This is a genomic window from Paenibacillus prosopidis (assembly GCF_003337375.1).
In the GTDB taxonomy this organism is placed as follows: Bacteria; Bacillota; Bacilli; order Paenibacillales; family Paenibacillaceae; genus Pristimantibacillus; species Pristimantibacillus prosopidis.
This window is the reverse complement of record NZ_QPJD01000013.1, coordinates 57,672-229,147: the sequence shown is the minus strand read 5'-3', so window position 1 is coordinate 229,147 and position 171,476 is coordinate 57,672. Positions and strand designations below refer to the sequence as shown.

The following is a 171,476-nucleotide window of genomic DNA, read 5'->3' as shown; positions in this document are numbered from 1 at the left end:
TTGTCTGTTCTCACTCATGTCGGACACCTCTTCTGTTCCTTATTGTTTATTATCTAGTGCTTCCAATGAGGTGTCCACTTTCCATGCTAGCATCAAAGCTGCCTTTCTTTTCAACTGCGGCAGCTACGTGATGTTGAATTATTGAATACTATATAGTTTGTTCTACGATTAAAGAGTGAAGCTTCGTTTCCGTTCGGCATAAGCCGATGCTAAACATCATATGAACTTCCCTTCTTCGATTCGTCTTCCACTTTGATGAGCGGAAGTGGCCGTTCCCCACAGGAATACGGCTGGGTACTGTCCTGCCATATGATGTTCCCCTAGTAAACAATACGATTAAGATCGTTCAACAACAATCGGACCCGCTCCGGTGTGATGTCGTCGCCGTTTCCTTCCTCTGCCAGCTACTTCAGGCTCAAGTTCTTCGCGAAGAATGTAAGCGGCGGACGTCCGATCACAGGGCTTTTTCAAGCAGCTCCTTGTCCTCCTTAAAGGCCAGGATTTCCCTCACAAGACTGTTGTCCGTATAGACCACCCTGAATAACTCTTCATTTCTATACTTCAACGTATACGAACCGGATCTAACCTTGAGCGTTATGCCTTCCTTCGCTTCCATGATGCTCTGAATACCCTCGCCTGCGACAAGCGCATTCCCGTTTACCGTCGCTTAGTCCACTCGAGCTCCCGGGAGCAGGATTTCCGCATTCGTGTTGGCAGGGATACGTGTCTCTATCTCGATCTCGCTGAATAGTCTAGGTATTTCCCAGCTACCTTTGACACATGCCATTTTAAACCAGCCATGTTTGATCATGGAGGCATTAGTGTATAGACCTACCCCAGTTACGGTAGCAAAACCAAAACATACGTTTCCACCGGGGATTGGCTCTATCGCCAGCTAGCGGGACTTGAGATGGATCCGTCGTCTCCTGCGTATCAACGGATTAGCATTCAAATGATTCATTCTTTTCTGTTCGTTAATTCTGAAATCAAATTAGACATCATTAAATATTCTAACGAGCTATAGAATTTATTTTTTCAATGCGTCATACGCATCGAGTCGCCTATGTAATTCCGCACGAACTGCCTTGTATTCGCAGAAGGTTTCCATCAGATTTCCTCTTAAATTTTTACCCTCGTACGGAACTAATCTCTCGAACTCCACAAGCAATTCTATGTTACTCCAGAACTGCATTTCCTCTTGAAGCTCAGCAACCCGTTTATTTAGCGCCTCCATTAGCCTGCCCCTCTCAATTGTTTCATAGCTGAAGCAAATCTCCCCCAACTACTACGCTCTTTCAATATTACCATATTTTGTTACAATATAGGTCATTTGACGTTTATATGATAATCGGGAGTAAGTCAAATTTAGTGACGGTAGAAAAATCAGCTCTAGAACCTATTTATGTTATCCTACTTTTCAAAAAGTATTCACTTGAGTAGATTTGGAAATACTTTTATATAAGTTAGCTTTCGCTTATAGGAGGAATAACATGGCTAGTATTAAAAAGAGGAGTAAAAACTCATACAGGTTAATCATAGAGGCAGGTTACGGCACTGATGGAAAACGAATCAAACGATCAAAGACGATAAAAGCTTCAGGTATTTGAGAAGCTGAAAAAGAATTAGCAAAGTTTCAAGTCGAAGTGGAAGCAGGAGAATATATAGCACCAGAAAAAATGACTTTCAATAAAGTTGTTGATGAGTGGAGGGCCAAATACGGCAACAAACCCTTAGAAGCAACGATCCTCGAGAACCTGGAGCCGTCACAGTGACCTCAGGCTTATCCTTTTGTGGTATTTATAGATCAGGATATTCTTCGAACTCAAACCCAAACCGAGCTTCAGAGAAATATAGCCTTTCTATTTCTTTGTCAGGAGTATAAAGACAGATCATTCTTTCTTTTGGAATAAAGGGTAATATGCGTGAGGGTAAATATTCACCGCAATCTCACCGCGGAGTAGATGAGCTGGGCCAAGGCAAGCAAAACCAAGCTCCACCCCTTTTGTTACGCTAACGGGCAACGATAGCGTCATCGAAAGGATGACTAACTGATTCCGGTTGGCGCGCATGTCCCTTCCCCTCTCAGGCCAGATTCGCACAGACAACGTCTTGTTCGCTCATGGCTTGTTTCAATGCTTCGAGATCCATGACGTATCATCAAATTTACCAGATACGCCATTCCAACCATTCAAAACAATTACTTATTATCTAAGACGAGACCATATAGGGTTTATTAAAGAGGCTTCTTAATGTCCATCGATTCGGGCAGTCTCAGAGGAGCAAAAAAAGCTACCTCGACAGTGGCTTACACTCAAAAAGAGTACAAAAGTATAGATAGGAGTAAAGAAGATAAAGTCCAATTGAACTATAGTGCACTTTGAATGAAAGTACATGTACGAAAGTACATTACCAAATTGAAGAATAATCTTTATAATGGTGGTTGAGGTGGTTTAGCCAAGTGAAGAATAAGAGAGAAGAACAGCATATCATCAACGAATTATTAGCATCCAGACTAGCGATAATAATTTGGGGATCACTTGTTTATGTATCCGTTATAGTTTTGCAATTTTACAGGGAACCTCTAATACTTTCGAGTTTAGGCTTTACTGGCCTTTTTGTGGTACATGGCTGGTTGCATTGGAACTCATACCGATTTACAAATAAATACTTTTGGTACTATTTTTCTGCACAAGGAGCATTAATATATTTGTGCTCAATTTTAATGCCAGACGGTTATCAAGCAGTTCTAATCGGACTCCTTCCGGTTCTGATTGCACAGAGTCTAGGTTTCTCATACAACATACTAAGAGTCAGCTTTGTCTTTCTTATCAGTATTATTTTGTTTTTCGACTCTGCTCTTACTTTAGGAACAATGGAAGATCTTATTCTCTTCCTACCTATATTTGTTCTCATGCTGATTATTGTTTTAGCATATGCAATTTTATTTTTTCAGCAAGTTCATGAACGTCTTAGAATCCAAAGTTTCTTGCGTGATCTTAAAGAAGCACATAACAAAGTCGAAGAATTAACACTTTCAAATGAACGTCAACGAATGGCTCGAGACCTTCACGATACTCTGGCACAAGGTGTAGCAGGATTAATCATGCGTTTAGAGGCCGCAGATGCTTACATGGTTCAGGGTCAAACAAGTCGTGTTCATGAAATTATCAAGCAGTCCATGGTTCAGGCTCGTATTACTTTGGCAGAAGCCCGATTCGCGATTGATAATCTACGAGCTAAATCGTCATCCGAGATTAATTTCAAGGAAGCCATTCAAAATGAAGTTCAACATTTCAAAGACGCTACGGGAATAATAGTATTCATTCATCTTACACTCAAAAAACGACTTTCCAGAACATTAATGGAGCACAGCCAACACATTGTTAAGGAATGCCTCACTAATATTGCCAAACACGCCAAAGCTGACAAGGTATGGGTAAGCCTATCGGACCAACACGGTAAGCTATTAATGGAAGTTAGAGACAATGGAATCGGATTCAACACTGATGCTCTTGGGACAAAAGTTGGACATTATGGCTTGCTAGGCATCCAGGAACGAATAAGGTTAATTGGGGGAGAAATGAAGATTCACAGCGATTCGGAAGGTACTAGCATTAAAGTTGAGACAGCTCTCATTGAAGGAGACTAGAGATGACCCCGTATAAAGTACTTATTGTTGATGATCATTTTGTTGTCCGGGAAGGCTTGAAGTTGATCCTGGAAACCAGTGAAAAATTTCAAATTGTGGGCGAAGCACAAAATGGACAAGAGGCCATAAACCTCATCGATGAAGTTCTTCCTGATGTTATTCTTATGGATTTGAACATGCCCGTCATGAGCGGTTTAGAGGCAATAAAAATTTTAAAAAGCAAGAACTGTCCTATTCCGGTTATCATTTTGACAACCTATAACGAAGACGAAATGATGATCACCGGCTTGGCTTCTGGAGCAAAAGGCTATTTATTAAAAGATACAAGTCGAGACAACTTGTTTCGACACATCGAATCAGCAGTAAGAGGAGAAACCCTACTATCAACCGATGTTATGGCAAGGGTACTCTCCGCTCGTGAGAGCCAGCCTGAGGAACCACTGCTGACCGAGAAGGAAGTTTATATTCTACAGTGTGTTGCCCGAGGATTCAAAAGTAAAGAGATCGCAATTGACGTTGGGATTTCCGAACGGACGGTAAAAGCTCACCTAACGAATATTTACAATAAATTGGGAGTTGATTCGAGATCACTGGCGGTCTTTACAGCCTTGGAACGGGGAATTTTGCATATTTAACTCTTGATACGTTTTAACAAACAGTGAACGGAACACAACCACAAGCCATATGTGCGTTGTTCCGTTTTTTCGTTCGATTACTGAGTGTCATCCGACACACCAAAATCAATGTGTAAGACTGGTATTGCGAGAACATCAACCAAGCATGACAACAAAAATTAGAACGATAGCCCATGGACGATCGGTTACAACTCTGCCTCAATAGCTAAACTGATTATCCTTGTTATTAGATTCTGATTTCCCTCTAAAAATCTTACACTAATGATTTTGTCATTTGGGACCAATCCATTATCCTAGCAGCCCAAGCATGGCCTGCAAGATCGACTGTCAGAAAAAACAACAAATGGACAAGATAATAAAAGCAATTAAAATGCCAATGCCCTCACATGAACTACCTTCTACCATCTGTTCTTAGCCTGATCCTGTTAGATCCACCTATCAGCTTGCATCCCCATCGATTCTGTAAGATAAATCATGTTATCCTTTTTATTCATGAGTTACATCCTTGCCTGAGGCTTTATAGACTACACTAACTAGTAAAACGAGCGAATGTCCGACCGTAACTTCAATCTGAAATCCGTGCAGTGCTCTATAACTGAAAAAAATATAAAGGATTTCATTATGATCAACAAAAAGCGTAAACCTACCTTATATTTAACATCACTTATAAAATAGATATTCCGCAAGTGAGCCTTGGCAGGCTGTAAGATGAATTAATATCAGCTTAGTAAGCCTCCTTAACCCACATGAACTGTGTGAATCAAACAAAGAAACCTCCGTTACGCAGCTATGCCGCTTAACGGAGGCTTCTTTTTGAAATGGTACTACGACAGCGATTCATTGAGCTTGCGCTAAGCACGGACATATGTCGCAAACTAACAAGCAAGTTACGCGTATAAGAAGAATACGATCTTTGTAACAATTTATAGATTAAAGTCCCGTCGTCCTTTCATCAGCTACTGCTCTGAGCATTGGACGAACCGCTTTTTTTTTGTTTTCCAATTCCTCCATTACGGACTCCCCTTCAATGTCCAGATTAGGGAGAATGCGATCAAGCCATTTAGGTAAATACCATGCGGATTTCCCCAAAATGGTCATGAATGCCGGCACAATCATCATCCGAACAACAAAGGTATCGAACAAAATTCCGAAGGCAAGCGCGAAGCCTATAGACTTCACTATGGCTTCCTCAGATAACATAAATCCCAAAAATACAGAAACCATAATCAAGCCTGCTGCGGTAACGACGCCACCACTGTGTTTAATCCCAGCTAGAACTGCACGACGGGCATTCCCAGTATGCTTGTACTCTTCACGCATTCGACTAAGAAGGAATACCTCATAGTCCATAGCTAGTCCGAACAAAATGCCTACTACAATAATAGGAAGGAAGTTTAGAATCGGACCAGGAGCATGGAATCCGAAAAGATTGCCCATATGTCCGTCTTGCACGACATATACAATAAAACCAAGTGTTGCAGCCAGAGAAAGGACAAAACCTAAAACCGCTTTGATCGGAACCAGCAGTGAACGGAATACCACCATGAGTAACAGAAGAGCCAGTCCGACAATAACAATGGCGAATTTCGGCAGTGCATCATTCAATTTTTGTGAAATATCAATGCCAACCGCTGTACTGCCTGTTACCAAAACTTCAACGTCATTCTGTTTCTGAATGTCAGGGGCCTGGTCACGAATCATTTGAACTAATTCTTTCGTCTTGATATCATGTGCCCCGGTAGATGGAACGACGCTAATCAAAGCTACTTTTCCTGACGGACCAGGTATGGCAGGAGCAACCGTACCTATGTTAGGTAATGTATTCAACCATTCATATACTTTTGCCAAATTTTCAGCAGATTCATTCCCACCATCCGTCGTCGCTAAAATAACAAGCGGACTATGGTACCCTTCGCCGTATCCTTCAGAAAGCAAGTCATAGGCACGGCGTTCCGTTTTTTCAGTCGATTTCTGAGCGTCATCCGGCATCCCAAGATTGATATGAAAGAACGGTATTGCAAGAACACTAAGCATGACAACTCCAACAATGACAATAGCCCATGGACGTCCGGTTACAAATCTTCCCCAAAGGCTATCGTTGCCTTCAGATTTGGATTTGCGGCTAAAAACCTTGAACAAGCGATTTTGTCTTTTGGGACCTACTCGTTCTCCTAATAGTCCAAGCAGTGCGGGCATGATCGTAATCGCAGTTAGTACAGCTGTGAGTACACATATGGCACCTGCAATGCCCATGCCAGTTAGGAATGGAAGCTGCGCTACTGCGAGTCCTGCAAGGCCGATAATTACGGTCACCCCAGCGAACACAACAGAGCTTCCAGCTGTTGCATTCGCGATGGCAGCAGCTTCGTTAACAGCGTATCCTCGAGCAAGTTCTTGGCGATATCTGGAGACAATAAAGAGAGCATAATCGATTCCTACTGCCAAACCGAGCATGGCTGCCATCGATAATGAACTTGAGCCCATATCCATCACATTGGACCCGAGTAAGACACTCATCAAACCTACAACCAAACCTATAATTGCGGTTACGATAGGCAAAATTCCAGTTAGAAAAGAAGCAAACGTAATAGACAAAATAATAAAGGCGATTATAATGCCAATACCCTCAGTTGAACCGCCGGTTACCTTCGGTACATAGCCTGACCCTGTTAACTCGGCCTTCCAGCCTGCATCACGCATCGATTCTACAACATGATTCACAATATCCTTTGACTCATCAGATACCTCATCAGCTGAGACGTTGTAGGTGATCGTAGCATACCCAATTTTCCCGTCGGGACTTAAAGAGTTATTTTCATACGGATTTGCAATCGATTTTACTTGTTTATCTTTAGCAACTTCTTTCAGATTATTACTTATGAACTGTTGTGCTAATTCTGAAGATAATTTCTCTTGATCAGGTGCTTTGAAGACCATTTGAATTTGGCCGCCGTATTCTTGCGGCGACGGAAACTCTTTTCCAAGAAGCTCCAACGCCTCTTGTGATTTGAGCCCAGGGATTGATGAAGCTTCATTAAATGCAGGACCAATCGATAATGCCATACCTGCTGCAATTAGTACAACGAGCAAACCTCCAAGCATAACTTTGATCCGGTTCTTAACCGACCATAAACCAAGTCGATATAAATATTTTGCCATATAAATATCCTCTCCTATCAGAACTTATTTGTTTGTGTGTCTATTGTATGATTAATGCAAAGATGCAACATCGTCCGAATGGGAAACAAGATCATGTACCTTCGGGCAATTTTAAAGTTTGCAATCTGCAGGCGATTTTAAACTTCTCCCAACATTAATAAGAAAAGATACATAAGATTAAGAACATCAGCAGGAATAGTTGATAAACGAGCGATCTGTCTTGTGGTTCAGGATTGCTAATAAGCCAATAAGTCATAAAGGAATCTTCTATAGCGTTAAGATTAGCGATTACAAAAAGACATGCGAAAGACTTCCTTCGCATGCCTAAAGTTACATTTGTAAATCACACATCAGCTGTAGCAAAGATTACTTATTCTTCGTAGTTCGGCAACTGAAGCAAATAGCTGTTGGACATATTTTTGACGATGCGGCAGGATTCACTTGATGTTACGGCCTGTTGTTTTGCTCGCTCCCCTCTCGGGGTTACTTTGTCACGGGGCTTCAACCTTAGGTTCTCTCCACCAGTTGCCCTTCAGCTACGAGGCGACTTGGCTCTTACCTCGACCGGACTCTCACCGGCTAGTTGTGCCCAGCTTGGCTAGGCGCGCAATGCCAAATAAGCTGAATCCATTTTCAGATTCAGCTTCAAGCGGCTGATATTTTTACGCATTATCTGTGTAGATGATTTGCTTAATGAGCTTTGCATGGATAACTGACCGGTATTCATCCCCAAATTCATTGTTACATGTAGAAAGTGTAATTAATTTATCATCTGAAGTTAACTCAACGTTATAGTTGTAAATGGACTTGTCACGTATTCTTTGAAGAAAATCTAAATACTCATCATCGCTTGAAAAATTCGTCTGTCTATAATTGTAATCTCGGTTTGCTGCATATGTGGAAAATACTTCATATTCAAATTGTGTATTCATAAGGTTCAAAAAAATCTTTGTGTGTTTGGTATATTTATCAGCACGCGCATAATAATTCATCAAGTTCCCAAACATAGAGTGATCGTTCATGGCATGCCCGTAAATAACAATATTCATATCCATTTGGGGATTGTTTATATAATCCATGAATATTGATCCTGCAAATGAAGATTTCTTTTTGAAATCCCTTTTTAGGTAATATTCATTATCATCTGCCTGCATTACCGGATAGTCTATTGGAACCTTAAAGCCCGGCATTTGGATCCATCCAACCAGATCGCTATTTTGTTTGTATAAATTCGAGTATTCTTTCAATACGTCTTTCTCGTCCAAATAATCAGGATTTACGTTAAGGATCGTATAAGGCATCTTACGAATAGGCTTTACTTCGACGACCGGAGCCTCGGAAGGAACCTGGGAAGGAACCTGGGAGGGGACCTTTGAAGGAACCTCAGAAGGAACCTCAGAAGCAACCTCAGAAGCAATTTCGGTAGAATAGGTTATTTCGACTTGTCCGCGTAACTGTTCATACTGTTTATTTTCCTTATAATACGAGTAGGCCTTTCCCACTATCGTAAAAAGCGAGTATGCAAACAAACAGGATGACAGGATGAACAATAAAATACGGATAGATTTCTTCAAATCCGAATAGCCCCCTCATGTAACTAGAGCCGCTCAGAATAGAGCAGCTCTTGCCGGAATAGTTCTTCAGAAATCTCTAAACAATATGTTTTTTTCTACCCAATGCAACCATACCCACTAGCGCAGCACCTGCTAGGACATAATACAATACCATGCTGCTGTCGCCTGTTTTCGGATTGTTGGAGCTGCTTGCTGTGCTGGAAGCAGAGTCAGCGTTGCTTGCTGTGCTGGAAGCAGAGTCAGCGTTGCTTGCTTTGGCTGGTGCATCTCCTTCTATAGTACCGCCTGCGTCTTTCGCAACGTCTTTCCATAATTGTTGGAGAGTTTCGTATATTCCTGCGCCTTTAGCCGATTTGGTAGACTTAACAACTTTCGCTCCATCGAGTTTGCTATTCAGTTGTTCCTGGTAATCGGCGATTTCAGCCATCATTGCCTTAAAGTTTTCCCGTTGGTCCTCAGGTACAAATTCCGCGATTGAAGCATTCAGTTTCGCTGGACCATTATACATTCCAAAATCAACGGTAGAAACCTTACCATCTGCAACAGCTACAATCAATTTAAATATGCTATTACTCGATTTAGTGGGTTGTGTCTCCGCACCATAAACGCCATCCTTCAATCCTGTTGTAGAAGCTGCACTTGCAAATGCCGCCATATACAACATCAAACTAAAAACCACCATTAACGATACTGCTACTTTAGATACGCCTTTCATATGAACCCTCCTTTTAATGTGTAAAGCTCTCGGCCTAAACCGTTTATTTCAAGGCTTTTACGCCCTAAAACCAGTTTCATTGCGATTTCATTGTATGCGCTTGCAAAACTTCTTAACGACTTAATCTTATTACAACGCTTATTAGGCAACTAACAGTTTGACGACTACTTGGCTAGCACTTTTACGACTTTTTCCAACACCGTGCATTCCTTTAAGCAAAAAAACTACGACGGCACAATCATCTATCAGGATTTTCCCATTAAATGTCGAATAAATAAGGGAGATGAATTTTGTAGGAGATAACCCTTATGCTATCGAAAAATCGCCTTGGTGCGGCTTCAAGGATTTACTTCAAACCAGAAATAAAAAACTGTCCACACTGTGAGTCCAAATCGCTGTATCGTACCTTGGTTGATAAAACTCCGGTTGACGTTGAGTTTCCTGCAAAAATGAACTGGACATCGGGAAATATCCGAAAGTGGATCAAGAACGAATTTCAAGTCGAATAAAACCGCGAGATTGATCGATTTTGTTTGAAGATGAGAGCATGATTCGGGATTATCAGGCGTTAATGAGCACCTGGTTTCCCAAAGGTAAGCAAACCTACCTACGGAAAGCACCGCGGTGCCAAGTTACTGGCTACACTTGATTATGAGACAGGTGATATTTATTGGGAAGAACATGAGCAATACGATGCGCAGGTGTTCCTATCGTTTTTACTGAATGTTATCAGTAAATATCCTGAGGGCAAGACCATCATGGTTTTGGATAATGCAAGAATCCATCACGCCAAATTACTCCAGTCCTTTATTGATCAAAACGCCGAGAAATTGGAATTGCTGTTCCTTCCCCATATAGCCCTGAACTCAACATTGTGGAAGGGCTATGGGGATGGCTAAAACAATCTGTCATTTGCAATGTTTTCTATTCGACCACGTATGAAATTAGGAATGCCGTAAAATCCTTCATTTTTCGCTCCGTCGCGGCCTCAACCGCCTGTGATCTTGCGGTACAGTATCTTTCACCTCGCTAAAAAGCGACGGGCAGGGAGGCTAACCCCTGCGAGGAAAGCGTGAAGTGCCAGGTGACATTCTCCCGAGGGACGCTGAGCCGCAGATTTGGCATACGTCTCAGCAGCGTGGTAAACGCAATATCAGCTTCCACACGGGCTAGCGGCGCTCCTAAACACATATGGATGCCATGTCCAAAGGCGAGATGACGGTTAATTTTGCGCGTAACATCCAGCTCCTCCGGCTGTGTAAACTGTGCCTCGTCCCGATTCGCCGATTTCAATAAGGGAAAGACCATGTCCCCTTTCTTGATCTGCTTTCCGGCGAGCTCGGTATCTTCAATCGCAAAGCGCGGTCCGGCGATTGTAGCGGGTCCATTGAAGCGCAGCAGTTCTTCGACCGCCGAAGGAACCAAATGGAGGTCCGCTTTGAGCTTGTCCAACTGCTCGGGATGATCCAGCAACATTAAGCTGCCTGTGGCGATCAAGTTTGAGGTTGTCTCATGGCCGGCAAAAATCAAAAGCGTGATCATGGAAATCAGTTCTGCTTCGTTCAGTCGATCCCCTTCCTCTTCGATGGCAATCAACTGGCTGATCAAGTCATCTCCAGGATATTTGCGTTTGTCGGCCACAAGCTGCGAGGTGTACTCGCCGAAGGCACGCAAGTGCTCTGCAACCCTCGGTTCTTGCCTTCCCAAGCCCAGACCATGTGCGATCGCACCAGACCAAACATGTATCTGTTCCTGGTCTGACTGTGGTACGCCGAGCATCTCAGAAATGACGTTGATTGGCAATGGATAGGCATAGTCCTTAACGATGTCCATCTCACCTTGAGCTTGCACCCGGTCGAGTAATTCGTCAGCGATCTTTTGCACCCGAGGACGTAAGCTTTCCATATATCTAGGTGTAAATGCTTTCGAAACCAACCCACGTAACCGTCGATGATCGGGTTCATCGACAAAGAGCATCGATTTTCCAGTAAAGAAGGTAGGTGGTCCGGATTCGGCATGATCGGCGAGAGATTCCCGACCGTTACTGTCGCCATTGATGGAACTAAGGTCTACAGTAAAGCGGTGATGATCTTTGAGCACCTGCATCGCCTCTTCCATGCGCGTGACGAGCCAAGCTTGACCACCTTCTCCCGCCATAGGGAATGGAATTTGAATAACAGACCCCATTGCACGCATCTGTGCGAATATCGGGAATGGATTTTCACCGCTGGCACCGCTAAATATGTTTAATGCTTTCTCCGGTAAGTTCTGATCCGAATTACTCATCATGATCATCCTTTCTCGCATTAACCGATGATTCTTCTCCCGACGCTAAAAAGATCTTCTGTACCCCCAGCAAGCTCTTGCAGTACGATCGCTTTCTTACGTGGTGCGAATTCATGTTTTGATTCTTTAAACATGCCAAAGTAGACTTCCGACAACCCGCCGATCTGATGATCGCCGCCCCGATCCAGCATAGCGGTATCTTCAAGTAACCGAAACACATGAACAGTGTGAATGTACGGCATTTTCTTGCAAAGCTCAAATACTTTCCGATAATATTCGGCTTGTCTGGCTTCGACCTCGGGTTTCCCGCAGTCCGTAAATCCAAATTCAGTCAGTAGCACTTTCTTATGCCCGTCACCATATTTTCTCATGACGCGATATGCGGCATCCGAATAATCTTTCCATAAGTCCCCCGGTTCATCGAACTTGTAGGAAACCTCGTCATAGCTCTGGATCTTATCGAGTTCCATGCAAAACATGTAAGGATGCCATGAGAGCATGTCAAAATAATCGTCCGTTTTCTCCGACCAAAACTTTCCAGAAACAATGCGGCTATAAACCCTGTCCAATGATTGTGCGATCGCATATTGCATAGGCATGTAGTATGGCAAATCGCCTCCCATTGTAGGAAAGAGAGGGCATGGCGAAAAAGAAACCACCTTTGCTTGAGGGTTGGCACGCCTTATGCCCTTTGCTGAGAAATACATCATATCCACTGCAATATCCATTTTTTCATCAATCGTAAATGGATCCTTCATATCACTTTGGAGGAATCCATCAGGATGCAGGAAGGTATGACTATTCCATTCATTCCCCACTTGCCACATGGTCACTTGCGGGAAACAGGTAACCAAAGTAAGCCATGATTCTTCCAGCATGTGAAGCATTTGCATATAAAGGCTGCCCGGTGTTAAATCCCGAGTTGGAACAGCGCAGCCCTGAGATTGCTTACAGCCTTCAGGCAGAAACCAATCATGGCTCATCCCCATCACCTCAATATCAAGCTGTGAGGCCTTCTCCAATAGCTTCGTGTATCGTTCGATTTGCGAATGCTTAGGTGTAGTAGGATTCTCTAGTAGATCCGGAATATGCATCCAAGCGCGCCATGCGCCAAACCCAACCGCATCCGCTAACTCCAGTAGTTTTTCTGCCGCAACCCCTTCCGCTGCTTCTCTGGCCGTAAGCGGTTCGCCAAACCCAAATAATCGATTCTTTGCCATATCATTTCCTCCTAAAGTCTCAGCTAATTAATCAATTTCACACTCTTATCGGTACAAGGTGTACTGGGTGTTACAAGTTTTGATCCGAATGACTCATCATGATCATCATTTCTCGCATTAACCGATGATTCTTCTCCCGACGCTATGAAGATCTTCTGTACCCCCCGCAAGCTCTTGCAGGACGATCGCTTTCTTACGTGGAGCGAATCCATGTTTTGCTTCTTTGAAAAAGCCATAGTGGTCTGCCGGCTCTTGATTCTCACCGCCCCGATTCAGGGTATCTTCAAGCAACCGAAACGCGTGAACAGTGTGAATGTACGGCATGCGCTTGCAAAGCTCAAACACATTTCGATAATATTCGGCTTGCTTGGCTTCGATCTCAGGTTTCCCGCAGTCCTGAAACCCGAATTCAGTCAGAAGCACTTTCTTATGCCCGTCGCCATATCTTCTCATGACGCGATAAGCCGCATCCGACCAATCTTTCCACAAGTCCCCCGGTTCATCGAACAGTGTGTTAACCTCGTCAACGCTCTTGATCTTATCGAGTTCAAGGCAAAACATGTAAGGATGCCACGAGAGCATATCAAAATAATCGTCCGTCTTGTCCGACCAAAACTTGCCGGAAACGATGCGGCTATAAACCCCCTCTAATGCTTGTGCGATCGCATATTGAATAGGCAAATAGTATGGCAAATCCCCTCCCAATGTACGAAATAGAGGGCAAGGTGAGAATGAAACCACCTTCGCTTGCGGGTTGGCGCTCCTTATGCCCTTTGCAGAGAAATACATCAGGTCGACTGCAATATCCATTTTTTCCTCGAGCGTAAGAGGATTCTTCCTATCACTTTGAAGGAATCCATCAGGATGTAGAAAGTCGTTACTATTCCATTCATTCCCTACTTGCCACATGGTCACTTGCGGGAAACAGGAAACCAAGGTATGCCATGACTCTTCCAGCATGTGAAGCATTTGCATATAAAGGCTGCCAGGTGTTAAATCCCGCGTAGGAACAGCCCATCCCTTCGTCTGTTTACAGCCTTCAGGCAGAAACCACTCATGGCTCATCCCTGTCACTTCAATATCAAGCTGTGCGGCCTTCTCCAATAGCTTCGTGTATCGTTCGATTTTCGACTGGTTGGGGGTAGAAGGGTTCTCCAGCAGATCCGGAATATGCATCCAGGCGCGCCAGGCGCCAAACCCGACCGCATCCACTAACTCCAGCATTTTTTCTGCCGAAACCCCTTCCGTTCCTTCTCTGGCCGTAAGCGGTTCGCCAATCCCAAATAATCGATTCTTTGCCATATCATTTCCTCCTAAAGTTCGTTTTTCTTGATCCTATTGCATTTCGCACAGAGCATCTATCGTTATAGCGACTATTTGACTAACGCTTTTACGATTTTTTTAAGCCAAACTCAAACGAAAGCCGGATCTTCAATGAGATCCGGCTTTCGAATAATCATTGTTTTGCAGCCGCCCAAGCGTCCAGCTGTTTTTGTTTCTCAACGATCACTTTATCAATTCCTGCAGCTTTCAGTTTGGCGATGAACTCCGGCAACCTCTTGGTTGGATCAATGGTTCCTGTCTCCAGTATCTTTCTATATTGTTGCACTACATTGTTGAGTGCCGTAATTTCGTTCTTGACCGGCTCCGCGTTGAAGGAGAACCCGAGGGCTTTCGATTTAACGGCTTCTTCATTAAATGCCTTCATTTTAGTCCACACATCCGGTTCCGTGTCTACGTGTGTGTAGGTTAGGAATGGATTGGCCATGAGCCAGCTTTGGGTTGCATAGTCGACAGTCGTCTCTGGAAGGTCGATGGAAGTTTCCGTTACTTTCATATAATGCTTCCCCTCGACTCCCCACAGCATCAGATTCGCGATATCTTTATCCGTATACATGAGATTGAGGAACATCATAGCGCGTTGCTGATTTTCAGAATTCTGGGATATTGTCCACATACCAACCATCACATCCGAAGTCGCCGAATAAGCTTCTGGCAGTAGATTCACAAATACCATTTCTTTACCGATACCACGCTCTTGTTCTGAGACATATCCCGGTTTATTTCTGGCGAAATAGGAAAATGCTTTATCTTCCTTCACCATGTCAATCTCAGGTATCTGGGTCGTTGCCGCATCCTTGTTAATGTAACCTGCCTTGAACCATTGGTGCATCCGATTTAACAGGTCGGCATATTCGGTTGATTCATAATAGTTCTCGATCTTCAACCCGTTGTCAAAGCCTGGTAAGACGCCAAATCGGTCACCGAGTCTATCATACGTTACATAAGAGTCTAATGGACCTCCAGTTCCGATCGCAAGCGGAGCCATGCCAGGTTCATTTTCCTTAATCGTCTTGAACACGCTATCCAAATCATCTAATGTCTTAATGGAATCAATATTGATCTTATACTTGTCGAGCAGATCTTTCCTCATAATAATTCCGCTTTGTCCTGCATAGTCATGAAGCGTAGGCACGCCATAGTGTTTGCCGCTAACCTCGGCGCTCTTCAGGTATTCGGTTCCAATGGCTTGCTTAATCCCTTCGCCGTATGCCGACAGAAGCTCATCAATCGGTTCAATTTGTCCCATCGCAACTTGACTTGGGTAACTTTGTCCGAATGTAAACGCTAAGTCCAACTTTTCGCCGCCGGACATCATCAGATTCATCTGTTGTTGCCAAGCGCCTATGCTAATCGGAAGAATTTTAACTGTCGCATTGATTTTGGCTTGCGAGATTTTGTTAATCTCGGCCTGAACGACTTCTATATCCTTCGGGATTGATCCGAAGACCGGCATGGCAAGCGTGATTTCGTATGGATCTTTGGTTGCTTCGTCCCCACTAGTGGTTGCTTGTCCCCCATTTTCCTCGTTGGTAGTTGGAGCGGTTGAATTATTGCCTTCATTATTGCCGGTATTTGACGAACAGGCGGCAAGCAAACTAATGAATACAGCAGCAGCAAGCAACAAACTAAAATATTTCGTTTTCCTTCTCATGGTACTCCCCCTGGTAAATGTGGTTTAAATACTTCTTCAGCATAACTCTATACGGGAATACCAACTAGCACTTTGACGACATAATCGGTAGCGTTTTCACGACATGATTTTCATGTTATTGTTCTAAACTGGGCTCTGTACTCCGTCGGACCCATTTCAGCATATTTCTTGAATATTTTAGTGAAATGGGAGAAATGCGTGTAGCCAACAGATGTTGCGATCAAACTGATAGGTATGTTCGTTTGGGTTAATAATTCCTTAGCTAGTTTGATTCGTTCCATAATGACATAATCAGATATGGAATAACCCGTTTCTTTTTTGAGCAGTCTTGTCAGATGATCTGGATTTAGAAACACTTGTTCAGCAATTAATTCCCGAGACAAATCTTGGTCGATATTCAAGGCAATATAGCGTTTAACAGTCTGGACGACTGTGATTGATTCTTTAATAGCTTCCGCATGATCCATTGCCTTATTCACGACATGACGCACCAATGTGAGCATATCGGTGACGGAACGATCTGCAGTCTGGAGGAGTTGCCTCGAATCCTCATCGCCAAACAATTTATCGGCTTGGATTTCTGTGCTGTACAGATAGGAATATACTACTTGCATAAAGACCTGGTTAAATTGATGAAGAATTTTGGCATCCAATCCTTGGTTCCTAGCGAGTTCGTCAAGATACGCTTCAATTTCTTTTATCACGTATTCTTTCGATCCCGTCTTCAACAAGGAGGACAATAAGCTAAAGTAAGGAAGCATAATCGGCTGATCGATCTGTTGGAGGTCTCGGTAAGGATGAACTTTGTTTACAAAAGCCACGTTATTACGATCACGCGCTTTCAAGTCCGCGACCATGCTTGCCATCTCATATGCTTCGACGGTTTGGCCGAGATAACAAGATAGATCGCTATAAAAATACCGATTGCAAGCATCAATGTACTGACGGCAAGCGTCTTGCACCTGATTATAGCCCCAATCTGCCCCGCTGTCGGCTGTTACGATCACGAGCAGTTTGCCCTGATCCAGGTGAAAGCATATGCCGTTCTCCTTGTTACCAATGATGACTTCTTCGGCGGTATTCTTAAGTGCGTACTCCAGAATCTTCTCATCCCTGTGCTTCAACGTTTTATTCCATCTTTGAACGCCTATTAAGATAGGAAGAAAAATCGAATCTTCCGTAATCGGGATATGATGACACTCGATCTGCTCGCGGATCGCAACCGGGTCGCTTGGCATCGAATGATTAATGAGGTCAAGCCAGAAACGTTCAATGATAAGAGAATGATGTTTTAACCATAATTGATGGGACTTGCTATTTCTGCTAATTTCCATATTTCGATCGATTACACTCTGCGCTTTGCGAATCGCTTTCTCTAAATCGATAGCGAGAACCGGCTTCAGTAAATAATCAAGACATCCAAGCTCCAACGCTTCCTTAGCATATTTAAAATCGGCATGACTTGTCAGAAATATCGTTGCCGTGTTTGGATGATGCTCCCGGACCCATGTTAACAGCTCCATTCCGCTGCCTTGCGGCATTTCGATATCGCAGAGCATAATGTCGATGACTTCATTCTCAAAGATGTCTTTCGCCTGCCTGATATTATAAGCCGTGAATAATCCAGTGATCCCAAGTTTGTTTAGATCAAGATCAGACTTGACGCCTTCCACGGCATGTATTTCGTCGTCGACAATGATCATTTGATAAGTCATAGCATTTCCTCCAATTCCGGTTCAGTTGAAAGCATAATTTCCACGACCGCACCCCCGGTTACCGTATCGTTAAAGTATCGAATCGTTACCGTATCGTTATACAACAGCCTTAACCGGCGCCCGATGTTCCAAATTCCTGTATGCTCGCCCCGATCGTTCTGGACGCTTCTTCCTGCTTGCAATTCTTTAAGCACGTCATCCGCAAATCCTCTACCAGTATCTTTAATGATTATTTTCATCCCCTTCTCTTCTTCCAAGAAGTCAATCTGTACCGCGATGTCGATGGGCTCGTCCAACGTAACGGCATGTTTGATCGAATTCTCGACGAATGATTGTACGATGAGAGGAGGTACCGGAGTTTCCGTTAAATAAACAGGGGCATCAATCGTCCAAGTGAGCTGTCCAGGGAATCGCAGGCTCTGGATATTCAGGTAATAACGGGTATGCTCGAGCTCATCCTCCAGCTTCACGAAAGAAGTATTGCTACGGAACAAATAACGAAAATATTGAATCAAGGACATCGTCATTTCTAGGATCAGTTCGAAGTTTTTGACCTTGGCCAGGTTATAAACGATGTTCAAAGCATTCAGGAAGAAATGGGGGTTAACCTGCAGTTGCAATCGCTGCAGCTCTTCTCTTTGCTTATTTAATTGTTCTTCGAAAACATTGACCCGAAGCATCTGGATCTCGGTCATCATGGAGTTGAAAGAATTGCCCAAGATCAAGAATTCCTCGGATGTCTTATGCATATTCACCTGAACGCCCCAGTCTCCGCCGCGTACTTTCTTCATAGCAAGCAGTACCCGGTTTAAAGGAATCAAGAAAGACCGTCTCATCAAATAAAGACCGACTGGAATGAATACCATAGCCCCAAATGTGATAATCCATATAACCCGTTGCAAGTAAGGAAGTTTGTCCAGTATGTTCTTATCCGGTATAAGGGCGAATAGGCTGAAATTCCCCCTGCTGGAATGCTCGCCAACTACCAGGTACTTACGATCCGAACCGGATAAGTAATAATTCGTCATGTCTTGACGGAGCTCGATCCCCTTGTCCAATATGAGGTTTGTAACCGTGATCGGTTTACCCTGATCGTTCGCGAATAGGATCTCGCCTTCCTTACCTAGTTTCAATGTTCGCAGAGGTGCGATTAATTGTTTCGTTCTAACCCAAGCGCCTAGATAAGCATCTCCCGCTTTGACGATATCGATGAGGTAATGTTCATCACCGATCTGATGATACTGCCATCTTTTCGTGATGTCTCCTTGCATCTCTTTCTTGCGATGTATCAAATCGATGACATAATTTTTAATGCTCTCCCTTTCAGTGTATCCACTGGAAATATCCATGTATTCTTGCCTTTTCTCTTCATACACAAAAAACGAACTCAATGAAGGATACCATGCCATCTCTTGAGAAAGTTTGTTGTACAAATAGAATTTCGCCGTATAATAGTCGTCATCCGTCACCGCTTGACCAATCGCTAACAAGTCATTACCGAAAGCTAAAGTATTCATGTATGCATCCACATCGTTCAAGCCTTCATCAATTTGATTCATATAGAGAGTAAAGGTATCTGTGTAAGAATCAGCGACTTGTCCGCGAACGACATGAATCGCATAGAAGTTGTTATAGAATAGCAAGCCTACAAGCGGCAGTGTCATGATCAATACGCTTAAGGCCAATTTGGTTTGCAACGAGGATGTTGACCAATGCCACTTACGGATATTCATATCATTCAGCTCCTTATTGCACGTTTCTATTTCCATCATACATGCAAAGAAAGCCCAAAAGCCACAACCGGATTTTTTCCAGTTATGGCCTCGGATGTATACGAGGTTATGAATCAGCCCTTCACGGCGCCAAGCATAATCCCTTTGATGAAATACTTTTGAAAGAATGGATAGGCTATCAGAATGGGAAGAACCCCAATTACCGCAATGGCCATTTTGATCGTGTCGGACGGCATATCCTTTAAGGCTTCACTTGAATTGCTGCCCATATTGTCTCTGATGTACTGAACGTCCTGCATAATGCGATTCAACAAATTTTGAATGCTGAAATACTCGGGTTGGGTGATATAAACCATACCGTTCTGCCAGTCATTCCAATACATTATAGTTGAGAATAAACCTATTGTAGCAAGGATAGGCGTGGATAGCGGAAGAACCACGGACCATAATGTACGGTACTCCCCGGCGCCATCCAACTGTGCAGATTCGATCAGAGCCGGCGGGACAGACGATTGAAAAAAACTTCGCATCAGCAAGATGTAAAACCCGTTCATAAGCAAGCCCGGAACGATCAGCGCCCAAATGGAGTTCTTCAGATCGAAAATCTGCGTATAAACAAGGTAAGAAGGAATAAGTCCACCATTAAACAACAAACTGAAGAAGATAATAAACATTATTGGATTTCGGTTAGGTGTTTCATTTCTGGAGAGCGGGTAGGCTAAGAGCGTCGTCATGGCCATTCCCATTATTGTACCTACAACCGTTACGAAGATCGTAACACCGTATGCTCGTGCAATGTCCGTTCCTCTTTCGTACAAATAGGAATATGAATCAAAACTGATTTCCTTGGGAAAGAAAGAGTAACCGTTCGCTATAATGGCACTCTGATCCGTAAGCGATGCCGAAATGAGCAGAATGAACGGGATAATACAAATTGCAGCGAATAGAAACATCACGATATGACTGAACCATGTTAAACCTATGCTTTCATTTTTCAAGTGGTACACCTCCTTAAAATAACGCGTTGTCTTTGCTGTAAAGCCGTACTGAGTAGTTCGCCAGCACAACGAGGATAAATCCGACGATGGACTGATATAAGCCTGCTGCGGCAGACATGCCTAGATCGCCCGATCCCATTAATCCATTGAATACATAGGTATCAATCGTGGCCGTCGTTTCGAATAGCGCTCCTGAATTTAATGGAACCTGATAGAACAAACCGAAGTCGGAATAGAAGATCCGTCCGACGCTGAGCAGGGTCATCAGAATAATGATTGGAGTGATGATCGGCAAGGTAATGTGACGAATCTGCTTCCAGCGACTTGCCCCATCGAGCCTTGCCGCCTCATAATATTCCTCGTCGATCCCAAGTAAAGCGGCGAAGAAGACGATGCTGGAGAAACCGATTCCCTTCCAGAAATGCACGAGCGTCAGAATCACCGGCCAATACTTCGATTCGAAATACCACAAAACCTCATCTTCGATGCCCAGCCATGGAAGAATCGTTTTATTCATGAATCCAACCTCCGGACTCAAAAAGGCGTACACCAGGTAACTGACGATTACCATCGAGATCAGATGGGGTAGCGTAATAAGGCTTTGGTAGGCCTTCAGCAGCAACTTGTTCTTGATTTCATTCAGCAAGATCGCGCAGGCCAGTGACAACACGGTTCCAAGAACAAGGAACACGACATTATACAGAATCGTATTTCGTGTAATGATATACGCGTCCGAGGTCTTGAAGAGGTACTCGAAATTGTCGAATCCGGTCCAGTCGCTTTGAAGAATGCCTTTGGCGAAATTCACATCCTTAAAGGCGATGACGATTCCCGCCATGGGGAGATAGTTATTGAATAGCAGGTAAAGCAGACCGGGAATCATCATGGTCATAAGCGGCCAATATTTTCGGTATTTGTTCTTCCTTTTCTTTCCTTTCAGTACGTCCAGCGGGACGGCTGCCGATGTGGCTTGTTCCATATTTCGATCCCTTCCTTGTCCTTATTATGTGTCTTAATCACATTATAGGAGATACAAGTGTGCCTAAATAGCAGTATGACGACTTCTTCAATAGCGGTTTGACGACATCAATCGACTGCTTACCAGTTCCATTACTTACCCTGATGACCCCAAGAATGAAAAAGTGGCTGTCCACTTATAACTGCAGTGACAGCCCCTCATTCTCTTCCGAAGTTAACGCTCGATTCCAGCTAGATCAGCTGCAATTTCCATAATCTTCTCATCGGTCAAATTGGCTTGCGGAATACGGACCAATTGCTTAAGCGTGAAGGCTTTTCCCATATTTGCCGTCGGATTCATCGAAATCCCGGGCAAATGTTTTTCCAGTACGGCGGCAGCCGCTTCGTTAGTCAATAAATCGCCAAGCCTGCTATTCTCGTCAAAGGTCATCGTAAGCTCTTCCGATTCGTCACGTTCATCATCTTGTCGAACGACAGCGCTAACTTGCTCAAGGGTTATGTTACCGTCCTCTTCAACCATGGGAATAATGATGGGACGTTCCTCTGGCGTAATATTTGGAGAATGTAACGTTAGCATTAGGTTTTCTTCAAATGTACGAAAAATCATCGCATGCCCGCCATCGTTATTATAGATGGGGGCAGCATCATGCACCCAAGGTCCTGTTATGACTCCACTCGTGGACCTTGAAATACCTTGTGCATATACATTATTAACAAAACTAGCCCAGAGCATTAATAATTCACCATTAGAAGCCTTATACATAAATGTTCCATCTGTAATAAAGTTTTCTCTTGACTTTAACTCAGGATTTGGAAAATTAGGCGGTAATTCGAGTGGAGTGGGCCAAGGAGCTTCTGAAGCTCGAAATAAAACGATGGGTTTGCCAACAGCTTCCTTCAAGTCTTCTGACAGTCTCATCGCACATATTTCCCCGTCTCCAACTTGCATCCACTCATGGCAGAATACCATCCAGGGTTGTCCATCTTCGTCCCTGTAGAAGGTTCCGTCCAAAGAGTGCCATTCTGCAGGTGTTACTGGGCCTTCGCTATGCGGTTCGAATGGTCCGAGTAAACGATCGGAGCGAAGTATGGCCGTTCCCCTATGGTTATTGTCTTTTCTAAAGAAGGTAGCAAACATATAATAATTTCCGTTATACTCATGGACCTCTGGAGCCCAAAATTGTTGTTCCGAATAAAAATCCTCATTCGGTTTAAAAACCGTATAAGGCCCTTCCCAATGATTCAGGTCTTCTCCAACATAAACATCAAACCCCGTACCTTCGCTCCATATATTTTTATCCGTACTGCCATACATGTAATATTTTCCATCCCTCTTATTCGTAAAGATAAATGGATCTCTGATTTGAATATCCTTGTTATTCTGCATTGAAATCACCCCCTTATTGATATTTAATGTTCTTTAACTTAAGGTCCAATGCATCCAATACTTCCGCTTGAATCTGAGATAGAACATGTTGGCTAAGATATCGTAAGGACTGACCTTTAGACAGCATACTTGTCGGGATAGCCCCGATCTGTGGAAACACCTCGCTCACAGCCTGTTTGGCCTCATCGTTTAACAGCAGCTGCTCTACTGGAAAATACGTGCTGTAGCGATAGATATAGTCAGCCTCCGGCATATAAGCGAATTCCCAGATTCCGCTGACTAGTTGGAGACGGACCCCATTCATGAATGGTTCCGACTCGATTCCTTGATCCTTCAGCGGCTTCCCATTCAAGAGAACGTTCTCCAGCTTCGCATCAGGCAATTCAATCGTAGCCGTTGCATGGAATGGAATGACGAACCGGAAATTCAACTCCCCGTCTTCATTCACAATCCATCCACTCTCATACAGACCGGCTGCCGACTCCAGGGATGCCTTAGCGTATCTCAATCGGGCATCCGGCTTCGGTGCCAACAACACATGCCTGAAACCAGGTTTGTCTTCAACCGGATTAATGCCTGCCATATATCTGTACATCCATTCCACAATGGAGCCATAGGCATAATGATTTAAGGAGTTCATGTCCGTACCGCTAATCTTGCCGTCAGGCAGCACCGAATTCCATCGCTCCCATATCGTCGTAGCCCCCATGGTGACCGCATACAACCAACTCGGATAATCCTTATTCAAGAGAAGCGTATACGCCGCTTCATTCAAGCCGGATTCCGATAGCGTCCTGCATAGATATGGGGTTCCTACGAACCCTGTTTTCAGGTGGTCATTATCTTTTTTGAGACGTTCCCTCAACTCGTCGATGACCCGAGCTTTGTCCTTCTCTGGCGCAAGATCCATAAAGAGTGTCAGAACCATAGAGGTTTGGGTATGCAAGGCAAAACGACCGGTAAGGGTGAAATATTCCTTCTGAATCGCAGCCTTTACTTCGTTTGAAAGCTCGTCATATTGCTGTGCCAATTCCATTTTACCCAGTACCTTGGCGGCTTTGGCGACCAAGATGGAAGAATAGCAATAATAGGCGGAAGCGATAAAGGCTGTCTCAGTCCCCCCTTCAGCCTGTGAAGGATCGTCGCCGTCCAAGGCAAGCCAGTCCCCGAAATGGAAGCCCGTCGTCCACAGTCTTTTGCCTCCGGAGGCGTCATCCTGTCGTTTGATATAATCCACCCATGCCTTCATACTGTCCAACTGCTGCTCCAGAATCGCTTTATCCCCTGTATGAAGATAGAGGGTCCAAGGGATGATTGTCGCGGCATCCCCCCATGCACTGGAACCGTTCCCCGTAGCGGAAGTCGTCTGTGGCACAAAATGGGGCACCGAACCGTCTTGTGCAGCTTGCTCCTGCCAGAGATCATAGTTGTACTTACTGAAGAAGGCATAGGTGTCCATATTAAACGTAGCTGTCCCTGCGAAAACCTGCGCGTCTCCGGTCCAGCCCATGCGCTCATCCCGTTGTGGACAATCCGTGGGAACGTCCAGAAAATTCCCCTTTTGCCCCCACAAGGCATTCAGGAACAACCGATTCACCAGGGGATTGCTCGTTTCGATGTTGCCGGTTATTTCCATTTCGGAATGGAGCACGCAGCCTGTAAAGTCTTCGATGTTCAGATTTCCTACCCAGCCCGTAACCTTCACATATCGGAATCCGAAGTACGTGAAATGCGGCCTAATCCAGCCGCTCTTACCATCCGAAATGTACCGGTGCTCCGCCTTGGCTGTCCGCAGATTTTCCTGATAGAAGTCGCCTTCCTGCAGCAGTTCGCCATATTGCAGGAGAATTTCCACTCCCTTGGGAGCGCGATTAGCAAACTGAATCCAGCCGACCATATTCTGACCCATGTCGAGCACGTTTTCACCAGCTGGAGTGGTAATCACTTCTACAGGCTTAATCGTTTCGTTGATGATAACCGGAAGACTCCTTCTGGCTTGAAGCTTGTCATATCCGATGTCCACTTTTTCCACACCATAACAGGTGTCGTCACACAATGTGGCATCGTAGAATTCCCCGTCATACAGGTCACTCTCCACGATCCGGCTTTTCTTTGCTTGCCAGCTTTCATTGGATTGAACAAAAGTCGTTGATCCGTCTTCATGAGTCACTTCAATTTCGCACAACAAGGAGAATCGGTCTCCATAAATCTCAGACTTATTATCGAACCCAAAACGTCCTTTATACATTCCATTGCCAAGGACAACCTCAACGGTGTTAATCCCCTGCTTAATCAAATCGCTAATATCATAGGTCTGGTATTGCAGCCATTTGTCATACGCATTGAAATTCGGAGTAAGCTACTCTTCCCCGGCTTTCCCCCCGTTGATCTCCATTTCGTACAAACCCAAACCGCATACATAAGCTCGAGCGCTCTTTACTGCTTTGGAAAGGGAAAATTCCGTGCTTATAGCAGGATGGATGGTCTTGTCCAAGTTTGGCGTGATCCAATCGGCGTTCCATGCTTCCTGAAGCTTCGCCGTTTCGAACCACGCTATATCACTAATCGCTTCATCTCCGTTATCTGCCCAAACCTTAACCCGCCAATAATAGCGGGTTTTCGGCGTAAGCGGGATGGGCAGCTCGTATGCCAAACTGTCGATCTGTTCACTCTTGCCGCTGTCGAATACAACCCTCGTAATGGTTTCATCAAGTGATACTTGAATTTGAGCTGCGATCTGTTTGATTGCCGTAGTATCGGTTGCTACATAAGACAGGCGTGGCGTGCCAAGTTCAAATCCAAGAGGATTGGATATTCGATTGGTCTTTAAACGTGTAATTTTCATTTTTATTACCCCTTTACAATTTGAAAGCGAGCCAACTGTCTCATTCAGTTGGCTCGGTGCTTCCTATTCGTAATCTTCAATTCGCCATTCCTCTTTCCAATCCAGATAAGCCATCTTCCCCTCAAAGCGGAATGGCAGCCAAACATAATCTGCCTTATTCGTATTCTCTTCCGCATTATAAGGCTGTCTTCTCTGCGTCGCAGTAGGGAAGGGTTCGTCCGTTCGATTCGGATTATACATGCGGTCGAAGCCATTCCGGATGTCTTCGTAAGGAATAAATCCCGCCTCATCGGTAATCCAGCGATCCGCCAGAGCGATATAGAGATCTTTTTTCTTCGGATGCTTAAATATACATGAAATCTGGGACCGGAAAGACGTATTCGTGCTATCGTTCACATGGGGGTTGCCCAGAATATCGAAAGGACCGTGATAGGTTCTCGCGCAAGAGACTTCGGATGGATTCGGGTAGTAGCCTGTCGACCCTGATGTCACCAAATATTGAAGACCATTACGTTCGAAATGGGCAGGCGCTTCGCGAACGTAAGGGGGATGAATATTAGGGAAATGAGTGGAGTAATATCCGGTTACATCCGTGTAATCGGAGGTAAGATCCGCACATATCAATTCGCTGTGAACCCTTTCGAAGTAATAATAGGCTTTTCCATCCTGAGCTATTACTAAGTCGAGATCTCCGGCGCTCATATTTAACGGACGGTATTTGGTTCTTACCATCGTATAAGGTCCCAATAATTGATCCGAGGTTAAGATGGTTAACGTCTGGGTATGATCCTTTTCCATGATTTTCAGCCAGCATACATATTTCCCGGTTTCCTTGTTGTAGATAATATGCGGACGGTCCATGTTGCTTGACGGATGAAGAGAAGAGGTGACATCGTCCTCCACAGGTGGAATAATCAGCCCCTCATCCTTCCAATTGTACAAATCCTTCGAGGAGTAACAACGTACTCCCCAATGCCAGATTCCGCTTCCTGGAGTCGTTTTCTCTTTGTTCTCTCCGTACCAGTAGAAGGTATCGTTCTGGTAGAAGATGGAGCCTCCATGGGCTTGGATTCGTTTGCCTTCCGTGTCCAGCCAAACTTGTCCCGGTCTAATCGATGATTGCATGATGGATTCCTTCCTTTGTTTGAAGATTACTTACTTCCGCTCCCTTAATGCCGATCAAATCAGTATCGAGTAACGAGTTACTTTCAGTTCTACAGCCGCCACCGTTTCCAATCTAAATTAAGTGACCTTACTCCAATAAAATACCGGAATAAGGTCGCTTAATGACAATTACGTATCTACTTGACGGGGAATAACTTCAAGTCATCTTCGATGACTATTGGACAGCTTGATTTACGGTTTATGAATCCCGCCTTCATTTTAACCGTTGTATCGGATGGCATCTTCAATGATCTGCTCTGTCCATTTCTTTATCTTGTGATCCTTATCGAACAGCAACGCCTGATGTTCACGTCCAGGACAGAATAAGTCATCCAGCCATGTCATATCATCCGCGACACCCCAGGTCAATACCGCGTCTACCGTATCAGAGTAACGACGGCAGATATCAAATATGCCGCGATATAATTCTGCCTGTTTATGATGCATTTCCTCGGTAATTGGAGAGGAAGGCGGGAATACACGGTCACGAAGTGAATAAGGATTTACATCCATCTCCGTTATATGGATTCGTAGTCCTAAAGAAGCAAATGCTTCTACGGTACGTTCATATTCATCCAGATTACATTCTACGATATTGACATGGGCCTGTAATCCCATACCATCAAGCGGTACTCCCCTGTCTAACATCCCTTTTACCAATCTCAGCATGCGTTCACGCTTAAAGGGAACAAATTCGTTATAATCATTGTAGAAAAGCTGTATATCCGGTGCGTACTTTCTTGCAATATGATAAGAAATATCCAGATAATCCGGGCCGATCAATTCCAACCACTTGGACTGTCTCAAGTCTTCCCCGGGAAAATCGTTGATTGCCTCGTTTACAACATCCCAACTGGAAATCTGTCCTTTAAAATGTTCGCAGAACGCCTTCATATGGCTGTCGATACGCTCAATCAGAATTTCCCTGGAAGCAGGCTTGTCTCCATCCACGAATAATTCATCCGGTACCGCCATGTGCCAAATTGGCGCATGTGCACGAAGAGTCATTTGATTATCCTTAGTAAATTTTACAATTTCATCGGCTTCTCCAAATGTAAAAATCCCTGTTTGCGGCTCAATCGGTTCCCATTTCATTGCGTTTTCTGCAACAGCACAGTTAAAGTGCTTTTTAATAATGGCACCATGTCTTTTTATGCTCTCGCTACTAAGACATGCCCCTACCTCAAAAAATTTTTTGTGTGCATCGCTAAGAGAAATCATTTCCACCTGTTCCAATAGATAACCTCCCACTATAAAATAATGTTTTCTTGCTGTTTTTGTTGATAGTAAAGTCAGTGCCTTCAGATAACTTGCTTGCTTTATTTCAAGACTTTTTATTGCATTTGGGATCCTACTTTTCACAATACAACTGAACAGGCCCCAGTAAACCGCTTGGCTCCAGCTGTCCCAGACGCGAGAAGAAATCCGGTGTCTCCAGCACCAGCGTATTCGTCACTTCAATCGCAAGCGAATTGCTGCCCTCCCGGATCAAATCGCTTAGATCAAACTGGTACGGAGCTGCAATACGAATTCCCGCAGATACGCCGTTAAGGAAGACCTCAGCAGTCTCGAAAGCTTCGCCAAGATCAATCATGGCGCGATTCCCGAATACCGGCGACCAATCCCATACCATCTCATAACGGTACGTCCCTGAGAAAGAAGGCAGCAGACCGGAGCGGCTTAAGTCGGTCAAGGTATCCAGCTCTCGCCAAGGGGTGAATGCCGGATATTGCTCGGATGTTGCCGTGGCGACCGACCAAGGGCCCGTGAGCGCCATGATCAGCTTCTCATCGGTTATCGGCTTAGCTGCTTCCCATTCGCCAAGCTCCTCGCCGGATACGATGATGACAATCGTCTCGGAAGCCGGCAGTTTGAGCTTGAGCCGCGATCCTTCACCCTCTTGCACGCTGTCCGATTCCAAGAGCTTATTGGTATAAGCATCGTACAATGTCACGCTTCCCGTTACCGGCAAATACACTTCCGTATCGATAGCTTGGGTCGGGTGTTCATTGAAGAACAGGAAGACGTCCATGTCCGAATGTCTCATGTGATAACTGCGCAAGAACGGTTCGCTGTCCCTAACTTGCACATCGTAATAGCCTGCTTCCCTCAGCTTGCCTGCAAGCTTGTCCAGCGTCACGACTTCTACCCGTTCGTTCGCGGCAAGTCGGTCAAGAGCTTGCGGATCAAGCTTACCCTCGCTCGATCTGCTCGGAAGGCCGTCAATGAAGAAGATGGAGAGCCCTTGTTCCGCCATAAGAGTTAATTTGGACAATACTTCGCCAGGGAGCGCTTCGCTGTACGGAACAATGAAACAATCATAGGTTTCATCCTGCATTGCGAGCTTCCCGTCCCGAACCGCGACATCGCTCAGAATCGTATCGCACGGCAGGACATCGCAATCGATCTGGTTCCGCATTAGTTCTTTCACCGGCTTGTGAAAGTACATATAGTCTCCGGACCATTCCGCTTCGGCATGGTAGAGGACGGCTGCCGTCGCGATATGGGTGCCGCCGGAAAGGAGATGACTCAGGCGATTCGTATAGTGATTCAAGTATTTGTAGTACCGGAATTGCGGGTTCTTACCTCTCGCATACAGATGCGGCGGGCAATCCCTGTCCGGGTATTCTTTGGGCGAGAAGGCGTGCGGAACAAAGTAATTCACGCCTCGGACAAGCATGTGATCGGTCAGCCATTTCATGAGCTTCAGGCCTTCCGCCCAGCCATATGCACCGAATACTTCGGCCATCGTGCGCCCCTTCTTCTTCGGATCCAGGTGCGCAAGCGATACAGCCATTTTGGCCATGCCGTAGTTGAAAAACTCCGAATCGCCTTCATTGAACATTCCTCGTGTCGGAACCTCGTCGAATCCAGGCCGGAGCTGCCAGAGCACGACATCGAGTCCGGACATATCCTGTCCGCCAAGCGCCCGATAGAAATGTCCTGCGCCGCTGCCGAGCCTTGCATGAACGTTGCTGTCTTCCAGCACATGGCCGATATACTCGACCCCTCGCTCCCGGCACCAATCTCCGATCTGTGCGGTGAAATTACGCGCATAGAGCTTGCTGACCAGATTCATGTAGCTGTAGCGCATGCGCGACATGCTTTCGCCGCCATCGTGCCATAGCAAGGGCAAATACCTTCTGTAGTCGGAGCCGAACTCCGCTTCCATCAGGCTGTACATCTCCTTGCTCCACGGAAGGGAGACTCCCTTCTTGCCCGGTTTGGAGTTGAAGTCCCATGTATCTTTATCGTTATAGAAGCCTGGTTCATCGGAGAAGAAACCGGCAAGCGTTCCTCCGAAATCCTCGCGGTAACGCGCATAAAAGGACTCATGTACGGTATCGATCAGGACGCGAACAGAATCGGCAACGAGCGGATTCATGTAGTCTTTCTTGTCCGGATCGCCGCCATGCTCGCTTTCATTCAGCATAAAGATCCGCCAATAGCCATCGGGCACGTCCCAATGCAGCTTTCCATTCTCAACTTGATCGGTCAAATTGAGTGTCTCTTCCGTCAATACACCCGTTACCGGATCGCGCTTTACAGCAATTACAGCAATCACCGTACCTCCGATGCTGTAACCCGGGTGATAAGGCAAAGGTGACACCAAGAATGCGGAGTGTGCGCTCGGTCCGAACGCATCGATATGACTCTCCGATAGATAGAGACGGCGAAGCTCTTGGGACGCTTCTTTATATCGACCTGCCGCATGACCTGTGGGGAAGTGGTCGTCATCCAGGATCCATACCCGCATGCCGCGCTCTCTCGCCTCTTCCATGATCACGTCGATATCCTTCCACCATTTAGGTCCAAGGAAATCCGGATGCGGTCTCGATTCAACGCAAACCGCCCGAATGCCCGATTCGTGGATTCGAGCCATTTCTTCCCGAAGTAACTCCTCGTCTTCCCCATGCTGCCAGAAGAAAGGCAGAATATAGTTATCTTCCTTGCCCGTTAGTACTTCATGCAGTTTCGTTGTCATGTATCATTCGCTCCTTATTGCAGGTTAATAACCGTTTAATATGCCGTCCAACCGCCGTCGGCAGCGATCACGGCCCCATTAATGAAACGTGAATCCTCTGACGCTAGGAAGAGGGCTATATTGGCGATCTCAATCGGATCCACCGCTTCCAGCCTTTGCGTTCCCTCGCCTTCCCTGAAGGTTTTCATGCCTGCCATATCGATATTGCCCAGCGTATGAACGATATTGGTCCGCACCCCTCCGGGTGCAATAGCATTGCAGCGGATACCGGACTTCGCATGCATATAGCCGACATTCTTGGTCAAGCCTACGAGGCCATGCTTGGATGCCGTATACGCTACACCACCCTTTCCGCCTGTAATACCCGCAGTCGAGGCGATATTGATGATGATGCCCTCACCTTTCGCGAGCATGATCGGAAGCGCCTTCCGAATGGCTCGCATAGGTCCGGTCAGATTGATGTCGATTACCCTATTCCATAGATCATCCTCAACGGTGTCGATCAAGCGGAAGCCGTCCATGATACCAGCATTGTTCACGAGGATGTCTACGCTTCCGAATTGCTCAACTGCCTTGTCTACCATTGCTTGAATCTCTTCTTCCTTCATCACGTTGGCTGTGATGCCGATCGCGGTTCCCCCAGCCTGATTGATTCCGTCGACAACGGCGAAGATCGCGACTTCGTTCAAATCTGCAACTACAACCTTGGCACCTTCCTTGGCATACAGCTCCGCAATCGCTTTGCCCATACCCGATGCAGCCCCGGTAACGACCGCGACTTTATGGTTTAATTTCAATTTGTTACGCCTCCTCATGTTCTATGGTGCGTGTCTTGCCTATGTTATTCATCTTATTGCAATGCATGAAGCTCGACTAACAGTATGACGACTATTCGACTAGTACTTTTACGACTTTTTGTTTAGGAATAACAAATAGAGGCTGTCCAAGGCCATATTGATGATCTTGGACAGCCTGCATTGCTGATGTCTGTTATTGGACCACGACCCGTACACGGCAAAGAGTCATTACTTGCGTATACGGATCACTGCTATTACCTTCCCTGTTGGACGCTGCGCGCAATACGGGGAAGTATGTGCCGGGTTGGGGGAACGAATAGGACGCTTCCACAACCGCTTGCGATCCCTCTTCATTGACGTAGCTGATAGTCGCCTCCATCGAAAAAGTTGCTTGCCCTTCAAAATCCCATTGTGCGGATACGATCTTCCCTGTATTCGGCGGAACCTCGATCTCTGCCTTGAAGAAGACGGTTTCGCCTACGGAAACCTCTGTACGCTCGCTACCGTTGGCATTCAGGGTAATAACGGGCTGAATGCCTTTGCGATCAGCGGCTTTGGACGGAACGATTACCTGACCGTCGACTACCTCATAGCTGGTACTAGCAGGAGGGTTAACCCCTCTTTCGACCCAAGCGCTCAAATCGCGAAGCGCCTGATGCAGGGCAGGAACGTAGTTTACAATATGGAGCCCGTCCAATACTTCGTTCGAACTCGTATCGGCGTGCAGCGAATGATCCACAAACCAAAGTCTAAACCGTTCATCCAGTTTCTCTCCTACGGCTTCTTTGACTTTGGTCCGATACCAATCCGCTTGCCATGGGAACGCGCTCTCGTCCATCAACGTCTGCAGGACAATCATCTTCCCTTCATAACGGCCGCTCTGAACCGAGCCTGCCCCTCCGTAGGCAACGGCAGGCCCCACTAGGAAGGAACGCTGCGGATATAGCGGCTCCCCGCTCTCGTCCCGATACTGATTCCACACGGAATAATCGGGGGTCGGAACCTGGTGCCGGTGATATGTCTGAAGGGCGATGTAGTCCGAATTGTCCAGCACGATCTCGTCGCCCGGCTTAATGATATCCAAGCTTTGAACGGACGTGAAAAATCCGAATGCCTCCCCGAAGGTGACAACGTTTCCGTTGATCCGCCCGAAAGGGATTTTCAGGCCTGCGGCCTCGCCGCTAGTGATTCGGATGAATGCGCCATCCAAATAGACATCCCCCGCAGGTACACTTTCCACTCTGAAGGAAGGTGCGGCCCCCTCACCCTCCGAAAGCATTTTCCACGCTTCGTCGACGCCCATGTTCATCGCTTTATCCGATTCTGTATCACTTTGCTCTTGGGGCTTAATGACCTCCGTGATGACGGTTTTGAATTGAAGACGCGCCCGAGAAGCCGAGCTTTCGGGGTCGGAGCCTAGGTATCCGGGGACGGTCCAGTAATCTTCGAAATAGGAGGGGTCCATCTGCATCACGGCCGGAGTAAGAACCGTCAGCGCACCGTCCCCGATTTCTCGATAAGCAAACCAGGCCTTAGGCGGGAACCCCATTCTGGTCACTTCTTCAAGCGCTTGTCTCTCTTCTTCGTTCAATCCGGCATACATATCCCCGCTGCCTCCAGGCTCCAGTGCGTCAATAATCGCAGGGAACTTATCCTTGAGGATTCGCATGGCGTGGACGCGTACCGTGAAGACATTCGGAATCGACATGGGCGTCCCGATGACGAAGGGCACTGCGCCGTCCCAAACGCCTGTTGTGTTTTCCATTAAGCTCATGGTCTTGAAACCGCCGCCGCTACCGCCGTAGATGTAACCGTATGGGCGGTGGGGGCCGAACAATTCCGCTGCTTTCACCCGAGAATACTGCGCTACGGCAGCGCTCGCGCGATATACAAGGGTAGGGTCAGGGGACATGCCGCCCATGTTGGATTCTACGAAATAGGCCCCGCTGGAAATGGCCATGCCAATCGCGTCATCGTTCTTTTGAGACGCGTTCTCGCTGCCTTGAACAGGCGCGACGAAATGAAAGAAGCGTCGCTCATAATCTGCTTCAGACGGGAAATAATACGAAAATCGAGTGTTAGAACCTTCGAATCCGCCGTGGATGTACCGATGGTGCACCGGCTGATCCCGCCATTCATCGATGTCTACAAAGGGCTGCACGAACTGTGGGTCTAACGCGTTATCTTCTTCGCGTATTATCATAATGTCCTCCTAGAAAACTGGAATATTTTATATAGTCGCCTTAGGTCACTTTTGCATTGGCGTAAAACCCTCTTTTTTTAGCATCGATATAAGCTGTATCCTTAATTTCGAACGTATCGCTAAGCCGAATGTCATTAGAAGAGGCACCGACACGTACGGTCATTTCTCCTGCCTCGACAATCCATTTCATATCCGCATCCAAAAATGCAAACTGATCCGCTTTAATCGCAAAATGCACGGTTTTCGTTTGCCCGGCCTTTACCGATAATCTCTTAAAGCCGGCTAATTCCATATTGGGACGCAGCATACTTGAGATTTCATCCGTTACATATAACTGTATGACTTCGTCACCATCCATCGTGCCCGTATTTGTAATCTTACAGGATAGATTCAGTGTACCATCCGATTGAACCGCTTTATCCATCTGTAAATCCGAATACTCGAAAGTGGTATAGCTCTTACCATCGCCAAAATAAAACAAGGGTTTTTTCGGGCCTTGAATGTATCTGCTCAGGACCATTCCTTTGATTGGTATATAGCTGTCGCCTTTTCGATGCATGGCATAAATCGGGATCTGGCCTGCATTTCTGGCTGCGGTAATCGGCAATCGTCCAGCCGGATTATAATCTCCGAACAATACATCCGCCAGAGCCGCTCCTCCGGTGTCTCCCGGGAACCAATTCTCGATAATAGCCGGGTAGCGCTCGGTGATAAATTCACTCGATAGCGGTTTCGCATCCATATGAACGACAACGGCAGGAGTATCCGTTTCAAAAATAACTTTTGCCAGCTCTTCCTGCACTCCGTTCAAACCGATATCCGTACTGTCGATGCCTTCGCCAGTCGTACAGCTTCGGCCCCATCCGTACTTGCCTCCCAGAGTAAGAATGACGACATCGGCATCCTTAGCCGCGTTCACAGCCGCCTCGAAGCCATCGCGGTTCGTCCCCGCGATGTCGCATCCTTGTACATATACAACATGAGCATGAGGACATTTTGCTTTGATCGAAGCTAGGATGGTAGGCGTTTTGTCTCCGTACAATTGATTGATCGTCTCGGTTACCAACGGCAGTTCCCGATAGATTCTGCTGCCTTCATAACATTTCTCCGCATCAAAACTCTCGCTGTTTGCTTCACCAGCAATTATGCCAGCCATTTGGTTTGATTCTCCATTTAGGCCCATTTCAAGCGTGGCGGGGTAGGTGTAGCAGCCGAACAACAATCGGAGCGAGTTCGCGTGCGGGCCTATTACCGCAATTTTCTTGATGTTTTTGTCTAACGGGAGGATCCCTTCATTTTTTAGAAGCACTATGGATTCGCGTGCAGCTTTGAGATTATGATCGATAGTACGTTCACTTCCATAAGCTTCTTCCAGCAATTCTTCTCTTGGATAGGGATTCTCGAATAAGCCTAGTTTGAATTTGGTTTGAAGCACCCTTCGGACGGCCCTATCTATGAAACTCTCATCCAACAACCCTTCCTTAACTGCCGCGAGGAGACCTCTTGAATAGCCATACGGATAAGGCAATTCGACATCCAACCCTGCCTTTATAGCTTCGATTCCTCCGACAGCCGGATCTGGGGCCAGCTTTAGGTCCACGATTCTGTTGATAGACATATAATCGCCGACGACAATACCCTCAAAACCCATTTCATCGCGCAAAAGGTCGTTTAAAATACGCTTAGACTTGATAATCAGTTCGCCGTCAATGGCTCCGTAGGAATTCATGACAGATTCTAACCCGGCTTCGGTTATCGCTGCCTGGAATGGTTTAGCATAGACCTCCCGAAGTTCGCGGGGAGGAATCGGATTGGAAGCCATATTCAGGCCTCCCTCTCCAAATCCATAACCCAAAAAATGTTTCGCGGTTGCAACGACGCCCTCTTGCAGCTCATCGCCCTGCAATCCTCTAGTAAAAGCTACGCTCATTGCAGCGGACAGCGTGGGATCTTCACCGTAGGTTTCGCCTACTCTCCCCCAGCGGGGATCGCGGGCAATGTCCATAACTGGCGATAAGGCCTGCCGCACGCCGATGGCCAGCATTTGATCACGAATAATCTCAGACATTTCTTCTACGGTTTCGGGATTCCAAGTTGCTCCAAGACCGATCGCGGACGGGAATGTCGTTGCTCCTGTGACGTTTACACCCGTTACCGCTTCGCAATGCAATAAGGCAGGGATTCCGAAGCTGTTCGACTTTGTAACGATATCCTGCGCTTCTTTTGCAAAAGCGACGTTGGCCTCCATACTTTTGCTGCCGCCCATTTGTGTGAGTTGACCTACCCCCTCGGGAAAATAAGCGAGCGATTCGTCGGGATTCCCCCTAACCATCATGCATTGCAATTGAGTCATTTTTTGTTCTAACGTCATTCGGCTAAGCAGATCTTCCACGCGAGCCTCAATAGAACTTTTATCATTTCTAGCAGTCTCCAAATGAACCACTCCTGTCATTATTATTTTACGCTGGACATTCTTACTCTAACTAACCTGAATCGTAATCCTTTTCGGTGCGCATCCTTCCGCTGATGCAGTCACCGTAATCGTTCCCGCTTCCGAATGGGAACGAACAACCGCGAGCACTTTGCCGTCAAACGTCGTTCTTTCGGTATCATAGAAATTCTCTTGGCTCTTAGGGTCTGCGCTGCCGAACCCTTGCAGCGTCCCCGCTCCTTCAACCGAAATCGATACTTTACGGTCTGCAGCAGTCTGCAGGATGCCATTCTCATCAGTAAGAGAAATCATGATGTAAGCTAAGTCCGCACCAGTGGCTTGCAGCTCTGCACGGTCATTTTCCAGCTTCAGCTCGAGTCCTTTACCTGCCGTCTGCAGCACCATGCGCCCGGTTTCTTCTCCGTTCGTATAAGAAACGGCTGCAAGTTCACCCGGTGTGTATACCGTTTCGAAAATCGCTTTAAACCGGTTCGATTCACCCGCGGCCGCTTTACCGATAGACTTGCCGTTCACCAGCAATTCCACCTCTTCGGCATCGGAATAGATTTCAACCTTAACGGGTTTGTCTTCCGAACCCGGCCATGTCCAACTGGCGATCGAATCGCTCCAAGACCAAGCGGAATTCATGAATTTATCATGGTAGCGTTCCGGCCTTTGAACGGCAATGTAAGGCTCTTGTCTCAATCCCCAGACGATTTCGCGATAGTAGGAAGCCGGTCTGCGATTGCCTGTAATGTCAATATCGCCGCAGTACGCGATATACCAGGGATACGCGCCGTAAATCCCTCTACTTTCATCTAGCGTATAATCAATCTTTCCGATACCTGCTTCACCAAGATAATCCCAGCCTGTCCATGTAAAATCCCCGATAATATGGCTGTTCGCCTTGGTCAATCTCCAGTTGACGTCGATATCTCTCGGCATCGTCTCCGTACCGCAGATGACCCGATTCGGGTACAAATCCTTATCCATCTCGTAACGGCCGTTCATATAGTTATATCCCGCGACATCGACTCCGGCAAAAGCTTCCTCCGTTACCTCGCCTACGCTAGGATGTCTCACGATTTGGTTCATGCGGCCGATCAGCGTCGACATGACCGTATTAATCTCATTCGTTTCCACCTGGTCTGTACCGGCCGCTGCTCCTTGATTGTCTCCTGCGAAGCTAGCCATGATTTCGCCCAAACGATCCATAATGCATAACCAGCCGTTAACGGAGCTAGTGATGAATCTGGTTCCGTCCAAGGAACGGACCATCTCGGCCATTTGCCGGTTCAAGCTTGCGCCGATCCCAGTTGCAGCCTCCGGAATCTCATTCCCGATGCAATACATGATGACACTCGGATGATTGTAGTCTTTCTCGACCATCGCCTGTACGTCTCGTTCCCACCATTCCTGGAAATAGAGGCCATAGTCGAAATCCGTCTTGCATGCGTTCCACGTATCGAAGGTTTCATCCATCACCAGCATACCGAGCCGGTCGCAAGCATCCAGCATAGCCTTGGACATCGGCTGATGCGCGCTTCGAATCGAGTTGAATCCTGACTCTTTCAAAATTTCTATGCGTCTCTCCTCTGCTCGTTCAAAGGTGCTTGCTCCGATCACGCCATTGTCATGGTGAACGCAGGCTCCTCTAAGCTTCACAACCTCGCCATTGATCCTTAGACCGTGCTTTGTATCCAGCTGCAGCTTCCGTATGCCGAAATGGTTCTTATCTTCGTCGATGACCTGATTATCGACAAGGATCTTGGAATAACAGAAATATAAGTTCGGATGCTCTCCTGACCATAGTTTCGGCTCCTGAACAAATAGCTTTTGTCGAACGGTTACCGATTCGCCGGAGAAAACCGTTACAGGCACCTTGTCAGATGCAACCACTCGGCCATCGGCATCCTGTATTTCTGTATGAACATGAGCCCGCCGCGACTGCAAGCCTTCATATTCCACAACGGTTCCGACCTCAACGATTGCCTGGTCTTCCGCTATGTCCGGCGTTGTAATCTTTACACCGTCTTCCTTGATGTAAAGCAGGTCGCCTACCATCATATGGACATTTCTATAGATTCCGCTTCCCGTATACCATCTGGAATTGGATTCTGCGCCATTCTTCACAAGCACCTTGATTTCATTATCCGCGCCCATTTTCAAGAAGCGGTTGGCCTTCACATAAAAGTTGCTGTACCCGTAAGGGCACTTCCCCGCAAAATCGCCATTGATATAGACCATCGCGTTCATATAGACGCCTTCGAATTCGAAGATCACGTTTTTTTCCGCATATTCATGCGGCACATAGAATTTTTTCTTATAGGTGTAGTTCCCGCCTGGGTAGAACCCAGTATTATTCTGGTTCTTACAGTCAGGATTTCTTTCTTCCAGGATCATGGCATCGTGAGGCAAATTGATCTCCACTTCTGGAACCGCTCTCGAAAGACTCAAACCTCCCGCACCTTTTGAGAACAACCATCCGTCATTAAAGGACTTCCTCAACATGTTGTTACCCCCTTCAATTAACTCGCATTTTTTTCGTGCAAAAAATATCCGAGTTTCTCTCCTCATCTTATTTCAATACATTCAGGATAACTAACAGTATGACGACTACTTGAATAGCGCTTTTACGACTTTTTGCATGCAACACTCATTTCTTATGGATACAAAAATAGGGGCTGACTCAAAAGCCGTTTTTGGAATTTCAGTTCCCGCTTATTAAGTCATAAATGGTAAAAAAAGAACCTTCAGTTCCACTTTATAGTGGTGCTGAAGGTTTTTTGCGCATGTTATGGGATTGGCCGGGATGACGCTCAGAAAGGTTAGCTCCGCTTTTCCTTTTTTCTTTGTTATACTGATCCGAGAGCATTCAAAATGGCCTCTCCATGCTCAATAATGCCTCTATCTTGCTCAGCGCTGCAATAAATGAGCGAAGCTATGCCCTGCCATCCTGCAAAATACACCGTCGATTATTTGCTTGCTTGCCTTTCCTCCAGCCAAAGAATCGATGTAACGCCGCGCGGATAATATTTGCTTCCTGTGATGCGTCCCGAAATGATTTGGTCGCTCCAGCTCCAGATAGACAGTTCAGGATGCGTCAGCCATGCCACATGGGCTGCGTCCGCAGCTCTGCCCACTTCCTCCCACGTTTTGCCCATAAGCTCGCGTGCAACGAATTGGCACAAATATATTTTGCTCAGCCAGCTGTTGTTGCTCGTCGAGGACAATTTCCAACCGCCATCCTCAAACAAGCAGATACCCGGCTGGAGCACATAGTTTAGATGCTTATCGAGCGCCGCAAGGTAAGCACCAAAACGACCATTAGGATCAAGCGCAGCATGGTTTCCTGTTACATATGGGAAAATCAACCCTTCAATGGCAGGTATGATTTTAGAATCGTTGTTTTCACCAATGACTGCAGGAATATATCCCTCGCTCGTCACATGGTCAACAATGGTTGCCCCGCATCGGTCCGCTTGCAAGCCTGCAATTTCTGCCAGCATATCCCGTTCGTTCTCGCTGAAAATCCGCTCCATTGCCACGTAAGCCGCCCAGCTTTTACCCGCCAAATAAATGTTGTTGCGCGACTGGCCAAGCGATACATCAAGGCTGTCGTAGGTTGTGATCTCAGCACCGCCCATCGTTCGCGAGCTATCGAGACCCATGATGCCGTTCCGGCCTCCCGGATTTGAATCGTCTCGATTCAGCATGCTGTTTAAACATTTCTCGAATACGTCCAGATTCGCATCAAGCCACGCTCGATCCGCTGTCTTCTCGTAATAGGCAGAACCGCACAACACCCAATTAACCAGCTGTTCATGCGTCATATGGGAAAAGCAGCCGTCGAGACCGTAAAGTTCGTACGCCGAGAAGCCAGGGCGGGATATTGCATTCGCGACGCCCATGTCATGAGTAAAGCTGATGCCACCCGGATACTCTGTCGCATCCCCCGGCCTGCGTATCGTATCCTCATAGCTGTATCTTTGCACGAACATATCCAGCTCATTTTTGACCGTCCATGGATTCATCTTCAATTCGAAGAAAAGCTGGTCCACTGTCAAGTCGAACGTATTCATCATCCGGTACTCGCCTTCGTTGACGATCCAGAACGGCTGCCCTTCAAAATCAAGTAGCTGCGTGGAGCCATAGTAGCTGCGGATGGAATGATTGAGCATAAAGGTCTGATCGTCCGATAGCTGTTCCCGCTCCGTCAGCGCGCTCGCTTGAACGGCTTCAGCCGCCAGTCTGTCAAAGTGAGTCAGCGCATACGCCGAAACGGCCTCAACATTCGCAAAGTAGCGCGTGTAGTAGTAAGAAGCATCGATTCCTGTCGTTACGTATCCTCCGCGATAAAAACAAACCGCGAAACGGTACGTTTTAATTTCCCCCGGCTCTGTATCCATAATAAGCGCGCCCACTGGCCCGAGACCAAAGGTCCAATTCTCCTTCAGCGACGCATTCAATATATCCTCCATGCTGAAATGCTGCGCAGAAGAAACCGACTTTTCATCCGTTACAATCGCAAGATGCCTTCCTTGTCCAATGCCTGCGCTGCCGCAAGTGGCATCCACGCGCCGCATAGCGCTGTAAGGGTCATTGCCTTGAAAACCAAAGAAAGCTCGGCGTTTCTTATCTGAGCGCGAATTATCGACAGTCAGTTCCGCAAAGACAGCCGGAAGAAGCGTATCCATAAGCTCTTCCTCTAGGGCAACAGTTGGATCGGGCACGGAACGCACTTGCGTTATGATTCGGAAAGAGAGGTCGCCTGCCTGCCATGTATCCGTCGTCAAGCCAAACTCGCGCCGAATATCCTGCTGCGGCAGCGGATGAAGCAGCCTCGGCTTGTCCGGATTCGGATCCGGATTCTCGATATCGTAGCGCTTGCTCTCCTCCTCATCTTGAACGTCATGGAACGGCAACGTATCATAACCGGTTCCATCCAAACGTTCAAGCCCGATAAATATGTTTTCCTTAGGCGGTTTAGCAAGCTCGATATCAAAGCCCCCTGATGCGCCGGGGAAGCCAAGCGTAAAGCTTGCGAAAGCGCCGATAGGCGAGTGATGGGCATTAAAGAATAGATTATTGGCCAACGTACTTCATCTCCTTTTTGCATTACGTCTCCTTTCATCTTACGATCGATCCTACCGCCCCAACAGGGTCATAACAGACCTATATTTGTACAAATCGGCACCAACTCGCACAATCGCTGTATGCTATACTGGAACCAACCTATCTAGCGAGGAATATGCAATGAGAAACCAACTTCCCTTCGGCGACGAAAACAGCATCCAAGAGCTGGTGACGCCTGATCTGCAGTTTTCCTTTCAAATCGTAGCGGCGCATAAGCGAACCGTTAACGGGCAGTGGAGCTATCCCGAGCATCATCATCCCATGTTCGAGCTCAACATGGTGCTTGAGGGAGAGCAGACGCTCATTGCCGAGAACTCGTCCTTCGTGCAGCAAGCAGGGGATATTTTATTTATCCCGCCCAGCGTTACACATCGCAGCGAGGGCTCTGCCGGCAAAGAAACAATGACTTACTTTTGCCTTCATTTCGACATTGATGATCTGACATTGCGCAGAAGTCTCATGGGGATGCAGACGACTCTGCTTTCAGCAGGCGACCCTTCTTCTGCCGCGATCCATGATGCTTTGCGACGATTGATTATGACGCTCCCTTACGCCGAAACCAGCTTGCAAAGAGACAAGCTGGCATTTCTCAGCGACACCTTCCTGATGCTTTCCGCCCTTTCCCGCTGGACAATAGAAGAAGGATCGGGCGAGCTGACAGGAAAAGATGCAACCGAGAATGAAGTTTCGCTTGCTTCAACGATCGAGCGCGAGCTGCGCGGCTCCTCCGCTGCTGAACGGATGTCTGAAGAACGGATCGGCGTCGAGAAGCTGGCTGCCCGGCTCGGTTACAGCTCCACTTACTGCAAGCGTGTATTCCAGCGTGTCTACGGCATGTCGCCGCGGCAATATTTGACGGGACTCATCGTCAGGCAAGCAAAGCTGCTGCTAATCGATTCCGAGCTGACAGTAGAAGCCATCGCCTATCAGCTCGGCTACCAAGACGTTTCACAGTTCAGCAAGCAGTTCAAGCGCTGGATGAATATGTCGCCGACTGCCTTCCGCAGATTGACCAAATAGAAGCAAATTCTCCTTAATATTTAATGGCATGTGTACTTCTAAAACCATAGGCTTTGATAATCTAATCTCGTTGAAATCAGCGCACCTGTATAGCCTTGAGGTCGGGTGACTTTCGCTCGCCCACAATTTGCTCAAGAAGGAACCAATAGACCAAAAAGCAGAAATGGCGGTGCAGGGATAACCTCCCAAGCATCGCCATTTCTTTATTTTCGTTGTATTTCCATCAGGCGAGCTGTCTCGTCAAGTGCAGAGCTATTTTTGGGACAGCCCTCTTACAATTTATCTATATTACGACCGTCTATCCAAGATCGGTTATATGACTCCCAAGCAAGATACGGGGATCCGCCACACCTGCCGTTTAAAGTCTCATTTATGAAGAGCCTCTACTTGTTGTGCATGCTTCCGCGATTTCCACAAGCAGACCGCGCAGCGCTTCCAAACGGCCGACCGCCGTCTCGGCTGCAAAGCGGAGCGCCTTTTTGTCCTTTTTGACTCCCGCTTTGAAAATGGTGGCGCCCGTTCTCTTCCAATCGAGCTGGATCTGCAACAAAGGCTGTTCGTAGCGCGTAAGTTTCCGGGGACCCAAAGATGATTTCGTGTATTGAAGCAAATGATATATACTTCCAATTCGAAGTCGGTAATGAGCTTGTTGGCACAGTACAGGAAGATCCGAATCATTTGCGCACGAGTCTGCCCGCAAGGCAAGCGACTCCAACCATTGACGATAAGCACTCAAGCCGGTTCCGGGAGTGGACTCGCTCTCGAAAAATCGCCTCAGTCCGCCGGTCATGTCCTCTTCCGCCCTTATATCCTTCTCTCCAAGTATGACGTTCGTCTCCGTATCCCCGAACCATAGTGCGTGGCGTACTCCTTCCGACAGAGGACCCCAATCGGTCTCTCCCTCATAACCGCATACCGCACCGGTCGGCTCCAACAGGAATAAATCCGCGACCCGGGCAACGCCGCGGCTGCGATCCAAACCGAGCAGAACGACAGTATGGTCGCGGCTTTCACCAGCTATGTAGAAGGGCTTGTAAGAGAGCGATCGGCTGTCGACGATCAGTAGCGTATGCGCCCCCGATTCGGCGCGCGCGACGACTGTCTTGAGAATCTCCCCGGTTAACGGCTGCAGGTGCACCGAGACCGGAAGCCTGCTTCGCCAACTTGCAGCCATCCGATCCAACGCTGGAGGGTAAAGCACACCCGAGTCTGACGCGTATTCGACGAGCGGACCGTCAGCGCGGAAATATATCTGCGCCTCGCTTAGACAGCAGCCATTCGCATGCAAGGAATAAGCTGCGCAAGCGTACAGACAGTGTTCGGCTTGCTTAAGCATCAGCCGGCTCCACTCCCCTCAGGTGTACCTAGGTATTTGAACACGAGCTGCTCGAGCTTGGCGATTGATGCGAGACGGTCGATCAGTAGGTCTTCGTCATCGACCTCTATGCCGAAATGCTGCTCCAGCCGTACGATCAATTCGACAGCTGAGAGTGAGTTCAGATCGTAGGATATGAGGTCCGTATCCTTATGAAGGTCTTGCGCCTGCCCGCTATCGAGCTTCAATACTTCCGCCACCATCGTTACGATTTGAGTTTGCAGGTTCAATTTGAGTCCCCCTTTTTCATCATTAACATTCGGGATCATAGGACGATGTGCAGCTGATTGCTTCGTTACGAAAGCATGCGAGAACGGCTTCAAGCCGGTTCTCTAGCCCAAGTGCCCTCTCCCTTGTTGAGGCGACGGAGATCGTGAATAGACGGCCGGGCGCTCTGGTGGTCGCGGCCGGCGGTAACGTTCCCGACACATAGACAATGATGCCTTCCCCCGTTTCCCTCTCATAGAGAAGATGTTCCCGTCGTAGAAGGTCTAGTAGTTCGTCGAACCCCGGTGTTCCGTCTGCCGGAAGGCGCCGGTAACGAGTACGCAAGAATCGGTTAGGAAAGCGGTATGACAAGAATGAGATATACGTCGACAACGTGAAGCGTCCGTTGATTTCCACGACAGGAATCCAACCACCGAATTCAGTCCGGATTGAGTCGATCCCCGCTACGCCGACATATCCCAAGCGGGCCAGTTCTTGGCCTACACGAAGGATCGACGAGTGATATCCGACCAACTCCGCCTCGTCGGCTGCTGTTGCGAACTCCGAGCCGTTATACACGGTACCGTTAACAAGTTGACGCGTAACGGAGAATAATTCGGTCTCGCCAGACGGGCCGATCCACAATTGGGCATTCCAATCCTCCCGCGGTTCCAACCATCCTTCCACGAGCCAGCGAGTCTCTCCGGACCGCTTCGCCATTCTCTCCATCCTTCGTACCCATGCCGAGAAGCGGTCTTCGCTGTCCGCTACGAACATCCCTTTGCCGGAGGCATTGTACGGCTGCTTGAGTACGACTTTGCGGTACCCTTCAAACCGTAACGCGTAATATGCTTCCATCATTTCGTCCGCGCTGCTGCATATCCGGCCGCTCGTTACCCGTAAGCCTAGCCGAGCCGCCAATTCTCGGCTATGGACTTTGTCGTTGATCACGGCGCTTGCCTCGGCGGGGCCGCCGATAAGTCGTAAACCGCTGGCGGCGGCGATCATCTGTTCCCGATTGGTCACCGCGTAAGGAACGAAGACCGTGTCATTGGCGGCCGTGCCGATTCGTGACAACCGTTCGAGCAGTGCTGCGTCCCGTAGCACGAGCTCCGAAATCGGCGTGTCCTCGTCCTCTGCGGCGCCGGATGGAAAGAGAACCCGCGGGCCAGGAAATCCCAAGCTTCGCATGTAGTCTTGCCACAGCCTCGAGGGTTCGGCCCTCATAATCAGGACGTCTTGCTCCCGGGACAGCAGCCAAACCATATCCTCCATCCTGTTTACGATCCGGTTTTCAGCCGGATCCGCAACGCCGGTCGGTTGCGCGTGCCAAACTTCCTCAGCCCCGATATTAAACAGCCAGATGATCGTACCCTCATGTCGATGGGTCGTCATCCATTCAGTGAAGGAAAAAGATGATCCAACTTCTTCAGCCAGGTTATTAGCTGTTTTGGTCATGCAGTCCCTCCTTTACAGCCTCAATTTGTTTTGGCCGCGCATCGCGTCGGAAGGCCTGCCGGCTTCTCGAAGCGGCCATAGTTTGCCTTGCCAATAGAGCCATTCCGCAGGCATCGGGTGGCTTAGAAAACCGATTGGGCTGTTGGTCAGCCCGTAGGCGCCTGACTTCTCCACAACGACCAAATCGCCAGGCTCCGCCCGAGGAAGAAAGATCCCTTGTCCGAGACAGTCGGTTGGCGTGCAGAGCCTGCCACTTACCGTGACTTCCTCAACCTGGGCCTCGTCGGCTGTCTTTCCAGCGATCCGTAGCGGAAAATTGCCTCGAACGGCACGACCGAGGAACGCGGAATTGGCATGGTGATGCGATCCTCCGTCGCAAACGAGAAATACGTTCCCTTTACTCGTTTTCCGATAGAGCACTTTCGTCACGTATACGCCGGATTCCGCTAGCAGGAACCGGCCACTCTCGACAAGTACACGAGTAACGTTCAGCCTCGGTGTAAACTCCGCCCAAATGTCAGCCAGCAGCGAACGCAGCAGCTCCAGATTGAGCTCTGACTCCTGAGGAAAATAAGGAACGCCGAAACCTCCGCCTAGATCCAAGTGAAGTAATGGGAAGTTGTGCTTTTCCGCCGTATCGCAGGCCAGCCTGATCGAATGGCGAAAAGTGCCGGCAATGTCCTCTGCATTCAGAAACTGCGAACCGACATAAACGTGAAACCCTACCAATTCCACAGATCGTAAATCAAGTACTGTGCGAATCGCCTCATCCAACATCGTACCGTCGATTCCGAAAGGAGAGGCGACACCCGACATTCTTAAGCCGGCTCGACCGGCGGATAAATCCGGATTGACGCGGAGAGCGACGCGAGGAACGCAGCCTAACTTCGCCGCGAGACGATCGATCAGAATCGCTTCATCCACACTTTCTACGTGAATGCAACCAATCTTGCGGCCAATCGCTGCTCGAAGCTCCGCATCCGTTTTACCTGGACCGGCAAACGCGATCGAATCCGGCTGGAATCCCGTTTCCAGCGCGATCAGCAGTTCTCCTTCCGAAGCTACTTCGCAGCCAGCTCCCCAACTTCTAAGCAGTTGGCAAATGCCCATCAGCGGATTCGCCTTGACTGAATAGAGGATGCCGACTTGATTCGGCAGCACCGCGCGCAACAGGTCATACTGACGCTGAATAACATCGGCGTCGTAAACGTAAAATGGAGTCCCATAAAGCTGAGCCGAGGAGATTAACCGGTCGTCAAGCATGCCGCTACCCATCCCTCTTCCGCTCTCGTTCCAGCCCAATTTCGGAAAGGACCAAGCCATTTCTTGTTCGATTATAATCAGCCCCTTTGCATCCTGGTCTGTACATGGCTGAAAAACTCCGAATAATAAGCGGTTTCCGCTTCCTGCATCAACGCAATTTTACCAACCACTGTCTCGATCGACTCGGCATTGTATACGCCGGTAGTCTTGTATTTGAGCAAGATTGCCTGAATAAGCTTCCAATCCTCGATTACTTGCCCCAGCCGTGAATTAAGTGTTTCCGGAAATTCCAGTATTTGCAGTCGCTGCTTTTCCAGCATCTTATTTAGGATTACGGAGGTCAGTCGGAAAGGCCACTGTCCGAATTGTCTTTCCACCCATGCCCTCAGCAGGCTTTCTGAAGCGCAAATGTGACTGAACGCTCGGTGAAACTTTTGCATTTCGGGCAAGCATCCGAGCACCCTCTCCCGCTCGTTCCAAGCATGACGATAATAATCCATCGAGGCGTTACGCAAGGGATCCGGTTCGCTCTGCGGCTCGCCTGTGCGCAAGGAAAAACTTAAGAAATTAGGGAGATGACGTAAATGTCCGAATTTCTCCTTCACTCCCTCACAGCATAACGCAACGTCCTCGAACGGCAATTCCCGCTTGATGTAAAGCATGCTTTCCTGGTAACGGTGCTCGATAATATGGAATACTTGACGATCCATGTCGTACCCGTGTACGAGAATATAATGGGGGAGATGATACTTCTGATACGTATCAGGCCGAATCGATTCAAAAAAGCTATCGATTAACAGGATGACCGGCTGCCTGTGGTTGATTGCGCGAATGACGCTGTGAATGGGATCGTCCATATTGTCTTCCCGCTTAAATGCCAAGCCGAGCAACCGATAAAGCTCCTCTTCAGGGTAAAGGCCTATCGCCGCCTGAGAGATCTGGCCGTGCTCCTCATCGAATTCGTAGACAAACATCTCGTTCATGAGGAACCGGCATTCGCTTCTTCCCAAGTATGCCAATGCCGGAAACAGCGCATTATAGAAACAGGTCTTGAAGTAAAGGCCGTTATAGGGCTCTATTGGCTCAAGAACATGGACCGCCATGGAATCCTCCTAACTTAGACAAGTTCAACAATCATTTCTCCATCGTGTCATATTAAGCGTACATCAGGTGTGCTCTTGTTCGTCAGGATCGGTTGTGCGTTGCAATTATCCCCTCTATCTTCCAGCAGATATCGTGCATCAATAACACAGTTCAAGTCGAACACATGCTGCTTGGTTCGAAACTCTTCCCAGGCCGTTGCAATCACCACGACATCGCTTGAACGTTCTAGCTCTTCAACCGATGCCATCATTGTCACGGGAAACGTATAATGCTTGCTGAAGGCAGACATTGCCATAGGATCGTAAGCCGCAATTTTGCGGCATCCGCGTTCAAGCAATAATTCAATCATTCGCGCAGAAGGCGTGCCTCTGACATCATCGCTTCCGGGCTTGAAGGAAAGCCCGAGGATGCCGACTTGTTGATCAAGATTTCCCAATTTGGCAACGATCCGTTCAATGCATGACTCCATGACGTCCCTATTGATGTCCAATACCGCGTTCAGGAGCTTTGGACGGTGCCCGTACTTTTCGGCTGTCCGCTGGAAGGCAAACGTATCTTTCGGCAAACAGTATCCTCCAAAGCCGCAACCAGGATATATATATTTGCTCATCTCAGCAGGTTGCCCGGACCATCGGCGATCAGTATGGAGCAGGTTGAATATGGTAGGGATATGGATATCTCCAATTTTTTCCGCGAGCATCGCTTGCTCGTTAGCAAAGCTTATCATGGTTGCAAGCAATGTATTGGAAGCCAATTTCACAAACTCGGCCGATGTCGGCGAAACGCGATGGTATGGAGCCTGGAAAAGACTGTAGGCTTCTTCCAGAAGACGGCCAGTTCTGTCGTCAGCTGATCCCGTTACGATTCGATCGGGAAACAGAAAGTCGTTCCAAGCGCTTCCTTCCCGCAGAAATTCCGGGTTGTACGCAAGTCCCACCTGAGTGCCTAACTCAAAGCCTTCAGTCAACAAAAGCGGAATCAAATGTTCCCGCATCGTTCCCGGGGGAATCGTCGATTTGACTGCAATTCCGTAGAAACGATCTTTGCTCACACATCGAAGTACTTCCGTTAATGCACCAATCAAGCTCGAAAGATCCATCTCCCCTACTTCATCTACAGGTGTACCGACACATAGGAAGATAAGCTCGGCCTGCTGCACGGCTAGGGCGATCGAATTACACAATAGAAATCGTTTGTCAAGCTGCCTACGAAGAGCCTCCTCCACTCCCGGTTCATAGAAGGGCACGCATCCTGATTGGTAGCTCGCTCTTTTCAAAGCATCTTGATCGTAGCCGAATACGCGATGGCCTTTTTCTGCGAACCCTAAAGCTGTAGTTAATCCGACAAACCCGAGACCAATAACGGCGATGCTCTTGTGCTGCTGCATGCTCATTCCCCCACACCGTGAAGCTGCAAGTACCGCAGGACACCTTCCTTTAGCGGAATGACCGGATCAAAGCCCAGCAATTTCCGTGCTTTTCCGATATCCGGACAACGGCGTTCCGGATTATCTGTTAAATATTGGACATCCTCGGATACATAGTAACGGATTGGTGTCACCTTTCCAGTAAGCTCACGAGCACATTCTGAAAATAAGGCCGCCATGTCTGCTGCACTGATTTCCTGCGAGTCCGAACCGATATTGAATATTTCAAATCGGTCATAGGTTAAAGCGAGCAAATAGCCAACGATTGCGTCTGCGATGTAACAATAGGTACGTGTGGGTTGGCCGCTGGAATAAATTTCGATATCCTCACCTCTCACGATCGCACGAGCAAAATCGGAGGAGATCCTGCGGTCGTCCAAATGGAGGCCCGGACCGAAATTGTTGAACGGGCGAACAATTCGAATTGGTAATTGATGCACCTGATTATAGAGATGACATAAGGTTTCCCCGAACCTTTTGGACTCATCATAACAAGCTCTTGGCCCTACCGTCGGAACATTTCCGTTATAGGTTTCCGGTGTCGGAATCGCGCTGGGATCTGGGTTTCCGTACACTTCACTGCTCGAAAAAAACAAAATTCCCTTGCTGTTTGCCGTTCTGCAGGAGTCGAGCAGACGCTTCAAGCCGAACACATTGGCTTCCAGCGTTTCCAAAGGAAATCTCCGGTAATAGGTTGGAGAAGCAATAGACGCCATATGGAGAAGATAATCGGCTTCACCGTAAAACTCAAAGGGATCGACCGTGACGTCAAAGTCTTTGACCGTCAAAGGCCAGTCGTCCGACTCCAACTCCATTAGCCACTCCGGCTTCCCTCTAATAAATCTGTCCAGAATAAACAAGTGTCGGATGGGGGTTCCGTTATCAACCATATAGAGAAAGAATAATATCAAATAATAGCCGATAAATCCGCCCCCGCCGGTGATAACGATCGTTCTGCCGGCAAATCGTTCCGCTTTTCCGAACTTCTGCAGCATGTATGAAAGATCCTCTCGAATGACCGGATTGTCCCAAGGCCGCCTATTCATTACATTCTGTTGCTTGCATGATAGTCCTTCCAGACCTTCCACGGCGCCTTCCCTCCTTCCCATAGCTGTTCTAGCTCCCGTTTGTCATGAAGCGTGTCCATGCAGGCCCAGAACCCCTCATGCTGATAAGCCATAAGCTGGCCGATATCCGAAAGTTGCCTAAGCACGCTCCGTTCCAGCTCAGTTGAATCTCCCTCAATATACTCGAGGACCTCAGGCTCAAATACAAAAAATCCGCCATTCACCCACTCGTCCGGCGCATGTATTTTCTCGCGGAACGATGTAACGACGCCGGCCTCACACCGCATCACTCCAAACCTCTCTTTCGGCCGAACTGCCGTAACGGTTGCAAGCTTGCCATGACTGCGATGAAAGCTGAGCAACTCGTTCATATCGATGTCACAGACTCCATCGCCGTAAGTCAGCATGAAGGTCTGTCCTTCCAATAGGTATCCGACTTTAGCCAAGCGTCCTCCGGTCATCGTTCCCGCTCCCGTGTCCACCAGCTCCATGTTCCGGTTCTCGTGGTGCACTGCATTCGCCCGGAATCTGGTCATCTTCGGATCTCCTTCAAAATAGCTTTTGATATATTCCGATTTATAACCTAATGCCAACACAAAATCATGGAATCCGGAAGCTTCATAGATTTGAAGAATATGACTCAGAATCGGCAACCCTCCGATCTCAATCATCGGTTTGGGCCGTTCGTCCGTCTCTTCGGCAAACCGGGTCCCTAACCCACCGCATAGAATGACCGTTTTCATCAAGCACGAGCTCCTCTCGGGGCAGTTTGTTGAAAGCGTTGCTCAGCATCTCTCAGAATCGCCTGCTGCATGGTCACCCGTTCCAACGCTTCATGAAGCATCTCTTTCCTAAATCCATTCAAGGTCTCGACAAATGCATTCAGTTGATTCACGTAATAATTCATCGGCTCGAAATCGTGCAGCACGACGGGGTTCGTTGAATCCTCGAGACGAATTTTCATCCTGTAAAACCCGATATTGGAGCGGAAAAAGTCCGGAACGGTGACGGAAGCCTTCTCGAAATGAATCGTGTGAGCCGCCTTGTAAGGCATTTCAAAGGATGTCGTACAGATGGCTTCGACGCCGCCTGCATACCGCAGCCCGGCTTGTAAAGTCCAATCACATCCGTCCGGCCCGGTAAAGTCTGATTTACCCCATATTTCCTCCGCTTGCAAACCGATTAACGCTTGGAGAAATTGGAGCCAATAGCAGCCCAAGTCGGAGAATACTCCCCCTCCCTTGGCCTTGTCGCTGCGATAGTTATGTATGTATCGATCCCTGGCTTGAAGCGAGATTCTGGAGTCGATTCTTAGCAGATGCCCGTATCGGCCGGAGTCGGCAATCGACCTCAGAGCAGACTGCCACGGATGACAGGAAACCATCAACCCTTCTATCAGCTTGAGGTCGGTAGTGCTCGCTTTAGCCATCTGTAATAATCGCACGTCTTCCTCTGTCAAGCCGATCGGCTTCTCGACTAGCACATGCTTTCCTGCCGCAAGAGCCCTGATTGCCCATTCTGTATGCAGTTCATTGCTAAGGGCAATATAGACCGCATCGATTTCCGGATCCCCAAGCAGTTCTTGCAAGTCATCATAGACTTTCGGGATAGAGTAAGAACGGGCAAGCTGCTCAGCTTTTGCCCTGGTGCGGTTCGCCACAGCGCTGACCTTTATCTGTGGTACGTATACGGCCGGCTCTAACAGGGTACGCTCCACAATCCCCGCACAACCTATTATTCCTAATCGATAAACTCCTCCAAGCACCGGCCCATTCATATATGCGCAAGCGAAGACGAGCCATGTAAATAAAGAACGTTGCATTTGGAGCAGGCCGGCGATAATTGCTCGCCCAATGTCCGCCTGATACGGTCATAGGCTTCGGAATTCCAAATGTCGGACAGCGATTGTTGATGCAGGTTTCCAACCGAGAATTCGGAGAAAAATTTACAGGCGCTAACATTGCCGCTTGGTGTAATATCCGCCCTTGTACTCAGCGCCAGGCATTTCGTAGCGCAGCGAGATGTCATGGCATTGCCGCTAACGAAACCCTCAATTTCGTCAAAATCAAGCCCTGGCTGATAACGGATGCGCGTTTGCCACATGCGTTCGTTAATCCGTTTCAGATCATCCATTAAGCTTCCGACATTATCCGGATCAATATGATACTTGAACGCATGCCAACTGCTCCTCTGGTTCTCCTCCAATTCCTTAAGCCAATCGAATTGCTCCCGGAAAAAGCCATCCATCTCCCCGGTCGCCTCATGAGAAATGTACCAAGGGAAACAGAGCAGCACCAAATCGATTCCTTTCTGTTCAAAGAATTCCATTAGTTCGTAGAGCCTTCCGATCATACTGTCATTAATGACGGAATGTACCGAGATTTTCCCATGGAAAATCCCCTGCCGCCGAAGAAGAAGCAGGCGGTCGATCTGATCCATCACCTTGCTGAAAGAGCCTTTCCCACGAAGCAGGTCATGTTCCTTCTCGAAGCCCTCTATCGCAATCAACAGTTCTAGATTCGGTGAAATCCGGCATAACGCTTCCTCGTATTTCTCGATGAGATACGCATTCGTACAGATTGTCGTCTCCCGAGGATCGTTCTCCAGCATCAAGAGAATATCTTCGATGTTACGATGAAATAACGGTTCTCCTCCCCAAAGGTACAGCCTTGACTTTGTTTCACGGGTTTCCTCCAGCATCCGGCGAAAGACCTCCGTGTCGATATCGAGATTCTGCTCGGCCTGCTCCATGTCGTGATGGTAACCAGACTCATTCCACTGATAACAATGCTTGCAACGCAGGTTGCAGCGGTTGGTTAGCTTAACGGCAACAACCTCCGGCATCACGGTCTTATAGGCGGGATCCAGCTTCCGTTCTCTATGCGGGACGACCACATTTCTGATCGTACGTTTCAATATTTCGAATGACTTCTCATCCATCTTCACCTTGCTGGTAGGCTGCATCACGATCTCCCCTTCCCGATTCGGCTCCGTCGTTCTATGCCATCATAGGTTTCTCGTTATAAAACAAACAGCAACCCTGACAGATTGGCAGCAACTGCTTCCGCAAATAATTGCGGTACTGCGTATACTTCTCTCCCCTCCAGATCTCTGCGATACTGGCCTCGTTTACATTGCCAAGCGTCAAATCGTAATACGCATGGCAGGATGTCACATCGCCTTGAGCATTAATTTCCGTGCTGACCCACGGAAAAGGACACCGCTTCTTTACTTTTGTCATTGAGAACCAGTCAGCGCTAAAATATTTACGAATATTGTCCTCGGACATGACCTTGGGATACGTGTTCAGATACTTGCCTTCGACCTCGCAATATTCAGCGATTGTTTGGATCTGCCGGGCGATCAGACCGGCATCGATGTCTGCAAACATTGCCGGATCGCAGACAAACCCCCTTGATACCGGAGCACTGTTCACGCCGAATTCCCGACGAAGCACACCTTCATAATCCTTGTGATTTTGCTCCGTAATGTACGCCTGCAACTCAATGCTGATGCAGTCCAGCTTGCTGATATCGAGCGCCTCGAAGAAAAATCGTTCAAGATGCCTGAAATTCCTAGGCGTTACAACTGTGCTAATACCGATCTGCGGATACTTGGAGCCTGCTTCCTCTCGCAAACGGAGGAGCTTTTCTATCCCTTTCACCGCTTTCTGGAAAACGCCTTTGCCTCTCTGTTCGTCATTGATTTCAATAGGTCCGTCCAGCGAAACCCAGATCCGTTCGGGCGGGTAGGTCACAAGCAGCTCGGCATGCTTTTCGAGCAAGGTACCGTTCGTCGGCATGTGCACTTTGCTTCCCGCATCATGAATAGCTTTCAGCACCTCGCCGATATGCGGATACAGCAAAGGTTCTCCGCCGTACAGCTCGTAATAGGGCTGAACGGAACTACAAGTGCTGATGATATCCTTGACGACTTTGATATCGAGCTGCTTTAATATTTTTTTCTCGTTGTACGGACCGTTTTCTCCCCACTCGTAACACATTTTGCAGCGCAGATTGCAGCTTTCCAGCAGCTGCAGGAATACCCATTTCGGCAGCGAATGATCCAGTGAAGCGGATGCAGATGAACCCGTTGCGGTGCTTTGCATATTATATTCTCCCTTCGAGTTGGGACATTCCCTTGGCGAAATAAGCAGCGTAATCGGGATATTGCTTTCTCTTGACCACCAGATTGTGATGCAGACGCTCAAGCACGCCCTTATCAAACGAGGTGTCTCTCCATGCTTCGTATCGAATACCGAATCCCTCTGCTACCCATATGTCCGCATTGACCTCTTCATGAGGACCAAAGGGATCCAGCAGAATCAGCGGAGTTGACGAGGATAAGGAATCAATAAGCGCCCCTGCCCCTGGTTTACTTATGACAGCTGCTGCTTCTCTAAGCACCTTATACAATCCGTGATGCTCCCGGCAGAATTGAAACTCCATGTTTTTGCGATTAATAATCTGTCCAAATGGAGGGAATGTGTGGACTCCCTCGTCGCTTCTTTGCCAGGTGCGCCAGTCGGGATCGTTCATAAAATATCGCCGGTCTGACGAGTCGTCATTGATCTCATCAGGCCCGTAAGCGACAACATCCAGCGAATAGCCAGCTTGCTCCAGCTCGTCCACAGCCTCGCGAAAAGTCCCAATTCCCCAGCCCCCGCCATGAACGACTAAGCGTGCGTTTCGTTTAGAGATAGGGAGTGGTTCTTTACCGTCTACATCGATCCGGAAGAGGGTTTGTTTAATCTGTGGATCATATAGCCCGATCTCTCGATAACATTCAGCGTAATTCGGCTTGTGCTTGCGGAGCTGCTTCCAGGAAGGCGACAGCTCTGAGTCCACATAAAGCAGATCCGCCTGAATGCTGTTATTCCTATCCTTTAACTCATCGAGAATGTGCACCCAATGCCCTGAAAGACTGATAAAGCGGCTTCTTCCTTCTCTTTCCCATCGCCCGATCAAGTCTTTCTTTTTGAAAGGATCCAGACTTTGGCGGATATCTCCAGGTATCCTTTGCGATGCCTTAGCAACCGCAAAATTCGCCGTGTATGCTTTCCGGCTCACGTCTGTCTGAAGCTTTTTCTCTTCCATCATCAAATTCTCAAATACTTCAACATCCACGTTATATCCCATGTTTCTTAAGCTGCGTTCGATTAGCAAGCCGGGAATATAAAAGCCAAGCCCAAACCCGGAGCACAAAATGGTGATAAGATTGGTCATTGGCATCCTTCCTTTGCACAATCCATTATCATGTGTATTCCATCCGGCTAGACGACCAGTTTTAGTCCATACTCGATTAAGACCTCTTTCATGCCCTCCGATAGATTCTGCAAATCTTCTTCGGTTCGATAGCCGATAGCCGCGTATAATCTTCCTTTATATACACCTGACGCATTGACATTGGTTCGAGGAAACAAGGTACCTGACGTTAATGGAATAATTCCGCTGCCTTTACTTTGCGCAAAGAGAATACCGGTGTCTTCTAGGCGTTCCAACACGTCCGAAAAATTACCCGGTTGACTGGATATTACATTTACTTGCGTGAGGCACCCTTTCAAGTCCTCGCGCTCGAAATACCGGTCCATGTAATGCTTGATGAGACTCATGGATTTGCGGGCATTAATTTCGACAAGCGGTTCTATCTTACCGTCCCGAAGCAGCATGGAATCTACACAGACGTCTCCGTAATACCCGTCTTTATTCAAGAGCGCCCCTATCCGTTCCATGAGCTCAAAATATCCTGTACTCACCAGCAACTCGAACAGCGATGGATCGGCCGAATAGGATCCGTCGTATGCATAGCCGACGTTCCTCAGCTGTTGGAGAGAAATCAGATTAAAACTACCGTTCACATTCAAGCGGAATTGGCAGGAGAAATCCGATCCCCGGTCGACAAGCGGCTCCAACACAAACTGCATTCGTTTCCCTCTGTCAACCTGAGAGCTCAGATAGCTGACGAGTCGTTGAAGCGTACGCTCGGAATCAATCTGCATGTTCCCTTTGCCTGAAACGCCATAATCATCTTTGATCAACAGAGAACCTCGTTCAAGAAGACGCATCCCCTTGCTCAGCAACTGATCCGGATGTTCGATCACCTCGCCGATGTTCGGTATACCAAGCCGTTCCCGCATCATAACAGAATAGATCTTCGAATTGACCCTGCAGACATCATCCTCATGCGGAAGGGTAGACGACAGCCGGTAACGCTGAATGGTTTCAATTGCGCCGGGAAGAACCGCGAACGGTTCTATTCGGGCACCTTCTGGCAACAAGGTTTGCAATTCATCAGGTGTGGACGTACCGGAATCGTTTAGTAATTGAAAGATATTAGGATCACTTAAGGGAGAAAAAATAGGGTTTAAAGGATGAAGATTCGTTTTAAACCGAAATCCAAGCGATTGAAGGTAATCATAATGAGACTTATCCATGCCTCCACGCGTCAATAACGAATCTCCATGCATGCAAAAGGCAAACAGCATTTCATCCATCGCATCGACGATAGGCTTATTGCTTCTGTCGGTAAGCGAAGGCAATACGGCCAGATCAAGATCACGCCAATACCGTTCAGCCTCAAAAGTGCCGCAGTGAACCGAAACCGTCATACCCGTACCAGCTGACCCAGATAGACAACGAAAGCATCGATTGAACTCAGATGTTCTAGGTCGAAGGTGTCAAAATCAACCTCCACCCCAAATTCTTCCTCGATTCGAAGAATAAAATTGATAATCTGCAGCGAGTCAAGTCCAGCTTCATTCATAATGCCTGAAGTAGTGTCGAGCGTTTTTATCAATGCGGCATCCTCTTTGATTTCAGCAATGATTTCGATAATTTTATTATGCATATATTAGCCCTCCTTTTTATTCAGGACCACTATGAGATCCGTTTGCGGAACAAACAAGTTGTAGTTGGTCACATGGAGTTGTCTAGTATCAGTGACGGAGTGGATTTCCAGATCATAGGGAAGGCATTCCTTTAGATGATTGACGAACGTTTCCCTCGTAAACCGCCAGATAACCCCGTCAATCGATGAATTAGCCATATAACCTTTGCCTGTGGATCCTCCTATTTTTTCCTCAAGAACAACGGGATCGGCTATAATAATGGTTCCGCCGTACCGAAGCAAGCGACTGCACTCCCTTAACGCCTTTTTATGATTGCGGATATGGTGAAAGCTGCGTGCAAATACGATCATATCGCAACACATATCGTTTAACTTTGTTGGCTTATCAATGAAAGCATGAATGTAGGAGTCATATCGGCCCAGCTTAACGCCTAGGCGCAGAGCATTCAGATTTGGATCCATGTTGATCCAACGGATGTGATTGTTTTTGCGTGCATACTTGTTCAATAGGCCGGTTCCACAGCCTACTTGCAGCACGTCGCCCTTAAGTGGCGGCAAAGCCTTGTACACATTGCGTGGAATCGGGAAATTCTGCACATACATAGCGAGCTCATACAACAAAGGATAGCGCCCTTGCAGTTGAACCAGCTTGCTGGTATAGAACGGATTTCGCCTAGTCCGCCGTTTGAAATCCCATTTGTTCAAATAGTAGACCGGACTTAACAATACAAAGAGCAGCACAAAAGCAAAGTTAACTAAGAGGATCGACAATCGTTTTACAGGTTGAACTTTGGTTTGGGCCACAAGGAGCCCCGTTGGCTTTGCTATGGTCATCCCTCCATTTCGCTGTTTTCTATCCCAAAATACCAAAGGAAACCTTAACTAAATATGGTTGATTACGCCAAAATAATTGTGAGAATAGCAACATTTAGAGGAGGAATTTGAACAAGCCGTATTGATCGTCAGGCCGTTGTTTTGAAAGACACGTGGAACCCGATTAACGGTCGCTTAACGGGGGGGCTTGATCGATCCAGTTCCATTCATTGTTCTCCATGAATATGGTTGTAGCCTGTTCGGGAGTTATCCCTGGCCGATGAAATCCAAGCATCATCATGCTGAAATTTCTGCATTTCTCTTCTGTAGGATCCTTTAAGAGACTGAATGCATGCTCGATAAAGTTGTCTGGTTTCACTTTTGCGTTTTCAACTGCGGCCATTAATGATTTGTGGCAGGGAAACAACATCCTGTTATGCGCAAGGATGATTCTGCCGCCATACAATACGAGACTGCTGACAGCCTGTGAGAGCAAGTAAGGGTTATTTTTCTTCAAAGCCTCATTAGAGAAGTAAAAGCCGTTCAATAGAATCTCAGCATAAAAGTCTGCCATGTTCTTATCACGGTTCTGCTCTGGATATACCGGTATTTTGGCAAGCAGCATGTCCAAATCCGGTATTCGGGTGAACCATGCCTCGGAGCCGATGAAGGAAGCTCTTGTCGGCTCACTGCCTCGTTCGGCCGCAAGCTCCAAAAAGCGGAGATTAATGATTTTCCCGTCGACATAACCGTCAGGATAATCGCAAATTTCTTGATCTTTGTTAATATAAGATAAATTGTGATTCTTTCTTTTTTCCATGTAAGTCTCATCGTCTACTACCAGGTACACATCGATATCTGACGTTTCTTTCGCTTTTCCCTGAGCAATGGACCCGGCTGTAATAACAGCAAGGATCGAAGGATCAGGCTTCAGCACTTCTACCAGATTATCCAATGCCCGCTTATGATGCTCGTACATCTGCACACCTCATTTTCTTGGAATTACAGATAAAATAACAGACATTCCGCTCTCGGACTATGGGGAAATCCGCCAAGCATGATGTTGAGATTGATGCTGAAGACGGAAAACAGCTGGTGTCATTCCATAGTGATTGTGGAATAACTGGTAGAAATGCTTCATGTCGAAAACTCCCACCTTCTGAGCGATGGATTGGATACTGTCGTTTTTTCTTTCCAATAGCAACAAACATGCAAAGTTCATCCTGATTTCTTGGAGCATCTGAATGAAGGATCGTCCTGTATGTAGTTTAAATAGACGCTGGAAATGCCGGTAGCTTATGGCCACCATCTGACTGACATTCGAAACCGACAACGGGAGCTCGAAATGAGTGCTCATATATTGAACGGCCGCATGTACTGGATATTCGTCTTTGCTTGGAGGATGTAAATAAGATAATTGAGGCTTTTGACTAAGGAGAGACAGCAATTGCAGTAGAAGAATGCCCAGCTCGGTGCCCGAATTCTGTTTCCGCTGTTGGTTATGCATAGCTTGAAGCAGTCGAATGAATTCGTTAGAACTCTCGCGGTATGCAAGCCATTTCGTACCGTTGATGAAATGGGAAAGCATCGCAAGTTCAATACTTCGACACTGCAGAAGCAGATTTGTGGTAAGATCGGTAAGTACAGGCTTAAATAAGCAGTTAATGACATGCAGAGGACGTTTACCTGTTAAATCGCGTGGTTGGAAGACGTGAGGGATACAGGTAGGGAGAAAAAATAGGTCTCCCTTTGAAACGGTGAATATTTCATCAGCGACATAATGAATGCCTTCGCCTTCCGCTATATAGGCGATCTCGATAAAGTTGTGCTTATGAGTCATGAAATAAGGGTATTCTTTACTATATAGCGTTCGAATTGGAATATTGGGTTCAAATAGATATTTACCATCACAAACCAAATACTCTCTCATACATCATCCCCCTACTCCTTATGAATATTCTTATTGCAATCCGTAAAAGGCGGACTTCACTTAGGCTGGCTTCGACGAACAAGTCCGTGGATTGTGAACACCAAATGGAAATCGGGCCGCCTTTGCATGTCTTAAGAGGTTTCAGTGGTGCTCCACGCTATCACCCATTCCCTGCTGCAGAACATCCCGATTCCATTTACCCTTCCAATATCGGTTCTCCTAGACTGATAGTTGTCCATTTTGTTGAAGTTTTTCAGTCAAGGAGATGCCCCTGCCCTTCCTGCCTATAAACACAACAGGTTCTATAGAAGGAGATATAAGCGCGCCTGAGAGCATTTCCCCATTAAGAGCGATCTCAAGCTTATGGGTATCGCCATTCTCGTCGAAACCTGTTGCTTTCAGAATATTTCCATAGGTTCGGATATTATCGAACGTAATATTGTTGTAAAGCGGCTCCGATTCCATAACCAGTCTTAATCCATGATTACCGTCCTCATAAATCGAAAATACGGTGTAGAACTGCTGATCGGGTGTTTTGATAATTGCGTTCCATGTTTCGATCATCGATTTTTGCTCCTTGTCCGAAAGGTCGCTTCCGGTCGTTTATCGTGCATGAATGTTCTTTACATCCTTCACGACTCGAAAACTTGGATTACTAAAATTCTAGATTAAGAGAAACCCCATTCCACAAAAAAAGGCCCCCTTACAAGGCAATACGCGAGTTCTGTTGTAAGAGGGATTCCCTTCTCTTACCTATGATTAAATGGTCGGAATCCAACCAATCAGATCCTGCCTGGTGATCAATGCTTAGATTGTTATGCCATCGGTTTGAAACCGCCCCTCACCTTGGAACGGCCGCACGGAACCGTCAGGAAGTTTGACCTGCGCGGTTACACCATCCGGAACTTTTGCCAGAAGTTCAAAGTTGTTTCCATTCAGTGCCCATTCTACCTCCACCATTCCATGTGCCGTTGGCACACTGCCCTTCGCCCACTTGAGTTTCCCGATCTGAGGTTCGATTTTCACGGTAGCGAATCCTGGCTCGGCCGGAGTTATGCCCAGAATAGATGCCGGGAACTCGGCAAGGGGAACCGCACTCCATGCGTGGCAATCGCTTCGCGGATTGACCTCCACTTCAGGCAGAGTCGTCAATCCTTGCCTTGCGAAAGCCCTCCAGCGATCCCACATGTCAAATGTACGATGCTGTAAACCAGTTTTCTTCAGAGCTTGCATCAACAGGTAGGAGAAAGGCAGCGTGACGCGATGAATAGGCTCCTCCATCGCGCGCTCCAACAGCTGCCGCGCCTCTTCACCCGTTACTGTATCGGAAAGAACAGCCATGATTTGCGAATGCTGGCTGTAGATCTCCATACCGGGCAAATCACGGAATAACTGCCTCTCCTCCGACCAGGCCAGGCGCCGAACGGCTTCGCATACCCGATCTGCTCTTGACGTCATTTCGTTAGCCGCATCATTCCAGCCTGTCAAGGTCAGCAGTCCGGCGGCTTTCCGCAGTGACGCCGCATACATTAGGCTGAGCAAGTACATCGGCCGCTCCATGCTTTCCGGCGGGGCTCCTCTCGGCCAAGCGTCTACCCAGTCAAAATAGGTCCAATAACGGTGGGAGGTTACGCCGACAATGCCATCATCCGTCAATCGGTCATGGAACCAATCCATCAGTTCAATGATTGCAGGACGATAGGTCTTGATCAGCTCCAAGTCTCCGTTAAAATCGTAGTGCTCCGCCAGCATATCCACCCAGTACAGGGCAAATGAAGGAATGACTTGAGGTTCAACGGATGGAAACCGGGACTGCAGCAGTCCGGACGGCTGTCTTGAACGATAGAAATCGTCAATCGTCCTCCTCGGCATTCTGTCATCTGCGCTGACGTAATAGGTGAAAAGCATCATAAGCCGGCTGTCCATCGAATACTGCAGTTGTTCATAGAACGGGCAATCCTCATAGGTTTCATGCATACAGCGTTTCAGCGTACGGATGCTCAGATCCCAAAGTGTATTCAACTCTTCGTCCGAGGACTCAAACCTGGCCTTTACTTCAAGCGGATAACCTGTTTCCCGGTATTTGATTGAGGCCAGTTCCATAGGTACCTCTCCCGCTTCAATCTCAATCCTTACGAAACGAAAGGTGCGGAACCAGAATGGCTCATACACCTCAGACGAACGGGAGTTTGAATCGCCGGCCACATGATAGGTGTCGAATTCTCCAATCAACTTCCCGCTGATATCGTCCCGGGCTCCCTTTTTTCGCTGAAATTCATTGCTGTCAAGGGCTTCATAACCCTCGGAGCCCATCAATCGGATGACGCTGCCTTGCCCACCGTTAACAGCAATCGTAAGGTATCCGGTCGTCAATTCTCCGGCATCCAATTCCATCATCATCTTTTGACCGGGAGCCACACTCAGGATCGGCTCACTTCCCGTCTTCAGCAGCTTCTCCGCTTGCTCCGGATCGATACCTTCCGCTTTCGTCACCTTGACGAATGTCCGTTCCTCTTCGTACAGGAACGGAATCGGCCGAGCCACTAGGTTCCATGGGCTTAAGAGCCCGAAATCCTCTCGCGTCCCCGCGAACGGTAGCGCGTGCGACCATGTGGTATCGTCGAATCCCGGCTTCATCCAGTCTTGCGTAGGGCCGCCGCTCCCATCTACTTCTTCCACGCCTCCTACCCACTGAATCATGGATTTTCGAACAAACCGGTAACCTGAATGACGGAACGTTCGCCACTCCCGTCCGCTATGAAGAGACTCCAACACCGCGCCATATTCATCCCGAAGGCTGGCTTCCACCAACAATCCAGCTGCATTCGAGCGCCATATGGATAATGGACCACTTTCACCCGTCACCACAGGTTGATGAGACGACAGCCTAAGTACTTTGACGGCAAGCACATTTTCTCCCGTCTGTAAGTATTGGGTGACATCCACAGTCTCATAGTACTGAGTCTGTCCATCGCCTTTGCAGGGGCCGACCGCGACGGATCTGCCATTTACGTACAATCGGTATCTGCTATCTGCAGTGACGTCTACAAAGAGCTTGGGAGTAAGACCCTCGGCTATGTGAAAGGATCTACGAAAATAAACAAGCAATTGCTGCAAGCCGATATCGGGTTCAGGCTGATGGACATCCCAGATCCATTGACCTTTCCAGAACCTGTTCTCCTGAACGGATTTGTCGCCGTACAGCTTCAACCTCTCTGCCATGGGGATTCCTTTGCCCTTCTCACCCGTAAACGCGACCGGTCCAAAGTGGGGGATGCCCAGCGAGCCGGAGAACGTATCCCCGGTAAAATCAAGCTCGAGCTCTTGACGCTGACTATTCTCGTCTGTATAGGATGCTTTAAGACGATTCCCATTTGTGCGGATATTGTTGTATGAAATATTTAGGTGCGGCTCGGATTCCATGGTAAGCTTATTTCCGTTCTGCGCATCTCCCGTTATCGAAAATACGGCATAATACTGGTGAAACGGCGTTTTGATCATTGCATTCCAGACGCCTAGCATACATATCTTCTCCTCCGTGTTATCTTTAGGTATTGGTATCACAGCACAGGAATCAACGCGTTGCTGCGCAAAGGAACGTATTCAGGTAGTTTCCGGATCAGAGCGATCTGAAGGGCATGACCGGCTTCTCTTTGTTCTCACCATACCAATAGAAAGTATCGTTTTCCTAGAAGACCTCAGCCGTCTCAAGGCACCGGGCTGTATAATCATATTTCCACCCAATTCAGATTTCCAACTCTTTTTATGAGTTTTCTTCCCTTCCAAATAGCAAGGTAATTTTACCGTGTTCAGGATATACTTGAAGCTCCTTGGTATCCATGAGCTTTAGACTGCCGTGCTCCGCATAAAGAGAATAAGAAAAACCATTGTAAATGTATGAGCACGTTTTGAATTCTGCGCTAAGGATCGGTGATTCATCACTTCCCCAACTTAAAGACAAAATCCAATCTTCTGCACTTTCACAAATGAATTCGATATGCCGTTCCTCGCATTTTATCGTAAATTCTCCAGCTTCAGTTCGGTAGCTTGCATAAAAATCATTTCCTGTTCTGTTCATTGCTATTAATTCACCAATCATAGGGGCAAAATCCCCATTGTCTTCTCTGATCATTGGATAAAGACCCGAACGTATACCGTTTCCACTCCAGCGATATCCATCAACAATAGGAAGGTTATCGTAGAAGGATTGCTCCTGCTTACATACATCGTTTAGATAGCGTTCGGCATAATCATCGGCAAACAGATGAATATCACGAATCCAAAACCGTTCTCCTTCTGCGTAGACGTTCACCCGATAGAAACGGCTGCAATACCAAACAGATTGATAGGATTCTCCGGTCCAGTCTTCCTGAACGCCAACCGTAGTTGTCGGCGTCACGTTGAACTCCTGACGAAATTTTCTTCCGGTTTCACTTAAATGCTGTAAGACCAGTCCACCGTCAGCGATTTTGGCGGCAAGCAATTCCATCTGCATGCTCAGACCGTTCCCGATTCGATCCCAGCCAAAGGAATTTTCCTGTCCTACCTGAGCGTAACCGAAGGGCTGCGCCAGTTCATTGAAGTTTTCTTTTAAAAACCAGCCCACCCACTGTGGATTTCCTCCACTTTCGGGATACACGGGTTCCATAGTACTAACATCCTGAGCATTAAGTGGATTAAAGCCTGTTTCCGTTGAGAGTCCCAAATCATATTGATGGAGGGGATCACTGCCGAGCATGCGGAAGACAGGAATATCGATCTGATTCTCGCTGCCTTGAGCCGGAGCTAACATATTGTGCTTGCTAGGATAATAGGCCCCGCTGTAATACCCCCCCCACAAGTTGTAGCCATCTGTTCCCCACTGGTCACGACATATACAGGCCGCCTCTACTTGGTAACGGTTTTTCAAATAAGCCAAAGAATGAGCATCGATAAACCAAGATCCTACAGACGGAGGATAATAGCCGAACACATCCCTAAATTTATTCATATACAAATCCAGGAGAATCTCACGTTCCTCTGGAGAATAACCAATTAGGAATCCGACATGGGAATGATAGTCCCAGGAATAGCCTTGGCGGCCCCGCCACGTTAAACCGGCCTCTTCAACCAGCGGCTGCACAATTTCAAGCCATGCACCTATCTCAATCAAATTGTGGTCTTGCTCTTGGAGTAATCCGGTATAATCAGGATCGATCAAAGCATCATATTGGAGCAGAAAGGTGGTTTTAAATAAATAGCGGTTAGCCATTTTCACTTGCTCCACTACCGGTTTAAACAAATCCAACTGTGGTTCCCGCGGCTCAACTCGCCGAACAAAATGGATGATGTTCACAATGTTTTTATTCATAGCTACGACTCACTCCTTATTCTGCAGATTTTTTATATCATGTATTACCCTCTCATCACTTACTATCATAAACATCTGAGCCGTTTCCAACTAACATTTTCACGACTTTTTCAATAGCGTTTTGATGACTACTTGTACAACCAAACAAGCAAAAACCGTCTCCTGAAGATCCGGTTTCTACTTGTTTATGCAAATATCGTCGTATGAAATGAAGCAGCATCAAATTCATGTCTGCAAAGCTATTCTTTTACGCTTCCCAATACGATACCGTGAATAAAGAAACGCTGTAAAAACGGGTATACGATTAGAATTGGTAGCGTTCCGATAAAAATTTGTGCCGCTTTCGCCGTTCGATCCGAGATATCCTTTAGTTGCTCTAAGGATTGGCTACTCGTTATATTAATCAGATTCCCACTCATAATGATGTTTTGCAGATAAGTGGAAAGCGGATAGTTTTCCGGTTTGTTCATGAAGATCAGCCCATCAAACCAGGAATTCCAATGGTAAACAATCGTAAATAAGGTGATCGTGGCAAATGACGGTAAGGAGAGCGGCAAATAGATCCGCCATAAAGCGGTCCAATGTCCGGCACCATCTATGAATGCCGATTCTTCCAACTCTTTCGGCAACGCTCTGAAAAAATTCAGCATGAGCAATATATTGAACACATTAACTGCCGAAGGCAGAATTAACGCCCATATCGAATCCAATAATCCCAAATTACGAACGACCATATACCCCGGAATGAGGCCCCCGTTAAACAAAATCGTAAATACGAAAAACCAGGCATAATAAGTCCGCAACCGGAAGGCTTTCACTTCTTTGGATAACGGATAAGCGATAGTCAAACACAGCAGCAAGCCAAACACTGTTCCCAAGATCACTCTTTGCACGGTTATGACCATCGATTGGAAAAACTCCGGTTTGTTCAGCATGTATTCGTACGAACGAGTGGTAAACTCGACAGGCCAAAACTTGACTAGACCGGCTGTCACGGCATCGCTCGAGCTAAATGAAACGGCCAGTACATGAATAAGCGGAAAAAGGCACAGCAAGCTGATAAGAATGAAAAACGTATAATTGAAGCCCAGAAACACTTTCCGCGGGATACTCTCCATATGCCCCACCACTCCTCTCTCTAAAAAATCCGATAATTAGCAAAGCGGTATGCCATCCAATAAGATACTGAGATTAAGCAAAACGATACGATAGACTTAAATAAACCAACAGCGGTTGCTACGGCATACTGGGCATCGACCAAACCCAGCCGATAAACCAAGGTATCCAGGATATCCCCGCTTTCATATACAGAGGGGCTGTATAGGTTGAAGATTTGATCAAAACCAGCGTTCAAAGCTTGCCCCAAACTCAACGTCAACATGAGAATGATGATGGGTCGAATGCCTGGCATCGTAATATGCCATGTTTGTCTGATTCGGTTTGCGCCATCAAGTTTGGCAGCCTCGTAAAGCGACGGATTTATACTTGTAAGTGCCGCCAAATACACAATGGTGCTGAAGCCCATTTCCTTCCATTGGTCCGATAGGATAATCGTAATCGGAAACCACTTATTGTCACCTAAGAAATAGATAGGTTCCATCCCGATCCCTTTTATGAATTGGTTCACGATGCCGTCGTTGGGAGATAAGAGATCGAGTAGGATTCCGCCCAGGATGACCCAGGACAGAAAGTGCGGCAAATAGATCAGGGTTTGAACCCATCGTTTGAATTTCTCGTGAATGAGTTCATTCAATAGCAATGCGATGGAAATGGGCACAATGAGACCTGCTATGATTTTCATCGTTGCGATAAATACCGTATTCCATATGACTTGCCCGATATTGGGCATCGAAAATACATAACGAAAGTTATCGAGCCCCGCCCAATCGGAATCGAAGAAACCGCGAGCCGGTATGAATTTTTGGAAAGCCATGACGATGCCCAGCATTGGAATATAATTAAATACAATCACGAACAAAAGTCCGGGCAATAGCAACAGATGAAGAGGCATTTCCAATTTTAGCTTGGTTCTATTCATATTGTATGTTCCTCCATTCTTCTGTCAGCATTCAAACGAAAACCGGGAAGGGCTCCTAACCTCTCCCGGCCATTCGTAATCGTTCTTATTTTTATTTGGATGAATACCAATCGTTAACCTCTTGAGTAATCGCATCTCCGCCGAGTTTTTTCCAATTCTCGACGTATTTGTCGAATTCATCAATGGATGCGCCACCCATGATGATTTTGGCAAACGTTTCCTCCATCAGCGTATCTAAGCTTGATTTCCTTTGTGCCATCGTTGGCGTCGGGGCTCCGTAGAATTCGTCAGGTTGCGTTAGTTTCCCTGTGATATATTGCCCAAGAACGCTTTGCGAACCTCCCGGACCAAATATTTTGTTCGCCGCCCACTTATTGATGTCGCCTTCATTGAATTGCTTGATTTCGTTAACGTATCCCAACTCCTCCGCATTCAGTTTGCTCGTATCGCCTGACTTTAAAGCGTCGACTACTTTGATATGGGCATCGTAGTTTTTCGTTGGTGGTTCAGCCATCATGATAGCGTATTGGAGAGTTTCAACGCCCTCCGGGGTTTTATTATAGGTGGCGGGATCTGCCGTCGGTCCAAAATTCTTCTCATAATATAAGTTCATCATTTTCACGGCTAACTCGGGATGTTCAAATCCTTTGCGAACAACCAAATAACTATTTACCGGGAAAAAAGTGGCAGCCAAAGCCGGTTTATCGTCGATGGAAGGGATCGGGTATGGCGTCCATTCCATTCCCGGATTTGACGTTACTTGTCCTTGCAACGGCCAGCCTGGATTCCACATGCGGCCGAACTGCATACCGATCCGGTTCAAATCCTCGCCAACTTTGCCTGCATCCTTCGTGCCGAATTCCTTGTCAATTTGACCCGTTTTGTACATTTGCTGCAATTGAGCCAGCGCTTGTTTAACTTCAGGTTGAATGCCTCCAAACACCAGTTTGCCGGAAGCGTCATTTATCCAAATGTCCAGGTAAGCGTGGTATCCGTTCATAAAGCCTTGAAGACCGGCAACATTCGTATCGTGCACACTGTCCTTCGTAAGCGCCAACCCGTAAGTATCCTTCTTGCCATTGCCATCCGGGTCTTGGTTCGTGAACGCATCCGATATAGCTAGCAAATCAGCCATCGTTTTCGGCTCCGGCAGATTCAGCTTCTTTAACCAATCCGTCCGAACATACAAGACAGGTGCGATATCAGCGGCCGATCCGGTAGCCGGAAACCCATAGACCTTGCCATCGAAAGTAGCTGACTGCAACGGTTGTTTGCCGGCAGCCTTAAGGATCTCCTTAGTAATAGGGGCCGCATACTGATCGATGGCTGCCGTTAAATCCTCAACCAGTCCCGCTTCGACCAATTGATTCAGCATATTAGCGGTAACAGTGAAGACATCAGGCAACTCGCCGGAAGCGATTGTCAGGTTCATCTTTTGTTCGTAACTCGGGAGGTCTGGCGTCGTCCATGCATAGTCCACTGTGACTCCCAACGTATCGGCGTACAACTTGGACCAAACGTTGTTCTGCAAATCTTCTCCCTCTTTAAACTTCACATTTGCCCCAACAATTTTTGCAGCCGTAATCGTGATCGGCGGGTCGTATTTGCCGAACGGATCGACGGCCGGAGCAGCTTTCTCTGTCGTTGCGGCATTCGTCTCATTCGGCTCTGTCGAAGGAGCATTGGAACTGTTTGACCCATTGTCATTTTTCCCGCTGCAAGCTGTGAGGATCATGGCTAGACATAACACGAATGACAAGATCCCTGCGGTTTTGCGATGTTTCATTTTTACTTCCCCCTTATATAGATTGATTTGTTCTTGCTATTTAACTATAGCAAGAGGTGCCAACCCCTCTCTACTCACCATTTCTTACATAGCTGTCTTTTGTTTACGACTTATTCCTGCATGTGCAGATCACGATATTCCTGCGGGGTTAGAGCCGTTTCTTTCTTAAAGAAACGATAGAAATAGTGGTCGGAAGCAAACCCGATTCTGGCCGAGATTTCGCTCATCTTCAATTTGTTAGCCGCAAGCAGTTCCTTGGCTCGGTTTAGACGAACTTCCGATATATACTCCGAAAGGCCGCGTCCGGTCGTTTGTCGATAAAACCTGGATAGATAGGACGGATTATACCCGGTTACTTCTCCAAGACGGGTTAATGACAAATCTTCATCCAGGTGATGGGTCACGTATTCATGAATTTTTCCAATCGTTTCCTGTTCCGCGTTTTGTTGATCGTTACTATGGATCGCGAACAACGTTTCGGACAAATTCATTAAATAATGAAAGGCGTCCATCCATGAAACATGCAGGTCAAAACGGGTCAGCTTGCCGATATCGATTCGACTGTCCCACTCCTTCTGATTCTTCCTGTGCGATAAGTAATGAAGAAAAACGGGAACCAATCCATAATAAACAGAAATATGGGTAAGCGGGTCATTCGACGCTGACGCATGTTCCGTTATTTCGTGCATCACCTTTACGAACTCATGATGCTTCCCGGCTTCCATGGCCCTGGACAATCGTTCGATTTGATAGAGAGGTACCCCTGTCACTCGGTCAAAATTCGCGGGAAGGCTTCCGTCATCTATGGGAACCTGAAGCAGTCGCATTTCCCCACCCATCCACACATTCCGGTTCATCAGCCTGTACAACTTGCCGAATCGGTCATGAATACTAGGCCAGTCCGCCGGTTCAGGTTCGACAAGGAGCGAGATTTTTATCTTTAGGAGCTGGTAACAGCTCTCTTGAACGTTATCCAATGTACCGATAATGAAACGCATCGTTTGATCCCAGTCATTATTCTCCTCATTTTTAGAAAACCTGTTTTGAATAAACCAAACGAGTCTGTTCTCATCGTATGGAATGGAGATGGTTTGGACTGCACCGGACAGACATTCTTCCGCTATATTACGAATGGCAAACATCATCAAAGGCCAATCGATTGCCGGAATATGCTGCGGCCAGGAATCAACTCTGCCTAGAACCATAATCATTTTTTCCCCGGAATCAAAAGGCAGATTCAGATTTTTCATCTGTTCAGACATTTGTCGATACATTCGAGGATTCCCGTGAAGCAGCTCCTTGAAAAAATCGTTTTGCAAGAGCGGAAGTGTTTCTTGAACGCGCGCTTTCGCTTGCCTTATTAAATCAGTGGTCTCAAATTGCTCTCGTAACTCCTTTATGGCTCGGTCGATCGCAGTCAATATTTTTTTATCGCTGTCCGTCTTAAGCAGATATTCCACTCCGCCTTGCTGCATGGCTTTCTGAACATAGGAAAAATCGCGAAATCCGGACAGGAAAATAAACTTACAGTGCGGCCATTGTTTGATAACACGCTCCTGCAGCTCAAGACCCGACATTCCCGGCATCTGGATATCGGACAACACAATGTCGATTTTGGTACGCAATAATTCTTTTAATGCATCCGTGGCGGAATAGGCTTTGTATACCTCGAGTTCCGGACGTTCCTCTTTCGCCATTTCCACCAGGCTATCCACGATATCCGACTCATTATCCACGATCAATAGACGTATCATGCTACTCATTCCTTTCATATGGAATTCGGATATCTACACGCAGCCCTCCCAAATGGCTTCTGGAGAGGGACAGTCCTCCAAACTCTCCGAACTTCAACCTGAGGCGTCTGTGAACATTCAAAATTCCTGTCGTCTCTATTTCAGCATCATTCCTATCAAGCTTCGTTCGAAGCTCGTCCAATTTATCGTCTGTTATTCGTTCACCATTGTCTTCTACCGAGATCATGAATTGTTCATTCATAATCTCGAACCGAATTTGCAAGTATCCGTCGGAAGTTTTATGCTCCAACCCATGCTGAAAAGCATTTTCCAGAACAGGCTGTAAAATAAGCCTAGGAACGATCAGACTTCCGCATACTTCCGGCAGCTCGGCAAATTGAATCGACAATTGCTTTTTGAATCGCATAGACTGAATTTCGACATATGCTCTAGCATGGTTGACTTCCTGTTCCAGTTGGATATCGTCCTCAGAAGTTCTGGTAATAAATTGAAAATATTCACTTAAGTGTTCCGTCAAGTTCAATACATTCTTATAATCTTGAACCTTAGCCAATCGATAGAGGAGAAAAAAACTGTTGTACAGGAAATGAGGGTTGATTTGGGACTGCAATTGTTTGAGCTCGGCACGCTGTTTTCGGATTTTCTGTTCATAGACTTCCTGAATGAGCATGCTCAACCGATCCGTCATCTTGTTGAATTGCATATAAAGATATTGAAATTCATCGTTCCAACGGTGCGTAATCTGAACATTCAGATCACCTTGTTGAAGCCGTCGAAACGCATGGATCATCGTGCGCATGGGGCGGTGAATAGCTCCTATGACCCAGTAGGATGAAGAGATGATGATCAGAACCGAAAGAATGGATAAGCCCCATAACCATAATCTGTATTTCAACAAGGGACCGAATATTTCGTGTTCAGGAATAGAATAAACAATGGTTGCGTTCAGGGAGTCGGACTTTTGATAGAACACCCGAAATACATCCCTTCCATCATCCATGAGAAAATCGCCTGAGGATAAGGCGGCAGTGTCACGTTCTTGGAATTCGCGCATTGCTGATAGTGATATCAAATCCGATTCGTATTCCGAGACGGACCATTCTTCCGCGTTGGAGAACAAGAACACCCTTCCCTTTCCTGAAGAGATCTGCGAGAGCGTATTTCGGATGTTCGGAATAGAAAGTTGGATCTGGATGGCAAAGATCGGATCTTTCGAAGGAAGAAACGGCGGATATATCTCACCCATCAGTAGTCGTTCCCCATCGGTGTATAGGGTCAATCTTTGTTTGCTGACCTTCTCAATCAGAAAATCACGTTCTTGACGATCCATATTGTCTGACAAATATTTCGTGGATATGACGTGCCCCAGCATAGGAATATCAACTTTAGCTTCCTCGATGTATAGGCTCGATTCTTTCAACAAGGCTAGCCTGCGCACGACTCGATTAATACTGCTATTCCGCTCATAATCCGTCATAGCGGGAGTAAGGTTGGCCAAATATTGCAAGTCGTCGTCTGCCAATAGATCTAATTTTTGTTTTCTTACTCGATAAACTTCGGTTTCCAATGCATTCAAGTAAAAATTCAAATGCGCTCGTGTGGATCGGGTAATATTTTCCTTAACCGTGGCGGCACCGGAATTCGTTATCATCAAACTCGCCAGGTACAAAGGTACCGAAGCAACTAAGCAGGTCAACACAAGTTTAGGAAGGATATTCAATCGACGTGGGTCGAGATTCCAGTTCAAATTTCTGCCACCTCCAATATGAAATAAGACCACCCGTAGTTCGGTATGGTCATTTATATCTTTGGGCTATACCACATTATAGTGTCCACCTTTCCAGTGCTCTACTGACCTTTATTTACATGGGTATCTTTTCTTTACATGTGTCATCTTATCCGAAGGTGCCGTTCCGAATGGCGTTTTACCTACACTTCCCCATCTTATTTCAATGTCTCTAGAGCCACTAACACTTTGGCGACTAATTGACTAATGCTTTTACGACTTTCTATAACGTCATCAAGATTACGTCGCAAATGCCGAACCAAGTAGGCCCATGCGCAATTGCATGGGCCTCTCACAGAGCATAATGAAACATATCCACACAGTTATTAACTAAGGGAATATTTTCGCGTATATCTCATAACTAAGCGATAGTGAAAAGCAAGCAAAGCCAATAGGGGGGGATACCACATGGCCGAATACCATAGTTTCCATCCATTATAAAAAAAGTAACCCGATAGAACGGCTGTCCATTCGTAGAAAATCGCGAAAAAAGTATAAAACAATATATAAGACAATTGTTTACTCCATTTCCTTCCATACGGATAGAAATTAAGATAAATAATAGTGAATGGTGGATAAACCCCGTAAACGATAAATAAGCCGTAAAAATCTGAGCCGTGGTAAAAATACCCGTACCAATCATATTTCAAAATGAACAGGAAATCTGAAATAAATTGAATAACACCTGAAAAAGCGCAAGTCACATACATCTCACTAACGGACATCCGCTTAGGTATAAGAATTGCTGTGATGATGAAAAAAATGGCCGAGGTAAATGCATAAACAAATGAATACCATTCAAGTTCCATGTTCATATTCAACTCGTTTCTGAAGCCGAATATAGTTCCAGGCCACAAAAGATAATGATAATGGATATGTCAGCAGGGAATACCACCACTTCCATCCGTTATAGTACAAGAAACCGAAGTGAAGCGCACCTTGCTCATACAACACACAAAATACGATGGCATAGAATATATACACTGTTTTTCGTACAATCGATTGTCCAAAGGGAAACAAATTTAAAAAAATAGCATTAAATAATGGAAATATCCCGAGAGACACAAGAAATCCGGAATATTCAACACCTTTCTCAAAATACCCATATAAGTCGTATTTGAAATCGAGAAAAGCATCGACAGCAAATTCTGCAAGTATTGCCGTCATGAGTGTCCCGTATAAGGGAATGAGTTTGCATTGTTTCGGTACAAAACAAAGAGTGAGAATAAAAAAGACTAAGCTGCACGATGCGTATGCCATGCTTGCTCCCCTTGCTTCTAAACTATTGTTGCTGAATATCAGATATATTGAATATTCCCTATTCCACTGAATTCTATGTACTGGCTGACACCAATACCTAGAAATTCAAACTTAAGTCATGCTATGCGCGAAGATTGCAAGTTCACAGTTAAACCGTTTCGGATTTTCCCAAAACGGTGAATGACCGCTATTTTCATAAAACGATGAGTATACGTTGGGAACGAGTTCAATAATGTGCATGGTCTGAGCCATCGTTACAATTTTATCGTGCATGCCGTATATAACAAAGGTTGGCTTGCAAATACTTGCAAGCAACTCATCGTTTGATACGACCCGAGAATCCAACGCTTTCCTTACATAATAAGGAACTGCCGTGTTAAATCCCAATATAAAATAAAAATCCTCTATGCAAGGGGGATAGTAAAAAAGTAGTCCTAGAAATTGTTGAAGGGCGCCGGAACTGACTAAAGCATCATTTGAATCAAGTCCGGGAAAGAGGCACTTGATCGCGGGAGTGGAAAAATTCACAGACTCAGTTGTACCCAAAGATGTCCCGGCATCAACAAATACAATTCCGGAGATGCTTGCTTCCCCATAATGACGAATATAGTCTAGAATAATAAAACCACCGTAAGACCACCCGACCAATATAGGCTGGATTAACTCCAAATTAATGATTAAAGCATGGATGTCTCCGGCCCAATCCATCGAGTCATAACCGTATATTGGCTTCTCGGATAATCCGTGCCCGCGTAGATCGAAGGCTATGATTCTAAATTCCTGAGCAAGTTCGGAACACAGTTGTTTTTTCCAGGATAATGAGTTTTGAGAATATCCATGCATCATTAACAAAGGTCTGCCGCGAGGATTGCCCGTTTCCCGCACAAATAATTTAATGCCGGAAGCTCCAGTAATATAATATGAGTGCAAAATCGATCTCTCCCTTTACTTGAGAATAAGATAGCTTATTTATATTAATAAGTATCTGGTTAAGACCCAAAATTTCGCCTCATTTGTAATTCGGTTCACCGCTTGAAGTCCCTGAGGTCACGGCATCATATGAACATGTGACTGATGACATACTATTGTAAATGAATGGATTCCAAACTAATTGGTTAAATTAATCACAACACACATAACAAACATTTAAAACATGGTAAGTGAAGACACTTGAAAGTTCATGCTCGAATGGTTATTGAAGAAGTCTATTTCACATTTTCTCACTTCCACAAATCGAAAGAAGGTACTGATATGTTTTTCAGTAATTGCTTAGGATATAACAAAACATGAACAAACAAAAGGTTGAAAATCAGGAAGATCCTCTTTCTTCGGATTTAAACCAAAATATCCATGTTCTTCGTTCGATCTACGAGAATTGTTCTGATCTGGTCTTCCGCCCTTTTGTCATCGGCGGAAAAACGAAGGCATTCCTCATCTATATTGAGGGGCTATGCAACATCGAGGAAATGAACGCCAGCGTGCTATCACCTTTGATGGACGAGAGTGCAGCGAAGTATGATACTTTAAACGAGTTGCTTGAAAATAAAATAACGGTTTCAAAGGCCAAAGAGGTCAAAACATCGACGGAATGCATTAATTATCTTTCCATTGGAAGTCCTCTTTTATTGTTGGAGAACGAGAGCATTGGCTTCGCATTCGGACTTGCGAAATGGGAAAAACGATCCGTGGAAGAACCGACTGCCGAAACGGTCATCCGCGGACCCCGTGAGGGATTTACGGAATCATTGGGTGTGAATACATCGCTGCTGCGGAGAAAGATCAGAAGTCCCAAATTAAAAATGAACCCGATGAGTATCGGCCGGTATACCCAAACGGAAGTTATCGTGGCCTTTATGGATGGAATAATGGATCCAACATTGTTTGAAGAAGTAACCAAACGCCTGAAACGCATTGATATCGCCGGAATTTTGGAGAGCGGATATATCGAAGAATTGATCGAAGACAATCCCTTTTCTCCTTTTCCCCAGATTCTAAGTACGGAACGTCCCGATGTGGCCGTTTCCAGTTTATTGGAAGGTCGTGTGGTCATTTTGGTGGATGGAACCCCCTTTGCCTTGATTGCTCCAACCACGCTCTATTCTTTACTTCAATCCAGCGAAGATTATTATCAGCGTTTCCTGATTGGAACAGCGATCCGCTGGCTGCGTTTTGTCTTTGTGCTGATTTCTCTGCTTCTCCCGTCGCTCTATGTTGCCGTATCGACATTTCACCATGAGATGGTACCCACAACCCTACTATTGAGCATGGCTTCTTCCAGGGAGCAAGTTCCTTTTCCGGCGGTGATCGAGGCCCTCGTCATGGAGATTACGTTTGAAGCGCTGCGGGAGGCAGGTATCCGCCTTCCCAAACAGGTAGGAGCGGCTGTAAGCATTGTTGGGGCACTTGTCATTGGTCAAGCGGCGGTCCAGGCGGGGATCATTTCTGCCCCGATGGTTATGGTGGTGGCCATAACGGGAATCGCCTCCTTTACACTCCCTCGATATACCGCGGGAATTGCCCTGCGGATGCTGCGCTTTCCGATAATGATTCTAGCGGGTACGTTGGGTTTATTGGGCGTCATGCTGGGGCTCATTTTTATCGTTATCCACTTATGCGCCTTGCGATCATTTGGCGTTCCTTATTTGAGTCCCATGGCTCCGATGAAATTCCGGGACATGAAAGACGTCTTGATCAGGGCCCCGTTGTGGATGCTGAATACCCGCCCGCACCTAACGGGCAAATTTAATAAGTACCGCCAGGCTCCACATCAGAAGCCGGATCCTAGCCAGGGGGACTAAACCCCAATGAAGAGGTGAAAGCCGCGGATGAAAAAACTGTTTTTGGTTCTCGTTGTCTTGTTGAATCCTTTGTTTCTTGTCGGCTGCTGGGATCGTATTGAAATCAATGATATAGCTGTAGTGACCGGACTCGGGATTGACCAAAAAAATGAAAAGACGATTGAGCTAACCGCTGAAATGTATATTCCCAAAGCATTAGGAGGAGGCGGTGGCGGTAGCGGTGGCGGTGGAGGTCCCCAAACCTATGTAAGAATCGGTGAAGGAAATACAATTGCCGATGCCATCTCGAACTTGCAGGAAAAAATCCCCCGCGAGGTTTTCTGGGGGCAGACGAAAGTCATTGTTATTGGGGAGAAGCTGGCGAAAGAAGGCATCCGCGTGACTCTTGATTTCCTGACGCGCCATACCGAGCCTCGATTGCGGGCCCATGTGTTTGTCGCAAAGGGAAAAGCCAAGGATGTACTGGCCTTGCATCCTCCTTTGGAACGGAGCCCATCAGAAGTCCTGCGGGAATTAGCGAAAATGAAAATTTTGATGGACGTCACCTTAATGAATTTATTGCAGATGTTAAGCGGAGACGCGCAGGCGGCAGCCATTCCTATGGTCCATATTCTTCCTCCTCAGAAAGGAATGGAACCGTTGCAGACCATTGCCTATATCAATCAGACCGCGATTTTTAGGAAAGATAAAATGGTCGGCCAGATCAGCGATAAGCTGACTAGGGGCGTGTTGTGGTTTAGGAACGAGATTAAGCTGTCTAATATCACCATTAAACCAAAAGAGGGAAAGGGCTATGTGTCCAGTACGTTGCTTCGTGCAAATAGTCAGCTCATCCCGAAGATCGAGGGCGGAAAATGGAGGATTACCCTAAAAGCCGTGACGGAAGATGATGTGATCGTGAACGGAAGCAATTTAAACCTGATGAATCCGAAATTCATTCAAATGCTCGAAAAGGATTTGGAAAAGGAAATTGAACATCGCCTAACCCAAACACTGGAAAAGGTACAGAAAGAGATGAAGGTTGATATTTTGGGCTTTTCTGAAGAATTTCAGCGGAAATACCCGAAAGAATGGAAAAAGGTCAAAAAGAATTGGGACGAGATCTTTCCTTCCGTGGAAGTGACCTATGATATCAAGGCCTTCATCCGCAGGCCCGGCATGTCTACCACCCCGCAAGGGTTACCGGAAGATGAGGTGAAGCAAAAGTGAAATGGGCGGCTGTATTAGGGATTACGGTCATGGTCGCTTTTATAATTCTCTATGAATGGCCAAAAATAAATCCAAAGCAGAAAAAGGAAAAGGCAGCTGTGATAGGATTAACGGTAATGGGGTGGCTGCTAGGAGTACTTCTTGTGTTCTTCCCTGAATTGCCCGGCCCGACCAAGCTGTTCGATACCATTGTAGAACCTCTTGGGAAGTGGCTTGAAAAATGAAATCATGAAAGTAGGGAGGGGAATCTCGATGATAGAGAAAGGTAGAATTTCTGCCTTGCAGATGTCGCTTTTGATTTATGCAAACATTGTAAGCTCAGCCATTTTGACCGTCCCGGGGATTACTTATAAATATGCCGGCCGGGACATGTGGCTTTCGCCGATTTGGGGTTCCCTCTCCGGTTTTTTTGTCGTATTTATTGTTTATCAATTGAACAAGCTTTATCCCATGGAGACACTAATTCAATACATTCAGCATATTCTTGGCCAGATTCCAGGAAAAATAGTCGGTTTTTTCTATTTGTTTTTTTATCTCTATGCGGGTGGGACTGCCCTTAGGCAGTATGGAGACTTCCTCGTTGGGGCGTTTTTCAATCGAACCCCCATTCTGATCGTGATCGCAAGTTTGGCCCTCGCTAGCACCTTCGCCGTGCGTGCTGGCCTGGAAGTGCTGGCAAGGCTTTCGGACATGTTTGTCCCGCTAATGATCCTTCTCTGGATAATGATTGTCCTTCTGCTTATTCCCGAATTGGACGTGAAAAATATGTTTCCGATTATGGAGAATGGGATCAAGCCTTCAATTATGGGAGCGGTTTCCCCAGCTGCTTGGTATACCATATTCTTTCATATATCCACCTTGTTTCCATTTCTAATCGACCGGAAACAGGGTATGAAATGGAGCATGTTCACCGTACTTGCCGTATTGGTGACCCTGCTCATTACCAATTTGGCAACTCTTTTGCTATTCGGAGGGATAACGGGCAGTTTTGTATTTCCATTTATGAGCGCTGCCCGGTACATTAGCTACGCAGACTTTTTTGAAAATCTGGAGTCCGTTATCATGGCGATTTGGATTGGCGGAACGTTCATCAAAATGGGGTTATACAACTACGTACTTGTACTGAATACCGCCCAATGGCTGAATCTCTCCGATTATAAGCCGCTCGTCTTACCCTTTTGGATGTTATTAACCTTAGTTGGGATCTGGACAGCCCCCAACCTTCCGGAACTAGCCCATTCCCTTTCAGTGACCGGTCCAATTATAAGTCATACGTATTTTATTGTCATACCGGTTATCTTGCTGTTAATCGCTGTACTTCGTAACAGAATGCGGCAGAAGGCTGGGAAACCTTAGGCTTTCTAAGCTAGTAACCACCTCCTTGAAAAGGGAACACTGTGCCTTTCGAGATCCACATTTCTAGTTTTAGAATCCCGAAATCGGATGCGGGACATAAGGCTCCTTCTAGGCTCACGATTTCGGTTGCATCAAGCTTCACCGACAACGCAGCAACAGCATCCTCCAGATGATGAGGCTTGGTCGCGCCGACGATCGGCGCTGTGACCGGTTCCTTTTGCAGGACCCACGCAAGCGCGACTTGCGCTCTTAAAATACCCCGGTTGGCGGCAACTTCGGCCACTTGGAGGACGCTCCGATATACCTTGTTTTGCCTGCCTTCACAAAGTCATGCAGTGCTTCCATCGTCTCTTCGATCGGCGTACCGTAATCCTAATGATGGAATTGGTACAAATCGACGTAATCCGTTCCAAGCCATCTCAAGCTGTTATCGATTTCATTCATGACGACCTCCCGATCAGGAACCCCGTAACTCATACATTCAAGGCATATCCGTGAAACCTCGAGACCTGTTTGGCCCAGCTTTGCATACTCCATTCGTCGATCCGCCCATCTGCTTTATTATTGGATAAGCGACTTTATCGTTTGTGGCATCGGCTTACGTAGGGGTCGTTGAATGGTTGTTCACGAATAAAAAGCCGATTTCTCATCAAGCGTTAGTAGGAATTAGGGGCATTGTTGGAGAGGAATTGCAACTAGCTCATGAAAATTTCCGTTGCCTTTCCCTATTCCCATTCATCGTCGTTTGAGTTAATGAAGAGATGAGATGTGCAATATCGCGCGGGCTTTCCTCCCCACTAGATTCCAGCCATCGATTAATGATTCCCATAGAACCGTGAACCATATAAGTAAAAGAATAGTCGTTTACAGACAGGTTCTTCTTGTTGTGATCGTCTCCCATTCTTTGCAGATAATCTTTATGAACCTCAAGCAAGACTTCTGATAAGAAGTTGTTTTCTCCACTCTCCGAAATCATAATTCGATAGATCGTTTTCTTCTCTTGGATGATGTTCAATAGCTTGATTATCGATCCATCTACCGTGCATGGACTTTGATCCTTTTGCAACGTCTCCAATATTTCTCGATTAAATTCCTTCTGCATCACTTCAAATAAATCATATGGATCCCTGTAGTGGAGATAGAAGGTCCCGCGGTTAATATCAGCTTGTTTGCATATTTCAGTGACCGTTATTTGTGTCAACTTTCTCGTTTCCAATAGAGCAAGGAAACTCCTCTTGATGAAGTCTGTCGTATATTGGGTTCTTCTATTGTTCTTTACTCCGACCATAAAGTTCCTCTCCTCCTGCATCCAATTCAACAAAAGCTAGTCGATTTGTTGATTTCATAACATTCCCTTGTGTATTGATTATTGTGATTCTGTTTATTTTGAGATTATACTATCACTATGACATTTAATCAACAGATGTTCATCCTATGCTGCCGCTGTTTTTTTTATCGCGCATCATATATCAAGGAGAGTGAATAGAAATGACAACTATCATGAACAAACCTAATATCTTAATTGTAGGTGCGGGTGCAGTGGGACTCGCTGTCGGATACCATCTCAATTTGTCCGGTGCTGACATTACCTTCCTCGTGCGAGAAGGTCGAAAAACCACATTCAATTCTCCTCAACAGCTTTATTGTTATGACGACGCTAAACTGAAAAATTTTGCCGATTTCAGCGTCATCGAGAAGGTCGCTGAAATGGCGGATAAACAATTCCAGTTTGTCATCATTACACTTGACGGAAATTCCAGCCGTACGGCGGAAGGTACTGCAATGTTACGTAAGCTTAGCGACGCGGTACGCACTTCCAAAGCTACTGTCATTATGTGCGGTTTCGGGCTTGGTCTTCGCGAGCATTACCTTCAGGTCATGCAAATTTCGGAAGATCGCTTGTTAAGAGGGATTCTCGGCATGCTTTGTCACCAGACTAACGCTGACTTGCCTATACTTGCACCAACGGATCCAGCTCAGGTGGCTAAGGCCAGCGTCTGTTACAAGCATCCTGCGAACAAGGTCGGTTTCCAAATCGAAACCAACAACAAAGCCGCAGCAAAGCAATTCATCGAGATTTACAATCGCTGTGAAGTCTCGCTCTGTGGTCAGATAAGCCCGGCACTGGTTAACATTTTTTCCTGTGCATCCTTTCCTATATACTCGGCGTGTGACATTGCGGGCTGGCCAGACTTCTCGACGGTCGTGGCGAACAAGGAACTCTGGCGGCTTGCCTGCCGTGCCCAAAGCGAAATCATGACCCTCCCGCGACATGGTTTAATGGGTAAATTGATGGCCTTGTTCTTAGGGATGCGCATGACGGCAAAAATACACCTTAAACTGGAACGGGAAATGCTGCCTCTAGGTTATCAGGCATTCAACCGCTTCCATCATGGCGGAAAGGTTCGTGCACAGGACTTGGATGCTATGCGCCACTGCCTTGCTGATGGCCAACGTCACGGTCGACCGATGAAGGCGTTGCAGGAATTAATGAAACGTCTACCAGAACATAAAGCGACAAGCCATGCCACGGCAGGATAACCTAAAATCCCTTTCTTTCTCAACTTTCTTTTCTGCCCGCCCCCATATCTGATGTACAATCTGGGTTAGCAATTCAATAAGACTATCCGTGATTTCCTTGCTTCTCATCCAAAAGAAAGCTGATTACAAGGTATAACGAACCGGGGCAGGATAGCGGCGCAGTTTGCCCAGGTTCAGTTATCGTACGCTGCTTATACTTCTTGATCACTTTTTGTGGAATGTCCACAAAAAGATTATCGGGTAGTTGGAGACTGCGAATCTTCCGCAATTTTTGAAATTCCCGAAAGATGGTTTTCACACTCGCACGTCCGGAGTCTGATCTTATGTCGTGAAATGAGATTTGATCTTACCTATTGCTACCGAGGGAGTTATATAATAGAAAAAAGCAGACCCAAAACTGTTCCCGTTTTGGGCTGCTTTTTGTTGATCCTTCCACCTAGAATATATTGAATACATGTAAACATTGTGCAGGCCTTTATATTTCAATGGTTTTCACATGCTCGTTTAGATAAACGCGGTTCGTTGTCTCTTTGTTCAATGTTGGATATCTGGAGTGGGCGCCGCCATCACAATCCGGAACCCCCATGGCTCGATCTCAAGCGTTTGCCCTTGGAAGACAAGGCTGTCCGACAACAATTCCCGGCCGGCAGTGTGCGGGTAACGAGCGGTGACGGGATAGCCGGAATAATTGAAATAGTAGCGGATCGTGCGGCCGGCAGCGTTGATCCCCGTCTTTACGATGATAGGAAAGGCGAGCTCCTGATTATCCCCCCACAAGCCGGCCATTTGAACGGCGCCTTTCAATATCCGGTTCACAATAGCCGCGCTCGTCATGCATCCGATATATGTAGCTGTTCCTCTTCCGTAATGGTTGCGGGTAACGGCGGCATACTTCCCCCAATAAGGATGGTCGTAGTAAGCAAGCACCTCCGCCGTTATCGGCGTGATCAGCTCCATCCAGGTTTCTACCGTGTTAGCTTCTTCCCCTACACCGAAAGGATCATCCTTCAACCGAACGTTCTCCGGCTCGATGAACATGCTGTAATAGATGCCACAAGCTTCATTAATGATGCCCGGCTGATGAGTTGTGCGGACTTTTACGATTTCGTCCGCAAATCCACTTTTGAAGGTATAAACGACATGGCCGCCGTTTCTCACGAAACCGTTCAAACGTTCCAGTTCTTCGTCTGGCGCGGCGTAAAGTACCGGAACGACGATGAGCTGGTAATCGTCCAGCCGATCAAAGGACGGCTGAATGAAATCACATTCCACATTAAGCTTGTAAAGCTCGTCATACATCCATCTGACCACATCGTTGTAGAGTTTGTCCCCCGGCAGTTTGAACCATTCCAAAGCCGTCAAAGATTCGTTGCTGACAATGACGGCGACCCGGTTGCTTTTGCGCAGATGAATCAAGTCCGGGCTTAGCCGATCAAAATCTCTCCCTATCGTCTTCGCTTCTTCATAAACCGGATTCGGTTCGAAATCGTGGCTAAGCACGCCTTTCCAGTACGTTTCGAACGAGTTGTGAATGGAATGCCAATGCCAGTAAGCGACCATGTCCGCACCCGATGCGAGGTGGCTGAACGCCTGTAGCCTCAGTTGTCCGGGATAAGGCGTCCATTGCGGAAACGCTTGCGCTTCCGTCTCGACGACCAGATAGTTTCGTCTTTTCAAGGAGCGACCTATGTCTCCTCCGAACGAGATTTCGATTCCCGTCAGCTCATCTTGCGATGGATGATAAATGTCCACCCCTGCGATATCGAACGGCTTCGATGCTTCAAAATGATTAACTGCGGGCTGGACGCCATAGGAATACCCACGCCATTCAAAGTCGAAGTTTTGGGTAACGAACTGTCCCGGACGCTTGTATTCGTTGACGATGGACACTTGCCATGCGAGAAAATTCGTGACGAGCTTTCGTTGAAACTTGGCAAATTCCGCACCCAGGCTTCCGTTGATCGTGCCGATGACGGAGGGGAAGTCCTCCCATGCGTTGATCCGGTTGCTCCAGTAATCAAGTCCGAAGCGCTTGTTGATGTTATCCAGCGTTCCATACATTTCCCGCATGTACTTCACGAACAAAAGCTGTACGTTGGGACCAGCCGTGTCGTAATGCTTAGTCTCGTTATCCGTTTGGTAGCCGATTACGGCCGGATGGTCATGGACAAATCCGATCAACTCTCGAATAATCCGCTCCGCGTAGAACAGATAAGTTGGATTCGTAATATCCATGTTCTGCCGCGGCCCGTACTGCGCTTTACCTTTTGTGGTGATCGTCAGAATCTCAGGATGCTCCTTCGCCATCCAGGTCGGAATAGCATAAGTGGGCGTAGCGACGATGACTCTAATGCCTGCGAGATACATACCCGTCAGTACCTTGTCGACGGATGAGAAATCGAACACGCCGTTTTGAGGCTCGTAAGTGCCCCATGTGGAATCGGCGATCCTTACGACATTGATGCCGGCCTCCTTCATCATCCGGATATCCTGATCCAATCTGTCGTAAGGCATATATTCGTCATAATAAGCGACACCGTAAAGCAGCTTATCCATTTCGTTAACTCCTTTTTACGCGTTCGATATTTGCTTTTACGGACCTCCTGATAATGGCTCATATAATTAATATGTGAAAGTCGAATTTTTATGGGTATTCCTCTAATCTTCACTTTCCTTAGATTCAGTAAAAAGATTGCAAGAAAAAGTAAAGCGCTTACATATTCATAATCTCTCGATTACAATAATATGTTCACGTACCATATTCTATCTTTAACTCTGGGAGGAGAATTAAAATAAAGTACAAAGTAAGAAAGAGTCTGCTTTTGGGTGTGGACCCGGCGCAAGAGGGCAGATAGCAGTTGGTCATGCCATGCTTAGAACCATAACGCCATATGGCTCCAGTTTCACCTGGCCGACAATGAGTTTCCCACTAATTAAATCCTTGAAGTTCTCCGTCAGTTCAAGGGTGACTTCTTCACTGGAAAAGTTCAGCGCAAAGATGAACCGTTCACCCGTCGATTGAATCGTTCGCACTACCAGCTCTACCTCGCTCGGAGCATGGATCAAGCCTTCCCCCGCGCCTGCCCCAATGCCCTGATTGGCTCCGGTTATAAACCAAACTTGTTCATTTGTGTTCGTCATTCGTCTACCTCCATTTATTAGGAGATCAATGTGGCGGTGTCATCGCTGCAGCTTGATTTATTACTACTCTGCGAATAAAGAACGAGCTAACCAGACCTATCACCGCAACGATCGTTGTAAACCAGAAAACATGCTGAGAGCCCAATGTCATCGCGTTTGCCAATTCAATCGGTTGAGTTTGTCCCTCGGAACTTTGCAAATAATGTTCCATGCCTCTTGAAAGAATAGTAATTGCAACAGCCGTACCGATGGCGCCAGTTACTTGCTGCACAGTATTCATAACTGCCGTACCGTGAGGATACAGCTGAGGCGGCAATTGATTGAGGCCGTTTGTTTGAGCAGGAATCCAAACCATTCCAATGCCGATGAAAAGTACAATGTGAAGCGTCATGATAAAAGCCACGGAAGACGCAATCGATACATTAGTGAAGAACCATAGGGAGACAACAGCTATCAAAAGACCGGGTATAACAAGCCACTTTGGCCCGTACTTATCGAATAAACGCCCCATGCGTGTGGCCAGGATCCCGTTTAGTAAGCTGCCAGGAAGCAACATTAGCCCGGTGGTTAACGCAGAAAGCCCTTTGACGTTCTGCAGAAACATCGGCAGTATGATCATGACCGACATAACAATCAGCATACACGACAGGATCATAAGCAGGCTAACGACGTACATGGGATATTTGAAGACACTCATATTCAAGATCGGATCGTGCATCCTGATCTGCCGTAGGATAAACAGCACGAGCGCGACTAGTCCAATGACGATTGAAGCGACAACTACCGGACTGGCCCAACCTTCCGTACTTTCCCCAGCTTTACTGAACCCGTATACCACGCTTCCGAAGCCCATCGTCGACAATATAACCGAAAGCACATCAATACGGGACTTCGTGACCTCTGTTATGTTCTCAAGATTTTTAAGCCCAACAAGAAGACCAACAACGAGAAAAGGAAGCGCTACCCAGAAAATATAATTCCAAGATAAATACTGAATCAAAACTCCTGCTACTGTAGGCCCGGTAGACGGCGCACACATGATGACAAGCCCGACAAACCCCATTGCCGCCCCCCTTTTTTCCGGAGGGTAAATGACGAGTACCGTATTAAACATGAGCGGAAGCAACAGCCCCATGCCGAGCGCCTGTAATATTCGAGCGACAAGTAACATCTCGAAATTGAATGAGAGCGCCGCAACAAAAGTACCCACGATTAAGGTTATAAGTGAACCTATAAATAGCTGTCTCGTCGTAAACCTTTGCAGCAGCAGACCGCTCACCGGCATTAATATGCCAAGAACCAGCAAGTACACAGTCGTTAACCATTGTGCTGTCGCAGCGGAAATCTGAAACACATCCATTAAGTTACTAATTGCGATATTGAGCGCCGTTTCACTGAACATGCCGACGAAACTGCACATGAGCAGCGAAGCCATGATGGCCCTTGTATGTTTTGGTTTGGTTTTCTCCATCTCTTTCTCCCTTGTATTTATCTATTTAAAAACCAGCTGTTGTTACGGATCTTGGCTAAAGTAACTAATTTATTCAGCTTTGCTTATTCCCAAACTGCTGCGGATTTCCAATCCAGGTGTTTGCGCTAGTTTCACGATCAAGTCCGCAACACTTATGCGCGATACTTCTCTCCCTTTGAAAGGCTCGCCTTTCTGCGTGATCTCATAGTCAATCTCTTTCTTATTGGTAAACCAGCCTGGTCTTAGGATGGTGTAATCCAGGTCAGAGGCTTCAAGGATTTCTGCAGATTTACGGTAGGGATCCAAGATCGGGCTGTACGTCTGTCCGGGAACTTCCCCATAGATCCCCATGGAGCTAATGAAAATGAGCCGCTTGACGCCTGTTTCATCCATGACAGTCACAATATTGCCGGCCATTCGTTCCAGTTCGCCATCTAGGTTGGCATACACGATATCTTGCTCGACCATGGCTTTTCTCAACATTTCCTTATCCATGACATCGCCTTCAATGACGCGGATGCGGTTTGCATCCATCTTCCCCAATCGGCTTGCCTTTCGTAAATAAAGGGTCAGCTGCGAATCTGTATCGGAAAGAAATCGTTCAATGGCATGATGGGCAATGCTTCCGTTAGCGCCTAAGATCAACACGTTACTCATAGTCAACCTCCTCCATTTCAGTGTCATTGTTCGCTTACATTGTAATTGTAACAAGTCATCAATGTAAGGTAACTAGCATTTACCGCCATACTTCTTACACGACACGCCAACTTATTCTATTACCGATTCATTCAATGAATGGGTGGCATTGCTTGTATGCCTAATTGATCAGCACGCCAATTGGTGGGCGTATCGCCTTCCCACTGCCGGAAAGCACGAAAGAATGAGTTCTGGTCTTCATATCCAAGCAGGAATGCTACTTCTTTCAGATCGAGCAGAGGATCTGACAGGTATTCCAGCGCCTTCTCCCTCCGCGCGTCGGTCAACAACTGTTTGAAACTTGTCCCTTCTTCGGTCAGTCGGCGCTGCAAGGTACGATCGCTCATCCCAAGCTCGCCCGCAATAACCTGAATGTCCGGGCGCCCTGCAGCCAGGCTGCGTTTCATGATCCATTTCACCATTTCGGTAATGGATTTGCTGCGCCGTTTCTCTTCCAGCGACCGGTCCAGCGCAGGGGTCAGGATCTCTAGCAATTCTCCGTTGTACGAAATAAAGGGGCGATCGAGATCACGTCGGTGAAGCGTTAATCGATTTCGTCCTGAATCAACCCGGACAGGGCAGCCGAAGAAGGCTTCGAGTGCCTGAACGTTTCGAATTGGATAAGAAAATTCAACCAAACGCGCCGATAATGGCTGACCTGTACCAAGCCGACCTATCGTGAGCAAAGTAGCCATCGTGACGCTGATTAGCATAGACGGCTCCGGATGGTCGGAATATAGCCAAGCCAGTTCGATTGTACATAACTCGCCCTCTTCAGCGATGTGAACACGCTCGGGAGCGCACAACTGTTTGTACCGAGCCATGCGGTTTAGCGCGTCCCGGTAGTCACGGGCATAATACGGTGCCAAAACACTTGGTGGCAGCTGTGCTGTTTCGAAACCCGTCGAGAGTCTGACGGTAGCAACTGCAGGGTCGTCAACAATATCTGAAAATGCCTGCCAGAGCGAAAAATATTGGGCGGTCGTTACGACGGCCGGCTCGTTCACGATTGTAAGCGGCAGTTCCGCTTTGCGAACCACATCGTGGGCTGCAATATTCAATTGACGCAATCCCAGCCAGAATCCTTTTGGAATTTTGATGCGATCAAATGAGATCGTCGTCATCCTTCAATAGCCTCCTTCCTGTCTATATAAGAAATGTCGTATTGCCAGATGAACACTTATTATCGTACCCGTTCTTAGATGGTATGTAACTAGCGGATAGCGACAATATATATGCAGAACGTGCCACCGATTAAAGCTAATTCCTTTTGGGACTGAAAAATAATGAAGCTGCCGAACGTTACGGCAGCTTCATTCCATAATTACTGATTTAGTTCTTTTCGATCTTGCCACACAAACATCGATGTACGTTTTGTAATCAACCACTTGCCATTTTCATAGATGTATTTATCGTTATATTGAACAGCGCTCGAGTTTTTAATTTTTTTACCGTCTTCAGAAGAAATAAGATCGACCAAACAATAAAGAGTGCCCACTGCGTTATTCCCATTTATCGACACCTTATGTTGACCATTCATATGATAAACCGTTTCGAAAAGGTTTAAGAAATTTTGAAAAGCCTCGCCAATTTCCTTCGTACCCTTCAAACTTGATGTCAACTGCCCGTTTATATAAGAATCGACGGTTGCATTCTCCGTAAAAAGCAATGATTGTTTTTGCACGTCTTTCTGGTCTGCCAATAGTGAAAATGTATCAACCAATTCTCTCAGGGCCCTCACGTTTTCTAATTCGCTAATTCTCTCGTGAATTTTATTTATCGACTCTTGCTCATTTGTGTTTGTCATTTGAATTCCTCCTTAGTTTCCGTTCATAAACAACATGATTAGATCAATTCCTTGTTCACTGGACATTTATTATTTTACTTTGTGAAGGCAGTCTTGAAACTAGCGGGAAACGCCAAACTTCTAACTCCACACGCCAACACACAAAATTACTTCGTTACAGCTCATTCTCCGATTCGAGTATGGAGTTAATATTTCCAAAGAAATAGCCTTGTATGATTACTGCGCCGGTTGAAATTGAATAGTTATAGTTCAACAATCACGTGCCAAGATTGATCTGGCATTTCACCACGTTATATTCTTTCCTGCCGAACGAAATGAAGCTATCGCCCCTTGCGATAGCTCTCTAATGTTTAAGCATTAAATTTCCAGCCACTAAGCGATTTCACGATTTCAGGATCGTTATGCGACAGGAATAGACTCTGTTTCGTATCCAACGTGGCAATCGTGTCCATATCCTCTTGTCTTAACTCAAAGTCGAAGATATTGAAATTTTCGATGATACGTTCTTTATGAATAGACTTAGGAATTGCCACTACTCCTCTTTGTGTTAACCAGCGTAATACCACCTGCGCAACTGATTTGTTGTACTTCCCTGCAATGGAAACTAGTACGTCATTTTGGAACAGATTGTTTCGACCTTCTGCAAATGGGCCCCAGGACTCAATCTGAACCTTGTTCTCCTCCATAAATTTGGCGCTTTCCACTTGCTGGAAGAATGGATGCGTTTCAATCTGGTTGACTGCCGGCGTTACATCATGATGGATAATCAGATCAATCAGGCGATCCATCTGGAAGTTGCTTACCCCGATGGCTCTAATCTTTCCTTCAAGATACAATTCCTCCATTGCTCGCCAAGAACCGTATATGTCCCCAAACGGCTGATGAATCAAATACAAATCCAAATAATCCAATTGCAGTTTAGCTAATGATTTTTCAAATGCCTTCTTTGTGCGCTCATGTTTTCGAACTATTTTCACGGGTTCCTTTGCATATGAATTCTACAGAAAGAGTCCAAATTCCTTGTTGTTATGCGGTTTTCACCTAGTTTTTGGCATTCAGCAAGCCCTAATTAGTATCCATGAAATCAGTTTAGGGAATAATTTCCTATAAGTGAACTTATAGGAGGATAAAAATGGCTAGTATTGAAAAGCGAAGTAAAAACTCTTATCGGTTAATTGTTGAAACAGGCTACGACAATGAAGGAAAACGAATAAAAAGATCAAAAACGATTAAAGCATCAGGCATAAGGGAAGCAGAAAAAGAACTCGCTAAATTCCAAGTTGAAGTCGAAGCTGGTGAATATATTGCTCCCGAGAAAATGACTTTCAATATATTTGTTGAAGAATGGAGAAGCAAATACGGAATCAAACATCTAGAAGCTAAGACCCTCGAAAATTACAACCACTTATTGAAAAACCATATCTCCCCTGTCTTCGGTAACAAACGACTAGATGAGTTAAAACCCATTCATATTGTGAGCTTTATGAAAAATCTTGAATTAAATGGAGCAAGAAAGGATGGAAAATCAGGAGGATTATCATCAACAACAATTCGATTCGTCTATAGAATAATGAAAGACATTCTTGATCGTGCTGTAGACTGGCGAATATTAAAAAGTAATCCGGTAGCCGCAACTAAACGTCCAAAGGTAGCTCGATTAACTGTTGATGTTTACGATGAAGTGGAAGTAAGTGAATTATTGAATGGATTAAGTACTGAGGCAGAACACTGGAGAATCATGATAACAATGGCTATAACTACTGGCCTACGCCGTGGAGAATTGCTGGCATTAGAGTGGAAACATATTAATATTGATGAAGGCTTCATTGAGGTCGTACAGTCACTAAGTTATGTCAATGGTCAAAATATCATAAAGGCACCTAAAACAAAAAACTCAATTCGAAAAGTCTCTATTCCCGAAGCGTTGCTACCTGATCTAATCCAATACAGAATCAACTCTATTCTGTCCAAAGAAAATGCACGTGAAAATTGGGCAGAAAAAGAACATTTCTTCGTTTTCTCTACCTGGGACGGTAAACCCTATTTCCACACCGTGCCGGGTACATGGCTTCGAAGATTCCTAAAACGTAAAAATCTAAAACCAATACGTTTTCATGATCTAAGACATACATCAGCAACCTTACTTATCAATCAAGGTGTCCATGCAAAAACAATATCAAGCCGGTTAGGACATGCAGACATTCGAACAACCATGAATACCTACGGACATGCACTTCAATCTGCTGATCATGCGGCAGCGAATACATTCAATTCGATCTTGTCCCCGAAACCAATTCCAATTAATGAATCAAACGGTGCGTAAAAACGTGTCGTTTTTTTGTTCTTACATAGCTTCACATCTACTGCTGATGAGGACTCTTTATTTAAAACAACTTCATTAGCAGTACATATTTATCCCCGCCAGTCGCAAACACAGAAGCTCAAGTTTTCATTTTTTATTTTTTCGTCCCCAATCCGTCCCCAAAGGTCAAAAAATTAAGACTTTAATTTCTACTTGGGACATTATAAAAACAAAAAAACCCTTAATTATCAAGGGTTTTGGAAGTTTGTATTTGGTGGAGCCTAGGGGGATCGAACCCCTGACCTCATCGCTGCCAGCGATGCGCTCTCCCAGCTGAGCTAAGGCCCCAAGTGACGACAAAATTGATATTAGCACAGGGTCGTCAGAAATGTCAATCTTTATCTATAATGCTGTTAAGCGGATGCTTGGACAGCAGGTTGTTAAGCTCCTTCATGAACATATCGATATCTTTGAATTGTCGATAGACGGATGCGAAGCGGACGTAGGCTACCTCGTCCACAGGATAGAGCTCATTCATGACGATCGCGCCGATATCGCTGCTATCCACCTCGGCATGGGCTGTTGTGCGAAGCTCCTTCTCAACCTCGGAGACGATCACTTCGAGACGCTCTACAGGAACGGGGCGCTTCTCGCATGCGCGGATTAGTCCGCGCAAAATTTTATCGCGGCTGAATTCTTCGCGGCTTCCGTCTTTTTTGATAACGATAAGAGGCGTTTCTTCGATCATTTCGAACGTCGTAAAGCGGCGGCTGCATTTTTCGCATTCACGGCGGCGGCGAATGGATTTGTTTTCGTTGGCCGGCCTGGAGTCTAATACTTTCGTTCCGGCATAGTCGCAATATGGGCATTTCATGTTGTAAAAATGTCCTCCTTTCTTATTCAAATACATATGGTTCGATCTTTTTTTCACTCAAACTTTTTTCCAGCGGTTTCCTGTAATGAATTTCAGATTTTCGCGCATAATACAATTACCAACCGTAAGGAGGTGAATATACATGGCACAATCCCGCAGCAGTAACCAACTGGTTGTACCGCAAGCGACAGCAGCACTTGATCAAATGAAATTTGAAGTTGCTCAAGAGCTAGGAATCGCGATTCCGCAAGACGGATACTACGGCAACATGGCTACGAAAGACGCAGGCTCCATCGGGGGATTCATTACCCGTCGCCTCGTACAAATTGCCGAGCAATCCCTTGCTGGCCAATTTAAATAATGATTCATTAAATGTTGTATGAATAACAGATGCTTTGGCCGGGCCCGTCTAAGAAGTGACGGGCCTCCAAGGCTTCGATGTATTTTCGCTCGGCATTACCCGTCTCAAAAGCCCGGATACAAATCCTTGTACTTATTATAATAATAAATGACCCGCTGTACATAGTGCCGCGTTTCACCGAATGGAATTTGTTTAACGGATTCCATTTTCCCGTCCCATACCCCGGAATCAAGCCATTTGCGGACATTTCCCGGTCCCGCGTTGTAAGCGGCGACAGCTGCAATCTTATTATGCCCAAATTGTTGATTCAGCGAATTCAAATACCACGAACCCACCTCGATACTAACATCGGCACGATGCCTAAGCATATCCTCTGTCACTTCATTGAAGCCAGCTTTCTGAACAACCCACGCTGCCGTCTCCGGCATAATCTGCATGAGACCTAGAGCTCCTTTTTTTGATTCCTGACCTGTCCGATAATTCGTCTCGCTGCGTATGATCGCAGCTACCAAATGAGGCTCTATTCCGTAATTTGATGCACTCGCACGAATATCGGCCTTATAATAGACCGGGTACATCCACGTGGCCAGCCAATCGGACTTCAGAAATAAAATAGTCATAAGCCCAAGCAACAGAACAAGCAGAACCCTCTTTTTTAGCAATACTCTCATGGCAAGCACTGACTTTTCCAAAAATGGTCGATTTGCCGCTTCGTCTCATCCAGTGATCCGCTATTGTCAATGACCCAATCGGCAAGGCTCCGCTTTTGTTCAATGTCCATTTGCAGAGATATTCGCCGCTTAGCTTCTTCTTCCGTCAGTGAATTGCGCTCCATCAGACGGACGCACTGTACACCTGCGGGCACATACACAACCATAACGCCATCGTACAACTTTTGCTGCTTCGTTTCATAGAGAAGCGGCACATCCGCAACGACTAACCGTTCTGGAAACTGCTCTTCGAAAGTATGTATACGCTGCTGCATTTGCTGCCGAATAGCAGGGTGAGTAATGGCTTCGAGCTGCTCTAGCGCAGCTTTGTCCCGAAACACGATTTCACCAAGCGCCTTACGGTTGAGCGATCCGTCTAGATTTATTACAGCTTGTCCGAACGTAGAGGCTATTGCCTCTAGTGCCGGCTCTCCGGGAAAGACGACTTCCCTTGCGACTTGATCGGCATCGACCAGCAGCGCACCGCGTTCGACTAGTATATGGGCGACTGTGCTTTTTCCGCTGGCAATACCGCCGGTTAATCCGATTTTCATCCATTTCACCTCGAAATTATAACAGCTTCATGATTCCCATCATGATTAATAATATGCCTGGCAGCAAAGATAATGTTTGCATTCCTTTCCATGCCGAGAAACGAAACCCGAAATGAATGCCACCCATCAGAAATAGAGCGCTCGCCGCAGCTATCGTTAACGAAGTCATCAAGGCAGGCAACCCGATCATGGCCGCGCCAAGCCCCGCTCCGAAAGCATCTAACGACAATGCTACGCCGAGCATGACCGCCTCTGACGCTGAAATCGTTCCCGATTTGTCAACGTCAGCCGCCTGCGGCGTTCGTAATATTTGGATGACCAGGCCAAGACGCTTGAGCTCCACCATCACGATTAGAGCCGTACTGGAAAGCTCTCCAATGTGCGGTTTGACTTCAGAAGTCGATTCATCAGCTCTTTCATCACGGACGGCATCAGTTCGCTCATTCGTTTCATCGTTCGTTTTGCCGTGCTTTAACTGAACGATTGCCCAGCCTCCAATAACAATCAGCACACTTGCTCCAATAAGCCGTGCTGCGAACTCCGACAGAAAACCGGTCAGCCAATCGCCAAGCTGCATGGATAACCAAATAATAAAGCCCGAGCAGCAAGCAATTATGAAAACCGACAGGAACGGAATGCGGATTCGCCGCAATCCATACGTAACGCCTACACCAAAACCGTCCAAACTAACGGCAAAAGCCAGCACTAACAGTGACGCAACATGCGCGAACAATCGTAAGCCCCTCCCCGCACGGCGGCTGCCCTCCTCGTACAGCATACGTAAGGATTATAGACATCCGCCTATCGTTCGTAACACAACCATCATATGCGGGGAGTAGTTGACTGTGCATAACCATATCGAATTGCTAAGCTTCGTTCGCTTATTTGGAGCCAGCCGGAGGCTGGCATTTGCTGCAAATATGCGTACCTCTTCCACCAACCGTAAATTTCTCGATCGGCTTGGCGCAGGCAGGGCAAGGCTCGTCCTTCCTGCCGTATACGAGCAGCTGATGCTGGAACATGCCCATCTCGCCTTGACCGTTTACATAAGACTTTATTGACGATCCGCCGGCATCAACGGCATGTGCCAGCGTCGAGCGGATCGCTTCGTATAATCTCTTCCACTCTGCAGGCTTCAGCGTATCAGGCGTACGTTCCGGATGAATTCGCGCTTGAAATAACGCTTCGTCCACATATATATTGCCCAATCCGACGATATGTTCCTGGTTCAGCAGCAGCGGCTTAATCCGGGTTGTGCGCTTTTCCAGCTTTCCGCGCAGCGCTTCCAATGTAAACTCGGATTCCAAAGGCTCGATTCCCAGCTTATTAAGCGGAGGAAGCTCAAGCTCCTCTCCCCGCTTGAACAGATGCATCGTGCCGAATTGCCGCACGTCTTTGTACCGCAAGTCCGTCCCATCGTCAAAATGAAAGATGACATGCGTATGCAGCTCGATCGGCTCGTCCGATGGAAACACCCCGTAGCGTCCTTCCATCCGCAAATGCGATACAAGAACAAGGCCGTCTAACATAATTCGCAAAAACTTGCCTCGACGCTCCACTGTTTCAATTGTATGGCCGGCAAGCGCTGCCGCGAACTGTTCAGGTTCTGCAGGGCGCTGTATTATACGCGGGAGTCTAACGGTTACAGATTGGATTCGTTTGCCCGCTACTAATTCATTCAATGTTCGTCTTACGGTTTCTACCTCTGGCAATTCAGGCATTTCTCCTCACCTCAACAACCATTATACCTGAAACGGTGCGCGAGCGGGTTACTTTGCTTCATACCAATTGACACCGTAATTGACATCGGCTTTAAGCGGCACATCCAGAGTGAGCGCACCAGCCATTACTTCCGGCACAAGTGACTTCATAAGCTCCAGCTCATCCTCCGGCACCTCGAATACGAGCTCATCGTGTACTTGAAGAAGCATGCGGCTCTTTAGCTTGCGTTCGCGCAGCGCAGCGTCCATTTGTACCATAGCCAGCTTAATGATGTCAGCGGCTGTCCCTTGAATCGGCGTGTTCATCGCCGTCCGTTCCGCGAATGAGCGGATGTTGAAGTTAGAAGCGTTAATATCATTTAAATAACGTCTCCGCTCAAGCAATGTAGTCACATAGCCGTCTTTGCGGGCTTGTGTCTTGATATCATCCATAAATCGCCGTACGCCTTCAAAAACCTCCAAATATTGCTCGATAAACTGACCAGCGTCCCTGCGCGTAATGCCAAGGTTCTGCGATAAGCCAAAATCGCTGATTCCGTATACGATACCAAAGTTAACGGCCTTCGCCTGCCGACGCATGTTGGAATCCACTTGTTCTGCTGTAACGCCGAATACGTCCATAGCCGTTTTCGTATGAATATCCATATCGTTAATGAACGCTTCCTTCAAATTTGCATCGCCGGAAATATGCGCGAGTACACGGAGCTCAATTTGTGAATAGTCGGCAGCGAGAATGTACCAGCCTGGCTCGGATGGGACAAAGGCCTTCCGGATTTTGCGTCCTTCCTCCAGTCTAATCGGAATATTTTGCAAGTTAGGAAACTGACTGCTAAGCCGTCCGGTCGCTGCAATCGTCTGGCGGTAATACGTGTGAACCTTGCCGGTTTCTTCGCGAATCTCCTTAAGCAAGCCTTCCACATAGGTCGACTGCAGCTTCGAAAGCTGGCGGTAATGCAAAATAAGCGGTATGATCTCGTGATAAGGAGCCAGCTCCTCAAGCACCTCGGCATCCGTCGAGTAACCTGTTTTCGTTTTTTTCTTAGCGGGCAGTCCAAGCTTATCGAACAAAATCTCGCCAAGCTGCTTCGGCGAACCAATATTAAATTCGGTTCCTGCATGCTTATAAATGTCACTGATAATGGCCGTTAGCTGACGCTCCAAATCGCTTCCAAGCGTTTCGAGCTCCCGCTTCTCGACCTTAATGCCTAGGCTCTCCATTCCGGCTAAGATGCGGGACAACGGCTGCTCCAGATCAAAATAAAGCTTGCTCATGCCTGTTCGGCCCAGTTCTTCCGTCATGATGGGCACCAGCCTTCGAACCGCTTCCGCTTTGAGGGCCAAATGACGATAGAGCGTGGCCGCAGCAGGCACTTTGAACTTCGCGCCTTTGCCATACACCGCATCATCTGAAGGCACAGCCGGCAAGCTATGCTTCTCATTAATACCGCTGAGCGTCTGACTCGCTTCCGTCGGATCGAGCAGATAAGCGGCAAGCTGTACGTCGAAAGCGGCCCCTTTAAAGCCGATTCCCCTCCACGTCAGCGCCAGCTCCGCTTTGTGCAGATCAAAGCCGTACTTAGGTTTAGAGGGTTGCTCCAGCCAATCGCGAAGCTTCGCTGCGAAGGGCTGCTCCAAAACGGTGATCGGCAGCGCATATACCGCCTCCTCAGCAGCGACGGCCATACCGATCAGCTCGGCATGATGCGGATTTTCACCAACCGATTCGATATACAAACCGTTCTTATCCGTCTTCTCCAGCGTTTGCAGTAACTGCTCCAGTAAAGCCTCATCCTTGTCCGACTCAATGACATGAATAGACAGCTCGGCTGCAGATGCTTGAGCTGCCTCTTCCGCATCTCCCGCATCCGCCCCCAATTGCAGGCGTTCAATAAGCGATTTAAATTCCAGTTTGCGAAACGCTTCTGCCAGCTTCACGGCGTCATAGCCATCGTAACGAATCTCATCCGTTCCCTGTTCGATAGGTACTTCACGGAAAATCGTCGCCAGCCTCTTGCTCATGATGGCGTCGTCCTTATGGTTCTCTATGTTTTCTTTCAGCTTCCCTTTTAGCTTGTCCAGATTATCCAGAACATTTTCAACCGATCCATGCTCATGGAGCAGCTTAAGCGCCGTCTTCTCGCCGACGCCCGGCACTCCTGGAATATTATCTGACGTATCGCCCATCAGCCCTTTCAGGTCGATGATTTGCAGCGGCACAAGGCCGTATTTCTCTTGAATCGCTTCAGGGGAATACAGATCGACCTCGCTAACGCCCTTGCGCGTGACTGCAATCGTCACCTTATCCGAAGCGAGCTGCAGCATATCCTTATCGCCAGTCACAACAACAGTCGATACACCCTTCTCATCGGCGACCCGCGTTAAGGTACCGATAATGTCATCTGCCTCATAACCGGACAGCTCGAACTGTGAAATGTTGAACGCGTTCAGCAGCTCCTTGAGTACCGGAAATTGCTCCGACAGCTCCGGCGGCGTCTTTTCCCTTCCGCCCTTATACTCGGTGTAGCCTTCATGACGGAACGTGATCTTGCCTGCATCGAACGCCACAAGCACATGTGTCGGCTTCTCCTGGTCAAGCAGCTTAAGCAGCATTAACGTAAAACCAAATACCGCATTCGTATGCTGTCCTGCAGCATTCGTTAATAATGGCATAGAGAAGAACGCTCGGTAAGCGATACTGTTCCCGTCAATTAACATCCATTTTTCCATATGGCATCAACACCTCGTTTATGTAACATACATACCCATCATTATACCACAAAATGGGCCTTCCCCAAGCATCGTCTGCCAGAGAAAAGCCCATTGCTTCAGCTTGTCCTATTACTTATAAAGAAAATTCGGCCGGTCTGCCCAGCAAGTATCCCTGCGCATAATGGACGCCCATGTCCCGCACTTTGGCGAGCTCCTCTTCCAGCTCAATTCCCTCGGCTATAATGGATATGCCCATTTTGGCAGCGAGTTGAATTAACGTAAACAAAATATGCTCCTTCATCTCATCCAAATGAATGTTCTGAATGATCGAACGATCCACCTTCAAATAGTCCGGACGAAGCTCGACGATTGACTGCAGAGAGGAGTAGCCTGCTCCAACATCGTCGATCGCAATCTGATAGCCTTGGCTCCGGTAATGCTCGAGCGCCCGCTTCACCGAACCGAAATCCGCAATGGAGCTGCGCTCCGTTATTTCGAATACGACGTTATGCGGCGACAAACGGTGCTGCTCCAGCAGACTAAGCGTTTGACCGGGCGAGAAGCCCGGATCCTCCATGATTTGCGCCATCACGTTTATGAACAGCTTCTGCTCCTGCTTCAGCGGCATGCAGCCATCAATCGCCTTCTCCCGCGCTAGACGATCAAGCGCATAAGTAAGCCCCTCCTGCTCGGCAAAAAGAAACAGCTCCATCGGTCCGGTAAACCATGTTCGGTCCATTGTTCGAGTGAGAGCCTCATATCCGAATACTTTGCCTTGCTCCAGTGAAACGATTGGCTGATACACAGGATTAATCAGCCGCTGACCCAGCAGCCGGTCAATCGCCCTCCGTTTTAAGCTGCGTTCCATTGCTCCTGCCGATTGACCGTGCAAAATCGCTTTTTTCATCGATTCATACCAGAAAAGCCCATTATCCAGAACGTTATTCGCCTCCACGACGGATACGCCTGCATGCAGCTTCCCTTCCCAGCGGCAATCTTCATCGACGTTCAGTTCAGCAATGAATTGCTGCTCCCACTCTGCCGTATGCTTGTATGCGAGCTCGAGCAGCCAGCCTTCCAAAAGCTCCTGCCGTCCGTTCGGAAGCCGCATATGAATGAATAAATCATCATTCATCCATTGCAATCCTTCAAATAGAATTGAGCTTTTGAATACGTTCTCTGCTTCTCGCTCTGCAAACGAACGCCACCGCTCCCGATACAAAGCATCTATATCTGTAAGATTTGCCGTTTGTAAATGCCATGACAAATAGATGACGCCGAGATTGCCGGAACTGTCGCTTTCCGTGCCGTTTTGCTGCTGTATAACCCGAAGATGTCTCACGTTTACTTTCGTTCCTCTCCATGATGCGTTCCTGTTATTTGGCCTATTATATACACGCTGCCTTTTTGCGCCTTTGCCTGCTTCTTCAGCTTAGCTGCAAACCTCGATATATACTCGGGCGTCAGCTGCACTTCACCGTCCCAAAGCATGAGGGACAAAGATAGCGTTACGCCTTCCTGCTCGACAATGTTGCCGTGCCGGTCCTCAACGGTCGTCACCTCTACACCGCCGTAGAAAGCTTTAATACCGCTGTCGAAACGCTCGATTAACGACTGGCAAAATTGTTCCGCGTACACCGCTCCGGTGACCGCTATAAAGTCATCGCCGCCAATATGTCCGATAAAATCACTGCCTTGGCCATGCTGATTAAGCTCCTTCCGGAGCGAATCCGCCAAATAGCGGATAAGCTCATCGCCAAGTCCGAAGCCGAAGCAATCGTTATACCATTTAAAATAGTCCAAGTCGGCGTAAATAACGGCAAAAGCTTCCTTTTGCCCAATGCGGCGTTGGAGCTCAAGCTGAATCTCCTCATTGCCCGGAAGTCCTGTCAGCGGATTGGCTGTACGGGCCGCCTCCGTCCGCAGCGTTGTCATACATTCCAAAATGGATCGTATCGAAGCCGCACCTGCCATCTGGCCGTGCTTCGTAATCAAAACAACATCGTATAGCTGCGAGAAATCCCTGGCCATCGCGAGCTGTGACACTTGCTCAACAGGCAGCTGTTCATCTACAATAAGCGGCTGATCGTTCATAATGCGTTCCACCGGCCTATTCCAATAGAGCGGAAGACCGAATTGACCGGCCAGCATTTGATGCAGCTTCTCTTTCATTAAAATCCCGATAGGTCGGCCTTGATCAACAATAACAGCTCCCTGCGCCTTTGCGTTCGTATCAAATAAGTAAGCGACCTCCGACACGCGCGCACGTGCCGGAAAGATAGGAAATGGAACCGCTAGCGCTCCGATTCTAACCGTCTTTCCATGTAATCCCATCAATTGCGGCAGATGCTGGCTGTCAACTTTGTCCGTCAATTCTTCCGCACCGGCCTTGTCCACTTCAATTGCTTCCTTTGCATCAGATCGATCTATATTCAACGGAACATTATAAGCGCTCTGCTCCATGGCTTCGAGCAGCACCCGGTAAATAACCGTTTCCGTGGAACGCCCTGTCGCGGGCAGATATGTAACGGCAACCCCGATATTCACCTCTAACGTTTTGTCAATGTTACGCTGCGGCTCCTCTTTCATCCAAGCCTTCCGCAGACGGCTATGCAGCCGTTCGGATGCCCCCTCTGTAAGCTTGACGATGGGCTCGTCCTTCTGCTGTCTATAAAACAAGAAAAAATAATCCCACTCCAGCCGTTGGCGCCAAAACAAACGCGGCTCCCCGCTCTCCCATAGCTGCAAAGCCGCTTCGGCAGCCGAGTTTCCCGACCGGAAGCGGACATAAATGACTCCGATGCCGCCTCCATGCCAGCGCTCCTTGATGCTGCGGATCATATCTCGATTGAAAAGACCAACCCCAACCTCATCCATCTGGATCCCCTCGATCAACCGTCGTCTATTTCAATTGCTTTACTTATAAACTGTAACAATTAATTGTGAAGTAAGATGCATAAAACGGTTAACTTTAGGTAAAATTCGACAAAAACATGAGTCCTCTGACCTATTGAAACAAAAAAACCGTCATAGCAGGGCTGCTCTAACGGTTTTTGAATATCTATTTTTCTTATACGTTCAAGTCCGGTCTGCTGCCTGTTACGAGATAAACGACGCTCTCGCCGATATTCGTGGCATGATCGCCGAAGCGTTCCAGGTAGCGGCCTACAAGGGTGAGGAGAGAAGCTTGCGTAATGTTCCGCGGATTTTCCATCATAAGCGAGTAAAGCTCACGTGTAATTTGTCCGTACAGAGCGTCTACCTGATCGTCATCCTTTGCCATTTTGTACGCCAAGTCAACATTTTCTTGAATAAATGATTGGATGGACTCATACGTCATCAACTGGACAATTTCCGACATTCGCGGCAAATCGATCAATGGCTTGATGAGCTCCTGTCCTTCCAAGCGTAACACGACCTTCGCAATGTCGACCGATAGATCGCCCATCCGCTCCAAATCACTGGCGATTTTGAATGCGGACAAAATACGTCGCAAATCCTTTGCAACCGGCTGTTGGGTTGCAATAAGCTTCGATCCGATTTCGGTAATTTTCTCTTCCATTTGATTAAGGGATGGATCGTTCGTAATAACCTGCTTCGCACGGTCTACATCAACAGCTTTCAGTGCTTCCATCGATTCAACTAGCGCCTTCTCCACATATGTACCCATATCAATGAGTAGGTCATGAAGATGCTCCAGTCCTTTGTCAAAATCTTTACGTATTGTCATCACAACGTATACCCCCTTATAGTCTATCGTCCCGAATTAGCCGAAACGTCCGCTAATGTAATCTTCCGTGCGCTGATCCGTCGGATTGGAGAACAGCTTCTCTGTATCAGAATATTCAATAACCTCTCCATTTAGGAAAAAAACAGTTTGGTTCGATACGCGGGCCGCTTGATGCATGTTGTGAGTAACCATAACGATTGTATACTTGTCCTTTAGTTCCTGGGCAAGCTCTTCAATCTTCAAGGTGGAAATCGGGTCAAGCGCCGAAGTCGCTTCATCCATGAGCAGGATGTTCGGATTTACAGCAAGTGCGCGCGCAATGCAAAGACGCTGCTGCTGTCCACCTGACAGTCCGAATGCGGAACGCTTCAAATGATCCTTCACTTCATCCCACAAAACGGCCGATTTCAAGCTCGTTTCAACGATTTCATCTAGCTCCTTCTTGCTTGTTATGCCGTGGAGACGAGGGCCGTACGCGACGTTGTCGTAGATCGATTTAGGAAAAGGATTCGGCTGCTGGAACACCATGCCTACTTTTTTGCGGAGCGTCTCCACGTCTACTTCATTCGAATAAATTTCCGTCCCGCCGATGGCGATGCCGCCTTCAATCCGCGTGCCCGGGATCATGTCGTTCATACGGTTAAGCGTACGAAGCAAGGTCGACTTGCCGCAGCCTGAAGGGCCGATAAAAGCAGTTATGGCTTTCTCAGGAATCGTTAACGTTACATCCTTCAAAGCGTGGAAAGCGCCATAAAACAAATTCAATTTATTAATATTAATAAGTGCTTCCATATCGTTCTCCTCCAATTATACGTTCTTCTGATATTTATTGCGCAGCAATATAGCCGAGAAATTCATAAGCAGCAACAGAGCGAGCAGGACGATAATACCGCTTGCCGCAAGCTCTTGGAACTCAACCTTGGGCTTGGACAACCAGTTATACACTTGAATCGGAATAACAGTAAACGAATCCTTAAGGCCTTCCGGCAGGAAAGCAACATAAGTTAACGCTCCAATCATAACAAGAGGCGCCGTCTCCCCGATTGCCCGGGACATGGCAAGAATGACACCGGTCAACACGCCGGGAAGTGCTGATGGCAAAACGGATCTGTATACGGTCTGCCACTTGGTAGCGCCTAGAGCAAAGGAGGCGTCGCGGCGTGATTTCGGAACGGCGCGAATGGCTTCCTGCGCAGACACGATAATAATCGGCAATACGAGAAGCGTCATCGTCAAAGCTCCTGCTATTAAGCTGCGGTCAAGCGCAAGCAGGCGCACGAACAATGCCAATCCCAAAATGCCGTAAACGATGGAAGGAACACCTGCCAACGTACTGATGTTTAATTGAATAAGGCGGGTAATTTTGCCCTTCTTCGCATACTCCTCTAAGTATATAGCCGCTCCGACACCAAAAATAAATGAGATAGGCGCCATAATAAGCAGCATGTAGATCGTACCGACTAACGCTGACTTCATACCCGAACCTTCAGCTCTGCGAGAAGGGAAGTTCGTGAACAGATCCGGCTGCAAACGGGCAATGCCATCGATTAATATATCTACGATAAGCGCGCAAAGGGCAATAACGCCAATAGACGTTGCCACAACGAACAAGATATGCAGCAGCCAATCGGTACGCCGTCTGCCGGCTATTTGAGTGCGGTTGGCATCTTGAAAGATGTTCATCTTAGTACTCCTCCCTGAATTTTCTCGCGATATACTGAGCAAGAATATTGAGCAGGAACGTAATGACGAACAACGTCATGCCGACCGCAAAGATCGATCCATACTCAATGCTTCCGTGCGGCGTATCTCCTAGGCTGACTTGTACGATATAGGCGGTCATCGTCTGGATACTGTCAAGCGGGTTAACCGTCATATTCGGCGTCGAACCGGCAGCTACCGTAACAATCATCGTCTCGCCGATAGCCCTGGAGAAAGCAAGCACAGCCGAAGCAACGATACCCGAGAAGGCAGCTGGAACGACGATCTTCAGCGCGACCTCAAATCTTGTAGCACCCAGCGCATAAGCGCCGTCACGCAAGCTGCGCGGGACAGCGGACATCGCATCCTCACTGAGAGAACTCACCATAGGAATGATCATAATTCCGACTACGATACCTGCGCTAAGCGCATTGAACACGCCGGCACTGTCGAATAAGCTTTGAATGAGCGGTGTTACTAAGCTGAGCGCGAAATAACCGTATACGATTGTGGGTACGCCAGCGAGTACCTCTAGAATCGGTTTAATAATCTTGCGGACGCGCTTTGGTGCGTATTCCGATAAGTAAATAGCGCTAGCCAAGCCTAATGGTATAGCAACTAAGCAGGCAATGAATGTAATCATAAGCGTACCTGACAAAAGCGGAAGAACGCCGAAGCTTTTGGGCGGAATCAAAGGTGACCATTTTGTCCCGAACAAGAAATCTAATATCGGTATTTGCTTAAAAAACTGGTAGGTTTCAGTAATGAGTGTAAATACGATGCCTATTGTTGTTAAGACGGAAACAGATGCACATAGAAACAAAACAACGGGCATCAGTTTATTCATAATGCTTACGCGTTTATTTTTGAACTCGTATAGTTCCTTGTTAACGGTTTGCGCCTGGTCAATCGATTGCAGACCTTCACTTTGCATACCGGCGTCCTCCCTCTTGCCTTTACAATTCGTTTACATATGTGTCGTGAAAAATGTGATGTCCCACGAGACACCACATTTTTCACACTAGCGTTGTTACGTTTATTCTAATTATTGAATTTTTGCTGCTTCAGTTGCATATTGCTCATCTGGAAGAGCGACATAACCAACTTCGCCAGCCAAAGGACCAATGTTGTTGATGTAGTATTTAACAAATTCTTTTACTTCAGGACGCTCAAGCTCTTTGTTGTTTACGTAGATGAAGAGCGGACGGGACAATGGAGCGTAAGATCCGTCTTTAATTGTTTCTGTAGTAGGAGTAATTGCTCCAGCGCCGCCATCCACAGGAACAACTTTCAATTTATCTTGGTTTTCTTCAAAGTAAGCAAAACCGAAGTAGCCGATACCGTATTTGCTGCCTGATACGCCTTGAACAAGCGCATTGTCGTCTTCGCTGAAGCTGATTGCTTTATCGTTACGAATGCCTGCTTTGTCAAGAATAGCTTCGTTAAAGTAGTCATAAGTACCGGAGTCAGCACCTGGCGAGAACATTACGATCGGTTCAGCAGGGAAAGTATCGCGCACGTCTTTCCAAGTTGCAACCGTGCTGCCTGTTACGAAGATTTTGTTCAACTCTTCAACAGTCAGGTGATCAATGAAGTCGTTGTCTTTGCTTACTACAACCGACAAACCGTCGAATGCTACTGTAAGTTCTGTATACTCGATGCCAGCATCTTTACAAGCTGTAGCTTCTTCGTCTTTGATTGGACGGGAAGCATCTGCAATCGCGATTTCGCCTGCGCAGAACTGTTTGAAGCCGCCGCCTGTACCCGATACGCCTACTGGAACGCGAACGTCCGCGTGCTCTTTATTGAACTCTTCCGCAGCTGCTTCAGTCAGCGGGAATACTGTGCTTGATCCGTCAACTTTAATTTCACCGGATAATTTTGCTGCTTCGGTTGGAGCGTTTGTTGCGTTGTTCGTTGTACCTGTATTTTCAGTTTCTGCATTTCCTCCGGTATTATTACCGCATGCAGCCGCGAATGCAAGCATCGCTACCATCGATAACATCAAGATCCCCTTAAAGCCTTTCTTCTTCAACAACTCAACCACTCCTCGTTTAGTGTCTATTGGGGTTGTCCCCTGTGACTTCTATACTACTGGCCGATTGTAAATCGGGTATTCTTCTTTTGTTAACTCCATGTTAAAAATACGATTGTTGTAATTTCTCCATTTCACTGGCGACATGAATCGACTGCTGATGCGCTTGCTCCGAAAGCGCGCCGATCTGCTTCGCACTGTTTCGATTGTCAGCTGCCGCACGGAATAAGCGATTGAACGCCTCCGCGGCTTCACGGACATGTGCTTCGCTGGCTGTCGTTTCTGACCGGCCGGAATGCGCGAGAGTTGTCGTCTGTGCGATGGCATCTACGATGGTTCGCGTGAGCGTCGTAATTTCGTTAGCAGATTGTTTCGTTTGACTGGCCAGCTTCATGACTTCACCAGCTACTACCGCAAAGCCGCGGCCATGCTCCCCCGCACGCGCTGCTTCAATAGAAGCATTTAGGGCCAGCAAGTTGCTCTGTTCAGCTAATTCCTTAATCAAAATCGATACTTTGCTGATTGAGCCTGCTTCCGCATGAAGCTCATTCATCCGCTGCTCCTGCAGCTGTGAATTCGTCGCAAGCGAGCCGAACGCTTTCGTTACTTTATCGAGCTCGTTCTTGCCCGATAAAGTTAAATCGACCATTTCAACCGATAATGATTCGCCTTGCGCTGTCGATTCACGAACGCTGCTTACCGCTTGTTCAATTTCTTTCACGCGCTGCTCGGCAGAACGGATCGTCCTCATTTGCGCGTCTATCGCTTCCTGTTGAAGCATTCTGGAAAGCTTGAGCAAGTCCGAAACGGTCAATATGCCATGCAGCTTCCCGTTTTGCGTTACGATGACGCAATCATAAAGCACGCTGTCATGCCGGCTTAGCGCACTATCGATCAGCTGCTGCGGCGCATCATGATAATCAACCGTCAAAGGGCTAGAGTCCATCATCTTTGTAACAGGCTTGTCATAAAATAAATCAGCACTAAACCGGTGTCCTAGCTTTAAGAAGAAACGATTCCGCATCATGAGTCCGATTGGTGCCGCCTGCTTGTCGCATACGATGACACATTCACAATCCGGATTCTGTTTGAATATGGATATCGTTTCTCTACACGTTTGCTCCGGCCTTACAGTCGGTGTCTGACGCAAGAAATCCTGCAGCCGAGCTGACTGATGCTTCGGTTCTAAGGCTGATGTAAATTCAGCTGTGGCTTTCCCTGGGTTACTGCTTTCATTTTGCTCGTTGCAAGGCAATACTTCCTTCTCTAGAACAGTTGCTGCCATTGGCGCTCACCCTCCTACTATTCCCATATACAATAACTATAGGTCTGAAGCATCAACAGTAATATGTGGAAATGTTATCGCAATGTTAAATTCGACAATATTTTCAAGCTCCATTTAACTTTCGACAAAAAATAAGCCGTGCGGAACGCACAGTCTTTCGTGCGTTTCACACAGCTCTCTCTTTAACTGAACTATTATTTCGCTTCCCGCTTCAAAATACGGCAGCTGTAAGCAGACAATTCAACGCTTGCACCTGAACCCTCGCCCGTTAATAAATCGGTGTAGCTGCGCTCATCCAATGAGACGGTTACGCTGCCGGCGCTGAAGTTCGATACGAATACATAGTCGTTCATTCCGTCTGTCCGCATTTGTGCGGTCACACCAGGCGGCAGCTTCGTTTCGAGTACGCGGGCAATGCCTTTTTCCCGTACGATGCTTTCCAGCAAGTCGTTTGTAAAAGCAGCGTCATTACGCGATGCAACATAATAAGCTTTGCCCGCTCCCAGATGATTGACCGTTAATGCCGGACGCCCGGCATAGAAATCTTCGCCGTACACCGCAAGCGCCTCCGCGCCTTCGAGATGAATAAGGTCGCAAAGCTCGCGCGCCGTATACTCGCCGCTGAGTCCCAGCGCATTTCCGTCGTTCATCACAACACGATTCGAATCGTGATCGTGCAGCGAATCAATCTCTTCCGACCAAATACCGAGAGTCTTGCGCAACGGGCCAGGGAAGCCAGTTAAGAAGCAAAGATCGTTCTCATCTACGATACCGGTCCAATAAGTAGCAACGAACGTGCCGCCATTTTCGACAAAACGCTCAATCCGCTCGCCAACGCCTGGACGAACCATATACAGCATTGGAGCTACGAGCAGCTTATACTGCGAGAAGTCACATTCCGAGTCGATAACATCAACCGGAACGCCGAGGTCCCAGAACGGACGATAGTGACGCTTTGCCGTTTCTTCATAATGAAGGCCGCTGTTGCGGGGACCTTGTGAATCCTTCACAGCCCAGCGGTTTTCCCAATCATAGATGAGCGCAACCTCAGGCTTGACCGTCGTGCCCACAACTTCTGTCAGCTTCTCAAGCGTCGTACCAAGCTCCGCTACGTCGCGGAAAACGCGCGTGTTTTCATGACCGACATGGTCAACGACTGCCCCATGAAGCTTCTCGCTTGAGCCTCTGCTTTTGCGCCATTGGAAATATTGCACCGTATCGGAACCGTGCGCCACTGCCTGCAGCGAAGAAAGCATGTGCATGCCCGGACGCTTCACCTTACTGATCGGCTGCCAATTCGTCATGCTTGGCGTGCTTTCCATCAGCATGAACGGCTTACCGCCCTTGAGTGAACGGAATACATCATGGTTAAAGCCGATCCAAGCTGCCTGCTCGCTGTCATCCCCGCCGTTATCATGCCAAGTCGGATAAGCATCCCAAGAAATCATGTCAAGCAGATCGGTAAACTTCCAATAGTTAAGCGGCTCGAAATCGAGCATAAAATTAGTCGTAATCGGCAGCTCGCTATTTGCTGCGCGAAGCGGTTCGATCTCATGTCGGCAGAAGTCAACCGTTTGATCGGTAACGAATCTTCTCCAGTCGACGTTTTGGCCGTGAACCGCATTTTCCCCGCGAGCGGTAGGAGACTCAACTTGACTCCAATCGGTATACGTATGGCTCCAGAATGTTGTCCACCACGCATCGTTAAGCGCCTCGATTGTTCCGTATTTATTTTTCAACCAGCTGCGGAACGCTTCCTCACAATAGGAGCAATGGCATTCGCCGCCGTATTCGTTCGAAATGTGCCAGCCGATTACTGCAGGATGGCCCGAATAACGCTCAGCAAGCTTGCTGTTCATAATCTTTACCTTCTCACGGTAAACCGGAGAAGTGAAGCAGTGATTGTGACGTGCGCCATGCAGATTGCGAATACCGGTAGGCGCAACACGCAGCACCTCAGGATACTTTTGAGACATCCACACCGGACGGGCTCCGCTTGGCGTTGCGAGCAAAGCATATATACCGTTATCAGCAAACTTATCAAGCAGCGTATCCAGCCATTCGAATGTAAATACGCCCTCCTCCGGTTCAATAGCCATCCATGCAAAAATGCCGACTGACATCACATTGCATTTAGCAAGCTTCATGAGGCGGATATCTTCCTCCAGTACCTCTGGATATTTTTGCCATTGGTCCGGGTTATAGTCTGCACCATGCAGCATTTGCGGTATTTTACCACTGATCGGCGGGAACTTCATACTCATGCCAACAACCTCCTGGTTCGTCTTGATTATAGCCATTATTGGATATACTATAATGATATTCATATTATATCTCGTTAATAGTGCTAACTAAATAATAGTATTTTCGCATAGCTTTCAAAATATGAAACAGGAGGTCTTGTTATCGATACGATGGTTTTCCCGATTTTGACAGAGTCGGATACAACTCTTCCGGTATATCTGACCAGCATCGGCCATTGGAGCAATCAAGAGTCGATCGACCGTCCGAACGGCTATCCGAACTTCCAATGGCTGCAGGTAATGACGGGTGCAGGCGAGCTCCAAGTCGGCAATCAAAAAATGGCCGTACGCGCCGGCCAAGGGTTCTGCTTATTTCCGAACGAGCCTCATCAATATTTCGCCATCCAGGAGCCTTGGGAAATTTTTTGGATGAGCTTTAAAGGAAGCCTGTCCGATACGATGTTCAGGCAGGCCGGTATCACGCAATCCGGTGTCTATTCCACTGCCGATCATGATATGATTATTACCCACATGAAAAACATATACGCGATGACCCAGTCCGGCCGGGCGTTTCTTGGGTTGGAATGCTCCAAGCTCGTTTATATGTTTCTGCTGGACCTGATGAAGGTTATTCTCGTCAGCTCCCACTCGGTGGAGCAAAACTATTTGAAGCTCAATCCGGTCCTTCAATATATTGAAGAGCATTACAATGAGCTCATAACGATAAAGGATTTGGCGAATTGTATTGACGTAACTCCGCAATATTTATGCCTATTATTTAAGAAGGCGATGAAGCTGAGACCGATGGAGTACGTTAACCGGGAACGCATCAATCGCAGCAAGGAGCTCATGTTCCACGAGAGCGATATTAAAATGCATGAAATTGCTCATCGCGTAGGCTTCGATTCACCAAGCTATTTCAGCTCCGTATTCAAGCGGCTGGAAGGCCTCAGCCCCGAGCAGTTCAAAAAAATACACGGTATGCGATAGCCAGGCAGCTTCGCCATATGTATAGGAGGTTTCAAAGATGTCAGACAAACAACAAATTTTCGCCGAGATTGACCATTATTCTGAGACATTCCGTACGATTTCCCGTTCGATAGGCAGCCGCCCGGAGCTCGGGCATGAGGAGTTTTACGCCTCCGAGCTGCTGTGCGCGGAATTAACGCGCCTCGGGTTCAAGGTCGAGCGCGGCATACTTGGGCTTGATACATCGTTCATCGCCGTATTCGATTCCGGCAAGCCGGGACCGACCGTTGGCTTCCTATGCGAATACGATGCACTCCCCGAAATCGGTCACGCATGCGGACATCATCTCATTTGTTCAATGAGCATTGCGGCTGCTGCCGGCCTAAAAGCCGCACTCAACAGCAACAGCAGCATCGGAGGCACAATTCGCGTTTACGGAACGCCAGCCGAAGAAACGCACGGCGCCAAAGTACCGATGGCTGCCGCCGGCCTGTTCGATGATTGCGACTTTGCGCTTATGGCGCATCCGTATCACACCTTCGAACGTTCCGGAGAATCACTGGCGCTCGATGCGATTCAATTTGAATTTACCGGCGTAGCCGCACATGCAGCCGCGAGCCCCTATGAGGGGGTGAACGCGCTCGATGCGGTGCTGCAGCTGTTCAACAGCATCAATGCGCTGCGCCAGCAGACCCGCAGCGACACTCGTATACACGGCATAATCGACAACGGCGGCAAAGCGCCGAACATCATCCCTGATTACGCTTCGGCCAAATTTTATGTGAGATCCGCTTCGCGTGTGTATACGAATGAGCTCACGGCTAAGGTGATGCGCTGCGCTGAAGGTGCTGCTCTGCAGACCGGCTGCACGCTAAAGACGAACAATTATGAGTTTTCCTATGATGAGCTGCTCACAAATGAAACGCTGTCCGAACAATTTAACTTAAACCTCATTGAAGCCGGCATTCGTCCTGAAGAAATCGAAATTGGCAAAGACCATGGCTCGCTTGATCTGGGTAACGTATCCGTTCGCTGCCCTGCCATCCACCCTTACGTAAAAGTCGTTCAAGACCGGCTGCTGCTTCATACCGAAGCGTTCCGTGATGCCGCCATGACCGATTATGCGCTGGATGGCATGCTGTTCGGCGCCAAAATGCTTGCCGCGACTGCCTATGACGTTTTTGCCGATCCTGCCCTGCTCGCCCGCATCCGTGCCGAGTTTGAACAAAGATAAATCGAAAGTCTGAGAGGTAATTATACGCGGATGTAGTTCAGCGGGAGGGGATAACGATCATGCATCCCATTGTAAAACCTGACGGCCAGTTAAACGATCCATACATTTGGCGGAGAGAACCGCTTTACAAAGGAATGAACGGTAAATACGTAGAACGGGTATATATAACCCCTTCTGAGACGTTTATTTTCAAACCGTTAACGAATACAGATCAATATGGAACCGAGGTCTGGGTATATGAGCAGATACTGCCTTACGTTCCACCCGTTTATCCGAAAATGATAGCCCGTTCTTCGACTAGCCGACCCGAATACAGCTGGACATTGTTCGAGGATTTAGGCCAGCTTGAACATACGTTCCATGAAGAAATTGCACATGCGCTTATCGTTCATATCGCTGCTTGGCATGCTTTGCCCATAGACAATTTCGTTCAAGCACCCTTGCGTGGACCTAAGCCATCCGCTGAAGCTATTCGCACAGAACTATTGCAGCACGAAGAGCAAGTACGGGCTTTGCTGGAATCATTACCTATTCCCCGCCGCCTGGCAGACCGGTTATTCTTCAATTTACGGCGGGAAAGCTTGCCTACATCCTTCGTGCTGTCACATGGCGATTTGCATCTAGGCAACTACGCACTTGTAAATGAACAGATTAAGGTGCTGGATTGGGAGCATGCCCATCTGAACTGCCGTTATTGGGATTTATATCACGTCATTGATCTGTCGCATCCGTTATTTCCGAAAACGGTCACTCCCATGATGCGGGAACGGCTCCTTGACGGCTATCTGCTGCAGGTCGAACAGCAAAGCACCTATGTACATAATCATTATTTTAAACAAGGGTATTACTTGTTCTCATCAATGTTTTCATTGTGGATGCTAAGGCTAATTTCAAACGATATTCAAAAAAATAACGGCACATGGCCAGAGGAGCAATTGAAGGAGCAGCTTCTAGAAACAACAATGAGCTTCATTCAATGCGCAGAACGATTATAGCTCATGCTAAATCTCCGCTCTGTTAGGATTGAATCGCGTACCGCTTGCGAAGCACATTTACCATATCTAAAATCTGCTCCGAGGCCGGCAAACACAGCTGAATTTCAGCCTCCCTCAAGGCCTCCTCAGTTTCCTGCATCAATACCACGCGCTTTACCGCATCAACAAACAACCGCCCGGCGCCCGGACCAAGTCCGGTCAATTCCTCGAGGCTGGCTGTACGATCATCGGTTACTACCGGATGATTGAATGGCCCTTCCCCAATTGCCGCCCGATCATAGAATGAACGTACGAGCTGCGCCCTCTCCTTTCCTGATCCCTCGGCCACCACGAATGCTTGCACGATGTAAGCATTCGTCTGTCTTCGCTGCGCAATTCCGCAAAACTTAAGACCATTTATACTTAAGTCAAAATCGCCCGGACAATAAGCACCCTTTATTTCCCCTTTATCGACCAGGCATCCGCTTTCCTGCAAGGCGTTCCGGATTAACTCATACATTTTCTCGAAATCCTGGTGAAAATGAGAGCTACGCCCGCTAGCCTTCGGCAAAATTAGCGATATATTAATAACACCAAGATCAAGCGGAACAGCCGCTCCTCCTGAATTTCTTACCGCGGTTGCATAGCCATTCGTCTCGAGCCAATGCTGAGCATCCCCAGCTCCAGGAAGGCGGCTGTCACGCAAGCCCATCACAAAAGCTCGTGGATGACGCCATATATGGCAAATGGATGGTCCGCCTTGTCCCTTTCGCCTGCACAGCAGCTCGTCCAACGCGAACGAATATAAAACATCCTGCTGCGATATATCGTTCATTCGATCCAATAGCAGTATATTGTCCAGCTCCTCTGCTCCGAGTCAAATTCTATGCTATCTATTTTAGCGATAAACGTGCAATATTGCATCCCTTGTTGCCATTATCGGGCGCTTTCACTACAATAAAGGTATTGTCATGAAGTGCCAAGGGGGAAGCAGTCATTGGAAGCCTTTAATGAAAAGGTCGCATACGAGAACCCATTATTGTCGCTGCGAATTTTTCAGACGATGCGCAATGATGATAGTTTTACAAACTGGCATTACCACAAGCAGCTCGAGCTGCTTCTCATATTAGAAGGCCATTTGGACGTGTACGTAGCCGAGGAGAGCTTCCATCTCACCGCCGGCGATGTCATTTTAATTGGCGCATCGGAGCTGCACCGCGACCGCAGCTCAAGCTTGCTTGATTATATTGTTCTGCAGTTTGATTTGGAGCAATTTTTCGACCAGAGCACCATTCCTTATATGCGTTATTTTTCGGAAACCCAAATGCCTCTGAGCAAAGCGAACTACATTTTCGCGGAAAACAGCATTGTTAAACAGCAAGCAGTCTCCTGCATCCGGCAAATACTCAATGAAGCTACGCGCAAAGAGACAGGCTACGAGCTGGCGGTCAGCGTCCTTATTAAACAAATTTTGCTGCTGCTGCTGCGCAACGACAGCCGCAAGGTGCTGATCGAGCAGGACAATTTCGACCGCGTTCGCCTGAAGCCGGTTCTCGATTACGTGGAAAATCATTTAACAGATCGTATTCAAGTCGAAGAGGTTTGTAAAATAGCGAATATGAGCTATTATTATTTCGTCAAATATTTCAAAAAGACGATAGGTTTATCGTTTACAGAATATGTGAATTACCGCAAGGTGAAGTGGGCGGAACGGATACTGCTTACGAAGGATTTAAGCATTTCGGAGGTTGGCGAACGGATCGGCATGCCAAATATGGCCCATTTCTATAAAATGTTCAAAAAATACAATGATTGCTCTCCAAAGCAATTTCAACGCAAAATGCTTGTATGGAATCGGCAATAGTCATGAAAAAAAGCTCGTCTGCCCTATAGTTTCGGGGTAACGAGCTTTTTTGGCATAACGAGCTTGTAGCCCACGCCGCGAATGGATTCAATTTGAACCGATTGTTGTCCAAGCTCAAGCTTTTTCCGCAGCGAGCTAACATGAACGTCAACGGTTCGCTGACCGCCGATATAATCGAAGCCCCATACAACGTTCATCAGGTCATCACGTGTAATAACCATGCCCGGGCGCTGAACCAAATAGAGCAGAACCTCGAATTCCTTCGGACGCAAAGGAATGGTCTCGCTGTTCAATATAACCTCGTACTTCTCCGGATAAATCGACAATTCTCCCGCCGTAATGACCTTTTCCGTTGTTTCGACCGGCTTGCTGTCGTCAAGCTGCGTCCGCCGCAGCACTGCCGATACGCGCGCTAGCAGCTCGGCAACGCCAAACGGCTTCGTAATATAGTCATCGGCTCCGTGCTTCAGTCCTTGAACGACCTCTTCCTCCGCATTGCGTGCCGTCAAAATAATGACCGGCGTTCGCACGCCGTTTTGGCGGAGCCGATTTAAAATTTCAAAGCCGTTCATGCCAGGCAGCATGATGTCAAGGATAACCAAATCAAAGCTGCGCTGCAAGGCGGTTTGCAAGCCTTCTCCGCCATGATCGATAACGGTCGTTTCGTATCCCTCTTGCGTCAAATTGTACGACAAAAGTCGCGCTAATGTCGGTTCGTCTTCAATTACGAGCACTTTATGCGACATGGTGACCTCCAACTTGGCGAATGGCACCTCAAGTGCCGCTTTCGCATATTTAAACATTTTCCACCTTATTTTATCATGGTTTCATGAAGAATAGGTAAATCTTTTTCTATTGCAGCACCGGCAGCTCAATAATGAACGTCGAACCGACTCCTAGAGAGCTCGTTACCGAAATCGTCCCTTTATGCAGCTCCACCAGATGCTTCACGATCGACAGGCCAAGTCCCGTACCGCCTGAGCTGCGTGACCGTGCTTTGTCCACGCGATAAAAACGCTCAAAAATCCGCGGCAAATCCTTCTTCGGAATTCCGATGCCGGAATCGCTGATCGATATACGAATGTGATCATCGCCGACACCCTCGACCTTAACCGACACCCGTCCGCCATCCGGCGTATAATTGATGCCGTTTGAGAGCAAATTCATGACGATTTGGCGCAGTCGGTCCTCATCCGCCTCAACATACAAACCCTGCTCTATATTCATGCTGAGCTCAATGTTTTTGCGGGAAGCCTCCGATTCCATTAATTTAACCGATTTGGATATAAATGAGTCAACCTCCACGGGGGAAAATGAGAGCGGCACACGGCGCGACTCGATTTTGGACAGCTCCAAAATATCACCGATCAACCGGTTGAGCCGATCGCTCTCGTCGTAAATAATTTGCAAAAACGAGCGCGCCGTTTCTTCATCGTTAACGGCACCGCCAAGCAGCGTCTCCGCGAATCCCTTCACCGCAGTTATCGGCGTCTTCAGCTCATGAGAGACGTTAGCGACGAATTCGCTTCGCATCCGCTCCAGCCTTCGAATGGCTGAAACGTCCTGAAGCACAAGCAGCACGCCGGAAAACTCGTTGCCATCCGGATGAATAGGCACCAAATTAAGCTCAAGCAGCCTTTCTTCCGGAAAATAAAACGTAATCTCTTCGCGCAAATGCTCCTTATTTTTTAAGCCTTCCTGAATCATTTGCGACAGCTCGTACTGCTGCTTCGCCTCGGCAAAGTGGCGGCCGACAAGCTCGCGCGCCGAGAAGCCGAGCACTTCCTCCGCACGTCTGTTCATCAGTACGATTTTTCCGTTTTTATCGATCATGACGATACCGTTAATCATATTGTCCAGAACGCTTTCCAGCTGATTTTCATTTTGCTGGATGCGTGTCATCTGAACCTGCAGGCTATCTGCCATCGCATTAATGGCATTGCCGAGCTCTCCGATCTCATCCTGCTTCGTAACCTTCACCCGCGCGCGGTAATCCATATTTTTAATCCGCTTTGCAACCTTCGTAATTTGCTCCAGCGGGAGCGTCATGCTTAGCGCAATTCGGTAGCTGATTATGGCTGCAACAAGGAAGAGTGCCAACAAACCAAGGACCAGCACCATCGTTAAATTACGAATGCTTTGGTCAACTTCATTCAAGCTCATGGCAAGCCGTATAATATTTGGCGTTTGATCTGGAATAATTTCGACAGGAATCGCTACATATATCATATTTTGGTTCGCGGTGTCGCTTTCACGAATCGCTCTGCCCGTTCCAATCTCCAATGCTTCCTTCACTTCTGCGCGGTCAAGATGGTTGTCCATCTGCGAAGGGTCCCAGTCGGAGTCTCCCAGCACGACGCCGTCATTTCGAATGAAGGTCACCCGGGCACCTGTATAACGCTTTAGCTCCTTCGCTTCGTTCGTATAGTGATCATACAGGGAAGACAATTCGCCCGCCTTCCATTCCATCCTCGCCGAGATGATTTGCATCTCGCGAACCATGTTGTCTTCAAGCGCATCAATGTGGTTCTCCTTAAATGTTTTTGCCATGAATAAGCCCGCCGTGCTTACCGATAGGGCTATCATTGCAATCATAATGAGCGTGAGCCTTGTGCGAAAGCTGTTCATCCGGTTCACTCCAATTTTTATATTTAAACAAAACTCGTTACGTAAGCTTACGTCTGATGCTTAAATCATTCAACGTTTATCGTACATGCGGCATTGCGGTTTCGCCAGCTTTGTTTTTGTTAAGTTTTTGTAAAACGTAATGATGGACCGTCGCCAGCGGCTGCTGAATGAGAATAGACAATACAACCGGTACCGCCGCAAGCGGACTGAAATAACCAAGCGCCAGCACGATGCCAAGCGAAATGTTGCGCATGCCGGTTGCATAAGAAACCGTCACCTGCTGCTCTCGATTGTGCAGCTGAGCCGTGCCGATATAACCAAATGCATAGCATAAACCTACCAATACGATAACGAGCGGTACAAGCAGCAGCATATCTTCTTTCAACTGATTAAGATGAGGTGCGATGGCCGATGCATTAAGCGAAACGACCGCAACGAAGCAAAACTTCGAGACTGGCGCCGTAAATGGCTGAACGACACCTTGGATGCGTCCCCGGCTAAACTGGTGAAGAGCAACCCCGATAATCGTTGGAAGCACGATAATGATAAGGAGATCAACAATGAGCGGTCCAGCCTGTACATCAACCGCCGAGTCAAAAAACAAATGTATGCCTGCCGGCACGACAAGCGGACTAAGCGCCGAATCGAGTACGACCATCGCAAGCATAAGCGGTACACTTCCGCCTGACATCCCTACCCAGAGCACCGTAGAAACCCCTATCGGAATAATCGTAAATAGAACAAGTCCCACGACGTAAGGTGATTCTGCTCCAAAAACGAACGATCCAATGCCGTACGCGACAAGCGGGGACACGACATGCGCAATGACAAACGTTAGCCCCATGATACCGGGTCGCCGCAGCACCTCCCGTAATTGGCCCAAGCCGCAGCCGATCGCCATCGTTAATGTCACATAAGCAAACAAATAAGGCACCGCTTGAATGAACGGGTTAAGCTGTGAAGCAAATAGAAAACCGAGCACCAATGAGCCCGGTATAATAACAAACATCCATCGTTCAAAATACCGGTTAAAGGCTAATCCCATCTCACGCATGACGTTTCCCTCATTTACATCGTCTAGTCGTATGAATACATAAGCTTTATAATAGCATAGACAGCCCTTCTGATATACGTTATCCGTTTAAAAACCGTTTTCGTAAAAGGAGCCGATTTACCAAATGGACAGTCATTTTTTTGCTTATATGTACAGGTTGAAATATATTGAACGATGGAGCCTGATGCGCAATACGACAAAGGAAAATGTGGCGGAGCATACGTTTCATGTCGCGCTTCTTGCGCACATGCTCTGTGAAATAGGCAATCGTATTTACGGCAAATCGTACAACGCCGACCGGGCGGTCACAATAGCGCTGTTTCATGATGCGACCGAAGTATTTACAGGAGATATTCCGACGCCGGTCAAGCATCACAATCCGAAAATGCTCGCCAGCTTCCGTGAAATCGAAGCAATGGCCGCCGAACGGCTGCTTGGCATGGTTCCTTCCCCGCTCCAGCCTGCCTATGGATCTCTTCTCGGCAAGCAGTCAGACACGGATGACGGACATGACAAACAGCTGCATCACATCGTGAAGGCAGCTGATTTGCTTGACGCTTATTTAAAATGCTTGTCCGAGCTCTCCGCCGGCAACCGTGAATTTCTCGTTGCCAAAGGCCAGACAGAGCTGGCACTCGCCAAGTTGAACATGCAGGAGGTGGAATGGTTCCTCGCTCATCTGGCTCCCAGCCTCGGCATGACGCTAGACGAGCTTTCCTAGCTAATCGATGCAGCTGTGTTCCAGCCAAATGGGTAGGTGGCCGAAATTTCGAGAGCAGCTTGCCTGACGGCGTCCCAATCAACCGTTATTGGAACGGTTCAATCAAATCCTCGCCATTTTGCGCGCCGTTCTGCCGTTTGCTTCGGTAGTCAGTCGGATTTTCCCCTGTATATTTCATAAAGACCTTTGTAAAATAACGCCGTTCCGCATACCCGACTTCCTTGGCGATTTGCGCTACGCTCTTCAGCGTATCCGCAAGCATCGTCTTCGCTTTCTCCATCCGTTGCCGGGTTAAATATTCAATGAACGTTTCACCAAATGATTGCTTAAATAAGAGGCTGAAATAGGAGGGGCTTAAACCAGCATGCGTCGCCGTCTCCTCCACGCTGAGATCACGGTAAAGGTTGCGGTCCAAAAAAGCCTTAGTCTCCGCCATCGACCGTTCCGACTGCTTCTTCTTATCCATTGATATCTCCGAAACTGCGTATGTTACCTGACGGATGATGGACAGCAAATCCTTGATTCCGAAGCGCCGGTCCCATCTCCTCCACAGCATATCCTCCTGCTCGCGGGTGAGTACCCCCATCTCCTTCATCTCGCGCATGAGATGCAGGACGAAGTAATGCAGCAGCGGCTTGGTCCTGCTAAACGACGGCTCATTCATTTGCTGCAATTGCTCCGTAATGCTTTGAAGCCCGCTGTCCACCGCGGCATGATCGCCGCGCTTGACTGCGCCGAGCATTTTTTCCGCCGTATTCCAGAACGCCTGATCCGCTTCCGTCGATTTCAATCGATCGGATGGATACAAGGCAATAACATCATGAACAGGTGTTAGCTGCATACCCTGCTGTACAAGCTTATAAGCACCCGACAAATCAGCAACTGTTGCAAACTCCCGATATATGCCTGCAAACAACGATAGCTTCACATGATTATTGACCACAGTCAGCAGCATTTCCGCCCAGGCTTTAATGAGAGACAAATCGAATGTACCGGTCTTATCCGTTTCGATAAGTACGCACCATTCACCGTCACGAATTTGGATAACCGCATGGGGAAGGCCGTTTTGCCGCAGCTTCTCACGCAGAACGTTGCAAACCGCAAAGTTCCATAGCTTCCGCTCCTTGTCTGACCAATCGCGCCAATCCTTCGTTTTCTCCGAGCCGACATCGAGATCAAGCACGATTAAAACGAACTGCTGCTGCTCGTCACCAGTCAACAGCCAATGATCCGCCGTCACATCCGTGTAGTCCATAATAATGTCATACAAAATTTTCTCGTTCGCGAGGTCAATCATTCGCCCAAGCTTCTGCTTCTCTTCCTGCAATTGCTTTTGCTTGCTGCGCTGACTGGACATGATTCTGGCGATAACACCCGTCAGCTCATCGTAGGGTATCGGCTTTAACACGTAATCATTGACGCCAAATTGAATAGCCGTTCGCGTATAGGCGAAATCCTGGTAGCCTGACAGCATAATAATGTCGCACGGTATGCCTTTTTCGCGTATGTGACGGACTAGCTCAAGACCGTCCATCACCGGCATCCGAATATCGCAGAGCAATAAATCGATTGACTGCTGCTCCATAAGTCCCAGCGCCTCTACGCCGTTTTTGGCAGTACCCGCCACGGTCAGTCCAAGCATTTCCCAGGGAATGACCTTTTCAAGGTTTCTCGTAATATGCGCTTCATCATCAACTAGGAGGACTTTGCCTTTCATAGCTGATCACCTCTGCTCTTCGGGATTACACAGCGAATGACAGTTCCGTTTCCTTCTTGGCTGCAGATCCATAAGCCGAAAGCCGGCCCATAATGAATGCGCAGACGATCTGCTACATTTCGTAAGCCAAGACCTCTGCGTTCCCCTAGCTCCGCCGCATTGGACTGCTTGCTGGATGGGTTTAATCCGTCTGCAAGCTTACGCAGCACGTCCGTACTTATACCAAGTCCATTGTCTCGAACCATAATTACGATCTGATGAAGCTGGACTGAAACATCTATCGAAATGATACCTCGCCCATCCTCATAGCCGTCAAAGCCATGCTGAATACTGTTTTCTACGAGCGGCTGGAGCGTAAGCTTCAATATCGTATAATCAAGCGCTTCTTCAGGAATATTCAATTCATAGGAAAAAAGCTCTTCGAAGCGGTACTTTTGAATTTCCAAATAACTGCGCACATGTTCAAGCTCTTGGCTAATTCTAATTTCTTCTGAATGATGCATGCTCGTTCGCAGCAAATTGCTTAATCTGCGAACCATCAGCATAATTTTGGCGCCTTCATTTTGCGCAGCCAGCGCATTTATGGACTCAAGTGTATTGAACAGGAAATGCGGCTTGATCTGCGCCTGCATCAGCATCATTTCGGCATGCTGCTTGCGGGCCTGCTCCTCCCGCACCTCACTAAGCAAGCTGCCGATTCGCTCAACCATGCTGTTGAAGCTGTTCGCCAGCAGCACCGTCTCATCCTTGCCTTGAGCAGTTACGCGTATATCCAGCAGTCCTTGCTCAACCAGCTTCATTTTGCGGACGACTTTAATAATCGATCTGGCAACGCGGTTAACAAAAAAGACGTTGAACAGAACCGCCGAAAGCAGTCCAAGCACGGTAATCATGCCAATCCATTGCATAAACCTGACATTTTCGTTCGTCAGCGCATTCCAAGACTTTACGGAAATAAGAACCCAACCGTTCCGATCTAATTGATAAGAAGAAACCAGGCTATCGGTCTCGCCGAACCTCTCCCGGGAGCTTGCATAATTGACCGTTTGCTGCGGAAGGGCATCGGTATGCTCATTGATGTTTTGCCCTTCAATTTCTTTGCGGCTGTCTAATAAAATAAGTCCCGATTTATTCACGATTACGTACCGGGTTTCCTCGCCGTCCGCTTTCGGATTTTGAAACGCATTCAGCATGCTGTAGACTTCTTCTGTCTTGTACTGTGTAACCATTACGCCCAAATCGTTAAATGTCTCGATATCCTTCACTAATCGGATTTGGGTGAAGAGAGGCGGCTGAACACCCGTCAGCTCACGCTGCTCGTATGGTCCTATCCAAAGCGGACGCCCTCCAAGCTTTAGCACTTCTTTGTATAGCGAGTGATGCTGCAGCAGGTCGAATGAGATTGGCTTGAACGTGGTCGGATCGTTGCGGTAGGTACGGAACATCGTTCCGTCCTTTGCGTACATCACGACGAAGCTTACAGCGGGATGCTGAAATAAGATGCGGTTCATTTTCTTCTCTGCTTGATTGATTTTAATTAGCGTGCTTGCGTCGCTGGCGGAATACGTGCTGTATTTGAGCGTGTCCTGCACCTCAGGACTAGTCAGATTGCCGTCGGAAAGCTGATCCAGCTCGCGGAAGAAATAACGGATGTTTCCCCCCACGGCCTTGAGCGTAATTTCCGTCTGCTCGCTATATTTTTTCTCAAGCAGCGTCTCTGAATGAAGAAAGGAGACCATGCCTAACCCAATCATCGGAATAATGATGAGAAATATAAAGGCAAGCATCAGCTTCGGTCTCAAGTTCAATGGATACTTCCCCTTCCGGCATCATATTTCTCGGTAATATCCATCTCTCCAGACCGCAGGCCGACTTACCCTTTTACGCTTCCCGCCGTCATCCCTTCGATAATTTGACGCTGCAGGAACACGTACACAGCGAGGACAGGAATGATGCTGATGATGACCGCAGCGGACAGCGACGCAAAGTTGGTGCGATAGCCGTCGTTGAAGGTCGCCATGCCGGTAGGCAGCGTTTTGAGAGATTCCGATGTAATGAAAAGCTGGGATAAAATATATTCGTTCCAATTTCCTATAAAGTTCAATATAAATACCGTAACGAGCGCCGGCAGCGAGATCGGAATGATGATACGGAAGAAAAGGCCGGCAGCCCCAAGTCCATCGATGATGCCCGCTTCCTCAAGCTCGTTCGGTATGGATAGCATGAATGCATAAATAATAAACACCGTAATCGGCAGCGCATAAGTGCAGTATACCAAAATGAGTGACCAATGCGTATTGTAAAGATGATGGCCGAACAATTCAATTCCTTGAATCAGACGGTACAGAGGAATGAACAACGCTCCGGGAGGAACGATCAATCCCAGCAAAATGAATTGATAGATCGCTTTGTTCAATTTCGTATATTTCATACGAGATATAGCAAATGAAGTCATTGCCGCAAACAACAGCGTCATTACGCAGGCGGCTACCGTTACATAAGCGCTATTAAGCGCATATTTACCGATGTTCGCAGACTCCCATGCCGCCATATAATTATCGAAGTTGAAGCTGGTTGGCAATCCCCACGTGTTCGCCGTAATTTCCCGGTTGGTTTTGAATGAGGACATGAGCAGCCACACTAGCGGAAAGAGCAATACGACGACATAGGCCAGTAAAAAAAGATGCATCCACCATTGTCCGTTACGTGAACGAGCCATCAATATTGCACCTCCTCGCGCTTCGTTATGCGTTGCAATATACCGGTAAGAACCAATATGATGATGAACATCGCGACGCCGATTGCGCTGCCATAGCCGAGCTCCATCGAGCGGAAGCCTACTTTTAGCATATAAGTCGACATAACCTCAGTTGATTGGAACGGTCCGCCGTTCGTCATAATTTGGACGATATCGAGCACCTTCATCGTTCCCGAAACGGATAGCAGAAGCATAACGAACAATACCGGTCTAATAAGCGGCAGCGTAATCGTCCAAGTTTCCTGCCATCCGTTCACGCCGTCGATTTTCGCAGCTTCTACGATTTCTCTCGGAATGTTCAATATAGCAGCCAAGCACAATACAATGAAAAACCCGATATTTTGCCATGCGTTTGCGACCAAGATGGACAATAGCGCCAGCTTCGGATTGGACAACCACTCCTGCGCCCACTCCTCCGGGGCAACGAGTCGGATAAATTGGTTTATCAAACCTGAATCATAGTTGTAAAGCACGCCAAATAAAATGGCTACGGTCGCAGTCGATATAACGACCGGCACGAATACAGCCGACTTGTAAAAGCCGCGCATGCGTCTAATCTTGCTGATCATGATCGAAATCAGGAAGACGAGCGGAATATTCACGATTAAGGAAAACGCCATAAAATAAAAGTTGTTTACTATCGCCTTGCGGAACACTTCATCCTTCCACAGCTGCGTAAAGTTATCGAATCCGACAAACACCTTTTCTGTAATGCCATCCCATTCAAAAAAGCCGTAATAAAACGATACGATAACCGGATATACGAAAAATACCGCGTATAGAACGAACGTAGGGATGATAAACGTTAAATAGGTGATTGGATTTTTGAGCGGTTTGTTCATGGCTTCCCCTCCTTTGTTTTTTGAAAAAGAGGGTGTCCTCCTGGAAGGAAGGACACCCTCTCACCCATCAGGATCGATTGTAATGTCTGCTATTATTGAGCCGAGTTCGCTTTCTCTTGAGCAGCTTGAATTTTCGCGGCTACTTTTTCAGGGGTACTAACTTTACCGATCAGCTCTTGGATGCCAACGCCGATTTCAGCCGTTACAGCCGGTTGAGTGATCGAGTCAAAAGCAGGCCATGAAGTCGAAGCGCCAGCCATTACAGTAAGTACATCAGAGATCAATGGGTCTACGCCGGACAGATCAGACAGCTTCATGGAAGGAAGCAATTTGTCTTCGATCAATGTGCGCTTTTGAATTTCTTCATTATAGAAGTTGGCAATGAATTTCTTCACGCCGGCAACTTGATCCTCATTCAGGTTGGCCGAGAAGCCGAAGCCGTTCGAGTAAGAAGCGTTGATCGACGTTTGATCGCCTGCGCCGCCTGTGATAGACGGGAATGCGAAGTAACCGATTTGCCCCTTCAAGTCGCCTGCTTCGTCGCTGGTGAACCGGTTCGCATCCCACGAGCCGGTAAATACCATTGCGGCTTTTCCCGAGAGCAGCTGTGCGCCTTGATCGGCATAAGCAAGTCCAAGCGCGCCTTTCGTGAAGTAATCTTTGTTAACTAGTTCCGAATAAGCCGCAAAGCCTTTAACGAAGTTATCATCCGTCCATTTCGCTTCGCCTGTTACAACCTGATTCATTGCGTCCATGCCGACATGGCGTTCCATGACGGAATTCCAAAGCATTCCGTTTACCCATGCATCTTTTGCAGCAAGTCCGAATGGCGTATAACCTGCAGCTTTGATTTTCTCGGAAACGTCAAGCAGCTGCTCCCAAGTTGTCGGAACCGATAGGCCCAGCTCAGAGAAAATTTTCTTGTTGTAGAAAATGGCTTCGCTGTAGCCGCCGAAAGGCAAGCCGTATACTTTGCCGTCGATCGTGAACTCCGACAGGCTGGCGAATTTGTCTTTAATGCCAAGCTCCTCAATGATAGAAGTCAGATCAAGCATATGTCCGGCTTTTACATAAAGCTTAAGGTCAGCGCCGCCGAATACTTCGAAAATGTCCGGAGGATTGCCAGCAGCCATTTCAGCCTTCAGCTTTTGGTCGCGGTTGACGATTTCGTCAATCCCTTCAAGCTTGAATGTCAGGCCTTTGTTTTCTTCTTCTGTTTTTGCAACGACGTCTTCTAAAATTTTCAAGCGTGTCTTGCTTGTCTCTTTAATTTGCGTATGGCGGAGGGAAAGCGTAACTTCCTTCGCTTCTTCTGCAGGCGCAGCAGAATCAGCCGGCTTGTCTGTGCTTGCCGAACTTGAGTTATTGGTCGTCTCCGCATTGGTAGCTCCGCATGCAGACACAATCAGCATAATGGAAACCATAAGTACGGCAATCAAGGTAAAGCTTTTTTTCATTGGGAAGACCTCCTCGTTTATGGTGTTGCTTGTTTGCCTCGCACCTTTATTATAGTCTGCGCCTTTCATCCTTCAGGAGGTCCAAAAAACAACGAGCGAGGGAGACAATTCTATTATTTTCGCATGGGGGGATAAAAATTTATAGCCCGCCGGGATACTAATCCCGGCAGGCTATGTCATTCATTCTATCGAATTAGTAACGCATATCGCTTGTTATTTCCTTAATAACCTCGTAAAATCGCCGCCATTCACGATTAGCATCGTCCAAATGGCTGTTTTCCTGCTTTTTTTCACGACCGGAATATGAGCCCTCATCCGAAACATTCGCAGTAATGTCTTCAAGCCGTATTCTCTTTTGTTTGTCACGCAAGCTTTCGCCAGACATTTATATCACTCATCCCTTTAACCAGCTTTTTCGCAGTGCAAAAAGCTCCCTAAGTTCATCGGTAGACATTTCAGTAATCCATTGCTCCGACTGACCGACAACTTGATCGTTCAATGATTGCTTCCGCTCGATCATTTCATCAATCTTCTCCTCAAGCGTGCCAAGCGTAATAAATTTATGCACCTGCACCTGCTTCGTCTGTCCGATTCGGAACGCACGATCCGTCGCTTGATTTTCTACAGCCGGATTCCACCAACGGTCAAAATGAAAGACATGGTTAGCAGCCGTTAAGTTGAGTCCCGTACCGCCGGCCTTAAGCGACAGCACGAACGCGCAGCAAGGCTCCTCCGTATTTTGGAACCGGTCGATCATTTCATCCCGCTTCGCCTTCGGTACCCCGCCGTGCAAATAAGGGACAGGCAATCCTAACTTTTGTTCAAGCAGCTGCTGAAGCTGATGTCCCATATCAATATATTGGGTAAAAATAAGACACCTTTCGCCTTCGGCAGCAATTTCCTCACACATTTCAAGCAGTCTGGCTACTTTATTCGAACGTTCAATCTCCCATACTGCCGGTCTGTCCTCTTTGGCGAGCAGAGAAGGATGGTCACATAATTGCTTCAGCTTCGTTAAAGCGGCTAATATAAGACCTCTTCGCTGCATCGGGCCTAACTTATCGAGATTCTCAAGCAAATCGGCGACCAGATTTTCGTACATCGCGCCTTGCTCCGCCGTTAACGTCATATATGTTTTTGCTTCGTTTTTGTCCGGCAGCGACAGCTGAATGGACGGATCCTTCTTAATCCTGCGCAGCATGAACGGCTTCACCCAACGCTGCAGGCCGGCGATCAGCTTCTCATCGCGCGTCTTTTCAATCGGATTAACGATTGCCTGGCGGAACTCATTTATATTCCCTAAGTAACCAGGATTAATGAAATCATAGATCGACCATAGCTCGGTCAAACGGTTCTCCATAGGAGTACCTGTAAGCGCAATACGATGATACGCGGGAAAACGGCGAATCGCGGCAGATTGCTTCGTATAAACATTTTTAATGTTTTGTGCCTCATCAAGACAAAGCGCGTCCCAGTCTACCAGGCTGATATCCTCTTCATCCAGCTGGGCAAGCGAGTAGGATGTAATGACTAAGTCAGCGTCCTGAACAGCTTCTCTGAATGCCTCTCCCTTGTCCCGCTTATTTCCGTAATGCAGCATAATGCGAAGCGAAGGCGCAAACCGTTCGAGCTCCTTCTCCCAGTTGCCGATAACGGACGTTGGACATATGAGAAGCGAAGGGCCGTTCGCTTGCAGCTTCCGTTCCTTCACATAGATGAGATATGCCATAAATTGAATCGTCTTCCCAAGACCCATATCATCCGCCAAGACGCCGCCTAACCCGAATCTTCTTAAAAAGAGCAGCCACGATACGCCTTGATGCTGGTAAGGACGAAGATCGCCAAGAAACTTCTCCGGTATATCGACAAGCGGAATTTGTGATGCCTGCTGCAGCTGTTCGAGCCATGACGTCAGATGCTCATTCAGTTCGACCTCCGCGCGCAAATCCGATTCGATCTCACTGTCTTCATCAAGCAGCGTACCTCCGCGCAGGTGCATCTCCAGCACATCGCGGAACGACAGTCCTTTGCGTTTGCCCATTCTTTTCAGCCACTGTTTAATTTGCGTTACATCCTGGGGATCCAGATGAACCCACTCGCCGCCTACATTGAAGAGACGCCGGTTCTGCTCCGCCAGATGCAGAAATTCAGCCTCGGACAAATCAATATTGCCAAGCGCGAGCTTCCAATCGAATTGAACGATTTGATCCAAACCAAACATGGGCTGTGCAGCCGATCCGACATTTGATTTCATCTTCGCCTTCAAGCGGAGCTTGCGCGAACGAACGGCTTCCCACCAAGCAGGCAGCAGAACCGGACAGCCTGATTCCAGCAAACGTACGCTTGCTTCCTCAAGAAATTGCCACGCTTCATTATCCGATAGCTGCTCCCGCAGCTTTCCTTCGTCACCTGCATCCTCCCATCCGGGAAGAGCAGCCAGCCATTTCATTTGTTCCTTGTTCAGCTTCGCCTCGAGATAGGGAGTCCATTCCGCTGGAATAGACCTTTCCTCACCGACTGCCGGCTCCCAGCCATCCTGCCAAATGCTGCGGCGAATAGGCAGCCACGGTCCGCCCTCCCGATCCTGCAGCGCGGGGCGCAGCCGCCATCCATTGGATGCATCAGGCTCAACGAGCTGCAGCGCGACCCGGAACGGCAGCGTATCCTTTCGCAGCCCGATTGCAATAAGCCAATCCTCTTCATCCGCCGATTTCCGTCTCAATACCGCTTCACCCGAAGCAAGACCAACTTCCCGCCACGCCTGTGCGGCAAGCTCATTTTCTTCAATCATTTGCTCAATTGCGCCGCCTAGCCATTGCTCGATTCCTTTATTGCCATTCGCGAGAGCGGCTTGAACCGTATCCTCCCACTGCAAAAGCAGCTGCTGCTCGGTTTCAGGAATAGCCATCTTCCAGCTGCGCCGCTCGTCTGTCCACCGTGCCCAATCGGGTGCGAACCAACCGTTTAACAATGCTGTCCGAATTTGATCCGCCATTCGCATAAGGGTACCAAGCCGCTCCGTCCACTCTAACTGGAGCAAACGAACATGCATAGGCGATGATAAGTAATCGACAGCAAGCAAAGGCGGCAATTTGAGCAGCGGCCGCTCACCCAAGCTTATTTCTTCAATTTCTGCGCCGTACCAAGATGCTTTATGCCAGGCAAACAACAGGGACCGCAGCCTTCCGTCCGCCGCATCCTTCCGGTCGACCGCGCTTAACAGAACGGAAGTACCGCCCTCATCCTCGTTCCAAAATCCGTCTATAACTAACTTGCGCGCGCCAATGTATGCTTTCATGTTACTAATTTCCCTTTCCACAGCTCTTCCTGAAAGGCACGAAGACGCTGATGCTTACGAACAAGCCCCGTAATATAAAGATTCCATCTAGCCGCATCCTTGTCTGCCTTATATAGACGCTCCAGCTTTTTCAGGTGCTTGACAGCCATCCGGTATCCTTGACGGTTGCGGGTCTGAATCCACGCTTCAACCGACTGATGATAAAGCGGCATTAACGCCCGCGGCGCCAGCTTGGCAATCTCGCGAAGCGCATGAGCTCCAACATCCTCGGGTCGGGAACCGATGAGGAGCTGTAGATCCGCCCATTCATCATAACGCTTCTGGTCCAGCCAATGGTCGGATAATTCGGAGTAAGAATGCGGCAGCAATTGTGTCATATACTCGGTCCAAACCGCTAAATCAGGCCGATCCAGATCAGCACGGCGGCATAAGGTAACGAAGGGGCCAACCGTCCGGCCATTCTTCACTTTATATACCCGCTCGAACAAAAAGCTCATCCAGAGCTTCACTAGCTCCCACTCTTCCTCTTGCATGCGCTGGGCGGCGCACGGATACATCACCTTCTGCGAGCGTTCAAAATTCGTTTGTGCGAAATGATTAATTGAAAGTTGATCCTGCTTATCAAAAAAGTACATCATCCCGATTGCGATATGCAAGAACGCTGCATTAACGCCGCTTTCTTCCCCGCTTCTAACTGAATCAAGCATCGAGGACAGCTCGCGTTCATACCAGCTCCGATTTTCTGAAAGCTTCTCGCAAAGCGCCAAATACATATACTCCCATTCAAAAAGCTGCCGCTCCGCGCTTGATGCGCGCGCCTTCACATGAGAGATGAGCGCATCCGCCCAAGCCTCTTCGCCGGGCCCCATCGCTTCAGGGGCAAGCTCCGAAATGAGCGTATACAAATGCTCGACCCATGGCTCCGCCATTCGAATAAACGACATTTCATGATAATATCTGCTAAACGAATCAACCGTTGTGATTGCACGTTCGGCTTGCTCTAATACAAAAACGATAGCCGTTGACCAATGCAGCCGCTGCAGCGGCTTCTCCCAGTCTTTGGACAAGCCCTTCAGCGATGACAGCACAGGCTGCAGCGCATGCAGGGAATGACGGCATTTTCTCCACACGTCGCCGTGCGCCGCTTCCATCCATTCAAGCCACTCCTCTGCGGTGGCATCCTCTCCCGGATCACTCGGAACAACCGGGATGAGCCGCTCATCTTGCGTCTTAAGCAACGCGCTGGCCGGGGAAAGTCCGAGCAAACGAAAATAGGTACGCTCCGCCTGCTCGTGTCCCCCCTCCTGCTGGCTGCAATATTTGAAATAAACAGCTGCCATATGCTTACAAAATCCATCATACGGACAGGTGCATGAACTATACCCAAAATGTCCCGCATCAAGGATGACCGCATAAAGGTCCGACCCCTGAACGACGCCATAAAGATTATCATGACTTCCCGCATTCGTACTATTAACATGACCTTCCAAATAATATTGCCAGCCGCGTTTCATAATCGTTCTTGCGACATGATCGTTTAGCTGCTGCTCGAAAGCCGCATACAGCTTTTCATTGAGGCGCATTACAGACATTCACCCGCTTCCTTTCCGTTCACTTGCATTCTTTCCATTATAACAAAAAAAACGCCATACCGACGAATGGAATTCAGCCGGTTGGCGCAGTTCATCTTTTATATCGGAATTTTCACAATAAACGTCAATTGGCCATTCGGTTCTGCCGTCACATAAACATTACCTTTGTATTGCTCCGCAATCGATTTGACAATAGAAAGCCCTAACCCTTGATGATCCTGCTGCTTTGTCGAAAAACCGGCATCAAAAAGCGGTTTCACTACCGCCTCTTCGGCTTGCTCGCAGGTGTTGCTGATCGTAAATTCAAGCTCATGCGCCGTTTGTCTGCCAATTAGCGTAACATGGCGCCGCTCCTCCGGAAATTTGAGCACTTCGTCAAACGCATTATCGATCAAATTACCGAGCATCCGGTTGACATCAAGCGTTTTTACGCCCATCTCCTGCATATTTAATCCGCTAAAGGAGCAGCTAAATTGAATTTTATAGTTTTCTGCCTGCGAAATTTTCGAGCGCACAAGCGCCGCAATAGCCGGGTTGCCGATATTAATAATGTCGTTCATTAATCGGATGTCGCCGGTCAATTCCTTTGTATAGGCGACAAGCTCCTTGGATTTTTCCAGCTCCGCAAGCGAATGAATCGTCTGAACATGATTTAAAAAATCATGTCGCTGTGCGCGGATCGACTGAAACATTTGATTGATTTCTTCCACGTACGTTTCCTGCGTAACCCGTACTGCTTTGTCGCGGGATTGTTTGTAATATCTCATAGCGATAACTGCAATCAATAAGCTTAAACACGTTAAAATAATAATAATGACTCCTAAGTTCAAAAACTGTGAATCTAGCTGTTCTTGAATAATATGGTAGTCCGACGTAAGCGACAGCACATAGCTGTCCAACGGAATGCCGTCCTCATCCGTAATGTTAATTCCTTTGTCCGTGGCAAAAACAGGAATGAACATTTTATATATCTCTTTACCGTCAATTTTTTCATTCAACGTGACGATTTCTTTCGTCAAATAGGCTTTGCGCACGAGTGCGGTGTCCTTCTCCGACTTTATTGTATACTTGCCATAAAAAATCGGCTGCTGCACTTTATGGTCCTGCACATCGCCATTCGGGTGAACCGTTTGTTTGCCGTCTGGAAACGTCTCCGGATTAATAAAGGCGATTTCCAGCAAAGATTCGCTGGTTTGCATGGAATTCTCTATCATCCTGTGAACGCCGGTTGCATCCTCATATTCTTCTTGCCTATCATATCCGACATACGGGTCAATAATATAATTGGTGGCGCCGTCGTAATAATAACCCCATTTATTTACTTTATCCAAATCGGTTGATGAAACTTCAAACGGACCGCTCCAAAAATTCGGCAAGGTTTGTCCCAGCCAATCAACCGAAACATTATGACGGTCAAACAGCTGATTGAATACCTCATACCACGGTTTCCATGTTTTCGTGCTTTTTCCAAGCTGCGTTTCGTCCGATGATTTGTACAGGACAATATCATCGGGAAGCTTTTTGAGCAAAGTAATATGGCTAATGCCCAGCTTATCGCTAAGCTCTTTTAACTGCTCATTCGTTACTTTCTCAATATCTGGATCGAGTGCGTATTGCGCTGCGATTGAAGCTGCACGCAGCTCCCTTCCGATCTGGTCCTGAAACTGCTCGGCGCCTTGCCGGGATTGCTCCAATGATATTTCCAGCCGCTTGGCATGCGCGAGCAGTTCTTCATTAAAAGAATCATTCAGCGTCTTTTTTGTAAGAAAGTAGTAAGCTGTATTATTAAGTAAAATTAAAACGACGATAACGCTGATTGCCATAAGCCAAATATTGCGCTGCATCTCCCGCATCTTGCCCTTCTCTCTATTATAGCTTTCATTATGTAACAGATAGCTCAAATCGACAATAGAGCCACCGTTAACAAATGATTACAAACCAATCTTCTTCAATAACAATCGTACCGCCCATTTACGCTCCAACCGTTTCTTATAACGAGGCAGCATACTGTAAATGCGCAGTCCCTCCTGAACCGCGAGCTTTGATTCCTCCCCTTGACCAAGCATCTTATAAATGGCAGCCAAACGGTCATAAGCCTCGCAGGACGAGGAATGGATCTCTTGGAAAGCGCGGATATACGATAACGCTTGGTCTATACGTCCGTTAGAATAATAAGCGGCGAGCCGTAAATACGGAGCGCCGTATTTCACGCGCGGATTTAGTTCCAGCGCGCGAATGATGCATGCCTCTCCACGCTCTTCGTTGCCGGTATATAAGTAGCTGGTGCCTAAATCATCCCAATACTCGGCGGAATCATCGAGCGTATTCTGCAGCGGCTCCAGCCATTTTAATGCCTCGCGGTAATTCTTCTTTTCTATAAAAAGGCGCGCAAGCTCTTGCTTCGCGGAAACATCGTTTGGAGACAAACCAATGTGCTGCTTCAGCTTTCTAATTCTAGAGATTCGCTTGAGCGGCTTCAAAATACTTGGCGTAAGTCCTACGAAACGACGGTCAAGCACATATAGCAGGACCAGCATAACGAGGATTGCAATAAATGGGTTGCCAAACAGCCATGCCAGTAATAAAAAAAGACTAAACTTTAACATTTTATCCTCCTGAGTGGATATTTAATTGCTCAAATATGGTTCTATCATACCATAAACCTTCTGTTTATTGAGCAAATTCAACTAATTATTGCTGCTTCTATAATTTGCATAATGAATAGAAATATGAAGCATATTAGTCTGTGAAATGACATAAAAGCAAATTGGAGGAAACCGAAATCATGACATCGAGCGAAATAAACGGTACGAACGTTAGCGAGCCAGGGCATGCCCGGGACGGAAGGCTTGCTCTCGGCGAAACCGGTCAGACGCTGACGAACCGTCAGGGACACCCTATAACAGACAATCAAAACATGCGGACAATCGGAAACCGCGGTCCCGGAACGCTCGAGAACTATCATTTTATCGAGAAGATTTCTCATTTTGACCGTGAACGAATACCTGAGCGTGTCGTGCACGGCAGAGGAGCCGGAGCCCACGGTTATTTCGAAGCGTACGGCAAGCTGGGGAATGAACCGATTGCAAAATATACAAGAGCAAAGCTATTTCAAGAAGCCGGAAAACAAACGCCTGTATTCGTTCGGTTTTCCAGCGTTATACATGGCGGTCATTCTCCGGAGACGCTTCGCGATCCTAGGGGCTTTGCTACAAAGTTCTATACGGAGGACGGGAATTGGGATTTAGTAGGCAACAATTTAAAAATTTTTTTCATTCGCGATGCGATGAAATTTCCGGATATGGTTCATGCATTTAAGCCTGATCCTGTTACCAACGTACAAAGCATGGAACGGTTCTTTGATTTTGTCTCCCAAACGCCTGAGGCAACCCATATGATTACATTCCTTTTCTCGCCATGGGGTATTCCCGCTAACTACAGACAAATGCAAGGCTCCGGCGTCAATACATACAAATGGGTTAACGCGGAAGGAAATGCCGTTCTCGTCAAATATCATTGGGAGCCGCTGCAAGGCATCCGTAATCTGACCCAGAGTGAAGCAGAGCAGATTCAAGGCAAAAACTTCAATCACGCGACACAGGATTTGTACGAAGCAATCGAGCGCGGTGACTATCCGGCATGGGAGCTTCAAGTACAATGGATGAGCGATGATGAGCATGATGAGCTCGATTTCGATCCGCTCGACGATACGAAGCTGTGGGACACTGCGCAGTTTCCTATGCTGCCTGTCGGCAAGATGGTATTGAACAAAAATCCGGAAAACTATTTTGCTGAAGTGGAGCAAGCGGCCTTCGGTACGGGCGTATTAGTTGACGGGCTTGACTTCTCCGACGATAAAATGCTGCAAGGACGCACCTTTTCCTATTCGGATACGCAGCGGTACCGTGTGGGCAGCAACTATTTGCAGCTGCCGATCAACGCTCCTAAGAAGCATATCGCTACCAATCAGCGCGATGGTCAAATGGCCTTCTATATCGACATTGCGCCAGGACAGAACCCGCATGTCAACTATGAGCCCTCCACTATGGGCGGATTGACTGAAGCGGTTCGTCCCGGAGCTCCGCATGAGCCATCCTATTCGGCCAAGCTGACGAGACAACCGATCGATCGCCAGAACAACTTCAAGCAAGCCGGCGAAACGTATCGCAAGTTTGAGCAATGGGAACGGGATGAGCTGATTGCAAACCTCGTCGATGCGCTCGGCACATGCAGCTCCGTCATTCGGGAGCTTATGATCGGGTACTTCACGGAAGCGGATGCCGACTATGGCAAACGTGTAGCGGAAGGCTTGCGGAAAGCCGACCAGAAAAAAACCGAAAGCAGCCATATCGGTACAAAACCGGCTAAGGAGGGAATGGAGCTGTCATCCGAACTCGGACATTCAACCGACGGTTACTAAAATGCAAGATGCCAAGATAAGATTACTTTCTAAATTTCTTAATTAGAACAGTCATCTTTTCTTGGCTCTTTTTTTGCCTTTTGGACATCTTAATGGAAAAGGAGGTATTTCATGATGCTGTCAAAGCTTTTTGGAAAATCAAAACATAAGACCATTGAAATTTTAGCCCCTTTGTCGGGCAGGCTTTTACCACTCAGCGCTGTCCCTGATGAAGCCTTTGCCGGTAAACAAAGGGGTGACGGAATAGCTATCGAGCCTAGCTTAGGCAAAATAATCGCTCCATTCGACGGCAAAGTATCGCATCTCAACGACTCGAATCACTCCATCATTGTAGAGCACAGCACCGGTCTGAAGCTGCAAATCCACATCGGAATCAATACGGAAGCGTTGAATGGCGACGGCTTCCGAACCCATGTTATCCCTGGCGACACCTTTAATGCCGGCGATACGCTGATAGAATTTGATCGCTTGAAAATCGAAGCAGCCGGCTGCTCTTCTATCACACCGGTCGTCGTTGCAAACGAGAATGAGGTTAAGTTGCTTGAACATATCATTTTAAGCGGCAACGTTACCGGCGGTGATGAAGTTATTCTTAAAGCGGGCATGAAGGGCTGATAACAACCCTGCATTTGAAGCTTAGCTGAACCAGTAGTTGGAGAATCAACTTTGTGAAAAATTAACTTCTCGGCTAGGCTATATTGGAAATATACAGTAACTTCCGATTGTTTAGCCCCTTAATATACGTCTATACTGTATAAATCCAAAAAAAAGGACCATATTCCCTCAAAATCTATGATTAGAGTTTGTTTCACTGTTTTTAACTGCAATAATCCAATATAGCCGAACCTTTGGACGAGATTTTACGTCTATACTTCAAAAATCCAATATAGAATCGCAGATGAATATGCCGAACCAAAAAATAAGACAGCATATCACTATGCCGTCCGATTATGTTACTATGTTAGATTTGTAATTCCCCAAGCTTGATAAGCTCGACAACCGCCTGCGAACGACCTTTTACGTTCAATTTTTGCATGACATTAGAAATATGGTTGCGGACAGTCTTCTCGCTGATAAACAGTTGCTGTGCAATATCCCTGGTTGTTTTATCCTGTACTAACAGCTCGAATACCTCGCGTTCACGATGCGTCAATAAAAACTTGCTCTTATGGTCGCTACCCTTCAAAGTTTGTCACCCCTCCTTGCGCGGGTTTTTATGGTTTAACAAGGTTAAGGGATACAGTCAAATTATAGTATGAAGGGGCGATAGCATTGGTGCTGTAAACGGTGAAAATGGGCTCCTCTCATTTACAGCTTTGCGTGGATAATTAAACGGTGCGTGGGGTTAACGATGGGATCACACGTAATCAATGTTAGCAGCTTGTCTTCGTTGTTATAATTAAGTACGGACACGTCTGTCGGCTCGACGATCGATACCTTATACACGGTGTAGGTGTAAGTTTGATCTTTTGTATCGATGACAATTTTGTCCCCGACCTCGACTTCTCCCAGCCGGTTAAACAGTCTGCCTTTCGACCGCATCCTATGTCCTGCGATCGCCGCATTTCCAATCTGCCCTAAAGCCGTTGTTTCCTTCAAATGAGCGGTCGCGGATTTCATATTTTTCTGCGTTGCTCCTTCGACGACAGGAAGCTTAAGCTTTATTTTATCAATCTTAATCGTGGCAATCGGGCTAAGCTTTGGCGCCACCGGCTTCGGTGAGGGCACTTCACTTGTTGGTTCACTTGTTGGTTCTCGTGTTGGTTCACTTGCTGGTTCACTTGCTGGTTCACTTGCTGGTTCACTAGTTGGCACTACCGGTGTCTCCGTTACTTTCGCAGCTTCCTCAGATAACGTGCCCGTAACCGTCTCCCCGTTACCGGACTCCTCGTTAAATAAATCTGTTAGCTGCTCATACTGCTGCCGGGCTTGCTGCTCTGCCGCCTCGTCAAAGCTCGCTTCTTCCCATTCCGCCATAAGCCGCTCCTGCTGCTTGTTCTCATACCATTCATTCGCTTTCGGATACAGGAGCACCAAAACACCAAAAACAACTAACGTATAAGAAAGTCCTCTTCTCATTTTCCTCACACTCTCTTTATAACTCCGAATTATGGTATTCAACGGTTAAAAAGGATGTCAGTTAGCTTGCTGCTGCACAAAGACCCATTTTCTGCTCCCATAAAAATTAATGCCAACCGTTACTATGGTAACGATCACCTTTGCAAGGACATCGTCCATACTAAACAGCTTGGTTAAAGCAGCAAGCAGCAGCAATGAAATGCCGAGCACAATGCCGTTCCAGGCGGCGAAACGCAGCCGTTTCTTCCATTCATTCGTACCGGGTACTGCAGCTTGGCCTTTGTTAAATGTATACCGGTTATTTAATAGAAAGCTGTTAGCCATTCCAGCACCATAAGCGAGTATTTGTGCCAGCAAGTAGTAGACGCCTAGCCAAATAAATAAAGTGAATAATACAAAATCGATAGCCGTATTGAGCAGTCCTATCAAATTAAACCTGATGAATTGTGCGGCGGGCATTTTACGGTTCAGTTTAAACATATTCTTTTAATCGTTCAGGGTCATTTGCGGCCGTAGGGTAATCTCCCTTGGGACCGGAATAGCCCTGCACATCACGCACGATATAGAGCGGTCTGTTTTTCGATTCATCGTAAATCCGTCCAATATACTCGCCGATTAGCCCAAGCAGCATAAGGATAATGCCATTGAACAGCAGATTAACCGCTACGATTGACGCCCATCCTGCAACCGTGCTGCCGGTAAACAGCTTCTGAAAAATAACGACGATTAAGTATAAAAAACTACCAATCGACAGGGTAAAGCCCACATAAGTAGCAATCTTGAGCGGCTTGTGGGAAAAGGACGTAATGCCGTCAACCGCAAAAGAGATCATTTTCTTCAATGGATATTTGGTTTCGCCGGCAAAGCGCTCCTCACGTTCATATTCGACCATTGTCTGCCGAAAGCCGATCCAGCTTACCAAGCCCCGCACAAACCGGTTTTTCTCTTTCAAGCCGCGCAGAACATCGCACACTTTGCGGTCGATTAAACGAAAATCACCGGTATCGACAGGAATGTCAACATTGGTCATAATCCGCATGGTGCGATAAAAGATTTTTGCGGTCACTTTTTTAAATACGGTCTCTCCTTTACGCTTTAGCCGCTTGCCGTAAACAACCTCATAGCCTTCCTTCCACTTGGCAATCATCTCTAATATGACCTCAGGCGGATCTTGGAGATCCGCATCGATGACCACGATCGCATCTCCCTGCGCATAATCCATGCCTGCGGAAATCGCAATCTGGTGCCCAAAATTACGGGAAAAGTTTATAAGACGGACGCTCGGGTCAAAATTGCATATCATCGTGATTAGTTCTACTGTTCGGTCGTGGCTGCCATCGTTAACGAAAATAAGCTCATACGGCTCTTCCGTACCATCCATTACTTGCTTAAGCCGATCGTACGTTAATTCGATAACCTCTTCTTCGTTGAACATAGGCACGATAATACTGTACTTTACAGCCGGTTGTTTCATCCTCTTACCCCCCACCTTATTAAAATAGCCAGCCCGGGAACCAGCGCAGCACATGCTCCACATACCATCCCTGGACGGTCATACCGGACAGAGCGGGATAGAACATAAAGAACAACAGAATGGCAGCGGCCAAAAATAGATTTCGCCATAGACGATAGCTCGGCCTTTTCTCCTCGATTACTTTGAACATATAAACCAGACTAAGGATAATGAACGGCACCATCGCAAAATAATGATAAAGAAAGGTTAAGCGGGTGACCAGCATCCAAGGCACGTACTGAGCCAAGAACGCGATCCATATCGTATAAACCGCTTTGTTTCCCCTTCTAATGCTTAACCAAATCGTTGCCAGCATCGCGAAAATCCCCGCCCACCAAATAAGCGGATTGCCCATCGCTACGATCGTAGATTTAAGGCCGGCAGGCAAATTGTCTCCCGAGTAGTACCATACTGGCCGTTTCATGAACGGCCACTCCCACCAAGAGGAAGAGAACGGATGCGTCGATACAAGATTGCTGTGATAACTAAACATATGCTTCTGATAATCAATAAAGCTCTTAATCGTGTACCCGTCATCCATTACAGTAAGAACGGGGATATAAGACAAGCCGTAAATAAGCAACGGAACTGCAATATAGAATACTAAACATACAGTTAGAGTTATCCATGTATATCGCGGAAAAACATTGACGATATGCTGCAGCGTTTCTTTATTAAAATGATGCTCCTGCTCCTGCGTACTTCCCCTTTGCAATACATGTTTGGCTGCCGCGTACTGCTTGTAGCGTTCAAATAACGACAATCCAAGCATCACCGCTAAGCCTGCTCCGCCGTATAGCACAATCCACTTGGAAGCGACGCCGATTCCAAAAAACAATCCTGCCAGAAACAAAGGAACCAGGGTAACGCCGAGCTTTACCCGATAAAAGCTTAATGAATAATAGTTGTGCATGAAAAAAAACATAAGCATAATAAAAAATACGCCATATACATCGATCGTCGCGATTCGCGTTTGGGTAAAATGCATGAAATCAACGGCGAACAAGGCTGCAGCAAGCGCTGCGTAGATGCTGCTATTGAACAGTCTTCTTGCGAACAAATACATGAGAGGCAGCATGGCAATACCAAAAAGCGTTCCCGCTATGCGCCATCCGAATGGATTCAAACCAAACCATTTGATACCGAGCGCGATAAAGATTTTGCCAAGCGGCGGATGCGTATTCTCATAAGCCACGATATGCTCCAAATGCTCATAGGCCGTTCGGGCATGATAAATCTCATCGAAATAGGAACCTTTCATAAAAGTTGCATCATATGCTGCCAGCTGTTGTTCATCAAATAACAACTGCACGCTGCCTCTTTTGGCATCCTTAGCTTGTTCTTCATTTATTCCAACGATCGGCAAAGGCGTTTTGTTGCCTTGCTCATAAATGGCCAGCTCATGCATGGAAAAACCCGTTTGCGTAACCGTGAGCTTGACATAGCGAGCTTGCAGATCCGATAACTGGCTGTTCCAAGTAAACACGGCTGTATGACTGCTGTCTACTTCCATCACATGATCCCAGTCGGCACCCGTTTGGCTAAATTCATATTTATACTTCCCGGTACCTACCCCGCCAAAGCTATTTATACGGTCCAGCTGTTTAACTTCTCCAAGATCGACGTAGAAGCTTTGCCCTGCTGACGCGGGCTGCCAGGCGGTTTCCGGTCCCTTCATATCACCCAGCTGATACAAAGCGACAACCGCATATACGAGCGTTATTGCCCCCATCCATATCCAATCTTTACGATGAAGCCGGTATGCATCTTGTCTCAATCTTGATGCCGAATCAACTGTAAACTCCGCTAAAGCCACATGATCCGATTGTTTTTTCTGCTGCTCATCTATCGGTACAATCGGCTTCACTCTGGCACGTATATAACTATCATATCCGGTATAGAGCAAGTAAAGCAGCAGACCAATATTTGCTGCAGAGCATAATAAAACAATTCCATTAAACGGAACGTTTGTGCTCACCTTACTGTAATCCAAGACATAAGCGATATTAATAAAGCTGGTTATACTAAATCCAAAATAGATGAATAACATTCTGCGGTCGAGTGATTGAACGAAGACCATAATGGCTAGCAAAAGAACCGGGAACAAGTAACGCTCATGCATTTTTGTAACGCCTATAAATACAACTGCAATCAAAATCATCGCCACAAAATACGAACGACCCGATTCGTTGCCGCCGCGTTTCCGAAGCGCGAAGTATACGGCCAGCGCTATGGCTGCCAAAATAAAAATAGACCCCCACGTTTCGAACGTAAACAAGAGCCACTTATCGGTAATCGGCTTCCAATTGACATCGCTCAGCGCATAGAGGTTAAATGCATTTAACGTTGAATAGGGATAAGAGGCAAGCGTCCCTTTATACAGTGAAATGAGAGCGGAGAGCCCCCCGTGTCCCCAAAAGAAAGGCAAAGCTAACAATATAAACGTTGTAAAGCCGTAAAAAGCGCTAACCGGAATTAGCTTCCAAGCTCTCCGGTAAACAAACCAGAGCAGCAGCACCGGCATAAAAATAAAGGCTTGCGGCTTAATTAAAGCTGCAAGGGCAAACCAAATCGAAGCTCGTTCGATTTTATTTTCCGATATATTGCGAATGGAAAGCACCAAAACAAGCGCAAAGATCGAATCCACTTGGCCCCATGCAGCTGAATCAACGATAACTGCCGGATTAAAAGCATATAGCAGCGCTAATCCAAGAGAAAGCGAGAAGCCCGCTTTCTTTTTTGCCATTTGATAAATCAGGCAAGCTGATGCCAGATCGGCTGCAATGGCCGGCAGCTTGAATAACAGCATGGCCGCGGCAGATGATCCCTCAAGCGCAAATGCGCTTTTTACCGCACCTAACACGTACAACACATAAATATACCCTGGCGGGTAATCAACAAACATACCCGAATTGTAAAATCCGGAAAGCCCACCCGACACAGCATGGTCCGCCCATGCCATAAATAATGCGATATCATTGGCATAGCCTTTGTTGGCAACGGCAACCCACAAACGGAGCGCAAGGGCGCTTGCAAATACTGCAGCGGGCAGAACTTGGTGCAAATGAAGCTTCCGATCCAGCCAGCTTCGATCCCGCAAAAGCTTGTTGTAAATGATTACAAAAAACATGCTAAATAGCATCGCAAACCCTAATACAGAAAGGACAGAGCCGCCCGAAGCGGCAGCCTCTGGCGAGTCGCCTTGTTCAGATGCGCTTAGGCTGAATACTTCCGCTCCGGCAGGAGCCTTCGAAACCTTCTCTACACCTACATCGTCAAAATAAGCCTTCCCCGTGTTAATGCTCCCATAGCCGCCAAGACTGGCTCCAAACGTAATCTTCGTTTGTCCTTTTCCCGTCTTCCCGTAGAAATAGACGTATTCCCATTTCCCTTTCGTGTCCCTCACTTCAGGGTATGTAACAGCAACACCATCTACATAGAGAATAGCGCCGGCAGCATCTGCGCCGATTCGTTCCGTTTTGACGTATGCAGAAAACTTATAGACCGAGTTCGCCTTTACGGCAACGTCCTGCGTCCAGCGTGAATGGTTTGCTTCCACATTATCGAGCATGACTGATTGTTTGCCCGTATGGGCTTCAGTATCATCCACAGCGTAGATCGTTATATGGTCCTCTTGCAGCCATGCCGAATGGCTCCATTCATCCGGAAGTCCCGATGTCACCTGTTCGAAGCTGGCATTTTTCAATAGATTATTAGCGGCGTGACCGATTACGGCGGGCCACAGAAAGGTTAGGAGAAGGATGGCTGCAGCAGTTCGAATGGAGATTTTCATCATCTTACCCGTTTCCACCTCATATCAGAATATAGATGCGGATTTACAACAAAATACAACTTAACTCTATTAGATAATAATATGATGGTCAATGAAATTATACAAAAAAAATGCAACCGTCCTCTGAGAAGAACAGGCTGCATTTAACATTAATAGGACTGCAATCTTCAATTTACTAGCGGTGCTTCATATTCGATAAACTTATGACCTGTGCGACTGCCCGGAGCAGGAAATCGTGCACGTGCTGAAGCAGCTGTCGGAACATCCGCAGCTTCTGAACAAGTGATAAAAGCGGAACATTCCGTAATCCATGAATTCTGTCCATACCCTCAACTGATCGCCTTCATATCTTATATCATGATTGCTTTGCGCAAGCGTCGATATTGGATAAAGGAGGGATAGCCCTGCATCCTCCCTATGTAGGCATTCTCGTAAACAATAACTTGTATCGCAAGATTTCCTCCGGAACATCGGACTATGAAAACTTCGACCTTTATGTTGAGGCAGGTAAAAAATACGGCATTACTCCGTGCTTCTTCCGATTGTGCGATCTTCGGATAGGACAATCGACTGTGAAGGCTTACGTTAAACCAGATAATAGTTACGTCCGGACGAATGTCCCTGCTCCCTCGGTCATACACAATCGGGCATTCTTTTCAAGCAAACATCAAATTCGTCTATTGTCTTCGTACCTGCGCAACGGACGCCTGCTGTTTAACCGTCGAAATCGTTACGGCAAGCTGCTAATTCACCGCTTGCTATGGGAAGACGCGGACTTGCGCCCGCATTTGCCAGCGACCGACCGGGCCACAGCGTCCGCAATTCAAAGGATGATGAGTCAGTCCGACTCTCTGATCGTCAAGCCGAACAGCAGCAGCGTTGGGCGTGGTATCATGCGTATAGACCGAACGAATGCTGGTTGGAAGCTGACGTATCCGGTATCGCTCGTTTCCGTGAAACAAAAGTGGCGCTCCATCGAATGGAAAGGTAAGAAACTGCCCGCAGTGCTTCTGAAACGCATTCGAAGCACGTTCTATATCGTGCAGCAGTGCTTGCCTCTTGCAACTTTCAAAGGGAGTCCCTTCGATCTACGCGTCTCCGTGCAGCGAACTGCGGACGGTCTCTGGGATATGACCGGTATCGTAGCGAAAGTGGCCCCGAAGCACACGTTCGTGACGAACGTAGCTCAAGGCGGCAGTACGTATCAGTTGCACACGATATTGCAAGAAGAGTATGACAATTTAGATATGGAAGATGTAGAAAAGCGCATCTACAACCTTTCCATACGAATCGCTTCCCAGTTATCCAAACAACTTCCCCATATGGCCGACTTAGGGCTTGACGTAGGAATTACGACTGACGGGCATCCGATGTTCATCGAATGCAACGGCAGAGACCAGCGTTACAGCTTTCGCGAAGCCGGCATGATGGACGTGTGGACGGCTACCTTTGATAATCCAATGGGTTACGCCAAATACTTGCTCGACAATCACTCCGAAGCATAAGCGTCGGAGTGAATTGTTACGATTGATCATCCCAATTAATATATTTCCAAGAAAACGCCTGCCTCTGCCGATCGGTTTCAGCAAAGTGCGTCCTAATAGTTTGTCGAAATCGTCCGGGGCCATATCAGACCAATCTTACGTTCGCTTAAACTGAATATCCCTCTCCGTCAAAATCGCACCGATCGGCAAATCTCGTGCGGCCACCATTTGCTTGCGAGAATGTACATACTTTTCCTCATCCTCTTTAAGCTCGAATTTCGAAGGTCCGCTCATTTTGCGAAATCAAGTTCGTTTCCTCCGTAAATGAAGTAAACCTATTCGCTTCGATGGCGGATTCGTCTTCAATGCGCTTAATAGAAAAATCCAACGTGACATGCTGTTCAAATACGCTGCTCCGAGCCCATATGCTGCAGCATATGCAACATACCTCTCTTGATTGGAATGTGCTGCGGTATGTTCGGCGTATCCACTTTTTCGAGAACTTCCTCTGAGTGGATGTTTAATTGTTCCTCCGTGCCCTCAGTTGATATTTTCTGATCTCCAAATCGAAAAATAAAGAGCCGTAAGCATTTTGGGTAAAACCCCTGCTTACAGCTCTTCCTTTGAACAATCAGCTTCTTAAGACATCATGGCCTCCGAAGTTATTTTTATCGCAAATTAAAAGTTTCATAGGAAATGCCAGCTCCCCACTCTTCGAGACAACAGTAAGATGACTCATCACCTTAGGGCCTTTATCTATCAAATATTTATTTTAAATGCGATTCATCATGCCAAATCGCCATTTCGTTTTTGTTATTATTCGCTCTTATGCCTTCATCCAATAAACTGAGCAACTTGGCATAATGCTATAAATGCCAATTAAATCAACAATAACATACTGAAAAGTAGGCCAGGCTTTGCGGATTTTTCTCGTATTCGAAATCCCATCGTGACTTGTTATAGAATCCGGGAGGCTGTACGGCAACAAATCCTTCATTTATCGGAAAAATGTCTTCGCGAATCGTATCTACGATGTCTTGATAGATCTTCCTAACGGTCCCTGCAATGCTGGCAATTTTCACTTAGCCAGCTTGATCAACAAGCTGACCCGAATGATTCATATAGGTCTCTTGATGAGCATCCTCGAAGCCTTTGGCATGACCTTCCCTATAGCCTTGCTCATACCCGCCTTGATACTCTCTCGAAATCCTTTTTCTATGCATGGACTTCCCCATCAGTCTTTTTCTCGGAGCTCCGGCGCGCCGTTTCCTTCTTTCTGCAGCGCCTTTCATTCGGAGACTTTTTAAGGGACGCCTCACCTTTCCCGTTATTTTTCTGCTTCCTTTTTTTAAGGAAGCTTTTTTTGTTTTCTTATGTGACATGCATCTTTGCCTCCACTACCAAAGATTTTATATATTTCCGGCCTTTACGATCGGGGGTGCTATAATAGGCAATCCTTCCGCATACCGATTTTTCTCGTCATGCGAGATCGGCTTTATATAACGCTGCTGGAAATTCCATGCAGTGCATGCCTGCTTTGTTACGATTCGATGGAGCTTTCCCAGCCTGTATTGATACATTTCGCCATCCTCCGTTTGCGCAAGTCCGCCCTCGGTGAGGTCCGGAATTGGCGTGGATAGTGCCGCTATCTTCCGCAGCAGCGATTCGGCGGAAATATCGGCTCCGATAGGCCAGTTCCACAAATCAAGCTGCGGCAATCGTACGGCAGGACCTGCCGGTTCGCCACCGCGAACTGCAAATCTAATGCCATGCTCTACCCAATACACGTTAGAATCCGTCCCTTTTACGAGGATGTGAGTCGGATAAAAATCAGAAGCTTTTCGGTTTTCGTCAGGCTGAGCCGAATCCATCACCGTTTCAAGTCTGCCTATTTGCTGCCAATCTCCCCATTTCTCTCGAAAATATACATGGTTGTGCCTCGAGGCATCCCGAAATGACCGCATGGTGACGCTGCCGTAATGATGGATGAACGTATCTTCCGCAATGACCAGATCCAGGCCTAACAAACGAATGCGAAGATAATAATCGACATCCTCGCAGGTGCCATTTACGTAACCTTCATCCAAATAACCGACCCTCTTCAGTACGTCCCTGCGCAGCAGCAAACAAAAGCCAAAAATGACCTTCGACCGTCTCCATCGCTCCGGATTGGAACGATTGTAGCTGCTGGCAAAACGCTGCATCTCACGAGTCGTTTTATAGTTCACCGCAATCTTCTGGTCATTGGACAAATTGTTCGTTACCGGACCGACAAGGCCGATGGATGGATCACTAGACAAGCATGTCAAAAGGTTGGACAGCCAATCTTTGGTAAGCAAGGTGTCATTGTTAAGAATGACAATCGATGTCCCTTTGGCCATCATTAGTCCTTGATTAACGCCTCCGGCGAAACCTAGGTTAACCTTGAATATTTTATAGCGCACTCGCCCTTTAAGAGACTTCAAATAGGCTGCTGTTCCATCCTTCGAGCCATTGTCGATAATAATCAGCTCATAAGGCTGCTGCGTATATTTCTTTATGCTTTCGATGCAGCTTCTCAAGTATTTCAATTGATTGAATGTCGGGATAATAATACTGGTGCCTTCAAAAGGCTGATGAAAACTTGCAGCGGCCGCTTGTTTGCCGGCAAGGTAGCCGGAAGCAAAGCTGGCATGATAGCCTCTGAGATAGTTTTGAGTACTGACCCTTGAATATATTCGAAGTGACCGACGACGGCGCATGAAGCTTTACCTCCCTGATGTGACGTTGAGCAGCTGATGCAGCCGGTTTCGATAGGTGTGCATCTCTAAGGTTTTCCTGAAGCCATTTAGAGCCATTTGTTTTCTTTGTTCCTCATGGTGGAGGTAATAGACCATTTTATCGACCAACTCCTCAGGTGAAGCATACGTTTCGATTTCAGTGCCAGGTATATAAAAATCGTTTAAATCCTGACGGATATCCGTTAGCTGAAACGCGCCGCATGCTGCTATTTCATAGGTTCGCGGGTTAATCGACAAGCCCGGAAGGTTACGGCTGTTTTTATTGTGCACCTTATCGTCATGTGAGCGATGGATGTTAATGACGATTTTGGAACCGTTATAATAGTTTGCCGCCTCATCCGCACTGATCCAATTAATGCGGATATGTCTCTTTAGGCTTTGATAGCGCCGGAGCCGTTTCCATAGCAAGCCGATAATTCTAGTATCACGGGATGCCAGAAAAGGTCCGATTCGGTCAATGAGTCGAACTCTGTTAAAAAAAGCATTGCCTATGAAACAGATATCGCTTTGATATTGTGCGGGTACATACTTAGGCTGATAAACCGCAGGGTTTGCGGCAAGCGGAAGGTAGTGGACCTGACATCCGAGCTGCTGATAAATAGGAATGGACGCAAGCTCGTGAGTAAATAAGTAATCGTAATTTGGTGCTAGTATGGTCGTAACGTCTGTCACATATGGTTCATCGACCAGCCAAATGGCCGTCTTAATCCCTAGAGAACGAATGCCCTGAATTTGGTTTCCTGTCACAAGTAGGCCATGCATGACAAGGACGAGATCCGGTCTTAGCTGATCGGCCAGCCCGATCAAGTTATCGGAGGGAGATGCGACAATCAGCTCTTTTACAAGCCCCCTTAGAGCATCCGTTACAGACTGATCCAAATAGGGAAATGGACCACTTACTCCTGTACGAACATACAATACCCGAATCGGATGCGCAGCAATCTGTGCTTGGGGGATTTGACTTGACGTCGCTTGGCAAGTGGCGACATGATATCCGTGCTTCCATCCGGCTGTACGTCCTGCTTCCCAAGCACCTGCATAGCTCCGTTCAGTTCTTTTTGCAGAAGCGACGCTCTTCGCTCGATTTCGAATCTTAGTCTTCACTTGTTCTTTCCTCCATTTTTGCTGCATGTTTAATACACCTCTCAAGGAGGCTATGCACTGCCGCTATGCACTGCCGCTATGCACTGCCTATCAGCGCCTCTCGAGCAGATCTATGCTTCGATCCCAGCCCCATTTTAGAATGGTTGCACATCCGCCTGCTTGCAAATGTTGGCGCAGCGTCTTATCCTTGATCAATTTTTGTACCGCCTCGGATGCCACCCTGACATCGTTTGGTATCACTAATGCGTTATATTGGTTAATCAAGTATTCATCCGTCCCGCAAAATATCGCAGCTGGAGTAGATGTGCATCATCGTTTCATAGGGAACACCCTCGTAAAACCTGTCGCATCGCTTCTCCCGCTTCTCGAAACATAATCCTTTTTCCTTCCCTATTCTCAGTGATGGCATTTACTAGCAGACACTATGCAAAACTCTCTATTATCGCCAGCGGGCTTCATCATTTGATGATTGTTATATTCAATACCAAAAAGCCCTACACCCATCTTTTATGATGCCTAGGGAAACGAAATATGATATAAGGCTTGGCTAAGCTTCTTTTCGTTTACTCTTTGACACTCAGTTCGACTTCTTATAAGCACTCACTGCAGCAGCCTCATCGTTATCCTCCTTCCCACAGCTTAGAACCAGCCTCATGCAGGGATTCTAGTGTTCCTGCATCCATCCACCATCCATTCATTTCGTTAAAGGTCAGAGTACCCTTCGCGGCATATAGATTATTGACATCTGTAATTTCAAGTTCTCCTCTTGAAGAAGGATGAATCTTATCAATAAGATCAAATACTTGACTGTCAAACATATAAATGCCTGTTACACAGTAGTTTGAAGGTGGATCTTGCGGCTTCTCCACTATGGAAGAAATTCGTGTCCCTTCAATGACAGGTACTCCGTATCGATGGGGATCCTGTACCTTTTTTAATAATACCTTGGCACCTTGCGGCTGACTTTGAAACTCTTGAACAAAAGGCAATAAACTATCGCTAAATAAATTGTCTCCGAGCAACACAACAAATTTTTGTCCGGTAGTGATAAAATCGGAAGCCAGTGACAATGCCTCAGCGATCCCACCTGCTTGATCTTGGATTCTATAAGTAATTCGAACGCCGAATTCCTTTCCACTTCCCAAGTAATCCAAATACATTCCTGCAGATTGTTTTCCTATTATGAGAAGGATATCTTGAATATCAGCGTCAGCTAATTTTTTGATTGCATAGTGAATCATCGGGTACTTTCCAACGGGTAGAAGATGCTTATTCATCAGGTTGGTTAGAGGGCGTAGACGCGTACCCGTACCTCCGGCTAATATGACTCCTTTCATGGGGTCAGCTCCTTTCATTACCCTATTCATTGATATACCATGTTCTTACTCCTAAATGATATGCACTTAGATAAGGAGTGAAATAGTCAAATGACTATTATCCAATAATGCGGCAGATGACCACAACTATTAAACTAACTGTAAATAGAACGTTTTTTCTCTATATTTCGCTGTCCTTGTTAGTGCCTATCCAAGAGTAAGCCTTCACCAATTTATCAGAAAAATGGAGACAACGAAGCGATCACCATCAATTGTATAATTGTTCGGACCAACTTGCTCTATGTTCCATCTTTCTGTAATATTCCATTCACCGAAATTGTAGCCGGGATCTCGCAGCGTATACCTGCTTCCGGACATATTTCCCTTAACAGATTGCGCCATTAACCTCGCCCTCAGCAAAAAGCTGGTGCTTGAAACATTCCAAAATTCATGTTGCTCCCCCAGTCGGTATCATAATAGTCATACTCATGCTACATACTATGATTGCCTAGCAACATATGAACCCTTGTAAATGACTAATTTATTAATCTAGTTACCAATTTTCTATAATTGGGATTTGGGCAACCGTTCTCACTCTTAGTAACTGAATCGTTTTGCCGGATACCTTCCACGTATGATGCTTTGATTTTTCACAAATTTATGAGTGAATGGGTAATCACTTTCTCTAACATTTGGACGTTAGTAAGCTATTAAATAGCATTTCATAAGAAACCAATCGACTCACCATACTTCGATACCGTGTCGTTCGCGCAACCGTCAAACTTCACCCTGACCTCCCCCAAGTCTAACGATTTTGGATCTACCTGTTACACCTTTGGTCACGTTCCGCGTGTCATAGATAAAAGGCGCGTGATTCAGCAGGAACGATAATGGTAGACTGGCGTGGTCAGTCGCGATAACAACACAGTCCATTTTCTTCAACATCTCTTCAGTAAGAGTTACACTTTCCAGTATAGTCTCTCCGACTAGAAGTGACGGAATGTACGGATCATGGTACAGCACCTCTGCCCCTTCGCTCTGCAATATTTGGATCAGCTCAATAGAAGCAGATTCCCTGTAATCAGCTATATCCGGCTTGTAAGCAGCTCCATAAACCAAAACATTCATGCCCGTCAGCGGTTTCGGTGCCAGATGCCGTTTGAGCTGCTGTGCAATATATAAAGGCATCGTATGATTGACGGCATTCGAAATTTGAATAAAATCGGATTTGATTCCGTATTGTTTTATTTTCCATGCTAAATAAGAAGGATCTACAGGAATACAATGTCCCCCAATTCCCGGCCCGGGAAAAAATGCTTTAAAACCGAACGGTTTAGTATTCGCCGCATCAATTATTTCCCATAAATTCAGATTTAGAACATCGCAGATCATAGCCAGCTCATTAATAAACGATATATTGACCAGTCTGTATGAGTTTTCCAACAACTTAGTCATTTCGGCTGCGTCCGTGGTAGAAATGGAATGAATTCTGTTAAATAGCTGCCGGTATAGTTTTTCTACTCTGTCCAAGCAGCATGGAGTAATCCCACTAACCACTTTCGGAATGTTCTCTATTGGATACTCCTTATTGCCGGGATCCACCCGCTCAGGCGAGTAGGCCGCATAGAAGTCAGTTCCTATTTTTAATCCGGACTTGCTTAGAACAGGAACCAAAACCTCTCTTGTCGTCCCCGGATAAGTAGAACTTTCCAAAATGACAAGCTGACCTTTCTTCAATCTGCCGCTTATTTCCTTCGCCGCTTGGGTCAAATAACTCAAATCCGGTGTGCCATAGGATGTCAGAGGCGTCGGAACGCAAATGATTATGGCTTCAGCTGCGTCCATGACGCTGTACTGATCGGATGGCGTGAAACGCTTTGCATTTATAGCCGCCTGAATATCCAAATCCTGAACCTCGTTTATATAGCTCTGACCTCTGTTCAGCTTATCAATTTTTTGATGATCTAAATCTATTCCCATGACATGAAATCCCTTTTGAACGAATAATAAAGCTAATGGAAGGCCAACATAGCCAAGTCCTACAATTGCTACTGTTCGCGGCTCATTTTTGTTGGTAGTAACGAATTGTTCCTTGCTCATATTCTATTATCCCGCCTTCTTTCTACCTGCTTTGATTAACTGCAATAGTATATGAAGATACTATTTGAATAGATTGGACAGTTTTGCTAGTAGAAGTTGCGTAGCGAGATTATTTACAGTTAATTAGTAATGAACAAATAAAAACAAAATGCACCTGTGCGATAGCAGATGCATTTTCGTTATAGCATTTTATGTATGCAGCAAAAAAGCCGGAACGGGAATGATCCCGTCACACAGCTTTATAACTCCTTTTATTGGCACGGCATCCGGTCAATCAAAGATCATTCGTTTATCTTTAACGCTTGTGCTTTTGAGCGTATTCGTATCCTCACCGGACTTCGCCGGGAATATCCGTTCAGCCATTGCGTTAAATTCAGCCATATAGCCTTGAATCGAATGTCCAAGCCGAACATCATTCATATATGCATTCATACGGCCTACAAAATCAGGATTTGCAGATACGTACACATGCTCAACGCTCGGTCTTAAATGTTTGATTTTTTTTGCGATTTGATCTTTTAACTGATCTGTAAGCCTATCTTGTCCAGTGGACATGCTGCTCATTCGTCTGCTCATTTGGGCGCCTTCTTTACCTAAATAACCGGAATTTGTACGGCTCATTGTTTTCATATCGCCTTTGGGTTCGTTCTCTGTCAACGAAACTGCAACATATGCATTATGATCGGTCAGCATAACGTAAGAAGATTTAACCGCATCAAATTTCATAATGGCCTCAGCCATGTTCCCGCTCATTTCCATCCAATAATTTTTATGAGATCCAATAACGTTGTTGCTATTCAGCCTGCGGCCGTTTACCCGGTTCATTTCGTTCATTTGATCATTTGCGAACCTTTTATCCAACAATAAATTGCCGTTTGCATCTTTCCGAATAATGTTCGTACGAATGTTTTTATTTCCTAAATCCCCCTGTTTTTCCATACATCCTGCCAGCATAACGCTAAGCAGCATGCCTGCTGAGAGAACCAACATTTGTTTGCGCATCTAGCCGTCCTCCATTTCGATTTGCTCAGACTTCAGACCCGATATTAGCGTTCGCAATTGATTAGCGGACTATACATTGACAAAAGTAAAATGATGCGTTAAATTGGTATCAAGTATTAGTATCTGGTACTAATTAAGAAGGGAAGTGATTGAGATATGACCGAACGAGTCCATTTTGCCATACACTCGAATGCAATCGTTACCGCCATCGGCACGTACGTTCCTGAACGAGTATTAACCAATTATGATTTAGAGAAGTTAGTCGATACGAACGATGAATGGATCGTCCAGCGAACCGGCATACAAGAACGGCATATTGCCGCTAACGATCAATTCACGAGCCATTTATGCTATGCAGCTGTCCAAAACATGATTGAACGCTACGGCGTAACCGTAACCGATGTTGATTACATTATTGTTGCTACCTCTACGCCTGATGTCGTATTTCCAAGCGTAGCTTCACAGGTGCAGGCTTATTTCGGTATAGAAGGCTGCGGGGCTGCAGATATTCAAGCTGCTTGCGCGGGATTTGCCTCTGCCATCCAGCTTGCTAACGGATTATTGCTCTCGGGTGCTTATCGTAAAGTGTTAGTTATTGGAGCTGAAACATTGTCCAAAATTACGGACTATTCTGATCGAACCACGTGCATATTATTTGGCGACGGAGCTGGAGCATTCCTTATCGAGACCTCGGATGACGATCATGGAGATGTGCTGTCTATGTACGCCAAAACAGAGGGCGCTCGCGGTCATCTGCTTTATCGCAGCAGTCTTGCCCCCGCAATTGGTGAGCATGATATCATTACAAACGGATTCATTGTGCAAAATGGCCGTGAAGTATACCGTTGGGCAATCAGCCATGTGGCAGAGGGGATAAGTCATCTTCTAGCCCGCAGCGGGCTTACCGCTGCTGGCATCGATTGGTTCATTCCGCACAGTGCGAATATGCGCATTATAGAAGCGCTTTGCGAGAGAACAGGCTTCTCGCTTGATCAAACATTATCGAGCATTAAACAGTTCGGCAACACATCCGCCGCTTCGATCCCGCTTGCCATAGACGAAGCGGTTAAAGCAGGTAAGGTGAGGCCGGGGCAACTTATGCTTTTATTTGGATTCGGGGGCGGATTAACACAAGCCGGTGTAGTCCTCCGCTGGTCGCTGTAGGCAACATTAATAAGCCCTAGGGTATAGGGCTATATCCTTGCGTGCAAATTAAGGCTGATGCTCGTAAGCCAATTGATGACCATCTTCAAAACCTTTTGCAAACCCGTCATTATAACCCTTGTTGAAGGTGTGGCCTATACCCGCACGCTCGTTCTCCTTCTGAGTAAGGCGCTTCCTGTGTACCGGCTTTCTCCGCTGAAGCGTCTTTCTGCTTGTTTGATTTCTCCGATTTGTGCGTTTTCGTGGCGCTGCAGCACCCTCACTTGCCGTTGCGGCTCTTTTGCGTCTACTCTTCGGCATCTATATCGCCTCCTGACCATTCGCGCGACGTCATGAGTTTCTCACGTTCATGCGCAGCTGAGGCTGAAGCCACGGCTTTGCCGGCTTGCCTCTCCGTTTTATTCGTCTGCGCCAAGCAAGGCTTGTTACCGCTTCTGCGATCGTTTCTTGCATGCTGGTCAACGACCGTACGTTATCTCGCAGCAGTTTAGCCGTGTCAGGCGAACAATCGGCGACTTCAGCAACACTGTCTAAAATTCTAGCAAGCGCTTCCTGGCTTTTAGCAAGCGAAGCTATGAAAGCAATTCGCGCCTCGCGTACCGACAAATCGTTAACCATTAGTCATTATCCCCAAACGATATGCTTTTGCCAAATGAGGTACCTGAGTTGCCGTTATCCTCTTCATCATCCGGCAGCACGGCTTTCAATATAGATACCATTCCTTGATTTAATTTGGTAATACCTTCAATAACCTCGATGACCTGTTCATGCATTTGAATAGATTGGCCCAATTGTGACTGCTGCGAGCTGAAGCTATGACTGTACAGGTGGTTGCAAATCCAGCTTCGCAGCTTCTCTGCTTCTGCCGCTTTAGCTTCCAGCATAATCGCTATATTCCATTGCATATTAGCGGTAGAGCTGAGCATGCGCAAATACGCTTGTTCGCGATTCATTTCTACAACAGTCCCCTTTTCTACTCGTCATTCATCCTCTTCCACTTCCTTCATCTGACGAATGACGAAGGTTAATTGTGCTGCAATCGTTTCCTGAAGGTCAGCAAAACTATTTAAATAAGCAACGATGTTCTGCGCCACAGCTTGGGAATTCTCAAGAAGCCCTGATAATCCACCAAAGACTGGATTCTCGTCTGGGAGCGCCTGTACGATTTCAGACAACCGAACCGTCACATGACGTTCTGCTTCCAAAACGCGGGCAAGCTGGCGATTTGAATGAGATATATGCTCCATCATTTCCGTCACCGTTTTTTGCATGGAAACCTCCCTTCCTTGCTCCTACAGCATATGCGATGCCGATTGAGGTGACACTCGAATGTACGTTACAATGCTTGACGGAGACGAATCGGTGCGATTATTGGCAGGCCTTCCGGTATTGCATCAAGCTCAGCTGGGGATAAAATCGTCTGCCGACGGGTTAACAAGTTCCAAGCTTCAGCGGCCAATAAACTTATGATTTTTCTCTTCTTTCCATTTTCGATATAATAGTAGCTGTCTTCTGCCTTCTTAGTTATTGTCCCGTTGTGGTGTATGGAATCAGCTCCGTCCTCGTGCATAACGCTCCTTCGAATAGATGCTTCTTCAGCAGAAATAGACTCTCCAATAGCCCATCGCAATATATCGATTTGAGAGAGTTGAATGACGGGTTGTTCCCATTCTCCTTCAATCGGTCTTCGAACGCCGTTCGAGATCCAAAATATCATTTCACCTAGACCTTTGACTGCAATCTCCTGCGGATAAAATGCGGCTGCGCCAAGACTACGCATGAGAGCCCCTTCAGCTTTTCTCCTATCCGCCAGATCGATAAGAACATGACTTGGTGTGCTCCATTTATTCACATAGTACGATTTAGAAGCTTCAATAGCCGCATTCTTTGTATCGTTATGCTCTAGCTCTAGCGCTTCATCTATTAAAGCCAGATGCACGAATGTATCTTTGGCGCAGACGAGGGAATAGCCCTGCAGCTTTACCCGAAGACAATAGTCCTCCTCTTCGAATGGGGCATCCTGATAGCCTTCGTCCAAATAGCCGACCTGCTCCAGCAGCTCCCGACGGAACAGCAAACACTTGGTGGACAGCAGCTCCGTACGCTGCCATGCTGAAGAATCACTCATATTATTCATTATCGCAGACTCATGCATATCTTCCATATTATCGTAGAGCAGCTCCATACGTTGATTACCATTTAGTGCATTCGATACTGGGCCTACCATACCGATATCACGATCGCTGTTTAAACAAATCAACATATTATCGAGCCAATTTTCGGTAGGACATATACGGTTAGACAGCAGCAGTATCGTCGTTCCTTTCGCCATCATAAAGCCACGGTTCGCTGCTCCTGTAAAACCAGCATGCTGTGATAGAATACGGTACCTCACTTGCCCGTCCAATTGCTTTAAATAATGCTCAATTCCGTCCGCAGAGCCATTGTCGACTACGATGATTTCATATGCTAGATCGGTATGATCCATAATACCTTCAATACATGTCTTGACCCATTCGATCTCATTATAGCTCGGAATAATAATACTAGTACCCTCAAAGTAGGAGTTATAGCTTCCGTAACCTGCCTGCAAGCCTTGATGATAGCCTTCATTCAACCCATGATTATACTTCTCCACCCGTTTTCTCGCATTCTCATGCAAATCTGCATTGCTTTTGAGACGTGGAACCGGCCTTTTTTTGCGTCTCATCGGTAATCTCTCCAATCCGTCATATGATTGATCGGTTTAACACCATATAGTATGTAGGGAAGCCGTATCTGTAACGGCAATCATACAGCTTCCCAACAAAGTAGAAGAGATGACAATTAGAGGATTTCGACGTATCTCGCGTACAAAACCCTCTTTCCTTTAATTACAAGGATTTACCGACCGCAATCCAGTTGATGCTGCCTTCGGTCTCATGAAATCTGCAACTTGCTCTGATAGAATTGAACTTCCTCACCTACACTACCCGGCGCAAGCTCATCCTTCGTTACGTTTCCTGTCGATAGCTGCTCGATCCAACGCATCCGGGCGCTAGCTTCTCCGTCGTTACGCCTCCTTCAAACAGCAGCACCGTCCCTACGCTTCCGAGCGCCTGTTGTTCAGCCCCCACGCTTCCGAGCGCCAGCTTTTCCGTTGTTATGCTGCCAGTTGCCAGCTGCTTTTCTCCTACGCTTCCGAGCGCCAGCTACTCCCTCATTACGCTGAACACTGATAGCTGCTGCTCCCCGTTTAAGCTTCCGATCGCCATCTACTTCCACGGTCCGGGGCCCGCTGGCAGCTGCGCCGAGAAACTCAAGCACTTCAACTGAAAGATGTCCAATCGTAATGGACCCCTTACGAATGTGAGAACCTAGAATAGTATCGGCTTTAATATGCTGCCCCGCTATCGACTCCAACTGAACATGCTCACCAGTCACCGCCCTGTGAACAAGCTTCACTCCAGTTACTGCACCGTTCTGCAGCGCTGATTCGCCTACACTCGCCGCCTCCAGGTTTGCCGCCTGCACAGCATTTGGCTGCAGCTGCTTCGCACTAATTGACTGCTCGGCGATTTTGTCGGACGTAATCGCACCTGCGGCTATATGCATCGTGCCAACAGCTCCGTTCTGCAGCTGTTTTTCACCTACGCTATTTGCAGACAGCTTCTTTGACGTAACGGATTCATCCACCAAATGAGCGCCGCTTACGCTATTCTCGCACAAGTGGATACCAAGCACAGAACCACCCGCCAGCTTACTGCTTAAGACCGACTTATCGGCTAACTGCGCCATCCCTACTGCCCCATGAGCAATATGCTCCTTGCGAACCGCATGAGGCGCAAGCTTATCCTCATTAATAATTCCGTCTTGCAAATGCTTGCTCTCAATGGCGTTCTTCGCCAGTTGCTTCGTTGATACCGAGTCCGCTGCCATATGGACTTGATGAATTTGCGCTTCAGCGATTTTGTCCGAAGTGACGCTGAAAGAGCTAAGATGATGGTTTAGAACCGCATCGTTAGTCAGCTTCTGCGCATCTACGCTTTGGTCGGAAAGCTTTGATAATGTAATGGAATAGTCGACAATTTTATCTGTGGATACTGAGTGATCGGATAACTTCTCCGACGTTACCGACCGATCAGCGAGGTGCGTGCTTTGAACGGACTCTTCCTGCAGGTGGGATGATGAAACGGAGTTGATCGCCAGTTTTTCCGATTCGACTGCGCCCGGCTTTAAATGAACGGCATCCAGTGCTTCCTTAGCAATCTTCTCACCAGTAACAGCTCCATCGCTCAGCTTCGACTGTGTAACCGCTCCGTCTGCGAGCTTCGAGCTGCTAACGGCGTCATTAGCTAAATTTTCCACCCTGATCACTCCACTTTTTATTTTTTCCGATGTAATGGAATAGTCGACAATTTTATCTGTGGATACCGAGTGATCGGATAACTTCTCCGACGTTACTGACTGATCAGCGAGGTGCGTGCTTTGAACGGACTCTTCCTGCAGGTGGGATGAAGAAACGGAGTTGATCGCCAGTTTTTCCGATTCGACTGCGCCCGGCTTCAAATGAACGGCATCCAATGATTCCTTTGCAATCTTCTCGCCTGTAACAGCTCCATCGCTCAGCTTCGACTGCGTAACCGCTCCGTCTGCGAGCTTCGAGCTGTTAACGGCGTCATTAGCTAAATTTTCCCGGCTGATCGCTTCGCTTTTTATTTTGTCCGATGTAATGGAATAGTTGACAATTTTATCTGTGGATACCGAATGATCGGATAACTTCTCCGACGTTACCGACTGATCAGCGAGGTGCGTGCTTTGAACGGACTCTTCCTGCAGGTGGGATGATGAAACGGAGTTGATCGCCAGTTTTTCCGATTCGACTGCGCCTGGCTTCAAATGAACGGCATCCAATGCTTCCTTTGCAATCTTCTCGCCTGTAACAGCTCCATCGCTAAGCTTCGACTGCGTAACCGCTCCGTCTGCGAGCTTCGAGCTGTTAATGGCGTCATTAGCTAAATTTTCCCGGCTGATCGCTCCGCTTTTTATTTTTTCCGATGTAATGGAATAATCTACAATTTTATCTGTGGATACCGTATGATCGGATAACTTCTCCGACGTTACCGACTGATCAGCGAGGTGCTTGCTTTGAACGGCCTCTTCCTGCAGGTGGGATGAAGAAACGGAGTTGATCGCCAGTTTTTCCGATTCGACTGCGCCCGGCTTCAAATGAACGGCATCCAATGCTTCCCTTGCAATCTTCTCGCCTGTAATAGCTCCATCGCTCAGCTTCGACAGTGTAACCGCGCCGTCTGCGAGCTTCGAGCTGTTTATGGCGTCATTAGCTAAATTTTCCCGGCTGATCGCTCCGCTTTTTATTTTGTCCGATGTAATGGAATAGTCGACAATTTTATCTGTGGATACCGAGTGATCGGATAACTTCTCCGACGTTACCGACTGATCAGCGAGGTGCGTGCTTTGAACGGCCTTTTCCTGCAGGTGGGATGAAGAAACGGAGTTGATCGCCAGTTTTTCCGATTCGACTGCGCCCGGCTTCAAATGAACGGCATCCAATGCTTCCTTTGCAATCTTCTCGCCTGTAACAGCTCCATCGCGCAGCTTCGACTGCGTAACCGCGCCGTCTGCGAGCTTCGAGCTGTTTATGGCGTCATTAGCTAAATTTTCCGGTCGGATCGTTCCGCTTTTTATTTTGTCCGATGTAATCGAATGCTCGGCCAACAGCTCCGCAGTAATTACAAATGGCTTTAAATGCTTGGCGTCAATTGAGCCTTCTGCGATTTTGTTCGAGTTAATCGTGCGGTCAGCGAGCTTCTCCTCCGTAATGCTTCCATCCTGCAGCTTGCTTCCTTTGATGGTGTGATCCGCAATTTTAGTTCCGGATATCGTGTTGTTTTTCAAATGCTCCCCGATAATCGCTTGATTCGCAATTTTAGAAGAGTTTATGGCGCCATCCGCAATATGAATTCTCTCCACTGCATAATCGGCAATCGCACCCGATTGAACGCTTCCTGCACCGAGCTTACTGCTGCCGATCGATCCTGGAGCAATTTTGTCTGCGGTAACCGCCATGTCTACCAAATCATCCGTATAAATAAAGGGAACTGGCTCATTCAAACTTTTCTTTTCCGTAACTCTGTTCAGCTTTTCTTCTAAGGTAGGCTGTATATTATCTTCAACCAGTTCTTTAGGTTTTTCAGACTGCTTAGGCTCTTCCGAACTCTCGAGATTCTCGAGGACTTTAAAATTCTCATGAACATCAAGTTCAAGCACATCCGAAGAATCATTTGCAATCAAATGAACATCGCCGCTTACGATTTCCGCCTTCAAAGAAGCTCTTGACGCACTAACAGTAGATTGATGACTATGCGCAATATTCAACGTTCGTTCGGCTGCCGTTCTTTTCGAAATGGATTTCCTTTTGTTCAAATCATCCAGCCACTTTAACTCTGAAGTATTCGGATTATCAACATAAAAAAGCGGCTTCCTCCCCTTCGGGCTGCTCCTTTTTCTGCTTTTTGCCATTGTCTTCTCCTTCTCTCTTCTGAAATTGGCTTCTGTGCCTATATTTGCATATGATCACGACCCTCGATTCCGTAAAGCTTCCTAAAAAATTGTAATACGTAAGGCTTCGCTTGGAACGAGAACCTGCTTACACCCCGATATTTTGTATGTTTCCGAAACCGATTTTCCCTGATGTTCAGTTTTGATACAGCACATTCATTAAACATCCTCCTCCTAAGTAGATATATGAGGAGGGACAATAGCTGGTATAGATAAATATCCATTATAAAAAGCCCATTTTATCATTCGTTGTTTTATAAATGCCTGTTTATTAACCCTATTTCAGGTAGATAAGTTGATAGGGTTACAGATAGACTTGTTTTTCCAGTACCCTAGCAATTGCCAAGCGTCAAATAATCCCCACCGTCAAAGAGATGGGGATTCTATTTAAAGAAGAGATATTTCCAAAAACCTGCTCTATAAACAAAGAGAATTTTGACGTATTCACGTACAAAATCCTCTTTGTTGTTTCTATGCTCTGCCGATTGCAATCCAATTAATGTCTCCTCTAGGATCATGACCGATGCGCGTACGGATAACAGTAATCATTGCTTTTTCAGCCGTTTTTGATTGTATGACTGCATAACAAGCGGGATTATCAACCGTCGCTGTCAGTACGTAACGATCATCCATGAAAGGCTCTTCAAATGTAATATCAACATGGACCTGTTCTTCTAAAAAAGTAAAGCTAAAGGGGGTCAAACCGAATTGCTGCTTAGCGACTCCGTTCCTTGAAGTCGATATTACAGGCGCAAAATTAAGTGAAGAAAGTTCAATCGGCGTTTGCTGCAATGGCACGGTCGTTCCTTGTTCAAGAAGATACTTTTGCAGCAGGTCTGGTGCGAGCTTATCGGCTGTCACGCTGCCCGACAACAGCTGCTCCGTTCCTACGCTTTCGAATGCCAGCTTCTCCTTCGTTACACTGCCATCCGTCAACTGTTCTGTACCTACGCTTCCAAGCGCCAGCTTCTCCTTCGTTACGCTGCCTGACGACAACTGCTCTGTACCTACGCTTTCAGACTCCAGCTTATCCGTCGTTACGCAGCCTGACGACAACTGCTCTGTACCTACACTTACAAGCGCCAGTTTTTCTGTCGTTACGCTGCCATCCGCCAGCTGCTCTTCTCCTACGCTTCCTAGTGCCAGCTTTTCCGTCGTCACGCTGCTTGCCGACAGCTGCTCCTCGCCTACGCTTCCCAGCGCCAGCTTTTCCGTTGTTACGCTGCCTGCCGACAATTGCTCCGTGCCTACGCTTCCCAGCGCCAGCTTTTCCATCGTTACGCTGCCTGCCGACAGCTGTTCCTCGCCTACGCTTCTAAGCGCCAGCTTTTCCGTCGTTACGCTGCCTGCCGACAGTTGCTCCTCGCCTACGCTTCCGAGCGCCAGCTTTTCCGTCGTTACGCTGCCTGCCGACAGCTGCTCCTCGCCTACGCTTCTAAGCGCCAGCTTTTCCGTCGTTACGCTGCCTGCCGATAAATGCTCTTCACCGAAGCTTCCTGGCGCCAGTTTTTCCATCGTTACGCTGCCAGCCGACAATTGCTCCGTGCCTACGCTTCCGATCGCCAGCTTTTCTGTCGTTACGCTGCCTGCTGAGAGCTGCTCCGTGCCTACGCTTCCCAGCGCCAGCTTCTCCGTCGTTACGCTGCCTAGTGCAAGTTGCTCCTCGCCTACGCTCCCGAGCGCGAGCTTATCACTCGTCACGCTGCCTGCTGAGAGCTGCTCCTCGCCTACGCTCCCGAGCGCCAGCTTTTCCGTCGTTACGCTGCCTGCCGACAGCTGCTCTTCGCCTACACTTCCAAGCGCCAGCTTCTCTTTCGTCACACTGCCTGCTGAGAGCTGCTCCCCGCCTACGCTCCCGAGCGCCAGCTTTTCCGTCGTTACGCTGCCTGCCGACAGCTGCTCCTCGCCTACACTTCCCAGCGCCAGCTTTTCCATCGTTACGCTGCCTGCCGACAGCTGCTCCTCGCCTACGCTTCTAAGCGCCAGCTTTTCCGTCGTTACGCTGCCTGCCGATAATTGCTCTGTGCCTACGCTTCCGAGCGCCAGCTTTTCTGCCGTTACGCTGCCTGCTGAGAGCTGCTCCTCGCCTACGCTTCCAAGAGCCAGCTTTTCCATCGTTACGCTGCCTGCCGATAAATGCTCTTCACCGAAGCTTCCAGGCGCCAGCTTTTCCGTCGTTACGCTGCCTGCCGACAATTGCTCCGTGCCTACGCTTCCCAGCGCCAGCTTTTCCGTCGTTACGCTGCCAGCTGAGAGCTGCTCCGTGCCTACGCTTCCCAGCGCCAGCTTCTCCGAAGTTACGCTGTTTGCTGCAAGGTGCTCCGTGCTTACGCTGCCGATCGCAATCTTTTCCGCTGATACACTGCCTGCTGCAAGCTGCTTCTCGCCTACGCTTCCGAGAGCCAGCTTTTCCATTGTTACACTGCCCGCCGACAACTGCTTAGCTCCAACGCTTCCGAACGTTAGCTTCTCCGACGTTACGCTGCCTATAGACAGCTGCTTCGATCCAATGCTTCCGAGTGCCAGCTTCTCCGTCGTTACGCTGCCTTCGGACAGGTGCGCCGTACCTACGCTTCCGAGCGCCAACTGCTCAGCTCCAACGCTTCCGAGCGCCAGCTTTTCCGTCGTTACGCTGCCTGCCGATAGCTGCTCCTCGCCTACGCTTCCAAGTGCCAGCTTCTCCGTCGTTACACTGCCTGCCGCTAGCTGCTCCTCGCCTACGCTTCCAAGTGCCAGCTTCTCCGTCGTTACGCTGCCTGCCGACAGCTGCTCCTCACCTACGCTTCCAAGTACCAGCTTCTCCGTCGTCACGCTGCCTGCCGCCAGCTGCTCCTCGCCTACGCTTCCCAGCGCTAGCTTCTCCGTTGTCACACTGCCTGCCGACAGCTGCTCCTCACCTACGCTTCTGTGCGCCAGCTTCTCCGTCGTTACGCTGCCTGCCGTCAAATGCTCCGAGCCTACGCTTTCAAGCGCCAGCTTCTCCATCGTTACGCTGCCTGCTGAAAGCTGCTCCGTACCTATGCTCAAAAGCGCCAGCTTTTCCGTCGTTACGCTGCCAGCTGACAGCTTCTCCGTTCCCACGCTGCCTAGCGCTAGCTTCTCCGCAGTCACGCTGCCTAGCCCCAGCTTCTCTGTCGTTACGCTGCCTGCCGACAGCTGCTCCTCGCCTACGCTGCCTAGCGCCAGCTTCTCCGTCGTTACGCTGCTTGCTGACAGCTGCTCTTCACCTACGCTTCTAAGCGCCAGCTTTTCCGTCGTTACGCTGCCGGCTTCCAGCTGCTCTGCACCTACGCTGCCGAGCGCCAGCTTTTCTATCGTTACACTGCCTTCTGCCAGCTGCTTCGTACCAACGCTGCCGAGCGCCAGCTTTTCCGTCGTTACGCTGCCAGCTTCCAGTTGCTCTGATCCAACGCTTCCAAGCACCAGCTTCTCCCTCGTAATACTGCTTTCCGCCAGCTGTTCTGTCCCGACTGCACCTGGTTCGATTTGTTCGCTGCCCACCGCTGCTGCCTTCAATTTCTCGCGTGTTACAGACCCTGCAGCCAGTTGATCGCTTCCTACGCTGTCGACTGTCAGATGATTCCGACTCACAGTTCCATGCTTAACCTTGCTGCCGGGAATACTTTCATCGGCTATTTTTTCGAATGCAAGCACTTCGCCTGCAAGATGCCCTAGCGTAATGGTACCTTTACGAATGTGGTACCCTTGAATCGTGTCGGCTTTAAAGTGTTTACCGGCTAACGTTTCCAGCTGCACATGCTCGCCCGATACGGCCCCCGGAACAAGCTTCGTTCCAGTTACCGATCCATCCTGAAGCGCTGACTCGCCTACGCTCTCCGCTTCAAGATTCACCGCCTTCACAGCATTTGGCTGTAAATGCTTCGAGCTGATCGACAACTCCGCCATTTTTTCGGACGTAATTGCGCCTGCTGCCACATGTTCTGTTCCCACAGCACCTTGCTGCAGTGCCGCAGACCCTACGGAACCTCTCTGAAGATGTTTTTCTCCAACACTCTCGGCAGACAGCTTATTCTCCGTAACCGATTCATCCACAAAATGATCACCGTGCACGCTATTCTCACCTAAGTGAATACCGAGCACTGAACCATTTGCCAAATGTCGGCTCTGTACGGCCTCATCCGCGATTTGCTTAGACTTAACAGAACCTGCTGACAGCTTTTCAGCCTTTATACCCCCATCCTGCAGCGCATCCGGTCCAATCGATTGGGCGATCAAATGATTGGCCCCAATGCTATGATCCTTTAAGTGCGAAGAATCAATCTCACCAAGCCTGATATGTCTCGCCGTTATGGATCCATCAGCAAAATGGTCAGGTTGAACCGCATTTGGAGCAATCTTTGCGCTTGTGACGCTTCCGTCCGCAATCTTCGAGGCCGTAATGCTTAAATCGGATATCTTATCGGTAGTGACCGATTCAGGGGACAGCTTGAGCGAGTTCACGATATGATCCGCCAAGTGATGTGAGAAAATGACTCCCGGTGCGATATAACGCTCCGTTATTGCTTCATAAGCGAGCTTACTGCTCGTTACCGCTTCGTCCTGCAGCTTCTCCGTACTGACGGCATCCTTCACCAGATGAACGCCATCAATAATGCCTTCCTGCAAATGGTTTCCATTAACAGCCTTCGGCGATATCGACTCTTCCGTTACCACACCCTGTGAAAAATGATACGCCCGCAGCGACGCGGGGGCAATCTTCTGAAAGGTAACAAGCTCATCCTGCAAATGCTTGGTTTCAACCGAGCCGTCGGCCAAAATCGAACCGTCTACCGCTCCCTCAGTCAGCTTGCATCTGGATACGGACTCATCGGCGAGTTGAGCCATCGTTACAGCACCGTAACCAATATGCTCTTCCCGAACAGCAAACGGTGCCAGCTTATCCTCGTTGATGATGCCATTTTGTATATGCTCGCTCGTAATTGAGTTCGGTGCGATTTGCTTGGTCGATACCGAGTCTGCCGCCATATGTGCCAGCTTCACCTGCGCTTCAGCAATTTTATCCGAGGTAACGCTGCCGCGGCCAAGATGGCGATTAAGCACCGATTCGTTTGCCAGCTTCTGTGCGTTAACGCTTTGATCCGAAAGCTTTGATAATGTTATCGAATGATCGACCACTTTAATCGTACTAACCGATTGATCGGCTAACTTTGCAGAAGTGACAGACTGTTCAGCGAGATGACCGCTTTTGATTTGCGCTGCTCCGACGTGGACGCTTTGAACGGCCCCTTCCTGCAGGTGAGCCGAAGATACCGTATCGTCCGCCAAGTGTACGGATCTGATTGCATTTGGCTTCAGCTCCCTCGTTCCGACTGCCCCCTTTGCCAGATGCTCGGCTTCTATTTCGCCCGGGGCCAAATGCTTTCCCTGGATGCTACCTGCTGCAACATGCTCGGAAAGAAATATACCGGGCTTCAAATGAGTGCTATCAATAGCTTCCGCTTCGATTTTCTCACCGGAAATAGCCGCATCACGGATCTTAGAGCGGGTGACAGAGCCCTCCGCCAGCTTAGAGCTGTCAATCACTTCGTTTGCCAAATTTTCCGTTTGAATCGCGCCGCTTTTAATTTTTTCGGCGGTAATCGACTGATCAGCGAGCAGCTCCGACGAAATGATAAACGGCTTCAAGTGCTTCGATTCGATGGAGCCTTCTTCTATTTTATGAGCGCTTATCGTACGATCAGCAAGCTTATCAGACGTAACGCTTCCATCCTGCAGCTTGCTTCCGGAGATGGAGTGATCCAAAATTTTATCGCCGGATACCGAATTGTTAGTCAAATGATAGCCAGTTACCGACTCCGGCGCGATTTTAGCGGAATATATGGCACCTTTCGCAATATGAATGCTCTCTATAGCATAATCGGCAATCGCGTCGGATTGAACGCTCCCTGCCCGAAGCTTGCTGCTGTCGATAGCGCCTGGCGCTATTTTTTCTGCGGTAACTGCGAAGTTGACCAAATCATCCGTATAAATGATCGGAACAGGCGCATTCGGGTTTTTCTTTTCCTCAAGCTTCTCCATCTTCTCTTCCTGGCTAATCACTTCAAGCTCTTCAAAATCTTCAGGTTTTTCAGGTTCTTCATTTACTTCAAATATTTCTACTAAGTCAGACACATCAATCTCAATCAATGCAAGCTGCTCATTCTCCTCCAATTCAGCCTGAGCTGGTTTTGCTTCCGGTTCCATAGATACTGCAAGCGCGTTAATATTGACATCCTGTTGATTCATATCCGTTGCAGTTACAGTCGGTTTGGCTGCCGGTGGCTGCGCAGCAACTTTATTTCTGTTCAAATCATCCAGCCACTTTAACTCGGAAGTCTTCGGATTATCAACATAAAAAAGCGGCTTCCGCCCGTTCGGGCTTTTCCCTTTTCTGCTTTTTGCCATTGCCCTCTCCTTCTTCCACCTGAAATGTCTTTGGTAATATATGCACTTACCTATAGGCTGGCTACTGGGGAGTAGACAAAAACACAAAAAACGCGGGAGCTCATAGCTCGCCGCGGCCGGTTTTCTGCATTTATTCGATTATTTCGATCTCGAGAGCAAATATAGAAAGTATGGCGCGCCGATTACAGCTACGACAATGCCGGTCGGAATTTCATTCGGTTGGAATGCAAAATAATGATGAGCCATGGCAGCAAAGCAAGCACATACTTCCAGTTTGTCGCCCAAATACTGCCCGCCATCCAGATGGAGAACATTTGATACTTTTCCGGACTAAGCCGCAGCGTCAATATTTGTATCGCGGCGCTTACACCTCCTGCGACAGCTATGCCAACTAATATCATACGGGCTGGCATGATTCCACGCTGTCTCTTATAGGAGAGTAGATAGATGAGTAATGCCGTTAAAGCAGCCCCGGCCAATGCAAGAACAGGCATTAAAAAAATAGAGCCTCTCTCCGTAACCGGATAGTATATGATAAATAGAATGACAGCAAGCCCGGCACCGGCGTTAATGCCGAGGAGGCCCGGATCAGCAAGCGGATTACGGGACAGGCCTTGCATAATACATCCGGATACCGCAAAGCCTGCACCGATTAATATAGAAATAACGATACGCGGCAATCGAAAATCAAATAATATGAGCTCTTGCTTAGGTGTGCCTGCTCCGAAAAGCGTCTTCACAACGTCCATTGGGGAAAGCCGGATAAAGCCTGTATTCATACTGACAATAAAAGAAATAACGATAAGCGCGCCAAGCACTGACATAACGATTATTGCTCGTTTTCTTCTGCGCTGCCCGGCAGCTGTTATAAATAGAGTTTCCAAAAATTATTCCCCCCTCATTCTTGTTATAAGATACAGGAAGAAGGGGACGCCGATTACAGCAATAATGACGCCAATTGCCGTTTCCTGCGGGGGATTAACCATTCGTCCGCCAATATCCGCAAGGACCATCAACAAGCCGCCTAAAATAGCGGAGCATGGAATAATCCAGCGGTAATCAACCCCGACGAGGAAGCGCGAAATATGCGGGATAATAAGCCCGACAAACCCAATCGAGCCTACAGCCGATACAGCCGTACCAGCTAATAATAATACGATTAAAACTCCAGCCGCCTTCACCCAGACCGTGCGCTGGCCGAGTCCTGCCGCAACATCTTCTCCTAAGCTTAGCAGTGTAATTGAACGTGATACCGCGGCAGCAGCCAGCAAACCGCCAATAATCCAAGGGGCTGCCACTTGAAGCTGTAACCACTTAATTCCCGCTAGCCCGCCGGCATACCAGAATACTAAGTCCTGGCCAATTCGAAAGTAGATGGCAATTCCTTCAGTAAGAGCAAGAAGCAGCGCGCCTACAGCCGCACCGGCTAATGTAAGGCGAGTTGGTGTTAAGCCGCCCTTTGCGAACGAACCGATTCCATAAACAAGTCCAAGACCGACAGCCGCGCCGGCAAAGCAAATAAACATGAGCCCCATATACGACATAGCTGGAAAAAAAGCAAAGCAGACCGCCAGCATGAAACCCGCTCCGGCATTGACGCCAAGCAAGCTTGAATCCGCCAGCGGATTACGGGTCATGCCTTGCATGACTGCTCCAGCGACAGCAAATGCCGCACCTACCAATGCGCCTGAAAGCGCACGCGGCATCCGCAGCTCCTTGATGACTTGATGCTGCATCAAATCCGGATCAAATTGAAAAACCGCTTCCCACACTGTGGATAGACTAATATCCGCGGCGCCAACTGATATGGATAATGCCAGCGATAATAATAATACGGCAATACCTCCGAATAAAATGATGGCTGCAGCCAACGGTCTTGTACGCAGCTTGGAGCCGGTTATCACCGCTTTCGTGTTTGATTGTGCTGACATCTGCTAACTACCCTTCTATATGTAAAATATGTAAACTTTATTTGAACGTATAAGATTCCTACGGACATAGTGATAACGATTCTCGTTTTCAATTGAAAATTTTATACCATTTTCAAGATTTCATATAGTTGATGGATAACCTGCTTCAAGAAAAGGAAGCACAGCCCCCGCGATTCACTGAGCTTCCAGCCAATTGTCCGGATTATATAAGCTGTGAGGATCAACGCCCCATTTTCAGCGATATCAGTTTTACTCTTTCTCTCGCACATAATTCAACAGATCCGTCCTTCGAGCCATTATCAACAACAATAATTTCATAAGGGACCGATGTATGGTGACGGATCGAAGCTATACATTCTCAGCAGCCATATCTCTTGCTATTTCCATTATTTTACTCATTATCTTGTTAAGAATGATAGAGTTCTCAGCCAACCCCGTCTTTTTTGCAATAGGAGCCGTCAGCTATACGCTCACACCACTCCGGATGTTGTAAATACCACTCAATGGTTTTCTTGATACCTGCTTCAAACGAATACTGTGGAACCCATCCAAGCTCCTTTCGAATCTTCGCCGCGTCAATCGCATAACGTTGGTCATGCCCCAGCCGATCCTCTACGAATTGGATCAAGTCAGTCGATTTGTCGAGTTCTAGTAAAATACTTTGTACAACCTCTAGATTGGTCCGCTCATTTTGTCCGCCAACATTGTAGACTTGCCCTGGTTCCCCGTGCTCAATAACCCGTTCGATGGCGGAGCAGTGGTCATCCACGTATAACCAGTCCCGTACGTTCATACCGTCTCCGTATATAGGAATAGATTCATTACGAATGGCTCGTGTAATGATGAGCGGAATAAGCTTTTCAGGAAATTGTCGAGGTCCATAGTTATTGGAGCAGCGGGTGATGACAGCCGGAAAGCCATAAGTTTCATAATAGGCCCTGACAAACATATCCGAACTGGCTTTACTTGCCGAATAAGGACTGTTGGGTGCAAGAGGGGTGGTTTCTGTAAAAAGCCCCTCGCTGCCGAGTGTTCCATATACTTCATCTGTAGAAACATGTACGAATTTCTTCACTTGATGCTTACGGGCCGATTCCAGCAGCCGCTGTGTACCCAGCACATTCGTTATGACAAATCCGCTGGGGTCATGAATGCTACGATCCACATGCGATTCTGCCGCAAAATGGACGACCACATCTACCCCTTGTTTCATAAGCTGATCCATCAAAGGGGTATCGCCGATATTCCCGTGCACAAACTGATAGCCTGCTTGCCCTTCCAACTCTGCGACGTTGTCTGGATTCCCTGCATAAGTAAGCAGATCCAAATTGATCACGAAGTCTTGCGGATGCTGCTTTTTCCAGTAGTGGAGAAAATTGCTGCCAATAAAACCCATGCCTCCAGTAAGCAAGATCACCGACATTCCTCGTCCTCCTGTCTAAGAAATAGAGTAGCTTGAAAGAGAGATTCATGTGTGCCTGCATCAATCCACCAACCGGTTAAAAATTGATGCTTCAGAATTCCTGCCGCAGCGTAAACATTATTGACATCGGTAATTTCCAACTCTCCTCGTTTGGAGGGTTTTTGTGTTTTAATAATCTCGAAAACGGTGTAATCAAACAAATAGATACCTGTAACTGCATAGGAGCAGCTTGGATGTTCAGGCTTTTCCTCAATAGCTGTTATGATAGTTCCTTCTAAAATAGGGACACCGTATCTCCTAGAATCATTGACCTCCTTAAGAAGTACCATGGCTCCTTGTTCTTGCATCTGGAATTGTTCAATACAGGGTTTAAGTGAATCCTGAAACAAATTATCCCCTAGAATGAGTACAAATTTTTCATTTGGATGAATAAACCCCTCGGCTAAACCCAATGCCTGTGCAATCCCCCCTGCTTTGTCTTGAATCTTGTAGGTAATCTTAACCCCCCATTCCTCTCCGTCTCTCAGATATTCGGCAAACAAGCCCCAGGATTGCTTATTTGTAATTAATAAAATATCTGTGATTCCAGCATCATGGAGCTTCTGAATGGCATAATGGATCATTGGATATTGGCCAACAGGCAAGAGATGCTTATTGAATATTTTCGTTAAGGGATGCAATCGGGTTCCGGTTCCTCCCGCAAGCACTACACCTTTCATAAGTTACAAACCCCTTCCATGCCGAGATATTACTAGAAAAAATGGTGGCTTACATAAATCTCTGTGCTCTTTTAACCTTTCTGGATGCTTACTTTCCTCTCGTAGTTTCAGAGACATAGGGAAGCCATGGAATTCACTTGTATTTATGATAATCAAACCACCAGTCTTGTTAATCATATGCGTCCACTCCTAATGGAGTATGGACAATTACCCTCGACTCGGAAAAATAGGTAAAAGGAAGTGACTTCATTTTCATTAAACAAAGGGGCTTATGTTAATATAGAAAAAAATCCCACTTCATTGAAACGAGTATCTTTTCAATGAAGTGGGATTTTTTTATAATTTTCAATTCTATTATTATGGCATTTCATCATCGTTTACACGAACCGGCGTCTATATGGAATCGGAGTAAACCGGTTAGGATCAAAGGATTGAAGCGGCAGCTCAGACGGCTTTCCCTCCAGCAAATCAGCAACAATAAAGGCCGTAACCGGGCTTAATAGAATTCCGTTGCGATAATGTCCTGCAGCCATAATGACAGCCGGCATTCCTTCTACCTTTCCCAGAAGCGGCTGGCCGTCTCGGGTTGCCGGACGCAGACCGGCCCATCGATGAGCAGTCTCCTTCCCTTCCAAAAACGGGAAAAGCTTATTGCTGCTGCGAATTAATCGGCCGATCCCCCGTTCCGTCACATGGGTTTGAAAGCCCGCGACATCCTCGGAAGCGCCGCAAACGAGACGATTGTTTCTTTTTCCCACCCAGTAGGCTTGACTTGAAAAGACCATATGCCGGACTTCGCCCCCAGGATGCTCGAAGGAGCATATTTGACCTCGTATAGGGTGAACCGGGATGGACAGTCCGAACCATCGTTCATAAGCGCCCGACCACGCTCCTGCGCTTACGACAACCCGATCGGCATGTACAGGCTGCTCTAATGCTTTCGCACGGACCGTTACACCGCCCGATGGATGAACAGCCACCTCATCAACCTCTCCAGCCTGCAGCAAAATCGTAACCCCGAGCTTAAGGCATGCTGCTTCGAGAGCAGTAACAAGCTTAGGCGCATATACATGGCTCTCATGCGGCGTGAAGATACCGGCAACCGCCGATTGCGCAAGACGCGGCTCCAGCATACGCAGCTGTGCCGCATCGATAAGCTGCGCGTCCGCTCCCCATTCGTTTTGCCATCGCAGTCTCGATTGTATGGGCAGCAGATCCGCTTCATGCATGAAAACATTAATG

At 47.2% G+C, this 171,476-nt stretch carries 135 protein-coding genes, 1 tRNA gene and 5 pseudogenes (1 of these 141 only partly in view); 21 read left to right on the top strand and 120 right to left on the bottom strand.

Annotation, left to right across the window (positions count from 1 at the left end; genetic code table 11):
* Positions 1 to 454: 454 nt before the first annotated feature.
* Together DFP97_RS30870 and DFP97_RS20765 are read right to left on the bottom strand one after the other, a co-directional pair.
* A complete protein-coding gene (locus tag DFP97_RS30870; RefSeq protein WP_181873610.1) occupies positions 455 to 616 on the bottom strand; it encodes a hypothetical protein in 162 nt (53 codons plus the stop codon).
* Between the two features lie 411 nt (positions 617 to 1,027).
* A complete protein-coding gene (locus DFP97_RS20765; protein ID WP_114382101.1) occupies positions 1,028 to 1,234 on the bottom strand; it encodes a hypothetical protein in 207 nt (68 codons plus the stop codon).
* A gap of 1,224 nt (positions 1,235 to 2,458) precedes the next feature.
* Here DFP97_RS20765 and DFP97_RS20755 point away from each other — a divergent pair.
* Both DFP97_RS20755 and DFP97_RS20750 read left to right on the top strand, forming a co-directional pair.
* Positions 2,459 to 3,649 (top strand): sensor histidine kinase, encoded by a 1,191-nt coding sequence (locus tag DFP97_RS20755; protein ID WP_114382099.1) that lies wholly within the window; start codon positions 2,459 to 2,461, stop codon positions 3,647 to 3,649.
* Between the two features lie 2 nt (positions 3,650 to 3,651).
* Complete coding sequence (locus DFP97_RS20750) at positions 3,652 to 4,284, top strand: response regulator (protein ID WP_114382098.1); 633 nt, start codon at positions 3,652 to 3,654, stop codon at positions 4,282 to 4,284.
* A 930-nt stretch (positions 4,285 to 5,214) separates the two neighbouring features.
* Here DFP97_RS20750 and DFP97_RS20745 read toward each other — a convergent pair.
* The 3 genes from DFP97_RS20745 to DFP97_RS20735 all read right to left on the bottom strand — a co-directional run bounded on the left by DFP97_RS20745 (position 5,215) and on the right by DFP97_RS20735 (position 9,732).
* Complete coding sequence (locus DFP97_RS20745) at positions 5,215 to 7,443, bottom strand: MMPL family transporter (protein WP_114382097.1); 2,229 nt, start codon at positions 7,441 to 7,443, stop codon at positions 5,215 to 5,217.
* 662 nt (positions 7,444 to 8,105) lie between these two features.
* Complete coding sequence (gene srtB / locus DFP97_RS20740; protein ID WP_114382096.1) at positions 8,106 to 9,017, bottom strand: class B sortase; 912 nt, start codon at positions 9,015 to 9,017, stop codon at positions 8,106 to 8,108.
* A gap of 76 nt (positions 9,018 to 9,093) precedes the next feature.
* Positions 9,094 to 9,732 carry a sortase B protein-sorting domain-containing protein gene (locus DFP97_RS20735; protein WP_114382095.1) on the bottom strand — a complete coding sequence of 213 codons (639 nt, stop codon included), beginning with the start codon at positions 9,730 to 9,732 and terminating at the stop codon, positions 9,094 to 9,096.
* A 308-nt stretch (positions 9,733 to 10,040) separates the two neighbouring features.
* On the opposite strand from DFP97_RS20735, the gene DFP97_RS20730 reads away from it, so the two are divergent.
* Both DFP97_RS20730 and DFP97_RS31655 read left to right on the top strand, forming a co-directional pair.
* On the top strand, positions 10,041 to 10,241 hold the full coding sequence (locus tag DFP97_RS20730; protein WP_114382094.1) for a hypothetical protein: 201 nt from the start codon (positions 10,041 to 10,043) through the stop codon (positions 10,239 to 10,241).
* Positions 10,242 to 10,258: 17 nt separating this feature from the next.
* Positions 10,259 to 10,765, top strand: a pseudogene (locus DFP97_RS31655) (IS630 family transposase); the annotation flags it as partial.
* Here the strand turns inward: DFP97_RS31655 and DFP97_RS20720 are convergent.
* The 19 genes and pseudogenes from DFP97_RS20720 to DFP97_RS20630 form a co-directional block, all read right to left on the bottom strand.
* Complete coding sequence (locus DFP97_RS20720) at positions 10,762 to 12,021, bottom strand: cytochrome P450 family protein (RefSeq protein ID WP_245976471.1); 1,260 nt, start codon at positions 12,019 to 12,021, stop codon at positions 10,762 to 10,764. The pseudogene DFP97_RS31655 and the gene DFP97_RS20720 sit on opposite strands and share 4 nt — an antisense overlap.
* Positions 12,022 to 12,038: 17 nt before the next feature.
* Entirely contained in the window at positions 12,039 to 13,238 is a 1,200-nt protein-coding gene (locus tag DFP97_RS20715) for a glycoside hydrolase 5 family protein (RefSeq protein ID WP_114382092.1), read from the bottom strand.
* A 117-nt stretch (positions 13,239 to 13,355) separates the two neighbouring features.
* On the bottom strand, positions 13,356 to 14,540 hold the full coding sequence (locus tag DFP97_RS20710) for a glycoside hydrolase 5 family protein (RefSeq protein ID WP_114382091.1): 1,185 nt from the start codon (positions 14,538 to 14,540) through the stop codon (positions 13,356 to 13,358).
* A 154-nt stretch (positions 14,541 to 14,694) separates the two neighbouring features.
* Entirely contained in the window at positions 14,695 to 16,233 is a 1,539-nt protein-coding gene (locus DFP97_RS20705) for an ABC transporter substrate-binding protein (protein WP_114382090.1), read from the bottom strand.
* A 110-nt stretch (positions 16,234 to 16,343) separates the two neighbouring features.
* A complete protein-coding gene (locus DFP97_RS20700) occupies positions 16,344 to 17,948 on the bottom strand; it encodes a response regulator (RefSeq protein WP_114382089.1) in 1,605 nt (534 codons plus the stop codon).
* Positions 17,945 to 19,681 (bottom strand): sensor histidine kinase, encoded by a 1,737-nt coding sequence (locus DFP97_RS20695; protein ID WP_181873609.1) that lies wholly within the window; start codon positions 19,679 to 19,681, stop codon positions 17,945 to 17,947. The genes DFP97_RS20700 and DFP97_RS20695 overlap by 4 nt, the downstream gene beginning before the upstream one ends.
* Before the next feature lie 113 nt (positions 19,682 to 19,794).
* The gene (locus tag DFP97_RS20690) at positions 19,795 to 20,679 is read right to left on the bottom strand and encodes a carbohydrate ABC transporter permease (RefSeq protein ID WP_245976469.1); all 885 of its coding nucleotides are present in this window, start codon (positions 20,677 to 20,679) and stop codon (positions 19,795 to 19,797) included.
* Positions 20,680 to 20,692: 13 nt separating this feature from the next.
* Complete coding sequence (locus DFP97_RS20685) at positions 20,693 to 21,658, bottom strand: ABC transporter permease (protein WP_114382087.1); 966 nt, start codon at positions 21,656 to 21,658, stop codon at positions 20,693 to 20,695.
* Positions 21,659 to 21,871: 213 nt separating this feature from the next.
* The gene (locus DFP97_RS20680; protein ID WP_114382086.1) at positions 21,872 to 23,044 is read right to left on the bottom strand and encodes a glycoside hydrolase family 43 protein; all 1,173 of its coding nucleotides are present in this window, start codon (positions 23,042 to 23,044) and stop codon (positions 21,872 to 21,874) included.
* Positions 23,045 to 23,057: 13 nt separating this feature from the next.
* On the bottom strand, positions 23,058 to 23,627 hold the full coding sequence (locus DFP97_RS31650) for an alpha-L-rhamnosidase C-terminal domain-containing protein (RefSeq protein ID WP_245976480.1): 570 nt from the start codon (positions 23,625 to 23,627) through the stop codon (positions 23,058 to 23,060).
* A 9-nt stretch (positions 23,628 to 23,636) separates the two neighbouring features.
* Positions 23,637 to 25,889, bottom strand: a pseudogene (locus DFP97_RS20675) (family 78 glycoside hydrolase catalytic domain); the annotation flags it as partial.
* Positions 25,890 to 25,952: 63 nt separating this feature from the next.
* Entirely contained in the window at positions 25,953 to 27,014 is a 1,062-nt protein-coding gene (locus tag DFP97_RS20665) for a family 43 glycosylhydrolase (protein WP_181873608.1), read from the bottom strand.
* Positions 27,015 to 27,272: 258 nt separating this feature from the next.
* On the bottom strand, positions 27,273 to 28,280 hold the full coding sequence (locus DFP97_RS20660; protein WP_245976479.1) for an endo-1,4-beta-xylanase: 1,008 nt from the start codon (positions 28,278 to 28,280) through the stop codon (positions 27,273 to 27,275).
* A gap of 124 nt (positions 28,281 to 28,404) precedes the next feature.
* Entirely contained in the window at positions 28,405 to 31,038 is a 2,634-nt protein-coding gene (locus DFP97_RS20655; protein WP_114382081.1) for a glycosylhydrolase-like jelly roll fold domain-containing protein, read from the bottom strand.
* A 35-nt stretch (positions 31,039 to 31,073) separates the two neighbouring features.
* Positions 31,074 to 31,835, bottom strand: a complete 762-nt coding sequence (locus DFP97_RS20650) for an SDR family oxidoreductase (RefSeq protein ID WP_114382080.1) — start codon at positions 31,833 to 31,835, stop codon at positions 31,074 to 31,076.
* 193 nt (positions 31,836 to 32,028) lie between these two features.
* A complete protein-coding gene (locus tag DFP97_RS20645; protein WP_114382079.1) occupies positions 32,029 to 34,038 on the bottom strand; it encodes a PKD domain-containing protein in 2,010 nt (669 codons plus the stop codon).
* A 40-nt stretch (positions 34,039 to 34,078) separates the two neighbouring features.
* Positions 34,079 to 36,472, bottom strand: a complete 2,394-nt coding sequence (locus tag DFP97_RS20640; protein ID WP_220271183.1) for a glycoside hydrolase family 3 N-terminal domain-containing protein — start codon at positions 36,470 to 36,472, stop codon at positions 34,079 to 34,081.
* 45 nt (positions 36,473 to 36,517) lie between these two features.
* Positions 36,518 to 38,980, bottom strand: a complete 2,463-nt coding sequence (locus tag DFP97_RS20635) for a glycoside hydrolase family 2 TIM barrel-domain containing protein (RefSeq protein WP_114382077.1) — start codon at positions 38,978 to 38,980, stop codon at positions 36,518 to 36,520.
* 464 nt (positions 38,981 to 39,444) lie between these two features.
* A complete protein-coding gene (locus tag DFP97_RS20630) occupies positions 39,445 to 41,565 on the bottom strand; it encodes a glycoside hydrolase family 52 protein (protein ID WP_114382076.1) in 2,121 nt (706 codons plus the stop codon).
* 160 nt (positions 41,566 to 41,725) lie between these two features.
* On the opposite strand from DFP97_RS20630, the gene DFP97_RS20625 reads away from it, so the two are divergent.
* Positions 41,726 to 42,625, top strand: a complete 900-nt coding sequence (locus DFP97_RS20625; RefSeq protein WP_114382075.1) for a helix-turn-helix domain-containing protein — start codon at positions 41,726 to 41,728, stop codon at positions 42,623 to 42,625.
* A gap of 370 nt (positions 42,626 to 42,995) precedes the next feature.
* Here the strand turns inward: DFP97_RS20625 and DFP97_RS20620 are convergent, their stop codons facing one another.
* From DFP97_RS20620 to DFP97_RS20485, 28 genes are all read right to left on the bottom strand, one after another.
* Positions 42,996 to 43,961 carry a hypothetical protein gene (locus DFP97_RS20620; protein WP_114382074.1) on the bottom strand — a complete coding sequence of 322 codons (966 nt, stop codon included), beginning with the start codon at positions 43,959 to 43,961 and terminating at the stop codon, positions 42,996 to 42,998.
* Entirely contained in the window at positions 43,961 to 44,230 is a 270-nt protein-coding gene (locus DFP97_RS20615; RefSeq protein ID WP_181873607.1) for an acyl carrier protein, read from the bottom strand. Before DFP97_RS20615 ends, DFP97_RS20620 begins: the two co-directional genes overlap by 1 nt.
* Positions 44,231 to 44,252: 22 nt before the next feature.
* Complete coding sequence (locus DFP97_RS20610; RefSeq protein WP_114382072.1) at positions 44,253 to 45,665, bottom strand: peptide ligase PGM1-related protein; 1,413 nt, start codon at positions 45,663 to 45,665, stop codon at positions 44,253 to 44,255.
* A gap of 12 nt (positions 45,666 to 45,677) precedes the next feature.
* Positions 45,678 to 46,940: a type III PLP-dependent enzyme gene (locus DFP97_RS20605; RefSeq protein ID WP_220271182.1), complete on the bottom strand. Its 1,263-nt coding sequence runs from the start codon at positions 46,938 to 46,940 to the stop codon at positions 45,678 to 45,680.
* 65 nt (positions 46,941 to 47,005) lie between these two features.
* Positions 47,006 to 48,031, bottom strand: coding sequence for a C39 family peptidase (locus tag DFP97_RS20600; RefSeq protein ID WP_114382071.1), 1,026 nt, complete (start codon positions 48,029 to 48,031; stop codon positions 47,006 to 47,008).
* 47 nt (positions 48,032 to 48,078) lie between these two features.
* Positions 48,079 to 49,419, bottom strand: a complete 1,341-nt coding sequence (locus DFP97_RS20595; protein WP_181873606.1) for a UDP-glucose dehydrogenase family protein — start codon at positions 49,417 to 49,419, stop codon at positions 48,079 to 48,081.
* A 2-nt stretch (positions 49,420 to 49,421) separates the two neighbouring features.
* A complete protein-coding gene (locus DFP97_RS20590; RefSeq protein ID WP_220271181.1) occupies positions 49,422 to 50,546 on the bottom strand; it encodes an NAD-dependent epimerase/dehydratase family protein in 1,125 nt (374 codons plus the stop codon).
* Positions 50,504 to 51,268, bottom strand: a complete 765-nt coding sequence (locus DFP97_RS20585; RefSeq protein ID WP_114382069.1) for a sugar phosphate nucleotidyltransferase — start codon at positions 51,266 to 51,268, stop codon at positions 50,504 to 50,506. The genes DFP97_RS20590 and DFP97_RS20585 overlap by 43 nt, the downstream gene beginning before the upstream one ends.
* Positions 51,268 to 52,302: a Gfo/Idh/MocA family protein gene (locus DFP97_RS20580; RefSeq protein ID WP_114382068.1), complete on the bottom strand. Its 1,035-nt coding sequence runs from the start codon at positions 52,300 to 52,302 to the stop codon at positions 51,268 to 51,270. The genes DFP97_RS20585 and DFP97_RS20580 overlap by 1 nt, the downstream gene beginning before the upstream one ends.
* Complete coding sequence (locus tag DFP97_RS20575) at positions 52,299 to 53,489, bottom strand: radical SAM/SPASM domain-containing protein (protein WP_114382067.1); 1,191 nt, start codon at positions 53,487 to 53,489, stop codon at positions 52,299 to 52,301. The genes DFP97_RS20580 and DFP97_RS20575 overlap by 4 nt, the downstream gene beginning before the upstream one ends.
* A 34-nt stretch (positions 53,490 to 53,523) precedes the next feature.
* Positions 53,524 to 54,633, bottom strand: coding sequence for a radical SAM protein (locus DFP97_RS20570; protein WP_114382066.1), 1,110 nt, complete (start codon positions 54,631 to 54,633; stop codon positions 53,524 to 53,526).
* A gap of 1 nt (position 54,634) precedes the next feature.
* Entirely contained in the window at positions 54,635 to 55,750 is a 1,116-nt protein-coding gene (locus DFP97_RS20565; protein ID WP_114382065.1) for a glycosyltransferase family protein, read from the bottom strand.
* 47 nt (positions 55,751 to 55,797) lie between these two features.
* Positions 55,798 to 57,132 (bottom strand): hypothetical protein, encoded by a 1,335-nt coding sequence (locus DFP97_RS20560; protein WP_114382064.1) that lies wholly within the window; start codon positions 57,130 to 57,132, stop codon positions 55,798 to 55,800.
* The gene (locus DFP97_RS20555; protein WP_114382063.1) at positions 57,129 to 57,371 is read right to left on the bottom strand and encodes an acyl carrier protein; all 243 of its coding nucleotides are present in this window, start codon (positions 57,369 to 57,371) and stop codon (positions 57,129 to 57,131) included. The genes DFP97_RS20560 and DFP97_RS20555 overlap by 4 nt, the downstream gene beginning before the upstream one ends.
* Positions 57,372 to 57,374: 3 nt before the next feature.
* Entirely contained in the window at positions 57,375 to 58,205 is an 831-nt protein-coding gene (locus DFP97_RS20550) for a class I SAM-dependent methyltransferase (protein WP_114382062.1), read from the bottom strand.
* Positions 58,206 to 58,368: 163 nt separating this feature from the next.
* On the bottom strand, positions 58,369 to 59,163 hold the full coding sequence (locus DFP97_RS20545) for a nucleotidyltransferase domain-containing protein (RefSeq protein ID WP_114382061.1): 795 nt from the start codon (positions 59,161 to 59,163) through the stop codon (positions 58,369 to 58,371).
* A 57-nt stretch (positions 59,164 to 59,220) separates the two neighbouring features.
* Positions 59,221 to 60,114, bottom strand: coding sequence for an AraC family transcriptional regulator (locus tag DFP97_RS20540; protein ID WP_114382060.1), 894 nt, complete (start codon positions 60,112 to 60,114; stop codon positions 59,221 to 59,223).
* A gap of 219 nt (positions 60,115 to 60,333) precedes the next feature.
* Complete coding sequence (locus DFP97_RS20535; protein WP_114382059.1) at positions 60,334 to 60,678, bottom strand: hypothetical protein; 345 nt, start codon at positions 60,676 to 60,678, stop codon at positions 60,334 to 60,336.
* A 243-nt stretch (positions 60,679 to 60,921) separates the two neighbouring features.
* The gene (locus DFP97_RS20530; RefSeq protein ID WP_114382058.1) at positions 60,922 to 63,636 is read right to left on the bottom strand and encodes an alpha-L-rhamnosidase-related protein; all 2,715 of its coding nucleotides are present in this window, start codon (positions 63,634 to 63,636) and stop codon (positions 60,922 to 60,924) included.
* Positions 63,637 to 63,877: 241 nt separating this feature from the next.
* Positions 63,878 to 65,365 carry a hypothetical protein gene (locus tag DFP97_RS20525; protein WP_147275076.1) on the bottom strand — a complete coding sequence of 496 codons (1,488 nt, stop codon included), beginning with the start codon at positions 65,363 to 65,365 and terminating at the stop codon, positions 63,878 to 63,880.
* Between the two features lie 338 nt (positions 65,366 to 65,703).
* Positions 65,704 to 66,582, bottom strand: a complete 879-nt coding sequence (locus DFP97_RS20520) for a carbohydrate ABC transporter permease (RefSeq protein WP_114382056.1) — start codon at positions 66,580 to 66,582, stop codon at positions 65,704 to 65,706.
* 20 nt (positions 66,583 to 66,602) lie between these two features.
* Entirely contained in the window at positions 66,603 to 67,502 is a 900-nt protein-coding gene (locus DFP97_RS20515; RefSeq protein WP_114382055.1) for an ABC transporter permease, read from the bottom strand.
* A gap of 91 nt (positions 67,503 to 67,593) precedes the next feature.
* The gene (locus tag DFP97_RS20510; RefSeq protein WP_114382054.1) at positions 67,594 to 69,288 is read right to left on the bottom strand and encodes an extracellular solute-binding protein; all 1,695 of its coding nucleotides are present in this window, start codon (positions 69,286 to 69,288) and stop codon (positions 67,594 to 67,596) included.
* A 110-nt stretch (positions 69,289 to 69,398) separates the two neighbouring features.
* Complete coding sequence (locus DFP97_RS20505; protein ID WP_181873605.1) at positions 69,399 to 71,042, bottom strand: response regulator; 1,644 nt, start codon at positions 71,040 to 71,042, stop codon at positions 69,399 to 69,401.
* 1 nt (position 71,043) lies between these two features.
* Positions 71,044 to 72,693: a sensor histidine kinase gene (locus DFP97_RS20500; protein ID WP_147275075.1), complete on the bottom strand. Its 1,650-nt coding sequence runs from the start codon at positions 72,691 to 72,693 to the stop codon at positions 71,044 to 71,046.
* Positions 72,694 to 73,154: 461 nt separating this feature from the next.
* Complete coding sequence (locus DFP97_RS32315; RefSeq protein ID WP_425453542.1) at positions 73,155 to 73,538, bottom strand: CBO0543 family protein; 384 nt, start codon at positions 73,536 to 73,538, stop codon at positions 73,155 to 73,157.
* Positions 73,539 to 73,626: 88 nt separating this feature from the next.
* Complete coding sequence (locus DFP97_RS20490) at positions 73,627 to 74,088, bottom strand: CBO0543 family protein (RefSeq protein WP_114382050.1); 462 nt, start codon at positions 74,086 to 74,088, stop codon at positions 73,627 to 73,629.
* 111 nt (positions 74,089 to 74,199) lie between these two features.
* Positions 74,200 to 75,018 (bottom strand): alpha/beta fold hydrolase, encoded by an 819-nt coding sequence (locus DFP97_RS20485; protein ID WP_114382049.1) that lies wholly within the window; start codon positions 75,016 to 75,018, stop codon positions 74,200 to 74,202.
* 356 nt (positions 75,019 to 75,374) lie between these two features.
* Between DFP97_RS20485 and DFP97_RS20480 the strand changes: the two genes are divergently transcribed.
* The 4 genes from DFP97_RS20480 to DFP97_RS20465 are packed head-to-tail and all read left to right on the top strand — an operon-like array spanning position 75,375 to position 79,451.
* Positions 75,375 to 76,886 carry a spore germination protein gene (locus tag DFP97_RS20480; RefSeq protein WP_114382048.1) on the top strand — a complete coding sequence of 504 codons (1,512 nt, stop codon included), beginning with the start codon at positions 75,375 to 75,377 and terminating at the stop codon, positions 76,884 to 76,886.
* Between the two features lie 27 nt (positions 76,887 to 76,913).
* A complete protein-coding gene (locus DFP97_RS20475; protein WP_114382047.1) occupies positions 76,914 to 78,095 on the top strand; it encodes a Ger(x)C family spore germination protein in 1,182 nt (393 codons plus the stop codon).
* Positions 78,092 to 78,319 carry a hypothetical protein gene (locus DFP97_RS20470; protein ID WP_114382046.1) on the top strand — a complete coding sequence of 76 codons (228 nt, stop codon included), beginning with the start codon at positions 78,092 to 78,094 and terminating at the stop codon, positions 78,317 to 78,319. Before DFP97_RS20475 ends, DFP97_RS20470 begins: the two co-directional genes overlap by 4 nt.
* Positions 78,320 to 78,347: 28 nt before the next feature.
* Entirely contained in the window at positions 78,348 to 79,451 is a 1,104-nt protein-coding gene (locus DFP97_RS20465; protein WP_114382045.1) for a GerAB/ArcD/ProY family transporter, read from the top strand.
* A 69-nt stretch (positions 79,452 to 79,520) separates the two neighbouring features.
* On the opposite strand, the pseudogene DFP97_RS20460 reads toward DFP97_RS20465, so the two are convergent.
* Together DFP97_RS20460 and DFP97_RS20455 are read right to left on the bottom strand one after the other, a co-directional pair.
* Positions 79,521 to 79,988 (bottom strand): annotated as a pseudogene (locus DFP97_RS20460) (aldo/keto reductase).
* A gap of 163 nt (positions 79,989 to 80,151) precedes the next feature.
* Positions 80,152 to 80,739, bottom strand: a complete 588-nt coding sequence (locus DFP97_RS20455) for a TetR/AcrR family transcriptional regulator (protein WP_181873604.1) — start codon at positions 80,737 to 80,739, stop codon at positions 80,152 to 80,154.
* A 200-nt stretch (positions 80,740 to 80,939) separates the two neighbouring features.
* Here DFP97_RS20455 and DFP97_RS20450 point away from each other — a divergent pair, with 200 nt between their 5' ends.
* Positions 80,940 to 81,992 (top strand): ketopantoate reductase family protein, encoded by a 1,053-nt coding sequence (locus tag DFP97_RS20450; RefSeq protein WP_220271180.1) that lies wholly within the window; start codon positions 80,940 to 80,942, stop codon positions 81,990 to 81,992.
* 534 nt (positions 81,993 to 82,526) lie between these two features.
* On the opposite strand, the gene DFP97_RS20445 is transcribed toward DFP97_RS20450, so the two are convergent.
* The 7 genes and pseudogenes from DFP97_RS20445 to DFP97_RS20415 form a co-directional block, all read right to left on the bottom strand.
* On the bottom strand, positions 82,527 to 84,548 hold the full coding sequence (locus tag DFP97_RS20445) for a beta-galactosidase (protein WP_114382043.1): 2,022 nt from the start codon (positions 84,546 to 84,548) through the stop codon (positions 82,527 to 82,529).
* Positions 84,549 to 84,854: 306 nt separating this feature from the next.
* Complete coding sequence (locus DFP97_RS20440) at positions 84,855 to 85,133, bottom strand: Beta-galactosidase C-terminal domain (RefSeq protein ID WP_114382042.1); 279 nt, start codon at positions 85,131 to 85,133, stop codon at positions 84,855 to 84,857.
* A gap of 25 nt (positions 85,134 to 85,158) precedes the next feature.
* On the bottom strand, positions 85,159 to 86,604 hold the full coding sequence (locus DFP97_RS20435) for a DHA2 family efflux MFS transporter permease subunit (protein ID WP_114382041.1): 1,446 nt from the start codon (positions 86,602 to 86,604) through the stop codon (positions 85,159 to 85,161).
* A 69-nt stretch (positions 86,605 to 86,673) separates the two neighbouring features.
* Positions 86,674 to 87,261 carry an NAD(P)H-binding protein gene (locus DFP97_RS20430; RefSeq protein WP_114382040.1) on the bottom strand — a complete coding sequence of 196 codons (588 nt, stop codon included), beginning with the start codon at positions 87,259 to 87,261 and terminating at the stop codon, positions 86,674 to 86,676.
* Positions 87,262 to 87,392: 131 nt separating this feature from the next.
* Positions 87,393 to 88,424 (bottom strand): helix-turn-helix transcriptional regulator, encoded by a 1,032-nt coding sequence (locus DFP97_RS20425; RefSeq protein ID WP_114382039.1) that lies wholly within the window; start codon positions 88,422 to 88,424, stop codon positions 87,393 to 87,395.
* A gap of 200 nt (positions 88,425 to 88,624) precedes the next feature.
* Positions 88,625 to 89,107: a nuclear transport factor 2 family protein gene (locus DFP97_RS20420; RefSeq protein ID WP_114382038.1), complete on the bottom strand. Its 483-nt coding sequence runs from the start codon at positions 89,105 to 89,107 to the stop codon at positions 88,625 to 88,627.
* A 350-nt stretch (positions 89,108 to 89,457) separates the two neighbouring features.
* Positions 89,458 to 90,066 (bottom strand): annotated as a pseudogene (locus tag DFP97_RS20415) (aldo/keto reductase); the annotation flags it as partial.
* A 173-nt stretch (positions 90,067 to 90,239) separates the two neighbouring features.
* Between DFP97_RS20415 and DFP97_RS20410 the strand changes: the two are divergent.
* Complete coding sequence (locus tag DFP97_RS20410; protein WP_114382037.1) at positions 90,240 to 91,430, top strand: site-specific integrase; 1,191 nt, start codon at positions 90,240 to 90,242, stop codon at positions 91,428 to 91,430.
* Positions 91,431 to 91,681: 251 nt separating this feature from the next.
* On the opposite strand, the gene DFP97_RS20405 is transcribed toward DFP97_RS20410, so the two are convergent.
* Positions 91,682 to 91,757, bottom strand: a tRNA-Ala gene (locus tag DFP97_RS20405).
* A 43-nt stretch (positions 91,758 to 91,800) separates the two neighbouring features.
* Positions 91,801 to 92,283, bottom strand: coding sequence for a transcriptional regulator NrdR (nrdR, locus tag DFP97_RS20400; protein ID WP_114382036.1), 483 nt, complete (start codon positions 92,281 to 92,283; stop codon positions 91,801 to 91,803).
* 142 nt (positions 92,284 to 92,425) lie between these two features.
* Between nrdR and DFP97_RS20395 the strand changes: the two genes are divergently transcribed.
* Positions 92,426 to 92,644, top strand: coding sequence for an alpha/beta-type small acid-soluble spore protein (locus DFP97_RS20395; protein ID WP_147275073.1), 219 nt, complete (start codon positions 92,426 to 92,428; stop codon positions 92,642 to 92,644).
* Between the two features lie 104 nt (positions 92,645 to 92,748).
* Here DFP97_RS20395 and DFP97_RS20390 read toward each other — a convergent pair whose 3' ends face one another.
* The 14 genes from DFP97_RS20390 to DFP97_RS20325 all read right to left on the bottom strand — a co-directional run bounded on the left by DFP97_RS20390 (position 92,749) and on the right by DFP97_RS20325 (position 109,353).
* A complete protein-coding gene (locus DFP97_RS20390; RefSeq protein WP_114382034.1) occupies positions 92,749 to 93,315 on the bottom strand; it encodes a lytic transglycosylase domain-containing protein in 567 nt (188 codons plus the stop codon).
* Positions 93,312 to 93,908: a dephospho-CoA kinase gene (gene coaE, locus DFP97_RS20385; protein WP_114382033.1), complete on the bottom strand. Its 597-nt coding sequence runs from the start codon at positions 93,906 to 93,908 to the stop codon at positions 93,312 to 93,314. Before coaE ends, DFP97_RS20390 begins: the two co-directional genes overlap by 4 nt.
* A 16-nt stretch (positions 93,909 to 93,924) precedes the next feature.
* Positions 93,925 to 94,641: a sporulation membrane protein YtaF gene (ytaF, locus tag DFP97_RS20380; RefSeq protein WP_245976465.1), complete on the bottom strand. Its 717-nt coding sequence runs from the start codon at positions 94,639 to 94,641 to the stop codon at positions 93,925 to 93,927.
* 148 nt (positions 94,642 to 94,789) lie between these two features.
* A complete protein-coding gene (mutM, locus tag DFP97_RS20375; RefSeq protein WP_114382031.1) occupies positions 94,790 to 95,629 on the bottom strand; it encodes a DNA-formamidopyrimidine glycosylase in 840 nt (279 codons plus the stop codon).
* A gap of 48 nt (positions 95,630 to 95,677) precedes the next feature.
* Positions 95,678 to 98,356, bottom strand: coding sequence for a DNA polymerase I (gene polA, locus DFP97_RS20370; RefSeq protein ID WP_114382030.1), 2,679 nt, complete (start codon positions 98,354 to 98,356; stop codon positions 95,678 to 95,680).
* A gap of 115 nt (positions 98,357 to 98,471) precedes the next feature.
* Entirely contained in the window at positions 98,472 to 99,680 is a 1,209-nt protein-coding gene (locus DFP97_RS20365) for an EAL domain-containing protein (protein ID WP_114382029.1), read from the bottom strand.
* A 2-nt stretch (positions 99,681 to 99,682) separates the two neighbouring features.
* Positions 99,683 to 101,215: a GGDEF domain-containing protein gene (locus tag DFP97_RS20360; protein WP_114382028.1), complete on the bottom strand. Its 1,533-nt coding sequence runs from the start codon at positions 101,213 to 101,215 to the stop codon at positions 99,683 to 99,685.
* Between the two features lie 193 nt (positions 101,216 to 101,408).
* Positions 101,409 to 102,068 carry a phosphate signaling complex protein PhoU gene (gene phoU / locus DFP97_RS20355; protein ID WP_114382027.1) on the bottom strand — a complete coding sequence of 220 codons (660 nt, stop codon included), beginning with the start codon at positions 102,066 to 102,068 and terminating at the stop codon, positions 101,409 to 101,411.
* A 36-nt stretch (positions 102,069 to 102,104) separates the two neighbouring features.
* Entirely contained in the window at positions 102,105 to 102,860 is a 756-nt protein-coding gene (pstB, locus tag DFP97_RS20350; protein ID WP_114382026.1) for a phosphate ABC transporter ATP-binding protein PstB, read from the bottom strand.
* Positions 102,861 to 102,875: 15 nt separating this feature from the next.
* Positions 102,876 to 103,751 (bottom strand): phosphate ABC transporter permease PstA, encoded by an 876-nt coding sequence (gene pstA, locus DFP97_RS20345; protein ID WP_114382025.1) that lies wholly within the window; start codon positions 103,749 to 103,751, stop codon positions 102,876 to 102,878.
* Position 103,752: 1 nt separating this feature from the next.
* Positions 103,753 to 104,616, bottom strand: a complete 864-nt coding sequence (pstC, locus tag DFP97_RS20340; RefSeq protein ID WP_245976476.1) for a phosphate ABC transporter permease subunit PstC — start codon at positions 104,614 to 104,616, stop codon at positions 103,753 to 103,755.
* 198 nt (positions 104,617 to 104,814) lie between these two features.
* On the bottom strand, positions 104,815 to 105,807 hold the full coding sequence (locus DFP97_RS20335; RefSeq protein ID WP_114382023.1) for a PstS family phosphate ABC transporter substrate-binding protein: 993 nt from the start codon (positions 105,805 to 105,807) through the stop codon (positions 104,815 to 104,817).
* Between the two features lie 100 nt (positions 105,808 to 105,907).
* Positions 105,908 to 107,089: a methyl-accepting chemotaxis protein gene (locus DFP97_RS20330; RefSeq protein WP_114382022.1), complete on the bottom strand. Its 1,182-nt coding sequence runs from the start codon at positions 107,087 to 107,089 to the stop codon at positions 105,908 to 105,910.
* Between the two features lie 194 nt (positions 107,090 to 107,283).
* Positions 107,284 to 109,353 (bottom strand): beta-galactosidase, encoded by a 2,070-nt coding sequence (locus DFP97_RS20325; RefSeq protein WP_114382021.1) that lies wholly within the window; start codon positions 109,351 to 109,353, stop codon positions 107,284 to 107,286.
* 165 nt (positions 109,354 to 109,518) lie between these two features.
* Between DFP97_RS20325 and DFP97_RS20320 the strand changes: the two genes are divergently transcribed.
* From DFP97_RS20320 to DFP97_RS20310, 3 genes are read left to right on the top strand one after another with little or no spacing between them, the layout of a single operon-like run.
* Complete coding sequence (locus tag DFP97_RS20320; RefSeq protein ID WP_181873603.1) at positions 109,519 to 110,322, top strand: AraC family transcriptional regulator; 804 nt, start codon at positions 109,519 to 109,521, stop codon at positions 110,320 to 110,322.
* Between the two features lie 37 nt (positions 110,323 to 110,359).
* Positions 110,360 to 111,535 carry a M20 family metallopeptidase gene (locus tag DFP97_RS20315; protein ID WP_114382019.1) on the top strand — a complete coding sequence of 392 codons (1,176 nt, stop codon included), beginning with the start codon at positions 110,360 to 110,362 and terminating at the stop codon, positions 111,533 to 111,535.
* A gap of 59 nt (positions 111,536 to 111,594) precedes the next feature.
* On the top strand, positions 111,595 to 112,530 hold the full coding sequence (locus tag DFP97_RS20310) for a phosphotransferase (protein ID WP_114382018.1): 936 nt from the start codon (positions 111,595 to 111,597) through the stop codon (positions 112,528 to 112,530).
* A gap of 22 nt (positions 112,531 to 112,552) precedes the next feature.
* Here DFP97_RS20310 and DFP97_RS20305 read toward each other — a convergent pair whose 3' ends face one another.
* Positions 112,553 to 113,344, bottom strand: coding sequence for a lipoate--protein ligase family protein (locus tag DFP97_RS20305; protein ID WP_114382017.1), 792 nt, complete (start codon positions 113,342 to 113,344; stop codon positions 112,553 to 112,555).
* A gap of 162 nt (positions 113,345 to 113,506) precedes the next feature.
* Here DFP97_RS20305 and DFP97_RS20300 point away from each other — a divergent pair, with 162 nt between their 5' ends.
* Positions 113,507 to 114,373 (top strand): helix-turn-helix domain-containing protein, encoded by an 867-nt coding sequence (locus DFP97_RS20300; RefSeq protein WP_114382016.1) that lies wholly within the window; start codon positions 113,507 to 113,509, stop codon positions 114,371 to 114,373.
* Positions 114,374 to 114,396: 23 nt separating this feature from the next.
* On the opposite strand, the gene DFP97_RS20295 is transcribed toward DFP97_RS20300, so the two are convergent.
* The 3 genes from DFP97_RS20295 to DFP97_RS20285 form a co-directional block, all read right to left on the bottom strand.
* On the bottom strand, positions 114,397 to 115,119 hold the full coding sequence (locus DFP97_RS20295) for a response regulator transcription factor (protein ID WP_114382108.1): 723 nt from the start codon (positions 115,117 to 115,119) through the stop codon (positions 114,397 to 114,399).
* 106 nt (positions 115,120 to 115,225) lie between these two features.
* Entirely contained in the window at positions 115,226 to 117,001 is a 1,776-nt protein-coding gene (pnpS, locus tag DFP97_RS20290; protein ID WP_114382015.1) for a two-component system histidine kinase PnpS, read from the bottom strand.
* A 76-nt stretch (positions 117,002 to 117,077) separates the two neighbouring features.
* Complete coding sequence (locus DFP97_RS20285; protein ID WP_114382014.1) at positions 117,078 to 118,055, bottom strand: bile acid:sodium symporter family protein; 978 nt, start codon at positions 118,053 to 118,055, stop codon at positions 117,078 to 117,080.
* 124 nt (positions 118,056 to 118,179) lie between these two features.
* Between DFP97_RS20285 and yfbR the strand changes: the two genes are divergently transcribed.
* Positions 118,180 to 118,776 carry a 5'-deoxynucleotidase gene (yfbR, locus tag DFP97_RS20280; RefSeq protein WP_114382013.1) on the top strand — a complete coding sequence of 199 codons (597 nt, stop codon included), beginning with the start codon at positions 118,180 to 118,182 and terminating at the stop codon, positions 118,774 to 118,776.
* A gap of 85 nt (positions 118,777 to 118,861) precedes the next feature.
* Here the strand turns inward: yfbR and DFP97_RS20275 are convergent, their stop codons facing one another.
* The 10 genes from DFP97_RS20275 to DFP97_RS20230 form a co-directional block, all read right to left on the bottom strand.
* On the bottom strand, positions 118,862 to 120,493 hold the full coding sequence (locus DFP97_RS20275) for a response regulator transcription factor (protein WP_114382012.1): 1,632 nt from the start codon (positions 120,491 to 120,493) through the stop codon (positions 118,862 to 118,864).
* Positions 120,490 to 122,301 (bottom strand): cache domain-containing sensor histidine kinase, encoded by a 1,812-nt coding sequence (locus DFP97_RS20270; protein WP_114382011.1) that lies wholly within the window; start codon positions 122,299 to 122,301, stop codon positions 120,490 to 120,492. Before DFP97_RS20270 ends, DFP97_RS20275 begins: the two co-directional genes overlap by 4 nt.
* A 65-nt stretch (positions 122,302 to 122,366) precedes the next feature.
* A complete protein-coding gene (locus DFP97_RS20265; protein ID WP_114382010.1) occupies positions 122,367 to 123,212 on the bottom strand; it encodes a carbohydrate ABC transporter permease in 846 nt (281 codons plus the stop codon).
* A complete protein-coding gene (locus tag DFP97_RS20260) occupies positions 123,212 to 124,093 on the bottom strand; it encodes a carbohydrate ABC transporter permease (RefSeq protein WP_114382009.1) in 882 nt (293 codons plus the stop codon). The genes DFP97_RS20265 and DFP97_RS20260 overlap by 1 nt, the downstream gene beginning before the upstream one ends.
* A gap of 92 nt (positions 124,094 to 124,185) precedes the next feature.
* Positions 124,186 to 125,550 (bottom strand): extracellular solute-binding protein, encoded by a 1,365-nt coding sequence (locus DFP97_RS20255; RefSeq protein ID WP_114382008.1) that lies wholly within the window; start codon positions 125,548 to 125,550, stop codon positions 124,186 to 124,188.
* Positions 125,551 to 125,743: 193 nt separating this feature from the next.
* Positions 125,744 to 125,935, bottom strand: a complete 192-nt coding sequence (locus DFP97_RS20250) for a hypothetical protein (protein WP_114382007.1) — start codon at positions 125,933 to 125,935, stop codon at positions 125,744 to 125,746.
* A gap of 9 nt (positions 125,936 to 125,944) precedes the next feature.
* The gene (locus DFP97_RS20245; protein WP_114382006.1) at positions 125,945 to 128,848 is read right to left on the bottom strand and encodes a DEAD/DEAH box helicase; all 2,904 of its coding nucleotides are present in this window, start codon (positions 128,846 to 128,848) and stop codon (positions 125,945 to 125,947) included.
* Positions 128,845 to 130,440: an SWIM zinc finger family protein gene (locus DFP97_RS20240; RefSeq protein ID WP_114382005.1), complete on the bottom strand. Its 1,596-nt coding sequence runs from the start codon at positions 130,438 to 130,440 to the stop codon at positions 128,845 to 128,847. The genes DFP97_RS20245 and DFP97_RS20240 overlap by 4 nt, the downstream gene beginning before the upstream one ends.
* Before the next feature lie 98 nt (positions 130,441 to 130,538).
* The gene (locus tag DFP97_RS20235; protein WP_245976463.1) at positions 130,539 to 132,293 is read right to left on the bottom strand and encodes a sensor histidine kinase; all 1,755 of its coding nucleotides are present in this window, start codon (positions 132,291 to 132,293) and stop codon (positions 130,539 to 130,541) included.
* A gap of 78 nt (positions 132,294 to 132,371) precedes the next feature.
* Positions 132,372 to 133,046, bottom strand: coding sequence for a tetratricopeptide repeat protein (locus DFP97_RS20230; RefSeq protein ID WP_114382004.1), 675 nt, complete (start codon positions 133,044 to 133,046; stop codon positions 132,372 to 132,374).
* A 179-nt stretch (positions 133,047 to 133,225) separates the two neighbouring features.
* Here DFP97_RS20230 and DFP97_RS20225 point away from each other — a divergent pair, with 179 nt between their 5' ends.
* On the top strand, positions 133,226 to 134,860 hold the full coding sequence (locus DFP97_RS20225; RefSeq protein WP_114382003.1) for a catalase: 1,635 nt from the start codon (positions 133,226 to 133,228) through the stop codon (positions 134,858 to 134,860).
* Between the two features lie 111 nt (positions 134,861 to 134,971).
* Positions 134,972 to 135,475 carry a PTS sugar transporter subunit IIA gene (locus DFP97_RS20220; RefSeq protein WP_245976460.1) on the top strand — a complete coding sequence of 168 codons (504 nt, stop codon included), beginning with the start codon at positions 134,972 to 134,974 and terminating at the stop codon, positions 135,473 to 135,475.
* A 346-nt stretch (positions 135,476 to 135,821) separates the two neighbouring features.
* Here DFP97_RS20220 and DFP97_RS20215 read toward each other — a convergent pair whose 3' ends face one another.
* From DFP97_RS20215 to DFP97_RS31215, 6 genes are all read right to left on the bottom strand, one after another.
* Positions 135,822 to 136,046, bottom strand: a complete 225-nt coding sequence (locus tag DFP97_RS20215; RefSeq protein WP_006040330.1) for a helix-turn-helix domain-containing protein — start codon at positions 136,044 to 136,046, stop codon at positions 135,822 to 135,824.
* A gap of 122 nt (positions 136,047 to 136,168) precedes the next feature.
* Positions 136,169 to 136,939, bottom strand: coding sequence for a sortase (locus DFP97_RS20210; RefSeq protein WP_114382002.1), 771 nt, complete (start codon positions 136,937 to 136,939; stop codon positions 136,169 to 136,171).
* 57 nt (positions 136,940 to 136,996) lie between these two features.
* Positions 136,997 to 137,419: a GtrA family protein gene (locus DFP97_RS20205; protein WP_114382001.1), complete on the bottom strand. Its 423-nt coding sequence runs from the start codon at positions 137,417 to 137,419 to the stop codon at positions 136,997 to 136,999.
* On the bottom strand, positions 137,412 to 138,413 hold the full coding sequence (locus tag DFP97_RS20200; RefSeq protein WP_114382000.1) for a glycosyltransferase family 2 protein: 1,002 nt from the start codon (positions 138,411 to 138,413) through the stop codon (positions 137,412 to 137,414). Before DFP97_RS20200 ends, DFP97_RS20205 begins: the two co-directional genes overlap by 8 nt.
* Before the next feature lie 19 nt (positions 138,414 to 138,432).
* Complete coding sequence (locus DFP97_RS20195) at positions 138,433 to 142,248, bottom strand: phospholipid carrier-dependent glycosyltransferase (protein WP_114381999.1); 3,816 nt, start codon at positions 142,246 to 142,248, stop codon at positions 138,433 to 138,435.
* 172 nt (positions 142,249 to 142,420) lie between these two features.
* The gene (locus DFP97_RS31215) at positions 142,421 to 142,570 is read right to left on the bottom strand and encodes a hypothetical protein (protein WP_220271179.1); all 150 of its coding nucleotides are present in this window, start codon (positions 142,568 to 142,570) and stop codon (positions 142,421 to 142,423) included.
* A gap of 58 nt (positions 142,571 to 142,628) precedes the next feature.
* On the opposite strand from DFP97_RS31215, the gene DFP97_RS20190 reads away from it, so the two are divergent.
* Positions 142,629 to 143,750, top strand: coding sequence for a YheC/YheD family endospore coat-associated protein (locus tag DFP97_RS20190; protein WP_181873602.1), 1,122 nt, complete (start codon positions 142,629 to 142,631; stop codon positions 143,748 to 143,750).
* Positions 143,751 to 143,885: 135 nt separating this feature from the next.
* On the opposite strand, the gene DFP97_RS30865 is transcribed toward DFP97_RS20190, so the two are convergent.
* The 8 genes from DFP97_RS30865 to DFP97_RS20155 all read right to left on the bottom strand — a co-directional run bounded on the left by DFP97_RS30865 (position 143,886) and on the right by DFP97_RS20155 (position 152,031).
* Positions 143,886 to 144,023: a hypothetical protein gene (locus DFP97_RS30865; RefSeq protein WP_181873601.1), complete on the bottom strand. Its 138-nt coding sequence runs from the start codon at positions 144,021 to 144,023 to the stop codon at positions 143,886 to 143,888.
* Between the two features lie 788 nt (positions 144,024 to 144,811).
* Entirely contained in the window at positions 144,812 to 144,952 is a 141-nt protein-coding gene (locus tag DFP97_RS30860; protein ID WP_181873600.1) for a hypothetical protein, read from the bottom strand.
* Positions 144,953 to 145,138: 186 nt separating this feature from the next.
* Positions 145,139 to 146,470, bottom strand: a complete 1,332-nt coding sequence (locus tag DFP97_RS20175) for a glycosyltransferase family 2 protein (protein WP_114381995.1) — start codon at positions 146,468 to 146,470, stop codon at positions 145,139 to 145,141.
* 6 nt (positions 146,471 to 146,476) lie between these two features.
* Positions 146,477 to 147,613, bottom strand: a complete 1,137-nt coding sequence (locus DFP97_RS20170; protein ID WP_181873599.1) for a CgeB family protein — start codon at positions 147,611 to 147,613, stop codon at positions 146,477 to 146,479.
* 90 nt (positions 147,614 to 147,703) lie between these two features.
* Positions 147,704 to 147,877, bottom strand: coding sequence for a hypothetical protein (locus DFP97_RS30855; protein ID WP_181873598.1), 174 nt, complete (start codon positions 147,875 to 147,877; stop codon positions 147,704 to 147,706).
* Between the two features lie 356 nt (positions 147,878 to 148,233).
* Positions 148,234 to 148,950, bottom strand: a complete 717-nt coding sequence (locus tag DFP97_RS20165; protein ID WP_114381993.1) for a sugar phosphate nucleotidyltransferase — start codon at positions 148,948 to 148,950, stop codon at positions 148,234 to 148,236.
* 756 nt (positions 148,951 to 149,706) lie between these two features.
* Positions 149,707 to 151,029, bottom strand: coding sequence for a nucleotide sugar dehydrogenase (locus DFP97_RS20160; protein ID WP_114381992.1), 1,323 nt, complete (start codon positions 151,027 to 151,029; stop codon positions 149,707 to 149,709).
* Between the two features lie 270 nt (positions 151,030 to 151,299).
* On the bottom strand, positions 151,300 to 152,031 hold the full coding sequence (locus DFP97_RS20155) for a YhcN/YlaJ family sporulation lipoprotein (RefSeq protein WP_114381991.1): 732 nt from the start codon (positions 152,029 to 152,031) through the stop codon (positions 151,300 to 151,302).
* A gap of 156 nt (positions 152,032 to 152,187) precedes the next feature.
* Here DFP97_RS20155 and DFP97_RS20150 point away from each other — a divergent pair, with 156 nt between their 5' ends.
* Positions 152,188 to 153,195 carry a ketoacyl-ACP synthase III gene (locus DFP97_RS20150; RefSeq protein ID WP_114381990.1) on the top strand — a complete coding sequence of 336 codons (1,008 nt, stop codon included), beginning with the start codon at positions 152,188 to 152,190 and terminating at the stop codon, positions 153,193 to 153,195.
* A 48-nt stretch (positions 153,196 to 153,243) separates the two neighbouring features.
* On the opposite strand, the gene DFP97_RS20145 is transcribed toward DFP97_RS20150, so the two are convergent.
* From DFP97_RS20145 to thiO, 15 genes and pseudogenes are all read right to left on the bottom strand, one after another.
* Entirely contained in the window at positions 153,244 to 153,495 is a 252-nt protein-coding gene (locus DFP97_RS20145; RefSeq protein ID WP_114381989.1) for a hypothetical protein, read from the bottom strand.
* A gap of 30 nt (positions 153,496 to 153,525) precedes the next feature.
* Complete coding sequence (locus DFP97_RS20140) at positions 153,526 to 153,813, bottom strand: hypothetical protein (protein ID WP_114381988.1); 288 nt, start codon at positions 153,811 to 153,813, stop codon at positions 153,526 to 153,528.
* Entirely contained in the window at positions 153,813 to 154,148 is a 336-nt protein-coding gene (locus tag DFP97_RS20135) for an alpha-helical endospore appendage domain-containing protein (RefSeq protein ID WP_114381987.1), read from the bottom strand. Before DFP97_RS20135 ends, DFP97_RS20140 begins: the two co-directional genes overlap by 1 nt.
* A 27-nt stretch (positions 154,149 to 154,175) precedes the next feature.
* Positions 154,176 to 154,466, bottom strand: coding sequence for a nucleoside-diphosphate sugar epimerase (locus tag DFP97_RS20130; protein WP_114381986.1), 291 nt, complete (start codon positions 154,464 to 154,466; stop codon positions 154,176 to 154,178).
* A 65-nt stretch (positions 154,467 to 154,531) separates the two neighbouring features.
* Entirely contained in the window at positions 154,532 to 155,905 is a 1,374-nt protein-coding gene (locus DFP97_RS20125) for a glycosyltransferase family 2 protein (protein WP_114381985.1), read from the bottom strand.
* Positions 155,906 to 156,188: 283 nt separating this feature from the next.
* Entirely contained in the window at positions 156,189 to 156,311 is a 123-nt protein-coding gene (locus DFP97_RS31965) for a hypothetical protein (protein ID WP_281270990.1), read from the bottom strand.
* Complete coding sequence (locus tag DFP97_RS20120; RefSeq protein ID WP_114381984.1) at positions 156,301 to 159,717, bottom strand: hypothetical protein; 3,417 nt, start codon at positions 159,715 to 159,717, stop codon at positions 156,301 to 156,303. Before DFP97_RS20120 ends, DFP97_RS31965 begins: the two co-directional genes overlap by 11 nt.
* A 510-nt stretch (positions 159,718 to 160,227) precedes the next feature.
* Complete coding sequence (locus DFP97_RS20115; RefSeq protein WP_114381983.1) at positions 160,228 to 166,161, bottom strand: WIAG-tail domain; 5,934 nt, start codon at positions 166,159 to 166,161, stop codon at positions 160,228 to 160,230.
* Between the two features lie 138 nt (positions 166,162 to 166,299).
* Positions 166,300 to 166,407 carry an iron chelate uptake ABC transporter family permease subunit gene (locus DFP97_RS32310; protein ID WP_425453539.1) on the bottom strand — a complete coding sequence of 36 codons (108 nt, stop codon included), beginning with the start codon at positions 166,405 to 166,407 and terminating at the stop codon, positions 166,300 to 166,302.
* Positions 166,389 to 166,985: pseudogene (locus tag DFP97_RS20110) on the bottom strand (FecCD family ABC transporter permease); the annotation flags it as partial. The pseudogene DFP97_RS20110 and the gene DFP97_RS32310, both read right to left, overlap by 19 nt.
* A 63-nt stretch (positions 166,986 to 167,048) precedes the next feature.
* The gene (locus DFP97_RS20105) at positions 167,049 to 168,092 is read right to left on the bottom strand and encodes a FecCD family ABC transporter permease (RefSeq protein ID WP_114381982.1); all 1,044 of its coding nucleotides are present in this window, start codon (positions 168,090 to 168,092) and stop codon (positions 167,049 to 167,051) included.
* Positions 168,093 to 168,312: 220 nt separating this feature from the next.
* Positions 168,313 to 168,444 carry a glycosyltransferase gene (locus tag DFP97_RS20100; protein ID WP_114382105.1) on the bottom strand — a complete coding sequence of 44 codons (132 nt, stop codon included), beginning with the start codon at positions 168,442 to 168,444 and terminating at the stop codon, positions 168,313 to 168,315.
* Positions 168,445 to 168,516: 72 nt separating this feature from the next.
* Positions 168,517 to 169,515 (bottom strand): dTDP-glucose 4,6-dehydratase, encoded by a 999-nt coding sequence (gene rfbB, locus DFP97_RS20095; protein WP_114381981.1) that lies wholly within the window; start codon positions 169,513 to 169,515, stop codon positions 168,517 to 168,519.
* Positions 169,506 to 170,234, bottom strand: coding sequence for a sugar phosphate nucleotidyltransferase (locus DFP97_RS20090; protein WP_114381980.1), 729 nt, complete (start codon positions 170,232 to 170,234; stop codon positions 169,506 to 169,508). The genes rfbB and DFP97_RS20090 overlap by 10 nt, the downstream gene beginning before the upstream one ends.
* A gap of 377 nt (positions 170,235 to 170,611) precedes the next feature.
* Positions 170,612 to 171,476: the 3' portion of a glycine oxidase ThiO gene (gene thiO, locus DFP97_RS20085; protein ID WP_114381979.1), read on the bottom strand. 281 nt of this gene lie beyond the right edge of the window; the window shows 865 of its 1,146 coding nt (coding positions 282-1,146); its start codon lies off the right edge, out of view; it ends in the stop codon at positions 170,612 to 170,614.

What these genes read in the sequence shown, in the direction of transcription:
- DFP97_RS20500 (WP_147275075.1), bottom strand. Translation starts at nt 72,693, where the DNA reads ATGATAACGAATTCCGGTGCCGCCACGGTTAAGGAAAATATTACCCGA.
- DFP97_RS20130 (WP_114381986.1), bottom strand. Translation starts at nt 154,466, where the DNA reads ATGCAAAAAACGGTGACGGAAATGATGGAGCATATATCTCATTCAAAT.
- DFP97_RS32310 (WP_425453539.1), bottom strand. Translation starts at nt 166,407, where the DNA reads ATGGCTCATCATTATTTTGCATTCCAACCGAATGAAATTCCGACCGGC.
- DFP97_RS20605 (WP_220271182.1), bottom strand. Translation starts at nt 46,940, where the DNA reads ATGGGTAGCGGCATGCTTGACGACCGGTTAATCTCCTCGGCTCAGCTT.
- yfbR (WP_114382013.1), top strand. Translation starts at nt 118,180, where the DNA reads ATGGACAGTCATTTTTTTGCTTATATGTACAGGTTGAAATATATTGAA.
- DFP97_RS20680 (WP_114382086.1), bottom strand. Translation starts at nt 23,044, where the DNA reads ATGCAGAATAACAAGGATATTCAAATCAGAGATCCATTTATCTTTACG.
- DFP97_RS20545 (WP_114382061.1), bottom strand. Translation starts at nt 59,163, where the DNA reads ATGTACGAGCATCATAAGCGGGCATTGGATAATCTGGTAGAAGTGCTG.
- DFP97_RS20150 (WP_114381990.1), top strand. Translation starts at nt 152,188, where the DNA reads ATGACCGAACGAGTCCATTTTGCCATACACTCGAATGCAATCGTTACC.
- DFP97_RS20285 (WP_114382014.1), bottom strand. Translation starts at nt 118,055, where the DNA reads ATGCGTGAGATGGGATTAGCCTTTAACCGGTATTTTGAACGATGGATG.
- DFP97_RS20255 (WP_114382008.1), bottom strand. Translation starts at nt 125,550, where the DNA reads ATGAAAAAAAGCTTTACCTTGATTGCCGTACTTATGGTTTCCATTATG.
- DFP97_RS20540 (WP_114382060.1), bottom strand. Translation starts at nt 60,114, where the DNA reads ATGAGAGAGTATTTGGTTTGTGATGGTAAATATCTATTTGAACCCAAT.
- DFP97_RS20570 (WP_114382066.1), bottom strand. Translation starts at nt 54,633, where the DNA reads ATGCAAAGCACCGCAACGGGTTCATCTGCATCCGCTTCACTGGATCAT.
- DFP97_RS20730 (WP_114382094.1), top strand. Translation starts at nt 10,041, where the DNA reads ATGCTATCGAAAAATCGCCTTGGTGCGGCTTCAAGGATTTACTTCAAA.
- DFP97_RS20250 (WP_114382007.1), bottom strand. Translation starts at nt 125,935, where the DNA reads ATGTCTGGCGAAAGCTTGCGTGACAAACAAAAGAGAATACGGCTTGAA.
- DFP97_RS20440 (WP_114382042.1), bottom strand. Translation starts at nt 85,133, where the DNA reads ATGACGAACACAAATGAACAAGTTTGGTTTATAACCGGAGCCAATCAG.
- DFP97_RS20315 (WP_114382019.1), top strand. Translation starts at nt 110,360, where the DNA reads ATGTCAGACAAACAACAAATTTTCGCCGAGATTGACCATTATTCTGAG.
- DFP97_RS20550 (WP_114382062.1), bottom strand. Translation starts at nt 58,205, where the DNA reads ATGACCATAGCAAAGCCAACGGGGCTCCTTGTGGCCCAAACCAAAGTT.
- pstA (WP_114382025.1), bottom strand. Translation starts at nt 103,751, where the DNA reads ATGAACATCTTTCAAGATGCCAACCGCACTCAAATAGCCGGCAGACGG.
- DFP97_RS20620 (WP_114382074.1), bottom strand. Translation starts at nt 43,961, where the DNA reads ATGCTTAAGCAAGCCGAACACTGTCTGTACGCTTGCGCAGCTTATTCC.
- DFP97_RS20735 (WP_114382095.1), bottom strand. Translation starts at nt 9,732, where the DNA reads ATGAAAGGCGTATCTAAAGTAGCAGTATCGTTAATGGTGGTTTTTAGT.
- DFP97_RS20295 (WP_114382108.1), bottom strand. Translation starts at nt 115,119, where the DNA reads ATGTCGCATAAAGTGCTCGTAATTGAAGACGAACCGACATTAGCGCGA.
- DFP97_RS20695 (WP_181873609.1), bottom strand. Translation starts at nt 19,681, where the DNA reads ATGAATATCCGTAAGTGGCATTGGTCAACATCCTCGTTGCAAACCAAA.
- DFP97_RS30865 (WP_181873601.1), bottom strand. Translation starts at nt 144,023, where the DNA reads ATGAGCGGACCTTCGAAATTCGAGCTTAAAGAGGATGAGGAAAAGTAT.
- DFP97_RS20635 (WP_114382077.1), bottom strand. Translation starts at nt 38,980, where the DNA reads ATGTTGAGGAAGTCCTTTAATGACGGATGGTTGTTCTCAAAAGGTGCG.
- DFP97_RS20715 (WP_114382092.1), bottom strand. Translation starts at nt 13,238, where the DNA reads ATGGCAAAGAATCGATTATTTGGGTTTGGCGAACCGCTTACGGCCAGA.
- pstB (WP_114382026.1), bottom strand. Translation starts at nt 102,860, where the DNA reads ATGGAAGCACTTATTAATATTAATAAATTGAATTTGTTTTATGGCGCT.
- DFP97_RS20140 (WP_114381988.1), bottom strand. Translation starts at nt 153,813, where the DNA reads ATGGTTAACGATTTGTCGGTACGCGAGGCGCGAATTGCTTTCATAGCT.
- DFP97_RS20145 (WP_114381989.1), bottom strand. Translation starts at nt 153,495, where the DNA reads ATGCCGAAGAGTAGACGCAAAAGAGCCGCAACGGCAAGTGAGGGTGCT.
- DFP97_RS32315 (WP_425453542.1), bottom strand. Translation starts at nt 73,538, where the DNA reads ATGTATGTGACTTGCGCTTTTTCAGGTGTTATTCAATTTATTTCAGAT.
- DFP97_RS20125 (WP_114381985.1), bottom strand. Translation starts at nt 155,905, where the DNA reads ATGAGACGCAAAAAAAGGCCGGTTCCACGTCTCAAAAGCAATGCAGAT.
- DFP97_RS20515 (WP_114382055.1), bottom strand. Translation starts at nt 67,502, where the DNA reads ATGAATAGAACCAAGCTAAAATTGGAAATGCCTCTTCATCTGTTGCTA.
- mutM (WP_114382031.1), bottom strand. Translation starts at nt 95,629, where the DNA reads ATGCCTGAATTGCCAGAGGTAGAAACCGTAAGACGAACATTGAATGAA.
- DFP97_RS20210 (WP_114382002.1), bottom strand. Translation starts at nt 136,939, where the DNA reads ATGAGAAGAGGACTTTCTTATACGTTAGTTGTTTTTGGTGTTTTGGTG.
- DFP97_RS20135 (WP_114381987.1), bottom strand. Translation starts at nt 154,148, where the DNA reads ATGAATCGCGAACAAGCGTATTTGCGCATGCTCAGCTCTACCGCTAAT.
- DFP97_RS20360 (WP_114382028.1), bottom strand. Translation starts at nt 101,215, where the DNA reads ATGGATGAGGTTGGGGTTGGTCTTTTCAATCGAGATATGATCCGCAGC.
- DFP97_RS20710 (WP_114382091.1), bottom strand. Translation starts at nt 14,540, where the DNA reads ATGGCAAAGAATCGATTATTTGGGATTGGCGAACCGCTTACGGCCAGA.
- DFP97_RS20430 (WP_114382040.1), bottom strand. Translation starts at nt 87,261, where the DNA reads ATGAGTAACGTGTTGATCTTAGGCGCTAACGGAAGCATTGCCCATCAT.
- DFP97_RS20555 (WP_114382063.1), bottom strand. Translation starts at nt 57,371, where the DNA reads ATGCATAATAAAATTATCGAAATCATTGCTGAAATCAAAGAGGATGCC.
- DFP97_RS20745 (WP_114382097.1), bottom strand. Translation starts at nt 7,443, where the DNA reads ATGGCAAAATATTTATATCGACTTGGTTTATGGTCGGTTAAGAACCGG.
- DFP97_RS20220 (WP_245976460.1), top strand. Translation starts at nt 134,972, where the DNA reads ATGATGCTGTCAAAGCTTTTTGGAAAATCAAAACATAAGACCATTGAA.
- DFP97_RS20390 (WP_114382034.1), bottom strand. Translation starts at nt 93,315, where the DNA reads ATGAGAGTATTGCTAAAAAAGAGGGTTCTGCTTGTTCTGTTGCTTGGG.
- DFP97_RS20465 (WP_114382045.1), top strand. Translation starts at nt 78,348, where the DNA reads ATGATAGAGAAAGGTAGAATTTCTGCCTTGCAGATGTCGCTTTTGATT.
- DFP97_RS20480 (WP_114382048.1), top strand. Translation starts at nt 75,375, where the DNA reads ATGAACAAACAAAAGGTTGAAAATCAGGAAGATCCTCTTTCTTCGGAT.
- DFP97_RS20595 (WP_181873606.1), bottom strand. Translation starts at nt 49,419, where the DNA reads ATGCAGCAGCACAAGAGCATCGCCGTTATTGGTCTCGGGTTTGTCGGA.
- DFP97_RS20230 (WP_114382004.1), bottom strand. Translation starts at nt 133,046, where the DNA reads ATGTTAAAGTTTAGTCTTTTTTTATTACTGGCATGGCTGTTTGGCAAC.
- DFP97_RS20160 (WP_114381992.1), bottom strand. Translation starts at nt 151,029, where the DNA reads ATGAGCAAGGAACAATTCGTTACTACCAACAAAAATGAGCCGCGAACA.
- DFP97_RS20560 (WP_114382064.1), bottom strand. Translation starts at nt 57,132, where the DNA reads ATGACGGTTTCGGTTCACTGCGGCACTTTTGAGGCTGAACGGTATTGG.
- DFP97_RS20580 (WP_114382068.1), bottom strand. Translation starts at nt 52,302, where the DNA reads ATGAATGGGCCGGTGCTTGGAGGAGTTTATCGATTAGGAATAATAGGT.
- DFP97_RS20565 (WP_114382065.1), bottom strand. Translation starts at nt 55,750, where the DNA reads ATGACCAATCTTATCACCATTTTGTGCTCCGGGTTTGGGCTTGGCTTT.
- polA (WP_114382030.1), bottom strand. Translation starts at nt 98,356, where the DNA reads ATGGAAAAATGGATGTTAATTGACGGGAACAGTATCGCTTACCGAGCG.
- nrdR (WP_114382036.1), bottom strand. Translation starts at nt 92,283, where the DNA reads ATGAAATGCCCATATTGCGACTATGCCGGAACGAAAGTATTAGACTCC.
- DFP97_RS20260 (WP_114382009.1), bottom strand. Translation starts at nt 124,093, where the DNA reads ATGAACAAACCGCTCAAAAATCCAATCACCTATTTAACGTTTATCATC.
- DFP97_RS20205 (WP_114382001.1), bottom strand. Translation starts at nt 137,419, where the DNA reads ATGTTTAAACTGAACCGTAAAATGCCCGCCGCACAATTCATCAGGTTT.
- DFP97_RS20530 (WP_114382058.1), bottom strand. Translation starts at nt 63,636, where the DNA reads ATGCTAGGCGTCTGGAATGCAATGATCAAAACGCCGTTTCACCAGTAT.
- DFP97_RS20575 (WP_114382067.1), bottom strand. Translation starts at nt 53,489, where the DNA reads ATGCAGCCTACCAGCAAGGTGAAGATGGATGAGAAGTCATTCGAAATA.
- DFP97_RS20245 (WP_114382006.1), bottom strand. Translation starts at nt 128,848, where the DNA reads ATGAAAGCATACATTGGCGCGCGCAAGTTAGTTATAGACGGATTTTGG.
- pstC (WP_245976476.1), bottom strand. Translation starts at nt 104,616, where the DNA reads ATGAATAAACTGATGCCCGTTGTTTTGTTTCTATGTGCATCTGTTTCC.
- DFP97_RS31215 (WP_220271179.1), bottom strand. Translation starts at nt 142,570, where the DNA reads ATGGACAGAATTCATGGATTACGGAATGTTCCGCTTTTATCACTTGTT.
- DFP97_RS20175 (WP_114381995.1), bottom strand. Translation starts at nt 146,470, where the DNA reads ATGCGCCGTCGTCGGTCACTTCGAATATATTCAAGGGTCAGTACTCAA.
- pnpS (WP_114382015.1), bottom strand. Translation starts at nt 117,001, where the DNA reads ATGAACAGCTTTCGCACAAGGCTCACGCTCATTATGATTGCAATGATA.
- DFP97_RS20425 (WP_114382039.1), bottom strand. Translation starts at nt 88,424, where the DNA reads ATGACGACGATCTCATTTGATCGCATCAAAATTCCAAAAGGATTCTGG.
- DFP97_RS20505 (WP_181873605.1), bottom strand. Translation starts at nt 71,042, where the DNA reads ATGATACGTCTATTGATCGTGGATAATGAGTCGGATATCGTGGATAGC.
- DFP97_RS20665 (WP_181873608.1), bottom strand. Translation starts at nt 27,014, where the DNA reads ATGCAATCATCGATTAGACCGGGACAAGTTTGGCTGGACACGGAAGGC.
- DFP97_RS20395 (WP_147275073.1), top strand. Translation starts at nt 92,426, where the DNA reads ATGGCACAATCCCGCAGCAGTAACCAACTGGTTGTACCGCAAGCGACA.
- DFP97_RS20420 (WP_114382038.1), bottom strand. Translation starts at nt 89,107, where the DNA reads ATGACAAACACAAATGAGCAAGAGTCGATAAATAAAATTCACGAGAGA.
- DFP97_RS20115 (WP_114381983.1), bottom strand. Translation starts at nt 166,161, where the DNA reads ATGGCAAAAAGCAGAAAAGGGAAAAGCCCGAACGGGCGGAAGCCGCTT.
- DFP97_RS20120 (WP_114381984.1), bottom strand. Translation starts at nt 159,717, where the DNA reads ATGGCAAAAAGCAGAAAAAGGAGCAGCCCGAAGGGGAGGAAGCCGCTT.
- DFP97_RS20490 (WP_114382050.1), bottom strand. Translation starts at nt 74,088, where the DNA reads ATGGCATACGCATCGTGCAGCTTAGTCTTTTTTATTCTCACTCTTTGT.
- DFP97_RS20655 (WP_114382081.1), bottom strand. Translation starts at nt 31,038, where the DNA reads ATGACAACGAAACTGCATGAAGTACTAACGGGCAAGGAAGATAACTAT.
- DFP97_RS20195 (WP_114381999.1), bottom strand. Translation starts at nt 142,248, where the DNA reads ATGATGAAAATCTCCATTCGAACTGCTGCAGCCATCCTTCTCCTAACC.
- DFP97_RS20435 (WP_114382041.1), bottom strand. Translation starts at nt 86,604, where the DNA reads ATGGAGAAAACCAAACCAAAACATACAAGGGCCATCATGGCTTCGCTG.
- DFP97_RS20410 (WP_114382037.1), top strand. Translation starts at nt 90,240, where the DNA reads ATGGCTAGTATTGAAAAGCGAAGTAAAAACTCTTATCGGTTAATTGTT.
- DFP97_RS20330 (WP_114382022.1), bottom strand. Translation starts at nt 107,089, where the DNA reads ATGGCAGCAACTGTTCTAGAGAAGGAAGTATTGCCTTGCAACGAGCAA.
- DFP97_RS20645 (WP_114382079.1), bottom strand. Translation starts at nt 34,038, where the DNA reads ATGATAATACGCGAAGAAGATAACGCGTTAGACCCACAGTTCGTGCAG.
- DFP97_RS20705 (WP_114382090.1), bottom strand. Translation starts at nt 16,233, where the DNA reads ATGAGAAGGAAAACGAAATATTTTAGTTTGTTGCTTGCTGCTGCTGTA.
- rfbB (WP_114381981.1), bottom strand. Translation starts at nt 169,515, where the DNA reads ATGTCGGTGATCTTGCTTACTGGAGGCATGGGTTTTATTGGCAGCAAT.
- DFP97_RS20090 (WP_114381980.1), bottom strand. Translation starts at nt 170,234, where the DNA reads ATGAAAGGTGTAGTGCTTGCGGGAGGAACCGGAACCCGATTGCATCCC.
- DFP97_RS20225 (WP_114382003.1), top strand. Translation starts at nt 133,226, where the DNA reads ATGACATCGAGCGAAATAAACGGTACGAACGTTAGCGAGCCAGGGCAT.
- DFP97_RS20455 (WP_181873604.1), bottom strand. Translation starts at nt 80,739, where the DNA reads ATGGTCGGAGTAAAGAACAATAGAAGAACCCAATATACGACAGACTTC.
- DFP97_RS30870 (WP_181873610.1), bottom strand. Translation starts at nt 616, where the DNA reads ATGGAAGCGAAGGAAGGCATAACGCTCAAGGTTAGATCCGGTTCGTAT.
- phoU (WP_114382027.1), bottom strand. Translation starts at nt 102,068, where the DNA reads ATGACAATACGTAAAGATTTTGACAAAGGACTGGAGCATCTTCATGAC.
- coaE (WP_114382033.1), bottom strand. Translation starts at nt 93,908, where the DNA reads ATGAAAATCGGATTAACCGGCGGTATTGCCAGCGGAAAAAGCACAGTC.
- DFP97_RS20265 (WP_114382010.1), bottom strand. Translation starts at nt 123,212, where the DNA reads ATGGCTCGTTCACGTAACGGACAATGGTGGATGCATCTTTTTTTACTG.
- DFP97_RS20765 (WP_114382101.1), bottom strand. Translation starts at nt 1,234, where the DNA reads ATGGAGGCGCTAAATAAACGGGTTGCTGAGCTTCAAGAGGAAATGCAG.
- DFP97_RS20525 (WP_147275076.1), bottom strand. Translation starts at nt 65,365, where the DNA reads ATGGCTAACCGCTATTTATTTAAAACCACCTTTCTGCTCCAATATGAT.
- DFP97_RS20510 (WP_114382054.1), bottom strand. Translation starts at nt 69,288, where the DNA reads ATGAAACATCGCAAAACCGCAGGGATCTTGTCATTCGTGTTATGTCTA.
- DFP97_RS20310 (WP_114382018.1), top strand. Translation starts at nt 111,595, where the DNA reads ATGCATCCCATTGTAAAACCTGACGGCCAGTTAAACGATCCATACATT.
- DFP97_RS20105 (WP_114381982.1), bottom strand. Translation starts at nt 168,092, where the DNA reads ATGTCAGCACAATCAAACACGAAAGCGGTGATAACCGGCTCCAAGCTG.
- DFP97_RS20200 (WP_114382000.1), bottom strand. Translation starts at nt 138,413, where the DNA reads ATGAAACAACCGGCTGTAAAGTACAGTATTATCGTGCCTATGTTCAAC.
- DFP97_RS20325 (WP_114382021.1), bottom strand. Translation starts at nt 109,353, where the DNA reads ATGAGTATGAAGTTCCCGCCGATCAGTGGTAAAATACCGCAAATGCTG.
- DFP97_RS20535 (WP_114382059.1), bottom strand. Translation starts at nt 60,678, where the DNA reads ATGATCGAAACATGGAACGCAATTATCAAAACACCCGATCAGCAGTTC.
- DFP97_RS20520 (WP_114382056.1), bottom strand. Translation starts at nt 66,582, where the DNA reads ATGGAGAGTATCCCGCGGAAAGTGTTTCTGGGCTTCAATTATACGTTT.
- DFP97_RS20585 (WP_114382069.1), bottom strand. Translation starts at nt 51,268, where the DNA reads ATGAAAACGGTCATTCTATGCGGTGGGTTAGGGACCCGGTTTGCCGAA.
- DFP97_RS20750 (WP_114382098.1), top strand. Translation starts at nt 3,652, where the DNA reads ATGACCCCGTATAAAGTACTTATTGTTGATGATCATTTTGTTGTCCGG.
- DFP97_RS20600 (WP_114382071.1), bottom strand. Translation starts at nt 48,031, where the DNA reads ATGGCGGTCCATGTTCTTGAGCCAATAGAGCCCTATAACGGCCTTTAC.
- DFP97_RS20305 (WP_114382017.1), bottom strand. Translation starts at nt 113,344, where the DNA reads ATGAACGATATATCGCAGCAGGATGTTTTATATTCGTTCGCGTTGGAC.
- DFP97_RS20610 (WP_114382072.1), bottom strand. Translation starts at nt 45,665, where the DNA reads ATGACCAAAACAGCTAATAACCTGGCTGAAGAAGTTGGATCATCTTTT.
- DFP97_RS20625 (WP_114382075.1), top strand. Translation starts at nt 41,726, where the DNA reads ATGAGAAACCAACTTCCCTTCGGCGACGAAAACAGCATCCAAGAGCTG.
- DFP97_RS20450 (WP_220271180.1), top strand. Translation starts at nt 80,940, where the DNA reads ATGACAACTATCATGAACAAACCTAATATCTTAATTGTAGGTGCGGGT.
- DFP97_RS30860 (WP_181873600.1), bottom strand. Translation starts at nt 144,952, where the DNA reads ATGCATAGAAAAAGGATTTCGAGAGAGTATCAAGGCGGGTATGAGCAA.
- DFP97_RS20720 (WP_245976471.1), bottom strand. Translation starts at nt 12,021, where the DNA reads ATGATGAGTAATTCGGATCAGAACTTACCGGAGAAAGCATTAAACATA.
- DFP97_RS20700 (WP_114382089.1), bottom strand. Translation starts at nt 17,948, where the DNA reads ATGACTTATCAAATGATCATTGTCGACGACGAAATACATGCCGTGGAA.
- DFP97_RS31650 (WP_245976480.1), bottom strand. Translation starts at nt 23,627, where the DNA reads ATGGCAGGCATTAATCCGGTTGAAGACAAACCTGGTTTCAGGCATGTG.
- DFP97_RS20275 (WP_114382012.1), bottom strand. Translation starts at nt 120,493, where the DNA reads ATGAAAGGCAAAGTCCTCCTAGTTGATGATGAAGCGCATATTACGAGA.
- DFP97_RS20165 (WP_114381993.1), bottom strand. Translation starts at nt 148,950, where the DNA reads ATGAAAGGAGTCATATTAGCCGGAGGTACGGGTACGCGTCTACGCCCT.
- DFP97_RS20685 (WP_114382087.1), bottom strand. Translation starts at nt 21,658, where the DNA reads ATGGAACAAGCCACATCGGCAGCCGTCCCGCTGGACGTACTGAAAGGA.
- DFP97_RS20445 (WP_114382043.1), bottom strand. Translation starts at nt 84,548, where the DNA reads ATGGATAAGCTGCTTTACGGTGTCGCTTATTATGACGAATATATGCCT.
- DFP97_RS20155 (WP_114381991.1), bottom strand. Translation starts at nt 152,031, where the DNA reads ATGCGCAAACAAATGTTGGTTCTCTCAGCAGGCATGCTGCTTAGCGTT.
- DFP97_RS20475 (WP_114382047.1), top strand. Translation starts at nt 76,914, where the DNA reads ATGAAAAAACTGTTTTTGGTTCTCGTTGTCTTGTTGAATCCTTTGTTT.
- DFP97_RS20240 (WP_114382005.1), bottom strand. Translation starts at nt 130,440, where the DNA reads ATGTCTGTAATGCGCCTCAATGAAAAGCTGTATGCGGCTTTCGAGCAG.
- DFP97_RS20235 (WP_245976463.1), bottom strand. Translation starts at nt 132,293, where the DNA reads ATGCGGGAGATGCAGCGCAATATTTGGCTTATGGCAATCAGCGTTATC.